Origin of the sequence: Echinicola vietnamensis DSM 17526 (genome assembly GCF_000325705.1) — a bacterium.
GTDB lineage: Bacteria > Bacteroidota > Bacteroidia > Cytophagales > Cyclobacteriaceae > Echinicola > Echinicola vietnamensis.
The window spans coordinates 817,556-1,048,241 of record NC_019904.1 but is presented as its reverse complement, the minus strand read 5'-3'; the positions used below and the strand labels follow the sequence as shown (position 1 = coordinate 1,048,241).

The following is a 230,686-nucleotide window of genomic DNA, read 5'->3' as shown; positions in this document are numbered from 1 at the left end:
TGCACGTATGGAGTTATTATCGGAATTTAATACATGGCCTTTGGAGCATCTGTTTTTGGGACAGTTGATGAGGGTGTAAAGAAAATGAGTTAGCTCGCGCAGTGGACAAGCGAGATCCACTCATTTTTAGCCTACAGCAACTGGCACAAAATCAAATTGAGTAAACATAAAACCATTTCGAAAAGATGATCGGCTCAATTTGGAAGATGCTCCATGGCCTAGATTTTTTGCATACTTTTTCATCAATGGAAAAAGTATGAAGAAGGATAATGCCTATACAACATAAGATTTCACCACGTACAACATTACGAATGCTCAGCTTAAATACTTACAATATGAAAAGATTGACTACTTTGATACTTTTATTTTTTACAATGATTTCAGTGGCCATAAGCCATCCGGATCAGGACATTGCTGTGGATCACCTGAAAGTGGAAATGCTGACCAACCCAGCAGGAATCGATGTGGAGAATCCGAGGTTGAGCTGGGAAATCATCACCGAAACCCCTTCCACTTACCAACAAGCTTATCAAGTGCTGGTAGCTTCCGATCCGTCGCTGTTGAGTCCGGATAAGGCAGATTTGTGGAATTCAGGGAAGGTGGATGCGGAAGAAAGCACCAATATCAGGTATGCCGGTGAGGAGTTGGATAAGGATACCAAGGTTTATTGGAAGGTAAAAGTCTGGACGAACCACGGAGAGAGTGATTGGAGCGAAAGGGCACATTGGATCCTGGGGCTGCGGTATTATAAGGACTGGAAAGGCAGGTGGATCGGTTTTGATCGGGCATTTCCATGGGAAGAGGTTTCGACCTTTCCTACCTTGGGCGCGCGGTACTTTCGTGATGAGTTTGACATAAAGAAAACAGTGGAGCGGGCGACCGTTTACATCATGGGATTGGGACTGTATGAGCTGCACCTCAATGGCCAAAAAGTAGGGGATGCTGTTTTGGCGCCGACCCCTACGGATTATACCCAAAATGTAAAGTACAATGCCTATGAGGTAACCGATTTGCTGCAGGAAAATGGTGCGAATGCCGTAGGGGTTATGCTCGGCAATGGACGTTACTTTACGATGCGCCAACACTACAAACCTTATAAAATCAAGAACTTTGGTTTCCCTAAGCTACTTTTCAATCTCATCATCCATTATACAGATGGCAGCACAGAGGTGATCTCCACCAGTGACCAATGGAAAGGCACTGCTGATGGCCCTATCCGGAACAATAATGAATACGACGGCGAGTATTATGATGCCAATAAAGAATTTATCGGATGGGATCAGGTAGGATTTGATGATTCCGCTTGGCTGCAAGCGGAATATGTGCAGGAGCCAGTGGGCGATTATGAAGCGCAGATGAATGAAAACATGAAGGTGATGCAGGACGTGGCACCTGTGTCGCTGGAGGCAATTGGCCAAGACCGTTATGTGTTGGACATGGGCCAAAATATGGTGGGATGGCTGCAGATGACCGTCAAAGGGAAAAAGGGAGACACGGTCAAGCTCAAATTTGCCGAATCCCTCCAAGAGAATGGTGAGCTCTTCATGACGAACCTCCGTGACGCCAAGGTCACCGATACATATGTCCTAAAAAATGAGGAGAAAGTCACATGGGAGCCTCGCTTTACCTATCATGGATTCCGTTTTGTGGAGATTTCGGGATATCCGGGAGAGCCAAAGATAGAGGATTTCATGGGCAAGATGGTGTATGATGACATCAAGACCATTGGGCACTTTGAAACATCAGATCCTATGCTGAACCATATTTACCAAAATGCCTGGTGGGGCATTGCGGGGAATTACAAAGGCATGCCGGTGGATTGCCCGCAGCGAAATGAGCGTCAGCCGTGGCTGGGAGATCGGGCCGTGGGTGCACATGGAGAGTCTTACATGTTTGACAATGTTCGGCTGTATAAAAAGTGGTTGGATGACATTCGCTTGGCCCAGAAGGCCGATGGTGCCCTTCCAGATGTAGCGCCAGCCTATTGGCGGTATTATAGTGATAACATGACCTGGCCAGGTACTTACCTGATGATTGCTGACATGCTTTATCAGCAAACGGGAGACACCAGTGTGATTCGGGAGAATTATCCAGCCATGAAGAAATGGCTGGGCTATATGGCGGATCGGTATATGACCGAGGATTACATTGTCACTGAGGATAGCTATGGCGATTGGGTGGTGCCGCCGCCGAGCATTGAAGCCGGAACGGGCCAAAATGCCGATGTCAAACGGCCAAGTGCCTTAATCTCCACCGCATATTATTACCATTTTATGGAAGTGATGAGCCGATTTGCTACCATCTTGGGCAAGCATGAAGAGATTCCGTCCTATCAATCCCTGAAGGAGAAGGTTCATGAAGGTTTTCACGAGGAATTTTACCATCAAGGCTTTTATGGGGACAATAAAATGACCGATAACCTGCTGCCATTGGCCTTTGGGATGGTGCCGGAAGACGATCGACAGCGGGTTTTTGACCAAGTGGTGGAGACCATCCAGATCAAAAACAACGGTCACCTAAGCACCGGGTTGATCGGCACGCAATGGTTGATGCGGACCCTTTCGGACTATGGAAGGGCTGACTTGGCCCTTAAGCTGGCTACCAATACCACTTTTCCCAGCTGGGGCTACATGATCGAAAACGGTGCGACGACCATTTGGGAGTTATGGCACGGCAATGTGGCCAAACCCACCATGAATTCCCAAAACCACACCATGCTTTTGGGTGACTTGACCGTTTGGTTTTATGAGTATTTGGCGGGGATCAAAGCGGGTGCAGACAGCCCTGGCTTTAAAGTTTTTGAATTGGCCCCTGTGTTTGTAGAAGGCTTGGACAGTGTAAAGGCAAGTTTCGATTCCCCATATGGTGCGATTGGAAGTCATTGGGAGCGGAAAGGTGAACAGATCACTTGGAAAATTAAAGTGCCTGCAAATACTACGGCCATTGTGAAAATGCCCATTTCTGCCACTGGAGGGATTTTGATGAACGGGGAAGCACTCCGTTCAGGAGACATGGAGGTAAAGTTGGGTTCAGGAGAATATGAATTGGTGTTTTGATAGGTATCAGCAAAGTACCTTTTCCTAAAATTATAAGAGCTCTTGCCCTTTAGGTGAGGAAATTAATTAAATTTATGGCGCATTGGTACGCTACTCCATCTACTGAATAACATTAAATAAACAATATGTTGTTATGAGTAGGATGAATGTAGTGTGTGTTATCATGATTCTTTTGGGGGCCTGTCAGCCGGCGAGCCCTGATTATCCCGAATCCAACTGTGCGGAAGCCACGGAGTTTGTCCAAGAAGTGGAAAATAGGAAGGGGCTTTTGTATCGCATGGATGATTCTGATAAATATGCGATCAGCTACCATTTTTCCGGGACATATGATGTGACAGAGGTTGGTGTGGTATGCTCTATACCAGCTGATTTTTCCTTACTAGAGGGTGAGGAGGAGTTGATAGAGGTGATTTTTAGCGGATATTATTGGAAATATACCAATGTTCCGCCAAGTCTTCCAGCTGGCAGCACGGCTTATTATTTGGAGGTGACGGCCATAAGCCAGGAATGATACTGGATGATTACCTTCCAAAATTCATTAGGTAAAAAGGATAATCGAATTTTAAACTAGCATTGAAATCTATTGCCTGTTTTTTTTTCTGAAAGAGAAAATCTAAAAATAGGCTTGTTCAGTCATTTTTAAAACTGGTAGGGCATAGTTTTGCTATCCTTTGAAAGGTTTTTTAAAGGACTATAAATTAAGTTAGGCCAAGTTAGAGAGTAAAATTTTTTCTACATGCTCGAAGCAATAACCGTTTGTTCTTGGCCTATGAGTTCAGTTTTTATTCCGGGACTTGTAAATCACCAATAAAAGCTCGAACTTTCACTTAATCTTAATTGGGACGGATGTCCACTTGGACTCCGAGCCCGCGCAGGCGCTCTAAGGATTTCTTAATCTGCGCCTGCTTTCTTTTTTCCTGATAGGTTGTATCGTCAGGCTCTAGGTAGGGCTCCTTGTTTTTGAGGATGTAATACAGTCCGGTCAAGATTTTATGAGCTACGGCAATCAGGGCCTTTTTAGATCCGCGGCGAGCAGCTATTGCCCCATATTTGCGGCCCAAATAGGTGTCCTTTGTGTGTGATGCGGCCCAAGCAGCTTCGACCAATGCAGTTTTCAAGTATTTGTTCCCATGTGTGATGCGGGTTGACTTCTTCTTGCCTGCACTTTCGTTGTTGCCCGGGGAGACACCTGCCCATGATGCCAGGTGTTTGTGATCAGGAAAAACCTCCATGTCATTGCCTGACTCGGCCAGGATATTCATGGCGGTTTCTTTACCTATTCCGGGTATGGTCTGGAGTAAATCGACCTCTTGTTGAAGCTCGACTGCATAACGCTCAATTCTAGCCTCGATGTGCCCGATCTGGGCGTTGATCGAATCAATGGAATCACGGAGTGTGGCCAGCATGAACCGGTGATGTTCGGTGAGTCTTCCCTGCAGAGAAAGTTTGAGGTCCGCCATCTTTTTGCGCAAGGAACCTTTGGCAAGGTTGGCCAGGTATTCAGGATCATCCTGTTTCCGGATCAAGGCATCTATGATGAGCGTACCTGTGACCCCAAAGATATCCGAAGCCACTGAGGCCAGTTTGATATTGGCATCTTCCAGGATTTTATGCAACCTGTTGCGTTGGGCGACCCGCTGTGCGATCAGCTTACGTTTATACCTGCAAAGATCACGTAGCTCTCTTATCCACTCGGTAGGGACAAAGCTCCCCTTTAACAGACCGCTTAGAAGCAATTTGGCAATCCATTCACTGTCTTTCTTATCTGTCTTATGACCGGGAACATTCTTGATATGCCGGGCATTTACCAGGATAATCTTAAAATCCTCTTCCAGGATGTTGTAGACAGGTTTCCAATAAACTCCGGTACTTTCCATCGCAATGTGGGTAATGGAAAGGGAATTCAGCCATGTTTTAAGCTCCTCGATCTGAGCAGTAAAGGTCCCGAAGGTACGGGTATCAATCTCAACGTCAATGCCACTGACTGTGGCCACTACCGTCTTTTGGTGAACATCGAGGCCACAGCCCCGCTGGATCACCTGTTCGAATTCAATTTGTGATGACATAACCGATAAGTGAATGTGAATATTCTACTTATACGGATAAACTCCTCTTTCATTCCCGTTTGTGAAGTCCTAATTCATGAATGTTTTTATATATTCCTGCCAATGAATGTATTAGGGTTTAGGGATAGTTAAATAACATGGATGTGACCATTTTTGATTTCATTTTAGGGCTCCATATCGTTGGTGGAGGAGTCGGTTTACTTTTTGGAACGATCGCCATGATTCGCCCCAAAGGTGATGGCCCACATCGAAAGTTTGGAAAGGGTTTTTATGTGGGGATGCTATTGGCCAGTTTATCAGGATTGGTGTTGTCAGTGATGCATCCCAATACATTTTTGTTTGTAATTGGAGCGTTTACCTTGTATATGGTCGGATCGGGTTACCGGTACTTGAAGTTGAAAGGGTTACCCCACCGCAACAAGGCAAAATGGATTGATTGGGGATTGTCGGGAATGATGATACTTTTTGCGTTGGCTTTTTTTGTGCAAGGAGCCAGAAGCCTTTCCCAAGGGAATTTCTTTGGCGTGGTCATGCTGGTGTTTGGAGCAATCGGAACATTAATGGTTTATGGTGACATTAAGTTTTACCAAGGGATCATAAAGAGCCGGACATTTTGGTTGCGTGGACATATTGCCCGGATGTGTGGAGCGTATATTGCGAGCTTGACCGCTTTCTTGGTGGTCAATATTTACTTTCTTCCACCATTGGTCATTTGGTTGTTGCCCACCGTCATCATCACACCGCTGATCGTGAAGTGGAGTAGAAAATATAAAATGGGAGAAAGGGAGGAGCCTGCTGATTTATCCTAGTGTAAGATTTCAGCATTCGTTCGACCTTTTCTCGTCATATGATATCAAAAAAGCCTCGGAAAATTCCGAGGCTTATAAATTATTTTTCTTCGATAAACTGTCGCTGGATTTCGTCTTCTTCCTCATGCTTGAGGTTTTCTGCAAAGAATTTTTTCTGGAACAGAAGAATGAAAACTACCCCCATAAAGATAGAGGCATCGGCTACATTGAATATCGGCCAAAGGGCGGTATAACTTCCTCCCCAGAGCGGAACCCAATCGGGGATAAAGCCTTCCCAAATGTCGATGTAAAACATGTCTACGACTTGTCCGTGAAACCATGGGGTGCTGGCATCAAAGGGCGCATTGTCCAGAAGCACTCCATAGAAGACACTGTCCACCAAATTTCCAATGGCCCCGCCTAAAATCATCGCGATACAGGTAATATAGCCGGGATGTACTTTTTTCTTGATCAGGTAATAAAGGTAATATCCGATACCGATCATGGCCACTAGCCGAAAGGTCGTCAAGATCAATTTTCCATATTCCGAGCCCAATTCCATGCCAAAGGCCATTCCTGGATTGGTCGTGTAATGGAGCTTAAACCAGTCACCTAATAGTTTGATTTGGCCAGCTGTGCCCATCGCCATGTTTGCATCGACGGCGAGTTTTACGATTTGGTCAATTAGAATGACCAGTAAGGTAATGCCAAAGTATTTTAAATATTTCATTTGCGATAAGTTCTGCGAAACCAACTAGGGCCGCACCCGTTTAGTTTATACTTTTTCTACCTTTACTTTCAGTTCGAAATCATCCATGTCCAAGACCGTACCTTCTTCCACATCTCCGTTTACGGAAAGTGACAAGGCCTGCGTTTCGGATTGGATATATGCCGAGAAGTTTTCCAGTGCGCGGTCCACTTGTTCGTTCAGCTTGGCCACCTTAATGGTGATTTTGTCCTGCACTTCCAGTCCCATATCTTTTCTAAGGTTTTGGATCCTATTGACCAAGTCCCGAGCAATGCCTTCTTGCTTGAGTTCGTCGTTCAGCGTGACATCCAAGGCCACGGTAATGCCGTTTGCACTGGCTACCGACCAACCCGGAATATCTTGGGAGGTGATGAGGACTTCTTCTTGTGCCAAGCGGGCTTGTTCGCCATCTATTTCGATCTCAATGGAGCCATCTCGCTCCAATTGATTGATTTCTTCTTGTCCCCATTTGCTTATGGCTCCGGCCACCAATTTCATTTTCGGACCAAAGCGCTTTCCAAGCAGCGGGAAGTTTGGCTTGGCATTTTTTACCAATATCCCTGAGGCATCGTCGATGTATTCTACTCCTTTGATGTTCACCTCAGATTTGATCAGCTCTTCCACGTGTTGGATTTGCTGTCTCGTCTTTTCATTCAAGATCGGGATAAGGATCTTTTGAAGGGGTTGGCGTACTTTCAGCTTGTCCTTCTTTCTTAAGCTGTGCACCAATGATGAAATGTCCTGTGCCAACTGCATGCTGGCTTCCAAATCTTCATTGATCAGCCCATCATCCGCTGCTTTCCAGTCGGTCAAGTGCACGGATGCTGGAATTTCCTGTCCTGCCTCCTTGGCGCCTTCGGTCAGGTTGGCAAACATCCAGTCCGAATAGAATGGAGCAAAGGATGACATCAGCTGGCTAAGGGCCATCAGGCATTCATATAAGGTTTCATACGCAGCCTGCTTGTCTTGGTTCATTTCCCCTCTCCAAAAACGCTTCCTCGCCAATCGTACGTACCAATTGGACAGCTGGTCCACGGTAAAGTTCATGATGGCACGGGTGGCTCTCGTGGCGTCATAATTGTCCATGGAGCTTTCCACTTCTTTGATCAGGGACTGTAGCTTGGAGACAATCCATCGGTCCAGCTCTGGCCGTTCACTTACCGCCACGGTCTTTGCCGGGTCATAGGTAAAGGCATCCAAGTTGGCATATAACGCAAAGAAGTTGTAGGTATTTTGCAGTGTCCCGAAGAATCTGCGCTGAACCTCTGCTACACCTTCCAAATTGAACTTCAGGTTATCCCAAGGGTTGGCATTGGAGAGCATGTACCAGCGAAGAGCATCGGGGCCATATTCTTTCAGGGTTTTGAATGGATCGACGGCATTGCCGAGGCGTTTGGACATTTTGTTGCCATTTTTGTCCAGCACCAGGCCATTGGCGATCACATTCTTAAAGGCCACGTTGTCAAACAGCATCACCGCTATGGCATGAAGGGTAAAGAACCATCCACGGGTTTGGTCGACCCCTTCAGCGATATAGTCCGCCGGATAATTGGCCTTGAAGATTTCTTCGTTTTCGAAAGGGTAATGCCACTGGGCGTAAGGCATGGCACCGGAATCGAACCATACATCGATCAGGTCTGGTTCCCGGAACATCTTATTGCCTTGGCTATCGACCAAGATGACATCGTCCACATAAGGTCTGTGGAGGTCAATTTCTTCTCCTTTGAAAGGAGATTCCTGCATAAAGCCCTTGGCAATGGATTTTTCGATTTCTTCGGTCAGCTCTGCGATGGAGCCAATGCATTTGGTTTCCGTCGCATCTTCATTTCTCCATACCGGCAGTGGCGTACCCCAGAAGCGGGAACGGCTGAGGTTCCAGTCCACCAGGTTTTCCAGCCAATTGCCAAAACGACCTGTTCCGGTAGCCTCAGGCTTCCAGTTGATGGTTTTGTTCAGCTCGACCAAGCGGTCCTTGCAGGCTGTGGTCTTGATAAACCAGCTTTCGAGCGGGTAATAAAGCACGGGCATGTCTGTCCGCCAGCAGTGGGGATAACTGTGCTCGTATTTTTCTACCTTGAACGCTTTATTTTCATTCTTCAGGATGATGGAAATGATGACATCGGTGTTTTTATATTCCGCTGCATTTTCATCCTCTTTCAGGTAATTCTTTACATAGAAATCATCTGCTGTGTATTCCTTATGGGCCGTGATTTCATGCTCTTTCATTTTGGCCAGCAGGTATTCTCCTACTACCGGCAGAAATTTCCCTTTTTTATCCACTACAGGGATTTCATTGTCCTGTTCGTCTTTGACAAATACCCCCGGCACGCCTGCTTGAACCAAGGTCCTAAAGTCATCCGCACCAAAAGCTTTGGCCAGGTGAACGATTCCTGTACCATCTTCGGTGGTCACATAATCTGCCGGAATGACGGTGTAGGCAGGATGGGGAAGCTTGATGCCATCGATGGGGAAAAGTGGTTCATACTCCATGCCGAGCATGTCCGCGCCTTTAAACGCTTCTACTACTTCGTACGGAATCAGCTTGTCGCCCGCCTTGTAATCTTCTAGCTTCAGCTCTGCGGCCTTTTTGTTGAAGAAAGCGCCCATTCTGGCTTTTGCCAAAATAACGGTTTGAGGCGCATGGGTGTAAGGATTGAAGGTTTTGACCTTGACATAATCGAGCTTTTCCCCTACCGCCAGGGCGGAGTTGGAAGGCAAGGTCCATGGGGTCGTCGTCCAGGCGATGATGTATTCATTGTCGCGGTCTTTTACCTTAAATTGTGCCGTGATGGAAGTGTCCTTCACATCGCGGTAGCAGCCTGGCTGGTTGAGTTCGTGGGAGCTCAGTCCGGTTCCAGCCGCAGGTGAATAAGGTTGGATGGTATAGCCCTTGTACAGCAGGTCTTTGTCGTATAGCCGCTTCAGAAGGCTCCAAAGGGTTTCGATGTATTTCGGATCAAAGGTGATGTAAGGGTCGTCTAAATCCACCCAATAGCCGATTTTTTCGGTCAGATCATCCCACTCGTCCTTAAAGCGCATGACCGTTTCACGGCATTTTTTATTGTATTCTTCTACAGAGATTTTCTTTCCGATATCCTCTTTGGTAATGCCCAATTCTTTCTCCACTTGCAGCTCCACGGGCAAGCCGTGTGTGTCCCAGCCGCCTTTACGCTTTACCTGATATCCTTTGAGGGTTTTGTACCGGCAAAAAATATCCTTCAGTGTTCTGGCCATCACGTGGTGAATGCCCGGGGTGCCATTGGCAGATGGGGGGCCTTCGAAAAAGGTAAATGTCTCGGCTCCCTCGCGGTTTTGCACGGACTTTTCAAAGACCTTGTTCTCTTGCCAGTATTGAAGGATACTTTCCCCTATTCCGGGATAATCTACTTGTTTGAACTCCTGATATTTTTTCACGATATCTTCCTTGTTTCTTCTTGATCAAATGCTTACCAACAAAGCGGACCTTTCCGGCGGGAAGGACAGCGCTAAGCTAATTGTTTCAAAAGCAGGCACAAAGTTAATAGAAAAGTAGGGTTTATGTATGGTGAAAGCTGAAAAACTCTCCATCCCTCACCGACAGCCATAAAATAGTCCTTTTTCTGAGGCGGAAAAGCAGGCAAATCCTCCATTTCAAATCCTGTTGATTTGCTTTTATTTAACGCTTTAGACTTGAAAAAGGGCATAAAAATCCGGTTATTAGTAAAATTGTTTTACCCCTATTACTACTGCAATTAACATGAAAAAAATAACCATCTACTGCGGCTCCAATACCGGTAATAATCCCGCCTACAAAGAGGGAGCCATTGCGCTGGCGGCAGAAATGACACTCAGAAAAATGGATTTGGTGTATGGCGCAGGCAAAGTAGGGTTAATGGGAGTAATGGCAGACCATATGTTAAGTGTGGGCAGAAAGGTATATGGTTTTATCCCCCAAAAATTGGTTGATGTAGAAGTAGCACACCGTGGCTGTACGGAATTGACAGTGGTGGAGACCATGCGGGACCGCAAGTGGCTCATGGCAGAAACCGGTGATGGGTTTATAGCCATGCCCGGTGGCATTGGAACCTTGGAGGAGCTTTTTGAGATCATGACGCTAAACCAGCTTGCCTATATCCAAAAACCGCTAGCCCTTTACAATGTGGAGGGCTATTATGATAAGCTGATTGAGTTTTTAAACTTTTCGGCCAAGGAAGGATTCCTGAGGCAAGCCCAAATGGACCTGTTGATCATTAGTGATGATCCTGCCGAGATATTGGACAAAATGGCTGCTTACGAGCCAAAATTTATTCCCAAGTGGGGAAAATAGAAAATTAAGGATCAAGTAGAAAAGAATGGGCTGGTCTATTTTGATGGCTCAGCATAGGCTATGCCACCGTTGGTTTCTATTTGGCCAGGGATAAAGATAAATAGGATGCTGCTGTAACCTGGACTGAGAGGAAGTTATCATGGCTGTGTGCTTTAGCACCTTGGTGGCGGATCAGGATTTCGATAACTAATGAGAGTTATCGCCCCCATAAATATCGCTTGATTGGAATTAAACGGTCATCTCCAAACGGTAAAAAAGCCAGGGAGCTAATCAGATAGCAGCCCCGGCTTTTGCGGTTGATTTGATTTTCACTTTTTTTAAAGCAGAAAGTGTGCCGCTGTGTTTAAATGATTTTAGTTGAGGAGATCAAAGGGTCTTTCTGCCGAAACAGAAAGACCCAATCAAACACACTTACAATTAACCATAATCACCTAAAATAGGTTCTCCTTTTTCGCTGAAGTTATTCTGTAAACAAGATTTCACTTTTCTGGGAAATACCGTTTTCATCGAAGGCCTCTACTTGATAATAATAACGCTGATCCGTATTGAGGGCGCGAAGTTCATATTCGTGTTGTCCGTACATCAGGGCGGAAAGGTTCAGCTTATCCTTATGGATGCCCCAGTAGATCACATAGCCAGTGGCACCTTCTACAGGATCCCAGCTGAGGTTTGTGTTGCGACGGTCATTTTGTCGTTGTGCGACGAAGTTTGAAGGCGTCTCTGGTAGGGCTTCCTTTCCATTGCCAAATACCCGCAGTTCAGAGATGGCCAAAAACTTATTGGTACAGTATACATGTTCGTAACGGACATATCGGGCTTCTACTGCTTGGTCCAGTTCGATATAGCCATGGGGCATGTCACGTTGGTTTTTGGAATAATCGGCGACCGTCTCCCAGCGCTTTCCATCCATGGATGTTTTGATCACAAATTGTTGTCGGAGGGTATCGGGTCGACCGAAAATCTCACTGTTGAAGTCTTGGAAGTTGATTTGAATGGCTTTGACATCCATGGGTTTTTCCAAGTCCAGTTCCACATAGATAGAATCATGATTGGCTTCCGATACCCAGTAGGAACGAATTTCTTCATCATTGATCTGACTGATATCAAATTCCCGGATCTGCTCTTGCATGTAACCTCCTTCACTCTCGTCCACTACATTGAGATCCATGTTGACTTCAGGGGAGTTGGTCGTTACCGGTTTATTATAGGATAGGAGCATCCAGCCTGTAAAGCGATGCTTGTGATCTTCCACGTCCGTGTCTGGAAGGTAATGGGGGTAATCTCCATAAGCGGTGTTTACATACATCTGTCCGTTCTCTTCAAACCCCGCGGGATACATGCCTATCCTGCGTTCGAATTTATAGTTGACAGAAATGGCCATGGTGGCAAAATGCCAATGGTTTCCGTGATTATCCTTTACGGTGCTGCCGTGGCCGGAGCCCTTGAGAAAACCACCTGGTTTGTAGGAAATGGGATTATAGGGAGCGTAGGTAAACGGGCCCAGAGGACTGTCACTGGTGTATACACCATCAGCATAGACGTTCCATTGGGTACCGGGAGCACCGTATTCCAAATAGTATTTTCCGTTATGCTTGACCATCCAAGGGCCTTCGATAAAGGGTTTTAGGTCACTTTTATGGTCTTGGCCAAACCGTTCCCAGCCATGCTTTTCTGGCTCCAGGTTAAACAGGTCTACCTGTTCGCCCTTGGGAATGAAATAATTGTCAGCATCCAGTTCTATGCCATGGATGGGCCATTTATTGGAAGATTCTTCGTAGAGGTATACTTTGCCATCGTCATCGACAAAGAGGTTAGGGTCCTGCACGCCGCCGGGGACATTAATCACGGCAAAGTTCGTTTTCCAATCGCCCAAATCAGGATTGTCCGTTTCGATCACCGCCCCACGTCCGGAAGGGTCGCCGAGCAAAATGATTTTTCCGTCCTTTACCGCCGCAGCAGGAGCATTACTGCCATTGAAGTACCAGCTTTGGGGTCGGATAAACCGCCAGTTGCTCATGTCATCCGATACCCAATAGCCATGGGACCGGGTGACAAAAAGATAATATTTGCCCTTAAAATTAACGATGGCCGGATCCGCTCCTGATCGGTAGGAAACGTTATTTCTCGCCCGATAGTGGGACATATAGGTATAATCAATGTCGAGCGGGTTACAGTAGGTCGTAAACGATCGCTTGGCCGTAGAGGAAGGAGTTTCCTTTGTTTCCTCTTTTGTGCTTTCTGGGGAGCAAGCGGACAATATCCCCAATGTCAATGTTAAAAGTAATATTCTATGCATGTGGCAATGTCTTTTTTGGGTTTACAAAGGATGCTCCTTGGGAACGATAATTTGATGTCTCGAAGGTAGGATGATCTTCCGTGGATAGAGGGATTTGATCGGCAATTTGAAGGAAATATCGGGTAATTTGAGCCTGTTTTTGGGATGGAAATCCCGTTTTGATGACATGATCAAGGGTGCTAATGGGCAAATAGTATGCGTTATGCACTAGAATGTCCTCGATGAATACTAATGGTGTGGATAAATGGGAAATCATGAAACCAATAATAGCCCCAATTGCGATTGTAAATCGATATTGATTGGTGCTGGCGAGTCTTTTACCTGCTCCTTGCGGGCATGGTTGTTAGGTTGGACTCAACTCTCAGGGGCCATTACCGTTAAAGGAGGCCTAGGATAGTTGATGTGAAATTGGCAAGACCATTGGAGGTGGCGAGTCGGGTTGGTTTTGTCTTGCTTATGGATAAAGACATCCCCGAGTGTAGCATCAACCTAAGCGGCCGCTCATCATGTAAATCCAAGATTTCAGCAAAAACAGAACGAATTCTACACTTTTTCCGTTAATTTTGCAGCAATTTAGATTCAATCTAATTCAATTAAGCCAAAATACCGGCTTGATATACAGGGATTCAAGGATTTGAACATTCCTGCGTAAGCCATTTTGCAGGTATCATCGAAGGAGTTTAATAGCTCAGGATTTCGGAAGGCGAGTCATGACGGATAAATAAAGGAGTGATTTGTTCCTTCATAAAGTAAAAAATATGACGGCAGATAAGATAAAAATTGGTGAGAGGGCCATCATCCATGAGATTTTGCCCAGTGAATTGACCTTAAATATCATGGAAATGGGCTTTTTACCGGGCAAACAGATTTCGTTGTTGCAGCGGGCGCCTTTACAGGATCCTTTGGCGTTTAGACTGGAAAATACCGTTATTGCCCTCCGGAAAGCAGAGGCCAAACTCATCGAAGTGACCCTAGAAAACTAATTGCTGTATGCCAGAAGTAATCACCCCAGAGAAGCTATCCACCTTTACGGTGGCCCTCATTGGAAATCCAAATGTGGGCAAGACCACGATTTTTAACCGCCTTACGGGGCTTCGCCAAAAGGTGGGCAATTACCCCGGTGTGACGGTGGATAAGCGCTATGCCAGTGTGAAGCTCGGTGACCAGCAGGCTACGATCATAGATCTTCCCGGCACCTACAGCATTTACCCAAATTCTGAGGACGAAGTGATCGTCCACCGAGTGCTCAATGGGCTGGACAAATCCTCCAAACCGGATTTTGTGTTGGCTGTGGTGGACATGTCCAGCATGGAGCGGGGTTTATTTTTGGTCACGCAGATCATGGACTTGGGCTTGCCCATGGCTGTGGTCTTGAACATGGCCGATACTGCAGAAGAACAAGGAATAAAAGTGAAGGCCCATGCCCTCTACAAGGCACTTGGGGTTCCCGTCATCCAAACCAATGCCCGAAGCAATAAAGGTATTAATGGAATCTTGGACCTCATCGGCCAGCAGATGTTTGAAAAACCAACTTCTTTTCTGGATAGCGATAAGCTCCTGCCAGCAGAACTGTCGGCAAATGTCCGTGAAAAGTTTACGTTGAACAATACCTATCAGGCCTATCAGCTTATTCGCTTCCACAATAATGAGCCCATTCTCTCGCAAGAAGATCATGATTGGCTCCATGAGCAAGTGACGCAAGCTGATTTTGATTTAAAAGCTACGCAAATTAAGGAAACCCAAGAGCGTTACGCGGCTATCCAGCAAGTGCTGGAGCAATCCGTAGAGAAAACGGATATTCAAAAAAAGCGCCTAACGGATCAGCTGGACAAGCTTTTCTTACATAAAATTGGAGGGTACGCCATTTTCTTGTGTATTCTCTTATTGATCTTCCAAGCGGTGTTTGCTTGGTCAGCGGTACCGATGGATTTGATTGATGGCTTTTTTGCGCGTTTGAGCGGAACAGTCGCCGGATGGTTGCCGGAGGGTGTGCTGACAGATTTGATCACCGAGGGGATCATTCCTGGTATTGGAGGGGTAGTGATCTTTATCCCACAAATTGCCTTGCTTTTTGCCTTTTTGGGAATTCTTGAGGATACGGGCTATATGTCTCGGGTGGTATTCTTGATGGACCGTATCATGCGGCCATTTGGCCTTAATGGCAAGAGTGTGGTACCGCTTATCTCGGGCATTGCCTGTGCCATTCCAGGGATTATGGCGAGCCGGAATATTGGCAATTGGAAGGACCGCTTGATTACAATCATGGTGACGCCATTGATGAGTTGCTCGGCCAGGCTTCCGGTGTATGTTATCCTGATCGGAATAGCTGTTCCTGCGACCAATGTGGGGCCATTTGGCCTTCAGGCTTTAGTGATGCTGGGCATGTACCTGCTCGGTGTGGTGGCGGTGTTGGTGACGGCTTGGATCCTTAAAATGGTCTTGCATTTTAAGGAAAGAAGTTATTTGATGGTGGAAATGCCCATGTACCGTTTGCCAAGGTGGAAGGATGTGCTCATCACCATGTATTCCAAATCGAAGACCTTTGTTTTTGAGGCGGGTAAGGTGATCTTGGCCATTTCGATCGTGTTGTGGGTGCTCGCGAGTTACGGGCCGTCCAGTGCGAGGGAAGAAGCCATTGCAGCGGTAGAGGTACCGGCTGACGGCGCTTCTGAAGAAGCGATGCTAGATTATCGGCATAACCTTGAATCAGCAGAACTGGAATCTTCGTATATAGGAATAGCCGGACAGTTTATAGAGCCGGCTATCCGGCCTTTGGGTTATGATTGGAAAATCGGTATCGCGCTGATCACTTCCTTTGCGGCGCGGGAGGTTTTTGTCTCCACCATGGCGACCCTTTACAGTGTCGGCAGTGAAGTGGAAGATGAATTGACCATTCAGCAAAAGCTAAAAAGTGAAGTCAATCCCAATACCGGTGAGGCCGTATTTAATTTGGCCACGGCCATTTCCCTCATGGTATTTTATGCATTTGCGATGCAATGTATGAGTACCTTGGCGGTGGTATATCGTGAGACCAAGGGATGGAAGTGGCCGGTCATCCAGACGGTTTACATGACGGCTTTGGCCTATGTATCGGCGCTGATAGCTTATCAGCTGTTTTCATAAATGAAAAAATAAAGTTATGTGGCAGGAAATTATTGTGTGGACATTGTTTGTGGGGATTGTTGCCTGGAAGGTATACCAGTATTTCAAGCCCAAAAAATCAAACGACCTGGGCTGTGGCTGCGGCAAATGCGATGTGGCCAAGAAAGGGGAATTGTCCTGATCGTGGAAGAATCGGTGAGGTGAGCATGGAAAGCTTTCAGAACTCCTTGGGTTCTCTCGTCTGGCTACTGCTCACTGATGGCTGTTCCGGGTTCCATCTTTACTGTGGCACCAGCCAAAGAAACCAAAGCGGTAATCAGGAAAAAAAGTAAACTGAAGGCCACGGCTACATTTTTATCGATGCCCATATATTCGTGGCTAAAGATAAACACCAGTTCCCTTGCGCCCACTCCTCCGATGGTCAAGGGCAGTACCGCTACAATCGAGGAAAGCAAAAAGACAAACTGATATTCCAGGATTTGTGTTTGGACGCCCAATCCCAATAGGATGAAATAGGCACAGATCAACTGGGCAGACTGAACCAAGAGACTATAGCCGCCGGTAAGTGCAGTAGAAGCCCAAAACGAAGGAAACCACCACCTGATCACCCCAACGAAGGCCAAAGGCACCAAGCACAAGCCAGCTGCGGCGATCAAGTCCAAGTTGATGCCCCAAGGAGCGGTCCACTCCACGGTCACAAAAAACCAAATCACCAGCAACAGCCACACCAGCGCGATAAGTCCACTGACACGGTCCAACAGGACTGCCGCCAGCAGCTTTTTCACTTTCGCATCAAACCGCTTGTTAAGCCAATATACCTTGTAACCGTCGCCGCCTATTCCACCGGGAAGAAAGAGGTTATAAAACATTCCGATCCAGTAAAGTTTGAGGTTTTGGCGTTCGCTGAGACGAACATCAAGGTTGCGAAAAAGCCCGTTTAAGCGAAAGGAAGAAAGGATTTTAGAGAGCACAAAGCAGAGTGCAGCGATGACCAGAAAGGCCAAATTGGCTTTTTTTATGACCTGCCAAGTGGCTTCGAGGTCTATTTTTCTGAACACAAGGTAGATGGCCACTCCCGTCAGGAGTACTTTCAGGAGTAGCTTGAGTGTTTTTTTAGGCACCTTGGAAAACTTCTTTGATGGTATAGGTCTTCTTGTTTTGCGATTCGAAGTAGGTCCTGACAATGATCTCTGCTACGATTCCGGTAGTGATCAATTGCAGCCCTCCCAAGACTAAAATCAGGCCTACCAGTAAGATTGGCCGACCCCAGATGTCTTCTCCAAGGATCTTGAGCACCAACAAGTAGAAATTGATCAGGACGCCTGAAATCAATGCCAAAAGTCCTAGCCCACCAAAAATGTGAATGGGGCGCTGGAGGTACTTTTGGAAAAAGAGCATCAGGATAAGGTCAGCCAAAACCTTAAAGGTTCTGTTCAGCCCGTATTTGGATGTGCCGTGGATCCGGGGATGGTGCTTGACATTTACCTCTGTCATTCGGGCACCTTCCTGCTTGGCCAAAACCGGTATAAATCGGTGCAATTCTCCATAAAGCCCCATGTTTTGGGCGATATTTGCTTTATAAACACGCAAGCTGCAGCCGTAGTCCTTGAGGTACACCTTGGTGGTATTTCGAATCATCCAGTTGGCAAATTTGCTGGGCAATTTACGGAGGACAAAGCCATCCTGTCTATTTGCCCGTACACCTGCGACCACGTCCCAATCCTCATCAATGGCTTTCTGCAGCATCATTGGAATGTCGGATGGATCGTTTTGCAAGTCTCCATCCATGGTGACGATATACGCACCTGTGGCATGGTCAATGCCCGCTGCCAATGCGGTAGTTTGTCCATAGTTCTTGTTAAAAATCAAGACCCTCGTGGCGGTATTTGCATGTTGCTTGGCCATGGCCACGGTCTTGTCGGTGGAGCCGTCATCCACCAAAATGAGTTCATAAGAAATCCCTTCCAGGGCTTCATAAACAGCAGCTAATAAGGGTTGAATATTTTCTTCCTCGTTGTAAACCGTAACGACAAGGGAAAGCTGTAACTGGGACATACCGTATAAAATTTGGTCAAAATTACAGCTTTTTTGGACGGACACCAAGTGGCGTTATCAAAACCTAACTTTTTGATAATGCTTTCTTGACATTGAGCCATCGAATAGCCAGTAATTTTGGCATATGGAAAAAATCCTGGACAAAAAGGGGATTGCTGGCGGGGTATTGCTGCTCATTGCCTTTCTCCTCCATTTTTCAAATATCAACGGCTTGAGTATCTATGTCTTGGACGAGGCCAAGAACGCCACAGCAGCCATCGAGATGCTGCAGCAGGGAGAGTGGATCGTGCCGACATTTAACGGAGAATACCGCTTTGACAAGCCCCCATTGCACTATTATTTTTTTATGTTGTCCTACCAGCTGTTTGGTATCAACGAATTTGCGGCAAGGTTCTTTCCTGCCCTATTTGGCTTTTTGACGATCTATTTTACTTATCGCTTTGCACGGAAAAACTTAGGGTTTCGGGCGGGGCTTCTGACGCTGCTCGTGCTTACCTCCTGTTTGCATTGGTATATCCAGTTCCATATGGCGGTGCCAGATCCGTTTTTGATCTTCTTTATGAGCATGGGGCTCATGACATTTTATGAATGGTCACTGTCAGGTTTCCGCTCCACCAGGCTCATGCTGGTGACGTATGTGGCGCTGGGCTTGGCCGTGCTTGCCAAAGGCCCCGTGGGAGTCGTGCTTCCCTGCATCGCCCTACTGGTGTACGGCCTTACCATGCAGCTGCTCAATGGCAAAAGGCTGCGCAGGATTTTCCATCCGGTCGGCTTGGGCGTTTTTTTCTTGATTGCCCTACCCTGGTATGTACTGGTGGCCACCAAGACCAATGGGCTTTGGATAGAGGAATTTATCTTCAAGCATAACCTCAACCGCTTTTCCGCACCGATGGAAGGACACGGGGGAGGATTTTGGCTGACGTGGCTGTTTGTGCTCGGTGGGATGCTGCCTTTTGCATTCTTTTTATTCCAAAGCGTGTGGCATACCTTAAAATACCGCACCAATCGAGTCACGACATTTGCCTTGATCTGTGCGGCTACAATCATTGTGTTTTTTATGTTTGCAGGCACCAAACTCCCCAACTATACCGTGCCGGCCTATCCTTTTCTGGCCATGATTATAGGCAATTACTTGGCGGCTCTGGCCAAGGCTTCCAAATGGAAAAGCCTATGGGTCCCTGGAGTCGCTTATGGAATGTTGCTGGTCTTATTGCCTTTTGGGATCTATTTTGGATTGTCAGCAGATCCGGCATTGCTGGTTCCCAAGAGCCTGCTTTGGTGGTTTCTAGTGCCTGTTTTGGTGGTTTTTCCCATGTATAGGGCACTCTACCGCCACCAAACAGCAGGCTTTCTCGTTTGGTTTGGAGGAGGCTTTATGTTGGTGGCCGTTGTCTTTTTTTGGTTTGCCTTTCCGAAAATTGATCAGCAAAATCCTGTTTTGCAGGCCAAGGCCTCTCAATTAGCCGCTTCTGAGCTGTATTATTACAAAATCTATAATCCTGCTTTTTCATTTTACCTGCAGCGGCCACTGAAGAATATTCAAGAGGAAGCAGTTCCCCAAAGGACAATGGGATACCTGATTACCAGGAAGCGACATTTGGAGGAGTTGGACCAGATGGATATTCATTACCAAAAAGTATTTGAAGGGAAAGATCTCTTTGAATCCCCGATGACAGTGGTGCTTCGACTGCTGCCCGATGAGCAAGGCAAGGAGTGACCTCAATGGTCAAAAGCGGCCAGATGCTTTCATTTTTTATCCAAACGGCCTAAATTGTAGGATGCAATACCTGAAAATTGCCTGTTTGCTCGGTGCCATGCTGACGTTACTTCATTTGGGTGGTTGTAAAGAAACGACTTCCCAACAGCGCCAGCCCAATATTGTGTTTATTTATGCCGATGACCTCGGCAAAGGAATGCTTGGCCATGAAGGCCAACGACACCTTTCCACGCCAAATATCGATCGGCTGGCCACAGAAGGCATGCGGTTTTCAAATGCCACGGGAAGCATGCTTTGTGCCCCTGCTCGTGCAGCGCTGATCACGGGGCTTCACGATTGTCATGCCCGGCAATTTCCCATCACCAGAGGGGCGTTGTATCGGAAAATCGGAAACGATACTTACACCCATCAGGAAGTGGAAAATATGATCAATTCCGGGCTCGATTCCATTCCTAATTCGCAGGTGTTTTTGGGAGAAGTGGCCCAGAAAGCAGGTTATAGCACAGCTCAGTTTGGCAAATTGGAATGGGGATTTGCTGCTTCAGACTATCAAATGCGGCGTCATGGCTGGCAGGAATATTTTGGCTACTTGGACCATAACAGGGCGCACGGGTTTTATCCCCCTTTCCTTTTTGAAAATGGCCAATTGGTGAACATCCCTGGAAACACCCGAGCAGATTGTGGAAAGACCATTGAGCGTGAAACACAGGAAGCCTTTGAGCAACGATGGGACATGCGTGGAAAGGCGGTATATTCGCAGGACTTGTTCATGGAAAAGGCTTTGGACTTTATCCGTAACCATAAAGACCAGCCCTTTTTCTTGTATTTTCCCACTCAGCTACCACATGGCCCTGTGGCAGTACCTGCCGTCCATTCTGAAGTGGCCGATTCCCCAGTGCTGACGCAAATAGAAAAGGAATACGCTTCCATGGTCAAGATGCTTGACCATAATGTGGGCCAAATTCTCGACGAGTTGGATCGGCTGGATTTGACGGAGAATACCCTGGTAGTATTTACGTCAGATAATGGTCATGAAATTTACTACACCCAAGAAGGTCGGGTACTGAAGCCCTATACCAACATGCAGACGGGTGAACGGTTTGATAACTTGGAAAATAAGTATTACAGTGAGCTGGCGGGGGATGTTTTTAATGGAAATAATGGCCGCGCAGGCATGAAAAGGAGCAATTTGCAAGGAGGGCTGGAAGTGCCACTCTTGGTGAGATGGCCAGGTCATGTTCCGGCTGGTGCTACCTCTGACCTGTTGGTGACCAATTACGATTGGTTGCCGACCATCGCTGATATAGTCGGGTTTCGGGAGCCTTTTGTCACCGATGGGATAAGCTTTTTGGGCGAAATGACAGAAGGTACGCAAGTGGATCAGCATGAATTTGTCGTCCATTCATCTTTTGAAGGGCCCACGATGATCGCCAAGGATGGCTGGAAATTACGGTATTTCATCACCAAAAACGTTTTTGAGCTTTACTACCTGCCTGAAGACTTTAAGGAATCTGCAGACCTTTCGGCGAAACATCCCCTAAAGTTAGCGGAGATGAAGGCACTTTTACGGGAAGCCTGTGATGGAGACTATCGAAATGGATGGTACCGGCCAGCGGTGAAGCAGCTCGACGTGGAGGAGCATTGGAATAGCAGCAATGCTGCAAAGGGTTCGGAAAAATGACGCTTCTAATGGCTGCGCTTCATTTCAATGGACAATACATCTTTACCAAACAATGATGAGATCATTGCATGTTCACTTTTCAGCCAGTATTTTAGTGTTATGAATAGTGAAATGGGGAAATGGATAATTGGCGCAGGGCTGGTCATTGTGGGGATTGGCCTGGGGATTTACTTTTTAGGGGACAAGCTGAATTGGCTGGGCAGGCTGCCCGGTGATATCCGTGTTGAGCGAGAGAACTTTAGCTTTTATTTTCCCGTTACCAGCATGATCCTCATCAGCATTATCGTATCATTACTCTTGAGGCTGGTACACTATTTAGGACGGTAAGTTAGTTTCTGATGCCTTCGGAGAAAAAGTTTTTCTTCCACATTTCTTGGCAAACATAATTTACACTATCTAAAATCTGATACACGTTTTTGGGAACAAAGGGGCTGAGGCTGATGGAGTAGTTTCCGTTTCGATCCATTTGGACGTCCATTTCATAATTGGATTTGAGAGAAAGGATCGATTTTGGAAAAAAAATCTGAACATGTGTAGAGGAGCCTGTTGACGGGATCCCAAACTGCTTTTTCTTATGGTGGAAGTGCTGGGATACCGCTTTTTCCTGGAAAAGTTTTTCTGCGATGATCAAGGTAGATTCTTGCCAAAGCTTTGGGTGAAATTGATGGATGAGCTGGATATTGCCCTTAACGAACTTGTAATGCACATGATGGTTCAATTCCAGTTTTAGGGGCAGGTTGTTTTTAATGGATAAAAAGCGCCATAGGTTATCGATTTTTTTAACGTCCATCTTACTTTGGGTTTATTTTATGAGCTGGAGATAGTCCTCCGTGGTGGTTTTAAAGGCTTGTCTTTCTTTATCGGATACTAGTATAGGAAGCCATTTTCCAGCGATTTTTACTTTAAATTCTGTTTTTTCATCTATCAGAGGATACAGCTCGCAGACAAACCGGTGATGACTCATCCGGTCACCTTGCTGAAAGCTCAACATGCCCTGCTCGCTGCCATTTTTTTGCCAACTGATTTCCACGGTTGTTACCGATTTCAATTTATCAGCGGGTTCAATGTAGATGTAGGCTTTATTCCTTATACGGCTAACGATAATGGAAAGATTAACAAAAATCAAATTTTCACCTTTTAATCGCTTGTCTAAGCGGTAAATTTCCAGTTTTGTGGCCGGGTTTTTATCAATTTCATAATGTAATCGGCGAACATTCTTGAAGTAAAGGTAGTTGCTGTCAGTCATGCTGTGCGGGTCATCCGTGCCGGTATTGTCTGCCCGATATTCATTGAAAAATGATAAAACTAAGACAATGCTTACAGATAGCAGTCCGAAAATCTTTATAACCTTAAGGAGTTCGGGGGTCAGGACAGGGGCTTGGCTCGGCATGGGCATTGTCAGGTTTTAGGCAATCATGGTGATCGCTGCTGCTTTGATATTGTAAAGTAAACAATAACTTTACGGACATGTTTGATCTAAAAAAGAATATTCGTTTTCGTATTGGCTCAGAAGACTGGGAAATGCCCTTGGGGGTCCTTTTGCTTTTGGTCGGCATTGCGCTTGTCATGGTCATTGGAGGAGCATATTTTGGCTATCAGTTTGGCAAAGGGAGCTAAGGCTCTACCCATGCCAGCGTTAATTGCTCTTTTGGGCAATTTCCTTTTGACGCCCTTTGACATGATCAAAGAGCCGGACATGACCAAGGCATAAAGTGGGCCAGCCTATTTTTTGGCGAATCTGCAAAACACAAAATCCTGAAATGAGCCATTGGGAGTGGGGTGCTGTTCATGGAAGCATTTTTCTTTCCTAAAAGCTGGAGAAAAAGTTGTTTCCAAAAGGTCTGCGGTATATTGCTTGATCGGGAGGCCGCTGCACTTTTCAGGCCCTTTATCCGAAAAAGTACCCAAGATCATTTTTCCATCCTCAGCAATGGTCCTTTGGGAGGCTTCCACATAGGAAGCGATGTCTTTTTCCTCTGTTAAGAAATGGAAGGCAGCTCGATCATGCCATAGATCATAAGTTGCATTGGGCCGGAAGTCACAGACATCCGCGACGATCCATTGGATCCTTTCAGCAGCATGTCCCAAACGTTCTTTGGCGCGGTTGATCGCCGCTAATGAAATGTCCAAGACAGTGATGTCTTCGTAGCCCATTTCCAAGAGATGGTCTACCAGCAAGCTATCGCCGCCCCCTATGTCGATGATTTTCGCAGAAAAGGGCAATTCCAATTCGTGGATTAGCTGGATTGAGGTCTTGGGAACCGGCTGATACCAGCTTACCGATTCCAGTGGCTTGGTTTGATAAACGTGATCCCAATGAGCCGTTTTGTTAAAATCACCCATTTTCCGACAGTTATAATGGTAACTTATGCTGGAGAATTCTCTCAAAAAAGCCCCCAGCCGTCATCGTACTTGCACGAAGGATCAAATCCCTTCACCCAGTCGACAAATAAAGCTTTAAAATCATTGATGGCATCCCTCAGAAGCTGTAAATGCTCTTCGGCATGATTATCGACCATGGCTACTGAATACGTCATGGAGTTAAGGTGCCTGGCATGAACTTTCATGAACACGGCATTTTCCATTTTAAGGATATAGTCGTCCACCCCTTCTGCACCGCCAAATTTACCACAGATGACTGTGGCATCTTCCAGCATAAAGGTGCCGTACATTTCTTTGGCGCCTTCGTCCAGTACCCCAACCAATGTCTCCGTTAGGAGCATGATATCATTGGCTTTCTGCATTAAGGGGTGTTTGTTGATGCGATCTTGTTCTTTTCTGAAATCTTCCTCGTCTCCATCATCCCATTGATTGTCGTCATCATCAAAGTCATTCCACATAAACGTCAGATTTATTTTGAGCTAAATATAAAAGGACTGTACCGATAGTTTCGATACAGTCCCTAAATATAGTCTTTTTGCTAAACCTGCCTTAATTAGAATGGCAAAATATCTTCACCACTTTCATCATTGAAAGTACTTACTTCTGGAGCACTTGACTGCCCTTGGTTGCCTGCAGGTGAGCCTCCTTGCTTATCCACTCTCCATACTTTTACATCAGTATACCATCTGCTGTTGTACTCGCGACTTTCAATTTCAATGCCTGCTTTGACCGTGTCTCCCTGCTGCATGCCAAATTGGTCGATTTTGTCTCCCCATACCGTCAGGCAAACTTTTTTGGGGTATTGTCCTTCCGTTTCAAGAATGAAATCTTGCTTTCTCCATGTACCGTTTCTGCCATTGCCAGATTGCTCTGGCAAAACTTGAATGATTTTACCGTTAATTTCCATATTGTTATTTGTTTTTATTGCTTTCCCAAACCACGAAGGTACTCAATCACCCCTTTTATTAAAAAAGACCTTCTCTAATTTCTCAAAGTTTTTTGGAGTTGATCGTGGGATCACCTTGGTAATAAGCGTGTAAGCGAACGGGGTGGAGGATAGACAAACCGTAAAGTTGAGATCCACTTGATTCCTGATAAATTTTGGGGCAAAGTATGAAGGATGCCGGTTAGGTATTTGGCCGCCTTTCTTAAAAAGCTTACTGAAATTCACCTCGTCCCTGCGGAAGGGAATTTTTCTGGCTGCGGAAGATCGTAAAAAAAGGCTGAGCCAAATGTTTCATTGGCTACAGCCCTTTTTGTGGGATTATTTATCTAAATGTTTGCCGCTGTGGCCTGTTGTAAAACAACCGTTGTGGTTATTGTTCCACTAATTCATCGGATGTTATGATAAATTCCTCTTTTGGCGTACGGAATTTTTTCATGCCGGCAAGCCAGTCATTTTCCTCGTCTCGATAACCCAAAGGTAGGACTACAGCACTTTTAAGGCCAAGTTCCTTGAGCCCAAGAAGCGCATCCAGGCCTTCTGGGTCGAATCCTTCCATTGGTGTGGCATCTACCTTCTGCTCGGCAGCTGCTGCGATCGCAGTGCCAAATGCAATATAGGCTTGCTTGGCAGCATGGTGGGCGTGCCATTCTTCTGGCAGCTGGCTGTACATGCCCCAAAGACGCTCTCTATACGCATCCATTTTGTCCAGTGGTAACCCTCTGGCGGTTAGTGTTTCTTTAAAAACAGCTTTAATTTTTTCCTCGGTGTAATTTTCCCAAGCAGCAAAAACCAAGATATGCGAAGCATCGGTGATCTGGCTTTGGTCCCAAGCGATGGGTTTCATCTTTTCTTTGATCTCAGGATCTGTAACCACGATCACGCGATAGGGTTGCAGCCCTGAAGATGATGGGGAAAGCCTTGCGGCCTCCAGGATATAGTCTACCTTCTCTTGGGGAACTGCCTTTCCGTTCATTTTTTTGGTGGCATATCTCCACTCTAAATTCTCTAATAAACTCATGATCTGTTTCTTTCGTTTTTTTTGATATTCGAAATAACTATATTCGCTATATAAAAGGAAGTGATTTACTAATTTATAGTGCTATACTTTTGTATAGTGTGCGTTAAAACGATTATGGACAAATCAACGATAGAAGACCAGGAAAAAGTTCACATTTGCTCCAGTGAATTTGTGGTTGCGGTACGTGATACGCTAAACGTGATCAGTGGAAAATGGAAACTGCCCATCATTGGCTCGCTTTGCTATGGTAAAAAAAGGTTTAAGGACCTGGAAAATGATATTCCCAAAATCACCCCGCGGATGCTTTCCAAAGAGCTCAAAGAACTCGAACTAAACAGTATCATTACCAGAACAGTGTACGACACCACTCCGGTAACCGTGGAATATGAGCTTACCCCATCTGGCAGAAAAATCCGTGAGCTATTGGACGCGATGGTAAAATGGGGGCTGCAGCATCGGGAAACGGTGATGCATGCCGAAAAATAATGGCTGTTTCACAAACAACTTCTTTGCTGTGAAACAGCCATTTATGGAATGATGGATCAATTACGTTATTCCTGTAGGCTTTCCAAAGCAGCCTTTAGCATTGTGCCGCTGATTCTGCTATCGTAGTTTGGATTTATGTATTCAAAAAGGATCGTGCCTTCCTGATCCAAGACGAAGACTGCAGGAACAGGAAGAATGCCCGGGTTTTCCTGACCGGAAGCATTGAACAGCATATCCTTGTAGCGATCAGGTGCTTTGAATGCAAGGCCAAACGCCTTGGTCACTTTCAGGTCATTGTCCGAAAAGAGGCGGTAGGTCAATTCGTTTTTGTCCAAGGTAGTCTTCAGCTGGGAAGGGGCATCGGGACTTATGGCGAGGATTTGATAGCCCAAGTCCAAAATATCCTGTTCCACTGCCTGAAGTTCGGCCAGGTGCTTATTACAGTACGGGCACCATCCACCGCGGTAAAAGATCAGTACGGTAGGTTTCTTGGAAATTTCCTCCTGTAATGAGATAGTGGCTCCATCAGGATCTTTGACCTGACTGTCTGGAATTTTTTCCCCAATCAAGAGTGGAGCAATATCGGTAGGTTGAGCAGGAACCTCCTGCGCATAGGCGGACGAGCATAACAGCGTGGCAACACTAGCAGCCACCAATAACATTTTTAATCGCATGATAAATATAGTTTAAGGTAATTGATCAAGGGAATAGCCTCGCGTTTAAAAAGCATAAGCAATTAGGGTGATAATCGTGTAGTCAATAAAAAGTCGAAACATAAGTATCCTAAATAGTTTGAAAAGTTTTACGCGATTAGCTTTCCAAAGGTTTTGATGGTTTGGTGTCTTTGGATAGGGGCACTGGAGGTAAGATCAGGCTAAAAGTACTTCCTTTGCCCCATTCACTTGTTATTTTTACCTTTCCTCCTTGATGTTCTGCCAGTTTCTGGCAAATTCTAACCCCAAAACCGGTTCCGGCTTCTTTTTCAGTGCCCTCTTGAGATACGACATTCTTTTCTGAATACCTTAACTTTTCTAAGTCCTCCGGCTTCATGCCTGTGCCATAATCCTTCACGGAAATACTGCTGAACCCTTCATTTTTATCGATTAAAATTTCGATGGTGGAATCCCTATGAGAAAATTTAAGGGCATTTGAGATAAAGTTTCTTATGATGGTCGCCGTCATATTAGGATCTGCGAAGACCTTTATGCCTTTCTGGACCTGATTATTGATCTGTACGGATTTCCGTTTTGCTTGGCCTTCAAAGAACCGGACTTCCTTTTGGATGAGAGGGAAGAGTGGTACTGTTTCTTTTACCGCCATAGAGTCCGTTGCTTGGGCTTTGGCCCAGATCATAAGGTCTTGAAGCAGAAGATTGCCATTGTCCACAGCCGTTTCCATGGCTTTTTTCATTTCTTCAAATTTAGCATTGTCCATGTCGTTGGACAGGATACTTAAGACCATGCTGATCTGATTAAAGGGGGTTCTGATATCATGGCCAATGATCCGGAAGAGTTGATCCTTTTGCTTATTCACCTCAATCAACTTTTTGTTGTTTTTGGCAATTTCAGCATTGGCTCCGGCCAGGTTTTCCCTTAATTCCATGAGCGCTTTTTGAAGTCGTTGTCCAGAGAGGCCGGCCCCAGTCAGGAGTACCAGATAGAAAATGTATTTGGAAGCCGGGTAGTCTACTGGAAGGAAAATCATGCAAGTGATGATAAAGGCGGCGTTTATCACCAGAACATAGATCATATGATGCCGATGGATCAGGATGCCAGCTACCAACATGAGGAGAATGGTGATCAGCTCCACTTTGACAAAATAGGCTTCCATCACCAAGGAATTACTCTCCAGCCGAACAGGAATGGATAAGTAAATGCTGATAAATATGGAGTAAACGGCCACAGCCAATACGACCTTCAGTTTTATGAGGTCTAGCCTATAAAATAATGTTGCTATCAAAATAATAGCAATATTTATGAGGTCCTTTATGTAGAGCATTGGATGATCAGCCATTCTCCATTCCACCACCGCATCCGCAAACAACGAGAGAATGATCACGACAATGACATAAAGGACAACACGCTTTATTTCCCTTAAGTTTCTTATTATAATTTCCATATTTCCAAGGCAAAAATAATTTGCGTATTGCTGTTTAAGAATACATCCTAACGCTTTAATGTTGCTAGGCCAACACAAAACGTCTAGGGCCTTAATCAGTCGAAAATCGAAAAAAGATCTATACGTTTAAAAAAACACCACAACCAATATTAGCCATGTTTTAGGGCATTTGCAATAAAACGATGGTGTCTTTACCTGAAAGCTTCCTGCCAGAGAAGTCTTCAATTCCAGCATTTTATGTTTATTCGTTATTCAATGATAGGTGATAGTAAATTCAATATACAAAAAAATACTTGTTTTATTTAATTTTAACTATTAATATTTATAAATTACTTATTTAAAAATTGATTAGTACAGAAGAGGCTTAACCTGAAAATACTTTAATTATGTGAATAGGTGAAACAGTAAAGGAATGATTTAGGGAGAAGAGTGTTTTAGGTTCAGACCATTAATCAGTTAGCCATGGCATACTATATAATAGAGAGGATGCCAGCCTAATAGGTTTTGGTCATGTTCTCATCCACACAAATGATAAAGTCCGCAAGTCCTTTATGATTTTCTTCCAGGGTTTTGACATCCTTTTGGACGACCATGGAAATGGTGATGAGGTCAAGTTGAGGTCGGTATTTTTTTAAGTACCAATATATCCCTTCATGATTATTGGAATGATAAGCACCATTGAAGTGAAAAAAAAGGTGTTCAGGTAGGTAGTTTTTTGAAATAAAATGAGCCATGGTGGCATCTTTAATGGCTTGGGCTTTTACCATATCCATGCTTCCATGGTCACCCATCATTTCCAGCATGTTTTGGTATCCTGGCAGCTGTGGGTCGAAAGGGATCGGTAACGGCGCTATCCAAGACTTTTCTTGCGCGGACAAACTGTCCAATGCCCCAAAGCCTCCCCTTTTGTAAACTGCACTGGCATATCTTCTAGGGATATTGGTGGCAATGAAACGGATACTATTTTCCTTGGCAAATTCCACCAATGGTGCATAATCCGTTTTGTAATTGGGCCATAGTCGGGCCAAACTGTCCAAGCCGTTTTGGTCAATTTTACCGGTCAGGTAGCGGTCCAAGGCCTCTTGATTGTCTGCTTCAAACATCTCCGCTCCCATCAGAAGGTCCCGCTCTTCCGCTAAATCTTTGCTGAGCTCCAATTGGAGCCAGTGGCTGATAGGATCATTATGGAGTTCACCAAAAAAGACCACATCTGCTTTTGAGATCTTTCTTACCAGTTTCTTGTAAGCGGTTTTTCTCCCCTTTTGATGATAGATCTTATAGGCTGGTTTTTGCTGGGACAAGGCCGAAGAAACGATCAAAATAGCTATGGCCACGAGTAAGGATAAACGCTTCATCACTAAAAATCATTTATGGTGGTAATGCTTCAATATTAGCCAGAATTTGGCATTATTCGAGTAGGATTTGGCCATAATTTTTTTCTATCACTTTTTGGGATTGATTTTGGAGGAAAACTTACTGATGAGAATTCCCACTAGCAGAACATTGTACAATTGGCTCAAAACGCCCAAAAATGAAACTGCCAGCCGGGTGGTGTGGAAGCTTGGCGTAATGTCCCCAAAACCGATGGAGGTCTGCACCACACTGGCCAAGTAGATAAGGTCCATGTAGGTGTTGGCCATTTTCGTGGTGTCCACGTTAGCAATAGAGCCTGGATGATTGTAAAACATAAACTGAAGTAGAAATACACTGATTTCGATCAACAAAAAGTAGCCGCATCCAGCGGCGAAGATGATATCTGCATTGACATAGCTGGGCCTGATCAGAAACTTCATGACCTCCCAAAATATCAACGAAAAGAAAGCCACATATAGCAAACTAAGGACCTGCATAAAAAACACATGGTCATTTAAAAACGCATGCGAAATCGGCAAGATGATGACCAAGGCCAGCAGGGCATTCTTGATAAAGATTTTCCATCGGCCCTTTTCCTTGAAGACTCCTACACTCGCTAGGCCCAAGAATAAAATGCTCAAGGGCCAAATATAGACAATGTATAAACTTAGGTTGCCAAAGAATACACCGGAATAAAGGTGGATGATCAAGGCAAAGACTAAAATTTCGTATTTTTTTCGCTCTAGGAGAAAAGGCAGGTTTTTTATCTGGAACATCTTAATGCTTATTTGGGCTTATGTCCAAAGGTGAAAAAATAATACTTTACCATATGCAAGGATTAGTCGAATTTTGCTCGAATAAAAGAAATTGATCAAACTTTTACCGTGGGCCTGTTAGATTAATCCTTCCATGACACATAAAGAAACCAGTTGGGCCATATTGGTTTGCTTGGTCTTTTTTAGAATATTCTTTCGATGAGTCCTTACAGTATATTCAGAAATATTGAGCGCTTCCCCGATTTCTTTGGCTCCTAGCCCCTTCGAAAAGTAAAAGATAATTTCCTGCTCTCTCTTGGTGAGGTTGGAGCCAAAACTACTGGCTGTAGTTTCGAAAAGGGTTTCGTCAAATTTTCCCGTCTGGCAATCGACGTTATAGAAGGACTTTTGGCCATTAAGGCCGATAAATGAAATATAATCGCTTTTGGCCACGCCAAGGTAAGAAATGTCCGTGTGGACACTTAGGATATGCTCAATGGTCCCGTCGCTGGAAACCGAAAGCACGTTTACCTGAAGCAGCATCGTGCGGTATCGATTATAACGGTCCTTCATCCGGTACATGTAAAGGATTTTATAATATGGGAGCTGATGCGTATCCCTAAATTTATCCAGAAAATCCTGGAGTACCATCTCTTTTCTTTTGACTTCGTCCATGTCCTCAGGAACGACACACTTTAGGAGCTCGCGGATCGTTGTATTTTCAGGATCCACTTCCATAAAGTTCCGTACACTGGGATGCACATACTCTAACTGAAGATTGTGCATGTTCAAAATGAAATAGAAAAAATCCCCAGGACTAAAAAGAGATGCAATATGTTTAATCTGTTGTACCGCTTGATAGGGTTGATACTTTTTGATCCGTTCAGAGTATCCCTCTTTCCACAATTCTATCAGATTATTAATTCGTCTTTCCATAATCACCATCACTGAATCAGGGTGCAAAGTTACCCTTTTTCTAAAAATAGGACTTTAGTCCTGAAATTAATGATTCTTTAACAAAAATTAGCTATTAAATGACATAAACCTACTGAATTAGTTCAGAAAATCTTTCGTTTTGCTACCTAGGGATTTAGGAAATAGATCGACCTATTGTACGTATATTTCAGGTAAGCCAACCTCTTTTTACACTGAAATTTGCCATCCAGACTAAAAATACGGCAATGACGATGACCATAATAGGCATCACGACTGCTCCTGGGCCATAGACTTCCATTGCGCGGGCAATGATGAGGCTATGAAACATTTGGATGATAATTCCGATCAGTGAAAGGATCAGGATATATTTGGCCCATTTTTTTCTTAGCAATAGGCCAATACATCCGAGGACACCTCCGAAAACGGCCACCGCAAAAGCCACTAAGGCCCAAGTTGGATAGACAGCATAAAGTTCCTGTTCAGTTTTTGGTAACGCAGCGATAGCCTCTTCAGTCATGCTAACGTGCATAAAGAAGGAACCTACTCCCAGCAAATTCCATAGAAGCAGTGTACCGGTAACTGCCCAGAACCAAATAGGGATACTCACTTTAGTCATGATGAAACTATTGAAGATGAACGATAAACCGATATAATATACTAAAAATTATGTATTTTCAATTGCAAAAAATGACCCACTATGGAAAATCCAACCGGAGGAGGTATGATAAGGGCCTGCTTTATAATTTAAAAATATTCCAACCCAAGTAAAGGAAAGAGCTTCCAAGAGCTTAAATTATCCATTCCGAGGGGTATACTGACAGGAGGTTACCCCTCGGAATTAATGGGGTTGCTTTGATGTGGGCACATGCGTCCACATCATTTGTGTAGAAGGTTAGCAGAAATTAATCATCCAAGGTATCTTTCCAACCTTTCAATTCTACATCACGAGCGGTTTCTTCTACTTTTTCGCGGAGCTCCTTCTTGAAGTTCTCCATGTTTTCGGCCACTTTAGCATCGTAAGCTCCCACCATGGAGGCGGCCAGGATACCTGCGTTTTTGGCGCCGTTTAAGGCTACGGTTGCCACAGGAATACCGGCAGGCATCTGCAAGATGGACAGGATGCTGTCCCACCCATCGATGCTGTTGGAGGATTTGATCGGTACGCCGATGACCGGCAATGACGTTAGTGATGCGACCATGCCAGGAAGGTGTGCAGCTCCTCCAGCACCGGCAATGATCACTTTTATGCCCCGCTGGCGTGCGCTTTCAGCATAGTCGATCATCCTTCTCGGAGTTCGGTGTGCCGAGACAATGGTCAGTTCGTATTGTACCCCTAGCTCTTCCAGTGCCTTGGCTGCCTCTGACATAATGGGGAGATCGGATTTGCTTCCCATGATGATTCCTACCTGCTTGCTCATGATTTATGCTTTTATTTTAATGCTGTTTTTTATTTTCAAGGCCTTGGCTTTCAAGGCTTCCACATTAGCTTCCAAAATAGTTACATGACCCATTTTTCGGAAGGGTTTGGTGATTTTCTTTCCATAAAGGTGGAGGTAAACGCCTTTTTCCTTCATGGCCTCGTCCATTCCTTCTACCACTGCTTCACCGGTAAATCCATCCTCTCCCAAAAGGTTTACCATGGCTGCAGGTGTCCGGAGTCCAGTGTTTCCTAATGGCATGCCCATCACCGACCGTAAGTGCTGCTCAAATTGCGACGTGAAATTGGCTTCGATGGTGTGGTGACCGCTATTATGGGGCCTGGGAGCAATTTCATTGACCAGGATTTCTCCTGACTTCGTGACAAACATCTCTACGGCCAAGATACCGATCATGTCCAGTTTGGTAATCACCTCTTTGGCCACTTCGATGGATGCCTGACTGATGGCATCAGAAATTTGCGCCGGCGCAAAGAGGAACTCTACGAGGTTTGCAGTGGGGTGGAAAGCGCACTCTACGGGTGGAAAAGCCACCAATTCTCCTTGTTCATTTCGGGAAACGATGACCGCAATTTCCTTGTCAAAGTCAATAAGCTTTTCCAATAGGCTGGGTGCTTCAAAAGCCTTTTCAAGGTCTGCTGGCGTCTTCAGAATCTGTACCCCTCTTCCATCATAGCCTTCCTTGCCCAATTTATTGACAGCGGGTAAGAAATCGGCTTGGGAGAGTACGTCTTCTTTGGTATCCGTCAGGACAAAATCAGCCGTAGGGATATTATGTTCTTTGTAAAATTGCTTCTGCTCTCGTTTGTCCTGAATCAGGCGGATTATTTCAGGTTGCGGAAAAACCTTTTTGCCTTCTTTGGCCAGTTGTTCCAGTGCCTCAGTATTGACATTTTCGATTTCAATGGTGATCACATCACACTTTTTGCCAAATGCATAAACCGTATCATAGTCGGTTAACTTCCCTTGGCTGAAATCATGACAGATGTGCTTACAGGGAGCATTCTCATCTGGATCGAGGATATGGATATCGATGTTATAGTTGATGGCGGACTGGATGACCATTCTCCCCAGCTGACCTCCTCCTACTATTCCTAATGTTTTTTGCTGATAATTATCTTGCACTTCTACACGTTTTTTGAAAATGATGCTTCAAAATTAAAACAAATTCTCTGTACCACGCACTTTCACTACATAATTTGTCCAACCCGTCGAGCTGGAGGAGCATTGGTACGGGAAATATATCTTGCATTTCTTCAAGTCAACATGGAGAATCTGGTTAAACTCACCTTAAGCATTAGCCTATTTTCTAAAAGGTGAAATTGCTTCAAAATCAGGTTGTTTCAGCGCTTACCACGATTCCTAATGCATAAACTGAAAAGTTATTTTAAGCCACGGATAAAAGGGATCAACACGGATTTGCAATGCCTCAAGCATCGTACCTGTGTACATCAGTGTTCATCCGTGACCAAAGAGCAAACACAGTAGGTAAGAAATACATTGAGTGGATCAACCTATATTACTGGAGGTGATAAATTTCTTTGGTTATGGGAACAATGATAGCCACCAAGGCTCAAAGGCACTAAGAATTATTTTCCTTTAGGCCTAGATTGCAGCATCCACTGGGTGAATATGGGAGGTTGTGATATGTTAATTTATGCGTGGCCTTACCATTTTTGGCCACGTGCCAGTCCCCAAACCCCACGCAGGAACCGAAGGCTGAAAGCCTTTCATCATCCTAGTCCAAGGCAAGGCCTTGGGGTGTAGTCGCCATAATTTCTTCCTTTCAGGCTAAAAGCCTAGTTCAGCACTTCGGTAAAGCTCGACTTGATGATCACTGGGATCAAGCCACTTTTCCAAGGAATGAATGTTGACATGCTCTTATGAAAAAAACTTTACACGGTTAAACAATGGCTTCCGCCATGGGTACTGAACGGGTTTTAGCGGAAATTTATGGGGAATAGGGTGGGAAATGCGGCTAAAACCCATGGCTATGGATGTGTCGCCCCTCCGGGGCTGGCTTTCTAGTATATATCATACACCATATCAGGGATCAAGCAATATTTTTGAGAGCAGCTTCCTTAATAGGATAGCTTTGTATCTATGAACTGGATGAATCCAAACTTTGCCGAGAAGCCCTCTTCATCAGCAAAGGCATGTGCATCGTAAACTTTTAAGTCACGTAAGGCACAGATAAAAGGGATCAACACAGATTTGCAATGGCTTAAGCATCCTATGTGTGTTTATCAGTGTATATCCGTGGCCAAAGAGCAACCAAAGATGGCAAAGCATAGGCACGGTGACCGAAATTGGCTCGGCCCACCTTTCCCGTTAGATCTGTGATTACCATCGTTTGTAATGAAGCTGAAAGAAAAACCGCCAACCTGAATGCAGATTGGCGGTTTGATAGTTGGTTTCTTACGCGATTACTAGACCGATCGGCCTCCAATAAGGCGGAACAGCACGGCGATTACGGCAAGTACCAACAAAATATGTATTAATCCTCCGACACTGTATACGAAGGCACCAAATATCCATCCTATTATCAAAATCAATGCGATCAAATATAATAAAGAACTCATAACTAAGGTTGTTTAGTGAAACAATTGGTTTATAAGTATTTATAAACAATTGCTATGCCAAAACTACCAAAGACCTGTAATTTACTGAAAGCGAATACCCATCAATTCCATCAATTTATGGGCATTGAAGCTCGGACAAGGGCCATTTTTTATCTTGTAATCAAAAAGGATTTCATTGTCTTTTATATCACTATGAAAGCTATAGTTTACTAAACTTGGGATTTTATCTGATAATTCAGCTAATTCGATATCATGCGTACTGATGATGCCTTTGCTATGGCTATCTGCCAGTTGCCTGATCAGGGCTTCACTGCCCATGACCCGGTCGGTGGTATTGGTGCCCTTCAAAATTTCGTCCAAAAGGTAAAAGACCGGTTGTTGTTTTTCGGCTTGATCCAATAAACGTTTGATGCGGGCCAGCTCAGCATAAAAGGAACTGACACTTTCCCCGAGGTTATCGGTATTTCTCATGCTGGTAAACAACCAAAAAGTCCCACTTTCATAGGATTTGGCAAAAGGGCTAAGGCCAAGGTTGGCCAGTACCATATTGATCCCAACCGTGCGCATAAAGGTGGTTTTCCCGGACATGTTGGAGCCAGTCAGCAGGACGGTTTGCTTCTCGGAGGATAGGTTAAAATCATTGCCTACGCATACCGAGGGCGACAATAACGGATGCTTGAGTCCAGAGACGTTTAGGATCATTTTATCCGACCAGCTGACAGGGCAATTCAAGGCCTCTTCTCGGGTAAAGGCTGCCAAGGACACCAAAACCTGCCACTCTTGGAAGGCTTCTTCCCAGCGTTGTACTTTGCTGGCATGTTTCTGCTTCCACTGCTCCAATGAAAACAAGACGCCAAAATCCACCAAAAAGAGCAAATCAAAGATCATGTACATCATATTGGCACGATTCTGCACCATAAAGCTACGCTGTTCCAAGCTTTTCAAGGCGGCTGAAGCGCGGTAGTCTCCTTCCAATACAGGAGATTGGAGGCTTTTCAAATAGGGATCTTGAAAATCCAATTGTTCCAATTCCTGGGCCCATATGCTGTAGGTTTTCAGGTCTCCTTCATCGGGCATGTTTTTAAAGGCCACCAGTAAGGGCTGAAAGATCAATCCCAGCAGTGCTGTACCCGCCAGCATCCAGATCAAAAGGTAAGCTACTGGCCAGTCCAGGTATAACCATCCTCCCAAAAAGGCAATGCCCCCAATGGGCCCGGCAATAAATGGCAGCCAATAAAACGTCCTCCAGGCATTTGGCATCTTCAGCCAATCATAAAACGGTTTCTTGGATTTTTCCTCTTTGACAAATGCCTTTCCCGTGGCTTCAAATTTTTTGATAAAATCTGCGTGAGTAGAGAGTTCCTTGATGGCAGTATATCGCTGCTGGGCTTTCTCAGGATCGATGGGTGCCTTCATCCATTGTGCCAGCAACTTCCTGCCGCCGTCTCCAGTGGTGTGGTTGATCAGCTGAAACAGGGAATGCTCACCAAACAAGTCCAGGTCATTGGAAAAAGGATGCTTTTTGTCCTTAAAGGCTTCCCCACCGTCAAAGTCAGCGAGCTGTCGTTCTTTTCTTCGTTGGCGTTCATCTTCCATGTTGGCCACAGCCTGCAGAAATGCTTGACGGTCCTTTTGAAGGTTAAAGAGTAGGATCAAGTAAATGAAAAGTCCCGCCATGGGGAAAAAGAAAAACAAGAACCACCTGACTTCCGTGAGGCCGATGATGGTCAGGGCCACGATGCCCAAAAACAAGATCATCCGGGCCAGTGCTAAGCTGGCAATTTTTCGCTTGCAAGTACGTAGTTCTTGAGAAGTATTGGTGGTGTGGAGGTCTAGTTTCATGCCCAAATATAATATAAAGTGTAAAACAGGTTTGTTCACAGGTAATTTTTATCTTCATGGTATGAAAAATTACTTAGGTCTAGGGCTTTTCTTTTTACTTCCCCTATTAAGTTGGGCACAAGATGCTTATGTGGCACTTGATCCCTCCGATCCCATTGTTTTTGGTGGTGACCATATCCGCTACCAGGGAGCACGCATTGCCCTTGGGCCAAAAGCCTTTTTCGTGGATGGCCAGCTCAGCGATGCGGCGGCTGACAAGTGGCCATTTGTGTTCAATTCCATCCAAGAAGCAGCCAACCACCTTACCGATGGCACGGAGGAAAACCCTATGGTTTTGTACATCGCACCGTATGTGTACTGGATTGATGATCCCGATGATCCTGAAATCAGGGTTCCAAAAGAGGGCAGGCCGGTACCTTACGGAATGGAAATCGCCTGTGAGTGGTTGACCTTTCGCGGGCTAAATGCGCATCCAGAAAATGTTGTTTTGGCCAGTAACCGTGGCCAAACCTTGGGGGCCAAAGGTAATTTTACCATGTTCCGGTTTGATGGCGAAGGGACCGCTGCAGAGAACATTACCTTTGGCAACTACTGCAATGTGGACTTAACGTATCCTTTGAAGCCCACGCTGAATCGAAAACGGCGCGCCAATGCCATTGTCCAGGCCCAGCTCATTCATTGTAATGGAGATAAAATTGTGGCCCGAAACACGCATTTTATCAGTCGCCTGAACCTTTGTCCGTTTGTGGGAGGAAAACGGGTATTCTTTGATCAATGTCACTTTGAGTCCACCGATGATGCCCTTTGCGGTACGGCCGTGTATAAGAACAGTACATTGGAGTTTTACAGCTCCAAGCCGTTTTACCACACAACGGGCACGGGAGCGGTTTTTCTTAATTGTGACATTCGGTCTTTTACCGGTGGAGCGCAGTATTTTACCAAGGCAAATGGTCAGGTAGCGGTCATCGACACCCGGGTTACCGCTTCCCAGATGACGTCCTTGGCATGGCGTGATGATCCACCAGCCCAGACGAAGAATTACCAGTATCATGTAACCATAAATGGGAAGCAGGCTTCAATTGGATCAGACCATCCACAAAATACCGTCGACCTCGGCCATAAACCGCTCCTGCAGGCTTATCGGCTGGAGCTGGAAGACCGCGTGCTTTACAATACCTATAACCTTCTCAAAGGAGACGATGAATGGGATCCCGAAGAGATCAAGGAAACGGTCAAAGCAGCAGCCTCTTCCCGGGATAAAAACCTGACCGACATACCTGTCCAGCTCAGGATAACGGCTTCTTCCAAGCAGTTGGAAACCACCAAGGACACCGCTTGGCTGGAAACTTCCTTTTTTCGTTTTGGCAACTACCCCGCTGCTCCCCAGCCCGTTCAGTGGGAAGTTTCAGCAGGGGATAAAGACAAGGTATCCCTGGTGTCACATGAAGAGGGGAACCGATTGGAGGTAGTCCCAGCCAACACAACTGATATTCCCCATAAAGTAGTGCTGAGGGCTTTTACGGCTGCTGGTTTAGAAGCGGCATATGCGTTGGAAATATTTCCAGCTAAACTGCCACCGCCCACCTTTGCCAAACCACCCCATATTCAGTTTGATTCCACGGGCCATCTGATGGTGGATTATGCACTTTCGGACTCTGGTTATGCTGACCAATCGGAAATATCTTGGTACAGAAGTATGGATCGAGATGGTAAGCATCCCATAAAAATCGCGGTTTCAAGGGCCAATAAACCGCTCTTAAAATACCAGCTCACGGCTGGGGATATAGGGAGATTTATAACGGTGGGCATTGCACCGAAGCATCTTCGGAGTGATGCAGGCCCCGAAAAGCGGATGACTTTACAAGTGCCCATCCAAGCCACAGATGTCAAAGCGGATCCGCATGTCCTGGAAACCGACTTTAGCACTTTGGCCGTGGAGAACCAGCCCAAGGTCATTCCGGGCTACTGGACATTTGATACCTTGCAATCTTCCGGCTATCGGTCTTCCTATCAGCCCACTGATGCTTGGGTGTACGGTGAAGGGACCGGTGGAGCAGATGGCTTGGAGGGTTTGGTACAAACGGCGAGAATGGGGTCGATGAGTTACTCGCCCATGCTGGAGAAAGTGGAGGATATGGCGGTTTCTATGGTGGTTTCACCACATAAAACTGCCGGTCAAGGATTCAGCGTGGCACCGCTTTATATGGATGTCCTGATCAAATTTGACCCGGTGACCAAAACAGGGTATGGACTTCGAATAGTACGCACGACCAAATTTTCTAATGCAGTGGATTGCCAATTGATTCGGTATGAGCAGCATCGTGTCACGCCCATCAGTGAGCCCGTCTCCACCAGCGCATTCCGGGCGCCCTGTCACATCTCCCTCAGCGTTACCGGAAGTACGATGTCCGCTCAAGTTCGAACCGAAGCGGATTATGATCGGAGCCAATATCCCAAAGCAGTCCTAGATGAGGTGTCCTTAAATGCCAATATTGAACGAAATGAGCAGGGAGGTTTTGGTATCGAATATAATGGTGGCTCGACCACAATGATCAATAAAGTGACGTTGAAATGGTGATGTGGCGGAAGAATTCATGAGATTATTATTATATTGATATCAAACCTTTTGCACCACTTCCACTTTTATGAAGAATTTTAAGTTTTTGCTTCCTGCTATTATCCTTGTGTTTTCCGTGTGTCAGGTGAATGGACAGGATACTACCGACAGCACTGCCACTCAAGAAGCGCATGCCAAGAAGGTTGATTTCAGCCTGATGCCTTTTCTGAGTTACAACCGTAACCTGGAACTTATGTTTGGAGTCATTCCGATGATGATGTATAAGTTGGATCCATCAGATAGCATTTCTCCAAAGTCCTTGTCGGGATTATCGGCCATTTATACCACGAATGGATCCTATTTTATTGCCGGGTTTAACCGATGGTACCTGAAAGAAGACCAATGGCGGATTTCCCTTTTTGGACTGACCGGCGACAACAATTCGCAGTTCTTTATGGATGATGTCGACACGCCAGGATTTTACGATTACGGAACCAAGACGACCATCGTTAGTGTGGGCGTCCAGCGTCAAATTGTGAAGGCCTTTTACGGGGGCATTACGTATACCTTTTCGCATTATGACACCCAATACGAAGACAATGTACAGCCACCGTCCACCACACGAACCAATGGGTTGGAAGTAAATCTTTTGCTGGATACCCGGGATGCAGTATATTATCCCACTACAGGGAAGCGTTCTCGATTACGGTGGATTACTTATCCTGAAGGGGTGGGCAATGAAGTATCTGCCAATAAAATCCTGTCCGAATACAATCAGTATTTCTCGATGCGGGACGACCAGGATGTCTTAGCCGCGAGGTTTTCGGGGAAATTTGGGCTAGGCGATATTGCCTTTGAGCAACAAGTGACCGTGGGCGGAAAAGACATCCGCGGATACTCCCAAGGCAAATACCGGGGAGATGGCCTGATGGCATTCCAAGGAGAATACCGCTATAACCTGAATGAAAAAATGGGGCTGGTAGGTTTTGCAGGGATGGCCACCATTTACGGTTCGGATACGGATAGTTTTAATTGGAAGCTATATCCAGGCGCAGGAGTGGGCTACCGCTACCGGGCCTTTAAGACGGTGAAGTTTAACATTGGCTTGGATGCAGCCGTGGGCAAGGATGATTGGGGCGTCTATTTCCGAATTGGAGAGGCCTTTTAAAGAAGCCCTTACCTGCTACGTCTCACCAAAAGTAGTCAAAACGCTTATTGATCATCATTTTCCCTTTTCACTTCCACCCAAAAGGGGAGAATCTTTTTCCCTTTAACGGAATAGAAAGGGACAAAATCGCCTTTCATGTCTTCCAGGGAAACATTCTCCATGGTGACCCAATCGGAGCTGGTATCCACCTGCATGCTAAATACACGAGGCCCTACTTCCAGTAGCATGTCTCCACCGGCGGGCACAGGATTCAGAAACTTAAATTTGATCGTGTATTTTCCTTGGTGACTTTTTACGTACCATTTGCCATAAATTTCCTCTTGACTCCAGATGTCCCGTGCTCCGCCGGCATCGTTCCTGTTTAAGATGGATGGATTTTCTGCTGGATGCCCAATTTCGATCACCGGTTGGTGGATCAAGTGAGGAGACGCAATCAACTCACGGTACAAGGTATCCAGCGTGTTTTTTAGTTGCTGTGTTTCTGCAGGTTTTTTACGGCTAAGATCCTGCTGTTCGGCATGATCACTACTGATGTCATAGAGCTGAAAGTCATCCCACTTGGCATCATAATCGGCATAGGCCACCAGCCTGAGGGGGCCTTTTTGGAGTGCCATGTTTTGGTATTGCTCAGGATACCTTCTCGTCCAATAAAAAAACAGTGGCCTATCGGCCCAATTTACGGATTCTCCTTCCAAAAGTGGAACCAAGCTATGGCCATCAATTTTCCTGTCTTCGGGAAGTGGGGCGTGGCATAGGGCTGACAAGGTCGGAAGCACATCCATATGCGTGCCAGCGGTGGTAATGGTTTTGGCTGAAGGGTATTTTGATGGATATTTAAGCAAAAAAGGTGTTCTTACCCCTCCCTGATAAACGGTGGCCTTTTTTCCACGCATCCCAGCCAAGTATCGGTAGTGCTGTGGGCCATTGTCGGTCATAAAGATAACAATGGTATTTTCTTCAAGGGAAAGGGCTTTCAGTTGTTGAAAAAGCCGTCCGAGGTTGTCATCGATGTTTTCGACCATGGCGTATACTCTGCGGGCATGCTCTTTGTCGCTTTCCGTCATTTCTTGGGAAGGCATCATGGCCTCATCCAGGCCTGAAGTTGGATCGATGTCTTTGTATTTTTGGTAATATTCGTCAGGGACCTGTAGCGGAGTATGGGGAGCGTTTAAGGACAAGTAAACGAAGAAAGGCTGCCTTTTTTCTCCTCCATCATGATCCGAGACGAATGCGATTGCCTCTTGGGTAAAAATGTCGGTACAGTATCCTTTATATGATTCCTGTTGGCCATTGTGCCATAAAACCGGGTCAAAATAGCTGCTGTCACCTTGGTAATAGGTGGTAATATCACCTACCTGGCCCATTCCTCCTGATAGATGGATCACTGATTCGTCAAACCCTTGGTCCATCGGTCGGGAGGGGTAATTATCGCCCAAGTGCCACTTTCCAAAAATACCTGTACGATACCCCGCATCTTTGAGCATTTCTGCTATGGTCACCTCCTCGGTGGCCATGATGGCGCCCCCATTGTATGTGTCCCTGATGCCAGTACGTAAAGAATACCTTCCCGTCATAAGGCTCGCCCGAGTCGGGGCACAAACGGGAGAGACGTAAAACTGATCAAAAAACATGCTTTCTTCCGCCAATCCGTCCAATACCGGGGTTTGAACATGTGGATTACCCGTAAATCCAAAATCACCATAGCCCTGATCGTCTGTCATGATTAGGATGACATTTGGCCGGGTATTTTCTTGGGCCATGCTGTGCTTCAGGGGGGATATGCCAAGGTAAAGTATAACGACAAGGAAAAATGCTGCTTGATTGATGTCCTTATATTGAAAGCAAGTTGACTTCATGGGATTTTTAGAGGGGATTGATTTTTCGAACAAACCTACTAAAATAGGGCTTTAGCACAAAAAGGAATGAGCAAAATCATCAGTATATTTTAGGTGGTATGTGGTGAACAAATAGATCAATTTTATTTACATTTTACTCCTTTATGCCAATAATTAATGAAAATTGGTCAATTTTTAATGTTTTTGACTCAATAAAACGGACTAAAATAATTATCTTGATAGTGCTTATAGTCAGTTACTTGTTCGCCTTGTGTCGGGTGAATGAATACTTTTTAAAATTTAAAAAACACAAACCATGGGCTTTTGGCAGACCACAAAAAGGAGGCTTTTTCAGTGGAACCTGGTTCCACCGCATCGCTGGCGCAAACCGGCGATCGTACTGGTGGCGGCGATAGTGGGCTTGGGGATTTATGTGTTGAAGCTCAGTAATGCTGCTTCTTATCTTTCCGATGCCCCCCAAGCTTGTGTCAATTGTCACCTGATGACGCCCCAATACATCACGTGGACCCACAGTTCTCACCGTGAAGTGGCGCATTGTAACGATTGCCACGTGCCTCATGACAACGTGTTTAACAAATATTTCTTCAAAGCAAAGGACGGACTTTACCATGCATCCATTTTTACGCTGAGGAAAGAGCCCGAAGTCATCAGGGCACTGGCGCCCTCCCAAGCGGTGATCCAAAGTAACTGTATCCGCTGCCATCAGGATCAGGTCACTGATGCCAAAATGATGGTTTTTGTGGAGCATCACAAGGAAAAGCGAACCGATCGCACTTGTTGGGAATGCCATCGGGATGTGCCGCATGGCAAAGTCAAAAGCCTTTCGTCGGTAGGCTATCAAATTGAACCCATTAAAGAATATGCTCCCAAAGACCAGGAGGTGATTCCTGCTTGGCTAAGATCCTCCATGCAAAAACAAACCAATCAACACGAATCAAACGATTAGGGCTATGAAAAACTGGATTTTATTTTTAATTACGGCGGTAGTGGTTTTCCTTCTTGCCATGTTAGCGTATTCCATCATGGACCGGAAAAACGAGGCCAAATACGCCTACCAACCTAAAGTGGACATTGGGAATATCGAACCTCGGGATTCCATCTGGGGGCTCAATTATCCCCGGCAATACCAGTCCTATATGAAAACCAAAGACACCAGTTTTCATAGTATGTACAATACTTCCGGCCATGCGGCAGTCTTGGAGGAAGATCCCGAGCTGGTGATCCTCTGGGCAGGTTACGGCTTCAGCAAGGAATATAACCAGCCTAAAGGCCATGCCCATGCCGTGGAGGACATTCGGAAGATCCTGCGGACAGGTGCTCCCATGGAAGCAGGCGAAGGTCCTATGCCCAGTACCTGCTGGACCTGCAAAAGTCCCGATGTGCCCCGGCTGATGAAAGAAATTGGCGTGACCGAATTTTATAGTAAAAAATGGTCGGACCTAGGTGCCGAAGTGATCAATCCCATAGGCTGCGCAGATTGTCATAATCCCGAAACCATGAACCTTACCATTACCAGACCAGCATTGATCGAAGCCTTTGAAGCCATGGGCAAAAACATCAACGAATCGAGTTACCAGCAAATGCGAAGCTTGGTTTGTGCACAGTGTCATGTCGAGTATTATTTTGCGAAAGATGCCCCAGGGAAAGAAGGGGCCCAGTATTTGACCTTCCCTTGGAAAGACGGGATGGATGTCGAATCCATGGAGGCCTATTATGACGAATTGGAATTTTCGGACTGGGTACATCCCATCAGCAAAACGCCCATGCTCAAAGCCCAGCACCCGGACTATGAGCTTTATTCCTTAGGAGTACATGCCAAAAGGGGCGTTTCCTGTGCCGACTGTCACATGCCTTATAAAACCGAAGGCGGGCAGAAATTTACGGATCACCATATCGGCTCACCGCTGAGCAATGTGGAAAATTCGTGTTTTGTCTGTCACCGGGAGAAAAAAGAAGACCTGATCACCGACGTCTTTGAGCGGCAGCGGATGGTCAAACAAGGGGCCCAAAAGCTCATGCGTCTCGTTGCCATGGCCCATATCGAAGCAGGAAAGGCTTGGGAACTCGGAGCTGCTGAGGACCAGATGAAGCCTATTCAGGAAGGCATCCGTCATGCCCAATGGCGCTGGGACTATGCGGTGGCCTCTCATGGGGCGGCTTTCCATGCCCCGCTGCCCACGAACAGCATCATCACCTCGGGGACATCCATCATCGAAGAGGCCCGCCTCCAATTGGCCCGTTTACTGGCTGACCTTGGGCATAATAAGCCGGTGGAAATGCCGGATTTTAAAGATACCGAAGCACTCCAGGCATATGTCGGGATGGACATGGAAAAGCAACGGGCACAAAAAGAAAAATTCCTTGAAGAAGTGGTGCCAAAGTGGTTAGAGGAAGGCAAAAAGCGGGAAGCTGGATATACCATCGAAATGATATCGAACGAGTAATTTCGAGCTCCGGCTATACCTTTGACCATAAACTCATATTGAATAACGAAGCCCTTTTATGCGATTATTAAAATTGCTGATCTCCAGCAAATTCATGCTGGTTCTCTTGATTTCTTTTGCTTTGGCCATGGCGGTGGCCACCTTTATTGAAAACGATTTTGGCACGCCTGCAGCTTGGTCCTTGATTTATGAGTCGTGGTGGTTTGAGATGATCATGGTGCTGTTGGCCATCAACTTTTTGGCCAACATCCAGAGGTATCAGCTTTTTAGCCGAAAGAAATGGCCCATTGGGCTCTTTCACGTTGCCTTTGTCATCATTATTTTGGCGGCAGGTATTACGCGGTATTTTAGCCATGCCGGTACCATTCACATCCGGGAAGGGCAAGCCCAAAACACTTATTATTCCCAAGAGAAATACCTACAGGTACGGGCGTTGAAAGAGGGGAATTCCCAGCGTTTCTTCAAGCCGTTGAAATTAACGGACAAGACCTTTCAGGCCACTACCGTATCCCTTCCTTTCCAAGATCAGCTGAGCGTCAATATCACCCGCTACATCCCCCATGCCAAGCCGGAATTTATGCCCGGTGAGCAGGATTATCTGGACATGGCTGTGACCATGGGAAGTGGTCGCGAGGACATGATATTGCCCATCGGTAAAAACCTGGCGATGAACGATCTGCAGCTGGCTACAGATGAGGAGAGTGCTTCGCCCATAAAGATTTATAAAACGGATTCCACCTGGATGATTGCCAGTGATGTTCACCTACAAGTGATGCAAATGAGCAATCAACAACTTGGCGTGCTGCATTCAGGGGATGTAAAACCCCTAAAATTGCGAAGCCTTTACCAATGGGAGAATGGAGCCTTTGTCATCAAGGGGATCCATGAAAACAGTCAATTGACCTATGAGGAGGTGCAAGATCCCAAACTGGCCGAGCAGCTTCCCGATGCGGTGCTTATGGAAGTCTTGGATCATGATGGCCAAGTCATCGACCGGCAATATGTCTCGATCGTGAAGCTTGCGCCTGAATGGAGGCGTTTCCGCTACCAGGACACCCAATATGAATATACTTACGGTCCCAAAGCCCATACATTGCCCTTTTCGCTTTACTTGAAAGATTTTGAAATGCAGCGGTACCCCGGCAGCCAGAGTCCCTCCAGCTATGCCAGTAATCTGGTGGTGGAGGATGCTACCTCTTCTTTTGATTACCGGATTTACATGAACAATGTGCTGGATCATGGTGGCTACCGGTTTTATCAGGCCTCCTATGATATGGATGAGCAAGGTACTGTCCTCTCTATCAATCAGGACAGGTTGGGAAGTACGTTGACGTATGTCGGGTATTTTTTACTGGGACTTGGCATGTTTTTCACGCTATTCACTTACAACAGCCGTTTCCGGCAGCTAAACCAACACCTCAAAAAGATAAAGGCCCAAACGGTATTGCTGGGCTTGATGTGCTTGCCTGCTTTAGGGCAGGGACAAACCATGGATCAGCAGGCCGAATGGGTGGTTCCGGAAGGCCAAGCGGAGCAATATGGGATGTTGGTCGTCCAAGATCTGGATGGGCGCATGAAGCCGCTCAATACCCTGGCCAATGAGATCGTCCGAAAGCTTTCCGGTAAAACCACTGTTTCCTTGGAGGGCAGTGAGGTGACCCTAAACCCCGAACAGTTATTGCTGGCAGTGCAGATGTATCCGGAGATGATGGGAAGTTTGCCGTTGATTAAGATCGACGCCGAAAAAGGGCAAATGATTTACGAGTGGCTCGGGCTTTCCCCTACCGGAAAGGTGAGTTTTTTGGATTTTCTCGACGCAGAAGGCCAATACAAGCTCCAACAGCAAGTGGAAAAAGTGCACTTGCTCAAACCTTCGGAGCGGAATGAAGCTGACAATGAACTCCTAAAGGTAGATGAGCGGTTCAATATTTTCTTTGGCTTGCTTACAGGAGACTTCTTGAAGCTCTTTCCAAACCGGCTGGATGAAAACCATACGTGGTTTACCCGTGAAAATTACCGCCAAAACTTCCCCGAGGAGGACATGAAATTTGTCCAGCATATCACAGGTATTTACCTGCAAGGGCTGCAGGAAGGGCTGGAAACGGGGCAATGGGACAACGCCACGGCCTCTCTGGACTATATTTCCCTGTACCAGCAAAAGGCAGGTGCACCTGTTTATCCTTCAGAAGACCGCATTGAAGCGGAGCTGTTATACAATAAACTGAGCTTGGGCAATCGCCTTTTTGGCATCTTTTGGCTGTTAGGCCTGTTGATGTTGGTGCTGGCGATATGGGGCACCTTTAGGGAGGATAAATGGCTGCAGCGCTTCTGGAACATTGGCATGGTATTGAGTGCGCTGGGGATGCTTGTCTTTACCTTTCACCTTGGCCTTCGGTGGTACATTGCCCTGCATCCACCGTGGAGTGATGGATTTGAGATGTTGGTCTTTGTGGGTTGGGGCGTCTTGTTTTTTGGGCTGATTTTTTCCAGAAAATCCAGGTTTACCGTTCCCCTAGGCTTACTGTTCTCTGGTACGCTGTTGTTCGTGGCATTTTTGGAGTGGCTCAATCCGGAGATCACGAACCTCATGCCTGTGCTTCATTCTTATTGGCTGAAGATCCACGTGGCCATTATTGTCAGTAGTTATGCGCCATTGGCACTGGCGGCTGTGATGGCCCTGCTGACGATGATCCTTTTGCTCTTTACCCCTAAGCATCCACTGGTCAAATGGTGGAAGAGCCTGTTGGAGCTGTCCATTGTAAATGAATTGGCGATTACCATAGGCCTATTCCTTTTGGCCATTGGGACTTTTCTGGGCGGTGTATGGGCCAATGAAAGCTGGGGACGCTACTGGGCATGGGACCCTAAGGAGACATGGGCGTTGATTTCGATTTTGGTATATGCTTGTGTTCTCCACCTTCGGTTGGTGCCTGGGCTGAAAAACTTCATGGTGTACCAATTGGCCAGCCTTTGGGCGTTTGCTTCCATCATCATGACCTCTTTTGGCGTAAACTATTACCTCTCGGGCCTGCATTCTTATGCCAAAGGCGACCCCGTGCCTATCCCCACTTGGGTGTACTGGTGTGTGGCCATTTTGTTGGCCATTTCCATCGGGGCGATATATCGTTACCGCAAATTTCCCTCTGACATCAAAGCCTATTTGAGGGTTTAGCTAAACCCTTACCGTTCCCCTGAACCCACGGGCTCCATAATAGGAGTCCGCGCCATTATGGTAAAGAAAAACGGTGTCATATCGCCGATCACAAAACAACGCTCCGCCCAGTTTGCGGATGGCTGCAGGTGTATGGATCCAGCTGGAGGTTTTAAGGTCAAACTCCCCCAGTGTTTGAAGCAAACGGTACTGTTCTTCATTCAAAAGATCGATGCCCATCATCGCGGCCATTTCCACTGCACTGTCTTGTGGAGGGTACTTTTTACGCCCTATTCGCGCGTCATGATCGTAGCAAATACTCCTTCGCCCTTTGGGGCTTTCTGCAGCACAATCACAAAAAATGTATTGGTCCGTAGCTTTATCCAGGCCAATGACATCCGGCTCCCCACCGGTGGCTTCCATTTGGTCGATGGACCAAAGGCGAGAAGGGTGCGCTAAAAGTTTATCCTCGATGGCTGCCCATTGCAGCCCTTGGTGCCGCTGTGGATACTGCTCAAAACGGCCCTTCAAAGTGGCCAATAGCTCCTCGGACGCTTCGTTGTCTAATTTTTTATTGGTACTCATCTTTTCACTTCGTTAGGCCTTCAGTTTATCCATAAAATTACGACACGCTAATCGTTCAACCCCAAACCGTCAAAGATTCTTGGAATGGCCTTTTCAATCCTGGAAACCTTGGTCTTGGACTGCTTGGGTTGGGCAAAGTGGAGCAAGTAGCCCCGCTGTCTCCCCGGCGTAAGGTGTTCAAAGGCCTTTTTCAGGTCGGGGTTCTGATCGAGGTATTCTTTAAATTCTTCAGGCATGTCAAACTCCTTGGTCTTTTTGAGCTTCACTTCCAAGCCCGCCTTTTCGACCTCAATGGCTTGATAAATATAGGCTTTTAAGACAGGAAGATTGTCCGAAATTTCCTGCGTGCTCGTAAACCTAATTTGACGTGCTGCCTGCACATTTTCGGTCTGCTGGATGAGCAGGGAATCGGTGTCTTTTAGGAGGGCTCCCTTGTGGAATAGCAAGGCGCAATATTCCTTAAAGCCATGGATTAGTACCACATTGGCAGGCTTTCCGGTCTTTCCTGAAGGGTAAGTGTAACAGGGAACGCCCCATTTGAGCGTCTCTGTCAGCCCACATTCCAGCACCAATTTCCGCAGGTGACCATAGGCTTCTTGCCACTTGCTGTCCTTTTCAAAGAAAAAATCAACTTTTGGGTTCATAACGGTTTATTTCTCATGAATTAATTTCCTTCCTTCTTCATTGCTTCCTAAGCTTAGCAAAAGGTTCCCCGTGGGGATTTCAAATCACCTTTTAAGATTTCCTGATTTGATCCTTCGGCCGGTGAAATTGGGATCGGAATCAGTATGTTTGAGGCAGAGCCCCTGCACGACAGTGGTGTTCCATATGGTGCGTCCAGGCGAGCATTTTTCCACTACTGCTTACCAAACCCGTTGCTTCAGCCCTTTGATGACTGGTTTTTGCAGGTCGATCAAGTAGCCGTTGACGATGGCGTGGGTAAGCTGGTCGTTGCTTTTCAGGAAAAAATTCGCGGCACTGCCCGTGGTAATGCCATGGGGAATGCTGTCCTGTTGATGCAATACCACTATGGGCAAATCATGCAAGCCATCCTCGGGAGCGTGGTTTACCTTAACGGCAAGGTGGCCATCCCGAAGAAGGGCCAAGGCTTTTTCGGGAGTAAGGCTGCTAAGGGAGTCCAGCGCTTCTTCAGCGACTTTTCCCGGACTGAGGGTCTTTCCGCTTGCATCCAGCTCTTGATAGCCGTAATAAACCGAGAGATCTCCCACATCATCCAAGGTTCCGCGTACGGCATAGGTGCCATTCCCCGTTTCTTCATTGCGCCGTTTGATGCCTAAATCCAATTGGTAGTTTCCCTTATCATTTTTGATGGTGACATTTTTCAGGATCACGTCCATCAGCATATTGTCGTTATCGGGAATACGAAAATAGTCCTCCACCGCAAAGCGGGTGTAGTCACCAGTGGCAATTTCATAAAGGGCGTTTAAGATGATCATAAAATTGAGCTGGCGAATGTACTGTTTATCTGGGTCTCCCGGATAGCCACCTGACTCGATCAAGATGGTGCTGGTGCCCCATTTCTGAAAATTGTCACCAAATGCCCTCGGCTCAAAGGCATCATTGTATTTGCCCACTTGGCCAGGCGTCACTTCTTGGAGAATCCGGTTCATGCCCACGATCACCTGCATGGCTTTGGCGCGGACGTCATTTACCTCTGTTTTATAATTGAATGCCGGTGCCAAGACGGAGATGGTAGCGGGTTTGGGCGTTTGTTCGACGTTATAATATACCTGCTGGTCGTGGAGGTTAAAACCAAAATCTGCCGCAAACTCTTCCCGTGCAGCCTTAAGAATCTTGGCTTCTGGAGACACTTCCCTGATGGCATCACGGTTTAAGTCGATGCCGTAAGCATTGCGCCGTGTAAATCGCGCCGCCCCATCGGGATTGACCATGGGGATGAAATGGAGGCTGAGGTTTTCCTTGACGGCGTTTCGTATAGGAGCATAATCATCCTCACTTCCTTCCAGGAAATTAAACAGGTCAAAAAGCGCCATGGTTGCGGTGCTTTCATCGCCATGCATCTGGGACCAGAGCAGGACCTTGGTTTCCCCACTTCCATAGGCCAGCTGCTTGATCGTTCGTCCCTCGACCGATTGGCCGAGGGTGGATACTTGAAAAGTCTCCGAATGCTTTTCGATCAGCGGTTGCAGGTCGGCATGTTTGAACCTCCTGTGTGTAATGGCCGGTTCACGGTACTGCTCAAATGCTGCTTTTAGCACCGAGACCTGAAGGCTTTTCGTACTTTCTTGGGGTGTTTCGCAAGAAAGAAAACCCAAGGTAAAGCCTATGCCCAATATTAATTTTATGCTCAATCGTTTCAGGTCAAATTGCTCCATTTTTGTGGCGATTTAAAATTAGCTATTCCAAAAGTGACGTTTATTTTATCCCTTTGGCTCACTGTTTTCAGGGATTTTGGGCAGTTTCTGCGGAAAACTTTACATGGGAATTCATCATTCACTTTTTAATGTCAATCAAAATAATAAACTTCAAGCATAATTTGGTGTGAACAGCGAAAAAACAACCATACTGAACATTGATAGCCTGCAGCCAGCGATTTAATCGCCAGGAGTATCGATATTTGCATTTAAAACAACACGGATAGCCCAATGAAACTAGAGATACTGATCAAGCAATTGCCCCTGAAGCATACCTTTACCATCGCGCACCAAAGCCGGGATGTACAGGAAACGTTAATTGTACGTTTGACCGACGGGGAGCATTATGGCCTTGGTGAATCTACGACCAATCCGTTCTATGGCATGACGGTCGAGAACATGACTGCGGCCTTGGAGAATGCCCGGCCGATTGTGGAGGCGGGGAACTGGGATACTCCAGAAGCACTTTGGGAGGAATGTAAGACCATATTTGCCGACAATCCATTTGCCCAGTGTGCCTTGGATTTGGCCGCTTGGGACTTGTTTACCAAAAAGCTGGATGTCAAGCTTTATGAATACCTGAAATTGGATCCCTTAAATATTCCGACCACCAATTTTACCATTGGCATTGCTGACACGGCAAAAATGGTGGAAAAAATGAAGGAGCTGGATTGGCCCCTCTATAAGATCAAGCTGGGAACGGATCATGACCTGGAGATTGTCCGGGAACTTCGGAAGCATACCAAGGCCATCTTCCGTATAGATGCCAATTGCGCCTGGAATGCTGAGCAGGCCATTACGTATTCCCATGAACTAAAGAAGCTCCAGGTGGAATTTATGGAGCAGCCACTGGCAAAGGATGATTTGGAAGGCATGAAGGAGGTTTACCAACACAGTAAGCTGCCCGTCATTGCCGATGAAAGCTGTATCGTGGAAGCGGATGTCAAGAAGTGCCACGGATATTTTCACGGGATCAATGTCAAGTTGGTGAAAGCTGGAGGCATCACTCCCGGGCTGCGCATGCTTTATGAGGCCAAATCTCTGGGCATGCAGACCATGGTAGGATGTATGACGGAATCATCGGTGGGGGTGACGGCCATTGCCCATATCGCTCCTTTGCTGGATTATGTGGACATGGACGGGGCGATGTTGCTGGCAAAGGACATTGCCAAAGGCGTGCACATAGAACCTGGAAAAGTCACTTTCCCCGAAGGCCCAGGCATTGGCGCGGAATTGATCTGATTTAAGGGCAGTCCATTCGTCAAATCGATCCATTAGCCGACACCTGATCCACATCCCCAAACTATAGCGAGCACCGCAAAACTTTTGGAACATCCCATGCAGCACCACCCCATTCCCCATAAAATTGATCGTATTATCCCTTGGGAAGGCCGCGATTACCGGTATTTCAGCGGTACTGCTTATTTGGGAATGGGCAGTGTGCCGGCATTTGAAAAGCATATCATCCAGGGCATTCAGCAGTACGGCCCCAATCATGGCGCCAGTCGGTTTAGTAATGTGCAGCTGGAAGTGTACGATGCTTTGGAACAGCAGTTTGCCCGTGAAGCTGGCGCTCCGTTTGGAGCGTTGCTCAGTAGCGGTTTCATGGCTGGATACCTTTCCCAAACCCTTTTGTATGCCCTTGCCGATGAGGTATGGGCTGCCCCTGATGCCCATCCGGCGATTCTTCCGGCACATTTTCAGCCAGACCCCTCTCAGTCTTTTGGCGAATATGCTCAGGAATGCATCGAGAGAAGCCACCATACCAAAGGCAAAACCATTGCCATCCTCTCCAATGCCGTGGACACTATTTTGCCCTCCGTGCATGATTTTCATTGGGTAAAACAGCTTTCAGCAGAAAACACGTACTATTTGCTTATTGATGACAGTCATGCTTTCGGGCTTTTGGGAAAAGGCATCTATGGCACCTATGGCCAATGGAAATCCCTTCCTGCACGCTTGATCGTCGTGGGGTCTTTGGGAAAAGCCTTGGCGATTCCTGCTGGGATGATCTTAGGTGATGCTTTCTTTATCGAAAAGGTTAAAAACAGTGCGATCTTCCGGGGTGCCTCTCCTGCAGCACCGGGCTATTGCGAGGCTTTTCTAAACGCCGAAAGCCTTTATTCACGGCAGCAATCATTACTTCAGGAAAATATGGAGTACTTTTTTGGCCACTTGGATGAGGACACCAAAGCTGCGCTTCGTTACGATCCCCGCTTTCCCGTTGTGACCTTTAGAAATTCCGGGTGGGCCCAAAAGCTTCTCGATAAGGGGGTGATGATCTCCTCCTTTTCTTATCCTCGACCGGAAGATGCGCCGGTAGACCGGATCATTCTCTCCGCGTACCATACCAAGGAAGACTTGGACCTTTTGGCCGCAGCGGTACGGGAACAATAGAAGTCCAAGTATAGGTTTTATGGGATCAAGCCAGTATAAATTCTATTCAGTGCTGGTTACAGCATGCACTTGGTATCTCTGACGAAGGCATAAAGAGAAGGTGCAGGCGAAAACCTGCACCCTAAATGGTTTTTGATGCGAAGAATGATGATCGAATGAACCTTGCCGCTAAATAGGAGCTTTACAGCTCGCAACGAAGGTTTTCAGTTCTTCAGCCGTGATGTTTCCTGAATAATAAGCCTTTCCGAATACCACGCCTCTCAATCCCAATTCCTTTAATCGCTTAAAGTCGTCCACGTTCCGAACCCCACCACTGGCGACCAAATGAAGGTTGGGGAAGCGGGCAATAATTTCTTCATAAAGTTTAAAGTTAGGGCCTTCCATGACCCCTTCTCTGGTGATATCAGAGCATTTTAGGTACTTTAGACCTCTGTCATAAAAATAAGAAATCTGATCATACAAGTGGATATCGGTGTTTTTCTGCCAGCCTTTAATTTTGATCAGGTGGTCTTTGGGGTCAGTATCGGCGGCCATATTGATTTTTTCCCGCCCGTAAGAAATCAACCACTGGGAGAATTTCTCAGGGGAATTGGCCGCTACGGTGGCAGCGGTGATGGTTTTGGCACCATGTTCAAAAACCTTGATGATGTCTCCATCCGTTCCGACACCTCCGGTGAAATCTACGATTAATGAAGTATAGGCAGAAATGGTATGTAAAATATGATAGTTTTTAGGACTTCCTCTTCGGGCACCGTCCAAATCTACCAGATGAATGCGCTCAATACCGCAATTTTCAAATTCTTGTGCAATCTCAAGCGGGTTATCGGAAATCACCTGTTCGGTGGTAAAGTCCCCTTTTTTCAGGCGAACACACTTTCCATTGATAATCCATATAGATGGAATAATTTCAAACATTTTGGGTCAACGTTATCGGGTTAATTTGGTATGGCTTAGCAATATACCTCTCCAAGTAAGATAAAAAGCTACTGTTTCTAACCAAGCCTTTCCTAATATAACATTAAACCCATTGAATTAATAATAAATCCCTACAATTATTTTTAAACAAGGATTGCTGGTAATATTTGTCAGTTATCACCTTGGCTTGGCCGTTAATATTCCAGTTTGGCGATTTTTCCTTCTGGTCCAGATGCCCAAAGGGACCCTTCATTTTTAGCTAATTTTACGGCATGGAGCCCATAATCTGAGAATTTTGTCCAGTTTTCACCTCCATCAACGGAATAGTCCGCGCCGTTGGGGCCGACAGCCACCAGCCAACTCTTTTCGGGGAAATATGCGACCCCGGATCGGTAGCCAGCAGGAGGAGTGCCTTGAGGAGTTTGCCAAGTCTTGCCATGATCAAATGAAAAGGCGCTGTTTTTGGAAGTATTGTCCGGATCAAGGTAATCTCCACCGACAGCGACCAGGTGTCTTTTGTTCATGAAGGTCAGGGAAAAGATGCCTTGGGAAGGCTCTCCTTGTATAAATGGTGCCGGAATAGTATCCCAATCCACGCCGCCATTTTCCGAATAGTAGATATTGCTTTTCAGGCCTCCACTGGCAATCCAAATTTCATGGCCTTTGGCTACAATTCCGGATCCACTTGCCGCAAAGCTCGCTTCTCCTTCAGGAACTTTTGGTGTTCGGGTAAGAGGCTCCCAGGAATCCCCGCCATTTAGGGTGAGCAAAACCATCCATTTACCATCCACTGGATCACCATAGGCATATCCTCTCCTGTCATCCACAAAGGCCAATCCGTCCAAGAAGGCCTCTTCAGGCCCTTGATAGTGCTTTTTCCATGACTTTCCTCCATCTGTGGTCTTGTAGATTACTGCAGGTTGACCTGCTGAGACAGCCACTGCTGTGCTAGCATCGAAGGCTTCGATGTCCCTGAAATCCACGGTGTCCAGCCCCGCAATGACGCCCTTTTTCCAAGATGCCCCACCATCCAAGGTCAGCATCCATAGCCCATTACTGCCCGTGGCCCAGGCGATGTCTTCTGTCAGCGGAGAAAGTCCCCTGAGGGAAGCCGATGTGGGCGTGCTGATCGCCGTCCAGCCCAATGGAGAAGTTTGCTCTGTGGCTTGCGGAGGATTGCATGAAAAGGTAAGGCCTAAAAATGCCCAAGTAATAATGTGAAGATAGATATGGTGTTTCATTTCTCGTTAAAAATCTTGACGCCTCAACTAATGTTTAATTGACTTATACCTGATCCAGTGCCCCAAATTTACGAATGAGATGGAACAGGTCGCTTGACCCGGAATAGGTTTTACAGGAACTTAATTTTTCCAACCCAAAAGCCATCGGAAAAGTTTCTTTTTGCCCAAATGATAACCATGGGCTAACATTCCGCTAGGAAAACGATTCTCTCAGGTACTTTGCCGTGTAATTATCCTTCACTTCCCTAAGGGCTTCAGGTGTGCCTTCAAAGGTCACGTTTCCGCCCCGCTCTCCTCCTTCTGGTCCTAAATCAATCACCCAGTCCGCAGACTTGATGACTTCAGTGTTATGTTCGATGATGATGACAGAGTGTCCCTCTTCAATCAAGGCATTGATGGAATACAACAGTTTCTTGATGTCGTGGAAGTGTAGTCCCGTGGTGGGTTCATCAAAGATAAACAACACATGGTCCTTGGCTTTGTTGCCTCCTTTTCCGAGAAAAGAAGCCAACTTTACCCGCTGCGCTTCCCCGCCACTGAGGGTGTTTGACGACTGCCCAAGGCCAATATAGCCCAGCCCCACTTCTTGTAGCGGTTGGAGGCGGGAAATGATCGCGTTTTTCCCTTGGAAGAATTCCATGGCTTCATCGATGGTCATCTCCAGCACATCCGCAATGTTTTTATCTTTGTACGTGATGTCCAAGATCTCGTTTTTGAAGCGTTTGCCCTTGCAGGATTCGCACGTCAGAAAAATGTCAGCCATAAACTGCATTTCGATCTTCTGTGTGCCTTCCCCTTGGCAGGCTTCACAACGTCCGCCATCCACATTGAAGCTGAAAAAGGCAGGCTTATACCCCCGCTGCTTGGCCACTGGCTGGTCCGCAAATAAACTTCTGATGGCATCATAAGCCTTCACGTAAGTCACGGGATTTGAACGAGAGGACTTCCCGATGGGATTTTGATCCACAAATTCCACTTGGCTAATGGATTTATAATCCCCTTCTAGCTTGTCGAATTTTCCCGTTTCATCAATTACCGTCCCCAGTATTTTGCCCAAGGCCGGATATAGCACTTTTTTGATCAGTGTGGATTTTCCCGAGCCACTGACGCCCGTGATCACGGTGAGGGTGTTGAGCGGTATCTGGACATTGATGTTTTTGAGGTTGTTTTCACGGGCACCATTGATCAGTATTTTGTCCTTCCACTTCCTGTTGCCTTGTTTGATGTCAATTTTCTCTTCACCTTTCAGGTATTTTGCGGTATAGGTTTCTCCGTGGGCGAGGAGTTCGTCCAGCTTGCCCTGGAAAACCAATTTTCCACCATTGACCCCTGCTTCCGGCCCGATGTCCACGATTTCGTCTGCAGCCTTCATGATTTTTTCCTCATGCTCCACCACGATGACGGTATTGCCCATGTCCCTTAGGGATTTTAGCACGGAAATAAGCCGATCCGAGTCTCTGGGATGGAGGCCAATGCTGGGCTCATCGAGGATATACATGGATCCTACCAATGCACTTCCTAGGGAAGTGGCCAGCTTGATCCGCTGATACTCTCCTCCCGACAGGCTTGAGGTAAGCCGGTTCAACGTCAGATAGCCCAGCCCTACTTTATCGATATATTCCAGCCGGTTTAAGATCTCTTTGAGGAGTCGATTGGCGGTTTTTTCTTCCGCTTCGGTTAGCTGAATGTTTTGAAAAAATGCCAATGCCCGGTCTATAGGCATCAAAACAATGTCCGTAATAGAGTGACCGTTGACCTTGACATAGGCCGCATCCTTCCGGAGTCTGGTGCCTTTACAGTCTGGACAAGTGGTCCTTCCACGAAAACGTGAGAGCATTACCCGGTATTGAATTTTATGGGTTTTGCTTTGTAAATGCTCAAAAAAAGCATCGAGGCCCTTAAAGTAACTGTTTCCCTTCCATATCAAGTCCTTATGGGCTTCATCCAACTCTTCGTATGGCCGATGAATGGGAAAGTCAAAGTGAATGCCGTTTTTGATCAAAGGAGCTGCCCATTTTTTAGTGGTCTCCCCACGCCAAGGGGCAATCGCTCCCTCATAAATGGACAGCGACTTGTCAGGAATCACCAAATCAGGGTCTATGCCCAACACAGAACCAAAACCTTCGCAGGTTTTACAAGCCCCATAGGGATTGTTAAAGCTAAAGAAGTTGACTGATGGAAGCTCAAAGGACAAACCGTCCAGTTCGAAACGATCACTGAATTTTCTGGTTTCTTTTCCGGGAATGACCACAAAGCAATCCCCATGACCTTCGAAGAAAGCAGTCTGCACACTGTCGGCGATGCGGAAATGGTTGTCTTCATCGTCTTTCCTTACCACCGCCCGATCGATCAGGATTTCTATGTCACCATCAGGAATGGTTTTTTCCTCAAGCAAGTCTTCGACGTAATAGACTTCCCCTTCGATGATGATCCTTGTAAAGCCTTTTTGAAGCAATACTTCCAATTCCTTTTGCATCGTCCTGGAAGCGTTGGCCTGAAGGGGACAGCTGATCATTACCTTTTCACCTTCCTCGAAGCCATGGATAAAATCCACCACATCGGTTACCGTATGGTGTTTTACCTCTTCGCCACTAACGGGTGAAATGGTTCGGCCAATCCGACTAAAAAGGAGCTTGAGGTAATCATAGATCTCCGTGGTGGTTCCTACGGTGGACCTTGGGTTTTTGGTGCTCACTTTTTGTTGGATGGCAATGGCTGGTGAAACCCCTTTGATGTACTCTACATCTGGTTTTTCCATCCTCCCCAGAAATTGACGAGCGTACGAACTCAAGCTCTCAACGTACATCCGTTGGCCTTCTGCAAATAAGGTGTCAAAAGCCAAACTGGATTTACCGGAACCTGACAGTCCAGTAACCACGACCAATTTGTTTCGGGGAATGGCCACGCTCAGGTTTTTCAGGTTGTTTACCCGAGCATTTTTGATGATGATATATGATTTGGGGTCTAAATTCTCTATCGATGATGGATTCAAGGCAGTTGTCTCATTCATAGCGTACAAAGATACCAAGTCAACCTGTGAATTGGTAATTTGTTTAAAGCTGAATTCACTGGAAAAGTTCCCCGACGGATTAATCCTCCACTAAATGAGCCTTAACTTTGATTTTTTTGATCAATTTATCATTGTAGACAATCCCATCTACAGGGTATAGTTGATAATCATCCAACTCTTCCACCCCGATTATTTCAGCGTGCATATCAAGGGAGTCGGCATAGGCGGTGATGCGGGTTTTGGCATTTGCCAAGGCTTTTTGGAATGCCTTGTCCTGTAACGTACTGTTCGTTTCAGGGGATACAAAGTACCCATTACTGTTGATGTTGGCAGGAATGTCTTTCTCTTTGAGCAGTTCACTGATGCGGTCTTTTTCGGAAAGGCTATTCAGCACTATGGTATAGTTGACACCATAAATAAAACTTCCTGTTTGGTCTTTGTTGTCGTACATGCCATCTTTGTAGAAGTTTTCATTGGTTTTATCCACCCTAAATTCCTTCATGTCATCGCTTTCAAGCAGGTCTGAAAGTGTGTTTTTTTGGGCTAAGGTTCCGTTGAAGCTTACGTTGATACACGGTTTGAGATCGGTCAATTCGATGTGATGAATTCCGATAAGTTCTATAGTGTTTTCTTCCTTCGGGGTAGTGACATTACACGAGCCTAGGCAAATGCACAATAGCAAAAAAAAGCAATTTTTTAACATGAATCGGTGCATGACAAATTTTTTAAAGCGTTGTTGACTATTTCCACAGGTATCACATGAGCTCCACAATAAACGCGCCATCTAGGTTACGAAAAATATGTAGTTTTATTACTTTAAGAAGAATTTTTGTTACAAGTCCATGGCGGTACGGTTTTTCGTATGTTTTGGTACAAAAATTGACTATGGTTAAGATTATTTTTCCTGTTTTAGCAATCAGTCGAATATTCTGCTGAAACGAAAATAACAATCTTTAATTTGGATTATCCATCTAAGATGCCTATAAATTTAATAAAAAAATCAGTTGTTTCATTGCATTGTGTATTTCAAATATCTACATTTGGCTTTAACAACTATTGTTTCAACCCTAAATCCCGCAATATGAAGTAGACTTCTACGTTATTTAAACGTCAGAATTTATGAGTAAAAGGTTAAGACCGAAAGACAGTGAATTGATCGCTCAGTATAGAAATGGGAGCGAGGCTGCTTTTGAAGTGTTGGTAGATAAATATAAATCCCGTGTGTTTACGACGATTTATATGATAGTAAAAGATCAGGGTTTGGCAGAAGATTTACTTCAAGATGTATTTGTCAAAGTTATCCAGACCTTGAATTCAGACCGATATAACGAAGAAGGAAAATTTCAGCCGTGGTTGATGCGGATCGCGCACAACTTGGCTGTAGACTATTTCAGGAAGATGAAGCGTTATCCTTTCATTATGATGGAGGATGGCTCTAATCTGTTCAATACACTAAAATTTGCTGATTCCAATGTCGAAGACCAGCAGGTCAAAGACGAAACTCACGCTTTGGTAAGAGATCTTATTGATGAACTTCCAGAGAGCCAAAAACAGGTGCTGATCATGCGGCATTATATGGATTTGAGTTTTCAGGAAATTGCTGACCAGACGGGTGTAAGCATCAACACGGCACTTGGAAGAATGCGGTACGCGCTCATCAACATGCGCAAAAAGTTGAAACAAATAAATGTTGCCTATGACAAAATATTTTACCCCAAGTGAACAACTGATACAATATGTATATCAGGAAATGAGCGATGAGGAAAGCATTGCCTTTGAGCAGATTTTGCAAAAGGACAAATGCTTGATGCAGGAATATCTGGATACGCTGGACATGCTTGGTCGGCTTAACGATATGGTGCTGGAACCATCCGAAAAAACGATAAAAGCCATTCTGAAGAAATCCAAATCTTCTGGACTCGAAAAAGTCTAAACGTAAGCATTGAATATTGAATAGCAGCCCTTCTTGTTAAAACCAAGAAGGGTTTTTTTTGGATCATTCCGAAATGTTGAGGCCAGCCTATTTCGGTGGGTAAATATGTTCTTTGCCACCTGTGGTTGCTCTTTGGTCACGGATGAACACTGATGTACACAGATAGGATGCTTGAGGCATTGAAAATCTGTGTTGCTCCTTTTAATCCTTGGCTTACGTGACTTAAAAGTTTACGATGCACATGCCTTTGCTGATGAAGGGGGCTTATCGGCAAAGCTTGGATTTATCTAGTTCATAAATAAAATGCCATCCTTCTAAGGAAGCTGCCCTCGCAAATATTGCTTGATCCCTGGTATGGTGTGTGATATATACTAGAAAGCCAGCCCCGGAGGGGCGACACATCCATAGCCATGGGTTTTACCCATGGTAACTTACCCCATTCAACATGGCTGGTTTTAGCCGCATTTCCCACCCTATTCCCCATAAATTCCCGCTAAAACCCGTCAGCACCCATGGCGGAAACCATTGTTTAACCGTGTAAAGTTTTTTCATAAGAGCATGTCAACATTCATTCCTTGGAAAAGTAGCTTGATCCCATTTTGCATCAAGACGGTGTTTACCGAAGTGCTGAGCTAGGCTTTCAGCCTGAAAGGAAGAAATTATGGCGACTACACCCCAAGGCCTTGCCTTGGGCTAGGATGATAAAAGGCTTTCAGCCTTCGATTCCTGCATGGGGTTTGGGACTGGCACGTGGTCAAAAATGGTAAGGCCACGCATAAATTAACATATCACAACCTCCCATATTCACCCAGTGGATGCTGCAACCTAGGCCTAAAGGAAAATAATTGCCTAGTGCCTTCAAGCCTTGGTGGCTATCATTGTTTCGATAACCAAAGAAATTTATCGCCTCCAGTAGTATGGGTTGATCCACTCAATGTATTTCTTACCACCTGCGGTTGCACTTTGGTCACGGATGAACACTGATGTACACAGATAGGATGCTTTAGATATAGTAAATCTGAAAAGTTGGGATTGGCAGGTGGCCAAATGGTAATACCACGCATAAATAAGCAAACCAAAGAGTCTCATATTCACCAAGTGGATGCTGCAACCTAGGCCTAAAGGAAGATAATTGCTTAGTGCCTTTGAGCCTTGGTGGCTATCATTGTTTCAAGAACCAAAGAAATTTATTGCCTCAGTAGTATGGGTTGATCCCAAAACTGGGTTCATCCCTTTTACAGGTGGCCTGATCCGTGGTTCGTCAAGTGAGGGTGTTCCGAACCAAAAAGCGCCCAAACCATTGCTGGCCCAGGCGCTTTTGATTTATCAATTGGTGGTTTTTTTCTTAAACAAAGGCAAAGAATATCAGCCATGTAATGATCAATACCGGTAAAAGGATCGGTATGGAAAACCGAATGATGTAACCGAAGAAGGAAGGCATTTTGATGCCTGATTGCTCGGCGATGGATTTTACCATAAAATTAGGGCCGTTTCCGATATAGGTCATGGCGCCAAAGAACACCGAAGCAATGGATATGGCCATCAGCTGGAAGGCAGAATCATGGTAGCCGTCCATGGCAAAAGTCCTCACCATTTCTACATCACTAATAGTCGCTCCCCTGGAAGCCATGGCTGCAGCAAGGAAGTTAAGGTACGTTGGCGCATTGTCCAAGAATCCTGATAGCAACCCTGTGCCCCAATAGAGGCTGTTATGGGTGATCAGCTCTGCACCTGCGGGTGATTTGGCAAAGTTACCCACTAACTCCAAGGCAGGCATCATGGTGCCAAAAATCCCGATAAATATAAAGGCCACTTCCCGGATAGGCTCGAAGTTAAACTCGTTGCCTTTGATGGCTCTTTTATCGGCAAACTTATAAGAAAAGAACGCTACCGAAAACATGATCAGCTCCCGGATGAATGAGAATTTGGTGCCGTCATAGACAATGGCCGGTACCCAATCCAGTACATTGGGATCCAAGAATACGGAAATGATCACGATCAGTAACCACAGGAAGTTTTTGGAGCCGATCAGGGAAATTTTATTCGAATATGAAGTGGTATCTTCTATTTCGTCATCATTGGCAGCACAACCAAGCTTCTTATCAATAAAGAAGAATGCCGTAGCCAGAATGATCAAAGCGATTATCCATGCTGGCCAATTGTGCTCTAAGGTCCAGAAGAAAGGTACTCCTTTCAGGAAGCCTAAAAACAAGGGAGGATCTCCGATGGGGGTTAGGGAGCCACCGACATTACTGACCATAAAGATGAAGAAAATAATGTGGTACGCCCGAATATTGTTTTTGTTTAACCGGATAAATGGCCTGATGAGTAGCATGGAGGCTCCTGTGGTACCGATCAAATTAGCGATGATGGATCCTACGATCAGCAAAGTGACATTGGCCAGCGGCGTGGATTTTTTGTCTATACTGATCATAATCCCGCCTGAGGCGATGTACAAGGAAGCAAGTAAGGCGATAAATTGGAGGTATTCGGCCAGCGCATGGACAGGAGCATGCGTATTGTGCATGGCGAATATATAGTAAAGCACCACCAAAGCTGCCAGGATAATGGCCACCTTGGGATAATTATGATGCCAGAAATGCTCATAAAACAATGGCCCGGTAGCGATCATCAGTAACAGGACCACAAACGGAATAACCAGCCAAACGGGTGCGTGGGCATGTTCGGCTTCTCCTTCAGCATGGGCATCTGCATGGTGCGGGTCCGATGCATGATCCTTTTGGTCTTCGTGTCCCTCCTGATGTGCTGATACTTCTGTAGTTTGGTGATTGTTTTGAGCCATGAGACTGGCTGAGCCTGTATAAAACACTGCCCCCCAAACAATCCCAAAAGCAATAATAATGTTCTTCATTAAAATAGAATTAGATTAATTCGTCTTAGGTTTTGATTCTTTTTACCGCTAGGGATAAAAGTAGTTGAAGGAATACGCACCCCTAAACTACAGAATTTGAACCAAACCCACCAAAATAAATTCATATGGTCGGAATAAATTAATTTTATGTTAATCTTTATTCCTGATAAGTAGTTTTTCCACATTATATCAATTGGCGCAATGCGATTTCAAAAGATTTCGCTGCAATTCCCGTTTTGGAGGCATGTACATCTGAGGTTTTTTTCAAAGCCTTCAAGATGGTTTGGCTGACATCCTCAAAAATGGCCTGGTCCGTTACTTCACTGTGATCTTCCATGAGATAGGCAAAAGCCCGTGCCATCCCACAGTTGGCGATGAAGTCTGGTATGAGCCCAATCCGTTGATCCGCAGAAAGTGCGATTGGTCCGAAGAAGATTTCCTTATCGGCAAAGGGTACATTGGCCCCGGAAGAAATCACTTCCAAGCCTCCCTCAATAAGCCGATCCAACTGTTGCTGCGTCACCAGTCGGGAGGCTGCCGCAGGAATGAATATCTCATGGGCTAAATCCCAAACGATTTGATCCATGGCCTTAAATGGAATTAACTCATCAGCGACCAATTTATTGCCTTTTCTGTTTAGGAAAAGCTTTCGAACCTCATCTAAGCTGAGCCCATCGGTATTGATTATTCCTCCTGACTGATCGATGATGCCTACGATCTTGACGCCTTCCACTGCCAGAAAGCAGGCCGCCGAAGAAGCTACATTCCCCCAGCCTTGGATAATGGCCCGTTTGTCTTTTAGCTGGCCACCCCAAAGCGAATAATAATGCTTTACAGCTTCTGCAACACCAAATCCCGTAATCATATCCGACACCGTATACTTTTTTGGGCCATCCGGAGTGTAGTGTGGATCTTCCAGTACCTTGGAGACTCCTTGGCGCAATTGCCCGATCTTTTTGATTTTTTGTGGTTCGGTAGCGTGAAAATATCCATTTACGATACCCTCCTGTGGATGCCAAAGTCCGTATGACTCGGTGATGGGGATTACCGCATGGATTTCATCAACATTCAAATCCCCGCCTGTACCATAATAATTCTTCAATAAGGGCATCACTGCTTCAAACCACCTTTTCAGAACATCGTCTTTTCGGGGGTCATCTGGATCAAAGTTGATACCGGATTTAGCACCGCCGATGGGTGGGCCAGAAACCGTGAATTTTATCTCCATGGTTTTGGCCAGAGATTCCACTTCCCTTCTGTCCAACCCTTTACGCATCCGCGTACCACCTCCTGCCGCACCGTTCCTCAGGGAATTGATCACTACCCAACCTTCAGCTTCCGAATCGCTGTCACTCCATTCGAAAACAATTTCAGGCTTTTTGTCCTCAAACTGTTTAAGCAGTTTGTCCATACGATAAGATTTATCAGGTTGCACAAAAATATGAAAAATTCATAATCAGGCTATTTTTAAGGCTGATCTTTCAGTTGTCTTTGTTAAAAAAGTAAAAACAAGTTTATTTTCGTACTTAAGACTTGAGAATAGTGTAAAATACAGGTTTTCATGGTTACTCTATTTGGGTTTTACAAAGGCCTTCTACTTTTTCTATCGCCGTTGGATAATCCCATTAATGTAAGGAAAAGTATTCAAATTATCTCCTTTTTTCATGAAACTAGCAAGGCGGTCTTAAATGCCTATAAAAGGGAGCGATGATTTGGTAACGAATCCATTAAGTTGATTATGATACCGCCTCAAGGCAATATAATGCGTCTAGGACTGGAAGGATCCTTGGACAGTGCACAAGAGACGTGGTCTTTTTTGGGTATTGGCTTGGGGTAAGTGCCCGGTTCAGGAGAAGAGATTACCTTTATATTATGGTGTTATGGGTAATACACTCCTCCACAGCTATCTCTTGAGGCCCCGGTGACAGCAGCAAGGGTATTTATTTCGTTATTAATTCTCAGCACGCCCAAGAAGGCAAAAATCAACGCTTCTTTAAACTCCACGATAGAAGGTTCTGGGACGATGACAGTCGTTTCATTCCCCAGTTTTTTTTGGAGCTGATCAATAAAGAATGCATGGTAAGCCCCGCCTCCAGTGACGAGGAGTCTGTTATTAGCGGGGGGGAAAAACTGCTGGACTACCGTGGAAATTTGAACGGCATAATGTTCCACAAGTGTGGCCAGCAAATTTTCTTCTGAGTCGTTGTGTTTCTCTAAGAGGGGCAAAAATAGCCCTTCAATTTCTTCCCTGCCCAGCGATTTTGCATTTTTGGAGGTGTAAAAGTCGATGGCATTCAGCTGTTCCAGGAAGGTGGTGTTTACTTTTCCGGTAGCTGCAAGCATTCCTCGGTCATCATACGCTAGTCCTTTTCTAGCGGCGATTTCATTGAGCAGGAGGTTGAAGGGGGACACATCAAAGGCGATACGCTGTCCTTTGTAGACCATGGAAATATTGGAAATGCCGCCAAGGTTAAGACAGCCTTCATAGTCAGGAAAAAGGAGGTGATCCCCAACTGGGGCCAAGGGGGCGCCTTGCCCACCTAATGCCACATCAAAGCTCCTGAAATCATTGATTACCGGAAATCCAGCATTTTCCCGCAAGGTCCATCCCGAACCAATTTGTTTGGTCATGCCGAGGTGTGGCTGATGGAATACGGTATGGCCGTGGGAGCATACAGTCAAAGGTGCCAGGCGGTGCTTTTCACAAAATTCCCGGACTTGTGTCCCCATCCAAGCACCAAAATCCACATCCAGCAAGGCCAGTTGCTCCGCAGACAGCAGGTGGGACTGTCGGAGCTTTTGGGCAAGTTTACTGGGGAATGCTATGGTCTCGGCTTGGACGATCTCAAAGTGCCATTTGTCGTTTTTCCAAAAGGTACAGTAAGCGATGTCCAGCCCATCTCCAGAGGTCCCTGACATTAATCCGATGGCTTCGTACGTTTTGACAGGTTTCATAAGGGTTAAAGTTTGTTAAAAATGAAAGCTTAAAGTTAATTTTAATGAACGTATTTCAAACGGACTTTTTAAAATCCTTAATTTAGGGCCGAAATTTGGGGTAATGTTGCTTACCGCAAACATCCTAAATAATAAGTAAATGTAGCAGGGCTTTTGAATAAGAAGTATTGAAAAATTTGGTCATCGACATTGGGAATACACGAATAAAAGCGGCTTTGTTTCATGGTGAAGAGCAGATAGAGGACTGCGTAGAAACGCATTTGGATGAATTGCTCCTGAAGGTTGGCCTTTGGGAATTCGATCAGGTCATGGTAAGTTCCGTAAGGTGGTCTCAAGAAGAGTTGGAGGTGATGCTTCCTTTTGGCTTTTTGTTTCTGGACCGGTCTGTTCCGCTTCCTGTTACGAATGGTTACGAGACTCCACACACGCTGGGCTTAGATCGAATAGCAGCGGCCATAGGTGCCCAAGGAATGGCCCATGGAGGTCCAGTTCTGAGCATTGACTTGGGTACTTGTATTACATATGACTTCATCGATGACACCCACCGGTACTTGGGGGGTGCGATATCTCCTGGGGTGGAAATGCGGTTTAAGGCCATGCATGCCCAAACTGCCAAATTGCCCCTGCTGGAGCATATTCCTTCGGCTGAATTTCCTGACCTGATAGGTAATAATACTGCTTCGGGAATGAAAAGCGGAGTTTATCATGGCGTGTATTTCGAATTGGAAGGAGCCATTGCGCGGTACCAGAGCCATTATCAAGATTTAAAGGTGTTTATTTGCGGTGGTGATGCGAAATTCTTTGAAAGCTTAACAAAAGACTACATATTTGTAATCCCCAATTTGGTCCTGCACGGATTGAATAGAATTTTAAATTACAATGTCAATACAAACTAGACTGCAACTACTTGGCGTTTTCTGCGCCATATTCATATTTACTCAAGCAAAGGGCCAAATTGGTTCTTCTACCTATAGTTCCATAGGAGTGGGAGACATGAACAATTCGGGCCTTACCCAAAACCAAGCCATGGGAGGACTTGGTATTAGTTATGGTGATGCTTGGTCTGTAAACCAGGTGAACCCAGCCCTGACCGTGAAGAATAATGTGTTTAATTTCCAAGCGGCTTTTAATTATAAGCGCTACCGCGCATCCACAGAAAGCAGTTCGTCCACTTTGGACGGGGGAGGGCTTAGCTACGTTACTGTATCCTTACCGGTTAAGCCTCGTAAATGGACGGTCGGTTTGGGACTGGATCAGATAAGTACGGTGGATTATGAGCATTTGGTGGAATCCCCAGTGGTCAATTCCGACCTTTATTCGATCAGTAGAATGAGAGGACGTGGCGGCATCAGTGAGGTGTATTTAAACACAGGTTTTGAGTTGTTTAAGAATTTTAATGTGGGGCTGCAAGGAGGCTATATTTTTGGATCCACGATCAAGCACCAGCAGATTACTTTGACAGATGAGGATGGTATAACCGCCGGAGGTCAATCCGAATATTACAGCCGATTGACCATTAACGATTTTTCATTCAAAGGGGGTGTTCATTACGCATTACGTACTGGAGATCGGAGTCGGTTGAATTTTGGTGCCATTTATCAGGCTTTTGGTAACCTTGATGGAAAAATGTTCGCAAAAATGGCAGATATTGGTGAAGCTAGTGACGAAGATTCCGATGGACAGACGGTGTTTGAAAACGAGAAGGGAAATATTTATTTACCTAATAAGTTAGGTTATGGCGTATCTTTCGAAAAAATTAATAAATTTGTGATTGGGCTTGAGGCTCAGCATCAGGATTTTACGCAGTATGAGTCCTTTGTGGGAAGGAATGATGATCTCGGATCATCATTTAGAGTGGGCCTAGGGGGGCAATTTATCCCAGATATTTACTCCATAGAGAGTATTTTTATGCGGAGTACCTTCCGTGCGGGCATTGAATTCGAACAGACACCATACCTTATAGGAGAAAATAAAGTCAATGATATTGGCATTAATTTTGGAGCATCGATACCGATGAACAGTTTGTCTCTGCTGAATTTTGCAGTAAAATTTGGGCAGAGAGGTACAACAAACGATGGTTTGGTCAAGGAGGAATATTTTAAGTTTTCCCTTGGATTTTCCATCAACGACAACAGTTGGTTCTACAAAAAAGTATTTGAATAAACATAAGAAGTATGAAAGCTAAATTTGCATTATTTGGGTTATTGTCTTTTGTTTTCGTGGGCTTGGCTCAAGCTCAGGAGGGATGGAATTGGCCTTCTGACGAAAAAATGGAAGCAAAAGCTAGGGAGTACAATGCTGCCTACAACGATTACATGAAAGCGGATCAATTTATCAAGGCCACGAAACCTCTTCATTGGTTATTGGTAAATGCTCCTGATCTAAACGAGGCCATTTATATCAATGGAGTTACCGTTTACGATGGTGCTTCCAAAGAGACCAGCGATGAGGCCCAGAAGAAAATTTACCAAGATTCAGTAATGACGGTATATAACCTGAGGGGTGAAAAATATGACAATACCGCCAATTGGATCGAAAACCAAGCTTATTATGCTTATAACTACTACCGTGGCGACAAAGAAAAAGTAGCGGATGCTGCCGATTATTTTGCGAAGGATATCGAGCTGAATGGTGAAATCAATACTCCAGGTTTGGTTCCAGCATATTTTGATTTGGTATATAGAAATTATGCCTACAACCAAGCCTATTCCGATGAGGAAGTGTTGGATATATACGATGCGCTTTATGCAAGACTTGATAAGGCAGAAGCGGAAGGTGCGGACGTGTCAGGACAAAAGTCTACGTTGGACCAGATTCTCGTAAATATGGAAATCATCGATTGTGACTTTATCCAGAACAAGCTGGCTCCACAGATGGAAGCAGATCCAAGTAACATTAATTTGGCCAAAAGGGTATTCCAATATTCAGTACAGTACAAGTGTACATCTTCGGAAGCCTTTACCAAGGCGTTGGAAATTGTGGATAACGATAGCCCAACATTCTCTACTTCCCAAGTAAGGGGTATGCGTGCCATGCAAAGCAAAGAGCACGCGAAGGCAGAAGAAATGTTTACTAGGGCGTTGGACTTGGCCGAAAACGATAATCAGCGCGCAGAAGTATATTACGACCTTGCCAAAGCGCAAGCACAACAGGGCAAAAAGTCCACTGCACGTCAATCTGCTTTGAAAGTGTTGGATTTTGATTCTTCCAAGACAGCAGATGTTTGGAACTTCATTGGAAGCTTGTACATGGGCTCAGCCAATGATTGTAGAGGTGGTCAAAGCCGTGTGAAAGATTATTCCGTGTTTATCGCTGCCTATGAGGCATTTGCAAAAGCAGGAAACAATTCTGGCATGGCAAATGCCAAAGCAAGATTCCCTTCCAAGGAGGAGTTGTTTACAGAAGGCTACCAAGAAGGCCAGTCCATCAATACTGGATGTTGGGTAGGTCAATCTGTGACCCTTAGAACAAGAGATTAACCAAGCCAATTGGTCAACGACAATAATCAATAATGAAAAGGCGGTTTGCGGACCGCCTTTTTTTATTCCCCGCTGACTAATAGGGATTAACTCGATTTTATTGATAAATTTGCTGCATGATTAGGAACCTGGTGATCGTGTTATTGGTAATAATTGCGGGATTTTCCTGTAGGGAGAGTGTGGACAAGAGCCAGCTAGCCGATTATACTGGTCCTATGAGGATCACCACTGATATGGAAGTGTTCAGAAGTGATTCGGCAGTGGTGCGCATCAAGCTGTCGGCCGGAAAGCAATTGGTCTTCCATAACCAAGACATGGAATTTCCAGATGGGATCCAGATCCATTTTTATGATGTGGATGGTAAGTTGACTTCTACGATCAGGGCTGATAAAGCCTATTTTGATAATAAAACCAAGCTGTACCGTGGAGAGGGAGATGTGAGGGTCCATAACATGGAAAAAGGAGACAAGCTGAATACCGAAGAGTTGTTTTGGAATGAGCGAAAAGAGATTATTTTTACTGAGAAGTTTTTCACGATCGAAAAAGCAGATGAAACACTGATCAAAGGGACCGGATTGGAGTCTGATCAATCTTTCAGTAATTATACAATGTACAATATTGTAGATAGCCGATTGCCCATACAAGAAGGGGAGGAATAAGATGAGATTAAAAGGAATTGTTTTACTGTCATTATCAGCAGCATTGGTGATCATAGGGACCCACTTGACCATGACACAGGGGATTACCTTTTCGTATCCTGTGTTTATGTTTGCCGTAGCACTGCTGTTTTGGTACAAATACCTCAAGACCAAGTGGGCTGAGCAGGATGAGCAGGCCTCCGAAGGGCAGGATGGTAAGAAAAAGCGCAAATAATGGAATATCAATACCTTGTTTATGTCTTGATCACTTTAATGTTTTCGGCCTTGTTTTCTGGCTTGGAGATAGCGTTTGTGTCTGCAAATAAGCTTCACATAGAACTTCAAAACAAACAGGGAGATTTTACCGGTAAGGTATTGGCGGGATTTATGAAGAACCCGGGTCAGTTTATCGGTACCACGCTCTTGGGCAATACCGTTTCGTTGGTAGTCTATGGTATTTTCATGGCGTATTTGCTGGAGCCAGCCATAGCACATTTTCTGCAATTTTTACCCGATGGCCTCCATGGCTTGAATAATCAGGTCACGGTGATGCTTATCCAAACGGTACTTTCTACACTTATCGTGTTGATTACGGCAGAGTTTATTCCCAAGAGTATCTTTATGCTCAACCCTAATAACCTGTTGAGCTTTTTTGCCATTCCATTTATGATCATTTACTACACGATGTATCCCATCGTTTGGTTAGTGGTAGGGATGTCCCGCTTTTTTATCACTCGGATATTGGGCTTGGATTACAGTGAGGACAAGCCCGTTTTCAAAATAACGGATCTGAACAGCTTCATTCAAAACAACTTGGAGACAGAAGGTGACGACGCGACAGATATTGATACCAAGATCTTTGATAATGCCGTAGAGTTTAAGAAAGTAAAGGCACGGGACTGCATGGTGCCCCGGACGGATATCGTGGCAGTGGATGTGGAAGATAGTATCGAAGATCTTAAGTCCACTTTTATGGAAAGTGGACATTCGAAGATCATTGTTTATAAGGAGAATATCGATGATGTCATCGGCTATTGCCACCACTTGGAGCTCTTTAAAAAGCCCAAAGAGGTCAACGATATCCTTACGCCGATTATCATTGTTCCGGAGACGGCATTGGTGAATGAGCTTTTGGTCCAATTTATTTCTGAGCGAAAAAGCTTGGCTTTGGTCGTGGATGAATTTGGCGGAACCAGTGGAATCGTCAGCATGGAGGACATCATCGAGGAGATTTTTGGTGAGATCGAAGACGAATACGATAACGACGACTTGATCGAGCAGGAGCTTTCGGATGATGAATACCTTCTCAGTGCACGCCATGAAATCGATTACCTTAACGAAAAGTACGATTGGAATTTACCTGAAGGAGATTATGATACCCTGTCCGGTTTCATCTTGTCCTTGACAGAAAACATCCCCAAAAAAGGAGAGTCAGCGGTGTATGGGCCATTTACTTTTACGGTAGTTTCCAAGCAGGAGCACCGGATTGATACAGTGAAACTTAAAATAAATACATAAGTGAAGTGAAGAAGTGATTATTGTGGGCGATAATATTTTGAATTTACCGCTAGATGTAATTATTTTGCGACACTTCAAAAACTAGAAGAATGGCTTTAATAAAAGAAATTAGACAGAGAACAGGTCTTGCAATCGGAGTGATTGCGGTAGGGTTGATACTTTTCCTGGTAGGAGGAGATTTATTGGGCCCCAATTCGATGCTCTTGGGTGGTAGGGATACCGTGGTAGGAGAGATCAACGGAGAAGAGATTTCCTATGAGGAGTACATTGCGCAAGTGGAGCAGTTTAAGCAAAACTATGTGCAAAACACCGGAAGGAACCCATCGGAAAATGAGATGTACAGTGTGCGGGAGCAAGCTTGGCAGGCGATGGTAGTGAAGCGTGTGTTTTCTGAGCAGTATGAAGAATTGGGCATGACCATCTCTGATGCTGAATTGGTAGATATGGTGCAAGGAAAAAACATTGTAGCGGAGCTTCGTCAGCAACTTACCAATCCAGAAACAGGGCAATTTGATCGTCAGCAGTTGATTTCTTTCTTGCAGTCTTTGGAATCAGCATCGCCCCAACAGCGAGCTTTCTGGGCGCAGCAAGAGCGGACCTTTGCAGACTCCAGGTTGCGGATCAAATACGATAACTTGCTTTCATCATCGTCCTATGCGACAAAAGAGCAAGGTGCCTTGCAATATAAAATGCAAAACAGTATCGCTGATGTAGAGCACCTGTTTGTACCATATTATGCAATTTCTGATTCGGCTGTGAGTATCACGGATGCTGATCTGGAAGCCTATCTTTCTGAAAACAGAGAGGAATTTGAGGCGCAGAATACACGGGACATTTCTTATGTGACGTTTAATCTGTATCCAAGTGGAGCGGATTCTGCCGCCGTAATCGATGAGATCAGCCAGCTCACTGAGGAGCTTCGTTCAGCCGATAGTGATTCTGTATTCGTGTTGAGAAATTCAGAAATATCCAATCCGTATAGAACTTTCCTTCCAGGGCAGGCACTGCCAGCTGACTTCACCTCTAATGTGGAAGATCCCGAGGTAGGTACGGTTTATGGGCCATTCATTACCAACAGAAGCACTTATGTAAGCTATAAGCTTTCAGCGCAATATGAAGGCACGCCTCGCATGAGAGCAAGTCATATCCTTTTCAGTACCCAAGGGATGGACGATGCTGCAAAAGCAGGTGTAAAAACACAAGCAGAGACCGTATTGGCCCAGTTGGAAGAAGGAGGAAACTTCTTTGCAGCCGCACAGCAGTATGGACAGGACGGCACCGCCCAGCGGGGAGGTGACCTTGGATGGTTTGCCAAAGAAGATTTTGTAGAGCCGTTTGCTGATGCCGTGTTTGCTAGAAACGAGACAGGCTTAATCGGTAAATTGATCGAAACAGAATATGGCTTTCACATCATTAATGTAACAGAGCTTCCGAAGAGTGAGGTAGTGAAAATTGCCATTTTGGAGAAAGAACTGATCCCAAGTGATGCCACCAGAAATGAGGTCTTCAGAGACGCTGATATGTTCGCCGCCAACACCGGCAATGCAGATCAGTTCAAGACCAATTCCAATGAAGAAGGATATCGTGTGATGGATGCCAATGGCCTTGCCACCAATGCCAGGTCCATTAATAACCTTACAGGTGCCAGAGAAGTGGTAAGATGGGCGTTCAATGATGCTTCTGTCGGTGGAGTATCGCCAGTGTTTGAACTGGAAGATGCCTATGTGGTAGCCTTGCTAAAGGGTAAAACTGAAGAAGGTGAAGTGGAGCTGAGCCAAGTAAAGGGCGTGGTCAGAGATCAAGTGATGCGTGAGAAGAAATTTAAAATGATCGCGGATAAACTTTCTGGTAAGGCAAGCCTTGAGGATATGAAAGCGGTGTTCCCGAATGAGGCGTCCGTGGGCACAGCACCAAGTTTGAAATTGAGTGAAAATACCATCCCGGGTATCGGCTACGCTCCAAAAGCAGTCGGAGCCGTGTTTGGATTGGAAGCAGGACAGATCACACAGCCTATCAAGGAGGATATTGGTGTGGTCGTAGCCAAGCTTAACAGCAAAACCCCAGCGGGTGAAGTAGCTGACTACACCATGTACCAAAACCAACTTAAAGCCAACGAGCAGCAACGTACAGCCTATATGATCATGATGGCTGCCGAGGAATTGGCCGAAGTTAAGGATTACAGATATAAATTCTTCTAGTAAGAATGTTAAATTCATGAAAATCCCATTCTCTCTTGAGGATGGGATTTTCGTGTTTATGGATTTAATTTTTTATCTGTCGTGTTAATACAGTAAATTCGACTAATATGATGAAGAAGGAGTTTAATAAGGCCGCTTTTAAAGAGAAGCTTGATGAGCAAACCAGTTTTCCGGCATTGTACATGTTTAAATTTATTGTGCCAAGTGGTAAGGAAGACGAAGTAAGGGGATTGCTGCCGAAGCATGAGGTGGTCTTTAAGGAATCGGCAAAGGGTACCTATGTCAGTGCGACCATCAAAGCAATGATGAGGGACAGCCAGTCGATCATAGAGGTATATGAACGCGCATCCAAAATAGAAGGAATCATTTCGTTATAAATCAAATTTGCTATGTGGGAAGAGAAAAATGATCAACTTATAAGAGTATTCGAATTTTCAGATTTTCAAGAAGCTTTTGCTTTTATGACCAGGGTAGCCTTTTTGGCTGAGGAGCAAGGTCATCATCCCAACTGGAGCAATGTCTATAATTCAGTGACCATAGCCTTGACAACCCATGATGCCGGCAATAAAGTCACGGATAAGGATAAAAAATTGGCCGCTGCCATCGATAAGCTGATCTAATGACCGAAGAAATAAAGCCGCACCTTTACCTGGTGCCTACGCCAATCGGGAATCTGCAGGATATTACGCTCCGGGCCATAGACGTGCTCCAGCGTGTAGATGTTATTTTGGCCGAAGATACGCGGACGACAGGAAAACTGCTGAAGCACCTGGAAATCCAGCGGCCTTTGCAGAGCTATCATATTTTTAATGAGCACAAAACCGTAGAAAAATTGGTGGCACGCATGGAGGCGGGAGAACAGTTTGCGCTGGTGAGTGATGCCGGGACGCCTGCCATATCCGATCCTGGTTTCTTATTGGTAAGGGCCGTTCGAGAAGCAGGGTTGGAAGTGAATTGCCTGCCTGGAGCCACTGCTTTTGTGCCTGCCCTGGTGAATTCAGCACTTCCCAATGACCGCTTTGTGTTTGAAGGATTTTTGCCTCATAAAAAGGGGCGCAAAACGCGTATTGAGAATCTGCTGGAAGAGCAGCGCACCATGATATTTTATGAGTCTCCCCATCGGCTGTTAAAAACCCTTACACAACTCATGGAGGCATTTGGTGGGGACAGGATGGCCTGTGTCTCCAGAGAGCTCACCAAGATGTACGAAGAGAACATCAGGGGGACCTTGGAAGAACTTATTGATTATTATAATGAAAATACCATAAAAGGAGAAATCGTAATTACAGTAGCAGGAAAAAACTAACCAATGGAGATTAACGAACTTTTAGACAAGACCATAGCCATTGCCAGAGAAGCTGGCGCTTTTATCAGAAGAGAGAGACAGAGCTTTGACCTGAATAAGGTAGAGCACAAAGGATTTAACGATTTGGTGTCTTATGTTGACAAGGAGGCAGAAAAGATCGTAGTGAGCGGTCTTCAGGAGATTTTGCCAGAAGCAGGGTTTATTACCGAAGAGGGCACGATCAATAAGGAAGGGGAGGTTTATAATTGGATCGTAGATCCCTTGGATGGTACGACAAATTTTGTGCATGGTGTGCCCGTGTTTTCAGTGAGCATTGCCCTGATGAAAGATGGAGAAATCATCCTCGGAGTGGTGTATGAGGTCAATAATAACGAGTGTTTTTACGCCACCAAAGGTGGAGGTGCCTTTTGTAACGATACGCCGATAGGGGTAAGCCCCACTCCTTCCCTGTCCGCAGGGCTAGTTGCTACTGGTTTCCCATACAGTGCCTTTGAAGAAGTGGATAAATACTTAGGCTTGCTGAAAGACATCATTCAACATTCCCACGGGGTAAGACGGATTGGGAGTGCGGCAGTGGACCTTTGCTATGTGGCCGCTGGAAGAATGGATGGATATTTCGAGTACAACCTGAATTCCTATGATGTAGCGGGAGGTGTGATCATCTTGCAGGAAGCAGGGGGTAAAGTAACGGATTTTAGCGGAGGAGATGATTATGTCTTTGGACGTGAATTGGTAGGCAGCAACGAAAAAATTCATAAAGAATTGTTGGGGAAAGTGAAAAATCACTGGTAAAAAGTGTAATATATACAGTTTTTAAAGTAGGTTTTTGGCTTTTTGCCTTATGTAAAATGTATTGCGCTTGTTTTCAGGTAATTAGGTGAGGGAAAGCTTGCTATAAAGGAATATTTTTTATAGTTTTCAAAGGATTGCACAAGTGGATAATACCAGTTGTCATAATCACCCACTTCTTTCCCCTCACCAAGGAAAGAAATCCACACCTTTTTCGTTAAAACAATACAGAATAGTTTAAAGACCGCGTAAGCATGACGTTAGGAATTATTGGAGGAACAAAATTGTCAGTGACTTTAGGGAACAAATATATTTCCCGAGGTTTAAAAGTTGTATTTGGAGTAAGGGAGGAGTTTGAAGCCAGGCAAATAGAATGGAAGATTCTTCAAATGCAAAAGGATAAGGTATTTGGTTATTGTGAAGCAATGGACCAAGCCGATGTCATTATGGTTTGCTGTGAGAATGAATTTTTGCCATTGGTATGTAAATGTCTTTCGAGGCTAGAAACCAAGGATAAGTTAGTATTGGACTGCACCAATGGAAAATATAATCCGAATTTTGGCTGTAACACTCGGTATATCCAAGAAAAGGCGGATTATAAGAAAGTATTAAAAGGGTTTAACAACCTGGGACTGGATTATCCCAAATGTGATCCCTTGGAATTGGTTAAAGAAACCTATTTCTGTGGGGACAACGATTTTGACAAATACCGCGTAAAGAAATTGATCGAATTGATAGGTTTCAAAGCGATTGATGCCGGAGGTTTGGACAATGCGCCATTGCTAGAGGCATTTTATCACCTGAGAAAGCAGATCACCCATTTCAAAAAGGAAAACGTAGATTACCATTTTAAATTGATGTCTGTATAATCCCGTAAAAAGGATAAAAAAACTATAAATTTTCAAGTTTTGGGAACATTCGATTGTTCCCTTTTTTATTGGGGCATCAAATTTGATACCTTTGTATAAGTCTTGCTGGTTATCCTATTTTTAATTCAAGGCAGGAAAGATGTATCACTAATTTTGACATGGCTATGAAAAAGACCCTGATTATTATATTGTCCGTTTTTGCTTTTTTACTTGTGGCACTGATTGCCACCCCCTTTATTTTCAAAGACAAGATCGTGGCACGGATCGATAAGGAAATTGCCAATGCAGTGGATGCACAGGTGTATTATGATGTGGATCAGATAAGCCTGAGTGTGCTGAAACGCTTTCCCAATATATCGGCGACGGTAAACGAATTTGGGGTACATGGAAATGCGCCCTTTGAAGGGGATACCTTGGCGCACATCAATAACTTTCAAATCGACTTTAACCTGATGTCGGTGATATTTGGCGATTATCCAGAGTTGACGGGGCTGCATCTCAAGGGCGGGAGCATTTACGTAAAGGTGCTGGAAGATGGAACGGCCAATTACGATATTGCCAAAGATACTGGGGAGCCCACTGCCCCTGAAGAGCCGTCAAATTTCAAATTGGGCATTGACCTTATGGAAATAGAGGACGTGAATTTCGTGTATGACGACCGGCAGTTAAAATATTTTTTGGCCCTGCGGGATTTCGATATGGAAGGATATGGGGATTTTACAGCGGAAGTGTATGGACTGGACGGAAAGATCCAAACCAATATCATGCGAATGGATTTTGAGGAGGTAAACTACCTGTCCAATAAAGTCTTTACAGCGGATACGGAGATCCAAGTGGACATGAATCAAATGAAATTTACTTTTGGTGAGGGACAATTTGGGCTGAACGATTTTATGTTCGGTATTGATGGATTTCTTGCCATGCCTTCAGAGGACATTGATTTTGATTTGACCTTCGAAGGAAAGGATAACACCTTCAAAAGTGTCCTTTCCTTGGTGCCAGGAGTGTATACGGAGTCATTTGATGGGATAAATACTTCTGGAACCATGGATTTTGGCGGTTACTTTAAAGGTACCTACAGCGAGAGCCAATTTCCCGCTTTTAAGATCGGCTTGAAAGTGACCGATGGGATGTTTCAATATCCCGACCTGCCAAAGCCTGTCAGCAATATCAATGTGGACATGTCGATCAAGAACGAAACCAATAACCTGGATAATACCCAAGTCAATATTCCAGCGTTTAACCTCACCTTCGGTTCCAATCCTGTTTCGGGGCGGTTGTTACTGGAGAATTTGGTCACGTATGACATTGATGGGGAGCTCAAGGGGAAACTGAACCTAGAAGAGCTTACCTCAATTTTTCCCATTGAAGGGATGGAATTGCGGGGTGTTTTGGACGTGGATGCTGCTGCCAAAGGCCGCTATGACAGTGTAGCGAAGATCATTCCGGCGATAGATGCCAAGATGACCTTAACCGATGGTTATGTGAAAAGTGAAGAGTACCCCGCACCGATCGAAGATTTAAACGTGCATACGGTTATAGTCAATAATAGCGGTAAGATGAATGATTTTCTGGTAGACCTGTCCACGTTTGGCTTTAAGCTGGAAGGTGAAGAGATCAAAGGGAATATGGCTGTTCGTGACTTGGATGCGCTCAATTGGGATGGGGCTATACATGGATCTGTGGATCTAGGGAAGATCAGTAAGATATTCCCCATGGATGAGGTGATCATGGACGGTAAGGTCATGGCTGATATTGATACGAAGGGTAGTTATGCCGATGTGGAAGCCGAGCGGTACAATCGCCTGGATACCAGGGGACAGGTAGCCCTTACAGAATTTTATTATACAGACAAAGACCTTCCCCAAGGAATACGCATCCATCAGGCCAAAGGTGACTTCAGCCCACAGTCCATTAACCTGACTACTTTTGAGGCGCGCTTGGGAGAGAGTCCTGTGAAAGCTAATGGTAGTTTAGCAAACTATATTGCGTACGTTTTTGAAGAAAACGAAGTCCTTTCAGGAAACTTGAATGTCAGCTCCACCAAATTTAATATCAACGAGTGGATGACCGAAAGTGAATCGACTACGGAGGATACCACTGAACTGCAGCTTATCGAATTGCCGAAGAATATCGATTTTAAGATGAGCGTACAGGCAGATGAAGTGCTTTATGATGATCTGGTGTTCAATGACGCAAAGGGAACCATGACCCTTAAGAACGGCATTCTGACATTTAAGGATGCTGGTATGCGTACCTTGGGCGGTCAATTGACCTTAAATGGGGCATACAATACCCAGGACATTAAGGATCCGAAGTTTAACATGGACTTCAATGTCAGTGCCATGAGCATTCAAGAGGCCTTTAAGTACTTCAATACCGTTAAAGCTTTTGCCCCCATCGCCCAGCATTTGAATGGGAATTTTACCACCAATTTTTCATTGTCTGGAAATTTGGGGCAGGACATGATGCCGGTGTTGTCTTCCTTGGATGGAAGTGGCTTGATAAAAGTGGCCCAAGCAGCTTTGGAAAACAGTCAGATCGTCAATGGTATAACCTCGCTTACCAAGCTGAAGGATGGCAATACCATTACACTCAAGGACCTAAATCTTCAAGCGGAAATAAAGGATGGGATGTTGGAGGTGCAGCCCTTTGACGTGAAACTTTGGGATTATGAGGCTAATATTCAAGGGAGCACTGGATTTGACGGTAGTGTCAATTACCTGATCAACATGCAGGTTCCTGCCGGAAAACTGGGAAGCCAGGCCAATAACCTGTTGGCTAGCATCTCAGGAACGGAAGCTACGGGAGATACGAAAATCCCTATCGCGATCAATCTGGGAGGGACTTATTCATCACCAAAACTCAGCTTGGCCGGTGGAGACAGCATGGAAGCCTTACTGACCAATGCCTTGAAATCCCGTGCATCTGCAGAAAGTAAAAAGCTCCAAGATCAGGTGCAAGAGCAGTTTAAGGCCCATGAAGACAGTGCCAAACAAGAGATGAAGGCAAAGGCAGATGCTGCCCAAGACAGTGCTAAAAAGGAACTGGATAAGAAAGTCGAAGAGGCGCAAAATAAGGCTGCTGATGAGGTGAAGGATGCCTTGAAAGGACTCTTCGGGAAATCAAAGTCCAAACCGGATACGACTAAGAACAACTAAGCTAAATCATAGGTAGCCAGTAAAAGTACGTCTGGGTGTAGCTTGGGCGATTGCAAGGCTTAATAAGATGTGAGATGGATCGTGAGGGGGGTAGCCACCTCGCGATCCATTGTTTTTTTATGTAGATGACAGGGGTGAAGCTGTTTATGCAAGATTAAGTTTTGTTCATCCACTGCCTTAGCGTTCTACTTTAAGCCATAGATAACGATAAATGCGAAAACGTTACAATGGCACCAGATGGATGCTGTATGTTCTGAAAGAAATTGATAATTATTTTGTGCCATAGTGACTGTGTGGCGTATGACGCTCCCGATAAATGTACGATGGTAAGGTTTTTTTAGTCATTGAAAAAGCTAGTCTCCCAATTATCTTACATGGGACTTATGTTGGCGGGATGCTTACTGGTTTTTGCAAACAATACCGTTTTACTTTGTGACCTTTCCTTCTACCGTGATTTTATTGGGGGATAAAAACCATACCTTTTGGCTGCCTTCCACTGAATATGCCGTGATGTGCCCGGTGGATTCATCGATGTGAAGCCTACCTTGGGTACTGGATTCATAAAAGAGGTTTTCAGATTTGGCCAAAAAGGTCACTTCCTTTAGGTGGTTGTGCTCTGGGGATTGGTAGTTTACTCGAAGTTCTTTGATGTTTCCTTTTGCCTCAGGCTTTAGGAGATAAACTTTTTCTGAGCCATTTTCCTGTATCTCATAAGCGGTGGAATTAGCCGCTTTATTGATATCTGCTTGGATAAAGGCATCCAGTTCCTTTCGCCATTGTTCTTGGTCAAGGGTAACGGTGTTGGTTTCCTTTTCACCGTTGATAAAAGTTTCCTTTTGGACTTCCTTGCCGTCCAAGGCCTCCAGCTGTTCCACTACCAGGGCTTTAAGAGGAAAATACTTATCTATCTGCGTCGGATTTGCCAAGGGCTGCTTTTCTCCTTCAGTGCAGGAAAAGAGCAGCCCCAGCATTAATAGAAATGAAAATAGTTTTTTCAAGAGCCTTATTATTTTAACAGCACATCACCAGTCATTTCAGCTGGGATGTCTACGCCCATCATTTTAAGGATAGTAGGCGCAAGGTCTCCCAGCTTACCGTCATTTACTTCCAACTGGTCTTTCTTGTCAACCATAATACATGGAACTAAGTTCGTGGTGTGGGCAGTATTTGGGGTGCCGTCTTCATTGAGCATTTTATCGCTATTGCCATGATCGGCGATCACGATGACGGAATAGTCGTTTTTCAGTGCTGTGGAGATGACGGAGTTGGTGCATTCATCTACCGCTTCACAGGCTTTTACCGCTGCTTCAAATACACCCGTATGGCCAACCATGTCAGCATTGGCAAAGTTTAGGCAAACGAAATCCGTTTCCTTTTTGTCCAATTCGACATTGATTTTTTTGGCAATTTCGTAAGCACTCATTTCAGGCTGCAGGTCATAAGTGGCCACTTTGGGGGAGCTGCAGAGGATGCGGGATTCTCCATCGAATTCCGATTCACGTCCACCGCTAAAGAAGAAAGTGACGTGCGGATATTTCTCTGTTTCCGCAATTCGGATTTGTTTTTTGTCGTTGTTGGCCAACACTTCTCCGAGGGTGTTTTTCAGGTTGTCTTTTTCGAAGATGACCGAAACCCCATTAAACGTTTCGTCATAATTGGTAAACGTCACATAGTGCAGGTCCAGCTTTTTCATCTTGTAATCTTCAAAATCCTGCTGGGTCAGTACCTGTGTGATTTCACGTCCCCTGTCGGTTCGGAAGTTAAAACAGATGACCACATCGCCTTCTTCAATGGTGGCGATGGCTTTTCCATTTTCGTCCACTTGGACGATCGGGCGGATAAATTCATCCGTTACCCCGTTGGTATATGATTTTTTGATGGCGGCGAGGATGTCCTTGGACTTCTCCCCTTCTCCTAAAACCATGGCATCATAAGCCAATTTCACTCGTTCCCATCGTTTGTCTCTGTCCATGGCATAGTATCGGCCGATTACAGAAGCAATTTTACCGACAGATTGACTGCAGTGCTGTTGGAGGTCTTCCAGGTATCCAAGGCCACTTTTAGGGTCAGTGTCCCTGCCGTCTGTGAAGGCATGGATATACGGTTCCGTGATGCCATTGGCTTTGGCTGCGTCACACAGGCCTTTGAGGTGCTTGATATGTGCATGTACCCCTCCATCGGATACCAGTCCGATGAAATGTACCTTTTTTTGGCTTTCTTTCGCGGTAGCAAAAGCTTTCTTCAAGATTGGATTTTCTTTGAGATCCCCTTCTTCTACAGCTTTGTTGATTTTAACCAGATCTTGGTACACAACTCTCCCGGCACCGATATTCATATGCCCTACTTCTGAGTTGCCCATCTGTCCGTCTGGCAATCCCACAGCCAAACCGGAAGCATCCAATTTGGAGTGTGGATATTTTTCAAAAAGACTGTCGATGAATGGCGTGTTTGCCTTGTCTATCGCAGAAACTTCAGGGTTGGTGGCCAAGCCCCAACCATCCAAAATCATTAGTAAAACTTTTTTATCCATGAGGCAAATATAAAGATTTTATATACAATGATAGAAAATTACTTTGATTCTGTGGCATAGAAAAGTGACTAAAGAAGGGGTGTCCTTCATAAACGGGTAGGATTAGTAAATCATTGCCACGTATTAAATAATAATTATCGGTTTTTAGTACGTAATTTACCGTAATGATTTTAAAGGTTCCAGTAGAAAAGCAGGGGAAAGCGCCCATCCGTTCAAAGAGTACAGCCGGGGAGTGGTAAAGTACGTGTTTAGTGTCGAGGGATGTGAAAGAAGATTATCCTACAGGGTAGCGATCCATTGGGCCGCTGGCACTCCCTTAAGTGGTTGGGTTCTTTGAAGTATCCTGCTGTTAAATCCGCAGGTTCCCTAACATGTCGTGCCCATGGCACTTGGTGCAGGTGACCACTTGCTGCCTAAAGGGTATCACACATGAAGTAAAGTTTTGTAGGAGCGGACAATGTAAAAATGCTTTAGCCACCTATTATCTCCACAAATTTCCGCTAAAGCCGTTTTTGGTACATGGAGGAAGTCGATCATCTTTTGGGCACGAACGGTCCTTCTCTGCAAACATTTCACTATCCATTTCCCCAGAAATATGGCTTGCTCCAAAATTCACTAGATTCCATGTATCGGTTTTGAATTTTATCAAAGGGGCAATAAAAAAAGGTCTCCATGGATAGCATGGAAACCTTTTTTGTGATCGCTTTATCAAACCATCTATTCAGTGGCTTGGGTGAGCAGTTTATCTTCTGGATTCTCTTGGTAGGGAATTGATGCCAATTGATCCATTTTTTCTGTTTTTACCCTTTCGAAAGCCATTTTGTTATCGTCTAAAATAGGATCGGAAGGTGGGATATCTTCATTTAACCAGTCCACCTGCTTTCCGTGTTTCCAGAACCTGAAGCAAAGGTGCGGTCCCGTGGCCAGGCCGGTGCTTCCCACATAGCCGATGACTTGTCCTTGTTTTACACGAACGCCATTGCGAATGCCGGAGGCAATTTTGGACATGTGAAGGTATTGGGTGGTATAGGTGCCGTTATGCTTTACTTTGACATAATTGCCGTTTCCTCCGGTGTAGCTGGCAGCGATGATGGTACCATCTCCTACAGACCTGATCTCCGTACCCCTTGGTGCTGCATAATCCGTTCCCAAGTGGGCTTTGTAACGCTTCTGCACTGGATGGTACCTTCTCAAGCTATACCGCGAACTGATTCTGGTGAATTTTACCGGGTCACGCAGAAAGGCTTTCTTAAAACTGTTGCCTTCGAGATCGAAGAAAGACACTTGTCCGTTTTGTTCAAATGGAATGGCGTAATAGGGTTCGCCCATGTGTTCAAAATAGGCTACTTGGATAGGCTCTATTCCGACCACTTGGCCGTCCACCACTTTTTCATTGTACACGACTTTGTATTTGTCGCCCTTTTGGAGGCGCTGAAAGTCCACGCTCCAACCGTAAAGATCTGCAAATTCATCAATCAGGTCCGGTGTGATGCCCTGTTCGGTCATGTTGACGTATAGGGATGAGGTGATTCTACCGGCGATTTCCCTTTTTCGTAATTCTACCGGCTTTGCTTCTTTATAAATGTCCTTGCCGTCCAGTTTGTACACGACAAATTCAGCGGCGTTTGGTTCATAAATAAAAAATTCTGCTTTTGAACTGCTGTCTTTCGAGGTGAGTACGGTGTATTTTTTGTTAAAGGCGATCTTACGAACATCAAAAATATCCTTGGATTTCTTGGCGATTTGATCGATGATTTGGTAAGGTACGTTAAAGGGTGCCAAGATAGTGGAGAGGGTTTGGTTTCTGGCTACTTTCCCTTCTACAACATCCAGTTCGTCTACATTTATCCCATAAAGTAAATGTTCTTCCTTAACCGCCGCTTTTTCTTCACTTTCCAAGGCGGTTACTTCTGCTTCTACAACTTCACGTTGAGGTTTTAGCTTGGTCTCGTACAAGCCATAACCTGCTGCCGTTAGCAACACAATACCTGCTGCCACGATCCATGATTTCTTCATTCCCTAATGTTGATTTTTGGTAATTAAAACGATCTTGTAATAAGTTTAAATTTTGGTCAAATAGCAAGTAGTTAGGCTATTTTTTACGTTGAAATGGGTTGTTTTTGATAAATCTCTAGGTTTAAACGAAAGATAGGGGCTGGAATTGTGTAGAAAAGAAGGATAATTTTGTTCCAAGGAGGAAATAGGTAGAAAAATGCTAGGATACTTTTTGTCATAATAGTAAACTGTGGATCGAATTATTATCTTTGGCGACTGGTATCGAATAAAAAATTAAAAATATGCTAAGAACACATACTTGTGGGGAATTGCGCATAGGAGATGTGGGCGAAGAAGTGACCCTTTCCGGCTGGGTGCAGCGGGTACGGAACAAAGGAGGTTTGGTATGGGTGGACCTACGGGATAGATATGGAGTTACCCAACTGATTTTTGAAGAGGGCTCCAGTGATCAGGCACTGCTGGAAAAGGCGGCTTCATTGGGACGGGAATTCGTCATCCAAGCTGCTGGTGAGGTCATCGAGCGAACTTCCAAAAACAATAAAATTCCGACAGGAGACATTGAGGTTAAGACCACTGCACTGAAAGTCCTGAATGCGGCAAAGGTTCCTCCTTTTGTGATTGAAGATGAGACGGACGGTGGTGAGGACCTGCGGATGAAGTATCGCTATTTGGATTTGAGAAGAAGGGTCGTTCGGGAGAAACTTCAGCTGAGGCACCGCATGATGCAGGAAACCCGCAAATTTATGGACGGACTGGACTTCATGGAAGTGGAAACACCGGTGCTGATCAAGTCCACTCCGGAAGGAGCCAGGGACTTTTTGGTGCCTAGCCGTATCAATGAGGGCGAGTTTTACGCCTTGCCCCAATCACCACAGACCTTTAAGCAGTTGCTGATGGTCAGCGGCTTTGACCGGTACTTTCAGATCGTAAAATGCTTCCGTGATGAAGACCTTAGGGCTGATCGGCAGCCGGAATTTACCCAGATAGACTGCGAAATGTCTTTTGTGGAGCAGGAAGATATCCTCACCACCTTTGAAGGGCTGGTAAGGCACCTGTTCAGTACCGTAAAGAAAGTGGAGCTGGGTGAAGTGGAGCGGATGACTTTTGCCGATGCCATGAAGTACTATGGAAACGATAAGCCAGACTTGCGTTTTGACATGAAGTTTGTGGAGCTGAATGACGTGGCTCAAAACAAAGGCTTTAAGATTTTCGATGAGGCAGAATTGGTAGTGGGCATTGCTGCTCCAGGAGCGGCCAGTTATACCCGAAAGCAAGTGGATGCCTTGACCGAATGGGTGAAGCGGCCACAGATCGGTGCCAAGGGATTGGTGTATGTGAAATGCAACGACGACGGCACTTTTAAATCCTCGGTGGATAAATTTTATAGCCAAGAGGATCTCAAAGCTTGGGCGGATAAAATGAATGCCCAGCCCGGTGACCTCATCCTTGTTTTGTCTGGGGATCAAAATGCCACCAGAAAGCAGCTTTCTGAGTTGCGACTAAAAATGGGAAGTGACCTTGGATTGAGAGACAAGAATACATTCAAGCCACTGTGGGTATTGGACTTTCCACTCTTGGAGTGGGACGAGGATACCAAGCGTTTTCATGCCATGCACCATCCATTTACGTCTCCAAAGCAAGAGGATATTCCACTGCTGGAAAATGATCCGGGAGCTGTTCGTGCCAATGCATATGACTTGGTGATCAATGGCGTGGAAATCGGCGGTGGATCCATTAGGATCCATGACCGGGATACCCAAAAGACCATGTTCAAGCATCTTGGCTTTTCCGATGAGGAGGCTCAGGCTCAGTTTGGGTTCTTGATGGAGGCATTTGAATACGGGGCACCACCGCACGGGGGAATAGCCTTTGGCTTTGACCGGTTGTGTGCGATCTTTGGTGGAAGTGATTCCATCAGGGATTACATTGCTTTCCCGAAAAACAACTCCGGAAGGGATGTTATGATCGATTCTCCAAGTGCCATTGCCGATGAGCAGCTGAAAGAGCTGAGCATTCAACTGGCATTGAAGAAATAATCGCGTTTTAAAGAAACGTTTCTAAAGCCGCAGCACCGCCAGGATGATTTCTGGACGGTGCTGCGGCTTTGTTTTTAGCAATTGTTAGGGATCAAGCAATGTTTCTGGGGGCGAGAGATTTTGTTATTTAGGGAATAATGATTCGCCACGAAGGCTCAAAGGTACAAAGCAATTATTAATGACTTTCCGTGTAGATTACAGCATCCACTTCATTTTTATTTAGCCTGGGTTTTGTATCGATATAGCCTTAATTCCTGTTATTTTGGATCAAGTCATATTTCTGGGGAGATGAACACCGATTTACAATGCCTAAGCATCCTATCTGTGTTTATCAGTGTTCATCCGTGGCCAAAACATATTTAGCCATCGAAATAGGCTAGCCCCCATCTTTTCTGCTTGATCCATGATTTGTTGATTTGGATCGTACAAGCCGTCGCGGCTATCTGCTCATGTATGGTGGTTGGCTTGGTTGAGGTTAAACCCTGAATATGCTCTCACAACTGAGCATCCTGCCTAATCCGCCCTTGGCGGAGGGTCATATAGAAGGTGCAGGTTGTCACCTGCACCAAAAATGATTACACACAAAAGGATAAGGTCCGTAGGAACGGCGGATATAAATGCAAATAGGAACATTTTTTTAAAGGCGTTTGCCCCTTGGAGGAATACCATCGTTTTAACGGTGTGAAATTGTATTTCATAAGACTATGTCCACATTCATCCCCGAGAAGTATTGCTTGATCTCTATTTTGCCGTAGGGCTGTGGACCAAGTGACTCCGAATACCCATCACGATGAGCAGCTGCGCCAAAATGTACGTGCCCATGATCAGGATATCAGCATTGGCTATAGGGCTGAAGAAGAGGTCCAATGCCAGAATACTGTCCGAAATCATGAAAAGAAGTGCTCCTATAAATACCTGTATAAAACTCAGCATATTGGTGCGTTTGAAGCGCTCCCTGGCGATGGATACCATCAAGACCATGGCCAAAATGTACAGCACCACAGGCACTTTCATTTGCCCCAAGTGATCATTCACCAGGAAATATAACATGGCCGCAAAAATGTATAGGGGAAGGTTATAGAAAAACGTTTTGAGGAAATTGATATTGCGGAGGTTGATCTGGTGATTTTGGGTGAGCTTGAAGGCGATGGTATAGCATATCAAGGTGATCAAGAATGCCCCCAAACCATAAAGGAACAAAGATGGAAAAAGTAAGAGCACGTCACCTGCAAGTCCGAAAATCAACCCGGCTCCTACGGATTTTCGAAGGAGGCTGTTTTTGATTACTGCCGTCGTAGTGAGAAAATAAATGGCCAATGATAGCATGATCAAGGGCTTGGTATAATACCGGTACTCTGGATGGCCTTCCACGATCATGACCATATCGCTAACCCCAGCAAATAAGTAGAGGTATAGCCACCCTATTCCTTTTTGTTTCATATTTTTCAGAAATTATCAGTTTGTCAAAACTGCAAACGGTGATCCCTCTTCATAACGTATTGCAGTGGTGGATCGTGTTGGGTGAATGCTTGATTTTTACCGTCTCCAAAGCAATACTTACCTAAATCATGAAGGTAATAAAAAAGTGACAGAAGGTCGTCTGTCGCTGGCATTAACCTATGAAAATCAGGTTCACCTATAAAAGAAAATTAGCTTTCGTGAGGCCGATGGTCGGCCAAGGGCCAAGATAATACATCACTTTAGCAGGGGTGTTTAAAAGCCATTTTCACGGGATATTAACAATTTGGAAAAATTTTTTGTATTAAATAGGCTTTATTTGTAACAAAAGTAAGTAGAGGCGGTGTAAGAATGTGAAAAGAATAAATTCTGTGTTTTCGATACATAGATGTGTTATTTTTTCGGATTTGCTTTTTTTAGTTCTTATATTTAGAATAAAATTTTAGCCCAGTGCGAATTTAATGTTAAGAAAATCGATTATAGCAAGGAGAAACTTAACAATTACTAAAATAAAAACCCTGTAAAGTCCTATACATTTGTATTGGAAAACCTTTTAAAGCAAATCAGTTTTTATCAATCACAAATCAAATTATGAAGCAACTATTACTAAAGAGTCTATTCGCAATGACGATGCTCCTGATTGGGGTAAACTCATTGTATGGCCAAGGGATCACCACCGCCAGCATGAGTGGTGTGGTGGAAGACCCTAGTGGAGAAACGTTGCCTGGTGCCAATGTGGTAGCCACCCACACGCCATCAGGAACGAAATATGGTGCCTCTACCCGGGTGGATGGTCGGTTTACCATCCAGGGTATGCGAGTAGGTGGACCATACACGGTGGAAATCACCTTTATTGGTTTCGAGAAGGCGATAGTAGAAAACATTAACCTGCAATTGGGACAGGCTTATCGACTGGATGTGGTCTTGCAAGAAGAGGGGCTTGAAATCGAGGGCGTAGAAGTACTGGCCACTCGAAACCCTGTGATCAATGATGAGCGGACAGGAGCCGCCACTAGTATCAGCAATGAGCAGATCAACTCTCTACCATCTATTTCCAGGTCTATCTCGGATTTTACCAGGCTGACCCCTCAGGCTTCTACAGCTGGTTCGGGTACTTCCTTTGCCGGCCAAAATAACCGGTACAATCAATTTGCCATTGACGGTACGGTAAACAACGATGTTTTTGGCCTTTCCTCATCGGGCACCAATGGTGGCCAGACCGGGGTACAACCGATCTCATTAGATGCCATCGAGCAGGTTCAGGTGGTGATTGCTCCTTATGACGTGCGCCAGGGTGGATTTACCGGTGGCGGTATCAATGCCATCACCAGATCTGGCACGAACAATTACGAAGGATCGCTCTATTATTATTCCAATAACCAAGATTTGGTGGGCAAAAGCCCAGATGAAGAGCGAACCAAATTGGACAGTTATACCGATTACCAAACCGGTTTTAGACTGGGAGGTCCTGTGGTAAAAGATAAGTTGTTCTTCTTTGTCAACGGTGAAGTGACCAGCAGAACGCAGCCTTTACTGTACCAGCCAGGTTCTGGGAGCTCCAATATTTCTGTGGAGGAAATGGATCGAGTGGCATCGGTAGCCGAAAGACTTGGATATGATCCAGGACCTTATGGGGCTTACAGCAATGTCACAAGTTCTGAAAAGATCTTTGCACGATTGGACTGGAACATCAACCGGAACAACAAGCTGACCTTGCGACATTCTTATGTGTACGGGGAGAACATAGACGGTTCCAGAAGTCCAAACTCCGCCAATTTCTATAATAACGGTGAGTTTTTCCCTTCTACGACCAACAGTACCGTATTGGAGTGGACCAGTAACATCAGCAATAATATTTCCAACGAACTACGGATAGGTTATACCACCGTAAGGGACGATAGGGATTATCTGGGAGAGCCTTTTCCTGCTATCAACGTGAGACTAAGTGGCGGTAGAAGCATCAATTTAGGTTCTGAACCTTTTTCCACAGCCAACCAGCTCGATCAGGATGTGCTGACCATTACGGATAACTTGACCTTGTATAAAGGGAGACATACCTTGACATTTGGTACACACAATGAATTTTACAGCACGTATAACTTGTTTATCCGTCAAAACTTCGGGGCATATAGTTACTTCTCACTGGAAGATTTTGAAACCGTAGGTACTCCTGGAGAAGTCCTTCCGAGAAGCTATGACTATTCTTATTCCAGAACGGATAATCCTCAACAAGGGGCTGAATTCAATGCTTTTCAGCTGGGTTTTTATGCGCAGGATGAATACCAAGCAACCAGGGACCTTAAACTTACTGCCGGTCTTAGGTTAGATATTCCGACTTTCTCAGAAAAGCCTTCCGTAAACGAACAGTTTAACGAAGAATTTGCTGAATATGGCGTAGCGACAGACCAAATGCCCGGAGCGCAATTGATGATTTCTCCCCGTGTGGGCGTCAACTGGGATGTGAATGGCAACGGTACTACTCAGGTAAGAGGTGGTGTTGGGCTGTTTACCGGTCGAGTGCCATTTGTATGGCTCTCTAACCAATACACGAATACCGGTAATGAATTTGGACGAGTTAATTTGTCAAGGAATGAAGGAAGCATCGGTCGGTTTAGTGGAAATGAGGATTTTACATTTGTGCCGGATCCGTATGGTCAGCCAGATGCAGCTGATTTAGGCCAATCACTTACTGCGTCGGAAATCAATGTTACAGACAAAGATTTTAAGTTTCCGCAGATATTGAGGGTAAATGGAGCAGTGGACCATCAATTTCCAGGTGGATTGATCGCTACTTTCGAAGCCATTTATTCCAAGAACCTTAAGAACATCGATTATAGAAACTTGAATAAGCAAGAGGCTGGAACCTTACAAGGCGGTCCTGATAATAGGGTCGTATTTGATTCAGAATATATGAATGGCAATTTTAATGATGTTCTGTTGCTGACCAATACCAACAAAGGATATGCGTACAATTTGACCGCCCAATTACAGAAAAATTTTGAAGGAGGTTTGTCCATGAGTGCTGCCTATACCTATGGCGAATCCAAAGACGTCAATGGCGGTACTTCCAGTCAAGCCTACTCCAACTGGAGATATGTGGAGACTGTGAATGGTGGCAATAACACCGAATTGGGTTTTGCAGATAATAATATCCGTTCCAGAGTGGTGGCTGCGGTAAACTATAAGATCAATTATAAAAATGGTTCTTCCACTAGCATCGGACTTTTCTATAATGGTCAGTCAGGGGTACCGCTTTCTTATGTGTATAATGGAGACATTAATAATGATGATACCTTTGGAAATGATCTAATCTATGTGCCGGCAAGTGCCGATGAGATCAACTTCGTAGGTTCAGCTTCTGAGCAAGCTTCTCAGTGGAATAGACTGAATGCCTTTATCGAAGGCAATGAGTACCTCAGCTCTAGAAGGGGACAATATGTAGAACGAAACGGTGACAAGCTCCCTTGGACCAATCAGGTGGATTTGCGTTTTATGCATGAATTTAAGCTGGCTACTGTTGGGGAAACCAATCACAGGCTGCAGCTTTCCTTTGATGTGTTTAACCTCGGCAACTTGATCAGCAAGGAGTGGGGCAGACAATATAGTGTGAGCAATAACTCCTTCTCCTTGATCAACTTCGAGGGCTATGAAGACGGCGGTTATGTCCCTACATACAGCTATGATGGTTCTGGCCTGAGCGACGGCAATCCTTATTTTGTAAGCGATTTCCTTAGCCGTTGGAGAGGACAAATCGGTATCAGGTATATCTTTGATTAAGGCAATAATCCTTTGATATTCTTTAGAAGGGGCTGTCTCTTAAAATAGGATGCATCATGTTTTGGTGTTGACATTTTGAGACAGCCCCTTTTTTTGTACGTCTTATTTATGATCGTACAGGAATGTGCAGGATGATTTATCACCATACAAGATGGAAATTATGGTGATGATCGCATAATCCCGTCACCATGTCCTTGCTCCATGAACGTTCCATAAAACCCAAAACAGCCACTTCCTCTGCTCCAGCAGCTGACGGGTTCGGTGTGGGAATGGAGGAAAGCCGCCTTTGGGACGCTTTTAGGACAGGCAATGAAGAGGCTTTTATCACCATTTACAAGCAGTATGCAAATGTCCTTTTTAACTTTGGCTGCCAACTGACAATGGATCATGACCTGGTGAAGGATACCCTTCAGGATTTTTTTATTTACCTGCGGCACAAACGAAATGGGCTGGGCAAGACAGATGCTATCAAACCGTACCTTTTCAAGAGCTTTAAGAGAAGAATCATCGATGCCGTAAAGAAACACCATCATCGGTTTTCATCCCATCATGCTTTTGACTTCAAGCAATTTCCAGTCGAGCTATCCCATGAGACCGTTTATATTAACCGACAGATGGAGCGGGAACAACTCGAAAAACTCACCATGGCCCTGCAGCAACTGGATACCCGTGAAAGGGAGGCGATTTACTATTTTTATTTTGAAGGGCTCAGCTATCAGGAGATTGCACAAATATTTGAGTTTTCGCATATTTCCTCAGCAAGGAGATTGGTTTATCGTGGCCTTGCCCACCTCAGGAAGTTTTTTGTTGCCTACCTGCTGGCCGCTTTCTGGGAGCTAAAGGAATGGTGATATGATGCGGTACTCGGCCAACATTTAATGGTCAAATCTCCAGGCCTATGAACCTGTTAAAGTAAAAACTCCAAAGCCGTTTGATCAAAGGGAAAGGTGATGGGAGGCTGATAACCCCCAGATGCCGCAGATTAAGAAGATGTTCGCTGATTTTTTTTGAGGGCACCTTCCTATGTGCAAATCTGAATCAAGCCCTGAAAGGGCGATAAGTCCATAGCCCTGGGTGCGGCCCATGGTGGATCCATTGAGCATTGCTCGTTTTAGCCGCATTGTCTTCACCAATTCCCACAAATTTCCGCAAAAACGCATTATCCCTTCCCTATACCCGATAGGAATGGACTTGTTTTAACGCACCAAATCATATGGTGCGGAAATAGCTATTCGGCTTCATGGCAATTACAAATTCCCTTTTCGAGCGTTACAGAATTCATCCTTTTACTTAAAGATTTAATTTCTTTTGGATTGGTCTATTAACAAAATATCTTATACTTTTGCGTTTATTAATAATAAGTCTAAATAAATATTCAGAGATGAAATACTGTTTACTGTTTTTGTTTTTCCTGAGCTTAAGCACCCTTAGTATGGCACAAACGGGAAAACTAAAAGGAACCGTTAGCGATCAAAAGGGAGGAAAAGCCCAATATGTCAATGTCTTGATTGAGGGAAGTGCTAAAGGAACCCTTACCGATAAGGATGGGGAGTACGTATTGGATGATATACCTGTCGGTGAGCATACCGTGAAGATCAGTTCGTTTACCTATGCTCCCATTTCGAAAGTGGTGGTCATCAGGAATGGTGAGACGACCGTTTTGGATGTTTCTGTGACGGAAGATGAGCTCCAGCTGCAAACGGTGGAAATCCTCGGCCGAGCGGAGACCAGTTACAAGAATACCAATTCGTTTATTGGAACCAAGTCCTCTACCCCCCTGCGGGATGTGCCCCAGTCTATTGGCTATGTGACCAAGGAGCTGGCACTGGACCAAGGAGCCTATACGGTAAATGACGTGGTGAAAAATGTGAGTGGTGTAAACCAGTTTACCTTTTATAATGACATCACCATCAGGGGACATCGGATAAAAGGCCAAGATATCTCCGGTAACTTGGTGAATGGCATGCGGGCCTTTACCAGTTTCTGGAAGCAACAGCTAATTCCCCACATCGAACGGGTGGAAGTGATCAAAGGACCAGCCTCTGCTCTTTTTGGGAATGCCTCAGCCGGTGGGACGATAAATCGCGTGACCAAAAAGCCGCTGCGCGAAAAGCGCCAATCCATCAGTTCCACCGTAGGGAGCTTTAATACTTTCCGGATGCTAGGTGATTTTACCGGCCCTATGACCCAAGATGAAAAGCTGCTTTATCGCTTAAACCTCGGATATGAAAATTCGGGAAGTTTTCGCGACCTGCAATATGCCAAGAATTTGGTCGTAGCTCCTTCATTTTCCTTTTTGCCATCAGAGAAGACTTTGTTAAACTTCGACGTGGTGTATCAAAAATCCGATGGTATGCTGGACCGTGGACAGGCGGTATTCGGAAATGGTGACCTTTTCTCTGTCCCCATCAGCAAGTCTATCAATGCGGTGAACGATTATTTGAAGGAAGAAAGCCTCAATGTGACCATTTCCCTTCGACATGAAATCACCGATGGCCTGAGCTTCAACTCCGTCTTCATGCGGTCAGACTACAGTGAAGACCTCCAGGAACACCGTGGCAATAACAAATTTGCAAACCTCGGTGATGGAAGCTTGGATATCGAAAAGGTGGAAATGAGAATGGGCATTCGCCAGCGAAGCTGGAGCAATAATAATTTCAGCAACTATTTTAACTATGATTTCAGCACAGGTGATGTGGACCATAAGTTGCTTGTAGGGTATGATTACTTCCAGCAGACCCTGCACCCGGGTGGCTCTCAACTTCAAGCCAGAGGCTACCTCACGGCAGACCGCACAGGTTCTATCAACTCCTATAACCCAGCCAATCGGGAATTGTACGCCTTGGATGCAGATGGCAACCCGATTCCGGTAGTGCCCCATTTTGACCTGACCGATCCTTATGGCAATCAATTGCGGGATATCAGCAAATATATTTACAGCAACAGGAGCTTTCCGCAATCCAGCCTTTACTCCCATGGGGTATATGTACAGGAGCAAATGAAGATCGGAAAATTGAGGGTATTGTTGGGGCTTCGTCAGGAATACTATACGGACCTGCTGAATTACAAGACAGACAGTGAGGAAAAAGTCACCCAGGATGCCCTAATCCCCCGGGTAGGCGTGGTTTACTCCCTGACACCCAATATTAACCTGTATGGTACCTATGTCCAAGGCTACCAGCCGCAAACAGCCACGGTGATCAATAATCCCGAAGCGGGTGGGCCATTCGATCCCTTGACCAGCGAGCTGAAGGAAGTTGGTGTGAAGAGTGATTGGTTTGAAGGTCGGCTAAGTGCCACCATGGCCTTTTACTACCTCACCGAGAAGGGTGCGCTCTACAATGCCAATAGCCCTGGTAATCCCGACTTGTTGGTACAGACTGGGAAAGACCTTTCCAAAGGAGCGGAGCTGGACCTGGTGGGTAGGATTATCGATAACTGGAGTGTAATCGTCAATTATGCCTATAACAAAGCCACCATTGAGGAAAGTGATGATGAAAACCTGGTGGGCCGTCAAAAGCCCAATGCGCCCAAACACGCAGGAAACTTTTGGACCAAATACATTATCAGTGAGGGCAATCTGAAGGGGCTGGGATTTGGCCTTGGTGGGAACTTCGTGACAGAACGATTCGGATCATTGGGTGCGACCGATGAGCCACCGGTGTTTCCGGGTTATGAGCTGGTAAATGCTGCGGTATATTACAAGATCGATAAATTCCAGATCCAGATGAATTTTAACAATATCTTTGATAAAACACACTGGGTAGGAGGTTATGATTACATCAGGGCATTCCCGGGAGCTCCACGGAATGTCATGACCACGGTTTCTTATACCTTTTAATTTGCATGAGCATTTGATTGGGGACGTCTCTGGCGTCTTGATATAGAGGAATCGCTTCACTCCGTTCGCAAAGGCGTTTTGCTATGTTGCTGCGAGGGTGCGTGACAAAGCAATTTTGTTTTCAGTTTACGAGATTGCCCACAGTCCGACCGATAGGTGATTTATAGGTAAAAGCGTGTTTTTTATTTCGTTGTATGGATAACAAGTTACTGTGGAAAATTCACAATTGGGTGGGCCTGTATGTTGGGGTGGTGATTGCCTTTCTCAGCATTACAGGCGCGGCCGCGCTGTTTAGGCCAGAAGTGGACAGGCTGCTTAATCCCCACTTGACCAAGGTAGCCCCTCAGTCGGAAGAGGCCTCTTTGACCGCTGCAGTGCAACATGTTATAGCCACCCATCCTGATCATGAGCTTTTTGAAGTCGAATTGCCAAAGCCATACCTTGACACATGGAATATACGCCTTCGGCCAAAAGATCCCGACCCAATGCAGCCAACCTTCTGGGAGGTTTTCGTGAATCCTCATACCGGTGAAATTTTAGGGGAGCGAAATTATTTTAAGAGTTTCGGTTATTTTCTCAGGAATATCCATGTGCGCCTTTATGAAGCGCAGTACGGAAGGCAGCTGGTAGGGTTGGCGGGGATTGCATTATTGGTTTCCACGGTCACGGGCCTATTGATTTATGGCAATTTCACCAAAAAGCAAGCCTTCGGGAAGATCAGGAAGAAAAACCTCCGGATCACACAGGCGGATTTGCATAAGTTTGTCGGCATCAGTGCTTTGGCGTTTAACCTGGTGATCGCCATTACAGGGGCTTGGCTGGGGCTACAGGTTTACCTGATGGAAGGTTTTGGCATGAAGCAGCCGAATGGCTTTGTGCGAAGTGAGAAGCCTTTTTCTGCCGAGGAGGATACGTGCTATCCACTGGATTTTGAGGAGATTTTAGCGACGACAAAAAGGGAATTCCCTGCATTGGACGTAAGGAATATCCGCCCCACCACAAATGGCGAAGGTATCGTCCAAGTGCTGGGTGATGTTAAAGGTCAAGCCTATGAAAGGAGGTCCAATAAACTCTATTTGGATAAAAGGGATTTTAGTACGCAGCGCAAATACAATATCAGCGCACAAGGCTTCGGGGACAAGCTTTATTATGTCCAAGAATCTTTCCACTTTGGTGATTTTGGAGGCCTTCCGCTAAAGCTACTTTATGCTGTCTTGGCTTTGGGGTCTGCCTTTCTCTCCTTGAGTGGGTTTATCATTTTCCTGGAACGAACCAAGAAGAAGCGGGCGCAGCAGGCCAAGTACATCCCGCTAAGGCCGCTTTTGATCCGGTGGGGCGGTGGAATGGTTGCTTTTCTGGTCATCGTGGCGGTGCTAAGCACCAATTTCGGTATTGCCGTACCTTCCTTACTGGTCACGACGGGGATTTATGGGTTTTTTATTTATTTGGTCATTAAGGCCATTTGGAAACGGTTTGCCGGAGCAAGGCCGTTTTCGGGCACATCTGATTCCGTGGTATGAAGAAGAAGATAGACATTTTGCACCAGCACTTTCTCGTCCCCACGCTATTGGCATTGGCTTCCATTACCTTGGTGATGACGCTATATTTCTCCTTTGAGTGGCATAGTGCAGCTGAAGTGCCAGAAGAGGAGCCCTTTTTTACTTATCGGGAAGATGTTTCCAGCCGGGCATATCAAGCTGAAATGGGGCTGCTTGCAGTGTTGTTTTTAGGCATCACAGTGAGCTGCATAGGAGCAGTGTTCATGAAGCATCGCCTGGTGGGGTTTGTGGCCCTGGCCATAGGGATTTTGGGGATACTTTACTTGGCCTTTTAGTGGTGCCGGTTAGGGTGGATTCCCTACAGCCTTTGAGAGTGGTTATTTGAGGATCACCGGCACGTAAACAATAATTAATGATTTCATAGACGAAATAAATTGACTTTTTGGCTTGGTATTAGTTAATTGATCTTTTCCACTAATCAGTTGAGCTACAGGGCTAAGAAGACTGGTGTCAAATGCGGTTGCCATGAAAGCAGTAACAATTTTTTGTATGATGTTTCTTTGGGCACAAGGGTGCTGGGCGCAGTATTGGGATTTTGAGCAGCCCGATTATTCCAAAATAGAAGGAGCCGTCAAGAATAGGGCTTCCGAAATGTATTATCCGAAACTGTTGGAGCGCTTTCAGCAAGCAGATGCTACCCTTGGCCTTTCCGAGTTGAGGCATTTGTATTATGGGTTTGTGTTTCATCCGGATTACAAGGCCGATAAATCAGCCCAAGTGAAGGATAGCCTTGAAGTCATCCTTCAAAAGGAAACGCATAGCGAGGAAGACTTAAAGCAAATCGTATCTTTTAGTGAGAAGATCCTTGATAAATATCCTTTTGAGATCAATACGATGAATTATCAATTGTATGCACTGGAACACCTTGGAGATACTACAGCTTATAAGGAAGTTAGCTTCCAAATGGAAATGATCTTTGAGACCATGCTCAGTTCTGGGGACGGTGCATCCAAGGCCTCGGCATTTTACGTGATTGATCCCGCCCATGAATTGATCTTGATGGAGGCACTGGGACTACGGTCTGAGGACAACCCGCAGGCCATGGGGAAATATGATTTTTTGGAATTGGCGGCCAATGATATTGGTTTGGAAGGATTGTATTTTGATCTTAGTCCTTACAGAAATATAATCTTACATTCATTAAGTAACCATAACCTTTAATCACACACGTATGAAAACACAGTCCCAGACCTCCAAGGACTACTTTAAAAGCCTGAATGTCCTTCATGGCATGCTCTTGATGGCACAGATCGCCTTTTTATTGGCGGCCTATTTCTTTACAGATCGGGCTGTTGTAAATAATGACGAATTGGATGCGGTGTTTAGGTACCTTATTCCGGTCATGGTCTTGGCTGGGATTGCGGGGAGCAATTTGCTGTTTAAGAAGCAGCTGGCTAAGCTTGTCGAGATGACTGCGCTAAAAGCTAAGCTCACCGGTTACCTGAGCAGTTTGGTGGTGAAATATGCCATATTGGAAATTCCTGCCATGATGGCTATTGTCGCTTATTTTATTACGGCCAATTACCTCTATCTGTGGATGGCCATGGTGGTGCTGGTCGTGTTTATTCTTGACCGGCCGTCCATGGGGAGGGCCATCGCAGACCTTCAGCTAAGCCTCTCAGAGCGACAAAAAGTCGAAAACCCCAACGAGGTAATTGCTGAAGTGAATGTCCGATAAGTGGCGGTTCGGAGCGTTTTAATAGCTGTCGGTTTTCACCTCATCGATATGGTGTAGGTTTTGATATATTTCTATGCTAAACACCCGGACCGTATCTCCTCGGTAGGTGGCGTAATGGGTCTCTTTCAGGATCCGCTTATCAAATCCCGCTATTACTTTTGGGCGGTCGGCAGTATTCCATTGGACAAAGACTCCATCATATTGCTGGTTCTCGAACTGGTCAATTCCAGGCCAGTGGTCAAACTGGTTTTTTCTCCTGCCGAGGTTGATGGTGTAGGTTTGCGGGTTTCCTTCCACGTAAAAAGCCATTTCTGAAGCCAAATGGTAGCTGTCGCTAAAGATAAAGTGTTTTTGTAATTGCAATGAGTCTACGAGAAAATCAATTCGTGCTCCCATTTCCCGGTATCCTGCCAGTCGGGCCAAGGGATCCTTATCCGGCCGCAGTACCTTTCTGAAACCTATTGCATCCAATGGAGCGGGCTTCATGATCAAAATCAAAAGGATGCCCGAAATGGCCGTGGCATAAGTAGCGTACTTTTTCCATCCCTGGCCCACAAGTGTCAAGACATACGCCATGGCAATGGGCAAGGTGACGTACGCGAAAGCAGGCCAATTGACCTCTACCCGCTTGGTGATGGAAATCAGGAAAAACATCATCCAGACCAAAATGGCCGGTAGCAGGTTGAAGAGCATTTTTCGTTCCTTGTATTTTACCAATCTCCTGATCGCCATGACCATAAAGGGAATAAAGAAAGCAGAAATAATCCCCAGCTGGCCGCCAACATATTCTGAAATGTATTTCAGGGATTCTCCCATATCAAAAGGCTCGCTCTCCCCTTCTACACCTCCCAAAGTGCCCACGTGCCTAAAGGTGACAAAATCATGCTGAAAGTTCCAGATGATGATCGGAATGAAGGAAAGCGAGAAAACGAGGCAGTAGACATAAAAGCCCTTTTGCTTTAGCTGTTTAAAATCTACCAAGAGCAGGTAAAGAAATATCAGCGGAATAGCCAATACCATGGTGTTTTTGGATAACATGCCCATTGCACTGGCTAAGCCTGCATAAACCCAGTAAGAGGTTTTTTGGGAAACCGTGGCGCGGTATAGCCAATAGAAGCTTAATGCCCAGAAAAAGAGCAGGGAAGAGTCGGTGGTATGGAAAAAGGATGCCAAATGGAAGTAGGGCATCACGATGAGCATCAGTGCAGCCCAAAACCCAATCCTCGGATCACGATACATCTGCTGTCCCAATTCGAAAATCACCCACGCCGTTCCCGCTGAAAAAAGGACGGCACTTAGCCTAACAGCCACGTCGGTATTTCCCAGAATCCCAGTGAAGATAAAGTTATAAACGGCAATCATCAAGGGTTTGGAATAGTAGTTCCAGTCCAAGTTTTGGGACCAAAGCCAGTATTGGGTTTCCTCGGAGAACAGGCTCAGGGAGGTGGTGGCGGTAAACAGGATCTTAAAAAAAGAAACGATCGCCAATACGGCAATCAAGTAGATTCTGAGCTGTTTGGTATCTTTCATTGCAAAATATTTTGGTCATGGGACAATATGGTGTGCTGTCAACATGAAGCTACAAATCTGTCAAAAAGCCGTTAAATAATTAGCATTTTTTTGATTTTTTGCTGCAGGAAACGGGCAGAAAAACTTCTTGGCTCCGCTTTAAGCAGTGGAAAGGGGAAAAGTTTGGGGGTGATAGTGGGTGAATACGCTTGTTAGAAAGGCCATTTCCATGGCTTTATCCTGATGCGGAGAGGTTGGTAGCCGGGTTTAAGCTCAGACAGGGCAACTTTTTTCTTTTTGAGTAAGCCTTTCTTGTAGGTTTTTCCCTTAAAGTAAGTTCTCACGATAGTTCTAGCTGCGAAAGCAGATCCCACTCCAAGGACCGAACCAGCCATGACATCGAGGATAAAGTGCTGCATCAGGTAAACCCTGCTAAAGCCAATCAGAACGGCTACGAGCAGAAAACCTAGTTGAAGCCGGTGGCGCTTCGGGTAAAGCATGGCCAGCATGGTCATCAGTGCAAAGGCAGTAGCGGTATGGCCAGAGGGAAAGGAGTGCCAATGGTGCATGGGAACGCCGGCTACCTGAACCAAGTCGATGTCCTTGAAAAATTCTGCCGGACGTGGAGAATGGACAAAAACCAACCGTTTTAGGATCACGGATAAAACCATATGGATGGCAGCATTGAACACACAGAGGATACCGTGTGCAAAGCGGTAATAGAGCAATATTGGAAATACGGCCAAAAAGATCAGCCCATCACCGGCATGGGTGATAAAAGAAAAGAACAAATCGGCCAACAAAAAGTGATGCCGATTAATAAAAAGCTCATAATCCCCTTTGGGCACATTCAATAAAACAATCCCGCCAATAATAAAAGTCAAAAAATAAAAGAAGAGGTAAACGTCCGGTATAGATTTCTTTTTCATTGCTTTACGTTACTGTTTCAAAGGTAAAAGCTTCTCATAACAAGTGCGTTAAGTGAAAATCATGGCTACGTTAAAAAAACAAAACCCGCTCACTTGAGCGGGTTTGTCATTGCATTATTTGGAATTGGGTTATATTGTCATTGTCGTGCGAGTACTAGTTTTTCCTTGAATTTTTTGATTTGTCTCCTGAGGCCTTCGATGGCCTCGTCAGCAGCACCTTCAAAACTATCCGTCTGATGTTTTGCAAATAACTGCTTACCGGGTACATTCAATTTGATTTCAACGATCTTGTTCTTATTGTTCTCGTTTTTATCGAGCCTCATAAACACCTCACCGTCAATTATGCGATCATAAAACGTGTCCAACTTATCAGCCTTTTTTTGAATAAAATCAATCAGCTTTTGATCAGCGTCGAAATGGATTGAATGCATTTGTAATTTCATAGTATTAACGTTTTAAAAGTTAAACTTTTATTTAGGCTTTAGGATGTGCTTGATCAAACACAGCCTTCAGTTTTTCCATAGAATTATGCGTGTATACTTGTGTGGCCGCGAGATTCGCATGCCCAAGCAAGTCCTTTACCGCGTTGAGGTCAGCTCCTTTATTGAGCAGGTGCGTCGCAAATGTGTGTCTCAGAAGGTGAGGACTGCGCTTGGACGTCTGCGCAAAAAGGTCTAGATATTTCCTCACGATCCGGTAAATTATCATAGGGTATGCTTGCTTTTTACTAATAGTAACGATAAAATAATCACTCTCGTTTACATTTGAAAATGTTTCTTTAAAATCTTTTTTGTACGAAATAATATTCTCTATTAATGTATTAGTTAATGGTATTATTCGTTGCTTTTTTCTTTTTCCATAAACTTTTACGGTTTTGCCTTGAATGTCAATGTCTTTCCATGTCAATCCGATCAGTTCGGAAAGCCGGACACCAGTGAGGTATAAAAATTCCATGACCATCTTGTCCCGTTGGCCTTCAAAGCCAGCTTCATATTCCAAGTCATTGAGCAACTGGTCCATGGTGGATTCTTGGACAAACTCGGGAAGTTTTTTTGAGGTTTTTAATGCCCTTAGTTTGTAGGTGGGGTCTTTGGTAATTTCTCCCGATCTGAGTAAAAATTTATAAAACGACCTTAAGGTGGCCATCTTTCTATTGACGGTGGTGGCAGAAAGCCCCTGTTCTACGAGGTCCACGATCCAAGCCCGAATTTCACCGTGTCCTGCTTGGGTAAGGTCTGCTGTCTCAAAGGACTGCTCTAAAAATTCCTTGAACTGTTCAAGGTCTTTTTCATAGGCTAGTACCGTGTGCGCACTGGCCCGTTTTTCGTGTTCAAGATAGTTTATAAAAGAAAAGAGCATATCGATGTAATTCTTACACCAATATGCTCAATTATTTTCAGGAAGGAAAATAAATTATTTACCTTCTTCGTCTCTCAGTCGTTGTTTGTAGGAAGCTTTGATCACTTCCGTTCTTCTTTTTACAGAAGGCTTTTCAAAATGCTGACGAGATCTCAGTTCGCGGATTGCTCCGGTTCTGTCAAATTTCTTCTTAAAACGCTTAAGCGCTTTTTCGATAGATTCGTTCTCTTTTACGTTTACTACGATCATATATAACACCTCCTTTCGGCTGCAAAGGTAGAAAGATGATTTTGGAAAACCTATATTCCATTGAGAATTATTGCTTATTGTTACCAGTAAGGGGCGGTAGCTGCTTGGAATTGGCCATTCCGAGGCGCCACTTATGCCTAGAGGATGTAAACATTTCCTATATTTGTAGACAAGGAACCAGGAAATATGAGAGAAGACTATCTTAAGGGCGATGATGAGCACATGAGCCAGACCGACAAGGACTTTGAGAAAGCCTTGCGGCCGTTGAGCTTTGATGACTTTACCGGGCAACAGAAAATTGTGGACAATATCCAGGTGTTTGTCATGGCTGCAAAAAAGCGCGGAGAGTCCTTGGACCATGTGCTTTTGCACGGCCCTCCTGGCCTTGGGAAAACGACCTTGAGTCACATCATCGCCAATGAACTGGAGTCTAGTTTGAAGATTACTTCGGGGCCGGTGTTGGACAAGCCTTCCGATTTGGCAGGGCTCCTGACCAACCTGGAGGAAGGGGATGTCCTTTTTATCGATGAAATACACCGTCTAAATGCCGTGGTGGAGGAATACCTCTATTCGGCGATGGAAGATTTTCGTATTGATATCATGCTGGACTCGGGGCCTAACGCCCGGTCGGTTCAGATTTCCCTGAATCCCTTTACCCTCATAGGTGCCACTACCCGTTCCGGTTTGCTCACTTCTCCATTGCGGGCCCGTTTTGGGATAAATGCCCGTTTGGAATACTATGACGCCAAGCTCCTGACCACGATCGTGACACGCTCTGCCAATATCCTGGGTGCTCCTATCGATGAAGTGGCGGCGTATGAAATCGCTCGCCGGAGCCGTGGAACGCCGAGGATCGCAAATACGCTCTTGCGGAGGACCCGTGATTTTGCCGATATCAAAGGCAACGGCACCATTACACTGGATATTGCAAAAGTCGCCTTGGACGCCTTGGATGTGGACGAAAATGGCCTTGACGAGATGGATAACCGGATCCTTACGACCATTATTGAAAAATTCAAGGGTGGGCCCGTTGGGATTTCTACGATTGCTACAGCCTGTGGCGAGGAGGGCGAGACGATCGAAGAGGTGTACGAACCTTTCTTGATTCAGGAGGGCTACTTGAAAAGGACTTCAAGGGGCAGGATTGCAACGGAGTTGGCTTATAAGCACCTGAACATCCGACCGCATTTTGGTGGGCAAAGTGGGAGTCTGTTTGGAGAATAGGGATATAATGTCATCTTTGGAGCGGGGGCTAAAAGAGAAGGAGAAATGTCGGCAATGATTCAAAAAGATAAACATGCAGCCATCATCAAGCGACTTGCCTCAGCGTTGGGGTTCACGTATTGCGGGATTGCAAAAGCTGGTTTTTTGGAGGAGGAAGCCCCTCGGCTGGAAGCTTGGCTAAACAGTAAGTATCATGGTGAAATGGCCTACATGGCCAACCATTTTGACAAGCGGCTGGATCCGACAAAGCTTGTGGAAGGAGCTAAAACGGTGGTCAGCCTTATTTATAATTATTACCCGGAAAAAAAGCTGCCAGAAGGGGCTGATGACTATAAAATTGCCAAGTACGCTTATGGAAAGGATTATCATTTTGTCATCAAGGATAAGTTAAAGGAGTTTCTTTATCGGTTAAGAGAAGCTGTGGGAGACGTGGAAGGCAGGGCATTTGTCGATTCAGCGCCTGTTATGGAGCGCCAATGGGCCGAGAAAGCCGGATTGGGCTGGAGGGGTAAGAATAGCCTGCTGCTCAACCGAGATATGGGAAGTTTTTTTTTCTTGGCGGAGTTGATTATCGATTTGGAGGCGACCGCCGATGATCCGGTGACCAAGGATTATTGCGGAACCTGTACCCGCTGCATGGACGCATGTCCCACCGATGCCATTGTGCAACCCGGTGTGGTGGATGGTAGCCGGTGTATTTCATATTTTACCATAGAGCTAAAGGATGAGCTTCCTGCTAGCATGAAAGGTAAATTTGCCAATTGGATGTTTGGCTGCGATATCTGCCAAGATGTTTGTCCATGGAACCGCTTTTCCACCCCCCATCAAGAGCCCCAATTCCAGCCAAATCCCGAAATTGCCGAAATGACTAAGCGGGATTGGGAAGAAATCACCCAGGAAACGTTTAGCAAGGTCTTTCAGAAATCTGCTGTGAAGCGAACCAAGCTGTCCGGTCTTAAGCGGAACATTCGCTTTCTGGATGATGCAGAAGGAAATAAGGAGTGATGTTAAGCTTAGCTCTGGACTTTTTGGACCCTGTCGACAATGCGGTGAACGATATCATCCAATTCGTGACATGCCGCGTCCATTTCGTGGAGAAAACTGTTGTTCTCGTCGTCATCAAACCCATATTCTTTAACATAACTGATCAGGCCCAATAGCTTGGACAAGGGACCGCGGACTTCATGGGATTGCATCCAATTGATTTCTGTGAATTCTTGGTTCTGACGCTCTATTTTTTCGATATAAGCCTTTATTTTGGATAAATCCTGCATGGTTCCCACCATCCCGGAGGCTTCTCCTTCCTCGTCATATATCACAAATCCTTTGTCAAAGACATTGGCGTACGTGCCGTCACTTCTTCGAAATCGGTATTCTTCTTCCCAGCGCGTTTCACGTTTTTCAGAGACGTGTGCCTTCATTTTTTCCAATACACGATCCTTGTCCTCGGGGTGAATTTTTTTGACCCAATGCTCGATGGAGGTTTTGCCAAATGGGGTTTTATGGCCAAACAGTCCTTCGTAGTTTTCATTCCAATAGATCGTCTTTTCCCGGATTGACCATTCCCAGATGGCTTCTTCGGATGCCCTGGTGATAAAGTTGTACCGCTTGTTGACCAGCTGTACCAGGTGATTTGCTTCTTTTATTTCTGTAATATCATTGAAGATGACCAGTGTGCCCTTTTTGCCCCTGCCGTGGTCAAAGGCGCTGGCGGTAAACAGCATTTGTAACGGTTTTCCATTCCAGCCAATTAAGGTAGAGCTGTAGCTTTCCTTTCCCCTTTTGCACAGTTGTAGTTTTAGGTCTTTGAGAAATTTTTGATACGTTTGTTCGGTTTCGAAATATTGTCTCAAGGTTCCAAAATTCCTGCTTTGCCAATCCACACCAAACAATTTGCAGGCACTGGGATTAAGGTAAATGATCTTATCATCTGGAGAGAGGGCCATAATGCCGTTTTCGATTTGCCTGACGATCTTTCCTGACGCTATGGAAGAGGATACGTCAAATAACCTGAATTTTCTGAGGGCAACCAAAGCGGCAATCGAAAAGGTGGTGAGTGTGGTGGAGGTAATGGGAATGTCTATCATCCCCAGGGCCGAGAAATAGACCTGGGTGATGATTCCCTGAACTACTGGGATACACCCCCCTAAGAATAACACCAAAATTTGTTTTCTTAGAATGGGGCTGTTGCGATTGTTCAGGTATTCGATCATCAACACGGCTAAACTGGCCAATGCCAAGATACCGACCCATGCTCGGCTGAACAGGTCATAGGAATCCGGTCGAATTCCAGTGATATAGCCCCAGTTTTCGTCATGGCTTAGGATTACTTCGTTAAGATTTGCCAGGTAAACAACATAAGAAAGGGCAGATATCCCGTAAATGGTAATGAGAAAGAAGCGGTTTTTGATGATGGGATGGTTGGTGTAGTAGCACAGAAAATGAAGGATTAGTGCCCCGATAAACATCCAGCCGAAATCCAATGATCTTGAAATATGGCAAGCCAGTTCATAGTCAATGTTTATCCGCATTAAGGTGTCCTGAATTTGCCAAGTGATCAAGGAGATCAAAAACAAGAGGAAAATATTGGTTTCCCGGTTGCTGGGGTACACCCAGAAGATGTACCCAAAGATACCGACATTGAGTAATGCCGGTATCAAGGAAATAGCGACGTAAAATAAGTTAATGTCTTGCAACATAATGAGTTCAGTAGGGATGTAGTAGTTTGCATTTAATACCAATTTGATAAGTGCGTTTAACGCGCTTGGTATTTACATAAATATATGGTTTTGTGTATTATATACACAAAAAATTAAAGATTAAATCTTTGAAAAAGGCAAAATGGCGTCAAGGTATAGGGCTAAATGCCAAATAGTTGAAGTTAAGGACGAAAATATGTTATTTTCACTAGTTTGGCATGGGGCTGTTGTGCCTTAACATTCTTCATAAGTGAACATGTCAACGACAAATTGCAGTAGGTTAAATGGTTAGAATGGTATTTTAAACACAGAAAACTTAAATTATCAAAGATGGTTTCCTTCAGATTGGTGTCAGGAGCCGAGCGGTTTCATACAAAAAGTGCCAAAATTAGGTGAAATAGATTCTGTGCTCTTGTAGCTCACCACGGCAGGCAGCCGTCACATTCACCATAAGTGCTAAAAGCAGGATTCCTCGGGATCGATAAATTTCTTTATTGTATCGAAACTATGATACGCCACCAAGGCCCTAAGGCACAAAGCAATTATAGATTTCTTTTGGTAAAGGCTACACAAGGATGGAGTTGGTGCCTTTTTGATTTCTGATCCCAGTTTTTAAGGCTAAAAACAAAAAAAGGATACCGTATCCAGTATCCTTTGTAGTAGCGGGAACAGGGCTGTTTTAAAATACTGGTAAATAGAGTATTGTGAAAAAAGGGGGACAGGTTCATTTTTGTTTTATAGCGCTGAATTTATTTGAATCGTATTATTCAAAATAGGCTCCTATTGTCATATAAGCCCATTTTTTATTTCGAATTTTTGAATGATCTTTTTTCTTTTTGATGTAAAAAGCTGAAAATCGCCCTACTTGAAGATGTACAAATTTCAGAAAACGAACCTTTGATTTAGAATTGAATTCATTTGCATATTTTGGTTTTAGTTTGTATTTCTTTAAATTCTAAATCTGCTCCATGAGTAAGAAAGGAGAAAAGTGGGCCTTCTGCCAAGAAATTGGTAGAGATCCTGGAAGAAGAGCTATAAGGCGGGCAAAATAAAACCTATGACTTTTACACTCAATCTTCAAGCAGAGGAAGGCCTAATATAAATATTCTTGTATGGCTTTGGATCTCTACTCAATTTAGTAAAAAAGAAATTATGTCATTCTAAAATTTACAATGTTAGCTTCATCAGAATATCTGTCTGCTTATCTTCTCCGAGTATAAAAACATGCTTATCAAATTCCACAAATCCGTTCTTTTTGTAAAAAGCAATAGCCCTCGAGTTCTCTTCCCGAACTCCCAACCAAATATATTCCAAATTTTTCAGGACTGCTAAATGAATGGCTTGATCGAAAAGGAATTGTCCTATCATTTTTCCATGAAATTCGCTCAAAACATAAATTCTTTCTATTTCAAGAGATCTTTCATCTTTCAATTCTGTCTGGGACAGACCAAAATTCACTTTTAGATAACCAACCACAATTCCCTCCATTTTAGCGAAATAAAATTTTGAGTTTGTGTCAGAATATTCTGATTTTAATTTAGCCTCTGTAAAATTCTCCTCTAAATACTTTTTCATATCGCCTTCCGTGTTTGAACCAGAAAAGGTCTCATGAAAAGTCTTCTTACTAATTTCCTGCAGCTGTCTTATTTCATCAGATGCCACTTCAACTAATGTTAGATCTCCCATTTTGAATCAAATATTCCATTCATAATTCAGCCATTCTTTATTTTCAGATGTTCCAAGACTTTCATAAAACCGTTGTCCATTTAAATTCCAAAGAGCAACCGTCCATTTGATTTGAGTACAATGATTTAATTCAGCCTCCTTTCTCACGTACTCCATCAGTTGTTCTCCTATTTTTCTTCCGCGATTATTTTTATCGACAAACAATTTTTTCTAATAGATTTCGGGTCTATTTTGAGTGGTATATGGAAGGAGATAGTACATAAGCATACTTATGATTTTGTCATTCTCTTCGGCAACCATGCTATAAAAATCTGGCGGGATTTTTTGAAAGCCGGTAAATCTGACTATCTCAGGTGTTATTATAAAAGAGTCGATATATTTTTCAAATACAGCAAGTTCCTTCATCAGTTACCAAATTTTGTCACTGTCTTTTTCTTTTGCTTTTCGAATGACTATACTCATATATCTAGTAACATTTAGTGAACTGAAACAGCTTTGAGCCCGATGATGGATGCTATCAACGTAAAGAGAAAAAGCATTCTCAATAAAGTTACTGGTTCTTTAAATATAAGTACGCCCATAATCACCGTTCCTACAGCACCGATCCCGGTCCAAACTGCATAAGCAGTCCCAATCGGTAATGTTTGAGTAGCTTTAACAAGTAATCCCATACTTATTCCGAGAGCTATTAAAAAACCCAAATACCATAAGTACATCTCTTTGCCAGCTGAAATCTTTGCTTTTCCTAGACAAAAAGCAAAAGCTACTTCAAATAAACCTGCAATAACCAATAAAATCCAATTCATTTTCCCTCTCTTTTTGTATGCAAAGCTCTGAAAAGAATGAGAGAAAAAATTATACAAATGTTAAAAAATGGAATAGCTACATCAATTCACGGCGAATTCTACTTAAACTTACCTGGTTAATACCTAAATAAGAGGCAATATGCCCCAATTGAACCCTTTTGATAGTCAGGAAATTTGATTAAAAGTTCCTCATACCGCTCGGAAGCTGTTCCAGACTGTCTTGAAATCAATCGTTTTTCAGTTTTGATCAACTCATTTTCTGCAAATCTTCTGCCCCAATTTGCAATTTCAATGGATTCGTTAAAAAGTCCTTGAAGACACTTGGAATTTAATTCATAGAGTACACTGTCTTCCAATAGTTCTATATATTCATATCCCTTCTGATTTGCAATAAAACTATTTAACGAAGCAACGGTATCCCCTTCCTTACCAAATGCAAAAGTAATTTCCTGATCACCAATTTTTGCAAAAGTACGAGCTATTCCCGTTTTAATAAAATAGATGTTTCGCTCTATCCGATCTGCAGAAATTATAATATAGTTTTTTCTACAATAAACTTCTGCAATGTTTTCTGTTACCAAGCGTTTTGACTCCTTCGACATTGGGTAAGTTTTATTTAGAATCTCATCGATTTCCATAATTTTTAGGCATTTGAATACCAAAACCTTACAAATCTAAACTATTCATATCATATTCAAAGGACATTTATTTGAAAAAATGAGTCTATTGGTTTAGCTGGGATGGGTTCGTTCGGCATTTACAGTTTATTTGAATCATATCATTTTGAAACTCATAAAATATGGCTTTAGGGGCCGGCCGTATGAGTACGGTATTTGTTTTAGTTTTTGAATGATCTTTTTTCTTTTTGATGTATAAAGCAGAAAATCGATCTATTTGAACATGTCCAAATTTCAGAAAACGAGCATTTGCTTTAAAATTGAATTCATTTGCATGTTTTTGAATATCATTTCCACCTCGTAAAATTCGTACGGTACGAGCCGTACGAGGTGTACGAATCCGACAGTGCTTTGAAGAGATCAAACATACTTGCAGGATATAGTCCTGTGTGAGGTTTAGGAGTTGGATTCTCCTTTGCCTACTTGATTACCAGCTGGCAATCCTATCAATTCGTAATTGGTGCTTCTTCCTCTTGCTGCTTCTTTTTGCAAGATCCCTTTCTCAATAAGGTCGTTAATATCCCTAACTGCTGAATCTTTAGAGCACTTTGCAATCTTTGCCCATTTGGACGAGGTTAATTTCCCGTCAAATCCATCCATTAGCCTATTCAATAACTTTCTTTGTCGGTCGTTTAATGCAGTATCCACATGCTTTTGCCAAAAAGCAGCTTTGAACAAGACTTTTGAAAGTATTAAATCCGTGGACCTTAAAGCGTTGATCAAACAATTTAAAAACCAAACAATCCAATCAGTTATATCCAAATTGCCCTTTTGCGTTTTTTCCAATATCTCATAATACTGTTTTCTTTCCAACCGGACCTGGGCAGACATACTGTAAAAACGTTGGTTACTTTTGTCAGCTTGCGCCAGCAGCATATCGGTCAATGCCCTGATAATTCTTCCATTTCCATCTTCAAAAGGGTGGATGGTTACAAACCATAAATGGGCGATTGCTGCTTTCATTACCAAGTCTATTTTACTGTTGTTGACCCAATCTAGAAATCGGGTCATTTCTTTTTCAACCAGATTGGAATCAGGCGCTTGAAAATGAACCCTTTCTTTCCCCATTGCCCTGGATACAACCTGCATAGGCCCGGTAGTATCTTTTCTCCAATCTGCTACGGTAATTTTGTACATCCCACTTCTTCCTGTGGGAAACAAAGCTGCATGCCAGTCAAAAAGCCTGTCAGCTGTCAATGGGTCAAAGCATCTTTGGGTAGCGTCAAGCATCATTTCAACTACTCCTTCGACACTTCTGTCAGCATCCACTGCTCCTGCTATTTCCATTCCCAATCTACGGGCAATTGATGAACGCACTTGGTCAGGATCAAGGAATTCGCCTTCTATCTCCGATGATTTTAATACATCAAGGGTCAATGTATCAAGTAGCGCCTCATTTCTCAAATCGAAACCCAATGTTTCCATTTTTCCAATAAGCCTACCCTGTAAATTTCTTGCCTCACTTAACAGGTCCAAGAAGTCATTACTGTTCCAGGTAAATTCCGGCCAATTGTCTTTTTGATGTATAAAAGCTTTCATTCAATGTACTATTTGCAACGAAAATAATCTTTATTCGATGCTAATCAAAATTAATCGTTGCTTATTTTGCATCAAACAGCACCCTTATTCGCTGCAGGGGCGTCTCTTTTGCTTTGACTAACGCTATTTATGGTTGACCAAAAAGAAAAAATAGGCTTGAAATAGCAGTTTACAAATAACAGAACATTAACATTTGAAAAACTCATGTTAAAATTCTTGTTCTATTCAAATGGATTTGAAATACAGGTAAAAAGGGGGACAAAAAGGAGGACGAAAAAGGGGACAAATTTGAGTCATTTGGAACCAGTTGGAATTGAATTGAATCAAACGTGGTTTATTAACTGCGTCAGAACTCCTATAAAACACAAAAAGTTGACCACGAATGATCAACTAATTGTTTAGTAGCGGGAACAGGACTCGAACCTGTGACCTTCGGGTTATGAGCCCGACGAGCTACCAACTGCTCCATCCCGCGATATATCTTTATATAATTTATATCTTTTATCTAAATTAAAGGCGGCTTTGACTTTTTCAATGCCCTGTTTCCTTTATTGTGATACAAAGGTAGGCAGAATTTATGAAAAATCAAGTACCTTTGTGAAAATATTTAACGTATGACCGAAAAAACACATAAGGCTGGTTTTGTAAATATCATTGGGAAACCAAATGTCGGCAAGTCCACATTGATGAATGTATTGGTAGGTGAGCGCCTTTCGATTATTTCTTCTAAAGCGCAGACCACCCGCCATCGTATTCTCGGGCTGATGAACGGAGATGATTACCAGATCGTGTTTTCGGATACCCCTGGCATGCTCAAGCCTAAATATGAGCTGCACAAAAGCATGATGAGCTTTGTGAACCTTTCTTTGGAGGATGCAGATGTCATTGTCTTTGTCACAGACTTGTATGAAACCGATAATGAAATAGAAGAAGTCATTGAGAAAATCAACCACGCAGGTGCACCGGTGTTGTTGGTGATCAATAAGATAGACCTATCGAAAGAAAACAAACTGGAAGAAGTTACCCAGTATTGGACCGAACGGATCAAGGCCGATACGGTCATTCCAGTGTCGGCCCTGGAGAATTTCAACATCGAGCGGATCATGCAGGAAATCCTCGATAGACTTCCTGTCCATCCGCCTTATTACGATAAGGAGGAACTTACCGATAGGCCAGAGCGTTTCTTTGCCTCTGAGATTATCAGGGAGAAGATCTTTACCAATTATAAAAAAGAAATCCCCTACAGTACAGAAGTGGCCATCGACCAATTTACGGAAGATGATAAGCTCATCCGCATCCGAGCCATTATCTTTGTGGAGCGGTCCAGCCAAAAGGGCATTATCATAGGTGATAAAGGCAAGGCCATCAAGCATGTGGGGATTCAATCCCGGGAGGCGTTGGAAGCCTTTTTTGGTAAGCAAGTGTATCTCGAGACCCATGTAAAGGTGGAGGATGACTGGCGAAAAAATAAAAACAAACTAAGAAAATTCGGTTACGATCAGTAGCCTTACAAACCGTAGAAAAAATGGCAAATATAGTAGCAATAGTAGGGAGGCCAAATGTGGGCAAATCCACTTTCTTTAACCGGCTCGTCGAACAGCGGAAGGCTATCGAGGACAATGAAAGTGGGGTCACCAGAGACCGGCATTATGGGCATGCCCAGTGGGGAGGAAAGTTTTTCTCGGTGATCGATACCGGTGGATATGTGACGGGATCGGAGGATGTTTTTGAGGCGGAGATACGGAAGCAGGTGAAGCTGGCAGTGGAAGAGGCTTCTGCCATCCTTTTTGTAGTGGACTGTATCGACGGATTGACGGATTTGGACAAGGAATTTGCCAATGAGCTGCGCGGTACCAATAAGCCTATCTATATCGTGGCCAACAAAGCAGATACCCAGGAAAGGGCATTTATGGCCAATGAATTTTATGAGCTTGGTCTAGGTGAAGGGACCGTTTATCCCATCGCAGCAGCAAGTGGGAGTGGTACCGGTGACTTGCTCGATGAACTGGTTACCCTTTTTGACGATGAAGGCATCGAAAATCCAGATGAGGGCATTCCGAAAATCGCCATTCTTGGTCGTCCCAATGTAGGGAAGTCTTCTTTCTTGAATGCCCTGCTGGGAACGGAAAGGACCATCGTAACAGATGAAGCAGGAACCACTCGGGATACGATCAATTCCTACTACACCCTTTATAGTAAGAACTTTATCATTTCAGATACCGCGGGGATCCGTAAAAAGTCTCGGGTAAAGGAAGACATCGAGTTTTATTCTGTCATGCGTTCCTTGCGGACGTTGGAGGACTCTGACGTGGTCATCGTCATGGTGGATGCTACACGAGGACTTGAGTCTCAAGATATCAACCTGATCTCACTGGCCATTAAAAATAATAAGGGAGTCATGATCATGGTAAACAAGTGGGACCTTATCGAAAAGGACCATAAGACCATGAACAAGTTTAAAGATGATATGATGGAAAAACTGGGCGAGAACCGTTGGATTCCGATTATCTTTACCTCTATGCTGACCAAGCAGCGTATTTTCCAAGCCATTGAATTGGCGGTTCAGGTGTATGAAAACAAGACACGTAAAATCACCACTTCCCAGCTAAACGATAAGATGCTGCCCGAAATCGAGCGATACCCTCCGCCAGCATGGAAGGGAAAGTATATAAAAATCAAGTATATCACCCAGCTGCCAACCAAAAATCCGGTGTTTGCTTTCTTCTGCAATTTGCCCCAATACCTGAAGTCACCTTATACCAGGTATTTGGAAAATAGGATTAGGGATCACTTTGATTTTCAGGGTGTTCCGATTAAAATCACCTATAAGAGAAAATAAAAAATATTTTTTCTCAAAGTGCTTGTAAATATTGAAAGTGGTAGTACATTTGCGTGCTTATTTTAAGAAAAACACATGAAAAAAGTTATTGCTTTATTCGCCCTTGCTGGTCTGGTATTGACCACTTCTTGCGGCAAAAAAGAAGTTGAACAAACTGAAGAAATGATCGAGACTCAAATCGAAGAGACTGAGCAAGTGATCGAAGAATCAGTGGAGGAACTTGAAGAAACAGTGGAAGATACTGTAGATTCAGTGGAAGAAACGGTAGAAGAGGTAACGGAAGAAATCAACGGTTAATCCTCCCATCAAAAGTGAACTTATCGAAGCACCGAGTAATCGGTGCTTTTTTTTTATATTTGTAGTGCATGAGTTCTAGCGTAGCTACAAAATTGGCCCGGGTTTTTAAGGTAAAGGTTCCGGAAAAAGCCGCCCCCTATTGCTTGAAGTTATGGGAAGAGGCGCCTTTTCATTTTACCGTCAGCAAATCCCGGGTGTCTAAGCTGGGGGATTTTCGGTTTAGGTCAGACCAAAAAGTTCAGACCATCACCATAAACCATAACCTGAATCCCTATCAATTCCTAATGACCTACATTCATGAAGTCGCCCATCATCGTGCCTTTTCGGAATATGGCACTCGTATCAAACCACACGGTCCAGAATGGAAAAGAACCTTCAAGAAGCTCATGTATCCGGTATTGACGCATGAGGTCTTCCCTAGAGATCTGCTCATTCCGCTCAAGAGGCATATGGCCAATCCTAAGGCCTCTTCCTATGCCGATTTTTGGCTGAACAGGGAAATGAGAAAGTATGATCCGGGGTGGGCAGATGTAAAGGCCATCTATCTTAGTGAAATTTCCATCGGTGAAGCGTTTGAGCTAAAGGGCAGAAAATTCAAAAAGATACAGCCCAGAAGGACACGGGTGCTTTGTGAAGAGATTGCTTCAGGAAAGCATTACCTTATTTCGGGCAATGCAGAAATTCGATTGTCTTCTTCTGAAGAACGTTGAGTAGCCTTGCAGGGAACCTGAAAGGGTTGATGTTGATGGTGCCGCTTGAGCTCGAGCGATGTTGCCCCTTCTTAGCTTGCCCGTGGAGGAATGTTGAGGTAGCGACCTTGGCGTCATTCTTTCATGATTTTTATAAATTCGGATTTATCATTCCACCTGATTTCAAGTACCCAAATACCTTTTTCCAAGGTGCCAAAAACCTTTTGGAGGGCCTCCCCAAAATCACGCTCACTGGTAGCGGTGAAATAGTCTGTGGATTGTAGTGGGGAAGCCAATCGGAATTGGATGTTTTTTATTTCTTCTGCAGCGGCGTAAGACACGTTGATTTCTTGACCACTGGCAGGGTTGGGGTACACGGTCCATTTTCTTTTTACCTGTTGGCTAGCAGGTACTTTGACGGAATAGACAGGGGAATAGGAAGCATTTCCATTTAGATCAATTTCTTTGATCCGGTAATATAGGAGGCCTCCTGTGGCCGGTAGCAGGTGATCTTGGTACTGGTAATGCATCAGCTCTTTAGCGGATGCACGGGCATTTATTTGGGTAATGGTTTTAAAATCCTCAATACCATTAAAGGCCCGCTCCACTTCATAGTGGCTGGTGGATATTTTTTCTGAAACAGACCAATTGATTTGGACGTTGTTTTGGGGCGCATGGTATGCCACATTTATGGCCTGCCAATCCACGGGCAAGCTCGCCAATCGTAGACGGATAATCACTATGCCGTCCGCTCCATCACCCCCGCCATCCCAGCCGGCACCTCCGCCGGATCCGGTGTTTTGCTGGCCGTCCGCTCCTGTGTCAGTGGATCCGCTGCCGCCGATACCGCTTCCTCCGGCGCCTTGGTTATTGCCCTGGCCCGGTCTTCCGGAGCCACCTCCACCTGCCGCGAAAAGGTTGTTGATGCCTACGTCTACGGATAGGTCTTCTAAGATGGCAGAAGATGATCCTTCGCCTCCGACACCACCGCTGGCACCTTCTCCGCTGCCTCCTGTAGAGGCAGAACCTCCGCCTCCACCACCTGATCGTGCTCCTCCTGTACCATTACCATTACCATTTCCGTTGCCGTTTCCATTTCCGCTCTCCTCGCCCAAGCCTCCTCCGTTGCCTTGAGAACCTTGTGCCCTGGTACCTGTATTGGAATTGCTGGCATGGCCACCTCCGGATCCTCCTGCATTTCCGGTGCTGATGTCGTCATTGGAATGATATGAGCCGCCACCGCCACCGCCAATGGCACTGATGCCGTTAAAGCTAGAGTTCATGCCGTTTTGACCTGCTTCACTAGCGGTATTGGCACCTTCACCTCCCTTTCCGACAAAAACCGGATAGGTTTCTCCTGCAGTCAAAGGGACAGAGGCGCTGTATACCGTTCCGCCTGCACCACCACCTCCGGCACTGCTTCCATGACCTCCTCCTCCGCCACCAGCGACGACAAATACTTCCGCGTCATCAAAGGTGGCGGGTACCGTGAACGGACCGTCACAGCGGTAAATATAAAGACGCTCCAGCTCTGATACCTGTATCTCCTCCACGCAGGCGTTAGGGTCTTGGCATACTCCTTCGGTAATTTCTCCATCATCTTCGGCGATATTGGGGCCGTCGATCTCTAGCCTGAAATTTAGGCAGCCTAGATCCGCAGGACTGGGGTTTGGAGGGGAGGACGAGCAAGTGTACCAATCGCTTTGCGCTGCAAGCACCGAGCCACTGCCTCCGGCTTCTGGGAGATCAAAGTAGTTTTCATCTCGCTCTACCCCGTCATCACAGATGAGATAGCCTTGTAATGTCCATAGGGTCGGGGGCGGCCCATCAAAGGTTACTTCATAGTCTAGGTTTACCCGATATTCAAACCCATCTGGACAATAGGTATTGAAAGTTCTTACTTCCGTCAGTGTTAATTTTATATTGATGGTGCTTTCACCAGAAGGAACAGTGATGGTGGTTGAACACTGCGCTTGGGCTTCCCTACAAATCAAAAAACTTCCCAAAATCAGTGCTAAAATCAACCGAAAATATAAAGTGTAACAGTTTAATCGGTTAGACAGCATGCTCATATTATGGTGTTAGTGCAGCGATACAAACATACAAAACCAAATAGGAAAACAATAGTTTCCCGAAAAATATAATTATGAATTTAATTAGTTACATTTTTCAGGTTGTTTACAGCATTAATTTAAGGTGCTGTTGCTGGTCTTTCCACCGGATTTCCATGACGAGCAACCCTTTCGAAAAATAGGTCAATTTTTCCCGGAGACGGGAATTCAGCATTTCTAGATTATCGGCTTTGAATGTACGGGCTTGGTTAAGGCTGTTGTAGAGCGTTATCACAACTTCCTCATGGGGGTACTTTTCGTAGGCATTGAAAGCCAGGCTGACCTGCTGGCCATTGGCAGGGTTTGGGTAAATTTGCCACCTGTTTTGGGCAGCTTTGGCAGCTGGAATATCGATGGCAATAATCTTACTATAGGTGGTGTTTCCGTTCAGGTCGATTTGCTTTATACGATAATACATTCGCCCTGCTTCTAGTGGCAAATCGTCGTCCTCAAAAGTATATGACCGCAGGTCATCTGACCAACCTGCACCTGAAACCTCGCCCGCTACAGTAAAATTTTTGATGCCATTGAAGGAGCTTTCTATTTTATATCCATCAAGAGCATTTTCATCATAAACTGACCAATAAATTTCAATTGTTCGTGTTGGTTTAAGGATCCCTTCGATTTTATCGAATATTACAGGTAATACTCTGGCGCATGGGGATGAGGATGGTTCATTGGCCGTATTAAAACAAGCGTTTCCGCCTTTCTGAACGTTTCCTGAATTTCCTACTGTATTACCATCGGCGGTGAAAATCGCATTATCACTAAGATTGGCCGTATGCCAATTGATTTGTAGGTTGCCTTCGGTGTGGATATAGGAATTATCCTGCATGTTAAGCACTCCTCCTCCTCCATTTTGGAATTTAAAATTCCCAGCAACACTCACATCACCATATCCCGAAAGGTTTAAGTTTCCATTTTCCAAGTTGAAGTCCCCTTCCAAGTTAACACTGCTATTTTCATTAATGTTAAATTGAGATCCACCGGACATGCTGATGTTACCACCTACTTGGATGTTGGAATTTTCGTTTAGGGTAAGGTTACCGTTTGCTAGTTTTAAATTGTCTGTAACCTGTATGTTCCCATTTTCAAATGCTGATACATTTCCCCCGGAAGCAAAATCAAGTTTTTCAGTAATTAAATTTCCTCTTATGTTTAAATCGGTTCCGCTGTTAACAGTGACTTTGTTTAAAACAATCAATTCCGATCCTTCTTCTACATTTATTTCAGCATTGTTGCCTTGCAAAACAAGGTCCCGGACAATTACGGTACTATTGCCCGTGATGTTTAAAACACCTCCTCGATTCATTAAGAGACTTCCATTGGAAACATCGATCATTCCTCCATTGGTCACATTGATCACGACATTGTTTGGCTCGGGTAGGCTGGAACCACTTTGGTCAAAAGTTAAATTTCCGGGGAATGTCACCAGGCCATTCGGTCCAGATACAGTCAAACTTTTAAAATAGCCCCCGCCAAAGGTTGTGTTTACATCAAAATTGATATGATGTTCTATGGTGACATCAACTTGGCATTGGGGATCATATGTGCTTGTTCTTGGGTAATTTGCCAATGTCCCACACCCATTGGGATTGGTTCGATCCCAATTCCCTTCATTACTCCAGTTGCCATCAGCATTGGTAGTAAAGTTTTGTGCGTGGCCGCTTATTGAAATGAATAGGCCAGTGACTAGGAATAAAATAAACGTGTCTTTCACGTTAAACGAAAAACATTTCATTAGGGCGATTATTAATGAGAAGAAATGGGCTATCAAGAGCCAATATCATGGGTGTTACAATTTTCAACTATCGGCGAACTCCTTTTTAATACACTAAAACAGCTTTTCATTACCTTTTTTTGTTAATTGATGACAAAAATATAAAAGAAATCACCCTTCACAAGTGTTTGTTATAAAAAATATACGGTTTATAACTTTAAATATGTAGTTGGTTTGGTGTGTGGTTTATTTGCTAACCACTATAAACTTTCACGTTTGTTTTCAGATGCTGTCAAATTATAACTGTTCCAATAATTTATGGTGCTGTATGATTTTCTTTCGATTTGATCATTTTTTCAGTATGAACGATCCATTCCTTAAAAACGGACCTCAACTCATTTTCCCCGGAAAGATGGGATCAAGCCATATTTCTGGGGGGACGAATGTTGACATGGTATTATAAAAGAAAATTTCATACGGTTAAAACGATGGTTTTCCTCCACAGGGCAAACGCCTTTAAAACAGATGTTCCTATTTGCGTTTATATCTGCCGTTCTTACGGAACTTACCCTTTTGTGTGTAATCATTGTTGGTGCAGGTGACAACCTGCACCTTCTATATGCCCCTCCGCCAAAGGCGGATTAGGCAGGATGCTCAGTTGCTAGCGCATATTCAGCGTTTAACCTCAACCAAGCCAACCACTATACCTGAGCAGATAGCTGCGACGGCTTTTACGATCCAAATCAACTAATCATTCTTTCAGCCTATTCCGCCATTCGCTAAGATAGGCTACTGCGGTTTCCCATGTACAAATCGGGGCAAAGTGCCAGCGGCACGATAAATTTTGTAACCTGCGGATTCATCCGCAGGATCTTAAGCGCTCCTCAACCTCCCGAAGAAGTGCCAGCGGCACGGATGATAGCTCCTCTACACGAAATGAATCTAAAAGTGTTTCCCCTGGGGAACTGCAAATTTTCATTAGGGTGTAAAATGCCCCCGACTTTTCGGCTTGATCCCTTTCTTTCGATTTGATCATTTTTTCAGTATGAACGATCCATTCCTTAAAAACGGACCTCAACTCATTTTCCCCGGAAAGATGGGGTCAAGCCATATTTCTGGGGGGACGAATGTTGACATGGTCTTATGAAATAGAATTTCATGCCATTAAACGATGGTTTTCCGCTATCCGCACGAATGGGTTTTAGCGCGAATTTATGGGGAATAGTTAGGCCCATGCCGCTACAACGGGAACCGTTGGATGGGCAAATTTACCATGGGCTTCACCCATGGCTAGAAAGTGTGGAGGCTGTGTCAAAAGTCCTCGTCATACTAAGTTAGTGGCGGAAAAAGTGTTGTAAAAATATCGGAATATTATTTGGTTTGCCTGAGAAGCGGGACGCTGCTACCAGGTAAATGCAGAAGGAATAAGGACGTTATCCGTCATTGGTCGTAAAGACTGTTCGCAATGCTGTTCCCTTCTGCTCTTATTACCGAAATCAGGACAATTCATAAGGTCATAAGAACCTGTTTTAAGTATAGATTGATCCGGTAAAAGACTTATCTGATAGCAACGGCCGCCAAAGACATAGGGTAAAGTTAGCAAGAAAATGGAAAAACCAGAAAAGGTATACATAGGCGTTGATATTTCGAAGGTAAAGTTTGATATCTATTTCAAATTGGGAAATGGAGAGGAAACCAAGGTAAAGCTGGATAATAATTCGGAGGGCTTTTCAGAGTTACTGAACCTTCTTCCTTCTGATTCCTGGGTGGTTATGGAAGCATCTGGACCATATTATTATCAACTGGCGAGCTTTCTATATGATAAAGGAGTCATGGTTTCGGTGATCAATCCACTTGTAATCAAAAGGTTTACGCAGATGAAGCTTAGCAGAACCAAGACTGACAGTGCCGATGCAAAAAGCATCGCTGAATATGGAAACCTGCTCAAAATAAACCCCTGGGAACCGTTAAAGTCCTGCTACCTTGAGATCAAACAATGGTATGCCTATAGAAAGCAGCTGTTAAAACACCAACATGCCATTCAAATGAAACTGGAAGCCTTTATATCAACAGGTACGCTTAACGACCTTTTGAGGGAATCAATAGAGAATGAGCTCTTTAGGATTGATGAAAACATCAAGGAAGTGGACAGACAATTAAACCATTTGATAGACCAGGAAAACGGCCAGTTAAGGGAGCAGCTTGAATCCGTTCCAGGTATTGGCCCAAAGACCAGTCTATTGTTGATAGTCGCTTTAAGAGGTTTTGAAAACTTTCAAAACTATAAACAGATCATATCCTATTTAGGGCTGTCCCCCAGGATTTATGAATCAGGTACCTCGGTAAAAGGGAAAGCAAAAATATGCAAAATGGGGATGTCCGAAGTCAGAAAATGTCTGTATATGGCTGCCCGATCCGCAAAGTCCTACAATAAGACTTGTATGGAGCTTTATTCACGCTTAAGAGCAAAGGGAAAAGCCCATAGAGTCGCCATGGTAGCCGTCATCAATAAGCTCATCAAACAGGCATTTGCTATTGTAAAATCAAATAGTTACTACGTCCAGAACCACACTACTAGAAGAGTAGCGGCAAAATAAAATTTTGAACTAAAACTTGATATTATACACAATTCATTGCGATTCCGATGGATATCGGAAGAAGCAATCTCGTCATACGTGCAATGAAAGCACATCGAGATCACTTCACTCCGTTCGTGATGACGGATAATTTATTTATGAGACAGCCTCTTTGTGGCATTTTTTTTACCCGTGATTTTGCCATGAAGTAAAACTGGCAGTCCCCAGCCTTTCCGCTTGATCTGAAAGATGGTTTGATCCGTTTTCATTTCGGCAAAAAAATAGCGGCCCAGATCGCTCCAGGCCGCAGGTTGGCAGTTGGTTTAGTTTGTTTTTTCTTGAATTACAGTGCTTTTATTCAGGCTTAAAAGCCCATTTATATTTTTAATGTTTAGGTATTAAGATACTTATCATGACTCATCTCAACAGCACTTTAATGTATTGGGCCTTGTTTTCCCAAGTCACTTCTACGATGACCAAGCCCGTACCAAAGGAATGCAAAACCTCGGAGAGCTTTTGACTGAGTTCTTCGGGTGAATTTACCGTATTGACATTCATGGTGTGGATCCCATTTATGGCCCTGAAGCTTACTTGTCCTCCATTATAAGCCAATTGGTCAAGCAGTTCTAACTTGATATCATCAGGGCCACCGGGGTTGGGGTAAGCCCGCCAGGTATCGTTTCGGATAGTCACTTTAGGTACGGTCACTTGGCGGAGATCCCCATATGAGCTGCTATTGTCCAAATTCACCTGCTTGATCCGATAGTAGTATTTGCCTCCTGGCAAGGGGACTTTTTCGTCTAGAAATTGGTAAGTGGTGATTTCATCGGTCCAGCCTGCTGCAGCTACCTTGGCGATGGTCTGAAAATCATTGACACCGTCTTGGGATCGTTCCACTTCATAATGACTGTTTTCCCATTCCTTGCTGACGGTCCATTCTAGCGCTACGGCTCTTTGATTTTCCTGGTAGGTTACGTTAAAATCCTGCCAGACCACCGGAAGAACAGCCATTATCCGCAATCCAAAATTGGCATCCCTCACCGAGGAGTTGTTCAGGCTAAGTTCTCCAAGAATTCCAGTAGGTTCGTACAGATTTTCGTCAGGATTGGTACCCAATTGGGCACCGGTGTTTTCCCAATGCTCTGGCAATATCGGTCCTGGGCTTAGGTCACCTGGGGCTACAGAAATACTCGAGAGCACTGCCCTGTAGGTGCCGTCAGGCACACGGTCTATGAAGTAAGTCCCGTCAGCAGCGACCGGCTCTGTGGCCACGACTTCCTCGTTTTCGTCCACGATCAGCACATGAAGTCCTTCGGCAGTGGTAGGTTGCCCGAAGATAAGGCCATCTGCTCCACCATTATCGTCATCATAGACGTTTCCTTGGAAAGTCAAGTAGCGGTACTCGTCATCTTCATTGACTTCGGCATAATAGGAGGCTGCCCAGGTGTTGATGGTATTTCTTTCACTGAAGCCATTATTGCCGTCGCCGTACCAGATATGGCTGTCACCTGCTTCGCCTGTTACATTCACCGGAAGAGAAACGGCGCTGGTCTTGGAGCCGTCATCCAAATCCTCAAACCCATGTTCACCATCCCTCGGAATCAAGGAGTCGTCCCAGTAAATGGTATTGTCTTCCGGATCTCCTGGACGGACATTGGTGATGGTGATCCCCATGCTCTGTTCCATGTCATAGATGGGAAAATGGACGGGTGAGAAGATCACTGCGGCAAATACTCCTATCTTGGAACCGCTGGTGACCACATTTTCATTCGCGTCCTTTCCGTCCCAGTAGATGGTATATTCTCCACTGGCATCATACTTTTCACTCATGATGAGGTCTATTCCTCCGTCATAAGTGCCGTTGCCGTTTAAGTCAATCAAAACATCGACAATTCCAGGGAGGCTGATGTTAATATCCACCCAAGCATGTCCACCATTGCCCGTAGGGACCCGTTCTTCATAAGTGATGTCCAAACTTGCCGTGGGCTCTACGGTGGTAGGCCAAAACTCCAAATCCGGATCATTCAGGAATAAAGGGTACTGGTAATTGGAGGAGGCCCCTTCGATGGATTTACGGTTGTCCACATGGTTCCCCGTGTCGTTCCTTGGCCCATCCTGGTTGGCAAAGAAGTTTACGAATCCACCATTGGAGTTCGGAAACTGCGCGTGCTTGACGAAGTAGGTGTCTCCCGTACCGCCAAAGGTGTCATCGACAGGAACGTAAAAACCGAAATTATCATGGAATGCACGATCATTTACCACACCAGGATCCCTTGGCAGGCCGTTTAGGATACTCCAATATTTGGAATACAATCTCCCCGGCTGTACCTCATCAGCGCTATTGGCCACAGTGACATCCCAAATGCTGATGGGAAGTCCGTCTCCAATGGGATTCCCGTTACTCCGAGAGATCTCCACCCAAAAAGCCCTTGCTTCTCCTGTATTATTGGTAAAAGAATACGCTTCATATCCCGTGGGTCCTACTATGTCAGACGGACCGTTGGCTGCTGCCTGGGCATTGGCTGGACGACCTATTATTCCTTCGTTGGAATGGGCATCATAGTAGTGGTTGTCTACTTCGATACCATATCGCTTATCTGGAAAAAAACCTGTGTCAGTATCATCATAAAACCACCTTACCCTAATATCTGAATTGTAATTATAGTAGTTATATCCTAGAAAATCATAGGTTACTTCATTTCTAAACCCCCAATAGACCGTCTCGCCGGGTTTGACATAAACGTACATGCGGTGGTCGGGATTGTAATTGTTGGTGGAGGAGGGCATCATCATGTATCCGCGTGTTCCGTATCCCCCGTTATTATTGCTGCTGTTTGCCGGAATCCACAGCCAGCTCCTGCGGTCACTTGCGGTGCCCCAGTCTCCCGAGCCTTCCCCAAGGACATGTTCAAAAAGGCCTGCTAGCAAAACGCCTTGTAGGAATAGTACGCGGAAGAGCAGCGTGTTGAAATTTAGGGTAAAGATTCTTTTCATGCACCTTATCATTAAATGAACAAATAGGTACTCATCTTCACCATTTTACCGAGAATGTGGACAAAGCAAGACATACTGGTCCAGGGTGATGGTGATGAATGATTTTTTGGTAAACTTGGTGTAGTCAATTGCCTTCTTGGCAATGCTTAATATGTCAATTACTATGTTGTGTTATTGGTGTTTTCTCACTACATAGATAAAATAAAATCTACATATTAAAAAATAATACAAAATAATATTTTAAAAAGCATATTAGTGGTAGAAAACGACAGAAAACAAAATCCGTAATACAGCAAAAAAGCCTCAAACCCAGGGGCTTGAGGCTAGCTGTTATAGCGTTTCTTAAAATTATCCGTTCATGCTGATCAAGAATTCGGCATTGTCGCGGGTACCTTTCATGCGTTGGAGCAGGAATTCCATGGCTTCTTGGGAAGTCATGTCGGACATGAGCTTTCGCAAGATCCATACACGCTGCATCTCTTCTTTTTCCATCAAAAGGTCTTCCCTTCGTGTACCAGATCCTGGTACATCGATGGCTGGATAGATTCGTCTGTTCGAAAGTTTTCTGTCCAAGCTCAGTTCCATGTTGCCGGTACCTTTAAATTCTTCGAAGATCACCTCGTCCATTTTCGAACCGGTTTCTACCAGTGCCGTGGCGATGATGGTCAGGGAACCACCATTTTCTACGTTTCGGGCAGCACCGAAGAATCGTTTTGGTTTGTGGAGGGCGTTGGCATCCACACCACCGGAAAGGATTTTTCCAGAAGAAGGCACCACGGTGTTATAAGCCCTTGCCAGTCGGGTGATCGAATCCAGCAAGATGACGACGTCGTGACCGCATTCTACCATCCTCTTGGCTTTTTCCAGTACCATGGACGATACTTTAACGTGACGTTCGGCTTGTTCGTCAAAAGTAGAAGAAACCACTTCTGCTTTTACCGAGCGGGCCATATCAGTCACCTCTTCCGGACGTTCATCGATCAAAAGGATCATAAGATGGCATTCCGGATGGTTTTCAGCAATGGCATTGGCAATTTTTTGAAGCAAAACGGTCTTACCGGTTTTAGGCTGGGCGACGATCATGCCCCGTTGGCCTTTACCGATCGGTGCAAACAAGTCCACGATTCGCGTGGAGAAATTGTCCGCCCGAGTGGTCAGGTTCAGCCGTTCCTCTGGGAACAAAGGGGTAAGGTATTCGAATGGAATCCGATCACGGATTTCTTCAGTGGTTTTGCCGTTTACGGAAGCCACTTTCAGCAGGGCAAAGTACTTTTCCCCTTCTTTGGGAGGCCTGATTTGGCCTTTGATATTGTCACCTGTCTTCAGTCCGAAAAGCTTGATCTGGGATGGGGATACGTAAATATCATCTGGAGAAGCCAGGTAATTATAGTCAAGAGAACGCAAGAAGCCATATCCGTCCGACATGATTTCCAGTACTCCTTCATTTTCTATGATACCATCAAATTCCTTTACCAAAGAGGCATATTTCTTTTTGCTGTTGCCATTGGTAGGTTGGGAAGGCTGCTCGTCAGAGATATCTTTGAAGTTTTTTCTTTTGGGAAGCTCTACTTCCTGCTCTTGTGGTCGTTCTGTTGCCACCCGCTGGGCTTCTTCGTCGATCACTGCTTTCCTTCTGGGACGGAAGCTTCTAGGGCGGTTTTCATCGGAAGCTTGAGCATCAGGTTTCGCCTCAGGCTTGCTTTCTGCCTTTTTTTCAGGTTTGCTGTCAGGCTTGTTGTCAGCTTTGGGAGCGTCACTCCTTCTGGGCTTTCTTTCTTTTGGCGCTTCCTTTGGCTTTTTGGCGGGTTTTTCTTCCGCTTTTGGAGTGTCCTCTTTTTTGGATTCCGTTACATTTTGCCGCTTAAACTTAGGCTTGGTGTCCTTGCCTTCTTCAGCATCGGGCTTTTGCTCAGCCTTCTTCTCAGGAGTGTCTGGTGCCGGTTTATCTGCTTCTGCCTTTGCCGGCTTTTTCTTGGGAAGGGCTTTCTCTGGGGTGATAGCTTGCTGATCTAAGATCGCGTAAATGAGATCGTCCTTCTTGAGGGATTTAAAATTTTTCACCCCCAGTTCTTCTGCTATCTCCTTCAACTCGGATAGCAATCTAATTTTTAGTTCTTCAATATTATACATAAAAAACGTATAAGAGGTACTTGATGTGATTAATAGAAATGAGTACTGTGACTATTTAATTGATTGGTATAAAAAGGTGTCTTATGAAATAAGATGAACCCACAGGGCGTGGATTATGAACTTTTTGACTTCACAATATTACAGTAAGCAATTTTAATACGCAAACTTTTTCTGTGAGGATGTGTATTTATCAGAAAATTAGCGAGTTTTACAGTTCCCAATATACAAGGATAAGACTGGTTTCCCTTATAAAATGGCTTATTTCACTTGATTTATTTTCTTTATACCAAAAACGTCAAAAAGATTGGGTTATTATGAAGGGGCTGGATATTTCCTTATCAAGGAGACAACGCGAAGATAAGGGGCCACTCACGTTGCAAAATGGAAGAGGACAGTGATGAAATTAATACACGTACACGTGAATCCGCACCCACTGTAAATCATTTGGACTCCATGAAATTCGCCTTTAAACTATCAATGAAGCGATGTCAGCCTGAGCGCTTGCCTGACCGGCAGGGAGGTTTGGCTCTTTTCATCCATGGGGAAGAACACAAAACCATCCTACCGTTATCGGATTTGGTTACGTGCAACATTGCGAATACACAGTATTACATAAACATGCCCCAAAACTCCAAAGCAGTAACCTGGCGGCCTTTCGTTGTTCCGATCGTCAAAGAAACTTATTGCTCAGCACTATTGGTATACCCACTGGAATGGACGCTGAACATGTTGAGGAGTGGGCAGGAAAAAATTCCACGGAAGTGGTAAATCAAGGGCCTTTAGTCCTACGGGCTGGGGCATGGGGAAGTGATTCGCCATTTTTTGTCTTTCTGGCCCTGAGCTCTGTTCGAAATCACTATCTTTGCATTTCTAAAATAAAGCTAATAGAACATGCTACAGGTAAATTTTATCCGTGAAAATTTTGACCAGGCAGTGGAAGGATTGCAGAAGCGCTTCTTTGCGGAGCCAGCGGAAAAGCTGCAAAAAGTCCTGGATTTAGATAAAGAAAGAAAAGAGACCCAGCTGCAAAGGGACCAGCTGCAGGCTGAATCCAATTCCATTTCCAAGAAAATCGGCTTGCTCATGCGCGAAGGCAAGAAGGAAGAGGCCGAGACGGTCAAAAACCGAACGGCTGAAATCAAAGGCCAGATAAAATCCCTGGAAGAAAAATACAGTGAAATAGAGGAGGCACTGAAGCAGTTGCTTTATGCCATTCCCAATGTGCCGCATGAAAGTGTGAAGGCAGGAAAATCAGCAGATGACAACGAAGTCGTCCTAGAGCATGGCGAAGCACCGACCCTGCACGAGGGCAAGTTGGCTCACTGGGACCTGATCAAGAAATATGATATCATCGATTTTGAACTGGGCAATAAAATTACCGGTGCAGGTTTCCCAATATACAAGGGGAAAGGTGCCCGTCTGCAGCGTGCTTTGGTAAACTTTTTCTTGGATGAAGCGACCAATAGCGGCTATCAGGAAGTGCAGCCGCCCATCTTGATCAATGAGGAAAGCGGTTATGGTACGGGACAGCTGCCGGATAAGGAAGGTCAGATGTACCACGTGACCAATGATGACCTTTTTCTGATTCCTACGGCCGAAGTTCCGGTGACCAATATGTACAGGGATGTCATGTTGAAAGCCGCTGACCTGCCGATCAAAAATACCGCTTTTACCCCTTGCTTCCGCAGGGAAGCAGGCAGTTGGGGCGCGCATGTAAGGGGGCTGAACAGGCTCCATCAGTTTGACAAGGTGGAACTGGTGCAAATCACCCATCCTGATAAGTCTTACGAGACCCTTGAAGATATGAGTACGTATGTGCAGAAGCTACTCCAAAAGCTCGGGTTACCATACCGTGTACTTCGTCTTTGTGGCGGGGATACAGGCTTTACATCTGCGCTGACGTATGACATGGAAGTGTATTCTGCTGCTCAGGAGATGTGGCTGGAGGTGAGCTCTGTGAGTAACTTCGAGACGTATCAGGCCAACCGACTCAAGCTGCGCTTTAAGGATGAGCAAAAGAAGACTGTGCTGGCACATACGCTCAATGGCAGCGCATTGGCTTTGCCGAGGATTGTCGCGGCCATTTTGGAAAATTACCAGACCGAAAAAGGCATCAAAATGCCGGAAGTACTGGTTCCTTACTTGGGCTTTGAATGGATCGATGAAGCTTAAACCTGAGGTAGGGAGGCCAAGTAGTTGGTTTGGGGAAGGTGATGAAAAAATCCAGTAAGGGTCAATGCTGAAACTTCCATCATCTGTTAAGCTTAGGAATCTGCTTCCTACAAGCATGTCGAAATTCATGCCCCAGAAATAGGGCTTGATCCAACATAAAAAGGCTGCTCCTAGGATAGTTTTGGAGCAGCCTTTTTTTGCATTAACTTTTTGATGAAGGTGGGGTCAAGCAGAAAAGATGCTTAAGGCATTGCAGATCTGTGTTCATCTCTTTTATCCGTGGGTTAAATTGACTTTAATGGTAGCCTTGGCCTCGCCCGGTTAGAGCAGGGCATTGATCTCATTTCTGATATCCTCGCCGCTACTTGGCCTTGGTGCCTTGACATTGGCGATATTGCCGTTTTTGTCAATCAATATGTAACGTGGAATAGCCCTGATCATGTAGTCATTGCACAAATCCGACTGCCAAGCACCGTCCATATAAAGGTGTACTCCTTTGAATTCAGGGTCATTTTCTAGGAATTTCTCCCAAGCATCTTTGTCGCTATCAATGGAAGCATACATGAATATGAGGTCTTCTTGATCTTTGTATTCTTCCTTTAGCACTTTAGCAGCAGGAAATTCCCCGCGACAGGGGCCGCACCAAGTGGCCCAAGTGTCCAGGTAAACCACTTTGCCTTCAAAATCCGACAATTTTACCTTGCTGCCATCGGGGGCAGTGCCTTCCACTTCTTTGGCAGGCTTTCCTTTGGCCAGCTTTTCCCATTTTTTATTAACAGCCTCCAGGTATGCTTTAAATTGGGAATCAGGATATTTTTCTTGATAGATGTCGTAGACCAAGGCTACGGCTTCATCACCATAATAATTAATGGCATCCAAAGACAGTTGTGCTAACAAATATTCCTGTAGTGCATCATCTTCTTCCTCCAAAATAAAATCCCGCTTCATCTCCATGTATTTTTTTAAGCCAATTTCCTCATCTGGATGCGCTTCAGTGTACTTTTTATAGGCATCATTAAAATGCCAACGGTTAAAATTAGAAACAATTGATCGGTATTCAGCAGTCTTCAGGCCATTCTCAGCAACTGCAATTGCATCAGTTGCATAGGCATTTATAGAATCAGGAAGGACGATCTCTTCCTCTTCCGAAAACCGACTTCTTCCGATAGGATAATAACTTGCATACATACCTCTTCTAGCCTTGAGTAAAGTCTCTCCTAACTGCAAGAATGCTGTATTTAAGCTATCTGCTTTTTTGATTTGGTGAATTCCAGCTTGATAGGAAGAGTCCAGTTTTTGGATAAATTCCGCTTTTTCAAGTTCGACAATCTCATTCATCCCTGAGGGAGGTAAGGCCTTAAAGTCAGTAAAAAACTGATTTTCACCAGCACCCTTTCCTGAAAACACCAATTCCTCAGGCTTCTCTATTGTCCCTTTTATTTGCATGTTGATGCCATCGTACAGCACCACGTCTGACAGCTCTTTACCATCAACTGCTAGCATGTAGATGCCAAAGTCCACACTGTCAAGAGTGATGGTGTAAATGCCTGCAGAATCCGGGGGGAAGCTGGCCACAGGGTTAAACAAATCATGCCCTAATTGCTCAGACATGTCATATACTTCTATATTGGCGGTTTTATTGGGGTTTTCCAGATGTAGCGTCAGTTTGACTGCAGGCCCCTGTTCAGCCTTTCCGCAGGCCAGTAGTGCCATCAAGGGTAAAAGATAAAATGTTGATTTCATAAAATACTTGGGTTTGGAATAAAAATATTCATCATACGATATACCAAAAAAACAAACCATTTCTGTAAATAGCAATGATCTACTGCAATACACCGGTTGATTTTGGCGGGCTACTACCATTATGCTTTTCACTTTTGCTATATTTGCGCCAGCATGTGGAAAGAAATCATCGTACTGATCAGAAAGGAAATCACGCTGGAGTGGCGGCAAAAGTATGCCCTGAACGGCATTCTACTGTATGTGGTCAGTGCCGTTTTTATTACCTACCTAAGCGTGGGAGCCAAGCAGGGCACCATTGCCGTTCCTACGTGGAATGCCCTTTACTGGATCATCATCTTGTTTTCCGCTGTCAATGCCGTGGCCAAGAGTTTTGTTCAGGAGCACCAAGGGCGGCAATTGTACTATTACATGACGGCTTCCCCAGAAGGGATTATCATTTCCAAGATCATTTATAATACACTTTTGACCGCCGTATTGGCCCTTTTGGGATATGTGGTTTTCAGTGTTATTCTAGGGAATCCTGTCCAAGATCAGGGGTTGTTTGTGCTGAATTTGCTCTTGGGATCAATTGGCTTTTCGGCCTGCTTGACCATGGTGTCGGGCATTGCTTCCAAGGCCAGTAACAATGCGACGCTGATGGCGATCTTGAGTTTTCCCATTATCATCCCGATCTTGCTGATGGCCATTCGCATTTCCAAAAATGCCATTGATGGATTGGACAGGGGGGTGAGTGTGGACAAGCTGCTGACCCTTTTAGCGATAAACGCCATTATCGGTACCACCGCCTATATCCTTTTTCCTTACCTGTGGAGGAGTTAAGGTCTGAAGGTTTTAAATTTTTTGGTTCTGCACACCTGTCTGACGATTACCTTTTATTTTTATGCCAATGATCCACTGGACGCTGGACTCTCCCCTTTCAGAGGATAAGAGGGATAGTGGAGGAGCGATTAGGCCGTGAACAGGCGCCATTGGTCAACTTTTTGGAGAAAAGGTCGAAAATGAAGAAGTTATGCCTTACTTTTGCACCACAATAGCAAAGTAAGTACCATGCGAGCAAATTGGTGGAAAGTATTGGCGGTCATTCTCTTAGCGTATACGATCATCGCCGGCCTTCTCTTTGAAGCACCTAGATTACCCATTCTAAACGAAACCATCCGGGCCCTTCACTTTCATGTGACCATGTGGTTTGGCATGATCATCATGCTGGTGGTAGCGGTGGTCTATAGTGTGAAATACTTGAGATCCGGTAATCTTCGGGATGATGACATTGCCATTGAATTTACCAATGCCGCCATCCTCTTTGGTGTGCTGGGAATTGTGACAGGCATGCTTTGGGCGAAGTTTACGTGGGGAGACTATTGGAGTGGTGATCCTAAGCAAAATGCAGCGGCGATCGGTTTGCTCATATATTTTGCCTATCTGATCCTTAGAAACTCCCTTGTGGATGTTCATCAGCGTGCCCGGATTGGGGCTGTGTATAATATTTTTGCTTTTGCCGCATTTATCCCGTTGATTTTTGTTTTGCCGCGGCTTACGGACAGCCTTCATCCTGGAAATGGTGGAAACCCGGGCTTCAATGCCTATGACCTGGACAGTAAACTTAGGATGGTCTTTTATCCGGCCATTATCGCTTGGACCTTATTGGGCGTTTGGCTGGCAAGCCTGCGCATCAGGGCCAAACGACTCGAACGAATATTAGAAGACAAACTTATCAATCAATAGCAAATGCAAAAGTGGCTAGTGGTTTTTCTGCTGTTTATCAGCCTACAGGTGATGGCACAGGAAAAAATGGAAATCAATACCGAAGATTACGATAACTATAGCGTGGAGATGGCCGATGAAATGCGGTCCAATGGAAAAATCTATGTATTAGTAGGCGTAATTGGAATTGTTATGGGTGGAATTTTGGTTTACCTAATAGGTACAGACAAAAAACTGTCCAGACTCGAAAAAGAATTTAGAAACTGACCAAACCTCAAGGGGGAATTTGCGTTAGCTCTCTAAGCAAATCCATCAATGGTTTTTCTGGCCATTGGTAAACGATAACAACTCATGAAAAAAGGACATATCATAGGGCTTGGAATTATTGCGGTGGCCATCGTCATTATCATTACATCCATTGGTGATGCCAGCTCGTACGAAAGTTTCTCCACGGCCAAGGAAATGGCCATGAACGGCGATGACGATCCCATCCATGTGGTAGGACAGCTGAAAAAGGACAGCCGTGGCAGCGTAACAGGCCTCGAAATCAGTGAGGATAAAACCTCGTTCACATTTTCGATGATCGATAACGATGGTACGGAGCAACAAGTGTATTATAATGAGCCGGTGCCGGCTGATTTTACCCGTTCTGAACAGGTCGTGGTCATCGGTGCCTATAAAAATGATCAGGTGTTTGTAGCTGACAAAATCCTGATGAAATGCCCTTCAAAATACCAAGACAACGAATTTAGGGAAGTCGCATCTTCCAAAAAATAAGTTAACGGTTCCATTGCTCAACCTGATTTCTACATAAAATTATGATTAATACCTTTATTGGTAATTTGGGCCATTTCATGGTGATCTTGGCTTTTGTAAGTGCGATCATCACCGCTTGGTCTTATTACCAATACACGATTGTGCCCGAAACGGAAAAAGCCTCCTGGAGAAAATTCAGTAGGGCTTTCTTTTATATCCATGCCGTATCTGCCGTGTCCATCGGCGTGATCCTTTTTAACATCATTTATAATCACCGTTTCGAATATTTCTACGCCTATTCACACTCCTCTGAAGCACTTCCGGTACACTATATGATATCCAGTTTCTGGGAAGGCCAAGAGGGGAGTTTTATCCTCTGGATATTTTGGGATGTCTTGCTGGGACTGTTCCTGATCCATACCAATAAATCTTGGGAAGGGCCTGTCATGGTGGTGTTTTCACTGGTACAGGCTTTTTTGGTGTCCATGATCCTTGGAGTGGTGATCGGGGACTTAAAAATAGGGAGCTCACCGTTTATCCTTTTGAGGGATGTGGCCAATGCTCCCATTTTTCAAATGAACCCTGATTTCGTGCCTGAAGATGGTACGGGACTAAATCCGCTCTTGCAAAACATATGGATGGTGATCCATCCACCGACCCTTTTCTTGGGGTATGCCTCTACCCTGGTGCCGTTTGCTTATCTGATGGCGGGACTATGGACAGGTAGGTACAAAGAGTGGATCAGGCCGGCACTTCCCTGGACGATTTTCTCCGCATCCATCTTGGGCATGGGGATTATCATGGGGGCTTATTGGGCCTATGTGACCCTGAATTTTGGAGGGTATTGGAACTGGGATCCGGTAGAAAACGCTTCCTATGTGCCTTGGTTGATCATTGTGGCCTCGATCCATACGATGATTACCTTTAAGAAAAGTAGCACAGCACTGAAGACTTCCATCGTCTTGGTGATCACACAGTTTATCCTAGTACTTTATGCTACGTTCCTGGTAAGAAGTGGGGTGCTTGGGGATACATCAGTGCATTCCTTTACGGATTTGGGCTTGTCGGGTCAGTTGCTGATTTATCTTTTCTTTTTCATGTTTGTGGCCATTTTCTTTTCCGTGAGGGCGTGGAAGCATATTCCAAGCTCCGATCGGGAAGCATCCGTTTATTCCAGGGAGTTTTGGATCTTTATTGGTGCGACGACATTGGGATTGATGGCCTTTCAGGTCATCTTGCCAACATCCATACCGGTTTATAATGCTATCATAGAGGCTTTTGGAGGCATCTCCAATGTGGCTCCCCCGGCAGATCAAGTGGAATTTTATACTAAATTCCAGCTGTGGTTTGGCGTAGTGGTGGCCTTGCTTACGGCCGTAGGCCAATTCTTCTGGTGGAAAAAAATGGATAAGGCGGCTCTCAAAAGTGCTTTGGTAACGCCCTATATCATATCCCTGCTTTTGGCGGCGCTCATTATAAGTGTGGCCCAAGTATGGAACATAACCTACATGATCATCGTCATGGCAGGCACCTTTACCATCGTGGCCAATGCCACCATCCTCGCTAAATTGCTGCGAAAATCCACATTTAAGCTGGCAGGGGGATCTTTGGCGCATATTGGGATAGGAATGATGCTCATTGGGATCATGTTTTCTTCAGGCTATTCGGATACAGTCAGTATTAACATGTCCGGATTGACCTATAAGCGGGATTGGGAAGATGAGCTGAACAAGGAAAATGTCCTGCTATGGATCAATCAGCCCTTACAGATGAAGGATTATGAGGTCATTTATCGTGGTAGGAACAAAAAACTGGAAGGCGTGCCCGGTTATGTCAGCGTCAACAAATTGGAGATGACCGGCGAGCAAAACAAAGCCATTGCCCTGGAAGATATCGAGGTGGACGGTAAGCAGTATCACAAAAAGGGGGATGAAGTGGACATCGTTTTGGAGGAAAACAGCTATTTTGAGATTGAATATTACCAAGACCAGCAGCTTCAGTTTACCCTGTTTCCAATGTCCCAGCCCAATCCTACTATGGGGCTAATTTCTTCTCCAGATTCCAAACACTACCTGACCAAGGATTTGTATACCCACATTTCTGCGATCAACAATTACGATGAGCCTGAATGGGGCGAGGACAAGGTGTATGAAGCCACCCCAGGGGAGCAATTCCATTTGGGAGACTATGTCACGACCTTTGAAGGAGGAGAAGTGGTGGAAAGCGTGGAAGGAGTAGAGCTGAAAGAAGGAGATGTGGCGGTGAAAGCCAACTTGGTCGTCCAGGATCATGATAAGCAAATTCATTTGGATCCGGTATTTCTCATTAGAGGCAATCAAGTGGGTAGAATTCCGGTCATCAACCATGACTTGGGTATTAAAGTACTCGTGGATAATATTAGCCCCGAGTCCAATAAGTTTGTGTTTAAGGTAAACAGCTACCAAAAAGACTACGTCGTGATGAAGGCCCTCGTAAAACCGTATATTAACGTGTTATGGATGGGGACGATCATCATGCTGATGGGATTTGGGGTCGCCATTTACAGACGCTACGACGAATTCGTAAAGATGAGGGACAAGGGCCTCGAATAAAAAAATCTTCACCCGCTTCTATTTTCAGGAGCGGGTTTTTTTATGGTTTAGCTTAAAGCTGTAATTTAGAAGCCAATTGAACGAAAGCCGAACCGATATGGGAAAGTATAATATAGCAGTCATCGGTACGGGCAATGTCGCTTGGCATTTGGCGCCTGCACTGGAAAACGCGGGGCATACCATAACCGAAATCTATAGCCGGGATGCGCACCGGGCCGAGAAAATCGTCCATCAGCTCTATACTGCAGAAGTTAAAACCGATCTCGATTTTTCAGAAAGTAAAGCTCGGATTTACATCATTGCGGTCAATGATATGGCCATCAGCCAAGTAGCGGATGGGATCATCTTACCTGAAGAGAGCATCCTTGTCCATACCTCTGGAAGCATGCCCTTGGATACGTTAAATTACAGTTCGGCCAGCTATACCGGGATATTTTATCCGCTGCAGAGTTTCAGTAAATCGCGGCAGATCGAAATGGATGAAGTACCTTTTCTCTTGGAGTCCGATGACCAAGCCACGCTCCAATGCCTCAAGAAACTCGCCAAGAGTCTTTCACCGCATCAGTATGTGGTTAAGTCCAAGGACCGTAAGGCGCTGCATGTAGCGGCCGTTTTTGCCAGTAATTTCACCAATCACATGATTCACATTGCAGAAGAGGTCATGCGTCGTCAGGGCTTGGACTTTGATATGTTGCAGCCCCTTATTATTGAGCAAATCAGTAAGACCTTGGAAATCGGTGCCAAAGCTGCCCAAACAGGACCTGCCGTTCGTGGGGACCTAAATGTCTTGGACCTACATTATCAATTTTTAAACTATAATGATCAACTGGCAGAAATTTATAAAATTGTTTCACAAGATATCATTGATGCGAATTGATAGGACAGCCGGTGAATTTGGGTCGAAAGGAAGGGGAGAAAAAGAGCAATGCATGGTGTACGGAGGAGATTTGTGGATGAAATTAGCCTTTCGGGGCACCTATATGAAAGGTGGTAATCAGGACTCTTGTTAAAATCTCCTGCTTTCCTGTTTTGGAATCACCCGTTATGCTAAAAATATTTTCAATTGGGTGAAGTGCTTGTTTGATTTTTATGCACCATTAATTATTTTTCTAGTAATTTTAGTTTCACATACATAAACCAATGCTTAAGCTGACAGAAAAAGAAATTGCGACCATTGCCAATTATTTATTAAAGGGCAAGGTATGCTATTATCAGGAGGACAAAAAAATCATTCATCACCTTCCCGATGAAGAGGAAAACTTCAATGAAGACTTGACTCCTGAAGAAGAGGATCTGCTGGATGAAATTGATGCGGAGCCAATGAATTACGCGGAATTCGTGAAGATGGAGCCTGCTCAGGAATCACTGCTAATGGATCAATTTGCCGAGCAGTTTGTTGAAAACAAGTCCTTTCAAGAAGATCTCTATGATGCCCTCACCAAAAGTAAGGCCATGGAGCGCTTTACGTTTTTAATCGAAGAATCGAATACCTATAAACAAAAATGGCTGGATTATCGCCTTCAGAAATACAAAGACTGGGTCATGGAGCAAGTGGATAGCTACAATACCCTAGAAGATTAACAGAAATATCCTGAGCGGTTAATTCGGCAGCAGCCGAAATCATATTTTGCTTCAAAGGGATCATCTGGTATTCAAGACCTTTACCGACATTGGCCGGTGAAGGTCTTGACATGGAGAAGTGAATCAATTTTAGCTTATGGTTTTATCTCTCTTTTAGGGGTTACTGTTATCAAGTACTACTTGTGTGCAGCGAATTGGACTTATTTTACGATCCACACCGGGAGGTTTTTGTCATAGGCGATCAGCTGTTCAGCGACACTGCCGATCAGCAGGTCACCTTCGTTTTTCTTTCCTTTATTTCCCACGATGATCAAATTGGAAGCATTCAGCACAGCATTCTGATAAATCAAGCGGCTAATATGCTGCTCATTATCTTTGACAATGGTCAGCGGAGCGTGTAGGTGAAACCGCTTTTGAAGCTTTTTAAAGTCCTTGAGAGCTTCTTTTTCTAGCTCTTCACTGATCTTTTTGTAATTCTTGATATAGGGGAAATATTGGACGCCTAATTTGATGACATGGACAGGAAGTATTTCGCTGTGTACTTTTTTGGAAAGGCTCGTGCCCAACTGGAGGAGTTTTTCAGTATAGCTGCTAAAATCCAAGGCCAAGGTGATCTTTGCAAATGTGGGCACGGCAATTTCTGGTAGGAAAAGGGTGTCACATGCAGTGAGACGAGCCAGCCTTCCGCTGAGGATGCCTGCGCCATAATGACTACTCTTTTTGCCGAGTAGCAACAGGTCAAATTTTTTGGAATCGATATAATTTGCAAAGTCCTCCACATTGCCGCCACTATGGACATGGATCTGGATATTGCTGCCTTCTTTGAAGGTTTCGTCCACTTTTTCTTTTATTTCAGATTCGATCACTTGATTGATGCTTTTTCCCAAATTTGGAAGCATGGATTGGATAGAGTCAGGGAACTCTTCCAATTCAATCAGGTGAAGGATGGTCAGGCTCTTGAATTCAAAAGCATCATCGAGCTTTTTGATATAGCTCAAGAGCAAATTGTCCATGTCGGTAAGATCGACACAAAGGGCTATATTTTTTAGGTTTTTCATTTTGGCGAATCTTTAGGGAGGTTCTTTTTGATGATTTCAGCGAGGTTCTTTTCGTAATTTTTCCGGTTGATATCCTGTTTCAGCGCTTCTTTGCGGGCATGTTCTTTTTGCAGGCCCCTGAAGAGGCTGAAACACATGATGAGCAGTACGATCAAAAACGGCAGGCCAGTGGTGATGGTGGCTGTTTGAAGTGCCGTTAATCCCCCGCCAATTAATAATACGGCCGCTACAGTACCTTCTGCCAATGCCCAAAAGATACGCTGTCCCACGGGGGCATCCAGTTTCCCTCCGGCCGTAATGCTGTCGATGACCAGCGACCCGGAATCGGAAGAGGTGACAAAGAAGCTCATGACGAGCAGTACCCCAATGCCGGATCCCAAGGTGCTGAGCGGAAACTCATGGAGAAAAACAAAGAGTGCTGTCGATTCATCTTTGATGATGTCTTTGGCAAATTGGTGGGTTTCATTTTGCATGTCCATAAAGATGGCACTTCCCCCCATGGCGGTAAGCCAGAAGAATGTCAGCAAGGCCGGCACCAACAGTACCCCCAGGATAAATTCCCTGATGGTGCGTCCTTTGGATATACGGGCAATAAACATCCCCACAAATGGAGACCAAGATACCCACCAGGCCCAATAGAAGATGGTCCAAGTCCCTTGCCATTCGTTGTCCCGATAGGCTTCTGTCCAGGTGGATACTGCAATGAATTGGTTGAGGTAGTTGCCCAGGTTTTGGACAAATCCCCGGAAGATGAATACGGTGGGACCAGCCAAAATCACAAAGATCAGGAGGGCCGCAGCAATGCGTACATTCCATTCGCTGAGTACCCGCACCCCTTTATCCAATCCCGAAAATACGGAAGCCGTCGCCATAAGCGTGATGCCACTGATGAGCAATACCTGAACGGTTACTGAAATGTCTACGTCAAAGAGATAGTTAAGCCCTCCATTGATTTGTCGCACCCCAAATCCAAGGGAGGTCGCCAGCCCAAAGAGGGTTGCCAGTACTGCCATCACATCAATAACATCCCCAATCCAGCCATGGATGCGATCACCCAAGATGGGATAAAAAATGGACCGGATGGTCAAAGGAAGTTTTCTGTTGAAGGTAAAAAATGCCAAAGCCAAGGCTACTACGGCATAGATTGCCCAGGCGTGAAAGCCCCAGTGCAGGAATGTCAGGTTCATGCCCCGCTGTGCAGAACCAATGCTAAAAGGTTCTCCATAGGGAGGTTTGGCATAGTGGGAGACGGGTTCTGCCACGCCCCAAAAAAGTAGGCCGATGCCCATGCCGGCACTGAAAAGCATGGCAAACCAAGCGGATGTAGAAAATTCTGTCTCGGCATCCTTGCCCCCCAATCTGATAGTGCCGTATTTGCTGAAGGCAAGGTAAAAGCAAAATACAATAAAGATGTTGATGGCAATGATGAAGAGCCATCCTGTTTTGTCGGTGATAAAAAACTTTATGGCATCAAAAGCTTTTTCCATGGGCTCTCCCACGATCAAAGTGATGGCGATAAAGATAATGATCAGTACCGAAGCAGGCCAAAAGACGGGTGCGTGTACATCAAAATATTTTTTTAGCATAGAAAAGGTGGTTAGAAATAGTACCCTATATTAATGTTGATTCGCGTGTTCCATCCTGGATTGGGATCTATGGGATTGCTGTCCGAAACAGGTGCGGTATAATCTATTCCACGACCCGGCCCCATGGAGTTGCCACCAAACGCATCGCTGATCCAAGAGTGGTTGTAGCCCATGGCCGCATCCACGTAGGTGTAGATCTTTCCGGCCGTAATCAAGGCTCCCAAGACATTTTGCTGGGTCTTTTCAAATGGTGTTAATACGCCTCCGATGGGCATTTCCCCAAATTTCTGAATCAAGCTGTAGTCGTTATACACTTGGACATTGGAGATGGGGCCCCAATCGACAGGGAAATCATGTGCCAACCCGATCACATAGACAATAGCTTCACTGGCCACATCATACGTTCCAAACCCATAGGCGCCCATTTGCACGCTGTTAAGCAACCTTCCGTCATCGTCCCTGACATCATTATAACCATAGTAGATGACTTCTGTTTTAAAATTCCACGGCACCTTGGCCCATTCCGCATGAAGGGCCGCAGCCAGTTGATTGCCGCTATGCGTGGTTTGCTGATTATAGATTTCCATCACTTGAAAAGATCCCCCTACCTTCCAGTCGTCCAAGTGGTAATTGGCCCGGAGGTTGAGCTGATTGCGTTCGATGTTGCTATTTCCCTCAATAGGGACCACATCATAGGAATAGCGCGCCGTAGAATACTCCCCAAAGGCGGGGTCATTGGTGCCTCGAGGTTCTGCCAAAGGAAAATAGGCAAGGTTAAAGGTCCAATTGTCACGATTGTGGGTGAGGTTTAGCCCCATCTGATGGTCGTCTTCCAGTCCTAGGTAATAGGGTACTTGAAACCACCAGCTGTGGGAAGCGTAGGTCAGCAAGCCAAAAGGGACTTGGGTGATGCCTATTTGGAGGTTATACTGCTTGTTAAACCGATAACCTATCCATCCGTATTTGACAAAATGCGTGTTAAAAGTAGGATAAAAACGGTATTCAAAAGCAAATTGTAGGCCGTCAGAATAAGCGTCAACATTGATTCTCCAAGTATCCCAGGTCCATTCATTTCTGGAATTGGTGCCTAGAGGGAACGTTTGCCCTTCGTAGATGGCATAAATGGTATTTAGCCGAAGGGCCCCGCCTACTTTTAACCATGTCGTATCTCGGTTCAGTTCTTTATGGGATTCCACTGTGTTCTCTATAGTGGATTTGTGTTTGCCATGGTCATCTTTGAAAAGTCCAAAGCGAGATTGGTTCTCGATGGTAGTGTCCTGGCGGAATGGAGCGGCATGACCCCGCTGGGGATTGGTCACCGCATACCCAATGGAATAGCTTACAAAGATGATTAGAAATGATCTCCAAAAAGACATGCCAAAATGTTTTTTACCAATTGAAAAAAGAAACTGAAAAGCATAAAATCGTTCAGCAACCACAATAAATATAAGGTTTATGGGTTGTATTCCCAATGAAAATTGTATTAATATTGGTTTAATTATTGCTTTTCCGTAATGCAGGGTCCGTAAAAGTAAAATAACAGGGAAACCCCTGTAAATGAGGCCCGCATGGGGCTTTCTCCATGAACTATAGTTTTGTAATGTGTAAATATCATTCTACTTTTGAGTTTTACTCAAGGCGACTTCAGCGACAATGAAAAGAGCGTTATTCGGAATCACTAGGTTTGGAAAGTATGCGAAGTACTTTCTGGCCAGTATGGCCTTTATTTTGCAAATGCAAGAGGAGGTTTCGGCACAAGGAAAAGGAAACTGGACCTGGGGGGGAGAAATGGATCCCTTGCAAGAGCAGTTTGAGGTAGTTCATTATTCGCTGGATTTGGAGATCTTGCCCAAGATCAAGGGCATTAACGGCATGATGGAGATGACCTATCGGGCCTTGGGAGCCTTGGATACGCTCCGCTTGGACTTGATATCCAATTATGAAGTCATCAAAGTGGAAAGCAATGGCACGGCCCAACGGTTTGACCACCATGGCGATCTGCTGGACATCTACCCCGATACCGTATCGCAGCAAGTAAAGATTTACTATAGAGGGCGCCCACCCATTGCTGAAAATCCCCCTTGGGCTGGTGGATTCACCTGGTCTGAAGACGGGGAAGGAAATCATTGGGTAGGCTTATCCTGTCAGCACGAAGGTGCCAAAATCTTTATGCCCTGCTTGGATCATCCTTCCAGCAAAGCCGAAAATGGGGTGTCGCTTTATATAAAGGTGCCTTTCCCCTACGGTGTTGCGGCAAATGGCCGGTTATTGAATCAGACGACCAGTTCAGGGTATAATTATTTTCAATGGGCGACGGCTTATCCCATCAGTAATTATAATGTGAATTTTACCATGGGCCGCTTCCATCAAGAGGATAAACGCTACACCTCCATAGACGGTACCGAGGTCCCCATGAAGGTCTTTGTCTTGGCCGAACACAAGGAGCATGCCCAAGGGTTACTGCAGGTTTTGGAAAATAGTGTGCAGACGCAAGAGAAGTATTTTGGTCCTTATCCTTTTCCGAAAGATAAAATCGCCGTGGTGGAGACACCGTATCTGGGTATGGAGCACCAGACGATCAATGCATATGGAAATGGTTTTAAGTACACTAAAGTAGGAGATACCGCTTTTGATTGGCTTCTACACCATGAATTGGGACATGAATGGTGGGGCAATAAGGTTTCTGTGGCCGATTGGAAGGATTTTTGGATTCATGAGGGGATTTGCTCGTATGGAGATATGCTGTATTATGAGGCTAATGAGGGGAAGCAAGCTTATTTGGATCGGGCTGCGGCGGCCAAGAAGCAGATCACGAATGATCAACCACTGGTCATGGCTCCCAATACCAACAGCGCGGCAGCATATCATCCCGATATTTATACCAAAGGAGCTTTTGTGATGCATTCCCTTCGGTTTGTCTTGGGAGATGATCAATTTTTCCCCATGCTCAAGGCATTCTTACAAGAGGATAGATTTACCTATGCCCATCAAGTGAGCACCGAAGATTTTGTGGCCTTTGTGGAAACGTATACAGGTGAGGAGTTGAAGGGCTTCTTTGACATGTATCTTTATTCTACCAAACTGCCCAAGCTGAAAGTCAAGCGGAAGCGTAAGCGGCGTTATGATGTCCGCTTGAGCAATATTGATTTCAGCCTGCCCGTCGAAATTGAGACCTCCGATGGTATTGAGGTGGTAGAGCTTTCCAGGGATGCGGTGAGGGTCAAAAGTGACGAAAAGCCCATCGTAGATCCAAACGGTTGGTACCTCTTTGATGAATAATGCAAGAATCAAGATGATGGATTTCCTCTGATGGGCGTAAATGGGGCTTTAATGCATGGCAGCCGATAAAAGGTAAAAGCAGTCGACGGTTTATCATTGACCGTCGACTGGCTTAAAAATATCAGGAATTTTGTGCTGCGGCTTCCACGGCTCTCCACACGCGAAAGACGTTTTTATAGCAAATTTTTTCAACATCCTCTCTGCTGTATCCTCTTTTCAGCAGTTCGGCAATGAGGTTAGGATACATCGAAACATCCTTAAGGCCATTTGGCAGGGAATCGCCGACCCCGTCAAAATCAGATCCGAAGCCGACATGATCGATTCCGGCAAGCTCCACGACATGATCGATGTGATCTGCCACAAGGCTCACGTCAGGAAAGACATTGTGATCTGCCACGTATTTTTCAATATAGGCTTTGGCGGTAGAATCTGTTCGGCTTAGTTCATTTTCTGCTAGCCAATTGACAATGTGTTCACGGACTTCGGCGGTTCGTTCATTATAGTTCCCATCGATAAAGCTACCACCGAAATTGATCATGATCACCCCATTTTCTTTGCCCAGCAGTTTGATCATTTCATCGTCCATATTCCGTTCAAAACCCGGTGTATATTTCCGGCAAGAACTGTGGGAGGCAATGACCGGTACATCAGTAAGTTCCATGACATCGTAGAAGGTGTCATCGGAAACGTGTGAAATGTCCACCATGATCCCCACGCGGTTCATTTCTTTCACGACTTGCTCTCCAAAAGTAGTCAGGCCGCCATGGGTCCTGCTGGTGTCATAGGAAGAATCGCCGATCAGGTTGTCTTTCCCGTGTGTGAGGGTGATATAGCGAATCCCTTTTTCATGGAAGTAGGCTACATTATTGATGTCGTCTTCAATGCCCGCACCATTTTCCATGCCCATGGGAAGCGAAACTTTTCCCGCTTTGAAATTGGCTTCGATGTCATCGGGGCTATAGGCCATGGCGAATTTTTCCGGCCATGTTTCGGCCAGGCGTTTGGTCATCAGGATCAAGGAGTCCGCCAATGTTTTGGCGCCACCTGTCTGCTGGTATCGGGCAGGGAGATAAATGGACATAAAAGGGGCATCCAATCCGCCTTCCTTTGCCCGGGGAAAGTCAAAGTTGCCCCCGTCTGTGCGTTCAGAAACATCAAGTACCTCACGCTGCAGGGTAAAACCACCTACTTTCATGCGGTAGGGAAGGTCCACGTGACCGTCCACCATTATGGTTTCTTGGGCAATTTTCTTGGCTGCTTCCAGTCTCGCTTCTTCAGAAAGGGCCGTATAGTCCTCTTGGACTGGTTTTTCACTACAGCTCAGGGCTGTCAATAGCAGAAAGATGCCAGCTTTTGGTAGAATTGTTTTTTTCATACGGTTGATTTTTTTTAAATAAGGTACAGCATAACCTTAAGGGTTCCGAAAAGATAATGATTAGCGGCATATTATGGGTTTAAAAATAGAAATTCGCCTATATGCTTCGTATAGAGGAAAACGAAACTTATTAAAAGGTATGGAAATTTGCTAATTTTAGTGAAATATTTTTGAATTTACATTAACCAAAAAAGCACAAGACATGAAAAAACACACCCAATTATTAATGCTATTATCGGCCTCACCCATGCTGTTTTGCCAGTGTGGAGGAGGTGAAAAAAAAGAAGAAGTAGAGGAAGTAGTAGAAGTGGTGGAGGAGAAAGTGGAGCCTTCGTTGACATTGGTATGGGAAACCCCTGCGGAGCTCACGACGTGTGAGTCGGTATTGGTGGATCCAGCCACAGGTACCATTTATGTGGCCAACATCGACGGTGATGCCCGGGATCATGATGGAAAGGGTTTTATATCGATTATTTCTAAGGATGGTGAAATTTTGGAAAAAGAGTGGGTCGCAGGAATGGATGGTCCAAAAGGGATGGGCATTCTTAACGGAAAGCTCTACGTGACCGATATTGACGATGTAGTGGAGATTGATATCGAGAAAGGTGAGATTTTAAACAGGTATGTCGTAGAGGGAGCGAGTTTCTTAAATGACATCGATGTACATGGCAATAAGGTCTACTTCTCGGATATGGAAAAAGGGCTGATCCATGTATTAGAGGATGGAGAGATCAGTACCTTGGCAGATGGCCAAGAGAGCATCAATGGTCTGCGTGTGGATGATGACGGGGTACTCTATGGATTGGATGCAGAAGGTCTGAAGCGATATGGTGAAGATGGTAGTGCAGAGGTAATCAACAGTACCGTTACCGGTGGAGATGGACTTATTATCCTTGGGAATGGAAACTTTCTGGCCAGTAGATGGGTAGGTGAAGTCTGGATCGTACAAGGAGATAGTGAAACGAAGTTGCTTGATACCAAAGATGCGAAATCGAATACGGCAGATATAGGGTATTTAGAGGATGAGAAACTCGTACTAGTACCGACTTTCATGAAGAATAAAGTGGCCGCATATCGGTTAAGTTATTGAGGGAATGGTTGTTGAATTGTAGGTTTTTGTATTTCAGGGGCTCAATCCCTTTAGATATAATTAATTGAATATATAATATTATAAATTTGTTATTGTGAAAAAAATCCTCATTTATGGGCTGTAAAGGCGGCCTGTAGATGAGGATTTTATGGTTACTATCCTCATGATTATTCAGTGTTCTTCAATTTCAGGGTATAATAGCCTTTCATTGGTTAATTTTCATTAAGAATATATACTAAACACTTGTTTAAATAATTAAATAAAGGTATAAATATATGCATACAGTTGTTTTATCTATTAAATATGTTGAAATAAATAAATAATTGTAATAATGGGTTTTTAAATTGTAGTCTGGCCTGAAAGGATTAATTGTATGTAAATGGAATTAGATACTATAAAAAACTGAAATTTATATATCTGTTAAATTGTAAAAATTTATAATAGAGGGTTCAAAATATAATGAAATGATTCATAAAAATGCAATAAGTCAAATTATAGGGTTTTAAAAAGTTAATGAGAAAGTTAAATAGTGAATAATGGTTAAATATAGGTTTTTAATTTTAGTGATTTAGGGAAGTGCTAAAATTCTAAATAAATGTTAAAATGAAGAATAAAATTCTGTTTTGAAATATTGTGATTCACTGCTAAATGTAAATACCTAACTTAATAGTTTATGTGTTCGATATTAGTACATGTAACAAACTAAAATTTTGATTAATTATAAATATAAATTCAAATATTCTTAAATATGTTCGATTTCGTACATTAGTTAAATGTTTTTTGCTAAAAGGAAATATTTAATTGAATCTGATATATTTATATAGTCTATAAAAAAAATGAAATTTTTTTAACTGTCTAATAATCAAGTGTTTGATACTTATTTTTAAGGTTTTTTTTTAGCTTTTGAAAAGTTGGCGGTTTGTTTTTTGACTTGGTGCTTCTACTTTACTCCAAAATCAAACGTATCGCATATGAGAAAACATGTACTATTGTTCGCGTTACTGTTGGTATTTTCGCAATTTTCTTTTGCGCAGAATTCTACAGTAAAAGGGACGGTTACCTCAGCCGAAAATGGGGAACCAGTACCCGGAGTTAGTGTATTGGTAAAAGGGACCTCAAAAGGTGCCGTGACCGATTTAGAAGGTCAGTATTCACTGGAGGTCCCCAGTGAAGGGGAGGTGTTGATCTTTTCCTTTATTGGGATGGCTACTGAAGAAGTGAGCATTAAGGGCCGTACGGTCATTGATGTATCCATGAGTTCAGATGTGAAGTCATTGAACGAAGTGGTGGTGACGGCCTTGAACGTGTCGAGAGATGAAAGTTCATTGGGCTATGCCATTCAAAGTGTGGATGGAGATGAATTGTCCAGTGTGCGAGAAGCCAATGTGGTGGGTTCGCTGGCTGGTAAAGTGGCCGGTGTTCAGGTAATCGGATCATCCGGTGCCGCATTGGGAGGATCCCAAAACATCCGACTGAGAGGGATCAATTCCCTGGGAGGCGGTTCTCCGCTTTTTGTGGTGGATGGTACGCCGATTTCCAACAGAAGTTTTTCTCCTGACAATGATTACTCTGGAAGGGATTACGGTAACTTGGCAGCGGATATCAACCCCGATGATATCGAGTCTATTTCCGTTTTGAAGGGCCCTTCAGCTGCGGCACTTTATGGGAACAGGGCTGCCAATGGTGTGATCATCATCACCACCAAAAAAGGTACCAGCAGAAAAGGTATCGGTGTAGAGATCAATCACAGCACCACATTCGAGAAAGTATATATCCTTCCCGATTACCAAAATGAGTATGCGGGGGGCTATAGCCAAGAGTTAGCCACTTTTGACTATAATCCAGAAACCCACCCTGAATCTTGGGCGGCCTTTGACGGGCAACAAGTCATGAACTATTCCGCCGATGAAAGTTGGGGGCCACGTATGGAAGGTCAAATGGTGAGACATTGGGACAGCTGGTATGAAGGAGAAAGTTTCGGTGAACTCCGTCCACTTTTGCCGAATGAAAATAACGTAAGAGACTTCTTCGAAACCGGGGTTACGATGAATACCGGTGTAGCCCTGTCTGGTGGAGATGAGGAGACCTTGTTCAGGCTTTCCTTGAATCACATCGACCAAAAAGGGGTTATTCCAGGTTCCGAATTGCTTAAAAACAACGTTTCCTTTAACGGTAGCACGAAGTTAACGGATAAACTAAAGGCTAGTTTGAACTTCAATTTCACCAGTACCCAAGGACAGGGCCGTCCAGCTTCTGGGTATACCGGTCGAAATCCAGTAAACTCCTTTAACCAATGGTTTCAGCGTCAGCTGGATATGGACAGACTTGAAAACTACAAGAATCCTGATGGTACTTATCGTACTTGGAACATTCGTTCCCCAAGCAATACGAGACCTCTTTATTGGGACAACCCTTACTATGAGGTGTATGAAAATGCGCCAAGAGATAAAAGGGACCGTGTATATGGTAATTTTGGGCTGACGTATGACTTCACCGAAGAATTGAGCGTTTCAGCTTTTGCCCGAACGGACTTTTTTAACCAAAAGATCGAGGAGCGGGTAGCTTCAGGTGGATTGGACTTGGATGAATACTACATAAGTCAACGAATCGGAAGGGAAGATAACTATGAGATTCTTGCCCAGTACGACAAAAACTTTGGAGGGGTATCCCTAGTGGCCAATGCCGGTGGTAACATCAGAAGAAACTTCTACGATACTATGGGTGAACGCACGCAAGGTGGATTATCGGTGCCGGACTTTTATAATATTGATGCATCCATTGATCGCCCGGATGTTTCTAATTACTACAGTGAAAAAACAGTAAGAAGTGTTTATGGTAGTGTTTCCTTAGGATATATGAGCACCATCTTCCTTGACTTGACTGCCCGTAATGATTGGTCTTCAGCACTTCCGAAAGCAAACAACAGTTATTTCTATCCATCGATCTCTACCAGCTTTGTGTTTACCGAGCTGATGGGCAATACCAATTTCTTGAACTTTGGTAAGTTGCGATTAAGCTATGCGCAGGTGGGATCCGATGTTTCGGCTTATGATATCGCACAGGTATACGATGTAGGAACTCCTTATGGGTCCTTGCCTGCATTGACCGTGCCTAACACTTATCCTAATCCTAACCTTCGTCCAGCATTGTCCTCTTCATATGAAGCAGGGGTGGATTTGAGATTCCTTCAGAGACGATTGGGCTTGGATGTGACCTACTATAGAAATGACAATAAGGATCAGATCATTAACCTGACCGTGCCTGGTTCCAGTGGAATTACACAAGCCAAGGTGAATGCTGGAAATATCCGAAGTGAAGGGCTCGAGGTGATGTTGAGCGCTACGCCTATTACCAATCAGGACTTTAACTGGGACATGACCTTGAATTTTGCCAGAAACACCAACCAAGTGGTGGAGCTATACCAAGACCAAGGCAACCGCCAGTTGCAGTCGGCCTATTGGGGCATGACGCTTAATGCCAAAGTGGGAGAGCCATGGGGAACCCTTATTGGTACCGGTTATACCTACGATGAAGAAACCGGCCTGCCGATGATCAACCCTGATGGCAGTTATGTAGAAAACCAAAACCAAGATTTGGGTACGGTATTGCCGGACTTTACAGGAGGATTTAGAAATACCCTTACTTATAAGAACTTTGATCTTACAGCATTTTTGGATTTCCAAAAGGGTGGACAGTTTTATTCTGTAACCAAAATGTTCCTGCCTTACTCAGGTCTTGCTGCAGAAACTGCCGGATTGAACGATTTGGGTAACCCAAAACGTGATCCAGTAGATCAAGGAGGAGGTATTCCCGTGACAGGAGTGGTAGAAGGAGAAGGGGTCCAAACCGTTTATGTAGATCCTTCAGAGCACTACAAAGGACTGTTTGGCGTTCACGAGGAGTACATTTATGATGCTTCATATGTGAAGTTGAGAGAGGTGAGGTTGGGCTACACTTTGCCAAGTAAATTAATGGCAAAGTGGCCCATCCATTCTGCCAATGTAGCCTTTATCGCCAAAAACCTATGGTTGATCCATTCCAATGTGGACGGATTAGATCCATCTGAATTCGCAGCAGGTGGAAATGGATACTCTTATTTTGAAGCCGGCTTGTTGCCAGGCGTGAGATCCTATGGGTTTAACATTCGTGTAGTACTTTAATTTGTAGCAACTATGAGAAGATTAATAAATAAGATAAATACAGGATTGGCAGCTGGGATGTTGGTGATGGCCACGGGCTGTAGTGATTTTGGCGATATGAACGTCAATCCCAATAAGCCATCTACTCCGCTTACATCAAGTTTGCTCACAGATGCACAGCGATCGGTGTCTGATGTAATCGGTAATGAGACCAGTGTACTTTATGTACAGCACATCTCTCAAAAACAATATACCGAGGGATCACGATACCAGACCATTTACTTTAATTTTAATGGCTACTATTCCGGACCAATGTTCGATTTGGAGCGAATCATCGATTTGAATACAGATGAAGCGACCAAAGGAGATATGACGGCAGCGGGAAGTAATGCCAACCAAATAGCAGTGGCGCGGATCTTAAAGGCCTATTTCTATTCAGTCCTTACCGATAGATGGGGCGAACTCCCGTATACCGAAGCGTTGCAGGGCGATGAAGATCTCTCTCCGGCCTATGACACACAGAAGGATATCTATTATTCCTTGTTTACTGAGCTCACGGAGGCCGTAGCCCAGATGGATGGTGGCACACCTGTCGAGGGAGACTTCCTTTTGGAAGGAGATATGGAAGGTTGGGAGCAATTTGCCAACTCCCTTCGATTGACGTTGGCCCTGAGGCTAAGTGATGTCGATCCGGCTAAAGCCGAGGCTGAATTCGTAGCAGCTTATGAAGCAGGTATTTTGGAAACGGACTTGATGTATCCTTACTTGGCGGCCACCAACAACCAGAATCCTTGGTATGCCAGGTTCCTGACGCGGGTAGATCATGTGATCAGTTCTACCATGGTAGACTTTATGAAGCCTTTAGACGATCCTCGCTTAGGTGTATATGCTGACCCAGCTGCCGCTACAGGGACCATTGAAGGGATGCCTTATGGTATCAGTAATGCGGTGGCCGGTGAGATTACCAATGATGAAGTGTCTTACCTGGGTAGTACTGCCCGTCAGCAAGATGCTCCTCTCCCGATCATGACCAGGTCACAGCTGTTATTTTCCTTAGCGGAAGGAGCTGCTCGTGGCTGGATCGATGAGTCTGCGGAAGACCTTTATTATGAAGCCATTCAAGCATCTTTCGAACAGTGGGGTGTATTTGACCAAGCCAGCTATGATACATACATTGCCCAGCCAGAGGTGATGTATGATAGCAGTAATCCTTACATGTCCATCGGCAACCAAAAGTGGGCGGCCTTGTTCTTGCAGGGTTTTGAAGCTTGGGCAGAGTGGAGAAGACTGGATTATCCTGAGCTGACTCCTGCGCCGGATGCCCTGAACGAAAGTGGGCAGATTCCGGTACGCCAAGCTTATCCTACCACAGAGCGGGATTTGAATGAAGCCAATTATGCCGAGGCTGTAGCCCGACAAGGGGAAGATGGCTTGGACACCAAATTATGGTGGGATGTGAATTGATACCTTTATATAATACTTTAGAGATAATGCAAAAGCTACCTGATGTTCGGGTAGCTTTTTGTGGTTTATAGGAGGAATGAAAGATAGCGTTTTACCGGATCAAGTGGAAAAGTTGGGGACTGGTGGTTGATTTAAGGTAAAGCTAAGGGTAATAAAAATGCCATCCCTTCCCAAAGGCACCATGTGGATGTGGTAACCTGGACCTAAAGGATTTTATTATTGCTTTTTGTCTTCGCGTCTTGGTGGCGTTTTATTGTTCCGATAAACAAAGAGACTTATCGCCTATAGGGATATTGCTTGATCCATTTTAGCGGGATAGCGGGGGAAAGGGGTTGTTTTCCATAGGTATGCCGAGAGGCAATTGGGGAAGATTTTATAGGGGTATTTTTAGGATTATTGCTACAAAAATTTTAATCTACTTGGCCTGCATTTTATAAAATGGTTGATGTTTTTTAAAAGAGCTTTATCGCTTTTAGTTCTTTTTTACGGAGAAGCAGGGGGTAAAATGGGGTGGTTTCTTGCATGAGATTATAAAAAGTATAAATGGGCCTACGAAATCACCTGCTTTTGTTTTTTTGTTTTAAACAAAATAATATTTTGAAATAAGCTATGATAAATTCTCAATAAAAAGCATCAATTATAAAGGTGATCTCGTTTAAAATTAAATTTGGAAACTTAAAAATTAAAGACGGGTTTTCTGTGATTTGATAAAATTTTATTACGTTTATTTATGGTAAATGGCTTTTAATTTTTTCGGAAATCGATTTCCGTGCAATTATCGATTGGTAGAATTAGTGATATGTTCTATTGGAAAAGGACAATTTTTTTTAAATAATTTTTTATTCATTAAATTACTGAAAATCAACCGTTTGGTAATGGGTGCAAAAGCGTTATCAAAATGTTAAAAAATCGTAAAATTTTTTTTTAGCATCGAGATTTCTACTTTGCGCTAAAATCAAATCAACCGCATATGAAGAAAAGTGTACAATTAGCCCTCTTGCTATGTATGTTTTTGCAATATTCTTTTGCACAGACTACATCAGTAACAGGGACGGTTACTTCAGCCGAAAGCGAAGAACCGGTCCCAGGCGTCAGCATTCTAGTGAAAGGCACCTCCCGAGGTGCAGTCACTGATTTGGATGGTAAGTACTCCTTAGAAGTACCTGCAGGTGGAGAAGTATTGATCTTCTCTTTTATTGGGATGACCACTCAGGAAGTGCCCATTAACAACAGGACTGTCATTGATGTCGCAATGGCCTCCGATGCAGAAGAATTATCGGAAGTGGTCGTGACTGCCTTGGGGATTGAGAGAAGTAAAAATGAGCTTCCTTATGCCGCCCAATCGGTAGATGGCGAAAAGCTTAATGAAACCCGTGATCCGAATTTTATCAATCAATTGTCCGGACGTGTGGCAGGGTTGAACATCAAGAGTAGTAATAACCTTGGAGGATCTTCTAACGTGGTTATCCGAGGTTCATCCTCTCTTACAGGGAATAACCAAGCCTTATTTGTTATTGATGGGGTGCCAGTGGATAATTCCATCACCAACACCAATAACCAAGCTACTGGTAGAGGTGGTTATGATTATGGTAATGCAGCGTCGGATATTAATCCCGACGATATCGCCAGTGTCAACGTACTGAAAGGTGCGGCTGCTACTGCTCTTTATGGTTCTAGAGCCAGTAATGGTGTAGTAGTGATCACGACCAAAAAGGGAAGCAAAGGCTTTGGGGTAACCGTTAATGCTGGTGTTACCTTTGGTAAGATCGATAAGAGCACATATGCCAAATATCAGAATGAATATGGTGCAGGATATGGTTCCTCTTTTTATAATGCCGATCTAGAAGGATTTGATCCTAATATTCCATTCTATTATTATGGTGATGATGCTTCTTATGGTGAAGCGTTTGATGGTCGAATGGTGTATGATTGGAAATCTGTAAACCCAGCTTCTGAGTTCTATCAGCAAGCCACTCCTTGGCAAGCGGCCCGAAACACTCCCGTGGAATTTTTCGAAAGCCCGGTGTCCACCAGCACCAGTATTTTGCTAAATGGTGGAACAGATAAAGGATACTATAAATTGGGCTATACCAGAAATGATCAGGAAGGTATTTTGCCAAACAGTAGAATGAAGAAAAACATCGTTAACTTCTCTGGAAGTTACGATATCGTAGAGAAGCTTACAGCGACAGCTTCCATCAATTTCTCCATGAATGAAGGACTTGGTCGGTACGGAACAGGTTACAGCGGTCTTAATGTAAACCAATCATTCCGTCAGTGGTGGCCAGTTAACGTGGACATCAAGGAATTGGAGTCAGAGTATTTTGCAACCAATGGAAACGCTACGTGGAACTGGTCAAATGAAACGGCCCAAGTACCCGCATACACCGATAACCCTTACTGGACACGTTACGAAAATTATCAGAATGATGAGCGTATCCGTACCTTAGGGTATATGGCCCTTAACTATGAGGTGACGGACTGGATGGATGTAATGGGTAGAATATCCCTTGATACCTACAGTGAGATTCAGGAAGAAAGAATTGCAGTGGGTAGCTTGGATCCTTCTAACTACAGCCGATTCAATAGAAATTATAAAGAGTTCAACTACGATTTGTTAATGAACTTCAATAAGCAAATCAATGAAGATTTGGACTTTAAAGGACTTTTGGGTGGAAACATTCGTAAGACACAGATCAATTCTATCGATGCCTCTACAAACGGTGGTCTAGTAGTGCCTGGTTTGTATTCCCTATCCAACTCACTGAACCCAATGTCTCCTCCTACCGAAGTGGAGTCTACATTACAAGTGAACGGTGTATTTGCTGGTGCTACATTTACCTACAGAGACTACCTGATTTTGGACGGTACGGTTCGTAGAGACCAAGCGTCTTCTTTGGCACCAGAGAATAACACTTATTATTACCCATCTGTTTCGGGTGGATTTATCTTCTCTGAATTTTTGAACAACAAAGAAGTATTCACCTTTGGTAAACTCCGTGCCAACTATGCAGAAGTAAGTAACACGGCGGCACCTCAGGTATTGCAGGATATTTATTATAAGCCTACTGCTTTTGATGATGTACCATTATTCTCCATGCCAAGTTCAAAAAACAATCCCGATCTCCTTCCTGAGAGAACGAAGAGTTTTGAGATTGGTGCTGAAATGACTTTCATGGATGCCGCATATGGGTTTGATGTTACCTATTATGATACTAGAACAGTGGACCAAATTATTCCTGTGACCACCTCCACCGCTACTGGATTTAGTTCCAGATATGTGAATGCCGGTGAGCTGCAGAATGCTGGTTGGGAAATCAGTGCCTTCGGTACACCTATCCAAAACCAAGACTTTTCTTGGACCATCAATGTGAACTGGACGAAGAACAAGAGTAAGGTACTGTCACTGAATGGTGATAATCAAAACCTGGAATTGGCCTCCTTGCAAGGCGGAGTAACCTTAAATGCTGCGGTGGGCCAACCATACGGTACCATCAGGGGACGAGATTTTGTATATGATACCGAAACGGGACAACGTATGGTGGATGAGGATGGCCGATATATGGTGACGAATGAGTCCAATAGAGTTATTGGTGACATCAATCCTGATTGGTACGGGGGTATTAACAACTCCTTTACATACAAAAACATCAGCTTGGCCTTCTTAATTGATGTTCAGAAAGGCGGAGATGTCTTCTCTTTGGATAGATGGTACGGTGATGCCACAGGGATCTATCCAGAAACAGCCGGACTGAATGATTTGGGCAATCCAAAAAGAGATCCGGTAACCAATGACGCTTCTTCAGGAGGTATCATCCTGCCAGGTGTAGATGCGAATGGCCAACCGAACACCACTAGATTGGATATTTCAAGTTTCGGCGAGTTGGGCTATGCGCCAGGTACAAACCCTAACAGCATGTATGTCTATGACGCCAGCTATGTGAAGCTTAGAAACCTCTCTATCTCTTATTCTTTCCCAAGAGACCTTGTAGACAGAATCAAAGGAGTTCAAGGTATAGACCTTTCCCTTATCGGAAGGAATCTATGGATTATCCACAAAAACATGAAGTACTCTGATCCAGAGGAAAGCTTGGGTGCTGGTAACAACCAAGGTTATCAAAGTGGTGCATACCCGACAACCAAGACTTACGGATTTAATCTTCGTCTGAAATTCTAAGAAAGAGAGCTATGAAAAAGATAATATATATCCTCCTGGGAGCAATGGTTTTTGCTTCTTGCGATGGGCTAACCGATAAGAATGAAATTACGAAGGACGCAGCAGAAGTGCCGGCTATTACGCTTTTCTCTAATGCGCAGAAAGAAATGGCTGAATTTCATGCTGAGCCACAGATCAACAGGTTGTTGTCCCAACAATGGTCTGAAGTGCAGTACATTGACCAAAGTAGGTATGACTTCTACAATGGTGGTACGCCCGCTTGGTGGTGGAGGTCATTTTACCGAGATGTCCTGATTGATTTGGATGAGTTTACAAAACTCGCACTAGAAGATGATAGCTACCTAAGTGAGGCAGTAAGGACCAATCAAATAGCTGCCGGTGAGGTGCTTAAAGTTTACGCTTGGTACACCTTGGTGACTTCTTTTGGAAATATCCCTTATTCTGAAGCATTGGATTTTGAGAATTCATTCCCAAAATACGATGATCAGACAACGATCTATATGGACCTTTTGGCCAGATTAGATGCTGCCATTGCAGATATGGATGTTGATGCTGGATTTGGAAGTCAAGCTTCTGCTGATTTGATCTATGAAGGGGATATGGATGGATGGTTTGCATTTGCCAATTCCCTGAAGTTTAGAATGGGCATGTTGTTGGCCGACGTGGATCCTGCTACTGCAGAAGCCGCTGTCGCCGAAGCTTCTCCAAATGCATTTGCTTCAGCTGATCTGGATGCGACGTTCCAGTTTTTGGGAACTCCTCCAAATACCGATCCGGTTTGGTCGGATTTGGTGCAAAGTGGTAGAAATGACTATGTCGCTTCCAACACTATGGTCGACTTTATGAATGACCTTAATGATCCTCGAATTGGACTGTACTATACCGAGCACGAAGGTGCCTATGTTGGTGGTGAGTATGGGAACTTTAACGTTTATGCAGACTTCTCCCATATCAATCCAAACCAAACAGAGCCGGACTTTACCCATGTTATCCTTGATTACAGTGAAGTGGAGTTTCTTAGAGCAGAGGCCGTTGAAAGAGGATTTTTGGCAGGAAGTGCAGCAGAACATTACGAAAATGCCATTAGAGCTTCCTTCGAGTATTGGTCTGGTGTAAATGAAATCGTAGGTGGAGCGCCGATTGCTGATGCAGCCATTGACGCTTACTTGGCCCAGCCATCCGTAGCATATGCTACTGCAGAGGGCGGTTACCGGCAAAAAATAGGGCTTCAAAAGTACATTGCCCTCTACAATAGAGGTTATGATGCCTGGACCGAGTGGAGACGTCTTGATTACCCTATTCTAAATGTCCCTTATGATATGGACTATGAGGACATTCCTCTCAGGTACCTTTATCCAATTTCCGAGCAAAATGTGAATACAGCTAATTATAATGAAGCTGTATCCGCCATGGGAAGTGATGACGTATCTGTGAGCCTTTTCTGGGACGTAAATTAATACCTTTATATAAATTTAGAAGTTGATAAATGCTACCTGCTCTTGCGGGTAGCATTTTTTCTTTTTACGTATTTATTACCGATATTTGGCGATGAATTTTTGCTTTGAGGCGGGAGCCTTCAGAATTTTTTTACTTTTTTATGTGGCTTGTCTTTAAATACCTAACTTGTGGTGTTTTAGAAAACATGTTGGTCAATCTCTACGTTTTCTATAATACCACGCTTACATAAAGAAGGCCTGAGGTGGTGAAAATAATGAATATGCGTAGAGGATTGCAGGCCCTACTCTTTAAAACGCCCAAATAGAATATATTTAGTATGAAAGGTACGGAAACCATTAATTATGAATTGGAGAAGAATCTCGAAGTAACCAACCAGTTGGATAAAATGGTGGGTGAAACGGTGGATTCGGTGTTGGTAAATCCAGATGAATGCTGGCAGCCTACAGATTTTCTGCCTGATATGAGCGAGCCCGACGCCTTTGACGAGGTGCGAAAGCTCCAAGAAAGGGCTGCTGAAATTCCCGATACGGTGATTACTAGCTTGATTGGGAACATGATTACCGAAGAAGCATTGCCCAGTTATCAGACCTATTTTAACCTCCTGGAAGGAATCAACCCAGAAGGAAGCTTGCTTTCTGATCGGGGATGGGTGAGGTGGTCAAAAGCATGGACCGCAGAAGAAAACAGGCATGGAGACTTACTGAACAAGTACTTGTACCTATCCGGGAGAGCTGATATGAAGGCGGTCGAACAGACCATTCACCGCTTGATCTATAATGGATTTGACCCGAAATCAGAAAAAGATCCTTATCAAGCGATTATTTATACATCCTTTCAGGAAAGGGCCACCAAAGTAAGTCATGTAAACACGGGCAAGCTCGCCGATAAGGCCGGAGATATCTCATTATCCAGAATTTGTAAGACCATTGCTGGGGATGAGGCTCGTCATGAAAAGGCTTATAAATCCTTCATGTCCCGTATTTTCGAGATCGACCCTAATGGGGCTGTCTTGGCATTTGAGAAGATGATGCGGAAGCAAATCGTGATGCCAGCGGTCTTGATGGGCAAAGGAGGCAATAACCCTACACTTTTTGATCAGTTTTCTGCCATCACCCAGAAAATCGGCGTATATACCGGTTGGGATTATGCACGCATTATCGATCATTTGGTGAAGTTATGGAGAATTGAACATCTGACAGGTTTGGAAGGAAGGGCCGCTAAAGCCCAGGAATACCTTTCTGGATTGGCTGATCGCTACATGCGTCTTGCCGACAGGTTGAAAACACCAGATGAAATTAGCCTTGCTTGGTTAAAGTAATTCTAAATACAGTGTTTGATAAAATAAAGAAAGCCGGTATTTGCCGGTTTTTTTATGTCCGAATGTGGGATCACCTGATGCTTTCATGAAGTCCTGAATCAAGCAGAAAAGATGGGGTAGCCTATTTCGATGGGTAAATATATTCTTCGCCACCTTTGGTGGCTATTTGGCCACGAATGAACGCTGAAAAACGCAGATAGGATGCTTAAGGCGTTGCAAATCCGTGGTATGGTGTAAGATGTAACCTCGAAAGTTAGCCCCACAGGGGCGGCACATTCATAACCATGGGTGGAGCCCATGGTAAATAAACCCAACCAACGTTTTCCGTTTTAGCGGCATTGACCGTCCTAGTACCTACAACTTCCCGCTAAAACCCATTCGTGCGGATGGAGGAAAAGCGTCGTTTTAGCGGTGTGAAATTTTCTTTCATAAGAACATGTCGAAAATCATCTCCCAGAAATATTGCTTGATCTTAAGTTCTAGTCGATGAGAGAAGATAAGGGATGGCAAAAAAAATAAGAGGCCGCAAAAAATTAGAATTAAAATGGCCTCTTGATATTTCGTTATTCACTTAAAACAAAGTGGAAAAAGTTGCTTAATCACCCTACTCCAAAGGTAGTCCATAAAGATTTCCCAAAAAATACCCAGTTTGGGGTATTTTTTGGTTTTTATACTTTTCATGTATTGAATTCAGGCGTTGGTAAGAAATGATGTTGTGGTGATGTAAGTGGTTGTATAGTATTGTTTTATGGTGGTATGAGGTGCTTTTCGGTGAATAAAATGGATTATTATATGTCTTTTGCCCTTTTATCTTGCGGGGGGTAAAGCATAAAAAAATTGGGTGTTAATTTTTTTTCAGGAACCTATAAAGGCATCAAGGGTAAAAATTTAAAAAAAATCTTTGGCATGTGTTGGTTACCGAATAGGGGCAAGTGGAACAATTGCGGCTAAAACGGTCTGATGCTATCCAAGGCGCTCAGGACCATAACCTTTCCCAAGGTATCATCCTCGTTAAAGGGATCCTTGGAGAGGAAAAACTGCATGGAACGTTCTACAGGTGAGTCTTTTCCGGTGTGCTAGAGCGCGTCTATTGTTCTTCAGCAATGGCCACTTTTATCTGAAAATAAGAATAGCGCTCTCCAAAATGCTCCTTGATGGGTTTCAGAAAGCTTCCCTCCTGCCGCCTGTAGAACAAACGGATATTCAGCAGGTCGTCTTTTGATAAAAAAGTTTCGGCCTCCAGTTTTTTCAGCTTCACCAATTTGGCAATATGTCCTTCAATGGTCGTAAGGCTCATTTCCCGAGCTTTGGCGATTTCAAAAACGTTCAGCCCGTCTCGTTGGTATTGGAGCGTGACCAATTCTGTTTTGGAAAGCCCTGTGCTGGCTGATTTGGAGGGTTTTCTGGCCGAAAGTTTCTTTTTGGGTTTTAGAAGGTGTTCTGCTGCATAGGATTTGATGACCGGCAGAAAATGGTCTTCATAGTTTTCCGCTTTTCGCTGGCCGACCCCGGATATCTGCAAGAAACTGTCATGGTCATGGGGTAAGTATTGGGCCATTTCCACCAACGTATTGTCTGAAAATATGACGTAGGGGGGGACATTTTCCTTTTGGGCAAGCCCGAAGCGAATACGCTTAAGCTCTTCAAAGAGGCCTTCTTCATATGCAACGGTAGTCGGCTGGTGGTCAAAGCCACCTTCTCCCATCTGGAGAAGGAATTTTTTCTTTCCCTTAAGCTTTTCCCAGGCAATGGTGGTGAGCTTGAGGGTGGGGAATTGCGTTCCTGCTTCCGCAAGGTAACCTTCCTGCTGGAGGTGTTGGCCCAGTTTTTTCCAGAAGTCTTCGGACTTTTCCTTGCCAATGCCATAGACGGTCAGGGCCTTGTGTTCTTCTTGTACCTTGGCCGATTTGGAGCCGCGAAGGACGAGCACACAATACCCCAGTCCGTAATTTTCTTTGAGCCGGACGATGGTGGAAAGCAACATTTGTGCAGGAACCGTCATGTCCTGCTTGTTGTCTTTGCTCAGGCATCGATCGCAATTGCCACAGTCCTTTTGCTCCTCTTCATCAAAATACCCCAGAAGATAGCGTCTGCGGCAGGTGTTGGATTGACAAAACTGCTTCATCTTTTCCAACTTGGCCAGCATGACTTCCGAATAGTCCGGGTTGTCCGGAGTGTCGATCATCCGTTGGAGGGTCATGACGTCTGCATAGCTATAGAAGAGCAGCGCATCACTGGGCAGGCCATCCCTGCCGGCACGCCCCGTTTCCTGGTAATAGCCTTCGATATTTTGGGGCATGTTCATGTGGACAACGAAGCGCACGTTGGACTTGTCGATCCCCATGCCAAAGGCAATGGTGGCCACCATGATCTTCACTTTATCCTTGATGAATTTTTCTTGGTGGCTTGCCCGGGTTTGTCGGTCGAGGCCTGCGTGATAGGGCAAGGCAGAAAGCCCAGCTGCTTGGAGGCGTCCAGCCATATCCTCTACATTTTTACGGGACAGGCAATAAATGATGCCCGAATTTTTTTGGTGATACTCCAAAAAATCGAGGAGTTTCTCAAAAGAATTTCTCTTGGGCACAATGCGGTAGGTAATGTTTGGCCGGTCAAAACTCGAAATAAACCATTTGGGTTTTCTCAGTCCCAGTTTGTCCGCGATATCCGCACGGGTTTGCTTGTCTGCTGTGGCGGTAAGGGCTACAAATGGTACATCAGGGAGTTCCTGTCTCAGGCGGCCGATCATCAGGTAATCTGGCCTGAAATCATGTCCCCATTGGGAGACACAGTGGGCCTCATCTATGGCCACCAGGGAAAGCCGGGAGGTCTTCAGGGTTTCTGTCAATGGAAAAGCACCTCCAAAGAGTCTTTCAGGAGCCACATAGAGCAACTTCAGCTTGCCGGACCGGATTTCTTCGGAGACAAAGCGTTGTTCACTTGCACTCTGGGAAGAATTCAGGTAAGCAGCAGGGATCCCCATACCGTTAAGTGCATCCACTTGGTCCTTCATCAAGGCGATCAACGGGGAGATAACAAGGGTCAGGCCATCATTCACCATGGCGGGAATTTGATAACATACCGACTTGCCTCCGCCGGTGGGCATGAGCACAATGGTGTCCTGTTGTTTTAGAATGCTTTGGATGATGGCTTCCTGCTGGCCGCGAAAACTATCATATCCATAAAAATTCTTAAGTACTTCCTTTGGGGTAATCATTTGCTCCGGTCATCATTCAACAAACCTTAAAGTTAATCAACTTTTTAGGGGAAATAAATTTTCAAAAAGCCATTCTCCTGTACACGGGACTAAATGGTCGCATTTTTTACTTATTGAGAAACTCATGATGTGTGGGGCAAGGGTTTCGATACCTACATCCCAATACTTTCTTGCTAACGATGCAGAATTTTAATGTGTTCTGTACGGTCGTTCCAATTGATTTCCAAGATCAACAGTCCCTTGGGCGCTTTAGCCAATAGCGTATGTAGTGGAATGATCTCATCATGTGGAATGCTTACTGGACCGATATTAGCGGAAGTAGCTGGAGCATAGACGCGAACATTGACTTGGCTGTCTGTGCTGAAGAAATTTTTTGGACTTCGTAAGAAAAGCTGCTCAGCGCTAGGGTTTGGGAAGGCGGTCCACTGATTTGGTGTCCTAAGTGGTAAGTCCACTGTGATGACTTTGGTGTATGAAAATGACTCATCAAAATCAACCTGCTTGATACGGTAATATAATTTATCGGATAGCAGGCGGTCTAGCTTGTCACGATAATGATAGGTCGAAGGTTGGTCTGTCCATCCTGTTGCACGAAGTTGCCCCACTTTTTGGAAGTCCTCATTGGAATCATGCGTCCGTTCGATTTCAAAATGACTGCTTTCCCATTCTTTGGCGGTGGCCCAATCGAGTTTCACATAACCAGTGGAGGGATCAAACTCAGCTGAGAATTCCAGCCAGACGACGGGCACGATACCACATTCCCCTTCAAAAAACTGGCCTTCATGATCGGTGCTTGTAGCGATACCATCAGGGAAGGTGTAGCACGTATAGATGGTCGCATCATCAGCCGTGATGAGTGCACCACTGCCATTGGTATCCATATTCCCTCCTACTTCCACGATGCTGGTGCCGTCGGCGTCCCCGTCCGTATCGTAGTAATCACCTATAAACGTCATGCTTGAATTACCATTCATATCCAATGTGCCTTCCGGCTCTGAAGCGATGACTGTACTGTTTTCGGCCACTTCAAACTCCAGATGTGAATTGCCGCGCACAATGATAGAAGTCGTGTAAAAAGCACCTTCTACAGCTATCAAGGCAAAGAAATCATCTTCATTACTCGGGTTGTGAATATCCAAAACGCCCTCGATATCCACACCGGCATTTTCATCGATGGCTATCGTGCCTGCCCCATCAATCTCTACATCACCAATATGCGCATAATTGGTGATGGGATCGGATGGTAGCCGATCCGGGTCTCCAGAGATGGAGAAAGTGGCTTGGTCACTTACGGTTAGGGTGCTTACAATATTGATGGATGATGACGGTTCTTCGATAAATACATTCAAGGGATGGCCATCGTTTATCGTGAGGTTGTTGCCAAAAGTAAGGGTTGCTCCATTATTGATGTAAATATCCGTACTTCCTGAAATGGTCAGGGAAGTGATGCGGGTGAGATCATCGTTAATGATGATTTCCGTATGACAGCTGCCAGCGCCAGGAGGATAGGCGTTGATGACGGTACAGGTAGGGTCTGGATTGGTTACGTCCCAGCAGTCCCCATCTATCCACTGTCCGTTACAGCCCGGATTATTCGGGACATAAGTGTCTTGCTGCCCAAAGGCCACATGCTGCGGGGAAAAAACCACAAAAAGCACAATCGATAGTAAATAGTGACGCTTATATTTCATTATAATCTAAAAAAGGTACTTTTGATTATAATGTAGCTATTAAAATGCTGTTTGTAAAGCGTATTATGTTTTATTAATTTTCGCGTGCGTCTGGATGGTCCATTGTTACTGGGCGGTGAGTCATGTACGCCTTGATGTGGGTGGCTAAGCCCCTTCTCATGGGTGATATCACTGGGCTTGCTCAGGTTCTAACGGATAAATCCGCCCTTCCGGGCAAGCCGAGGATCCCAAGATTCCACTCCGTACTCAATACCGACTACCTGATACTAGCTACTGACTACTTAATACTACTTATTGCTGTATTCAAAAAGCTTCCTTTTTTCCTCTTTGCTCAGGCTGTCGTAACCTTTGTCGGCGATTTTATCCAAGATCTTATCGATTTCTTCTTGGGTGGTGCCCTCTTTTTTGGAGGTTTTGGTGTCCGTTTCACGAAGGGGCTCGCTCTTGTAAGGAGGATTTTTCTTCCGGTAGGTCACTTTTACATTTGGCCTTCCGGCAAAGACATTTTCGAAGAACCTTCCGACCGCTTGAACAGGGGTGCCCAAATCGGTTCCTTTGCGGAGCATGGTGATGTATAAATATCCTATTGCGGCACCGCCCAGGTGGGCCAGTTCTCCGCCGGCATTGGCACCGGTGCTGTTAGCAAAGGCAATGACCACGTAAAATATAGCGATGTATTTGATCTTGACAGGTCCCAATAAGAGCAAGTGGAATGTGGTGTCAGGTGTCAGGGTAGCGGCTCCCACGACGATGGCATACACCCCGGCACTGGCGCCCAGCATCAGCGCGGCATCTCGTTGTTCTATAAAGTAAGGCGCTACATTGTACATGATGACATAGAGCACTGCCCCGGCGAGTCCTCCCAGGATGTAGAGATTGGCCAGTTTCCTGCTTCCCAGGTATTCTTGTACCAACAATCCAAACCAATATAGAAACAGCATGTTGAACAGGATATGGAAAATCCCTTCATGCATAAACATGTATGTAAAGATGGACCACGGCTGGGTGATGATCCTGCTCACTTCTGCAGGCATCATAAAATAACTCAAAAGCTGCTGATAAAGGGCTCCTTCACCACTGATGGTAAGAAACACCCTAAGCACCAAAAAAACCAAAAAGACTAGCAGGTTGATGGCCAATAATTTGTAAAGGCTATTGTCTTTATGATTGAAAGCGTTTTTTAAATAATACCAGAATCCTCCGTACATGATCAGTAAAAGCTAGTTCTATCCTTTTTCCAGAAAGTTACCAAAATCGCGCCGATAATTAAACCACTAAAATGCGCAAAGTGTGCCACGTTATCCGTGGGGTTGTTGACAATAATATTATATACAGTGTAGAGACCATAGAAAAGCACCAGGTACTTGGCCTTGATGGGCATGGGCGGGAAAAGCAAAAACAATTGGGTGTTCGGAAACAGCATGCCAAAGGCCACCAATACCCCGAATAATGCGCCAGAAGCACCTACCATGGGAATATTGGATTTTTGGTCCCGAATGTTGTTCATAATCGATTTGGCGTTTTGAACATAGGTCTCGTTGCTTGGGTCACGGCTAAATTTGTCAATGAAGTCATAGACGCTATTGTTAAACATATAGCTGTTGTCAGAAACAAATTGATTGAACACCTCAGGATCCGGGTTGTTGTAAAAGGTCTCCACCTTTTGGTTCAGCTGGTTCATTTGGAACGCCGTATAGCCCGAATAGAGCACACCGGCTCCCACCCCGCAGACCATCCATAGGGTAAGCAGTTTTTTGGGCCCTAAAAATTGTTCCAGCAAAGGGCCAAAGATAAATAGCCCGAACATATTGCTGATCAGGTGCCAAAGTCCAGCATGCATAAACATGTACGTCAAAAACTGAAATGGCATGAAATATTTGCTCTCAATATAGTAAAGGGCAAATAACCCATCCAGCTGTGGCAAAAGGAAGCTGGCCACTACATAAAGGCCCACATTGATCAGCAATAGGTTTTTGACGACGGGGGTTAGGGATCTAAACATATATTATTTTTCAAAAAAGCTGCGTATTTTACTTAAATCAAGTTTTACAAAGGTTTTGTTCCCCGAAAGCCCATAATTTGGGTTTTGGCAGGCAAATAACTGCCCGACCAAGGTTTCCATTTCCTGGCTTTTGAGCTTGGTGCCTTTTTTGATCGATGATTTCTTTGCCAAAGACCGCGCCAAGTTTTCCTTGTTGTCAAGGGATAATTCTGATTTGAAATGCTTAAACTGTTCCAGCAGGCCTTCAAACAAGGCTTTTTCATTGTTGATCTGCACATCGGCAGGGACACCCTTGATCAATAACGTGTTTTTGCCGAATTCCTCCAACACAAAGCCGAGACTGTTCAGCTCTTCATGGAGGTCCATGGCCAGGGTATAATCTGCTAGGCTCAGGCTCAGGCTTTGGGGGAATAAGCATTGCTGCGAGGCGCCTCCGGTATTTTTAAGCTGCTTGATATAGCGCTCGTAAAGGATGCGTTCATGACTGGCCTGCTGATCGATCAGCAAGAGCCCCGTGCCGAGCTGGGCGACGATATAGTTTAATTCCACCTGAAAAGTCGTGCCGGCAGTGCGGTCTTCAGACTGGAAGGCCTGTGCCATTGGCGTAGGAGCAGGGATGTGCTCTTCATCTTCGTTGGCACGACTGGAAAATGTCAGCAAGGCTGACGATTCCTCTTCGCTTTCCCGCATGGCCGTTTCCCGCACATTGATGCCTTTTTCTCCTTCAAACAACCGCTCCCATCCAGCAGTATCCTGCTTTTTGATGGTGGGGCTGTTGTATGTTTTATAGCTGTTTTCCCGGCTGACCTCATCCTTCTTGATCTCGTCGTGCTTCCAGGTTTCGGTAAAATTCACATCCAAGCTAAAATCCAACGTGGGGACGACATTGTGGGCTCCAAGGGCCTGCTTTACGCCCGCCCTGACCACCGAGTAGATGGTACGTTCATCATCGAATTTGATTTCCGTTTTGGTAGGATGCACATTGATGTCGATATGTGAGGGATCCAGCTCCAAGAACAGTACATAAAAAGGATGCTGATCAGGAGACATAAGTCCTTCGAAGGCATTGGAAACCGCATGGTTCAGGTAATTGCTTTTGATATAGCGGTTGTTCACAAAGAAATATTGTTCGCCACGGGATTTTTTGGCGTTTTCCGGTTTGCCCACATAGCCCTTGATGGACACATGAGGAGTTTCTTCTTCACAGGATACCAGTTGGCTCTGATAGTTTTTTCCAAATATTCCCACGATCCGTTGGCTGAGCTTTCCGGGACTGAGCTTAAAAAGCTCCATGTCATTATGGATCAAGCTGAAACTTACCGCCGGATTGGCCAAGGCTACCCGCTGAAATTCCTCTACGATATGCTTCATTTCTACAGGGTTGGACTTGAGGAAATTCCTGCGTGCAGGCACATTGAAAAAGAGGTTTTTTACCGCAATGGATGTCCCTTCAGGGCACACGACCGGTTCCTGCTTCTTGACTTCTGAGCCTTCGATACAGATCAGCGTACCCAGTTCTTCCCCTTTTGCCCTGGTCTTGAGCTCTACTTGGGCCACGGCCGCAATGGATGCCATGGCCTCACCCCGGAAGCCAAAAGTCCGAATGGCAAAGAGGTCCTCAGAACTCCTGATCTTGGAAGTGGCATGCCGCTCAAAACACATTCTGGCATCCGTAATGCTCATGCCCTTGCCATTGTCAATGACCTGAATGAGCATTTTGCCTGCCTCTTTGACCAATACTTGAATATCTGTGGCACCTGCATCAACGGCATTTTCCAAAAGTTCCTTTAATGCTGATGAGGGCCTTTGAACTACTTCTCCGGCGGCAATCTGATTGGCGATAGCATCCGGGAGCAGTTGGATAATATCACTCATTTGTTTTGCCTTTCAATCTTATAAGGAACAGCACGACCGCTATTCCGATGCCAATATACAGAAGTGTGTATAATGCCTCTATTCCCCAATACAAATAACCGGTAATGGTTCCTACCAAGACCAACAGGATAATCATCCTGAGCATCCCGGCACTTGAAAAGAGGGCTGAAGGTTTGTTGCGAATGGGGCTTCCCTGCGTAAATGCCCCCCGAATGGAAGACCCTTCGGCGCTTCGATAGGCATCTTCAATAGCTTGGTCTTTTCCATTAGAAAGTAAGCCCTCTGCTTCCAACTCCCGCTTGATCCTTGCCGTACGTTGTTCGATCTCCTCCTTCACAGGATCATAGTGCCTTGGCTTGATGTCAAAGCGCATTGGGCTGGCAGTTCTAAATATTGATGGAAATTTCATGCTGGTAATTGAATTCGTTTACACTATCATAACGTTAAATGTGGTAACGTTGGTTTTGCTTGTCACTATTTATGGTAGATAAAAGCCTGAATATTCGTAAATTTGAGGATTACTTGCTAGAGACTGTCAAAAGTAATCTTTACAAAGTTATTTTAAATTTTAAGCAATAAAAATTAAACAATCGGATGAATCAAAAAGTTTGGCGGGTGCCGTTCGTCTTGATGCTGATCGGAGGGATGGTCTTTTTTCAACTATCTTTTGGGTTTGAGAAGGAAAGTATTGAAAATCCGGGCGATCCGCTTCGCACGCGGGACTATGTGGCCCAAAAGAAATGGGTGGACAGCGTCTTTAACAGCCTGACCTTTGAGGAGCGCCTGGGGCAGCTGTTTATGGTGGCGGCTTATTCCAATCGCGGAGAGGCGCATAAGCAAAGGATTGCCAAGCTCATTCGAGAGGAGCAGCTTGGGGGACTGATATTCTTTCAGGGTGGCCCTGTCAGGCAAGCGCACCTGACCAATTACTACCAATCCATTACCAAAACCCCGTTGCTGATCGCCATGGACGCAGAATGGGGCGTGAGCATGCGGCTGGACAGTGTGATCCAGTTTCCAAAGCAAATGACCTTGGGGGCCATTCGCGATGATGAGTTGATCTATGACATGGGAACCGAAATCGCCCGACAATTCAAGGAGTTGGGCATGCATGTGAATTTTGCCCCAGTGGTGGATGTCAATTCCAATCCAAACAACCCGGTCATTGGCTATCGGGCGTTTGGAGAGCAAAAGGAAAAGGTGGCCAAAAAGGCTGTGGCATATATGAAGGGGCTCCAAGACCATGGTGTGATGGCCAACGCCAAACATTTTCCGGGGCATGGAGACACCGATTCCGATTCCCATTATACCACACCGGTGATCCAAAATTCGAAGGATCAGATCCAGGACATTGACCTTTATCCCTACCGCCAATTGATCAAGGAAAACCTGATGAGTGTGATGGTGGCGCATTTGCACATCCCCAGTTTGGGTACTACCGCCGGCAAACCTACCACCCTTACCCCCGCCGTGGTCAATGACCTGCTCAAAAAAGACATGGGCTTTGAGGGATTGGTGTTTACGGATGCCTTGAACATGAAAGGCGTCAGCAGTCTTCACGAGCCGGGCGAAGTGGATTTGCTGGCATTGCTGGCCGGTAACGATGTGCTCTTGTATGCAGAAGATGTGCCCAAGTCCAAGCGGTTAATCTTGCAGGCAGTCGAAGAAGGCAGGATATCCAAAGCCCAGATCGATGGCCGCGTCCGCAAGATCCTAAAAGCCAAATATTGGGCCGGGCTGAATAGGCCCCAACATGTAAACACCGACCACTTGGTGGAGCGGCTCAGTACCTATGAAACAGCAGCGTTGGTAGAACGCCTCTATGCTGGTTCCATGACCATGGTGTCCAATAAAGGGAATTTCTTGCCCATCCGTAACCAAGACCTGCTGAAAATGGCTTCCATTACCTTGGGGAACGGTGGAGAAACTTTTCAGCACTACCTCGACAAGTTCGGTAAGTTTACACATTATAGACTGCCCCGAAACAGTAATAACCAATCCTATCGGGCCCTTGAGCAAAACCTGAACGACTTTAACACCATTGTAGTGGGCATTACCGATGTCAGTAACAGCCCTAGGAGGAATTTCGGGATCAAAGCGGATGACATGTATTTCATCAAAAACCTGAGTGAAAAATACAACGTCATCACGGTGCTCTTTGGGAATGCCTATGCGGCCAAGTACCTTGAAGGCCTTCCAAACGTGCTGGTGGCCTATGAGGAAAATGAATATACGGAGAAGTTGGCTCCACAAGTGATCTTCGGTGCCCGTGGGGTAAATGGGGCTTTGCCAGCCACGGTAAGTGCAGGATTGCCTGCCGGGATTTCGGTTCCATTCGAATCAAAGGACAGGTTGGGCTATAGTTATCCAGAAAATGAGGGAATGGACAGTCGGACGCTCAATAACATCGATGAGGTGGTGAACCGGGCCATCCGCCGGAAGTCCACGCCGGGTGCCTGTGTATTGGTAGCTAAGGATGGTAAAGTGGTGTTCGAAAGAGGTTACGGTCACTTGGATTACAAAAAAGGCCAGACCGTAACCCCTGAAACGGTTTATGACCTGGCTTCCATCACGAAGGTCATGGCCACCACCCAGACAGTGATGTTTCTGGAGAGCAGAGGGCTACTCGATATGGAGGACCCTGTGTCTAAATACCTTCCAGAGTTAATAGGGACCAATAAAGCTGATCTTAAGCTGAATGACATCATGGCGCATGAGGCAGGATTGGCGCCATGGATACCCCATTATACTAAGACCATCCATTCAGGGAAATGGGATCCCATTTTTTATCATCGGACAAAAGGCAGCGGCTATAGCATTCAAGTCGCCAAAGGCATGTACGGTATGGATGCGCTGCCGGACAGTGTGTGGAAGTGGACAGTGGAGTCTCCGCTTCGGCGAAAATCCTCTAGCAAAGGGTACGATTATAAGTATTCGGACTTGACCATGTACATTATGCAAAAGGTCGTGGAGCGAATATTAAACCAGCCGATGGATGCATTTTTAGAGCAGAATTTTTACCACCCTTTGGGGCTGTACACGCTGACTTACCGGCCCTTGGAGAAGTATGATATGGACAGGATAGCCCCCACCGAAAATGATGTGGTCTTTAGGCATGAGCTGGTCAGAGGCCATGTGCATGATCCCGGAGCGGCCATGTATGGAGGAGTGGCAGGACATGCCGGACTTTTCGGTACCGCCCATGACTTGGCGGTGATGATGCAGATGATGCTACAGCACGGCAAGTACGGAGGGATAAACCTATTGGATGCAAAAACCGTTAAAGAATTTACAAAACGACAGTCTGACCAAAGTCGGAGGGGTTGGGGCTGGGATAAACCCGATCCTGAACCTGGGGAAGGCGGGCCTGCGGGCGAATTGGCTTCCAAGAATAGTTTTGGCCATACAGGCTTTACGGGCACAGCAGTATGGGCAGATCCAGATGAAAACCTCATCTATGTTTTTCTGTCCAATAGGGTCTATCCCAATGCCAGCAACAATTCACTGCTGAGAGATAATGTGCGGACGGATATTCAGGATATCATATACAGGGCTATCCGTAAGTAAAAAAATAGACCTTTGATGAACAAAATCCTGAAAGGAAAGGTTATAGCTTCTAAATTCTTAAAAAAAATCGTTTTTTAACCCTGAAAACATGAAAATCGGAATTGTCTGTTATCCTACCTTCGGTGGGAGTGGTGTAGTGGCCACAGAACTGGGTAAAGCCCTTGCCAAGGAAGGACATGAAGTGCACTTCATTACCTATAAGCAGCCTACCCGGTTGGATTTTTTGAGTGAGAACCTTTTCTATCACGAAGTAGATATCAAAAGTTACCCTTTGTTTGAACATCCACCATACGAACTCGCCTTGGCAAGTAAGATGGTGAACGTGGTAAAATTTGAGAAGCTGGACTTGCTTCATGTGCATTATGCCATTCCGCATGCCTCCGCCGCCTACATGGCCAAACAGATATTGAAGACCCAGGGGATTGAGATTCCTGTGGTCACGACATTGCATGGAACGGACATTACCCTGGTAGGGAAGGATCCCAGCTATGAGCCGGTAGTGACCTTTAGCATTAACCAGTCCGATGGGGTGACGGCGGTTTCGGAAGATTTGAAACAGGCGACCTACGATCATTTTGAAATCAAGAACGGAATTCAGGTTATCCCTAATTTTATCGATCTGGACCGGTTTAAAAAGCAGCGAAAGGAACATTTCAAAAGGGCCATTTGTCCCGATGATGAAAAGCTCCTCGTCCATACATCGAATTTCAGAAAGGTGAAACGGGTTGAGGATGTCATCAGGGTGTTTTATGAAGTGCGGAAAGTGGTTCCTGCCAAGCTGTTGCTGGTGGGAGATGGCCCCGAAAGGGATAAGATGGAAAGGCTCTGTAGGGAGTTGGGAACCTGCGAAGACACGCGTTTTCTGGGGAAATTGGATGCAGTTGAGGAAGTGCTTTCTGTGGCAGACCTGTTTTTAATTCCTTCCGAAAAGGAAAGTTTTGGGTTGGCTGCACTAGAGGCCATGGCCTGCGAAGTGCCGGTATTGTCTTCCAATGCTGGTGGTATCCCAGAGTTAAACATTGATGGAGTGACAGGGTTTGCCTGTGCAGTAGGAGATATCAAAGGAATGACCGAAAAGGCCCTTCATATCCTTTCGGATCAAAATCTGCCTGCGTTTAAGAAAAGGGCCTTGGCCAGGGCAAAGGAGTTTGATGTCTCCAATATTCTACCTCGGTACGAGGAATTTTATAAGAAAACCATTGAAAAAACCCTTACAACGTCCAAATAACTGATTTTAATCATTATTTCCCGAAAAGAATAACTCCTTTTGAATTCTATCCGTTAAATTTGTAGTGAAATTAATGAGGTAGACGTAGTGGGTAAGGGTAAAAGGTTATCTTTCAGCCGCTTGGATGCATTTACGGAAAAAATAGTAAGTTAGGATGAAAAAAATTGGAAGACTGGAGAGGCCGGATAATAATGGATCGGCACAAATGTTCCAGAATCCGGTGCTGGAAAAGATGTCCAGGACACATATTAGTATTCCTATTGTCATGTTTCTGGTGATTGGTGGCGTTTCACTGTTTTATGCGTTGACCACCACAACAATTTCCATAGGAATAGGCTTATTGGTGACTATAGTTGGATTATTGGTATTTACCCTTGTAGAATATTTGATGCATAAATATTTCTTTCATATGGTGCCCGATACGCCTATGAAGGATAAATTACAATATTCTGTACATGGTGTCCATCACGATTATCCGAAGGACAAGGACCGTTTGGCCATGCCACCATTTATCAGTGGTCTGTACGCTTGCATCTTTTATTTTGTATTTACCTTTTTGATGGGTGATTATGCGCTGTACTTCCTTCCGGGATTTTTGATGGGGTATGCATTGTATTTGGGTGTGCATTATATCGTACATGCTTTTCAGCCTCCTAAAAATGCGTTGAAGATCCTTTGGGTAAATCACGCCATTCATCATTATAAGGATCCTGACGTGGCTTTTGGAGTAAGTTCTCCACTATGGGATGTGATTTTGGGAACCATGCCCAAAAAGGATAAATAATTTGAAACCTTCTTTCTTATGAGAGAAGGTTTTTTTATGGGTAAATGGCAAACATGTCTTCTGTTGGTACGTTATTTACCCAAAACCTTTACCATGAAAATAAGCATAATTGGCCTTGGGTGGCTAGGGCTGCCATTGGCAAGACGGCTAGCGCAAAAGGGACATCAGGTACTGGGAAGTACGACTTCCCCTGAGAAGCACCGGCAGTTGTTGGACGAAGGAATCGACAATGTGGTGTTCCGACTGGATCCCCATCCTTCTGGCAATGGTTTTAACCGACTTTTTGATGCTGACTTGGTCGTGGTCAATATTCCCCCAAAACGCCGATCCATGCCGGAGACTTTTCATCCCGAGCAGATAAAGTACCTCAAAACACTTATCAAGCAAGCAGGAGTAGGGAGAGTGATTTACACCAGTTCTACCTCCGTCTATCCCAATACCAACAATGAAGTGACTGAAACCACAAAACTGTGTCTCAATAGTACGGGGCATTCGGCGGTATTTGGGGCGGAGAATATACTGAGGGAGGATGCTGCTTACGACCTGACGGTAATTCGGTTCGGAGGATTACTGGGAATGGACCGGGTGCCGGGCAGCTATTTCTCCGGAAAAGAGAATGTGGCAGGGGATGTTCCGGTGAATTACATTCATCAGGTAGATGCCGTGCGGCTGATCGCGCATGTGATTGAAAAGGAATTATGGGGAGAAACCTATAACGGTGTTTGCCCTATACATCCAAAAAAGCGGGAAGTATATGAAAAGAATGCACAGGAAATGGGCTTTGCTCCACCCAAAAGTTATCGTCAGCAGGACCTTCCCGATTTTAAAGTGGTGAGTGGGGAGAGAATAATGGAAACGGGCTTTGTGTTTGAGATAGAAAATCCACTCAATTTCTATTATATCCCTAAAGTTTCGAAGTGAATTTTAAAAAAAACGAAAGTTTTCTCAGGATAATAAATGGCGGTAAAGTCCCAAATTCCAAACCTCCTTCTAAAAATGATCAAAAACCAAATTTATATTTATAAAACCATAGCGATTTGCAATTATTATTTTGATCCTTAAAACATAAAGTATTGATATTCAGGTTTATTTGTGTATACGGATAAGCGGTTTTATTAAAAATGCATAATGATATATATTTGCAAAGCGAACAACACAAATCATGGACAAATATTCATACATTTCCAATGCCCATGTAGCTTATATCGATGAGTTATATGAGGATTACAAAAAAGACCCAGAATCAATCGAGCCAAGTTGGAAGACATTTTTTGATGGATTTGACTTTGCCATTACCAAGTTTGGAGAAGATGAGGATGGAGGAGCCGTAAGCGGTGGTAGCTCCAATGGGGCAGCCAAAAACGGGGCACTTGCTACAAAAGGCACCATTATGGACATGGAGCAATTGCCAAAGGAAATCAAAGTGAGGGCATTGATTCATGCCTATCGCTCCCGGGCGCACCTTCGCTCCAAAACCAACCCTGTGCGGGAAAGAAGGGACCGAAAGGCATTGATCGACCTGGAGGATTTTGGGTTGAGTGAAGCAGATCTGAATACCGAGTTTCAAGCAGGAAACGAAATCGGAATCGGCGATGCTAAATTGAGCAAAATCCTGGAGTCGCTTAGAAAGATTTATGAAGGGACGATGGGCTTCGAATACCTGTATATCCGGGATCCGGAAATGTTGGATTGGTTCAGGCAGAAAATCGAAAAAGAAGCCTTAGCCTTTAACCCACCCGATGAGGAAAAGAAGCGCATTCTATATAAATTGAATGAGGCTGTTGTATTTGAGAATTTCCTTCATACAAAATATTTAGGACAAAAGCGCTTTTCGTTGGAAGGCGGAGAGAGTACCATCCCGTTCTTGGATGCGGTGATCAACAAATCGGCAGATTTAGGAGCAGAGGAAGTGATGATCGGCATGGCCCACCGTGGCCGCTTGAATGTCTTGGCCAATGTCATGGGGAAAACGTATGAGCAGATTTTCTCTGAATTTGAAGGAACAGCCAAGCCAGACCTCACCATGGGAGACGGCGATGTGAAATACCATATGGGCTTTTCCAGTGAAATCACTACCCCTAGCGATAAAAAAATCAACTTGAAATTGGCCCCGAACCCCTCTCACCTTGAGGCGGTAAATCCTGTAGTCGAAGGATTTGTAAGGGCGAAAATCGATCACCAATATGAAGGTGATAAAGACAAAGTGGTGCCAATCCTCATCCATGGTGATGCGGCAGTGGCCGGACAAGGCATTGTCTATGAGGTCACGCAGATGGCTAACCTGAAAGGCTATAATACGGGAGGGACCATCCACTTTGTGATCAACAACCAAGTGGGCTTTACGACGGACTTTGATGATGCCCGTAGCTCCATCTACTGTACAGATGTAGCAAAGATCATCGATGCGCCGGTGATCCACGTGAATGGAGACGATCCGGAAGCCGTCGTTTTTGCGGCCAAATTGGCGGCTGACTTCAGGCAAAGATACAATCAGGACATCTTCATTGACATGGTTTGCTACCGTCGCCATGGCCATAACGAGTCTGATGAGCCGAAATTTACCCAGCCAAACCTCTACAATATTATCTCCAAGCACCCCAACCCTCGGGAAATCTATAACAAAGAGCTGATGGAGAGGGGCGATGTGGACGCCAAGCTGGCCAAGCAAATGGACAAGGAGTTTAGGAAGCTCCTACAGGATAGGCTAAACATGGTGAAAGAGAAGCCGCTTCCCTACAAGTCCTCGCCTTTTGAGCAGGCTTGGAAGGAGCTGAGAAAATCAGAACCAGCGGATTTTGACAAGTCTCCTGATACCTATATTTCTGAAGAGGCGATCGAAAAAGTGGCCGAAGCCCTTACCTCTTTGCCAAAAGGCTTCAAGCCGATCAAGCAAATCGAAGCCCAGATGAAGCAGCGGAAGGACATGTTCTATAGTTCCAAGTCCCTTAACTGGGCAGCTGCGGAGTTGTTGGCGTATGGTTCATTGTTGCTGGAGGGCAAGACCGTCCGACTGACCGGGCAGGACTGTAGAAGGGGCACTTTTTCCCACCGTCACGCAGTGCTTCATGATGCAAATACCAACAAGTCCTACAATTCCCTGAAGGAAATGAAGGACAATAAAGGTCAATTCCACATTTATAATTCCCTTTTATCCGAGTACGCTGTACTTGGTTTTGAGTATGGATATGCCATGGCCAACCCGAATGCATTGACCATTTGGGAGGCGCAATTTGGGGATTTTGCCAACGGCGCACAGACCATGATAGACCAGTTTATCAGTTCTGGGGAGTCCAAATGGCAAAAGATGAATGGATTGGTAATGCTGTTGCCTCACGGATATGAGGGACAGGGCCCGGAGCACTCCAATGCCCGTCCTGAACGGTTTTTGCAGCTATCCGCCGAGTATAACATGGTGGTGGCAAACATCACAGAACCGTCAAACTTCTTCCACCTGCTCAGAAGACAATTGGCATGGGAGTTTAGAAAGCCATGTATCGTGATGTCTCCTAAATCACTGTTGAGACATCCTAAGGTCGTTTCCCCGATCGATGAGTTCACCAAAGGTGGCTTCAGGGAAGTGCTGAATGATACGACTGTCAAGAAGACAGATGTTACCAGGGTAGTGCTCTGTTCAGGAAAAATCTATTATGATCTTATCGAGGCCAGGGAAAAAGAAAAAGTGAAAGATGTGGCCATCGTCAGGGTGGAGCAGCTTCATCCACTTCCGGAGAAACAGATCGTGGAGGTGGTGAAGTCTTACAGCAAAAACAAGGAAGTAGTTTGGGTGCAAGAGGAGCCGGAAAATATGGGCTACTGGACGTATATGATGCGTGCATTGTTCCGTGACTTCCCTATGGACGTTATTGCTCGAAAAGCCAGTGCCTCCCCTGCTACAGGTTACTTTAAGGTACACCAAGAAGAGCAGGAACACATTATAAACAAAGCCTTAAAAATCAAATAATCCCCCCAGTGCACTGCGAATTGACCTTCGCAGTGCCATTTTTGGGTTTAATTTTACTATTTTAAATCGATCATTAGAAATTAACCTTAGACCTTGCGGTTTGGGGGAAAAATAAAAAGCCATGAGTTTAGAAATCAAAGTCCCCGCTGTGGGCGAATCCATTACTGAGGTTACTATTGGCCAATGGTTTAAAAATAGCGGAGAATACGTCGAAATGGACGAAGTGATCTGCGAATTGGAATCTGACAAGGCCACTTTTGAATTGACCGCGGAAGCTGACGGTATATTGACCGTAAAAGCTGAAGCCGGTGACACCCTTGAAATCGGGGCAGTTATTTGTGAGATCGACACCAAGGCTTCAGCAGATGATGCCGCTCCGGCCAAGGAAGAAAAGAAAGAGGCACCTGCAGACAGCAAGGAGTCCAAAGGTTCTTCTTCGGATAGCAAATCCGGTAAAACAGGTGAAGTTAAGGAAATGGTAGTTCCTACAGTAGGTGAATCCATTACCGAGGTGACGTTAGCTTCTTGGTTGAAGGAAGATGGTGATTTTGTCGAAATGGACGAGATCATCGCCGAGGTAGATTCTGATAAGGCGACGTTTGAGCTGCCTGCCGAGGCACAAGGGATTTTGAAACGGGTAGCGGAAGAAGGGGATACCCTGGAGATCGGAGGCTTGATCTGTAAGATCGAAGTCGTCGAAGGAGACGCTCCCGAAGCGGATGATACTGCAGATACTTCCAAAGAGGAAAGTACCTCGTCAGCATCTTCTAGCGGATCCGGAAGTTATGCAGAAGGTCATGCCTCTCCTGCTGCTGCAAAGATCCTTGCTGAGAAAGGTATCGATGCCAAAGAGGTAAAAGGTACAGGCAAAGATGGAAGAGTCACGAAAGAGGATGCTGAAAAGGCCCAGAAGCAAGCGCCTAAACCAGCTGCATCCAAATCTTCCTCTTCAGCAGCAAAAGAAACGGCACCCGAAGCTCCTAAAGTAGCTGGAGAGCGAAATATGAAGCGGGAGAAAATGTCTTCGCTCCGTAAAACCATCTCCAAGCGATTGGTAGCGGCCAAAAATGAAACGGCCATGCTTACCACCTTCAATGAGGTCAACATGAAGCCAATCATGGACCTCAGGAAGCAGTATAAAGAAATGTTCAAGGAAAAGCACAACGTAAACCTTGGGTTTATGTCGTTCTTTACCAAAGCGGTCTGCGTAGCCCTACAGGAATGGCCGGCCGTAAATGCCCAAATCGATGGCAATGAAATCATTTACCATGATTTCTGCGATGTGTCCATCGCGGTATCAGCCCCTAAAGGATTGGTGGTTCCGGTGATCAGAAATGCCGAATCGCTGTCATTTGATCAGGTGGAGAAAGAGGTGGTTCGCTTGGCGACCAAGGCCCGTGATGGTAAATTAACCATAGAAGAAATGACGGGGGGTACCTTTACCATTACCAATGGGGGAATCTTTGGTTCCATGATGTCCACACCGATCATCAACCAACCTCAATCTGCGATCCTTGGAATGCACAATATCGTGGAACGACCAATGGCGGTAAATGGTGAGGTGAAAATCCTTCCCATGATGTATATCGCCCTGTCATACGATCACAGAATCATCGATGGCCGTGAATCCGTAAGCTTCCTCGTTAGACTGAAGCAATTGCTGGAAGACCCAGCGAGATTGCTGCTTGGGGTCTAAAATAAGTACAAAGTACTAAGTACGGTGTACGAAGTACTTACTGCTATTTTGTTCTACGTTTCGTGTGGAAAATAATTGTTAAATTATAAGATAGGTTTGCTAACTTCCTTATTTCATCATCATTAATTTATCGTAATTATTATGCACAGATACAAAGAACTTCAGGTTTGGAAAAAAGCGATAGATTTAGCTGTTGAAGTTTATAATATAACAGAAGGACTGCCAAAACAAGAAAAATTTGGGTTGATAAGTCAAATTAATAGAGCTGTTGTTTCTATCCCTTCAAATATAGCAGAAGGAGCTGGTAGGAATTCCGATAAGGAATTTGATCAGTTTCTAGGTATTGCACTGGGCTCAGCCTTTGAGTTGGATACGCAATTAGTAATTTCCAATAAACTAGATTATATAGAGGAAAGTGATTTTATGAAAGTGTCAATGGATTTAGAGACCATTCATAATATGATCTTTGGACTTAAGCGGAGCTTTAAAAAATAACACATTCTTCGTACTTGGTACATTGTACCTCGTACTTTGTTCAAAACCAACAAACATGACATACGACTTAATCGTAATCGGATCTGGGCCAGGGGGCTATGTGGCCGCTATCAGAGGTGCCCAACTAGGCATGAAAACAGCCATTGTCGAGAAATATCCCACACTGGGAGGTACTTGTCTGAATGTAGGCTGTATTCCTTCAAAGGCGCTATTGGACTCTTCGGAGCACTATCACAACGCTGCCCATACCTTTAAAACCCATGGCATCGATCTTAAGGACCTGAAGGTAAACCTGAAGCAGATGATTTCTCGCAAGGATGATGTGGTAAAGCAAAACGTGGATGGGATATCTTACCTGATGAAAAAGAACAAGATCGATGTACATCAAGGCGTCGGTTCTTTTGTGGACAAAAATACCGTGAAAGTGACAAAAGACGATGGCAAGTCAACTGAGATCACGGGTGAAAATATCATAATCGCCACGGGGTCCAAGCCCGCTTCCCTACCGTTTATCGAGATCGATAAGAAGCGGGTCATCACCTCTACAGAGGCGTTGAAAATGAAAGAAGTGCCGAAGCGCATGATTGTGATAGGCGGGGGCGTCATCGGAATGGAGCTTGGCTCTGTATATGCGCGGATGGGAGCCAAGGTTTCTGTGGTGGAATTTATGGATTCACTGATTCCTTCCATGGATAAGACCATGGGCAAGGAGCTGCAAAAATCCCTCAAGAAATTGGGCTTTGAGTTTTACTTGAAGCATAAAGTTACCGCTGTCAAGAGCACTGCAAAAGAGGTTACCGTGACTGCTGAAAACAGCAAGGGAGAAGAAGTGCAAGTGAAAGGAGATTATGTATTGGTATCGATAGGCAGAAAGCCGTATACCGAGGGGCTTAATCCTGAAGCTGCTGGCGTGAAGGTGAATGATCGTGGTCAGGTGGAGGTGGATGAGCACCTTAAGACATCGGCCGACAATATTTATGCGATCGGAGATGTGGTGAAGGGAGCCATGCTGGCCCATAAGGCAGAAGAGGAAGGCGTGTTGGTGGCAGAACAGCTTGCTGGCCAAAAGCCTCATATCAACTACAACCTGATTCCAGGCGTGGTGTACACGTGGCCGGAAGTCGCGGCAGTAGGTTATTCCGAGGAGCAGTTGAAGGAAAAAGGCATCAAGTACAAAACCGGAAAATTTCCATTTATGGCGTCAGGGCGTGCCCGGGCATCCATGGACACGGATGGTCTGGTGAAAGTATTGGCAGATGCTGAAACGGACGAGATTTTGGGGGTACACATGATTGGGCCCAGAACGGCAGATATGATCGCAGAGGCAGTCGTGGCCATGGAGTACAGGGCTTCCGCGGAAGACATTGCTCGGATGTCTCATGCCCACCCGACGTATACGGAAGCTTTTAAAGAAGCCTGTTTGGCGGCCACTGAAAACAGGGCCTTGCACGTATAAATCAGCCTTGATGTATACGCGCTCATTTTACGGCAATCAAGTGTCGGTAATGGCGCGGGCATTTATAGGTGAACCTTATTGATTTCTTCTTTAAGGAGGCTACAGACTGAAGTGAATAGAGGTGTCCTCATGATCCTAACAGGTGATTTGGGGACACCTCTTTAGGTTTAATTCCATTAAATGGAAAATTTTCTATGTTTTGGAACGTTTGTTTATAGGTTTTTTGCTTTGATTCATTTGATTTTTAATTTTTTTTAAAAAAATATTTTTCCAGAACTGTTTATGAAAAATGCCGTTAGTTTGATGGTAGCCCCTTATTTGGGGCAGGTTTGTGCGAACGCACTAATTTGTTGCGGCTCAATTGGTTAAGAAATTTTCGGAAAATTGTTTAAAAATTTAGTTTAGTGCTATATTTGCATTCATAAGCTAAAAGTATCAACTTATACACAGAAAAAAGCTATTAATATGAAGAATAGATTACTTATAATGGTCTTGGTGGCCGTTGTAGTGTTTTCTTCCTGTAACAGGGAAGACGGCGTCCCGGGGACTGGAAATGATGCGATTCTCTTGAACAGTGATGCTGAGTCCTTAAGTAAGCGATTTAGCAAAGATAAAACCGGAGTGGTGGGCATTACGTCCGAAACGGCTGCAAATGCACGGATCAATGCCGAGGAAATACCAGCAGGTTCATTGCCGTTGGAGTTGATTGCCCAAGTAGCAGCTCCTACGCATGATGGAAACGTGCTGCAGGCTACCCACGTGGATATCGACGGAAACTATGCCTATGTCACGTACAATACCAAAGGGCCTAAGTACTTGGGAGCTATTGATATATTTGATATCAGTGATGTTCATAACCCGGTGATTAAGAGCCAAGCCATCTTTACCGATGCAGATTTGAATGCAGTGGATTTTGTGGAAGGTAAACTATATATCGCCGCAGCGGTGGATGTGGATGCCGATTACGGCGTAGATGGTCCAGCCAACTTGATCATGGTAAATACCGCAAATGGTAACTTTACTTCTGATTTTACCTTTTCTTCCGTGGAAGGCTATGTAAGTACCGATGTGGCGCACACCGATGGCCATGTGGTCATGGTCAGTGGTACCGAAGGAGCGGTTTCGCTGTTTGATAAAGCCAACGCCACCATGGTGGGCCAAGCGGCATTTCCTGACTTGCGATCTGTCACTTATGGAGGAGGAAAGCTGTTTGTCCTGGATGGTGAAGAAGGGGTGAATTCCCTTGATCCGGTATCTATGACCAAAGGCTTCACCATTTCATTGGGCGAAGATTATTCTGGAGCAAAACGAACGATGGATGTGCATGGGGAGACCCTTGTAGTATCGGAAGGTGCCAATGGAGCAGGGATCTATGACCTGTCCAATGGAGCCGAGCAAATCAAAATCCAAATTCCAGTGGTCTCAGGAGGATTGGTAGAAGAAGAAATCGTGACCAATGCTGTGACCACTAACGAAAAACACTTGTTTATGGCCAATGGGTCGGCGGGTGTTAGTGCGGTAGCGCTTGGCGAGGCAGTAGAAACCCTTGGGGTGTTGGACCTGTTCGGGTCATCAAACTACGTGAGGGCGAATGACGATTACCTGTTTGTAGCTTCCGGCTTGGAAGGGCTTCAGATCCTAAAGATCAACCTGGCTGATGACATCGTGGATGACGTCTGTACTGATTTGCCAGCATATAAAGGCAGCACCTGGATGAATATCAATTCCGGTGAGCCTCAGGGATACTCAGGATCGGTGGTGGCCGATGGATTGAATGTCAATGACGACTTTACCTTCTGCGGATCATTGTCCGTAAAAGGCTGGGCGAATATAAACTCTGGGGGGACTTTTAATATGCGAGGTTCCATGGTCGTGGGTCAGTACGGTCAAGATACTGGACTTCAGATCAACAGCACCATGAAAATAGAAGGAAGTCTGGTGATCTATGGTAACCTGACCATCAACAGTGGGGGCACCCTTGAGTTCTTGGGGGATGATTCTTCCTTGACCGTGTATGGCAATGTATGGAACAACGGCACCGTAACCGGAGAATTTGACGATACAGAAAATAAATTGAACTAATCCTTACCTCTACTGGTAACCCTGAACGGCTGCTTCTAACGAAAAGCAGCCGTTTTTGCGTTTATAGGGTAACTGTACGTTAAAGAATGTTTTTCCGAAATGGATTTTGATAAGTTTTCCAGGAGAAAATCGTTTATACTGTTGTGATGATGGATCAAGCATTTTTATCTATCCGTGGTTTTACCATTTATCAAACTGCTAGTCCCTAACTTTTCCGATTGATCCACCGTTGGTTTCTGTTTGGCCACAGATATACAGGAATAAACACCGATAGGATGCTTCAACCAATGCAAATCTGTGTTCATCCCTTTTAGCCGTGGCTTGCCATGAAGTTAAATTTTACCAATGACTTGCCTTTGGCCATGAAGAGGTTTCCCCGATAAGGCTTGAGGAGTGATAAGTTTCTTTGTTTATCGCCACCAAGGCACTAAGCAATTATATGTTCCTTTTAATGCAGGACCAACATGCACTTGGTGTCTTTGGGACGTTGTAGGAATTCTATTTATCCGTGATGATGTTTTTTTGGACTATCGTTGCGGATTTTTATGCTCCACATTTAGGCTTGGATGCCTCGCCCATTCCGGCCAAGGCAGCAGAAATCTTTGCCGCATACGCATGGGGATGATCATGGCATCATTACCTTACGGGTTTGGTTAAAGTGGTCTTTTGAGCTTGTATGGTGGAATTTTAGTGGGAGAAGTAACGATTTGGCCTTGAATTGTTTTGATCGGACGTGGACAATGGATATAAAATATCCCCCGAAAGGGGAATGTTTTTTACGAGAATCCCTGCTACTTTCAATATTTTACTTAATTTTGCACCAATTTAGCCATAAGTAAAATTCTTATTCCAAACCTCTCTAAGCATGCCTAAAGACAATAGCATTAAACATGTACTGATTATTGGAAGTGGTCCGATCGTAATTGGCCAAGCCTGTGAATTTGATTATTCTGGATCACAGGCCGCGCGATCCCTCCGAGAAGAAGGGATTACCGTCACGCTGATCAACTCCAATCCGGCGACAATCATGACCGATCCGGTTACTGCAGACAATGTTTACCTGCTTCCACTGGAGAAAAAGTCTCTTGTAAAAATTTTAGAAGAGCATCCTGATATTGACTGTGTACTTCCGACCATGGGAGGTCAGACAGCGTTAAACTTGGCCATCGAGGCCGATAAAGCGGGGATCTGGGATAGGTTCAAGGTCAGGATGATCGGTGTGGATATCGATGCCATCGAAACCGCTGAAAACCGTGAGAAATTCAAAGCACTTTTGGAGGAGCTCAATGTCGGGGTTTGTATTGGTAAAACGGCCACATCTTTCCTACAAGGCAAAGAAATCGCCCAAGAAATTGGCTTTCCGTTGGTGATCAGACCATCGTATACGCTTGGTGGTACTGGTGGTGGTTTTGTGGAAAAGGAAGAGGAGTTTGAAAATGCCCTGATGAGCGGGCTGAAAGCTTCTCCGACCCACGAAGTGCTGATTGAGCAAAGTATCCTTGGATGGAAGGAATATGAGTTGGAAGTGTTAAGGGACAGTTTGGGCAATATGGTCGTGATCTGTTCTATTGAGAACTTTGATCCGATGGGTGTCCATACTGGGGATTCCATTACTGTGGCGCCTGCCATGACCCTTCCGGATACAGTTTATCAGGAGATGAGGAATCTTGCCATCAAGATGATGAATGGCATCGGCAATTTTGCAGGTGGTTGTAACGTGCAGTTTTCCGTAAGCCCAGACAATCAGACCATTATTGGTATTGAGATTAACCCACGGGTATCCCGTTCATCGGCCTTGGCATCAAAGGCCACTGGTTACCCGATCGCCAAAGTAGCCGCTAAATTGGCCATTGGCTATAACTTAGATGAGCTTAAAAACTCCATTACCGGCAGTACTTCTGCATTTTTCGAACCGGCCATTGACTATGTGATTGTTAAAATCCCTCGCTGGAATTTTGATAAGTTCAAGGGATCTGACCGTCGTCTAGGGCTTTCCATGAAAGCGGTAGGTGAAGTAATGGGCATTGGAGGGAACTTCCAGGAAGCCCTGCAAAAGGCCTGTCAGTCGCTGGAAATCAAGCGTAACGGCCTTGGCGCTGATGGGAAGGAGCTGAAGAACCAAGAACAAATCCTGTACAGCTTGGAGCACCCAAGTTGGAACAGGCTTTTCCATATCTATGATGCCTTTAAGCTGGGCATTTCCTTTAGGACCATTCACGATCTTACCAAGATCGATAAATGGTTCCTTAAGCAAATCGAGGAACTGGTTCATTTGGACATAACCCTTGACAAATACACCTTGGATACCATTCCAAAGGACTTGATGATGCTGGCCAAACACAAAGGCTATGCAGATCGGCAGATTGCCCACCTGTTGGGCTGCCTCGAAAGCGAGGTTTTCAATAAGCGAAGGGATGAAATGGGAATCAAGCGGGTTTATAAGCTGGTGGATACCTGTGCCGCTGAATTTGAAGCCCAGACCCCTTATTATTATTCTTCTTTTGGGGAAGAAAACGAATCACAGGTGTCTGATCGCAAAAAAGTGATCGTGTTGGGGTCAGGTCCTAACCGGGTAGGCCAAGGGATCGAATTTGACTATTCATGTGTTCATGGCGTCTTGGCTGCTAAGGAGTGTGGCTACGAAACCATCATGATCAACTGTAACCCAGAGACGGTTTCGACGGACTTTGACATCGCGGATAAACTTTATTTTGAGCCGGTATTCTGGGAGCATATCTACGAAATCATTTTGCATGAAAAGCCTGAAGGCGTGATCGTGCAGCTTGGTGGGCAGACGGCACTTAAGCTGGCCGAAAAGCTCGAAAAATATGGCATCAAAATCCTGGGGACCAGCTTTGAGGCCCTTGACCTTGCCGAAGATCGTGGGGAATTTTCCAGCTTGTTAAAGGAAAACGATGTCCCTTACCCTGAGTTCGGAACCATCCACAGCACCGATGAGGCGTTGGAGCTATGCAAGACCATTGGCTTCCCACTGTTGGTAAGACCTTCTTACGTTCTTGGTGGACAAGGGATGAAGATTGTCATCAATGAAAAAGAATTGGAGCAACACGTCGTGGAAGTGTTGAAGGATATTCCTGACAATGAAATTCTGCTGGATCACTTCCTTGAAGGAGCCATTGAGGCAGAGGCAGATGCCATTTGTGATGGAGAAAATGTATACATCATCGGTATCATGCAGCACATTGAGCCGGCAGGGATCCACTCTGGTGACTCTTATGCCGTATTGCCTCCTTACAATTTGGGTGACTTGGTGGTGAGGCAAATTGAAACCTTTACCGAGAAGATTGCCTTGGCGCTTAAGACCAAAGGGCTCATCAATATCCAGTTTGCGGTAAAAGATGACAAAGTGTATGTGATCGAGGCCAACCCTCGGGCTTCAAGGACGGTACCGTTCATTTGTAAGGCATACAAAGAACCTTATGTCAATTATGCCGTAAAAGTGATGTTGGGTGAAAATAAAGTAACCGACTTTGAATTTAAACCTTACAAAAAAGGTTATGCTATCAAAGAGCCGGTTTTCTCTTTCCATAAATTCCCTAACGTGAATAAAGAGTTGGGACCTGAGATGAAATCTACCGGAGAGGCAATTTACTTCATCGACGATTTGATGGATGATTACTTCTTGAAGATTTACTCAGAGAGAAACCTTTATCTTAGTCGATAATTGTCAACAAAAATTACATCGTTTTGATTAAATTTCTTTTAATAGTTCTTGGCGTTGGGTGGTTGCTTGGGCAACTGGTTCGTTATTTCCTAAGGTCTAAATTGGCACGCTTTGCCCAGCAGGTAAACCAAGCTGCCAAAGAGCAGGAGCAAGCGCAACGAAGGGCCAACGACGATGGAGACATACATGTGGACTACGTGCCAAAGTCTTATGATGAAAGAAGAAGTAAGGATATCAAAGGCGGTGAATACGTCGATTATGAAGAGGTGAAAGATTAATGTAGGATTCACCAAATTTCAATATTCAAAAAGGAGCTCATTCTGGGCTCCTTTTTTCGTTTTTATCCTTAATGCTAATGGCAAGAAATTTATTCAGGCAGAAAAGTTGGGGGCTGCCAGTTAATGGTGAATCCACGGGTAAATTAAACATGCCATAACGTCCCAAAGGCACCAAATGCGTGTTGGCTTTGGCGGCGTAACCTTGTTCTGATAACCAAATTCATCATCTACGCATTTGAAATGTGGACTGCAGGGAAAGGCATTTGTAATGTCCTCGTAAAAGTACTTCATTATTATCGCTTGATCCGGGCAATCGGATAGGGGCGTAAGGAGATACAGGCATTTCGAAAAGTTTTACATTATTGCATAGTCAACGGCAATTTTAGGGCGTTATCGACCGCCATTTGCCTTAAGGTCGTTTCGACAGTTTTCGTCCAGCGTAGGAATAGGCTGATTTAAGGTGTTAAAGATGTTGTTGGTTTCCACTGCCCAGTACATAAGGCAATCTTCATTGTCACAGTGCCCGCCATATTCATGGTCTTCGTGATCAGTGGTCATTTCTGTGCCGAGATTGACCAGTCCCAGTAGATGCCCCAGCTCATGCTCCAAAACAGTGATTTCAAGTCGGTCCTTGTCCGGTTTGCCCAAGCGGTTGGAGTTTTCTGCCATCCGCTTGCCCAACAGGACAATTGAAGTATTTCGGTGGGCAAAGCCTAAACTGGCTTCTGTTTCGGTATCTTTTTCGAAGTAGCCGTCTACGATTAGGATGTATAGGCCAAGCTCCTCTCCGGTATTATAGGCCGTTCTGTTTTCATCTTCGATGTCGCGAACGTCTTGAACACTGTATTTTTCTTTCCCTTTTGCGGGGATGGCTTTGGTGACCAGCTGAATGCCCATGGGTTTGTTTACCAAGCCTTCCAGCCAATTGATGACAGTGGAAGCCGTGGATGAACTGAGGGGATATCCCTCCATGTGGTGAATTTCCAGCTTGATACTTTTATACGTTTCGGAAGATAATATTTCATGTGCAGAAACGCCGGGTGGACGTTTTGCTGCCCTGATGCTCTGCACCCGCTCATCCACCTCATTATCCTTAAAACACGAGGTGGTGATCAGTAACATTCCGACAATCAGTAGCCATGCATGTTTTGCCTTTGAATGCTTTTTAATATTTGTAAAATGCATTTGATATATAAATTATTTCACTTAAGATAATAACAATAATTAATGAGCGCAAAATCTGATCCAAAATGCCTTGAATAGCAGGGGTTAATTTTGGGAGGCAGATAAGGGAGCATGCGAAGCCAAACTTTTCTTGGCCAGAATGATCAGTACCACAGAAAGTATGAACAAGCCACCGGCAATGGTGGTCAGGATATAGGCTTTTTCCTGAAAATTTTTCCATGCGAATATCCCCAATGACGTGAGGGTCACGGTAAACATGAAAAACATCGGTATGATGACGAACGTGGCGTTTACGTTCTTTTTGATCAGCCAAACCGCTACCGCAAGCAAGGCGAGGGCAGCAAGTAATTGATTGGCGGAGCCAAATATCGGCCATAGCGTCGTAAATCCTCCAGAGCTTATCAAGAGTATTGAAAGTATCACGACAATGCTCGTGCTGATGTATCTGTTGGAGGCAAATGTTTTTCCAACGGGGCCCTTTGCACCTTCAAAATACTCCTGAAAAGTAAAGCGTGCCAGCCGGGTACAAGTGTCAAGGGTCGTCAGTGCAAAGGCCGACACCGTGAGGGCCACAAAGCTCACCGCCAGCTCCTCAGGAATCCCTAGGCTGGCCATCATCGCTCCCAGGCCATCCGAAAACATTGTGACAGGCCCTTTGGCCGATAAGGCCATGGTATATTCTTCCCGGCTAAGAATGATCACTGCCCCTACTGAAATGATGGCAAGAAATGATTCAATGAGCATTCCTCCGAAGCCCACGATTTTGGCATCTCCTTCTTTGTCGATCTGCTTGGAGGTGGTTCCGGAAGCCACCAAGCTATGGAATCCACTGATCGCCCCACAGGCAATGGTCACAAATAGGACAGGAAATAAATAGCCAAGGTTATCAGAAGCCAGGTGAATCTGATGGTCCATTTTGATGTCTGGGTTGGCATAAAAGATGCCCAGTACGGCAAAAATGATAAGCCCATAGAGGAGAAAGCTATTAAGGTAATCCCGTGGCTGTAGCAATAAGGATACAGGTGTCACAGAAGCGATAAAGGCATAGGCCAAGAGGACGTAAAGCCACACTTTATAGTCCAGCTCAAAGGGCAGCTGCATGCCCAAATAAACGAAGTAATACATCAGTCCTACTCCGACTACCGAGGTCAGTAAAAACAGGCTTTTTCGATGGGCTACCATTTTATTGATCAAGCCGAAAACGATCGCCAATAGGATAAAGAGGATTGATGCAGATGCTACGCCAGGATTATTGATGAAGGTTTTGGCAATGATGTCCGCAAAGACAGCTATCACCAAAATGAGGGTGGAAAAGCTAAATAACATAAAAAGCTGTTTGCCGCTTTGGCCAATATTTTGTTTGATGATGGTGCCAATGGATTTACCTTCGCTGCGTAGGGAGGCCACCATACTGCCCAGATCATGTACTGCACCAAAAAAAATCCCTCCTACCAAAATCCAAATTACCGCTGGAATCCACCCAAAAGTTACGGCAATGATCGGACCCACAATAGGGCCTGCTCCCGCAATGGAGGCGAAGTGGTGCCCTAACACGACGATGGGTCTGCTTGGCTCATAATCTACTCCATCTTGGTATTTGTGGGAAGGGGTAACATGGCTGTTGCGGATATCAAATTTCTTGAAAACAAACTTCCCGTATATGAAATAAGCGGCAATGAGCGTGATCGCGGCAAGGAGTAAGAGCGGGGCGAGGGACATGTGTGACTTTGGATTTATGGTTGGTTGTCTGTATATTATGTGGTGACAGCGTTGGTTTGCGGTCTATCTTTTCGATATATCATTTAACCGACAAATGTAATTAATCTATTTTGACTTCTGAAGTTTCTGTTAGTCGAATGCGTTGATTAACAGTGTATCCAGCCGGCCTGTGAGGGTCAAACCCAGTAACCTAGCAAATTCATTTCTTACCAAAAATATTCTAAAATGGATGAAAAGCTATATTTTATCCTTCTTGGATTAGCCTTGCTTGTGGGAGCGCACTTATTGCTGTGGTTTGTTTTCAAGCCAGTGGTCAAACTCTTCTACAAGCCGAGTTCCCAGGCTGGAGAGAAAGCCATGGCTCAAATGAGCAATTCTATAAAGTGGGGGTTGTTTTTTGTGCTTTTCCCAGTGCTTGAGCCGTATATTTCACCTGAAGGGTGGGCCTATTTTAGCCAATTTAAGATTTTTCAGATCCTGTTTATCATCAACCTCACTTGGATTTTGACATCCTTGGTCAAGTTGTTGAAGTTCGCTTTTCTGGACAGCCATTCCTACGCAAAGCTGGACAATCTTCGTGAGCGTAGCCTCTACACGCAGGTGACCTTTATCCAAAAAATAATAGTGGCCATCGTTTTCATTGTGGCTTTTTCTGCAATTATGATGCATTTTGATGAGGCCAAGAAGCTTGGGCAAGGGTTGTTGACATCAGCAGGGGTGGCCGGTATCATTATTGGTTTGGCAGCCCAAAAGTCCATTGCCAATTTTTTGGCGGGTTTTCAAATTGCCTTTACCCAGCCTATCCGTATTGATGATGTGGTCGTCGTGGAAGGAGAATGGGGGAAGATTGAAGAGATTAATTTTACCTATGTGGTGGTCTGTGTTTGGGACCAGCGGAGGTTGGTACTGCCGATTAATTATTTTTTGGAGAAGCCCTTTCAGAACTGGACGCGGAATACAGCGGATATCTGGGGGACGGTATTTTTATATGTGGATCATACGATTCCCGTTTCGGACCTAAAGGCAAAACTCAAAGAAATCCTGGATAGTACTGACCTGTGGGACAGAAAGGTACAGGTGCTTCAGGTGACCGATGTGAAGGAAAGTACCGTCGAACTACGCTGTCTCATGAGTGCCAAGGACAGTCCTTCTGCATTTGATTTACGCTGTTTGGTGAGGGAGCAAATGATTACCTATATTCAGGAGAAATATCCTGATTCCTTACCAAAAGCACGGGTTTTAATGCGCCAACCGGAAGAGGTAAAAAATACTTAAATTGAGCCAAGATCAGGAGAATGCTACATTTCGTTTTATTTAATGGATATTACCTATAAATTTGTAGTCCTGAAAAGAAATTTTCAGCCTCAAAACTTCAACATATGGCTTGGTTTAAGAGAAAAGACGCAGGTATTAAGACCTCAACAAAGGAGAAAAAAGATACACCGGATGGACTCTGGTTTAAAACTCCAAAAGGAAACATCATTCACACGCGGGAGCTGAAGAGTAATGCTTATGTATGCCCGGATGATGATTATCATGTGAAAATAGGCTCTAAGGAGTATTTCGAAATATTGTTCGATGGCAATGAATTTCAAGAGCTTGATGAAAACATGATCTCAGGTGACCCCTTGGATTTTGTGGACAGCAAGCCGTACACCTCACGTATCGAGGCGACCATCAATAAGACAGGCCTGAAAGATGCGGTCCGAACGGCCGTTGGAAAGTTGGACGGTCAAGACCTTGTCGTAGCCTGTATGGATTTTGGCTTTATCGGCGGATCAATGGGCTCGGTAGTGGGTGAAAAGATCGCCAGGGCCATAGACCACTCCCTGAAAAACAATATTCCATTTTTGATGATATCAAAGTCTGGTGGAGCCAGAATGATGGAGGCCGGGTTCAGTTTGATGCAGATGGCAAAGACCTCTGCGAAGCTTGCATTATTGGCAGAAGCTAAAATTCCTTATATATCCATGCTCACAGACCCTACTACAGGGGGTGTGACAGCCTCTTATGCGATGCTGGGGGATTTTAACATTGCCGAACCTGGTGCCCTTATTGGTTTTGCAGGTCCACGGGTTATTCGTGAGACCATCGGAAAAGACCTGCCTAAAGGATTCCAGAGTGCTGAGTTTGTACTGGAACATGGGTTCTTGGATTTCATCGTAGACAGACGACAATTGAAGTCCAGATTGTCCACTTTGCTGAGATTATTGAAGAAATAATCGGGCAAGGATTATTCTCTTTAAAAATTATGCATTCAGACGGCAATTTTAGGGAATATTAAATATATTTGTGTGCCCCTTAAAAGGCACATTATATACTGAAAGAGAACTAGAAAAAGCTTTATTAAATGAGTTCAGTAATTATTACGTCAATTGTAGCATTTACTTTGATCATATTGCTACTTGTTTTTATTCTGCTGTTTGCCCAGTCTAAGCTGGTTGCATCAGGAGATGTAAACATTATCATCAATGGAGATGAGTCCAATCCGGTGGTGGCATCTGCTGGATCCACGTTGCTATCTACCTTGGGTGGTCAGAAGATTTTTCTTCCTTCTGCCTGTGGCGGTGGCGGTACCTGTGCCATGTGCAAGTGTACGGTCGAAGAAGGCGGTGGAGAAGTATTGCCTACAGAAGTAGGGCACCTCAGCAGGGCCGAGCAACAAAGTAATGTAAGACTTTCCTGTCAGGTGAAGGTGAAGCAGGATATGAGGATTCGCATCCCCGAAGAGATCTTTGGTATCAAAAAATGGGAGTGTGAAGTGTTGTCTAACTACAACGTGTCCACCTTTATCAAAGAATTCAAGGTGAAACTTCCTGAAGGAGAGACATTGGATTTTGAATCTGGTGGGTATATCCAGATCGACGTTCCTGAAATTACTGTTAACTTCAAGGATATTGACATTACACCACATCCAGAACTGGAGCACCCGGAGGATGTTTATCAGAGTGATTGGGATAAGTTCGGTTTGTGGGATTTGGTGATGAAGAATGATGAGGAGCTTTTCAGAGCTTACTCCATGGCCAATCACCCTGCAGAAGGAAACATCATCATGTTGACCATCCGTATTGCCACCCCACCATGGGATAGGGCCAATAACAAATGGATGGATGTAAATCCAGGGGTTTGTTCATCTTACGTCTTCTCTCGTAAGCCAGGTGATAAGGTGACAATTTCCGGACCATATGGTGAATTCCACATTAATCCTACCGAAAGAGAGATGATTTATATCGGTGGTGGTGCAGGTATGGCCCCATTGAGATCGCACATCTTCCACCTTTTCCATACTGAAAAGACCAATAGGAAAGTGTCTTACTGGTATGGAGGTAGGTCTAAGAAAGAATTGTTCTATGTGCCTCACTTCAGGGATATCGAGAAGGATTTTGATAACTTCCGCTTCTATATTGGACTTTCTGAACCACTTCCTGAAGACAACTGGAAAATAAAGAAGAGCTTGGAGGATAGGGAAGGAGACGGCTATGTAGGGTTCATCCACCAGGTATTATATGATAATTACCTGAAGGATCATCCAGAGCCAGACGAGGTAGAATATTACTTGTGTGGACCTCCATTGATGAACTCAGCAGTCTTAAAGCTGTTGGATGATATGGGTGTTCCCAAAGAAAATATCAGATTTGACGACTTCGGTGGTTAAGTTGAAAAGGCGCTGCATTTGCAGCGCCTTTTTTCATTCCCCCTTGACTTTTTTGATTAATTTTGGAGCGAAGTCCTCGTTTACGAGTAGGGACCGTCCCTGTTTTGTTGGACGATTGCCGTTTTTGCGCTCACCGTACTAAATTATCATTTATGGACCTTAAGTTATTCTTTGACCCGATCCCGGAATCGATTACGCAGCAGCAGTATGCGCATAATTCTTTTTTTAAGCACATCAACTATCATGGTGAACTGTTTCCGGATCTCAATGGGGTTCAGGTGGCCATCATTGGCTTGGAAGAGTCGAGAGGGGCTACTGATCCAATTTCAATCGATACAGCCGTGCAAGAAGTACGCAGGAAGCTGTTTCAGTTGAAGCGTGGCTTGTCCCATTATAAAATTGCCGATTTGGGAAACCTTCGAAATGGCGTGGACCTTAAGGAAACCTATATCCGTATCAAAACCGTAGGTGAGGAGTTGATGCAGCAGCAGATACTGCCCATTTTTATTGGGGGCACACATGATTTGGATGTAGGGCAGTACCTTTCTTATGAGGGTATGAAAAAATTGGTCAGCATGCTGACGGTGGATGCTAAAATTGACATGGATGATGAAGGGGCTCCCTTTGAAGTGCATTCGCAAGATATTATCCTGCATCAGCCGAATTTCCTGTTTAACTATACCCAGTTGGCCTATCAGAGTTTTTTGACTGACCGGGACCTAGTGAATGTCATGGAAAAATTGTATTTTGATCATGTCAGACTGGGACAGCTAAGGGATAATTTTAAGGAAGTAGAGCCACTTATCCGTAATGCTGACCTGCTGAGTTTTGACATTTGTGCCATCCAATCAGCAGATGCCCCCGGCGCCTGTGATGCCCAACCATTTGGCCTGACGGCAGAAGAGGCCTGTCAGATTGCGTGGTTTGCGGGGATGAATGAGAAGCTCAGCTCTATTGGGATTTATGGATACCAACCGTCTTATGACGACAGGCGTTTTAAGACGGCCTCCGTTATCGCGACCATGGTTTGGTATTTTATCGAAGGGTTTTATCACCGTAAGGACAGTCTGTCCTTCAAGAGTAATGATTATACCAAATATACGGTTTCGCTGGATTCCAAGCCATCGACGATTGTGTTTTACAAGAGCAAGTTGAGTGCAAAATGGTGGATGGAGGTGCCCCAGACGAGCAAGGAGAAGTTTGAGCGGGATACCATCATACCTTGCAGCTACCAAGACTATCAAACGGCCCAAAGGGGTGAAGTTCCGGACCGTTGGGTAAATGCCCAGTTAAAGCTTTTTTGAGGCATGAGAACTTATACAAGGCAGCAGCTGGCACTGCGCAATGGCCAGGATCGTCCAGAGATTTGGGTAGCTTTTGAGGGGTATATCTATGATGTTTCCAATTCCAGGCTTTGGAAAAACGGCAAGCATTACGAGCATTGGGCGGGGCAGGACTTGACGGCAGAATTGCAGGATGCACCACATACGGCAAATGTTTTTGATAAATTTGAACCTATTGGTCAATTAGAAGATAGATGATATTAATCGCAGATAGCGGATCGAGTAAAACCGACTGGCGAGGAATCGACCAAGAGGGTAATGTCAGCCAATTTAGGGGGGTGGGGTTTAATCCTTACTATCAGACCCCTGAAGAGATGGCAACAGAGCTTAATGACGAGTTCTTGCTGAACCTTAAGGAAGAGGTGGTGGCCGTCTACTATTATGGAGCAGGCTGCTCTACGCCCGAAAATAAGCAAGGAGTAGCCAAAACCTTGGGCAATTTATTCTCCAAGGCCCATATTGAGATTGAGCATGATTTGCTGGCAGCAGCAAGGGCGACTTGCGGGCATGCGCCAGGCATTTCCTGTATTCTGGGGACAGGCTCCAACAGTTGCGATTATGATGGCAAAACGATCATCGATACGCGTCCTTCACCTGGTTTTTTACTCGGTGATGAAGGGGGCGGTACGTATATCGGGAGGAAGTTTCTTCAGGATTTTATCCATGATGAAATGCCTGTTGCCCTTCGGAAGCAAGTAGAGGAGCGGTTTCAGCTTACAGCGGCGACCATTCAGGATAACGTTTACCGTAAGCCATTCCCCGGGCGGTATATGGCCAGTTTTTGTCGGTTTATTACCGAGCATGTCTCAGAGCCATATTGTTACCTGTTGTACTACAATGCTTTTCAGGACTTTTTCAAAAAGCATGTGGCTCGGTACCAAGGCTATCAGGATAAGCAAGTGAGCTTCGTAGGCTCTGTAGCCTTCTATAACAGTGATATTCTGCGCAAGGCCGCCGCCGACATGCAGATAAACGTGCATTTAATTTTGGAGAGTCCCATTGCGGGACTGACACTATACCATAAGGAAAACCCATGAAAACTACCGAGAGCAGTTCGCATTACGACAATTTGGAAAACATGAGCATAGCTGAGCTCATTTCCAATATGAACAAAGAGGACCAGACCGTTCCTGTGGCCGTAAGTAAAGCCTTACCGGCAATAGAGAAGTTAATCGAGAAGATCGTAGATCGTATGGCTCAGGGAGGTAGGTTGTTCTATATTGGTGCCGGCACAAGTGGCAGGTTGGGGATTTTGGATGCTTCCGAATGCCCGCCGACCTATGGCGTGTCGCATGATATGGTGATTGGCTTGATTGCCGGTGGAGATACAGCCATTAGGAAAGCAGTGGAGCGGGCAGAGGATGATCCTGACCAATCGTGGCAAGATTTAAAGGCCAACGGCATCCAGGAATTGGATACGGTGATTGGGATTGCGGCTTCCGGTACTACACCTTATGTCATCGGCGGGGTCAAGACGGCCCGAGAAAAAGGTCTGCTTACCGGTTGTATTACCTGTAACGAAGGATCGCCACTGGCCAAAGTGGCCGAATACCCAGTGGAAGTGGTCGTGGGACCGGAATTTGTGACCGGAAGTACGCGGATGAAATCCGGGACAGCACAAAAGTTGGTGCTCAATATGATCTCTACTTCTGTTATGATCAAACTCGGTAAAGTGAAGGGCAATAAGATGGTCAATATGCAGCTGTCCAACCAAAAATTAGTAGAACGGGGCACGCGAATGATCATGGAAGCTACGGGCCTAGCGGAAGAGCAGGCCAAAGAAAGGTTGCTGAAGTTCGGTTCGGTAAAGGATGCTTTGGATGATTGGAAACAGGAATAAAAACGAGGCTGTCTCAAAAGTCCTCGCCATTGCGATTCCGATGGATATCGGAAGAAGCAATCTCGTCATACGTGCAATGAAAGCACATCGAGATCACTTCACTCCGTTCGTGATGACGGATTATTTATTTATGAGACAGCCTCGTTTAAAGTTTATTTTAGCAGATTTATTTTACGGCAAGAAATAAACCAGTCCAAAACGGAATACCGCTTGTCCGTCATTTTGGGCCTGATATTTTAACTCCGGATTAAAGGCCAAGTTGTCGGTGAATTTTAATACTCCACCCACGCCAATATTGGCACCGGCCCTGCTTTCTTTTGCCTTTACTCCCATAAATTCTGCTGACCACCAATTGTTTGTAAAGCCGACAAGGCCATACCACTGAAGAATGTCTCTGGTAAAATAGTACCGGGCATCAATGTTCAAGGTGCTGGCATTTCCTCCTTCTGGGAAGTAAATCGTAAAGTTCGGAGCGGCTGAAATTTTATCGGTAATAAGGTATTCTCCTCCAAAGTTGAGACCAAAGAACTCCGTGTCAAATCCATAATCACCGCCAATTTGCAGTCTGATGTCGCCCTCACTTTGGGCTTGTGCGAAAGTGACTGTCATGGCAAACAGTCCTAATAATAATAGTTTTTTCATAGTTGTATAAAAGTTTAGTTTGTGACATCCAAAAACAAGGCCAAACAACACTTATAACGTAAAAATGGTCGAAAAGCCTATCTACTATTTTTCATTGACAAACGACGAAAATTCAGAAATGGTTGTGCTTTTGAACAAATAAGTGTTTAAAATATTATATTTCAGCGACTTCATTTTTGTTGGCCAGTTGACCGCATGCTGCGTCGATGTCCTGTCCCCTTGACTTTCTGACTTTGGCCACGATTCCCCTGCCCTCCAAGATCCGGACATACATGTCCACTGCTTCTTGAGAGGCTTGACGAAATTCCCCTTCGTCGATGGGGTTGTACTGGATGATGTTGACTTTGGAGGGGATGTGTTTGCAGAATTTTGCCAGCGCAAGGGCGTGTTCTTCATCATCGTTGATCCCGTCCCAGATCACATATTCATACGTAACCTTGCGTTGGGTCTTGTGGTACCAGTATTTTAAGGAATCTGCCAACTCTTCCACAGGGCTTTTGTCGTTAATGGGCATCAGGCGGCTTCTGGTGCTGTTGATGGCAGAATGGAGCGAGATGGCCAAGTTGAATTTTACTTCATCGTCTGCCATTTTTTTGATCATTTTGGGAATGCCCACAGTGGATAATGTGATCCTTCTCGCTGCCATGCCCAGTCCTTCGGGGGCGGTGATCTTGTCGATCGCACTGATCACATTGGCATAGTTTAGCAGCGGTTCACCCATGCCCATGAAAACGATATTGGTCAGGGGGCGCTGAAAATACTTTTCAGCTTCATCTTTGATGGCGACCACTTGGTCGTAAATTTCATCGGGATTAAGGTTACGCATCCTTTTTAGTCGGGCGGTGGCGCAGAAGTTGCAGTCAAGGCTGCAACCTACCTGAGAGGACACGCAGGCGGTGATTCGCTTGGAAGTGGGAATAAGCACGGATTCCACGATCTTGTCATCGTAGAGTTTGACGGCATTTTTAATGGTGCCATCAGAAGAATGCTGCATGAGGTCCACTTTGAGGTGGTTGATGGTGAAATTAGCTTTCAGCATTTCTCGGGTGGACAGGGAGATATTGGTCATGTCATCAAAGTTTTTCAATGACTTGTTCCACAGCCAATCGTACACCTGATTGGCCCTAAACTTTTTGTCCCCTTCTGCAAGGAAGAATTCCTGGAGTTCCTCCAAGCTTAATTTCCTAATGTCCTTTTTCTCACCCATTTTCATAATGCAAAGGTAGGGAATTTATATGATTGTAAAACAGTTGAGATGTGTCAAGTCAGGGCAAACATGTTTAGTTTTTTGAAGGGGAACAATTTTCGTGTAGGCATAGCTATCATCCATGCCACTGGCACTCCTTCGGGAGGTTGAGGAGAGCTTGAGCTCCTGCGGATGAATCCGCAGGTTACTAAATATATCGTGCCGCTGGTACTTAGCCGCAGTTTGTACATTAGGAATAGCAGCAGCCTGTCCCGTCAAATACTGAAAGAGCAAGGGCATCAATTGGTCTAAAGGACGAATAATCCACCGCACCTATCTGCCCAAGTGGGGAGAATAATTTAAGAATTTTATATGTATCCGTAACGCAATATTTAGCCGCGGAGAAAGGAAGTATTCGCTTTGAGTCCATTATTCGGCCTTTGGAGCATTCGGTTTTGGGACAGTTGATGGGGGCTTTAAGAAAATGAGTTAGCTCGCGCAGTGGACAAGCGAGATCCACTCGTTTTTAGCCCATAGCAACTGGCACAAAATCAAATTAAGGCAACCGAATTCGTACTCGCAAATCCAACCACTTAATTTGAAGAATGCTCCTTGGCCTAGATTTTTTTCCTACTTTTTCATCAATAGCCTGCCCTGAAAGCTTTCGGGGGGAAAAGTAGGAAAGTCCAATAAAGCATATGAAGTTAAATTCCATAGGAACAGCAGATATATTCAAACTGGGATACTTTTTTAAATGCGTTCGCCCTGTGTGTCAAGCTAGGCCAAAGGCATTTATTAGCCTGAGTTCGATTTACAAATAAACACTGCGAGCCGATTTGTCTTCCAAAGGAATAAGCCATGCGGGTTCTGTTGAGTTAAAAACTATTGGCCCCTAGTTCCGCTGCGCAGCTGTCGGAACAACAGTTTTTTCAACAAATACCTTAGTGTCTTGGTGACTTAGTGGCTTCTATTTTTTAATTCCAAAAAAGGGAGTGTTGCGGAATGGAGGCGGCAAGGAAATTTGGCGAGTGACAAATGACCGGACAGTAATCCTTTGATGATGCAATTTTACTGTCAAAAAGTCCTAAAAATGTGTATTTGTTCAGTTTATTCGGACATTTTTTCCGAAAAATCGGTTTTTTTTGGATTGGTGCTGGATTTGATAAATGTAGGACAGAGCAAGATGCTCATGGAAAATTTGAAAAAAATAAGCAATAGATAAAATGGATTTTAAGCAATTTACAATCAAATCGCAGGAGGCTATACAAAAGGCCGCTGAGCTTTGTATGGCCGAGCAGCAGCAGGCCATAGAGCCGGCTCACGTGCTAAAGGGTATTCTTTCTGAGGATGAAAGTGTGGTTGATTTTGTTTTCAAAAAACTGGGTGTCAACAAGAAGTTGGTTTCCCAGAAATTGGAAGAAATCATCCAATCCTTTCCAAAGGTCAGCGGGCAGCAACCCTATCTTTCCAATGCCGGGAATCAGGCGTTGACCAAGGCTAAAAGTTATTTGAAGACCTTTGGAGATGAGTTTGTGGCGGTCGAACATTTGCTGCTGGGGATACTTTCTGGTAGTGATAAATCTGCCCAACTGCTCAAGGACCAAGGGGTGACGGAGAAAGGGCTGATTGAAGCAATCAAAGAACTAAGACAAGGAAATAAAGTGACCGATCAAAACGCAGAAGCTAAATATAGGTCTTTGGAAAAATACTCCAAAAACCTAAACGAATTGGCCAAAAAGGGCAAAATCGACCCTGTTATCGGCCGTGATGAGGAGATCAGGAGGGTGTTACAGATTTTGGCCAGAAGAACCAAGAACAACCCTATTCTTCTTGGTGAGCCGGGTGTGGGTAAGACGGCTATTGTGGAAGGCCTGGCACAACGCATTGTCAGTGGAGATGTTCCCGAAAACCTTAAATCCAAAACCTTGATCTCGTTGGACATGGGATTGCTGGTGGCAGGTGCCAAATACAAGGGTGAATTTGAAGAGAGGTTAAAAGCAGTGATCAAGGAGGTGACCGATTCGGATGGAGAGATTATCTTATTTATCGATGAGATCCACACCTTGATCGGAGCCGGTGGCGGCGGTGAAGGCGCCATGGATGCTGCTAACTTGCTGAAGCCTGCCTTGGCCAGGGGTGAGCTGCATGCCATTGGAGCGACGACCCTCAAGGAGTACCAAAAGTACGTCGAAAAGGATAAGGCCCTGGAGCGAAGGTTTCAAGCAGTAATGGTGGATGAACCGGATGCTGCCGATGCCATTTCCATCTTAAGGGGTATTAAGGATAAGTACGAGCTTCACCATGGGGTGAGGATCAAGGATGATGCGGTAATTTCCGCAGTAGAGCTTTCGCAACGTTATATTTCTGATCGATTCTTGCCTGACAAGGCCATTGACTTAATGGATGAGGCGGCGGCCAAGTTGCGGATGGAAATTGACTCCCTTCCGCAGGAGCTGGACGAGCTGAACAGGAGGATCATGCAATTGGAGATCGAACGGGAAGCCATCCGTCGAGAGAAAAACAAAGACAAGGAAGCCGTGCTGAGCAAAGAACTTGCAGAATTGTCCGAGAAGCGCCAAGCCGTGAAGGCCAAATGGGAAAGCGAAAAGGCTGTAATTATGGGCATCCAGCGTGAAAAGGAAAATATTGATAAGTTTAAGCTGGAAGCAGAGCAAGCAGAACGAGCAGGAGATTTTGGAAAGGTAGCGGAGATCCGTTATGGAAAAATCAGCGAAAGTGAGCAAAAGCTAGAGTCGTTTAAGCAGCAGCTGCAAGAGATGCAGGAGGGTTCGCCCTTGCTGAAGGAGGAAGTGGATGCTGAAGATGTGGCGGCCGTGGTGGCCAAGTGGACGGGGATTCCTTTGTCCAGAATGCTCGAAAGTGAGCGGGAAAAACTCCTTCACCTGGAGGATGAGCTAGGCAAACGAGTGGCCGGTCAGCAAGAGGCCATTGCAGCGCTTTCCGATGCCGTGCGTAGAAGCCGGGCAGGACTGCAAGATCCTAAACGGCCGATTGGATCCTTTATTTTCATGGGGACCACTGGTGTGGGTAAGACAGAACTGGCCAAGGCCCTGGCAGAATACCTCTTCAATGATGACAATGCCATGGTGAGGATTGACATGTCCGAGTACCAGGAAAGGCATGCGGTCAGCAGGTTGGTCGGAGCGCCTCCCGGTTATGTGGGCTATGATGAAGGTGGGCAGCTGACCGAGGCGGTTAGGAGAAAGCCTTATTCGGTTATTCTTTTGGATGAGATCGAAAAAGCCCATCCCGATGTGTTCAATATCTTGCTGCAAGTGCTGGATGATGGTAGGTTGACAGACAATAAAGGTCGGATGGCCAATTTCAAAAATACCATCATCATCCTGACGACCAATATCGGTTCGCAACTGATCCAAGAGCGGTTTGCAGCAATAGAGGATTGGAACAAGGAGCAGGTGATGGAGGATACCAAAAAAGAAGTGTTTGAGCTGTTGAAGCAGTCTGTTCGTCCGGAGTTCTTGAACAGGATTGATGAGACCATCATGTTTGAGCCACTGAGCAGGGAGATTACCCGAAAAATTGTGGATATCCAATGGAAAGAAATCCAGCACCGTTTGGCAGATTCAGGCATCGAAATCGATGCCACCAAAGAAGTGCTTGATTACCTCGGAGAAGTCGGTTTCGATCCGCAGTTTGGCGCGAGGCCCCTTAAACGAACCATGCAGCGTTTGGTCTTAAATGAACTGTCCAAACAGATCCTCAGCGGATACATCAAGAATGATGCAGCCGTTCTGGTGGACTTGGATGCTGATAAGCAAGTTTACTTTAAGAATGTGGAAGGAGTGGAGGTGTAGTGCCTTTGGATTCTGAATAGGATTAAATGAAAAATCCCCGGTAGTCATACCGGGGATTTTTTTATTTACATTTTTTAAACCGCGCTAAGCTTTCGGAAGGGAGGCATTTTGTTCTTTTTTCAGCCGCAGCATAAAGTCGCTCAGGACATTCATGAAGTTGATAAATGCCTCGTAAGGGCTTTCGTACGGACTAAAATAGGCGTGAATATCACCATCAGAAAAGAATTTGGTACACATATAATAGAAGTGGTCACTGGTCTGAAGGTATTTCCAGTCTTTTTGGATTTGCGGATCTTGAGATTGCCTGACCAAAGGTTCTAATTCATAAAGGCGATCAAAGGCTTCATCCTGAAGGTCGTTGCCCAGCCAAGCGGTAAGGTCACGCTCTTCATCTGCCCAGGAAATGGGAACGGGGACGTGTATTTTGCCGACAGGAGTGGCTTCTGCTACGACCTCTGAAGGGGTGGAAAAGGTGAAGTTGGATTGGTTGAGCACCGCATCGGGTAGATGGCGCATAAACTCAAAAATTCCACTCTCAGCCCACTGGTGCTCCCCAAAGGTTTCATAATCCATAAATAAATTGATGACTTCTTCTTCCTGGGGGATTTGATTGATCCAGTTGACGAACTTGTCTGTAGTAAGCGGCCAGTCGGCCCATGCCTTTTCCCCAAAGCGAAAAGCAATGTCATCACTGAGGCGGAAGTTTTTCAGCAACACCTTTAATTTGGGTTCGATGGCATTGCAATACACATAATTGGGACTTTTCCAGCCCAAGATATGCTTGGCGCCTTCGGTCAGGATGGCTTCATATCCCAGTTCGGCTACCATCTCCCCGATAATATCCGAGTAGATCAACTCGGTATTTCGAAATACTTTGGGAGTATATCCGTTAAAGAGCTTTTTGACTTTTTCCTGCTGAGCACGCACCATGTCATGAAATTCGTCTTTGCTTTTCAGTGCCGAAAGGGCATGGGCATAGGTTTCATTTAGCAGTTCTGCATGCCCGGTGGCCACGAGTTTCTGGAAGCTCTCCAAGACATCAGGTGCATATTCTTCCATTTGATCCATAAATACTCCCGACAGGGAAAAGCTGACCTTAAACTGGCCTTGATACTTTTCTATTAATTCGAGCAGTAGGGCATTCATGGGCAAGTAGCATTTTTCAGCTACTTTCCGCATTATGCTTTTGTTGGCAAAATCGTCCCAATAATGATGGTCTTCGCCAATATCAAAGAATCGATAAGGTTTTAGCCGATACGGCTGGTGGACCTGGAAATAAAAACAAATGGTTCTCATGAATGTGTTACAGTTAAAGTTTTATCATAAAGGGCGAAGATTTTTTCAGCGACATGTTCCCATTTCATCTTTTTGAGCTCTTCGCTTCCGCACTGTCGGAACATGGTGGATATGCCCCCGTAATGAAGCAGGGCAAATATGGCATCCGCCATGGCGTCTATATCCCAAAAATCAATTTTGAGGGCGTTGGTAAGGACTTCTGCCACTCCGGATTGTTTGGAGATGATGACGGGTGTATTGTATCGGACGGCTTCCAATGGAGAGATGCCAAACGGCTCCGATACAGAAGGCATGACATATACGTCACTGATGGCAAACATCTGATCCACATCTCCTCCTCTGAGAAATCCCGTGAAATGGAATTTTGTGGCGATGCGCAGCTCTGCCACACGGTCGATCATCCGGTTCATCAGGTCGCCAGATCCTGCCATTACGAAACGTACATTGTCGTCTTTTTTGAGGACTTTGTTTGCTGCTTCGATAAAGTATTCAGGGCCTTTTTGGAAGGTGATCCTGCCGAGAAAAGTCACTATTTTCTCCGGTACTTTTTTGGTAGCCGTGCTGGTGATGATGCTGGTGTCCAGGACGGCATTGTGGATGACGGTGATCTTTTCCTCAGGAATACCGTAGCGAGAAATGATCGTCTTCTTCGTGAGGTGGCTGACCGCGATGATTTTATCGGCCATTTCCATTCCCGATCGCTCGATATCGTATACGCGCTGGTTTACGTGCTCTCCGGAGCGGTCAAATTCCGTGGCGTGGACATGTACTACCAGTGGTTTGCCGCTTATTTTTTTGGCAGCTATGCCGGCAGGAAAGGACAGCCAATCGTGCGCATGGATGATGTCATGCTCTTTGTTTTTGGCAATTTGCCCCGCCACCAAGGCGTAGCGTGACACTTCCATGATCAGGTCTTTGGTGTATTTTCCGGTGAACGAAAATTTGTTGGCGAAAATGCTTTCGTCCACATCGGTGCGGTCATGCAGGGCTTTATCGGTAAAGCGTGCATATTCTTCCGGTCCCAAATAAGGTATTAAAAAGGAGCTTACTTCCAAGTAAGTAAGGTTTTTCCAAATCTGTTTGAATCGTTGTTCTCTATAATCGATCTCTACGTCACTTGCATTTACAAAATCAGCTAAGGGATCTTCATCTCCATATAGCTTAGGGACGACGAAAATCACTTCATGATCAAAATGTGACATTCCTTTCAGTAGCCCATAACAGGCTGTGCCCAATCCACCGGAAATATGTGGTGGAAATTCCCATCCAAACATTAATACCTTCATAAAAAGTGACGTTTAATAGTGATTAACTAGATGCATGATCCGGAGGAGTTCTCCGACGCTCCATGCTTGTGAAATAGCTCCTTTTGGTCTGTGGGGCGGATCCCCGTCATAAATCTCCGCAATGGAGCCAATCCCATACTGGGACATGGTGTCGTCAAAACCTTTGATCAACTTTTGTATCATGCTTTTGCCGGCTTTGCCGTGAATTTTTAGATAACCTTCCACAAAGTGGCCAAGGAGCCAAGGCCAGGCCGTTCCTTGGTGATAAGCATTGTCCCGCTGGTATTGGTTGCCTTGGTAATAGCCTTTATAAGCAGCATTGCCAGGGGCGAGTGTTCTCAGCCCCCTTGGCGTGAGGAGGTAAGACTTGATGGTTTCCAGGACTTCCGCTTTTTGGATATCATCCAGTGGGCTGTAAGGCAGGGAAGTGGCAAATACCATGTTGGGACGGATGGACCAGTCCTTGTGCCGGCCGTCGACCACATCCGCGAGGTATCCTTTTTCTTTATCCCAAAACGCCTCAATGAAAGCGGCTTTTACTTTTTCGGCTAGCTCTTTGGCAAAGGCTTCTTGGGTAAGCTCGTGATAATAGCAGAGTGCATTGTACCAAAGCGCATTGATCTCTACGGGGCAGCCTATTCTCGGGGTGACCGGGCCATCGCTGGTGACCGCATCCATCCACGTCAGGGCAATGCCTTCTTGGCCGCCGTAAAGCAGACCGTTTTCCTGCATATGGATGTTAAAGTCACTTCCGGCCATGAGGCCATCGATGATGCCTTTTAATTTGGGAAGGTAGTGTTCAGTGACAGTTTTGCGATCCTCCGTGTAGGCTTCGTATTGCTGCCAAGCCCAGAAATACCACAATGGCGCATCCAAGGTGTTCATGTTAAATTGGCCCCCGCTTCCTATGTTGGGAAACATGGCGCCTTTGATGTCTTGGGAAAGGGTGCGCATGACCTCTTTAAAGGTCGTGTAATCGCCTTGTGTCAGGGTGAGCCCGGGTATGGCAATCAAGGTATCCCTTCCCCACCAGCCAAACCACGGGTAGCCGGCAATGACCCTGGTCTCGTCGCCGCGGCGGCTGATAAATTGGCCAGCGGCATTTTTAAGGCAGTTTTCAAAATTGTCCCTTGGGGTTCTTCTTTTCAGTTCCCTGTCAAAGGCTTCTGCCAAGGCCTTCGGATCTGCTTCCTCCAGTCCGGCAGCAAAAATAACCGATTCTCCTTTTTCAATCGGAAATTCAAAATAGCCCGGTACATACAGGTCTTCCAGAAAATCGTAGCCTCGCTCCTTTTCCCTGATGTACTCGATGTCATAATACCAATCGGGAACGGCGATGAAATCGTTCTTCTTGGATAGCTGGAGGGAAAGGGGGGAGTAGGCGTCATAAAGCTTAAATTCCAGTCCGTTTGCCACCTTTTGGTATTTCTTGTTTACGTAAGTATTGGCTTTGGAGAGGGAATGATAGCCCCTAAAGGCCAAAAACGGGCTTAGCCTTAAAGTGGTGGGTGAATGGGCGTCCAGCAGGGTGTACTTGATCATCATCCGGTCTGCAGTGGTGTCGAGGATGATTTCTTTTTGTAAAACTACCCCTCCTACCCGGTAGGTGAGCTTTGGGATCGGCTCGGAACTGTAGTCTTCCAAGTATTTATGGCCTCTCGGAGCGTAAGTGCCGGGGTATTTACAAATGCCCAGGTTAAAGCTGGCGCCACGCTGGATGACCGTTTCGTGAATGGTGGACAATAATACATGGAGCTGCGAGTCGATTTGTGGCTGGGGAGCCACGAGCAGGCCATGGTATTTTCTGGTGTTACATCCTATGATGGTGGTGCTGGTGTAGCATCCCGACCGATTGGAACGAATGGTTTCTTTTTCGAGCGAATAATTAAGGTTGATTAATTCCGTCTTATCAAAATGGATGTAGCTCATTAGTTTTTTGCAGTTAAAAGTGGTTTTAGAGTGTTTACTAAAAATACCTTAATACTGCGAAAAGAAAAATAAAATGTAAAAAAATAAAGGTCACTAAATTGTGACCTTTTTACTATTATCTGGTAATTGATTTAACGTTTTCTTTTTGTACCTCATCGAAGTTTTTCAGCGATTCTTCGAATTTTGCCATATACATTTGAATATCCTTCAAATTTACTGGTTTCGCCTTTGGAAAGGCCGTTCGTTGTTTGAATAATGTAAACATTACTGCACTGTTTTGATGATACATTCTTCCGACAAATAGTATGCCGAAATAGTTCCTTGCCTGGTGTTAAAAAAGAAAAACCCCTCATTATGAGGGGTTTTGGGGTGGAAGATCGGGTTCGAACCGACGACCTCTGGTGCCACAAACCAGCGCTCTAACCAGCTGAGCTACAACCACCATATTTAAGGATGTATTCTGGTCTTTTCCCTGAATGGACTGCAAAGGTAATACACGGTTTTTTTTCAAACAATAGCTAGCGCTAATTATTTTCTGGAAAATTTAAGCCGTTGGCCTTTTTGTGATTCATCGAATGTCTCATTTTCGTACGCAATATGTCCGGAAACGATGGTATGGGTGACTTTTGACTGGAAGACCTGCCCTTCAAAGGGAGACCAACCACATTTGGAGAGGATGTTTTCCTTTTTTACTTCCCAAGGGGAATCCAAATCCACCAGTACCATGTCAGCGTGATAGCCGGGACGGATATAGCCTCTTTTATCAATTTCAAACAGAATAGCGACATTATGACAGGCCTTTTGGACGATTTGCTCCAATGTGATTTTCCCTTGATGGTACATTTCGAGCAGGGCCACCAAGCTGTGCTGCACCAATGGGCCGCCGGACGGTGCTTTGGTGTACGGATTGTCCTTTTCTTCCAAGGTATGTGGCGCATGGTCCGTAGCAATGACATCGATGTGATCGTCCAGCACTCCATTTAGGATTTCTTCACGGTCTTCGGCGGTTTTTACGGCAGGGTTCCACTTGATCAATGTGCCCTTTTTATCGTAATCTTCTTCAGAAAACCACATATGGTGGATACAGGCTTCGGCGGTGATGCGTTTTTCCGCCAATGGAAGGGTGTTGTCAAAAAGCATGACCTCTTTGGCAGTGCTGATGTGGAGGATGTGGAGTTTGGTGCCGTACTTCCTGGCCAGGTCCACTACCCGCTTGGAAGCATCATAGCAAGCTTCTGCTGAACGGATTTTAGGGTGGAATTTTACGGGAATGTCATCTCCGTATTCCCCACGGTATTTTTCCAGGTTTGCCTTGATGATGTCGTCATTTTCACTGTGTGTGGCAATCAGCATCTCACATTTTTCGAAAATGCCCTCCAGCGTTTCTTGGTTGTCCACCAGCATATTTCCCGTGGAAGAGCCTTGGAATACCTTGATGCCACAGATCTTGGAGGGGTCTGCCTTGAGGAGTTCGTCCAAGTTGTCATTGGTGGCGCCGAGGTAAAAAGAGTAATTGGCCAGTGATTTTTCGGCAGCAATCGTATATTTTTCCTCCAGAAGGGCTAAGGTAGTGGCTTGAGGGACCGTATTGGGCATTTCCATGAACGTGGTGACCCCTCCGGCCACAGCGGCCTTGGCTTCTGTGTAGATTTCAGCTTTATGTGTTAGGCCCGGCTCACGGAAGTGCACCTGGTCGTCTATCAAGCCAGGAAGCAGATATTTCCCCGCTGCGTCTATGGTAATGTCGGCTTCTTCCTTAAAATCTTTCAGATTTCCGCCCGCGGCGAAAATCAATCCGTCTTGTATATAGACATCGCCACGGATAATCTTACCTTCATTTACTATATTTGCATCAGTGATCAATATACGCTTCTTCATATCTTAATTATATTGAAATTTGTAGGAGTAGAACTGTCCTAAATCTATTTGAAGCTAAAATTAATAAATCATGTCTGATAGCCCGCAGTCTTTCGAAAATTTTAAATTGAACAAGCAGCTTTTGGAAGCGGTGAAAGAGGCGGGGTATACCAAACCCACCCCCATTCAGGAAAAGACCATTCCGCTGGCGCTGGCCGGACAGGACATCTTGGGAATTGCCCAGACCGGTACAGGAAAGACTGCTGCTTATGTGCTGCCGCTGTTGATGAAGACCAAATATGCACAAGGTGAACATGCCAGGGCCTTGATCTTGGCCCCTACGCGGGAACTGGTGATTCAGATCGAGCAGGCTATTTTGACCTTGGGCAAATATACCGACTTGCGGTATGCCTGCCTTTACGGAGGGGTCGGGCCGACACCACAGATCGAAAAAATTCGTGCAGGGGTGGATATTATCATCGCCACACCGGGTCGGTTTATGGATATTTATAGCAAAGGAGAGCTCTTCGTCCGCAATATCAAAACCATGGTCATGGACGAGGCGGACAAGATGATGGACATGGGATTTATGCCGCAGATCAGGTCTATCTTGGAAGTGATCCCGGTGAAGCGGCAAAACATGCTTTTTTCGGCTACTTTTTCAGAACGGGTAGAACGGATATCGCACGAGTTTTTGGAGTTTCCCGAGCGGATCGAAATAGCGCTCCAAGCGACCACGGCAGATACGGTGGCGCAAACCAAGTATTTTGTCCCCAACCTCAAGACCAAGATCACCCTGCTGGATCACCTGCTGCAGAACGAGGAAATCAACCGGGTGATCGTCTTTACCAAATCCCGCAAAAATGCCGAAGCGGTTTACCAATACCTTGAACGTAGGAAACACGGTGAAATCCGCGTGATCCATGCCAACAAGGGCCAAAATACCCGAATCAATTCAGTGGATGACTTCAAGTCCGGCGATGTGCGGATCCTTGTGGCCACGGACGTAGCGGCCAGAGGGCTGGACATCAGCATGGTCAGCCACGTGGTGAATTTTGATGTGCCGCTGATCTATGAGGACTATGTCCACCGTGTGGGACGTACGGGGCGGGCAGAGCAGGAAGGGGCCGCCTTTACCTTTGTCAACCCGGCAGAGGAATACCATTTTGGGCGGATCGAGGAGATTATCCGCATGGAGGTGCCCGAGGAACCTATTCCCAAGGAGGTGCGCATTGCCGATACGCCTTTTGCTGAAAAACAGGCTTACGACCGGGAAATCGACAAGCAACGGCAAAAAGCTGACCCTACTTTCAAAGGGGCCTTCCACGAGAAAAAGGTCCGTGCCAATACCAATCCGCATTATAATCCTGAAAAGAAAAAAGTCCGCGGCAACAAAAACAGCAAGGCCAAAAGAAACCGTAACCAGATGAAGAAAAAAGGAGGCAAACGGTAGGGGATTTAGTAGTCTTGAGTCATGAGTATTAAGTCTTGAGTCTCTGACTCAGTAGCGAATGTTCCGTTAAAGTTCAAGTTAAAAGTGGATAAAGATAATTAGGGTAATGAGTCTGGATACTCAGCTTTAGCAGTACCGCGTCAGAGACGTCGGGACAGCAGCCTATTCATCAAAAAAATCCGCAGCACGTTAAATGCTGCGGTTTTTTTACTTTTGGCATCAGGCTTTAAATCTTCGCCCTTTATTCCCCGAGTTGTGCTGGGTCTCTGCCCCAGTACAGAGGAGTTTTGAGTCTCTGACTCAGTAGCGTATGTTCCGTTAAATTTCAAGTTAAAAGTGGATAAAGATAATTATGGTGATGAGTCTGAATACTCAGCTTTTGCAGTACCGTGCCAGAGACGTCGGGACAGCAGCCAACTCATCAAAAAAAATCCGCAGCACGTTAAATGCTGCGGATTTTTACTTTTGGCAACAGGCTTTTTGCCTATATCCTTAATGTTATCGCTCTCCGCGGTCGTTGCTGCCGTCCACTGGCGTTCTTTTGTCTCTATTGGCCAAGTCCCAAGCGGTATAGAAAATCAGCTTGACCCTTTTTTCCATCAAGTCAAATTCAATCTTGTCCACGGTGTCTGTAGGCTGGTGATAGTCATCGTGCACCCCATTGAAAAAGAACGCTACTGGGATATTGTGCTTGGCGAAGTTGTAATGATCAGAACGGTAATAGAACCTGTTCGGGTCATCTTCTGCATCATAGCGGTAATCCAAGATCAAATCCGTGTGCGTGATATTATTGTATTCGATGATGGTTTTCAACTGTGAAGCCAGCATCTCCGAACCGATCACGTATACGTAATCCTGGTTATTGGCCTCTTGGTATTCATAATCAATTCTTCCCACCATGTCAATGTTAAGGTTGTTCACGGTGTTTTCCAGTGGGAAAATGGGGTTTTCGGTATAGTATTGAGAGCCTAACAGGCCTTTTTCTTCTCCCGTAACGTTAAGGAACAATACAGACCTTCTGGGACGGTGCCCTTCTTTGGCAGCAGAGGCAAAGGCTTGGGCAATCTCCATAACGGAAACCGTGCCGGAGCCATCATCATCGGCGCCATTGTTGATTTCTCCCTTGCTATTGATGCCAATATGGTCGTAGTGCGAAGAGATCACCAATACCTCCTCCTTCTTATCGGTGCCTTCTAGGTAGCCCATCACATTTTCGGTGCCTACCATTTCTTTGTTCTTTTCGATCTTGAAGCGTACTTTTTGGGATGGAACGCTTGCAGGATCGTCTTTGGCTGCTTCTTTAAGCTCTTCTACCGATTTCTCGAAGAGACTCGCCATTTTATCAGAGCTTACCAAGAACACCGGTTTTTGCTCGGTCGGTTTGTCAAAGCCCAAACGGCCCTTTCCGCTGAGTGACTTGTAGCGGTTGGCCAAGCGGTCAAAGTTGGATTGGCCTTCCATGGTCACCACGATGATGCCCTTGGCTCCGGCTTCCCAAATTTGGTCCATCAGTCCTCCTGCTCGCTGGCCGATGGCCCACAATCCGACGAACTTGTCTTTAACGTCCACTTTTTCGAGGTTTTCTTCATTGGCAAGGCCCAGAAAAACGAGTTCGGACTTTTCCCTTTTGACATCTCCATCACCGATGAAAACAAAGTCCTCGTTGTTGACCAGTTTTTGCTTGCCCACTTTCAGGTCAATGTCTCCATAAGAAACACTTGCCAAGGAAAATGGTTGCGTGTATTTGCCGTTTACTGGCCCTTCAAGGCCAAGGTCCTGATAAAAAGCGGTCAGGTATTCGGCTGCCAGTTTTTGGCCTTTTTCACCTGTTTCTCTTCCTTCCAGTTCGTCCGAAGCCAAATAGGAAAGGTATTCTTCTAGATCTGCATCGCTGATGGTGCTGGCGTACTGATCTGCCAGTGACTGCCCTTGGGCAGTGGCTTGCCAAGAGAGCATTAAGCCCATGGCAGTGGCCAAGATATAATTTCTCTTCATGCCTATATTTGAGTTGTAAGTAAATTTTGCCCCTAAAGCTAGCTATATTTTTCTAAATGTGTCAAACCGCTCGTCGAAATGGCAGGACAAACGCATACAACTTTAGTTGAAGGGGGAGCCATCTTGGGGTAAATTAGCGGTCATTTGTGCCGTTGGGACTGATTTACCTTTTTCGAAAACCAAGCAATATACCTTTCCCCTCCGTTCTTTCCCTTACCAGCGGCCATCTTCCTTAAAATCCCCCTTCCAAGACCGTAGAAAATTTGGAAAAGAAAATCATTATCGGTCAATAATTTATACCTTTGCACATCTGTACGAAAAGAGGAATATTACCCAAGTATATTACGCATTATCTGGACTATGAAAATTGATTTGACCCCCTCCGTAAAGTTTGAAGATCGCCATAATGGCCCCTCCGCCAACGATGTGTCGGAGATGCTCTCAAAAATCGGTGCCTCAAGCATCGATGAGCTGATCGATCAAACCATTCCGAAAGCCATCCAGCTGGACCAGCCCCTCAACCTGCCCGAGGCAAAATCTGAAGCAGCCTTTCTAAAGGATTTCCGTAAAATGGCCGCGAAGAATAAAATCTATAAGTCATTTATTGGATTGGGCTATTATGACACCATCACACCAGGTGTTATTTTGAGAAATGTGCTCGAAAATCCAGGATGGTATACGGCTTATACGCCCTACCAAGCAGAGATTGCACAGGGAAGGCTGGAAGCACTGGTGAATTTCCAAACCATGGTAATGGACCTGACCGGTATGGAATTGGCTAACGCCTCGCTGCTGGATGAAGGTACTGCTGCTGCAGAGGCCATGAACATGCTGTTTGCTACCCGCCCTCGGGACAAGAAAAAGGCGACGAAGTTCTTTGTGGATGAAAAGGTATTTATCCAGACCAAGGAAATCCTGAAAACCCGCGCACTTCCGATTGGCGTGACCTTGGTAGAGGGGTCGTTGAATGAACTAAACCTGGAAGATCCTGAGCTTTATGGCGTGCTGCTCCAGTACCCTAATGCTGAAGGGGAAGCCATTGATTATAAAGCATTGGTAGAAAAAGCCAAGCAACATAATGTCACTACTGCTTTTTCGGCCGACTTACTTGCCCTGACCCTGCTGACACCTCCTGGTGAGATGGGAGCTGATGTGGTGGTGGGGACGACCCAGCGATTTGGGGTGCCTATGGGCTTTGGAGGCCCGCATGCGGCATATTTTGCGACAAAAGATGCTTATAAGCGTCAAGTGCCTGGCCGAATCATTGGTATTTCGGTTGATAAAGACGGAAACAAAGCCTACCGGATGGCCCTCCAAACGCGAGAGCAGCACATCAAACGTGAAAGGGCTACTTCCAACATCTGTACCGCACAGGTATTGTTGGCCGTAATGGCCGGGATGTACGCGGTTTACCATGGCCCAAAAGGGCTAAAGGATATTGCCCTGAAGATTCATGGGCTTGCTAAGCTGACTGCCCAGGGCCTGGCTAAATTAGGTTTTGAGCAGGAAAATGAGCATTACTTCGATACCCTGAAGATCAAAGTAGACGATGTGAAGCAGTCAAAGATCAAGGCGTTTGCATTGTCTCATGAAATGAACTTCCGCTATGAGCCTGGGTATGTGTACTTGGCATTCGATGAAGCCAAGACGATGGAGGACGTTCAGGAAATCATTGAAGTTTTTGCCAGGACCACCCATTCCAGTGCCGATGTGGTAGATTTGGCATCCATGGTGGATCATCTCAGCTTTGAAGTATCTGATGGCCTCAGAAGGACTTCCGACTACATGGACCACATGATTTTTAATGCATTCCACTCTGAACATGAGATGTTGCGTTACATCAAGCGATTGGAAAACCGCGACCTGTCTTTGGTACATTCCATGATCTCGCTGGGATCCTGTACGATGAAGCTAAATGCCACTGCAGAGATGATACCGGTTACTTGGCCAGAGTTTGGTCAACTGCATCCTTTTGTGCCGCAAGATCAGGCTGCAGGGTATTATGCCTTGTTCCAGGATTTGAGAAACTGGCTTTCGGAGATCACCGGTTTTGCCGAAACTTCCCTCCAGCCAAACTCAGGAGCGCAAGGGGAGTTTGCCGGATTGATGGTCATCAGGGCCTACCATGAAAGCAGGGGCGAAAGCCACCGAAATATCGCCTTGATCCCATCTTCTGCCCACGGTACCAATCCTGCATCAGCCGTGATGGCTGGTATGAAAGTGGTGATCGTGAAATGCGATGATAAAGGAAATATCGACTTGGCTGATTTGAAAGAAAAGGCTGAAAAACATAAAGAAAATCTATCCTCCTTCTTGGTGACTTATCCATCTACCCACGGGGTGTTTGAAGAAGCCATTCGGGAAATGTGCCAGATCGTCCATGAAAATGGCGGTCAGGTGTATATGGACGGTGCCAATATGAATGCCCAAGTAGGCTTGACCAGTCCAGGTGTCATTGGCGCTGATGTGTGTCACCTCAATTTACACAAAACCTTCTGCATTCCTCACGGTGGAGGTGGTCCAGGCATGGGGCCAATCTGTGTAGCCAAGCACTTGGAAGAGTTTTTGCCAAGCAGTCCGTTGGTGAAGACGGGAGGCCAACAGCCGATTTCTGCGATTTCGGCAGCTCCATTCGGCAGTGCCAGCATCTTGCCTATTTCCTACGCCTACATCGCCATGATGGGCAGGGAAGGCCTGAAGCATGCTACCCAAACAGCCATCCTTAATGCCAATTACATCAAAGCGCGTCTTGGCGAGTTTTTCCCGACACTTTACACAGGTGCCCAAGGAAGAGCGGCCCACGAGATGATTGTGGATTTCAGGGAATTTAAGGCAGTAGGGGTAGAAGTGGAAGACATCGCCAAGCGATTGATCGATTATGGATTCCATTCACCGACCGTTTCTTTCCCAGTGGCGGGTACGATGATGATCGAGCCGACCGAATCCGAAAGTAAAGCGGAACTGGACAGATTCTGTGATGCCCTGATCGCCATCCGTGGTGAAATCCGTGAGATCGAAGAGGGCAAAGCTGATGCGGAAAATAACGTGTTGAAAAATGCTCCGCACACGGCTGGTATGGTGATGAGTGACGCTTGGGATATGCCGTACAGCAGAGAAAAAGCGGTTTATCCACTGGAATACGTGAAAAATAGCAAGTTCTGGCCAACCGTACGAAGGATCGATTCTGCCTATGGCGATAGAAACTTGGTCTGCAGCTGCATTCCTACAGAAGATTATGCCGAAGAAGCAGCTGGTATTTAGTAGTATCAAGTTGTTCGATAATAGCGCTCTGTGGCTTGCTGCTATGGGGAAGTAATTTTATAAAGGGGCTCCACTTGTTGTGGGGCCTTCTTCTTTTTTGGAGTCTCCCGCTCGGTTTTTCCTACAAGTTATTAATTTAGAGCGTATGCCAAATCATAGGTATATGTAAAACAGAATGTAACCGTTCTCGCCAAGGTTAAGGTTGGGACAAAAGCCTATTTTAAAATTGAACATCGAAAAAATCTTGGACAACATCGGGGCAGCTTATTCCTCGCTATCCCCCGAATGTCAACGGGAATTCATAGCAAATACGACAACCAAGACCTTTAAGAAGGGAACGGTAGTCGTGCGCGAAGGGCAATATTCCAAAAAGGGATACCTGATCGTAAAGGGGTGTTCCAGGGCTTATTATTTGAAAAACGGGAAGGACATATCTGACTGGTTTACCTTCGAAAACCAGTTCATGGCACCTGTGGTAAGTTTTTTTAGTGACAAGCCAAGCCCTCATTATGTGGAGTTTGTCGAAGATTCCACCGTATTGGAGTTTACAAAAGATACTGTGGACAGCCTTTCCGAGAAGTACCATGATTTTGAAAGGCTGATCGGTAAGGTGGTCACGGAGACCATGCTGGGGTTGTGTGAGCGGTTGGATACGATTCAGTTTAGCAGGGCGGATGAGCGATATTACCAACTTTTGCAAATACATCCCGATATTACCCATCGCATTCCTCTTACCCATATCGCTTCCTATCTGGGGATTACCCTGGAGACCTTGAGCAGAATCCGGAGCGCAAAAGTTCGAATTTGATCTATATCAAATGATGGGACTTCCATTAACACGACTTTTGAAAAAAAAGAAGTGAAAATGGAAAGAAACATCGTATCACCTACATCGATATGGGGAAAATGGTGGGAGCCCATAAGAAAATGGTTTTATCCCACTTGGCTAGGTTATGAAACAAGCACACGGTTTTACGACTATGGGCAATCTGTATACAACTATCTTTTAGCCCAGCAAGATCAAGTCGTTCCTGATATAGGAGCCGTAGGCGCTAGAGCCATGGCGCTGTCTTTAAGTGTCGCCACGTTTACTATTTGCTCGGTTTTTTTATCGGTGCCAGCATGTTTTATTTTATACAAGTTCTTTGAGGTGCCCAACTTGACAAGTACTCCAGTGGAAAGCAAATTGAAAACTATTTTTTAAATCGTATGAAAAATATACTGATCATCAACGGACATCCCGACAAGGAGAGTTATAGTGTTGGCTTGTCAGCGGCCTATAAGGCAGGCGCTGAAAAATCAGGAGCGGAAGTCAAGGAAATCCAAATCAGGGAACTGGATTTCAATCCTAATCTACAGTATGGTTATCGACAGCGAACAGCACTTGAACCAGACTTATTGGATGCGCAGGAGAAGCTGAAATGGGCGGATCATTTGGTATTGGTGTATCCCGTTTGGTGGGGATCCGTGCCTGCTATAATGAAAGGGTTCTTGGACCGTATCCTGTTGCCGGGTTTTGCCTTTAAGAAAAGAAAGGATTCCTTACTGTGGGACAAACTACTGACAGGAAAAACAGCAAGAATCATTTGTACAGTGGACCAACCACCTTGGTATTACCGGTTGATCAACGGAAGTCCCAGCCATATTGCCATGAAACGGGGTACATTGAACTTCATAGGCGTGAAGAAGGTAAGGATCACCTGTATTGGCCCCATAAGACTTTCAAAGGATAAGTTTAGAGAAAAATGGTTGGGTAAGGTGGAAAAACTGGGACAAAAGAATATGTAAAAGCAGCCATATTTTGATGAATTGCTCTCAGGGTCGCTAGTGTACATCTTCATACACTAGCGACCCTGAGAGAGATAAAACCTTCAAAGCGCTAACCTGCTTCCTCTTCCAACTACTTAATCTTTTTCGCGACCGCTTCGGCCATCAAGAGGTTTCCTTCTTTGTTGGGGTGGACACCGTCGGCGAACAGATCGCCATGCTTTTTGAGTGGTTTGTACAGGTTGATCATTTTGGCATTGGTAGCCTTGGCGATTTCCTTGAGCATGGGCCGCATTTCATCCACCATTACACTCTCGGTAATGCCGAAATTATCTTTGAATACCGGTACCGGGATGCATACATATACTTCTCCATCATCGGGCATGTTTTCCCTGAAGACATTGATCAGGTCGATGTAGTCCTGGACAAATTCATCTTTATACTTCCAATTTTGGGGCTTGGAGTCGTTGGTGCCCAGTTTGATGACCAGGATGTCTGCAGCAAAGTCTTGTACTTCCTGAAATTGCGGCTCATTCCAATAGGGATAGTCCCCGTTTTTGAGCAGGGTCCTGCCGCTTACGCCAAAGTTTTTGACCAGATAGTCATCTCCCAAAACTTCTTGCATCAGCAGCGGCCAGCTGTCGGGATGGTTTCTGCCGGGACCTTGGGTGATGGAGTTGCCGACACAGGCCACTTTAATAGGGGATTGGGCATGGACATGAAGGGCAATAAAAGTGAGCATTAGGAGACTCAGAAGAATCTTTTTCATTTTAGTGGTTTTTTTGGTGTTCATGTAAAATCAATGGTGTTAAATATAGGGAATCATTCCAAAACTATTCCTTGAGTTGTATATTTATGTTTGTGAAAATACACGGACTCAAGAAATATTATAATTATATCCAATGGCTTTCACTGGATGTGGTGCTTGGGGCTTGTGCGGGCCTCTATTTTTTTCAACACCTCTTGGAGCTAAGCTTTACCCCTGTGGTGTATGCGCTAATGGCCCTGGCTGTATGGGGGATTTATACGTTTGATCACCTGATGGATGCCCGCAATATCCAAGGAAAAGCCAGTTCTGCCAGGCATTTGTTTCATCAAGTCAATTTCAACACGCTATTGATTTGGTTGGTGCTCGTGGTAATCACCGCAGTGATTTTAGCCTTTGATTTTATCAAATTTTCCCACTTGATGACCTTTGGGATGCTGCTGGGGACGGTCATCATTGGTAATATCGTGTTTATGAAATTCTTCGGGAAAAAGGTTTCTATCCTTAAGGAAATAACTACCGCGGCCCTGTATACTGCTGGAATTACCCTTGTGCCGATGATTCGATTTACGAACGAAGGCATCCCGAGGGTGTTTTGGTATTTTGCCTTCGGGTATTTTTTGATGGCCTGGTTTAACTTACTGTTATTGGCCTATATGGATTATGATAGTGACAGTAGGGACAACATGGGCTCCATTGTCAGTGTATTGGGAATTCCCATGACGCATAGCCTTTTGACAGGACTGATGTGGGTGGAACTGGTGTATTTGCTGGGAATGTTTTTTGTATTGGGATCATTCTATTACATCTACTTGATCATCATACTGATCATGTTTTTGATCCATGTCAGTGCGTTTCTTCAGCCCAAGCGCAGCAAAGAAGCCGTAAGGCGCCAAATCGACGCGGCCTATTTACTCCCATTTGTACTCTTCTTAGTCGCCTGAGGGTTAAAGGCTAGGCCCAGAGCAGTTTGTTAGAAGTGGGTAGGAGATGGCAGAACGTAATTGCCTTTTCTTTTTTGAAATCAACAGGTGCTTCTGAAGCTTATTACGGTTACTGGACAAGTCCTAGAACCCATTTTTGAAAAACAAAGGCGTAAAAGAAAAACACAGATATGAAATGGATCGATTATCATATCTGTGTTTATCAGAATCTATCGGTGGTGTAAATCAAGTTACACCGTATTCGAAATATACTAATCCCTAACCTTTTGCGCGGGCCAAAAATTACTACACAAACGCGCTATGACCGGTAATGGCTCTCCCCACGATGAGGGAATTGATTTCTTTGGTTCCTTCATAAGAATAGATGGCCTCGGCATCGGCCACAAAGCGGGCGATGTCATATTCGAGTAGGATACCATTTCCGCCGAAGAGCTCTCGGGAATGATCCACAATCGTCCGCATCCGCAAGGTACAAAACACCTTAGCAAGGGAGGCGTGTTCATCTTTGAGTTCACCAGCATCCTGCATTTTGGAAAGTCTATAGACCATGGTCTGCATGGCGGTGAGGTCGCCCAGCATCGTTACCAGCAAGTCCTGCACCAGCTGAAATCCGGCAATGGGCCTTCCGAACTGCTTTCGTTCATTGGTGTAGCGGAGCGCCGCTTCATAGGCCCCACGACCACAGCCCACCGCTTGCCAGGCGACTCCTGCCCTGGTGAGCCGGAGGATTTCGGAGGTGTCTTTAAAGGAATTGGCATTTTGCAGGCGGTCGCTTTCCGGTACGCGGCAGTCCTTCATGGTGATCAGGGCATTTTGGACGGTGCGCAATGCCATTTTATTTTCGATCTTTTCAGGATGGAATCCCGGGTTGTCTTTGCGGACAATAAATCCCTTGACTTGCTGGTCATCCAAGTCCCTGGCCCAGATGACGGTGATATCGGAAAAGGTGGCGTTGCCAATCCACTTTTTCTGGCCATTGATGACCCATTCGTCTCCTTCGCGCTTACAAGTAGTGGTCAAGCCACCGGCTACGCCCGAACCTACCTTTGGTTCTGTCAGCCCAAAGGCACCGATGACGTCCATTTTTTGCATCTTGGGCAGCCATTCCTGCTTTTGCTCTTCCGAGCCGCAGACGTAGATGGATCCCATGGCCAAGCCGGACTGAACCCCAAAGAAGGTGGAAATAGAGGTGTCTACCCGGGCCATCTCCATGGCCAAGAAGCCTTCCAATAATGCAGAATGGCCGGGGCAGCCATACCCCTTATAGGTTAATCCCGCAATGCCCAATTCGGCCATTTTAGGAATGATATGCATCGGGAAATGTCCCTTGTTCCAGTATTCGTTTGCAATGGGCCGGACTTCTTTTTCCATAAAGTCACGGACTTTTGCCACAATTTCCTGCTCGTGGGGAGGAAGGGTTTTTTCCAAGGAATAAAAATCTCCATTTACCGGAGGTAGTTCCCTTTTTTTGCCACCACCCTTCATCATTTTCATCATCTTGGCCAGGTCTGACTCGCTCATCTGGGAGACGATGCCTACCATTTCATTTAAATCTACTTTTTGGGAAAGCTGGTTGAGCTTGGCAAAATCGATGTTCTTGATCAGTGATTTGATGCTGGAAAAGGACTGCAGTAAATTTTTCATACGGTATCTGGGTTAAAAGTGAATATGGATGGTGTTTACATCCACTATCGTACCAATAATACTAACAATTAAAGAGTTGTCCACAAATTATGCGGATTTTCATCCATTAATTGTGTGACAGTAAATCAAATATCCTACATTTCGTCCATTAGAAAGTCAATGTCCCACTTCTTTACGATGCAAACCTTCCAGCTTTCCAGCTCGGAACCTTACCTTTAAGCATGAAGAAAAACCTGTACGATAAAGTAGCGTTTTTTTATGACCAACTGGCCATGGTTGTGTTGGGGAAAACGCATAGGGAAAGTAAATTCACTTTTCTGGAATACGTCATGGCAGGTGACCGGGTGTTGTATATAGGTGGAGGTACGGGCGAAAACCTATCCCTGCTGGCCGAAAAGGTAGGGGCGGAAGGAAAAGTGTTTTTTGTGGAGGCCTCCCAGAAAATGATGTCAAAAGCAAAGGGTCAACTTACCGCTGCGCAATTGGATCGGGTGGTTTTTTTGCATCAAACAGATTTTGACCTGTTGCCCGCCCAGCAGTTTGATTGGGTTATCACCCAGTACTTGTTGGATGTGTTGGGTGATAGGCAGATTGACGGCTTGTTTAAGGCTATCAATGATAGGATTAAACCTTCTGCTCGATGGATTTTGGTGGATTTTTTTGACCGACCATCCATGCGCTGGCTTCAGTGGATGATGATTTGGTTTTTTAGGTTGGTTACCGCAAACCCACGTAAGAACTTGCCCCGCTATCATCAATTTTTCCAAAAGCACGGTTGGCAGCAAATGGAGGAAATGGTATTTAAAGCGGGGTGGATCAAGGCTGTCGTATTACAGAAGTCAAGCAGGCAGTAAGGCCATTGTGCTTAATTCATGGAGCATTCGGCTGAATGCGGCTGGCCATCAGTTGCTGACATAAGAGGCGTGATCCTTAAAAAACAATCCGGATGCAACAAGCAAACCGTCTACATTCAGCATTTCAAAAAGAAGCAACAATTTGGATCAAGCAATTTTTTGGGGGGATGAATGTTGACATGGTCTTAAGAAATAGAATATCATACCGTAAAGACGATGGACTTCTTACACAGGGCAAACGCCTTTAAAAAAATTGTTCCTATTTGCATTTATATCTGCCGTTCCTACGGAACTTACCCTTTTGTGTGTAATCATTTTTGGTGCAGGTGACAACCTGCACCTTCTATATGGCCCTCCGCCAAGGGCGGATTAGGCAGGATGCTCAGTTGCTAACGAATATATTGAGGGTTTTTTAATCTCAACCAAGCCAACCACTATACATGAGCAGATAGCTGCGACGGCTTGTACGATCCAAATCAACAAATCATTCTTTCAAGCTATTCCGCCATTCGGCACCATAGGCTACTGCGGTTTCCAAGGGATAAATCGGGACAAAGTGCCATCGGCACGATAAATTTTGTAACCTGCGGATTCATCCGCAGGAACTCAAGCGCTCCTTAACCTCGCGAAGGAGTGCCAGCGGCACGGATGATAGCTCCTTTACACGAGATTAGTACTAAATGTTGATAACCATCAGGGAAATCGCTTTTTGCCCCTTGAAGTTCTTTAATTCAAACTGGCACCTCATTACTAATAGTTTAAAAGTGTTTGCCCTGGGGGAAATGGCAGTTTTCAATATGGAGTAAAATGCCCCCAACTTTTCGGCTTGATCCTACAAATTTTAACATATTACACCTCTGTAGGTCGGTTCGTTTTTTGTAAATTGCAGTGAACTAAATACTTATGCAATGAAAGCAACGTGCAAGCTGATCGTGTTTCTCTTGTTTTTGGCGGGAGGGAATTTATACGCCCAAGACCAATCAACTTTTGAAAATGTTTTTGCAGCGCCCTTTGATTTGGAGGTAAAGCCACTTAATACGGACAGTCTTAAAGTGGCCGCTGTGAAGGGGTTGGGCTTTGGGGACATATTGTTTGCGGCGAAGCAATATGAAATGGATGATCATGCTGATGTAGTTGACCACAACTTTCCCATTCATCCGCTTCCTTCAAATCAGGATTATAAGCTGAAGAGGAAAGCATTACCAGAGGACTACCCTGCCCGGATGCCAATATTGAAATTCAAGAAGCCAGCAGCGGTGCTGGAAGTTAATCCGCAGCCTGAATAAGCTTGGTGATGATCATGTCATAGTAGGAACCACTGTAGGGGCCAAACCAGTTCATGTCCCTGGCCTCAAAATAGGAACGATGGTAATATTGATCGGGGACAATATACCCCATGTAGCCACCATTAAAAGACGTGATGATCAGGTTTAGGCCTTTTTGATTGGCAAGGGCTTCCCATTTTTTGTAAAACATTCCCGATAATTCTCCACTGGAGGAAATCAGCAAGGTATTGCCCAATTGGACCACGTCAAAATGCGCATTGGTGTCTCCGAAGAGGTTGTTGAACACCCAAGGCCGCAGTCGGATATTGTCTGATATCCGGTAGGTGGCTTCTGGGAGTTGGGGCACAAGGGTGCCTAAGGTTAAACGCTTGGTTTGGACGGTATCCCGCAAAAGTGGAGGCTGTTCCATTAAACTGTCCAATTGATGCGCATAAGCTTTAATGTCTTTGGGCTCCCTTCCAGGTGCCAAAGGTTGATGACTTCCCACAGTTCCGGCGGCAAACATGGAAAAGTCATAATCATTCAGCATATCCTGGGTCAGGTAAAAGGGGTAGTCGCCTGAAAGGCCCATAAACTTGCTGTTGAGGCAGGTGGCATGGGCGGTGTAGGTGAAGAGGGTGCCTTTTGTGCCATCACCTTTGGTGAAGACCAGTTGGCGGATAAATGGATCAATAGGTCCATTGGGGATAAACCTGTTGCCTACGAATTGGGGGGCGCTGTATTTTTGATATGTGACCGCTACCGTATCCTGTGATTTCAGGGCCTTTTCTACTGCTTGGGCCGACTTTTCAGCAAGCAGGTTAACGACCTTCTCGTCATATCCTCCAAAGGCAATTTTCCCCATGATTCCGGGCATATAGCCGCCCATTCCGCTGTGGGTGTGGGTGCCTGTAAAATAGACCAAATCCACCGGAAGCGCAGCATTCTTGATGGTCTTTTCCACGGTTTTGGCCAAGACCGGATGGACGATGAGCAGTTCATAGTTTAAAAAAGCAACTCGCTGATCTCCATTGCCGACTACGATGGCTTTGACGAAGCTACTGTCCAGGACAAAATCATAGGCGCCCCTGGGTTTGTAACCTACCAGGTCCACGGGTTGATCAGGGGTGACATTGACTTGCGCCCATCCCGCTAGCCATGCATCGCCAGCCGAAGGGGTGGGTTGGAGTTCCGAAACAGCCTGCACCGTCTTTTTATAATAATCTTGCTCCTTCGGGTCTGTCCAGTCCACCGTGGTAAGCAGCGTGATGGCCAGCAATAGGAAAAGGCCTGTCGTCCAGGCCAATATTTGAAGGAATTTTCGCATGTCAACGAGGATCAATACTCAAATGTACCGTGTTCACTTTTGATGGTGACTTTTTTGCCATCGTATGGTTCCACACGACCGATGATCTGAGCATCTACTCCGTGAAATTCAGCGATGTCAATGATCTCTTCCGCGTACTTTTCTTCCAGGTAGACCTCCATTCGATGGCCCATGTTAAATACCTTGTACATTTCTTTCCAGTCGGTACCACTTTCCTCTTGAATGATCTTAAACAAAGGAGGAGTCTCGAAAAGATTGTCCTTTACCACGTGTACATTGTCTACGAAGTGGAGCACTTTGGTCTGGGCTCCCCCGCTGCAATGAACCAATCCGTGGATTTGTGGCCGGAGATACTTAAGGGCTTCCACCATGATCGGAGCATAGGTTCGTGTAGGAGAAAGGACCAGTTTACCCACATTTACCGGGGTTTCAGGAGCCGGGTCGGTAAGGTTGTATTTTCCAGTGTACACCAAATCGTCCGGTACCGATGGGTCAAAACTCTCTGGGTATTTGGTCTTCAGGACTTTGTTAAACACATCATGTCGGGCGGAAGTGAGGCCATTGCTGCCCATACCGCCGTTATAGCTGTCTTCGTATTTGGCTTGCCCATAAGAAGCCAAACCAACGATAACGTCGCCCGGTTTGATGTTGTCATTGGAAATTACTTCGTCCCTGCGCATACGGCAAGTGACGGTGCTGTCCACGATAACCGTTCTGACCAAGTCCCCCACATCTGCAGTTTCACCGCCCGTGAGCACGGCATTGACGCCGTTGTCCCGAAGCATTTGGAGAACTTCTTCGGTACCATTGATGATGGCCGAAATCACCTCGCCGGGGATCAGGTTTTTGTTCCTTCCGATGGTGGAGGATACCAAAATGTTATTGACCGCGCCCACACATAGCAGGTCGTCGGTATTCATGATGATGGCATCTTGGGCAATGCCTTTCCAGACACTTAAGTCGCCCGTTTCTTTCCAATAGAGATATGCCAAGGATGACTTGGTGCCAGCGCCGTCAGCATGCATGACGTTACAGTAATTGGGGTCATTGCCAAGGGTGTCTTCCACAATTTTACAAAAAGCCTTCGGATAAAGCCCTTTGTCCAAATTGGATATGGCATTGTGCACGTCTTCCTTGGAGGCGGAAACGCCCCGTTGCATATATCTTTCGTCCATCAGATTAATGACTTGGTTAATGTTGCCGTAAAGTTAAGGATTTTGGCAAGAAATATAGTTGAAAGGATGGAAGGTTTTAAAGGTAAACAAGGTGGCGAAGTCCGGAATCGTATGGAAATGAAGAGAGAAACGTAAGGGAGAAGCGCAAAGATCGGAGAAGACGGTATCCAGCTCTTGTAGGGTGTTAAAACGGCATCCAAGAGCTGGAACCTTTGCCTCTATTATGATCGAAACCATAAGTCCCTAAAAGCAATACCACAATAAACGGCTGAGGAACGATTAAACTTTCAATGTTCAAAAATTTTAACCTTCCCTAGATTATAACTTTTCAACCTCAGAACCGACAACACCAATTATTCTTCGATCTCGATGACTTTAAATTCGGTACGTCGGTTGCGCTGGTGTTCTTCTTCGGTCTGCGCATTTTCGATCACCGGCTGGTCTTCACCATAACCTTTGGCCACCAACCTGTCTTTGGCGATACCTTGTGAAATGATATAATCTACAGCAGATTGGGCCCTGCGCTGCGACAAGTCCCTATTGTATTCATCACTTGCCCGGCTATCGGTATGTGAACTTAACTCAATCCGGATTTCAGGGTTGTCTTGAAGGATTTTGACCAGTTTATCCAGTTCTACAGCAGCATCCGGACGGATGTCGGCCTTGTCCAGGTCATAATAGATGTTTTCGAGGACGATGGCTTTCTCCAGTTCCAGTTGATCCAGGACGATGGTCGTGTCCAAGGTGATATTGGTAACATCTTGGATGAGGTCTTCTTGTGCCGGGGTTTTACCGATGGTGCTGTAGGGCACGCTTTTGGTGAAATAGCCGTTTTTGGAGGCGATCAAGGTGAAATCAGCATTGGGTTCCAGCTGGAACCTTAGGCGACCTTGTTCATTGGAGAAGTCCCCGCCCACTGTTTGCTTGGTGCTGTCGTAGAGGGCCACCCTGGCATTGGGAAGTACCGATTCGCCTTCAACAGTGTTCTGCAAGGTTTTTACGTTCAGGAAAACGTTGACCACTTTTGGTTTGGGGGTGTTGTCCTGAAAATAGTAAATATCGTCATCACCGACTCCGCCCTCTCGATTGGAGCTGAGAAATCCTTCTTTCGGGAAGTTGGTGAAGAAAATACCAAAATCATCACTGACAGAGTTGATGTTTTTGCCAAGGTTGGTAACGGTAGTTTGGCCATCTTTGGCTTCTGCAACAAAAAGGTCCAGTTTGCCAAAACCCGGATGACCGTCAGATGCGAAATATAACTGCTCTCCCATCGGACGTGGGAACATTTCGTTGCCCGGAGTGTTGATGGCGGAGCCCAAGTTTTGAGGATCACCAAAATCTCCATTGGCCATTTTGGTGGCTTTGTACAAGTCAATACCGCCGTAGCCTCCGGGTCTGTTTGACGCAAAATACAGCGTCTCCCCATCCAAGCTGAAGGCAGGGGTGGAGTTCCAATACGTTTGATCTTCATTTACGGGCATCCAGATAGGATCTGTAAAGCCGGCTCCCCTGAAATAGCTGATGAATAGGTTGACCTCTGGAAGGTCTTTTTTACTCAGGCTGTTTCCACGGGCATAAATGATGGTATTGCCGTCCGGGCTGATGGCAATGGCCCCTTGGTTCAGGTTTTCTTCATTCCTGAACTCTGGCAATGCCTGTACATTTTGTACGTCTACTTTTACCCCATTGGCTCGGGTCCGAAAGAGCTTGGTGTAGCCTTGCCCAGTGGCCGGATACACTCCGCTGGCACGCCTGGAACTGGTGAAATACAGGAAATTCTCACTCACCACCGGTGCATAGTCAATGCCAGAGGTGTTGAGCAATTCATAATTCTGAAGTTCATGATAAGGCCAATAATCCGTGATGGACTGGATCTGGGCCATGTTTTCTTCGCCCCACTCGGCCAAAGCCAGTAGGGAATCACTGGAAGTATGTTCTTTGGCTTGGGCGTAAGCTGCCGCTGCCGCTTCATATTCCCCTTGGTCGCGAAGGCTTTTGGCTTTTTTCATGTAATTTTCAAAAGACCCTTCCTCTTCCAGCAACTTATCATAATATGGAAGTGCCGCTTCGATGCGGTTGGACAGCCGGTAACTCTCGGCGACGTAATAGTTTGCATCACTATCGTCGGGATTGTCAGCGAGTACCTTGGAAAAAGTGCCAATGGCCATTTGGTATTCGCCAGCCGCAAACTGTTTCTCTCCTTTTTGCTGGAGACTGGTACATCCTACCAAAAAAAGGAAAATAAAAAGAACACTCAGAAAACAATTTTTCATCATAAAGTCAGGCTGTCATCTATATGTATTTCCTCTAATATATAACTTTTAAAATAATTAGTTGCTAAAATATCTGCCTAACCAACTCTCTCTTGCAGGGATTAGCCATTTGTCTTTGAGGTCCTCTTTCCGTTGGACGGTAGGGTTAAAGACTTGGGTGTTAGAGGTGAGTTGGCCTTCTTGGATGTAGTCTTTGATTTGGCTGAGACTGCTAATGGTGATTTCATCTTGATTGATGAAAGAGATTTTTCCTTGGTCCAAAAGGTTGACGTGCAGAACCTCATCAAGCTCACGCAGTGTTCGCACGGAGCTGTCGATGGAACAACCGCTCGCCCCCAGCTGGGATTCGTCCACAGAGAGGATGATGAATTGATCGTATTTTATATCGAAGGAAGTTGGCATGCGGTTGCCATGGGTGTTCCATTGGTTGCAAAATGCCGTCAGCCGTGAGCCGATAAGTGATTTTTCTTCTTCGGTAAACTTCCTGTTGGCTTGATATATCCATACCCTTGCAGTGTCAGGCATGGTTTCAAATGGCATATACATAATCGTTTGAAGTCTTTTTATTCAATTAATAAATATAAAGCAAAGCATATTGGATGCAAAGCGTCTTTTTACATAGAACGATAAAAAGGCCTGGAAGGATGCTGACATCCACAGGTTTTTAGCATTATGGTGCTCAAGTACCGCGTTTCCACACTTGCGGTTTGGCTCCGCATTCCAGCTGCCATCTACCTTATCCGTTTCATTATGTGCCCTACTCTAGTCCAGCCCTTGGTCCTTGGCGATGAGTTCTGCCAGATCAACGACCTTTACGTCACTTTCTTTTTCCTTATTTTTGACACCATCCGCCATCATGGTTAAGCAGAATGGACAGCCTACGGCAATGGCAGATGCACCAGTACCGAGTGCTTCTTCGGTTCGTTCGACATTGATGTCTTTATTGCCAGGTTCGGGTTCCTTAAACATTTGGGCACCTCCTGCACCGCAGCACAGCCCTTTGGTGCGGCACCGTTTCATTTCTACCAGTTCCACGTCCAATGCCTTGATGATCTCCCGAGGGGCTTCATAGACATTGTTTGCCCTGCCGAGATAGCAGGAATCATGGAAAGTGATTTTTTTGCCTTTAAATTCTCCCCCCCCTTTCATAACGATTTTTCCATCGTTTATCAGGGATTGGAGGAATTGGCTGTGGTGGATGACTTCGTATTCTCCCCCTAGCGCAGGATATTCGTTCTTGATGGTATTAAAACAATGCGGACAGGCGGTGACGACCTTTTTGACGTTGTAGCCGTTCATCACTTGGATGTTTGCGACAGCTTGCATCTGGAAAAGGAACTCATTTCCGGCCCTTCTTGCAGGATCTCCTGTGCAGGTCTCTTCTGGGCCCAACACGGCAAAACTGACCCCGACTTTATTGAGGATCTTTACGAAAGCCTGAGTGACGGCTTTATAGCGATCATCAAATGACCCTGCACAACCTACCCAAAAGAGGATTTCAGGAGATTCGCCTGAGGCGGCCATTTCTGCCATGGTAGGCACTTTGTAATTTGACATATTGTTCGGTTCGTTCTTTTTTTATTTTATTTCTTCGTCCTTTACAGCTTCCGCCCAGTTGAAACGGTCCGTGGGCGCAAATTTCCAAGGGGAGAAGCTGGTTTCCATGTTTTGGAACATGGCATTCCATTGGGCAGGGGAGCCGCTTTCCTCCATGGCCACGTAGCGCCGCATCTGCAGGATGATGGAGAGTGGATCGATGTTTACCGGACAGGCTTCCACACAAGCATTGCAGCTGGTGCAGGCATTGATTTCTTCGGCGGTCGTATAGTCGCCCAGTAAGGTTTTGCCGTCATCCAGCCCTTTGCCGCCTTTGTCCAGACTTTTCCCAACTTCTTCGGCCCTGTCCCTGACGTCCATCATGATTTTCCTTGGGGAAAGTTTCTTGCCCGTGAGATTTGCCGGACATTCGGCAGTACAACGCCCACATTCCGTGCAGGAGTACGCATTCATGACGTTGATCCAGCTGAGGTCATTGATGTCCTTGGCTCCAAAGCGGCCAATTTCGGCAGGCGGTTCATTGCTGCCTTCCGTGGGGATGCCCAGCATCATGTTGACTTCATTGGTAACTTCAGGCATATTGGCCATTTCGCCCTTGGGCTGGAGCTTGGAGTACCAGGTATTGGGGAAAGCCAAGAAAATATGGAGGTGCTTGGAGTACGTGACATAAATGGCAAAACCAAGGATGCCCACAATATGGAACCACCAAGCCGCCCGTTCAGTAAACACTAGAAACGGGGTGCTGAAGCCTTCTAATATCGGTGTTAATAAACTGCTGAAGAAAAGTGTTCCCAGCTGAGTGTAATGTTCCACGCCTCTGGAAGCCAGGATCTGGTCTGCCGCATTCATCTTGAGAATGGCCATCATAAGACAGATTTCGATGATCAAAATCAAGTTGGCATCCATGGCGGGCCATCCCTTGAGTTCCTTCATGGAGAGGCGCGGCACTTTGGTGATGTTCCTTCTGATCAAAAAGACCACACAAGCTACCAACACACCGACTGCTAGAAATTCAAATGCATTCATGGCGAAGGTATAGAAGCCGCCCAGAAATGGTGCAAAGATACGGTGATGGCCCGTAAATCCGTCAATGA

General features: G+C 45.1%; 173 protein-coding genes and 2 tRNA genes (1 of these 175 only partly in view). 92 read left to right on the top strand and 83 right to left on the bottom strand.

Going from position 1 to position 230,686, the window contains the following annotated elements; all coding sequences use genetic code 11:
• Window positions 1-335: 335 nt before the first annotated feature.
• Window positions 336-3,056: an alpha-L-rhamnosidase gene (locus ECHVI_RS04425; protein ID WP_015264753.1), complete on the top strand. Its 2,721-nt coding sequence runs from the start codon at window positions 336-338 to the stop codon at window positions 3,054-3,056.
• A gap of 133 nt (window positions 3,057-3,189) precedes the next feature.
• Window positions 3,190-3,567: a hypothetical protein gene (locus tag ECHVI_RS04420; RefSeq protein WP_015264752.1), complete on the top strand. Its 378-nt coding sequence runs from the start codon at window positions 3,190-3,192 to the stop codon at window positions 3,565-3,567.
• A gap of 322 nt (window positions 3,568-3,889) precedes the next feature.
• Here ECHVI_RS04420 and ECHVI_RS04415 read toward each other — a convergent pair whose 3' ends face one another.
• Window positions 3,890-5,122, bottom strand: coding sequence for an IS110 family RNA-guided transposase (locus tag ECHVI_RS04415; RefSeq protein ID WP_015264485.1), 1,233 nt, complete (start codon window positions 5,120-5,122; stop codon window positions 3,890-3,892).
• Window positions 5,123-5,259: 137 nt separating this feature from the next.
• Between ECHVI_RS04415 and ECHVI_RS04410 the strand changes: the two genes are divergently transcribed.
• The gene (locus ECHVI_RS04410) at window positions 5,260-5,931 is read left to right on the top strand and encodes a hypothetical protein (RefSeq protein ID WP_015264751.1); all 672 of its coding nucleotides are present in this window, start codon (window positions 5,260-5,262) and stop codon (window positions 5,929-5,931) included.
• Window positions 5,932-6,010: 79 nt separating this feature from the next.
• Here the strand turns inward: ECHVI_RS04410 and ECHVI_RS04405 are convergent, their stop codons facing one another.
• The 3 genes from ECHVI_RS04405 to ECHVI_RS04395 form a co-directional block, all read right to left on the bottom strand.
• A complete protein-coding gene (locus ECHVI_RS04405; protein ID WP_041738313.1) occupies window positions 6,011-6,640 on the bottom strand; it encodes a lipoprotein signal peptidase in 630 nt (209 codons plus the stop codon).
• A 45-nt stretch (window positions 6,641-6,685) separates the two neighbouring features.
• Window positions 6,686-10,072: an isoleucine--tRNA ligase gene (gene ileS, locus ECHVI_RS04400; protein WP_015264749.1), complete on the bottom strand. Its 3,387-nt coding sequence runs from the start codon at window positions 10,070-10,072 to the stop codon at window positions 6,686-6,688.
• A gap of 71 nt (window positions 10,073-10,143) precedes the next feature.
• Window positions 10,144-10,341 (bottom strand): hypothetical protein, encoded by a 198-nt coding sequence (locus ECHVI_RS04395; RefSeq protein ID WP_015264748.1) that lies wholly within the window; start codon window positions 10,339-10,341, stop codon window positions 10,144-10,146.
• Window positions 10,342-10,394: 53 nt separating this feature from the next.
• Here ECHVI_RS04395 and ECHVI_RS04390 point away from each other — a divergent pair, with 53 nt between their 5' ends.
• Window positions 10,395-10,964: an LOG family protein gene (locus tag ECHVI_RS04390; protein WP_015264747.1), complete on the top strand. Its 570-nt coding sequence runs from the start codon at window positions 10,395-10,397 to the stop codon at window positions 10,962-10,964.
• 460 nt (window positions 10,965-11,424) lie between these two features.
• Here ECHVI_RS04390 and ECHVI_RS04385 read toward each other — a convergent pair whose 3' ends face one another.
• Window positions 11,425-13,260, bottom strand: a complete 1,836-nt coding sequence (locus ECHVI_RS04385) for a family 43 glycosylhydrolase (RefSeq protein ID WP_015264746.1) — start codon at window positions 13,258-13,260, stop codon at window positions 11,425-11,427.
• A 758-nt stretch (window positions 13,261-14,018) separates the two neighbouring features.
• Here ECHVI_RS04385 and ECHVI_RS04375 point away from each other — a divergent pair.
• From ECHVI_RS04375 to ECHVI_RS23235, 3 genes are read left to right on the top strand one after another with little or no spacing between them, the layout of a single operon-like run.
• Entirely contained in the window at window positions 14,019-14,243 is a 225-nt protein-coding gene (locus tag ECHVI_RS04375) for a FeoA family protein (RefSeq protein WP_015264745.1), read from the top strand.
• A 7-nt stretch (window positions 14,244-14,250) separates the two neighbouring features.
• Window positions 14,251-16,383, top strand: coding sequence for a ferrous iron transport protein B (feoB, locus tag ECHVI_RS04370; RefSeq protein ID WP_015264744.1), 2,133 nt, complete (start codon window positions 14,251-14,253; stop codon window positions 16,381-16,383).
• 16 nt (window positions 16,384-16,399) lie between these two features.
• Complete coding sequence (locus tag ECHVI_RS23235) at window positions 16,400-16,543, top strand: FeoB-associated Cys-rich membrane protein (RefSeq protein WP_015264743.1); 144 nt, start codon at window positions 16,400-16,402, stop codon at window positions 16,541-16,543.
• A 64-nt stretch (window positions 16,544-16,607) separates the two neighbouring features.
• Here ECHVI_RS23235 and ECHVI_RS04365 read toward each other — a convergent pair whose 3' ends face one another.
• Window positions 16,608-17,483 (bottom strand): lysylphosphatidylglycerol synthase transmembrane domain-containing protein, encoded by an 876-nt coding sequence (locus tag ECHVI_RS04365; RefSeq protein ID WP_015264742.1) that lies wholly within the window; start codon window positions 17,481-17,483, stop codon window positions 16,608-16,610.
• On the bottom strand, window positions 17,476-18,417 hold the full coding sequence (locus ECHVI_RS04360) for a glycosyltransferase family 2 protein (RefSeq protein WP_041738309.1): 942 nt from the start codon (window positions 18,415-18,417) through the stop codon (window positions 17,476-17,478). Before ECHVI_RS04360 ends, ECHVI_RS04365 begins: the two co-directional genes overlap by 8 nt.
• 124 nt (window positions 18,418-18,541) lie before the next feature.
• Here ECHVI_RS04360 and ECHVI_RS04355 point away from each other — a divergent pair, with 124 nt between their 5' ends.
• The 3 genes from ECHVI_RS04355 to ECHVI_RS04345 all read left to right on the top strand — a co-directional run bounded on the left by ECHVI_RS04355 (window position 18,542) and on the right by ECHVI_RS04345 (window position 22,142).
• Window positions 18,542-20,134 (top strand): ArnT family glycosyltransferase, encoded by a 1,593-nt coding sequence (locus ECHVI_RS04355; RefSeq protein ID WP_015264740.1) that lies wholly within the window; start codon window positions 18,542-18,544, stop codon window positions 20,132-20,134.
• A 61-nt stretch (window positions 20,135-20,195) separates the two neighbouring features.
• On the top strand, window positions 20,196-21,815 hold the full coding sequence (locus ECHVI_RS04350) for an arylsulfatase (RefSeq protein WP_015264739.1): 1,620 nt from the start codon (window positions 20,196-20,198) through the stop codon (window positions 21,813-21,815).
• Between the two features lie 99 nt (window positions 21,816-21,914).
• Window positions 21,915-22,142 carry a DUF2905 domain-containing protein gene (locus tag ECHVI_RS04345; protein ID WP_041738308.1) on the top strand — a complete coding sequence of 76 codons (228 nt, stop codon included), beginning with the start codon at window positions 21,915-21,917 and terminating at the stop codon, window positions 22,140-22,142.
• A gap of 1 nt (window position 22,143) precedes the next feature.
• Here the strand turns inward: ECHVI_RS04345 and ECHVI_RS04340 are convergent, their stop codons facing one another.
• The gene (locus ECHVI_RS04340; RefSeq protein ID WP_015264737.1) at window positions 22,144-22,605 is read right to left on the bottom strand and encodes a hypothetical protein; all 462 of its coding nucleotides are present in this window, start codon (window positions 22,603-22,605) and stop codon (window positions 22,144-22,146) included.
• Window positions 22,606-22,617: 12 nt separating this feature from the next.
• Window positions 22,618-23,061: a hypothetical protein gene (locus tag ECHVI_RS04335; RefSeq protein WP_157501210.1), complete on the bottom strand. Its 444-nt coding sequence runs from the start codon at window positions 23,059-23,061 to the stop codon at window positions 22,618-22,620.
• A gap of 221 nt (window positions 23,062-23,282) precedes the next feature.
• On the opposite strand from ECHVI_RS04335, the gene ECHVI_RS23820 reads away from it, so the two are divergent.
• Window positions 23,283-23,432 (top strand): hypothetical protein, encoded by a 150-nt coding sequence (locus ECHVI_RS23820; protein ID WP_015264735.1) that lies wholly within the window; start codon window positions 23,283-23,285, stop codon window positions 23,430-23,432.
• 105 nt (window positions 23,433-23,537) lie between these two features.
• Here the strand turns inward: ECHVI_RS23820 and ECHVI_RS04330 are convergent, their stop codons facing one another.
• The 4 genes from ECHVI_RS04330 to ECHVI_RS04315 form a co-directional block, all read right to left on the bottom strand.
• A complete protein-coding gene (locus tag ECHVI_RS04330) occupies window positions 23,538-24,158 on the bottom strand; it encodes a class I SAM-dependent methyltransferase (RefSeq protein ID WP_015264734.1) in 621 nt (206 codons plus the stop codon).
• 41 nt (window positions 24,159-24,199) lie between these two features.
• Window positions 24,200-24,655: a hypothetical protein gene (locus ECHVI_RS04325; protein ID WP_015264733.1), complete on the bottom strand. Its 456-nt coding sequence runs from the start codon at window positions 24,653-24,655 to the stop codon at window positions 24,200-24,202.
• Window positions 24,656-24,750: 95 nt separating this feature from the next.
• A complete protein-coding gene (locus ECHVI_RS04320; protein ID WP_015264732.1) occupies window positions 24,751-25,104 on the bottom strand; it encodes a DUF3127 domain-containing protein in 354 nt (117 codons plus the stop codon).
• Between the two features lie 409 nt (window positions 25,105-25,513).
• Entirely contained in the window at window positions 25,514-26,161 is a 648-nt protein-coding gene (locus ECHVI_RS04315; protein WP_015264731.1) for a nitroreductase family protein, read from the bottom strand.
• Between the two features lie 114 nt (window positions 26,162-26,275).
• Between ECHVI_RS04315 and ECHVI_RS04310 the strand changes: the two genes are divergently transcribed.
• Window positions 26,276-26,647 (top strand): winged helix-turn-helix transcriptional regulator, encoded by a 372-nt coding sequence (locus ECHVI_RS04310; protein WP_015264730.1) that lies wholly within the window; start codon window positions 26,276-26,278, stop codon window positions 26,645-26,647.
• Between the two features lie 65 nt (window positions 26,648-26,712).
• On the opposite strand, the gene ECHVI_RS04305 is transcribed toward ECHVI_RS04310, so the two are convergent.
• The 10 genes from ECHVI_RS04305 to ECHVI_RS04265 all read right to left on the bottom strand — a co-directional run bounded on the left by ECHVI_RS04305 (window position 26,713) and on the right by ECHVI_RS04265 (window position 37,669).
• The gene (locus ECHVI_RS04305; RefSeq protein WP_015264729.1) at window positions 26,713-27,321 is read right to left on the bottom strand and encodes a peroxiredoxin-like family protein; all 609 of its coding nucleotides are present in this window, start codon (window positions 27,319-27,321) and stop codon (window positions 26,713-26,715) included.
• A 136-nt stretch (window positions 27,322-27,457) separates the two neighbouring features.
• Entirely contained in the window at window positions 27,458-28,765 is a 1,308-nt protein-coding gene (locus ECHVI_RS04300; RefSeq protein ID WP_015264728.1) for a sensor histidine kinase, read from the bottom strand.
• Window positions 28,766-29,259: 494 nt separating this feature from the next.
• Window positions 29,260-30,120: a ChaN family lipoprotein gene (locus ECHVI_RS04295; protein ID WP_015264727.1), complete on the bottom strand. Its 861-nt coding sequence runs from the start codon at window positions 30,118-30,120 to the stop codon at window positions 29,260-29,262.
• Window positions 30,121-30,207: 87 nt separating this feature from the next.
• Complete coding sequence (locus ECHVI_RS04290; RefSeq protein WP_015264726.1) at window positions 30,208-30,894, bottom strand: ion channel; 687 nt, start codon at window positions 30,892-30,894, stop codon at window positions 30,208-30,210.
• 117 nt (window positions 30,895-31,011) lie between these two features.
• A complete protein-coding gene (locus ECHVI_RS04285) occupies window positions 31,012-31,809 on the bottom strand; it encodes a helix-turn-helix transcriptional regulator (RefSeq protein ID WP_245553423.1) in 798 nt (265 codons plus the stop codon).
• Window positions 31,810-31,996: 187 nt separating this feature from the next.
• Window positions 31,997-32,425, bottom strand: coding sequence for a hypothetical protein (locus ECHVI_RS04280; protein WP_015264724.1), 429 nt, complete (start codon window positions 32,423-32,425; stop codon window positions 31,997-31,999).
• 286 nt (window positions 32,426-32,711) lie between these two features.
• Window positions 32,712-33,227 (bottom strand): 5-(carboxyamino)imidazole ribonucleotide mutase, encoded by a 516-nt coding sequence (purE, locus tag ECHVI_RS04275; protein ID WP_015264723.1) that lies wholly within the window; start codon window positions 33,225-33,227, stop codon window positions 32,712-32,714.
• Window positions 33,228-33,230: 3 nt separating this feature from the next.
• A complete protein-coding gene (locus ECHVI_RS04270; RefSeq protein WP_015264722.1) occupies window positions 33,231-34,370 on the bottom strand; it encodes a 5-(carboxyamino)imidazole ribonucleotide synthase in 1,140 nt (379 codons plus the stop codon).
• A 1,304-nt stretch (window positions 34,371-35,674) separates the two neighbouring features.
• On the bottom strand, window positions 35,675-35,827 hold the full coding sequence (locus ECHVI_RS23590; protein WP_015264721.1) for a lmo0937 family membrane protein: 153 nt from the start codon (window positions 35,825-35,827) through the stop codon (window positions 35,675-35,677).
• A gap of 81 nt (window positions 35,828-35,908) precedes the next feature.
• A complete protein-coding gene (locus ECHVI_RS04265; protein WP_041738306.1) occupies window positions 35,909-37,669 on the bottom strand; it encodes a MutS-related protein in 1,761 nt (586 codons plus the stop codon).
• Between the two features lie 61 nt (window positions 37,670-37,730).
• Between ECHVI_RS04265 and ECHVI_RS04260 the strand changes: the two genes are divergently transcribed.
• Both ECHVI_RS04260 and ECHVI_RS04255 read left to right on the top strand, forming a co-directional pair.
• A complete protein-coding gene (locus ECHVI_RS04260) occupies window positions 37,731-40,247 on the top strand; it encodes a pectinesterase (protein WP_015264719.1) in 2,517 nt (838 codons plus the stop codon).
• Between the two features lie 67 nt (window positions 40,248-40,314).
• Window positions 40,315-41,394: a BamA/TamA family outer membrane protein gene (locus tag ECHVI_RS04255; protein WP_015264718.1), complete on the top strand. Its 1,080-nt coding sequence runs from the start codon at window positions 40,315-40,317 to the stop codon at window positions 41,392-41,394.
• 44 nt (window positions 41,395-41,438) lie between these two features.
• On the opposite strand, the gene ECHVI_RS04250 is transcribed toward ECHVI_RS04255, so the two are convergent.
• Window positions 41,439-43,250: an arylsulfatase gene (locus tag ECHVI_RS04250; RefSeq protein WP_015264717.1), complete on the bottom strand. Its 1,812-nt coding sequence runs from the start codon at window positions 43,248-43,250 to the stop codon at window positions 41,439-41,441.
• A 295-nt stretch (window positions 43,251-43,545) separates the two neighbouring features.
• Between ECHVI_RS04250 and nrfH the strand changes: the two genes are divergently transcribed.
• From nrfH to ECHVI_RS04235, 3 genes are read left to right on the top strand one after another with little or no spacing between them, the layout of a single operon-like run.
• Window positions 43,546-44,196, top strand: coding sequence for a cytochrome c nitrite reductase small subunit (nrfH, locus tag ECHVI_RS04245; RefSeq protein ID WP_015264716.1), 651 nt, complete (start codon window positions 43,546-43,548; stop codon window positions 44,194-44,196).
• Between the two features lie 4 nt (window positions 44,197-44,200).
• The gene (nrfA, locus tag ECHVI_RS04240) at window positions 44,201-45,694 is read left to right on the top strand and encodes an ammonia-forming cytochrome c nitrite reductase (protein WP_015264715.1); all 1,494 of its coding nucleotides are present in this window, start codon (window positions 44,201-44,203) and stop codon (window positions 45,692-45,694) included.
• 58 nt (window positions 45,695-45,752) lie between these two features.
• Window positions 45,753-48,866, top strand: a complete 3,114-nt coding sequence (locus ECHVI_RS04235) for a cytochrome c biogenesis protein CcsA (protein ID WP_015264714.1) — start codon at window positions 45,753-45,755, stop codon at window positions 48,864-48,866.
• Here the strand turns inward: ECHVI_RS04235 and ECHVI_RS04230 are convergent, their stop codons facing one another.
• The 3 genes from ECHVI_RS04230 to ECHVI_RS04220 form a co-directional block, all read right to left on the bottom strand.
• Window positions 48,867-49,430 (bottom strand): DUF4256 domain-containing protein, encoded by a 564-nt coding sequence (locus ECHVI_RS04230; RefSeq protein WP_015264713.1) that lies wholly within the window; start codon window positions 49,428-49,430, stop codon window positions 48,867-48,869.
• A 47-nt stretch (window positions 49,431-49,477) separates the two neighbouring features.
• Entirely contained in the window at window positions 49,478-50,074 is a 597-nt protein-coding gene (locus ECHVI_RS04225; RefSeq protein ID WP_015264712.1) for a YdeI/OmpD-associated family protein, read from the bottom strand.
• Window positions 50,075-50,293: 219 nt separating this feature from the next.
• Window positions 50,294-51,787 (bottom strand): M14 family metallopeptidase, encoded by a 1,494-nt coding sequence (locus tag ECHVI_RS04220; protein WP_015264711.1) that lies wholly within the window; start codon window positions 51,785-51,787, stop codon window positions 50,294-50,296.
• A gap of 270 nt (window positions 51,788-52,057) precedes the next feature.
• Here ECHVI_RS04220 and ECHVI_RS04215 point away from each other — a divergent pair, with 270 nt between their 5' ends.
• Entirely contained in the window at window positions 52,058-53,068 is a 1,011-nt protein-coding gene (locus tag ECHVI_RS04215) for a dipeptide epimerase (RefSeq protein WP_015264710.1), read from the top strand.
• Between the two features lie 96 nt (window positions 53,069-53,164).
• A complete protein-coding gene (locus ECHVI_RS04210; protein ID WP_015264709.1) occupies window positions 53,165-54,223 on the top strand; it encodes an aminotransferase class I/II-fold pyridoxal phosphate-dependent enzyme in 1,059 nt (352 codons plus the stop codon).
• Between the two features lie 168 nt (window positions 54,224-54,391).
• On the opposite strand, the gene ECHVI_RS04205 is transcribed toward ECHVI_RS04210, so the two are convergent.
• The 4 genes from ECHVI_RS04205 to ECHVI_RS04190 all read right to left on the bottom strand — a co-directional run bounded on the left by ECHVI_RS04205 (window position 54,392) and on the right by ECHVI_RS04190 (window position 60,071).
• Window positions 54,392-55,138 carry a 1-(5-phosphoribosyl)-5-[(5-phosphoribosylamino)methylideneamino]imidazole-4-carboxamide isomerase gene (locus ECHVI_RS04205; protein WP_015264708.1) on the bottom strand — a complete coding sequence of 249 codons (747 nt, stop codon included), beginning with the start codon at window positions 55,136-55,138 and terminating at the stop codon, window positions 54,392-54,394.
• 194 nt (window positions 55,139-55,332) lie between these two features.
• Complete coding sequence (locus ECHVI_RS04200) at window positions 55,333-56,379, bottom strand: WD40/YVTN/BNR-like repeat-containing protein (RefSeq protein WP_015264706.1); 1,047 nt, start codon at window positions 56,377-56,379, stop codon at window positions 55,333-55,335.
• A gap of 193 nt (window positions 56,380-56,572) precedes the next feature.
• Window positions 56,573-59,389: an excinuclease ABC subunit UvrA gene (gene uvrA / locus ECHVI_RS04195; RefSeq protein WP_015264705.1), complete on the bottom strand. Its 2,817-nt coding sequence runs from the start codon at window positions 59,387-59,389 to the stop codon at window positions 56,573-56,575.
• 79 nt (window positions 59,390-59,468) lie between these two features.
• A complete protein-coding gene (locus tag ECHVI_RS04190; RefSeq protein ID WP_157501208.1) occupies window positions 59,469-60,071 on the bottom strand; it encodes an SIMPL domain-containing protein in 603 nt (200 codons plus the stop codon).
• Between the two features lie 437 nt (window positions 60,072-60,508).
• On the opposite strand from ECHVI_RS04190, the gene ECHVI_RS04180 reads away from it, so the two are divergent.
• Both ECHVI_RS04180 and ECHVI_RS04175 read left to right on the top strand, forming a co-directional pair.
• The gene (locus ECHVI_RS04180; RefSeq protein ID WP_015264703.1) at window positions 60,509-61,111 is read left to right on the top strand and encodes an RNA polymerase sigma factor; all 603 of its coding nucleotides are present in this window, start codon (window positions 60,509-60,511) and stop codon (window positions 61,109-61,111) included.
• Window positions 61,086-61,322, top strand: coding sequence for a hypothetical protein (locus tag ECHVI_RS04175; protein ID WP_015264702.1), 237 nt, complete (start codon window positions 61,086-61,088; stop codon window positions 61,320-61,322). The genes ECHVI_RS04180 and ECHVI_RS04175 overlap by 26 nt, the downstream gene beginning before the upstream one ends.
• Before the next feature lie 1,345 nt (window positions 61,323-62,667).
• Here ECHVI_RS04175 and ECHVI_RS04170 read toward each other — a convergent pair.
• The 3 genes from ECHVI_RS04170 to ECHVI_RS04155 all read right to left on the bottom strand — a co-directional run bounded on the left by ECHVI_RS04170 (window position 62,668) and on the right by ECHVI_RS04155 (window position 67,149).
• Entirely contained in the window at window positions 62,668-64,194 is a 1,527-nt protein-coding gene (locus ECHVI_RS04170) for a sodium:proton antiporter (RefSeq protein ID WP_015264701.1), read from the bottom strand.
• Between the two features lie 184 nt (window positions 64,195-64,378).
• On the bottom strand, window positions 64,379-65,605 hold the full coding sequence (locus ECHVI_RS04160; protein ID WP_015264700.1) for a Glu/Leu/Phe/Val dehydrogenase dimerization domain-containing protein: 1,227 nt from the start codon (window positions 65,603-65,605) through the stop codon (window positions 64,379-64,381).
• Window positions 65,606-66,072: 467 nt separating this feature from the next.
• Window positions 66,073-67,149 carry an anhydro-N-acetylmuramic acid kinase gene (locus ECHVI_RS04155; protein WP_015264697.1) on the bottom strand — a complete coding sequence of 359 codons (1,077 nt, stop codon included), beginning with the start codon at window positions 67,147-67,149 and terminating at the stop codon, window positions 66,073-66,075.
• Window positions 67,150-67,316: 167 nt separating this feature from the next.
• On the opposite strand from ECHVI_RS04155, the gene ECHVI_RS04150 reads away from it, so the two are divergent.
• The 13 genes from ECHVI_RS04150 to ECHVI_RS04090 all read left to right on the top strand — a co-directional run bounded on the left by ECHVI_RS04150 (window position 67,317) and on the right by ECHVI_RS04090 (window position 81,107).
• The gene (locus ECHVI_RS04150; protein WP_015264696.1) at window positions 67,317-68,045 is read left to right on the top strand and encodes a type III pantothenate kinase; all 729 of its coding nucleotides are present in this window, start codon (window positions 67,317-67,319) and stop codon (window positions 68,043-68,045) included.
• Entirely contained in the window at window positions 68,029-69,312 is a 1,284-nt protein-coding gene (bamG, locus tag ECHVI_RS04145; RefSeq protein ID WP_015264695.1) for a BamG family beta-barrel-assembly machinery protein, read from the top strand. Before ECHVI_RS04150 ends, bamG begins: the two co-directional genes overlap by 17 nt.
• An 11-nt stretch (window positions 69,313-69,323) precedes the next feature.
• Entirely contained in the window at window positions 69,324-70,628 is a 1,305-nt protein-coding gene (locus ECHVI_RS04140; RefSeq protein ID WP_015264694.1) for a tetratricopeptide repeat protein, read from the top strand.
• Window positions 70,629-70,744: 116 nt separating this feature from the next.
• Complete coding sequence (gene lptC / locus ECHVI_RS04135) at window positions 70,745-71,287, top strand: LPS export ABC transporter periplasmic protein LptC (protein ID WP_015264693.1); 543 nt, start codon at window positions 70,745-70,747, stop codon at window positions 71,285-71,287.
• Window position 71,288: 1 nt separating this feature from the next.
• Window positions 71,289-71,501, top strand: a complete 213-nt coding sequence (locus tag ECHVI_RS04130) for a hypothetical protein (RefSeq protein ID WP_015264692.1) — start codon at window positions 71,289-71,291, stop codon at window positions 71,499-71,501.
• Window positions 71,501-72,784 (top strand): hemolysin family protein, encoded by a 1,284-nt coding sequence (locus ECHVI_RS04125; protein WP_015264691.1) that lies wholly within the window; start codon window positions 71,501-71,503, stop codon window positions 72,782-72,784. The genes ECHVI_RS04130 and ECHVI_RS04125 overlap by 1 nt, the downstream gene beginning before the upstream one ends.
• Before the next feature lie 89 nt (window positions 72,785-72,873).
• Window positions 72,874-74,982, top strand: a complete 2,109-nt coding sequence (locus tag ECHVI_RS04120; protein ID WP_015264690.1) for a SurA N-terminal domain-containing protein — start codon at window positions 72,874-72,876, stop codon at window positions 74,980-74,982.
• 107 nt (window positions 74,983-75,089) lie between these two features.
• Window positions 75,090-75,359 carry a DUF493 family protein gene (locus ECHVI_RS04115; RefSeq protein WP_015264689.1) on the top strand — a complete coding sequence of 90 codons (270 nt, stop codon included), beginning with the start codon at window positions 75,090-75,092 and terminating at the stop codon, window positions 75,357-75,359.
• Between the two features lie 12 nt (window positions 75,360-75,371).
• Window positions 75,372-75,602, top strand: coding sequence for a 4a-hydroxytetrahydrobiopterin dehydratase (locus tag ECHVI_RS04110; RefSeq protein WP_015264688.1), 231 nt, complete (start codon window positions 75,372-75,374; stop codon window positions 75,600-75,602).
• Window positions 75,602-76,288 (top strand): 16S rRNA (cytidine(1402)-2'-O)-methyltransferase, encoded by a 687-nt coding sequence (gene rsmI / locus ECHVI_RS04105; protein ID WP_015264687.1) that lies wholly within the window; start codon window positions 75,602-75,604, stop codon window positions 76,286-76,288. The genes ECHVI_RS04110 and rsmI overlap by 1 nt, the downstream gene beginning before the upstream one ends.
• A gap of 3 nt (window positions 76,289-76,291) precedes the next feature.
• A complete protein-coding gene (locus ECHVI_RS04100; protein ID WP_015264686.1) occupies window positions 76,292-77,080 on the top strand; it encodes an inositol monophosphatase family protein in 789 nt (262 codons plus the stop codon).
• Between the two features lie 251 nt (window positions 77,081-77,331).
• Window positions 77,332-77,946, top strand: coding sequence for an NADPH-dependent F420 reductase (locus ECHVI_RS04095; protein ID WP_015264685.1), 615 nt, complete (start codon window positions 77,332-77,334; stop codon window positions 77,944-77,946).
• Between the two features lie 164 nt (window positions 77,947-78,110).
• Window positions 78,111-81,107, top strand: a complete 2,997-nt coding sequence (locus ECHVI_RS04090) for an AsmA-like C-terminal region-containing protein (protein WP_041738302.1) — start codon at window positions 78,111-78,113, stop codon at window positions 81,105-81,107.
• 425 nt (window positions 81,108-81,532) lie between these two features.
• On the opposite strand, the gene ECHVI_RS04085 is transcribed toward ECHVI_RS04090, so the two are convergent.
• The 3 genes from ECHVI_RS04085 to ECHVI_RS04075 form a co-directional block, all read right to left on the bottom strand.
• Window positions 81,533-82,105, bottom strand: coding sequence for a hypothetical protein (locus ECHVI_RS04085; protein WP_157501205.1), 573 nt, complete (start codon window positions 82,103-82,105; stop codon window positions 81,533-81,535).
• An 8-nt stretch (window positions 82,106-82,113) separates the two neighbouring features.
• On the bottom strand, window positions 82,114-83,637 hold the full coding sequence (gene gpmI, locus ECHVI_RS04080) for a 2,3-bisphosphoglycerate-independent phosphoglycerate mutase (RefSeq protein WP_041738301.1): 1,524 nt from the start codon (window positions 83,635-83,637) through the stop codon (window positions 82,114-82,116).
• A gap of 717 nt (window positions 83,638-84,354) precedes the next feature.
• Window positions 84,355-85,653, bottom strand: a complete 1,299-nt coding sequence (locus ECHVI_RS04075) for a M23 family metallopeptidase (RefSeq protein WP_015264680.1) — start codon at window positions 85,651-85,653, stop codon at window positions 84,355-84,357.
• Between the two features lie 281 nt (window positions 85,654-85,934).
• Here ECHVI_RS04075 and aspS point away from each other — a divergent pair, with 281 nt between their 5' ends.
• Complete coding sequence (aspS, locus tag ECHVI_RS04070) at window positions 85,935-87,689, top strand: aspartate--tRNA ligase (RefSeq protein WP_015264679.1); 1,755 nt, start codon at window positions 85,935-85,937, stop codon at window positions 87,687-87,689.
• 741 nt (window positions 87,690-88,430) lie between these two features.
• Here aspS and ECHVI_RS04065 read toward each other — a convergent pair.
• Complete coding sequence (locus tag ECHVI_RS04065; protein WP_015264677.1) at window positions 88,431-89,129, bottom strand: lysoplasmalogenase; 699 nt, start codon at window positions 89,127-89,129, stop codon at window positions 88,431-88,433.
• A gap of 609 nt (window positions 89,130-89,738) precedes the next feature.
• On the opposite strand from ECHVI_RS04065, the gene ECHVI_RS04060 reads away from it, so the two are divergent.
• The 7 genes from ECHVI_RS04060 (at window position 89,739) to ECHVI_RS04030 (ending at window position 100,002) form a co-directional block, all read left to right on the top strand.
• Window positions 89,739-92,924: a TonB-dependent receptor gene (locus tag ECHVI_RS04060; RefSeq protein ID WP_085939336.1), complete on the top strand. Its 3,186-nt coding sequence runs from the start codon at window positions 89,739-89,741 to the stop codon at window positions 92,922-92,924.
• Between the two features lie 188 nt (window positions 92,925-93,112).
• Entirely contained in the window at window positions 93,113-93,775 is a 663-nt protein-coding gene (locus ECHVI_RS04055) for an RNA polymerase sigma factor (protein ID WP_015264675.1), read from the top strand.
• Between the two features lie 530 nt (window positions 93,776-94,305).
• Entirely contained in the window at window positions 94,306-96,765 is a 2,460-nt protein-coding gene (locus ECHVI_RS04050) for a TonB-dependent receptor (RefSeq protein WP_015264674.1), read from the top strand.
• 194 nt (window positions 96,766-96,959) lie between these two features.
• Complete coding sequence (locus ECHVI_RS04045) at window positions 96,960-98,285, top strand: PepSY-associated TM helix domain-containing protein (RefSeq protein WP_015264673.1); 1,326 nt, start codon at window positions 96,960-96,962, stop codon at window positions 98,283-98,285.
• Window positions 98,282-98,599: a hypothetical protein gene (locus tag ECHVI_RS04040; RefSeq protein ID WP_015264672.1), complete on the top strand. Its 318-nt coding sequence runs from the start codon at window positions 98,282-98,284 to the stop codon at window positions 98,597-98,599. The genes ECHVI_RS04045 and ECHVI_RS04040 overlap by 4 nt, the downstream gene beginning before the upstream one ends.
• Window positions 98,600-98,789: 190 nt before the next feature.
• Entirely contained in the window at window positions 98,790-99,485 is a 696-nt protein-coding gene (locus ECHVI_RS04035; protein WP_157501202.1) for a DUF4919 domain-containing protein, read from the top strand.
• Between the two features lie 10 nt (window positions 99,486-99,495).
• Window positions 99,496-100,002, top strand: a complete 507-nt coding sequence (locus ECHVI_RS04030) for a hypothetical protein (RefSeq protein ID WP_015264669.1) — start codon at window positions 99,496-99,498, stop codon at window positions 100,000-100,002.
• A gap of 18 nt (window positions 100,003-100,020) precedes the next feature.
• On the opposite strand, the gene ECHVI_RS04025 is transcribed toward ECHVI_RS04030, so the two are convergent.
• The 5 genes from ECHVI_RS04025 to rpsU all read right to left on the bottom strand — a co-directional run bounded on the left by ECHVI_RS04025 (window position 100,021) and on the right by rpsU (window position 104,048).
• Window positions 100,021-101,532, bottom strand: coding sequence for an ArnT family glycosyltransferase (locus ECHVI_RS04025; protein ID WP_015264668.1), 1,512 nt, complete (start codon window positions 101,530-101,532; stop codon window positions 100,021-100,023).
• A 191-nt stretch (window positions 101,533-101,723) separates the two neighbouring features.
• Window positions 101,724-102,440 carry a phosphatase PAP2 family protein gene (locus ECHVI_RS04020; protein ID WP_015264667.1) on the bottom strand — a complete coding sequence of 239 codons (717 nt, stop codon included), beginning with the start codon at window positions 102,438-102,440 and terminating at the stop codon, window positions 101,724-101,726.
• A gap of 137 nt (window positions 102,441-102,577) precedes the next feature.
• Entirely contained in the window at window positions 102,578-102,883 is a 306-nt protein-coding gene (gene hpf / locus ECHVI_RS04015) for a ribosome hibernation-promoting factor, HPF/YfiA family (RefSeq protein WP_015264666.1), read from the bottom strand.
• Between the two features lie 31 nt (window positions 102,884-102,914).
• Entirely contained in the window at window positions 102,915-103,799 is an 885-nt protein-coding gene (locus ECHVI_RS04010) for a tyrosine-type recombinase/integrase (protein ID WP_015264665.1), read from the bottom strand.
• Window positions 103,800-103,853: 54 nt separating this feature from the next.
• The gene (gene rpsU, locus ECHVI_RS04005) at window positions 103,854-104,048 is read right to left on the bottom strand and encodes a 30S ribosomal protein S21 (RefSeq protein WP_015264664.1); all 195 of its coding nucleotides are present in this window, start codon (window positions 104,046-104,048) and stop codon (window positions 103,854-103,856) included.
• A 186-nt stretch (window positions 104,049-104,234) separates the two neighbouring features.
• Here rpsU and ruvB point away from each other — a divergent pair, with 186 nt between their 5' ends.
• Both ruvB and queG read left to right on the top strand, forming a co-directional pair.
• Complete coding sequence (ruvB, locus tag ECHVI_RS04000) at window positions 104,235-105,272, top strand: Holliday junction branch migration DNA helicase RuvB (protein WP_015264663.1); 1,038 nt, start codon at window positions 104,235-104,237, stop codon at window positions 105,270-105,272.
• Between the two features lie 45 nt (window positions 105,273-105,317).
• Window positions 105,318-106,277: a tRNA epoxyqueuosine(34) reductase QueG gene (gene queG / locus ECHVI_RS03995; RefSeq protein ID WP_015264662.1), complete on the top strand. Its 960-nt coding sequence runs from the start codon at window positions 105,318-105,320 to the stop codon at window positions 106,275-106,277.
• Window positions 106,278-106,285: 8 nt separating this feature from the next.
• Here queG and ECHVI_RS03990 read toward each other — a convergent pair whose 3' ends face one another.
• The 7 genes from ECHVI_RS03990 to ECHVI_RS03955 all read right to left on the bottom strand — a co-directional run bounded on the left by ECHVI_RS03990 (window position 106,286) and on the right by ECHVI_RS03955 (window position 113,154).
• A complete protein-coding gene (locus ECHVI_RS03990) occupies window positions 106,286-107,971 on the bottom strand; it encodes a PAS domain-containing protein (RefSeq protein ID WP_157501199.1) in 1,686 nt (561 codons plus the stop codon).
• 1,167 nt (window positions 107,972-109,138) lie between these two features.
• Window positions 109,139-109,657 carry a GNAT family N-acetyltransferase gene (locus ECHVI_RS03985; RefSeq protein WP_015264660.1) on the bottom strand — a complete coding sequence of 173 codons (519 nt, stop codon included), beginning with the start codon at window positions 109,655-109,657 and terminating at the stop codon, window positions 109,139-109,141.
• Between the two features lie 6 nt (window positions 109,658-109,663).
• The gene (locus tag ECHVI_RS24285) at window positions 109,664-109,861 is read right to left on the bottom strand and encodes a GNAT family N-acetyltransferase (RefSeq protein ID WP_217189916.1); all 198 of its coding nucleotides are present in this window, start codon (window positions 109,859-109,861) and stop codon (window positions 109,664-109,666) included.
• Between the two features lie 272 nt (window positions 109,862-110,133).
• Entirely contained in the window at window positions 110,134-110,463 is a 330-nt protein-coding gene (locus tag ECHVI_RS03975; RefSeq protein WP_015264659.1) for a DMT family transporter, read from the bottom strand.
• A gap of 116 nt (window positions 110,464-110,579) precedes the next feature.
• Complete coding sequence (locus ECHVI_RS03970) at window positions 110,580-111,101, bottom strand: Crp/Fnr family transcriptional regulator (protein ID WP_015264658.1); 522 nt, start codon at window positions 111,099-111,101, stop codon at window positions 110,580-110,582.
• 435 nt (window positions 111,102-111,536) lie between these two features.
• On the bottom strand, window positions 111,537-112,679 hold the full coding sequence (locus ECHVI_RS03965; protein ID WP_015264657.1) for a Fic family protein: 1,143 nt from the start codon (window positions 112,677-112,679) through the stop codon (window positions 111,537-111,539).
• Window positions 112,680-113,081: 402 nt separating this feature from the next.
• A tRNA-Met gene (locus tag ECHVI_RS03955) sits at window positions 113,082-113,154 on the bottom strand.
• Window positions 113,155-113,293: 139 nt separating this feature from the next.
• On the opposite strand from ECHVI_RS03955, the gene era reads away from it, so the two are divergent.
• The 4 genes from era to ECHVI_RS03935 all read left to right on the top strand — a co-directional run bounded on the left by era (window position 113,294) and on the right by ECHVI_RS03935 (window position 116,525).
• Entirely contained in the window at window positions 113,294-114,184 is an 891-nt protein-coding gene (era, locus tag ECHVI_RS03950) for a GTPase Era (RefSeq protein ID WP_015264655.1), read from the top strand.
• A 20-nt stretch (window positions 114,185-114,204) separates the two neighbouring features.
• Window positions 114,205-115,518 carry a ribosome biogenesis GTPase Der gene (gene der, locus ECHVI_RS03945; RefSeq protein ID WP_015264654.1) on the top strand — a complete coding sequence of 438 codons (1,314 nt, stop codon included), beginning with the start codon at window positions 114,205-114,207 and terminating at the stop codon, window positions 115,516-115,518.
• Between the two features lie 75 nt (window positions 115,519-115,593).
• Complete coding sequence (locus ECHVI_RS03940; RefSeq protein ID WP_015264653.1) at window positions 115,594-115,815, top strand: hypothetical protein; 222 nt, start codon at window positions 115,594-115,596, stop codon at window positions 115,813-115,815.
• A gap of 68 nt (window positions 115,816-115,883) precedes the next feature.
• The gene (locus ECHVI_RS03935) at window positions 115,884-116,525 is read left to right on the top strand and encodes a SprT-like domain-containing protein (protein ID WP_015264652.1); all 642 of its coding nucleotides are present in this window, start codon (window positions 115,884-115,886) and stop codon (window positions 116,523-116,525) included.
• A gap of 113 nt (window positions 116,526-116,638) precedes the next feature.
• Here ECHVI_RS03935 and ECHVI_RS22890 read toward each other — a convergent pair whose 3' ends face one another.
• Window positions 116,639-118,576, bottom strand: a complete 1,938-nt coding sequence (locus ECHVI_RS22890) for a glycine-rich domain-containing protein (RefSeq protein ID WP_015264651.1) — start codon at window positions 118,574-118,576, stop codon at window positions 116,639-116,641.
• Window positions 118,577-118,682: 106 nt separating this feature from the next.
• A complete protein-coding gene (locus ECHVI_RS03925; RefSeq protein ID WP_015264650.1) occupies window positions 118,683-120,356 on the bottom strand; it encodes a hypothetical protein in 1,674 nt (557 codons plus the stop codon).
• Window positions 120,357-121,942: 1,586 nt separating this feature from the next.
• Between ECHVI_RS03925 and ECHVI_RS03920 the strand changes: the two genes are divergently transcribed.
• Window positions 121,943-122,932 carry an IS110 family RNA-guided transposase gene (locus ECHVI_RS03920; RefSeq protein ID WP_015264542.1) on the top strand — a complete coding sequence of 330 codons (990 nt, stop codon included), beginning with the start codon at window positions 121,943-121,945 and terminating at the stop codon, window positions 122,930-122,932.
• A gap of 396 nt (window positions 122,933-123,328) precedes the next feature.
• Here ECHVI_RS03920 and ECHVI_RS03915 read toward each other — a convergent pair whose 3' ends face one another.
• Complete coding sequence (locus tag ECHVI_RS03915; RefSeq protein WP_015264649.1) at window positions 123,329-125,905, bottom strand: fibronectin type III domain-containing protein; 2,577 nt, start codon at window positions 125,903-125,905, stop codon at window positions 123,329-123,331.
• A 348-nt stretch (window positions 125,906-126,253) separates the two neighbouring features.
• Entirely contained in the window at window positions 126,254-128,035 is a 1,782-nt protein-coding gene (gene rho / locus ECHVI_RS03910) for a transcription termination factor Rho (RefSeq protein ID WP_015264648.1), read from the bottom strand.
• 477 nt (window positions 128,036-128,512) lie between these two features.
• On the opposite strand from rho, the gene ECHVI_RS03900 reads away from it, so the two are divergent.
• Window positions 128,513-128,803, top strand: coding sequence for a hypothetical protein (locus ECHVI_RS03900; protein WP_041738298.1), 291 nt, complete (start codon window positions 128,513-128,515; stop codon window positions 128,801-128,803).
• Window positions 128,804-128,926: 123 nt separating this feature from the next.
• Window positions 128,927-130,207 carry a serine--tRNA ligase gene (gene serS, locus ECHVI_RS03895; RefSeq protein WP_015264647.1) on the top strand — a complete coding sequence of 427 codons (1,281 nt, stop codon included), beginning with the start codon at window positions 128,927-128,929 and terminating at the stop codon, window positions 130,205-130,207.
• A gap of 321 nt (window positions 130,208-130,528) precedes the next feature.
• On the opposite strand, the gene ECHVI_RS22885 is transcribed toward serS, so the two are convergent.
• Window positions 130,529-131,950 (bottom strand): TlpA family protein disulfide reductase, encoded by a 1,422-nt coding sequence (locus ECHVI_RS22885; RefSeq protein WP_157501196.1) that lies wholly within the window; start codon window positions 131,948-131,950, stop codon window positions 130,529-130,531.
• Between the two features lie 153 nt (window positions 131,951-132,103).
• On the opposite strand from ECHVI_RS22885, the gene ECHVI_RS03885 reads away from it, so the two are divergent.
• The 7 genes from ECHVI_RS03885 to ECHVI_RS03855 all read left to right on the top strand — a co-directional run bounded on the left by ECHVI_RS03885 (window position 132,104) and on the right by ECHVI_RS03855 (window position 138,579).
• Complete coding sequence (locus ECHVI_RS03885; protein ID WP_015264645.1) at window positions 132,104-132,769, top strand: heme exporter protein CcmB; 666 nt, start codon at window positions 132,104-132,106, stop codon at window positions 132,767-132,769.
• Window positions 132,770-132,997: 228 nt separating this feature from the next.
• Window positions 132,998-133,672, top strand: a complete 675-nt coding sequence (gene ccsA, locus ECHVI_RS03880; protein ID WP_015264644.1) for a cytochrome c biogenesis protein CcsA — start codon at window positions 132,998-133,000, stop codon at window positions 133,670-133,672.
• Between the two features lie 3 nt (window positions 133,673-133,675).
• A complete protein-coding gene (locus ECHVI_RS03875; RefSeq protein ID WP_015264643.1) occupies window positions 133,676-133,918 on the top strand; it encodes a CcmD family protein in 243 nt (80 codons plus the stop codon).
• Between the two features lie 84 nt (window positions 133,919-134,002).
• Window positions 134,003-134,428, top strand: a complete 426-nt coding sequence (locus ECHVI_RS03870; RefSeq protein WP_015264642.1) for a cytochrome c maturation protein CcmE domain-containing protein — start codon at window positions 134,003-134,005, stop codon at window positions 134,426-134,428.
• Window positions 134,429-134,469: 41 nt separating this feature from the next.
• Window positions 134,470-136,998 carry a cytochrome c biogenesis protein CcsA gene (gene ccsA / locus ECHVI_RS03865; protein WP_015264641.1) on the top strand — a complete coding sequence of 843 codons (2,529 nt, stop codon included), beginning with the start codon at window positions 134,470-134,472 and terminating at the stop codon, window positions 136,996-136,998.
• 97 nt (window positions 136,999-137,095) lie between these two features.
• Window positions 137,096-137,875 carry a Rossmann-like and DUF2520 domain-containing protein gene (locus ECHVI_RS03860; protein ID WP_041738297.1) on the top strand — a complete coding sequence of 260 codons (780 nt, stop codon included), beginning with the start codon at window positions 137,096-137,098 and terminating at the stop codon, window positions 137,873-137,875.
• A gap of 263 nt (window positions 137,876-138,138) precedes the next feature.
• Window positions 138,139-138,579 carry a UPF0158 family protein gene (locus ECHVI_RS03855; protein ID WP_015264638.1) on the top strand — a complete coding sequence of 147 codons (441 nt, stop codon included), beginning with the start codon at window positions 138,139-138,141 and terminating at the stop codon, window positions 138,577-138,579.
• Between the two features lie 200 nt (window positions 138,580-138,779).
• Here ECHVI_RS03855 and ECHVI_RS03850 read toward each other — a convergent pair whose 3' ends face one another.
• Genes ECHVI_RS03850 through ECHVI_RS03840 form a run of 3 tightly spaced genes read right to left on the bottom strand, consistent with a single transcriptional unit; the run spans window position 138,780 to window position 142,599 of the window.
• Window positions 138,780-139,637, bottom strand: a complete 858-nt coding sequence (locus ECHVI_RS03850; protein ID WP_015264636.1) for a universal stress protein — start codon at window positions 139,635-139,637, stop codon at window positions 138,780-138,782.
• Window positions 139,634-141,223: a BCCT family transporter gene (locus tag ECHVI_RS03845; RefSeq protein WP_015264635.1), complete on the bottom strand. Its 1,590-nt coding sequence runs from the start codon at window positions 141,221-141,223 to the stop codon at window positions 139,634-139,636. Before ECHVI_RS03845 ends, ECHVI_RS03850 begins: the two co-directional genes overlap by 4 nt.
• An 11-nt stretch (window positions 141,224-141,234) precedes the next feature.
• Window positions 141,235-142,599, bottom strand: coding sequence for a porin (locus ECHVI_RS03840; protein ID WP_015264634.1), 1,365 nt, complete (start codon window positions 142,597-142,599; stop codon window positions 141,235-141,237).
• A 277-nt stretch (window positions 142,600-142,876) separates the two neighbouring features.
• Here ECHVI_RS03840 and ECHVI_RS03835 point away from each other — a divergent pair, with 277 nt between their 5' ends.
• Window positions 142,877-144,502, top strand: a complete 1,626-nt coding sequence (locus ECHVI_RS03835; protein WP_015264633.1) for a M1 family metallopeptidase — start codon at window positions 142,877-142,879, stop codon at window positions 144,500-144,502.
• 121 nt (window positions 144,503-144,623) lie between these two features.
• Here the strand turns inward: ECHVI_RS03835 and ECHVI_RS03830 are convergent, their stop codons facing one another.
• A complete protein-coding gene (locus tag ECHVI_RS03830) occupies window positions 144,624-145,877 on the bottom strand; it encodes a dipeptidase (RefSeq protein ID WP_015264632.1) in 1,254 nt (417 codons plus the stop codon).
• A 202-nt stretch (window positions 145,878-146,079) separates the two neighbouring features.
• On the opposite strand from ECHVI_RS03830, the gene ECHVI_RS03825 reads away from it, so the two are divergent.
• The 6 genes from ECHVI_RS03825 to ECHVI_RS03800 all read left to right on the top strand — a co-directional run bounded on the left by ECHVI_RS03825 (window position 146,080) and on the right by ECHVI_RS03800 (window position 159,523).
• A complete protein-coding gene (locus ECHVI_RS03825) occupies window positions 146,080-146,967 on the top strand; it encodes an SMP-30/gluconolactonase/LRE family protein (RefSeq protein WP_015264631.1) in 888 nt (295 codons plus the stop codon).
• Window positions 146,968-147,938: 971 nt separating this feature from the next.
• Window positions 147,939-151,127: a SusC/RagA family TonB-linked outer membrane protein gene (locus ECHVI_RS03820; protein ID WP_015264630.1), complete on the top strand. Its 3,189-nt coding sequence runs from the start codon at window positions 147,939-147,941 to the stop codon at window positions 151,125-151,127.
• Window positions 151,128-151,139: 12 nt separating this feature from the next.
• On the top strand, window positions 151,140-152,570 hold the full coding sequence (locus ECHVI_RS03815; RefSeq protein ID WP_015264629.1) for a SusD/RagB family nutrient-binding outer membrane lipoprotein: 1,431 nt from the start codon (window positions 151,140-151,142) through the stop codon (window positions 152,568-152,570).
• A 970-nt stretch (window positions 152,571-153,540) separates the two neighbouring features.
• Window positions 153,541-156,747 carry a SusC/RagA family TonB-linked outer membrane protein gene (locus tag ECHVI_RS03810; protein ID WP_015264628.1) on the top strand — a complete coding sequence of 1,069 codons (3,207 nt, stop codon included), beginning with the start codon at window positions 153,541-153,543 and terminating at the stop codon, window positions 156,745-156,747.
• A gap of 11 nt (window positions 156,748-156,758) precedes the next feature.
• Window positions 156,759-158,204: a SusD/RagB family nutrient-binding outer membrane lipoprotein gene (locus ECHVI_RS03805; RefSeq protein WP_015264627.1), complete on the top strand. Its 1,446-nt coding sequence runs from the start codon at window positions 156,759-156,761 to the stop codon at window positions 158,202-158,204.
• Window positions 158,205-158,521: 317 nt separating this feature from the next.
• Complete coding sequence (locus ECHVI_RS03800; protein ID WP_015264626.1) at window positions 158,522-159,523, top strand: acyl-ACP desaturase; 1,002 nt, start codon at window positions 158,522-158,524, stop codon at window positions 159,521-159,523.
• A 1,087-nt stretch (window positions 159,524-160,610) separates the two neighbouring features.
• Here the strand turns inward: ECHVI_RS03800 and recQ are convergent.
• The 6 genes from recQ to ECHVI_RS03770 all read right to left on the bottom strand — a co-directional run bounded on the left by recQ (window position 160,611) and on the right by ECHVI_RS03770 (window position 168,714).
• The gene (recQ, locus tag ECHVI_RS03795) at window positions 160,611-162,737 is read right to left on the bottom strand and encodes a DNA helicase RecQ (protein WP_015264625.1); all 2,127 of its coding nucleotides are present in this window, start codon (window positions 162,735-162,737) and stop codon (window positions 160,611-160,613) included.
• Between the two features lie 173 nt (window positions 162,738-162,910).
• The gene (locus ECHVI_RS03790) at window positions 162,911-164,428 is read right to left on the bottom strand and encodes a hypothetical protein (protein ID WP_015264624.1); all 1,518 of its coding nucleotides are present in this window, start codon (window positions 164,426-164,428) and stop codon (window positions 162,911-162,913) included.
• A 287-nt stretch (window positions 164,429-164,715) separates the two neighbouring features.
• Window positions 164,716-165,636 (bottom strand): rhomboid family protein, encoded by a 921-nt coding sequence (locus ECHVI_RS03785; RefSeq protein ID WP_015264623.1) that lies wholly within the window; start codon window positions 165,634-165,636, stop codon window positions 164,716-164,718.
• Between the two features lie 2 nt (window positions 165,637-165,638).
• Window positions 165,639-166,430, bottom strand: coding sequence for a rhomboid family intramembrane serine protease (locus ECHVI_RS03780; RefSeq protein ID WP_015264622.1), 792 nt, complete (start codon window positions 166,428-166,430; stop codon window positions 165,639-165,641).
• Between the two features lie 3 nt (window positions 166,431-166,433).
• The gene (gene mutL / locus ECHVI_RS03775; RefSeq protein WP_015264621.1) at window positions 166,434-168,305 is read right to left on the bottom strand and encodes a DNA mismatch repair endonuclease MutL; all 1,872 of its coding nucleotides are present in this window, start codon (window positions 168,303-168,305) and stop codon (window positions 166,434-166,436) included.
• Window positions 168,298-168,714, bottom strand: a complete 417-nt coding sequence (locus tag ECHVI_RS03770; protein ID WP_015264620.1) for a hypothetical protein — start codon at window positions 168,712-168,714, stop codon at window positions 168,298-168,300. Before ECHVI_RS03770 ends, mutL begins: the two co-directional genes overlap by 8 nt.
• Before the next feature lie 185 nt (window positions 168,715-168,899).
• On the opposite strand from ECHVI_RS03770, the gene ECHVI_RS03765 reads away from it, so the two are divergent.
• The 11 genes from ECHVI_RS03765 to ECHVI_RS03715 all read left to right on the top strand — a co-directional run bounded on the left by ECHVI_RS03765 (window position 168,900) and on the right by ECHVI_RS03715 (window position 187,537).
• The gene (locus ECHVI_RS03765) at window positions 168,900-171,872 is read left to right on the top strand and encodes a serine hydrolase domain-containing protein (RefSeq protein WP_015264619.1); all 2,973 of its coding nucleotides are present in this window, start codon (window positions 168,900-168,902) and stop codon (window positions 171,870-171,872) included.
• Between the two features lie 88 nt (window positions 171,873-171,960).
• Window positions 171,961-173,100 (top strand): N-acetyl-alpha-D-glucosaminyl L-malate synthase BshA, encoded by a 1,140-nt coding sequence (gene bshA, locus ECHVI_RS03760; RefSeq protein WP_015264618.1) that lies wholly within the window; start codon window positions 171,961-171,963, stop codon window positions 173,098-173,100.
• 154 nt (window positions 173,101-173,254) lie between these two features.
• Entirely contained in the window at window positions 173,255-173,884 is a 630-nt protein-coding gene (locus ECHVI_RS03755) for a sterol desaturase family protein (protein ID WP_015264617.1), read from the top strand.
• Between the two features lie 93 nt (window positions 173,885-173,977).
• On the top strand, window positions 173,978-174,805 hold the full coding sequence (locus ECHVI_RS03750; RefSeq protein ID WP_041739380.1) for an NAD(P)-binding domain-containing protein: 828 nt from the start codon (window positions 173,978-173,980) through the stop codon (window positions 174,803-174,805).
• Between the two features lie 241 nt (window positions 174,806-175,046).
• Window positions 175,047-177,845 carry a 2-oxoglutarate dehydrogenase E1 component gene (locus tag ECHVI_RS03745; RefSeq protein WP_015264614.1) on the top strand — a complete coding sequence of 933 codons (2,799 nt, stop codon included), beginning with the start codon at window positions 175,047-175,049 and terminating at the stop codon, window positions 177,843-177,845.
• A 121-nt stretch (window positions 177,846-177,966) separates the two neighbouring features.
• A complete protein-coding gene (gene odhB, locus ECHVI_RS03740; protein ID WP_015264613.1) occupies window positions 177,967-179,541 on the top strand; it encodes a 2-oxoglutarate dehydrogenase complex dihydrolipoyllysine-residue succinyltransferase in 1,575 nt (524 codons plus the stop codon).
• 141 nt (window positions 179,542-179,682) lie between these two features.
• Complete coding sequence (locus ECHVI_RS03735) at window positions 179,683-180,036, top strand: four helix bundle protein (protein WP_015264612.1); 354 nt, start codon at window positions 179,683-179,685, stop codon at window positions 180,034-180,036.
• Window positions 180,037-180,091: 55 nt separating this feature from the next.
• A complete protein-coding gene (lpdA, locus tag ECHVI_RS03730) occupies window positions 180,092-181,492 on the top strand; it encodes a dihydrolipoyl dehydrogenase (RefSeq protein ID WP_041738296.1) in 1,401 nt (466 codons plus the stop codon).
• Between the two features lie 465 nt (window positions 181,493-181,957).
• Window positions 181,958-183,574, top strand: coding sequence for an LVIVD repeat-containing protein (locus ECHVI_RS03725; RefSeq protein WP_015264610.1), 1,617 nt, complete (start codon window positions 181,958-181,960; stop codon window positions 183,572-183,574).
• A gap of 865 nt (window positions 183,575-184,439) precedes the next feature.
• Complete coding sequence (carB, locus tag ECHVI_RS03720; protein WP_015264609.1) at window positions 184,440-187,259, top strand: carbamoyl-phosphate synthase large subunit; 2,820 nt, start codon at window positions 184,440-184,442, stop codon at window positions 187,257-187,259.
• 23 nt (window positions 187,260-187,282) lie between these two features.
• Entirely contained in the window at window positions 187,283-187,537 is a 255-nt protein-coding gene (locus ECHVI_RS03715) for a DUF4834 family protein (protein WP_015264608.1), read from the top strand.
• A gap of 390 nt (window positions 187,538-187,927) precedes the next feature.
• On the opposite strand, the gene ECHVI_RS03710 is transcribed toward ECHVI_RS03715, so the two are convergent.
• Together ECHVI_RS03710 and ECHVI_RS03705 are read right to left on the bottom strand one after the other, a co-directional pair.
• On the bottom strand, window positions 187,928-188,722 hold the full coding sequence (locus ECHVI_RS03710) for a zinc metalloprotease (protein WP_015264607.1): 795 nt from the start codon (window positions 188,720-188,722) through the stop codon (window positions 187,928-187,930).
• 84 nt (window positions 188,723-188,806) lie between these two features.
• On the bottom strand, window positions 188,807-190,441 hold the full coding sequence (locus tag ECHVI_RS03705; RefSeq protein ID WP_015264606.1) for a carbon starvation CstA family protein: 1,635 nt from the start codon (window positions 190,439-190,441) through the stop codon (window positions 188,807-188,809).
• Between the two features lie 225 nt (window positions 190,442-190,666).
• On the opposite strand from ECHVI_RS03705, the gene ECHVI_RS03700 reads away from it, so the two are divergent.
• The 7 genes from ECHVI_RS03700 (at window position 190,667) to murQ (ending at window position 197,279) form a co-directional block, all read left to right on the top strand.
• Window positions 190,667-191,716: a mechanosensitive ion channel family protein gene (locus tag ECHVI_RS03700; RefSeq protein ID WP_015264605.1), complete on the top strand. Its 1,050-nt coding sequence runs from the start codon at window positions 190,667-190,669 to the stop codon at window positions 191,714-191,716.
• Window positions 191,717-191,820: 104 nt separating this feature from the next.
• Window positions 191,821-192,663 carry an acetyl-CoA carboxylase, carboxyltransferase subunit beta gene (gene accD, locus ECHVI_RS03695; RefSeq protein WP_015264604.1) on the top strand — a complete coding sequence of 281 codons (843 nt, stop codon included), beginning with the start codon at window positions 191,821-191,823 and terminating at the stop codon, window positions 192,661-192,663.
• Window positions 192,664-192,791: 128 nt separating this feature from the next.
• Window positions 192,792-194,096 carry an NADH:ubiquinone reductase (Na(+)-transporting) subunit F gene (nqrF, locus tag ECHVI_RS03690; protein ID WP_015264603.1) on the top strand — a complete coding sequence of 435 codons (1,305 nt, stop codon included), beginning with the start codon at window positions 192,792-192,794 and terminating at the stop codon, window positions 194,094-194,096.
• 152 nt (window positions 194,097-194,248) lie between these two features.
• Window positions 194,249-195,400, top strand: a complete 1,152-nt coding sequence (locus ECHVI_RS03685) for a formimidoylglutamase (RefSeq protein ID WP_015264602.1) — start codon at window positions 194,249-194,251, stop codon at window positions 195,398-195,400.
• 3 nt (window positions 195,401-195,403) lie between these two features.
• Complete coding sequence (locus tag ECHVI_RS03680) at window positions 195,404-195,637, top strand: cytochrome b5 domain-containing protein (RefSeq protein ID WP_015264601.1); 234 nt, start codon at window positions 195,404-195,406, stop codon at window positions 195,635-195,637.
• Complete coding sequence (locus ECHVI_RS03675; RefSeq protein WP_015264600.1) at window positions 195,634-196,476, top strand: hypothetical protein; 843 nt, start codon at window positions 195,634-195,636, stop codon at window positions 196,474-196,476. The genes ECHVI_RS03680 and ECHVI_RS03675 overlap by 4 nt, the downstream gene beginning before the upstream one ends.
• Window positions 196,473-197,279, top strand: a complete 807-nt coding sequence (murQ, locus tag ECHVI_RS03670; protein ID WP_015264599.1) for an N-acetylmuramic acid 6-phosphate etherase — start codon at window positions 196,473-196,475, stop codon at window positions 197,277-197,279. Before ECHVI_RS03675 ends, murQ begins: the two co-directional genes overlap by 4 nt.
• 171 nt (window positions 197,280-197,450) lie before the next feature.
• Here murQ and ECHVI_RS03660 read toward each other — a convergent pair whose 3' ends face one another.
• Together ECHVI_RS03660 and rlmN are read right to left on the bottom strand one after the other, a co-directional pair.
• Window positions 197,451-197,921: an outer membrane beta-barrel protein gene (locus ECHVI_RS03660; RefSeq protein ID WP_015264597.1), complete on the bottom strand. Its 471-nt coding sequence runs from the start codon at window positions 197,919-197,921 to the stop codon at window positions 197,451-197,453.
• A gap of 154 nt (window positions 197,922-198,075) precedes the next feature.
• Window positions 198,076-199,134, bottom strand: coding sequence for a dual-specificity RNA methyltransferase RlmN (gene rlmN / locus ECHVI_RS03655; protein WP_015264596.1), 1,059 nt, complete (start codon window positions 199,132-199,134; stop codon window positions 198,076-198,078).
• Window positions 199,135-200,330: 1,196 nt separating this feature from the next.
• Here rlmN and clpB point away from each other — a divergent pair.
• A complete protein-coding gene (gene clpB, locus ECHVI_RS03645) occupies window positions 200,331-202,943 on the top strand; it encodes an ATP-dependent chaperone ClpB (protein ID WP_015264595.1) in 2,613 nt (870 codons plus the stop codon).
• A gap of 84 nt (window positions 202,944-203,027) precedes the next feature.
• Here clpB and ECHVI_RS03640 read toward each other — a convergent pair whose 3' ends face one another.
• The 5 genes from ECHVI_RS03640 to ECHVI_RS03620 form a co-directional block, all read right to left on the bottom strand.
• Window positions 203,028-204,239, bottom strand: coding sequence for a glycoside hydrolase family 57 protein (locus tag ECHVI_RS03640; RefSeq protein WP_015264594.1), 1,212 nt, complete (start codon window positions 204,237-204,239; stop codon window positions 203,028-203,030).
• On the bottom strand, window positions 204,236-205,525 hold the full coding sequence (locus ECHVI_RS03635) for a glycosyltransferase family 4 protein (RefSeq protein WP_015264593.1): 1,290 nt from the start codon (window positions 205,523-205,525) through the stop codon (window positions 204,236-204,238). The genes ECHVI_RS03640 and ECHVI_RS03635 overlap by 4 nt, the downstream gene beginning before the upstream one ends.
• A gap of 12 nt (window positions 205,526-205,537) precedes the next feature.
• Window positions 205,538-207,454 carry an amylo-alpha-1,6-glucosidase gene (locus tag ECHVI_RS03630; RefSeq protein ID WP_015264592.1) on the bottom strand — a complete coding sequence of 639 codons (1,917 nt, stop codon included), beginning with the start codon at window positions 207,452-207,454 and terminating at the stop codon, window positions 205,538-205,540.
• Window positions 207,455-207,819: 365 nt separating this feature from the next.
• A tRNA-His gene (locus ECHVI_RS03625) sits at window positions 207,820-207,896 on the bottom strand.
• Window positions 207,897-207,982: 86 nt separating this feature from the next.
• A complete protein-coding gene (locus ECHVI_RS03620) occupies window positions 207,983-209,332 on the bottom strand; it encodes a dihydroorotase (RefSeq protein WP_015264590.1) in 1,350 nt (449 codons plus the stop codon).
• A 70-nt stretch (window positions 209,333-209,402) separates the two neighbouring features.
• Here ECHVI_RS03620 and ECHVI_RS03615 point away from each other — a divergent pair, with 70 nt between their 5' ends.
• Entirely contained in the window at window positions 209,403-210,764 is a 1,362-nt protein-coding gene (locus ECHVI_RS03615; protein WP_015264589.1) for a DEAD/DEAH box helicase, read from the top strand.
• 498 nt (window positions 210,765-211,262) lie between these two features.
• Here ECHVI_RS03615 and ECHVI_RS03610 read toward each other — a convergent pair whose 3' ends face one another.
• Window positions 211,263-212,759: a M28 family peptidase gene (locus tag ECHVI_RS03610; RefSeq protein WP_015264587.1), complete on the bottom strand. Its 1,497-nt coding sequence runs from the start codon at window positions 212,757-212,759 to the stop codon at window positions 211,263-211,265.
• Window positions 212,760-213,119: 360 nt separating this feature from the next.
• Here ECHVI_RS03610 and gcvP point away from each other — a divergent pair, with 360 nt between their 5' ends.
• From gcvP to ECHVI_RS03590, 4 genes are all read left to right on the top strand, one after another.
• Window positions 213,120-216,020: an aminomethyl-transferring glycine dehydrogenase gene (gene gcvP, locus ECHVI_RS03605; RefSeq protein WP_015264586.1), complete on the top strand. Its 2,901-nt coding sequence runs from the start codon at window positions 213,120-213,122 to the stop codon at window positions 216,018-216,020.
• A gap of 226 nt (window positions 216,021-216,246) precedes the next feature.
• Entirely contained in the window at window positions 216,247-216,828 is a 582-nt protein-coding gene (locus tag ECHVI_RS03600) for a Crp/Fnr family transcriptional regulator (protein WP_015264585.1), read from the top strand.
• A gap of 57 nt (window positions 216,829-216,885) precedes the next feature.
• Window positions 216,886-217,224 (top strand): hypothetical protein, encoded by a 339-nt coding sequence (locus ECHVI_RS03595; RefSeq protein WP_015264584.1) that lies wholly within the window; start codon window positions 216,886-216,888, stop codon window positions 217,222-217,224.
• 5 nt (window positions 217,225-217,229) lie between these two features.
• Window positions 217,230-217,808 (top strand): NAD(P)H-dependent oxidoreductase, encoded by a 579-nt coding sequence (locus ECHVI_RS03590; RefSeq protein ID WP_015264583.1) that lies wholly within the window; start codon window positions 217,230-217,232, stop codon window positions 217,806-217,808.
• Window positions 217,809-217,920: 112 nt separating this feature from the next.
• Here ECHVI_RS03590 and ECHVI_RS03585 read toward each other — a convergent pair whose 3' ends face one another.
• Window positions 217,921-218,556 (bottom strand): GDSL-type esterase/lipase family protein, encoded by a 636-nt coding sequence (locus ECHVI_RS03585; protein ID WP_041739375.1) that lies wholly within the window; start codon window positions 218,554-218,556, stop codon window positions 217,921-217,923.
• 86 nt (window positions 218,557-218,642) lie between these two features.
• Here ECHVI_RS03585 and ECHVI_RS03580 point away from each other — a divergent pair, with 86 nt between their 5' ends.
• Window positions 218,643-219,497, top strand: a complete 855-nt coding sequence (locus tag ECHVI_RS03580; protein ID WP_015264581.1) for a hypothetical protein — start codon at window positions 218,643-218,645, stop codon at window positions 219,495-219,497.
• A gap of 285 nt (window positions 219,498-219,782) precedes the next feature.
• Here ECHVI_RS03580 and ECHVI_RS03575 read toward each other — a convergent pair whose 3' ends face one another.
• On the bottom strand, window positions 219,783-221,141 hold the full coding sequence (locus ECHVI_RS03575; RefSeq protein WP_015264580.1) for an acyl-CoA dehydrogenase family protein: 1,359 nt from the start codon (window positions 221,139-221,141) through the stop codon (window positions 219,783-219,785).
• A gap of 221 nt (window positions 221,142-221,362) precedes the next feature.
• Between ECHVI_RS03575 and ECHVI_RS03570 the strand changes: the two genes are divergently transcribed.
• Both ECHVI_RS03570 and ECHVI_RS03565 read left to right on the top strand, forming a co-directional pair.
• Window positions 221,363-221,995, top strand: coding sequence for a class I SAM-dependent methyltransferase (locus tag ECHVI_RS03570; RefSeq protein ID WP_015264579.1), 633 nt, complete (start codon window positions 221,363-221,365; stop codon window positions 221,993-221,995).
• A 908-nt stretch (window positions 221,996-222,903) separates the two neighbouring features.
• The gene (locus ECHVI_RS03565) at window positions 222,904-223,281 is read left to right on the top strand and encodes a hypothetical protein (protein WP_015264578.1); all 378 of its coding nucleotides are present in this window, start codon (window positions 222,904-222,906) and stop codon (window positions 223,279-223,281) included.
• Here the strand turns inward: ECHVI_RS03565 and ECHVI_RS03560 are convergent.
• The 6 genes from ECHVI_RS03560 to ECHVI_RS03535 all read right to left on the bottom strand — a co-directional run.
• Window positions 223,262-224,587, bottom strand: coding sequence for a neutral/alkaline non-lysosomal ceramidase N-terminal domain-containing protein (locus tag ECHVI_RS03560; protein WP_015264577.1), 1,326 nt, complete (start codon window positions 224,585-224,587; stop codon window positions 223,262-223,264). The two genes, ECHVI_RS03565 and ECHVI_RS03560, sit on opposite strands and share 20 nt — an antisense overlap.
• An 11-nt stretch (window positions 224,588-224,598) precedes the next feature.
• The gene (locus ECHVI_RS03555; RefSeq protein ID WP_015264576.1) at window positions 224,599-225,762 is read right to left on the bottom strand and encodes an AIR synthase related protein; all 1,164 of its coding nucleotides are present in this window, start codon (window positions 225,760-225,762) and stop codon (window positions 224,599-224,601) included.
• A gap of 353 nt (window positions 225,763-226,115) precedes the next feature.
• Entirely contained in the window at window positions 226,116-228,038 is a 1,923-nt protein-coding gene (locus ECHVI_RS03550; RefSeq protein WP_015264575.1) for a CHU_0125 family OmpA-like outer membrane integrity protein, read from the bottom strand.
• Window positions 228,039-228,092: 54 nt separating this feature from the next.
• Complete coding sequence (locus tag ECHVI_RS03545; RefSeq protein WP_245553422.1) at window positions 228,093-228,575, bottom strand: hypothetical protein; 483 nt, start codon at window positions 228,573-228,575, stop codon at window positions 228,093-228,095.
• 222 nt (window positions 228,576-228,797) lie between these two features.
• Window positions 228,798-229,592 carry a (Fe-S)-binding protein gene (locus ECHVI_RS03540; protein WP_015264573.1) on the bottom strand — a complete coding sequence of 265 codons (795 nt, stop codon included), beginning with the start codon at window positions 229,590-229,592 and terminating at the stop codon, window positions 228,798-228,800.
• 21 nt (window positions 229,593-229,613) lie between these two features.
• On the bottom strand, window positions 229,614-230,686 hold the 3' portion of the coding sequence (locus tag ECHVI_RS03535; RefSeq protein WP_015264572.1) for a 4Fe-4S dicluster domain-containing protein. It continues 262 nt past the right edge of the window; only the last 1,073 of its 1,335 coding nucleotides appear in the window; the start codon falls outside the window, past its right edge; the stop codon is at window positions 229,614-229,616.

Excerpts from the sequence above, each read along its gene's own strand:
- rpsU (WP_015264664.1), bottom strand. The coding sequence starts at position 104,048 with ATGATCGTAGTAAACGTAAAAGAGAACGAATCTATCGAAAAAGCGCTT.
- ECHVI_RS03610 (WP_015264587.1), bottom strand. The coding sequence starts at position 212,759 with ATGAAGAGAAATTATATCTTGGCCACTGCCATGGGCTTAATGCTCTCT.
- ECHVI_RS04395 (WP_015264748.1), bottom strand. The coding sequence starts at position 10,341 with ATGCCCTTTTTCAAGTCTAAAGCGTTAAATAAAAGCAAATCAACAGGA.
- ECHVI_RS03785 (WP_015264623.1), bottom strand. The coding sequence starts at position 165,636 with ATGTACGGAGGATTCTGGTATTATTTAAAAAACGCTTTCAATCATAAA.
- ECHVI_RS04045 (WP_015264673.1), top strand. The coding sequence starts at position 96,960 with ATGGATAACAAGTTACTGTGGAAAATTCACAATTGGGTGGGCCTGTAT.
- ECHVI_RS04180 (WP_015264703.1), top strand. The coding sequence starts at position 60,509 with ATGAGTAAAAGGTTAAGACCGAAAGACAGTGAATTGATCGCTCAGTAT.
- ECHVI_RS03565 (WP_015264578.1), top strand. The coding sequence starts at position 222,904 with ATGAAAGCAACGTGCAAGCTGATCGTGTTTCTCTTGTTTTTGGCGGGA.
- ECHVI_RS04235 (WP_015264714.1), top strand. The coding sequence starts at position 45,753 with ATGCGATTATTAAAATTGCTGATCTCCAGCAAATTCATGCTGGTTCTC.
- ECHVI_RS03550 (WP_015264575.1), bottom strand. The coding sequence starts at position 228,038 with ATGATGAAAAATTGTTTTCTGAGTGTTCTTTTTATTTTCCTTTTTTTG.
- ECHVI_RS03830 (WP_015264632.1), bottom strand. The coding sequence starts at position 145,877 with ATGAAAAAAACAATTCTACCAAAAGCTGGCATCTTTCTGCTATTGACA.
- ECHVI_RS04110 (WP_015264688.1), top strand. The coding sequence starts at position 75,372 with ATGTGGGAAGAGAAAAATGATCAACTTATAAGAGTATTCGAATTTTCA.
- ECHVI_RS04415 (WP_015264485.1), bottom strand. The coding sequence starts at position 5,122 with ATGTCATCACAAATTGAATTCGAACAGGTGATCCAGCGGGGCTGTGGC.
- ECHVI_RS03640 (WP_015264594.1), bottom strand. The coding sequence starts at position 204,239 with ATGAGAACCATTTGTTTTTATTTCCAGGTCCACCAGCCGTATCGGCTA.
- ECHVI_RS03765 (WP_015264619.1), top strand. The coding sequence starts at position 168,900 with ATGAATCAAAAAGTTTGGCGGGTGCCGTTCGTCTTGATGCTGATCGGA.
- ECHVI_RS03705 (WP_015264606.1), bottom strand. The coding sequence starts at position 190,441 with ATGTCCCTCGCCCCGCTCTTACTCCTTGCCGCGATCACGCTCATTGCC.
- bamG (WP_015264695.1), top strand. The coding sequence starts at position 68,029 with ATGTCAATACAAACTAGACTGCAACTACTTGGCGTTTTCTGCGCCATA.
- ECHVI_RS03990 (WP_157501199.1), bottom strand. The coding sequence starts at position 107,971 with ATGTTGCAAGACATTAACTTATTTTACGTCGCTATTTCCTTGATACCG.
- lpdA (WP_041738296.1), top strand. The coding sequence starts at position 180,092 with ATGACATACGACTTAATCGTAATCGGATCTGGGCCAGGGGGCTATGTG.
- ECHVI_RS03585 (WP_041739375.1), bottom strand. The coding sequence starts at position 218,556 with ATGAAAAAGATTCTTCTGAGTCTCCTAATGCTCACTTTTATTGCCCTT.
- ECHVI_RS04390 (WP_015264747.1), top strand. The coding sequence starts at position 10,395 with ATGAAAAAAATAACCATCTACTGCGGCTCCAATACCGGTAATAATCCC.
- ECHVI_RS04140 (WP_015264694.1), top strand. The coding sequence starts at position 69,324 with ATGAAAGCTAAATTTGCATTATTTGGGTTATTGTCTTTTGTTTTCGTG.
- ECHVI_RS04290 (WP_015264726.1), bottom strand. The coding sequence starts at position 30,894 with ATGTTCCAGATAAAAAACCTGCCTTTTCTCCTAGAGCGAAAAAAATAC.
- rsmI (WP_015264687.1), top strand. The coding sequence starts at position 75,602 with ATGACCGAAGAAATAAAGCCGCACCTTTACCTGGTGCCTACGCCAATC.
- ECHVI_RS04025 (WP_015264668.1), bottom strand. The coding sequence starts at position 101,532 with ATGAAAGATACCAAACAGCTCAGAATCTACTTGATTGCCGTATTGGCG.
- nrfA (WP_015264715.1), top strand. The coding sequence starts at position 44,201 with ATGAAAAACTGGATTTTATTTTTAATTACGGCGGTAGTGGTTTTCCTT.
- ECHVI_RS23590 (WP_015264721.1), bottom strand. The coding sequence starts at position 35,827 with ATGAGTTCTTTATTATATTTGATCGCATTGATTTTGATAATAGGATGG.
- ECHVI_RS04280 (WP_015264724.1), bottom strand. The coding sequence starts at position 32,425 with ATGACTAAAGTGAGTATCCCTATTTGGTTCTGGGCAGTTACCGGTACA.
- ECHVI_RS04410 (WP_015264751.1), top strand. The coding sequence starts at position 5,260 with ATGGATGTGACCATTTTTGATTTCATTTTAGGGCTCCATATCGTTGGT.
- ECHVI_RS04215 (WP_015264710.1), top strand. The coding sequence starts at position 52,058 with ATGAAACTAGAGATACTGATCAAGCAATTGCCCCTGAAGCATACCTTT.
- ECHVI_RS03935 (WP_015264652.1), top strand. The coding sequence starts at position 115,884 with ATGAGTTCTAGCGTAGCTACAAAATTGGCCCGGGTTTTTAAGGTAAAG.
- ECHVI_RS04040 (WP_015264672.1), top strand. The coding sequence starts at position 98,282 with ATGAAGAAGAAGATAGACATTTTGCACCAGCACTTTCTCGTCCCCACG.
- bshA (WP_015264618.1), top strand. The coding sequence starts at position 171,961 with ATGAAAATCGGAATTGTCTGTTATCCTACCTTCGGTGGGAGTGGTGTA.
- ECHVI_RS03840 (WP_015264634.1), bottom strand. The coding sequence starts at position 142,599 with ATGTCTTTTTGGAGATCATTTCTAATCATCTTTGTAAGCTATTCCATT.
- ECHVI_RS04330 (WP_015264734.1), bottom strand. The coding sequence starts at position 24,158 with ATGGGTGATTTTAACAAAACGGCTCATTGGGATCACGTTTATCAAACC.
- ECHVI_RS03855 (WP_015264638.1), top strand. The coding sequence starts at position 138,139 with ATGCTTAAGCTGACAGAAAAAGAAATTGCGACCATTGCCAATTATTTA.
- ECHVI_RS03545 (WP_245553422.1), bottom strand. The coding sequence starts at position 228,575 with ATGCCATTTGAAACCATGCCTGACACTGCAAGGGTATGGATATATCAA.
- ECHVI_RS03635 (WP_015264593.1), bottom strand. The coding sequence starts at position 205,525 with ATGAAGGTATTAATGTTTGGATGGGAATTTCCACCACATATTTCCGGT.
- ECHVI_RS04360 (WP_041738309.1), bottom strand. The coding sequence starts at position 18,417 with ATGTCCCAGTTACAGCTTTCCCTTGTCGTTACGGTTTACAACGAGGAA.
- ECHVI_RS03750 (WP_041739380.1), top strand. The coding sequence starts at position 173,978 with ATGAAAATAAGCATAATTGGCCTTGGGTGGCTAGGGCTGCCATTGGCA.
- ECHVI_RS03875 (WP_015264643.1), top strand. The coding sequence starts at position 133,676 with ATGCAAAAGTGGCTAGTGGTTTTTCTGCTGTTTATCAGCCTACAGGTG.
- ECHVI_RS04335 (WP_157501210.1), bottom strand. The coding sequence starts at position 23,061 with ATGACTGACAGCAACTACCTTTACTTCAAGAATGTTCGCCGATTACAT.
- ECHVI_RS04405 (WP_041738313.1), bottom strand. The coding sequence starts at position 6,640 with ATGAAATATTTAAAATACTTTGGCATTACCTTACTGGTCATTCTAATT.
- ECHVI_RS04095 (WP_015264685.1), top strand. The coding sequence starts at position 77,332 with ATGACGTTAGGAATTATTGGAGGAACAAAATTGTCAGTGACTTTAGGG.
- ECHVI_RS04200 (WP_015264706.1), bottom strand. The coding sequence starts at position 56,379 with ATGAAACACCATATCTATCTTCACATTATTACTTGGGCATTTTTAGGC.
- ECHVI_RS04230 (WP_015264713.1), bottom strand. The coding sequence starts at position 49,430 with ATGAGTACCAATAAAAAATTAGACAACGAAGCGTCCGAGGAGCTATTG.
- ECHVI_RS04010 (WP_015264665.1), bottom strand. The coding sequence starts at position 103,799 with ATGCTCTTTTCTTTTATAAACTATCTTGAACACGAAAAACGGGCCAGT.
- ECHVI_RS04115 (WP_015264689.1), top strand. The coding sequence starts at position 75,090 with ATGATGAAGAAGGAGTTTAATAAGGCCGCTTTTAAAGAGAAGCTTGAT.
- ECHVI_RS04420 (WP_015264752.1), top strand. The coding sequence starts at position 3,190 with ATGAGTAGGATGAATGTAGTGTGTGTTATCATGATTCTTTTGGGGGCC.
- nqrF (WP_015264603.1), top strand. The coding sequence starts at position 192,792 with ATGAGTTCAGTAATTATTACGTCAATTGTAGCATTTACTTTGATCATA.
- ECHVI_RS04255 (WP_015264718.1), top strand. The coding sequence starts at position 40,315 with ATGAAGAATTTTAAGTTTTTGCTTCCTGCTATTATCCTTGTGTTTTCC.
- ECHVI_RS04050 (WP_015264674.1), top strand. The coding sequence starts at position 94,306 with ATGAAATACTGTTTACTGTTTTTGTTTTTCCTGAGCTTAAGCACCCTT.
- ECHVI_RS04065 (WP_015264677.1), bottom strand. The coding sequence starts at position 89,129 with ATGAAACAAAAAGGAATAGGGTGGCTATACCTCTACTTATTTGCTGGG.
- ECHVI_RS03780 (WP_015264622.1), bottom strand. The coding sequence starts at position 166,430 with ATGTTTAGATCCCTAACCCCCGTCGTCAAAAACCTATTGCTGATCAAT.
- ECHVI_RS04220 (WP_015264711.1), bottom strand. The coding sequence starts at position 51,787 with ATGGAGCAATTTGACCTGAAACGATTGAGCATAAAATTAATATTGGGC.
- ECHVI_RS03595 (WP_015264584.1), top strand. The coding sequence starts at position 216,886 with ATGGAAAGAAACATCGTATCACCTACATCGATATGGGGAAAATGGTGG.
- ruvB (WP_015264663.1), top strand. The coding sequence starts at position 104,235 with ATGAGAGAAGACTATCTTAAGGGCGATGATGAGCACATGAGCCAGACC.
- ECHVI_RS03725 (WP_015264610.1), top strand. The coding sequence starts at position 181,958 with ATGAAGAATAGATTACTTATAATGGTCTTGGTGGCCGTTGTAGTGTTT.
- recQ (WP_015264625.1), bottom strand. The coding sequence starts at position 162,737 with ATGATTACCCCAAAGGAAGTACTTAAGAATTTTTATGGATATGATAGT.
- era (WP_015264655.1), top strand. The coding sequence starts at position 113,294 with ATGACCGAAAAAACACATAAGGCTGGTTTTGTAAATATCATTGGGAAA.
- ECHVI_RS03620 (WP_015264590.1), bottom strand. The coding sequence starts at position 209,332 with ATGAAGAAGCGTATATTGATCACTGATGCAAATATAGTAAATGAAGGT.
- ECHVI_RS04160 (WP_015264700.1), bottom strand. The coding sequence starts at position 65,605 with ATGGACAAACTGCTTAAACAGTTTGAGGACAAAAAGCCTGAAATTGTT.
- ECHVI_RS03810 (WP_015264628.1), top strand. The coding sequence starts at position 153,541 with ATGAAGAAAAGTGTACAATTAGCCCTCTTGCTATGTATGTTTTTGCAA.
- ECHVI_RS04155 (WP_015264697.1), bottom strand. The coding sequence starts at position 67,149 with ATGAAACCTGTCAAAACGTACGAAGCCATCGGATTAATGTCAGGGACC.
- ECHVI_RS04100 (WP_015264686.1), top strand. The coding sequence starts at position 76,292 with ATGGAGATTAACGAACTTTTAGACAAGACCATAGCCATTGCCAGAGAA.
- clpB (WP_015264595.1), top strand. The coding sequence starts at position 200,331 with ATGGATTTTAAGCAATTTACAATCAAATCGCAGGAGGCTATACAAAAG.
- ECHVI_RS04350 (WP_015264739.1), top strand. The coding sequence starts at position 20,196 with ATGCAATACCTGAAAATTGCCTGTTTGCTCGGTGCCATGCTGACGTTA.
- ECHVI_RS03580 (WP_015264581.1), top strand. The coding sequence starts at position 218,643 with ATGTTTGTGAAAATACACGGACTCAAGAAATATTATAATTATATCCAA.
- ccsA (WP_015264644.1), top strand. The coding sequence starts at position 132,998 with ATGCGAGCAAATTGGTGGAAAGTATTGGCGGTCATTCTCTTAGCGTAT.
- ECHVI_RS03815 (WP_015264629.1), top strand. The coding sequence starts at position 151,140 with ATGAGAAGATTAATAAATAAGATAAATACAGGATTGGCAGCTGGGATG.
- ECHVI_RS04090 (WP_041738302.1), top strand. The coding sequence starts at position 78,111 with ATGAAAAAGACCCTGATTATTATATTGTCCGTTTTTGCTTTTTTACTT.
- ECHVI_RS03925 (WP_015264650.1), bottom strand. The coding sequence starts at position 120,356 with ATGAAATGTTTTTCGTTTAACGTGAAAGACACGTTTATTTTATTCCTA.
- ECHVI_RS22890 (WP_015264651.1), bottom strand. The coding sequence starts at position 118,576 with ATGAGCATGCTGTCTAACCGATTAAACTGTTACACTTTATATTTTCGG.
- ECHVI_RS03825 (WP_015264631.1), top strand. The coding sequence starts at position 146,080 with ATGAAAAAACACACCCAATTATTAATGCTATTATCGGCCTCACCCATG.
- ECHVI_RS03590 (WP_015264583.1), top strand. The coding sequence starts at position 217,230 with ATGAAAAATATACTGATCATCAACGGACATCCCGACAAGGAGAGTTAT.
- ECHVI_RS04225 (WP_015264712.1), bottom strand. The coding sequence starts at position 50,074 with ATGAACCCAAAAGTTGATTTTTTCTTTGAAAAGGACAGCAAGTGGCAA.
- ECHVI_RS03915 (WP_015264649.1), bottom strand. The coding sequence starts at position 125,905 with ATGAAAAGAATCTTTACCCTAAATTTCAACACGCTGCTCTTCCGCGTA.
- queG (WP_015264662.1), top strand. The coding sequence starts at position 105,318 with ATGTCGGCAATGATTCAAAAAGATAAACATGCAGCCATCATCAAGCGA.
- ECHVI_RS03555 (WP_015264576.1), bottom strand. The coding sequence starts at position 225,762 with ATGGACGAAAGATATATGCAACGGGGCGTTTCCGCCTCCAAGGAAGAC.
- gcvP (WP_015264586.1), top strand. The coding sequence starts at position 213,120 with ATGAAAATTGATTTGACCCCCTCCGTAAAGTTTGAAGATCGCCATAAT.
- aspS (WP_015264679.1), top strand. The coding sequence starts at position 85,935 with ATGCTAAGAACACATACTTGTGGGGAATTGCGCATAGGAGATGTGGGC.
- ECHVI_RS03800 (WP_015264626.1), top strand. The coding sequence starts at position 158,522 with ATGAAAGGTACGGAAACCATTAATTATGAATTGGAGAAGAATCTCGAA.
- ECHVI_RS03560 (WP_015264577.1), bottom strand. The coding sequence starts at position 224,587 with ATGCGAAAATTCCTTCAAATATTGGCCTGGACGACAGGCCTTTTCCTA.
- ECHVI_RS04035 (WP_157501202.1), top strand. The coding sequence starts at position 98,790 with ATGAAAGCAGTAACAATTTTTTGTATGATGTTTCTTTGGGCACAAGGG.
- ECHVI_RS04020 (WP_015264667.1), bottom strand. The coding sequence starts at position 102,440 with ATGAAAAAGAAATCTATACCGGACGTTTACCTCTTCTTTTATTTTTTG.
- ECHVI_RS03845 (WP_015264635.1), bottom strand. The coding sequence starts at position 141,223 with ATGCTAAAAAAATATTTTGATGTACACGCACCCGTCTTTTGGCCTGCT.
- gpmI (WP_041738301.1), bottom strand. The coding sequence starts at position 83,637 with ATGGATAAAAAAGTTTTACTAATGATTTTGGATGGTTGGGGCTTGGCC.
- der (WP_015264654.1), top strand. The coding sequence starts at position 114,205 with ATGGCAAATATAGTAGCAATAGTAGGGAGGCCAAATGTGGGCAAATCC.
- ECHVI_RS04210 (WP_015264709.1), top strand. The coding sequence starts at position 53,165 with ATGCAGCACCACCCCATTCCCCATAAAATTGATCGTATTATCCCTTGG.
- ECHVI_RS04060 (WP_085939336.1), top strand. The coding sequence starts at position 89,739 with ATGAAGCAACTATTACTAAAGAGTCTATTCGCAATGACGATGCTCCTG.
- murQ (WP_015264599.1), top strand. The coding sequence starts at position 196,473 with ATGAAAACTACCGAGAGCAGTTCGCATTACGACAATTTGGAAAACATG.
- ECHVI_RS03755 (WP_015264617.1), top strand. The coding sequence starts at position 173,255 with ATGAAAAAAATTGGAAGACTGGAGAGGCCGGATAATAATGGATCGGCA.
- ECHVI_RS04075 (WP_015264680.1), bottom strand. The coding sequence starts at position 85,653 with ATGAAGAAATCATGGATCGTGGCAGCAGGTATTGTGTTGCTAACGGCA.
- ECHVI_RS03885 (WP_015264645.1), top strand. The coding sequence starts at position 132,104 with ATGTGGAAAGAAATCATCGTACTGATCAGAAAGGAAATCACGCTGGAG.
- rho (WP_015264648.1), bottom strand. The coding sequence starts at position 128,035 with ATGTATAATATTGAAGAACTAAAAATTAGATTGCTATCCGAGTTGAAG.
- ECHVI_RS03575 (WP_015264580.1), bottom strand. The coding sequence starts at position 221,141 with ATGAAAAATTTACTGCAGTCCTTTTCCAGCATCAAATCACTGATCAAG.
- ECHVI_RS04315 (WP_015264731.1), bottom strand. The coding sequence starts at position 26,161 with ATGAGTTTATTAGAGAATTTAGAGTGGAGATATGCCACCAAAAAAATG.
- ECHVI_RS03630 (WP_015264592.1), bottom strand. The coding sequence starts at position 207,454 with ATGAGCTACATCCATTTTGATAAGACGGAATTAATCAACCTTAATTAT.
- ECHVI_RS03710 (WP_015264607.1), bottom strand. The coding sequence starts at position 188,722 with ATGCATTTTACAAATATTAAAAAGCATTCAAAGGCAAAACATGCATGG.
- ECHVI_RS04285 (WP_245553423.1), bottom strand. The coding sequence starts at position 31,809 with ATGGAAAGACGAATTAATAATCTGATAGAATTGTGGAAAGAGGGATAC.
- ECHVI_RS04130 (WP_015264692.1), top strand. The coding sequence starts at position 71,289 with ATGAGATTAAAAGGAATTGTTTTACTGTCATTATCAGCAGCATTGGTG.
- ECHVI_RS23235 (WP_015264743.1), top strand. The coding sequence starts at position 16,400 with ATGTGGCAGGAAATTATTGTGTGGACATTGTTTGTGGGGATTGTTGCC.
- ECHVI_RS03770 (WP_015264620.1), bottom strand. The coding sequence starts at position 168,714 with ATGAAATTTCCATCAATATTTAGAACTGCCAGCCCAATGCGCTTTGAC.
- feoB (WP_015264744.1), top strand. The coding sequence starts at position 14,251 with ATGCCAGAAGTAATCACCCCAGAGAAGCTATCCACCTTTACGGTGGCC.
- ECHVI_RS03735 (WP_015264612.1), top strand. The coding sequence starts at position 179,683 with ATGCACAGATACAAAGAACTTCAGGTTTGGAAAAAAGCGATAGATTTA.
- ECHVI_RS04120 (WP_015264690.1), top strand. The coding sequence starts at position 72,874 with ATGGCTTTAATAAAAGAAATTAGACAGAGAACAGGTCTTGCAATCGGA.
- ECHVI_RS04265 (WP_041738306.1), bottom strand. The coding sequence starts at position 37,669 with ATGAAACTAGACCTCCACACCACCAATACTTCTCAAGAACTACGTACT.
- ECHVI_RS04375 (WP_015264745.1), top strand. The coding sequence starts at position 14,019 with ATGACGGCAGATAAGATAAAAATTGGTGAGAGGGCCATCATCCATGAG.
- ECHVI_RS04175 (WP_015264702.1), top strand. The coding sequence starts at position 61,086 with ATGACAAAATATTTTACCCCAAGTGAACAACTGATACAATATGTATAT.
- ECHVI_RS04305 (WP_015264729.1), bottom strand. The coding sequence starts at position 27,321 with ATGCGATTAAAAATGTTATTGGTGGCTGCTAGTGTTGCCACGCTGTTA.
- purE (WP_015264723.1), bottom strand. The coding sequence starts at position 33,227 with ATGAGCAAGCAGGTAGGAATCATCATGGGAAGCAAATCCGATCTCCCC.
- ECHVI_RS03970 (WP_015264658.1), bottom strand. The coding sequence starts at position 111,101 with ATGGAAATCGATGAGATTCTAAATAAAACTTACCCAATGTCGAAGGAG.
- ECHVI_RS04055 (WP_015264675.1), top strand. The coding sequence starts at position 93,113 with ATGTCCTTGCTCCATGAACGTTCCATAAAACCCAAAACAGCCACTTCC.
- ECHVI_RS03940 (WP_015264653.1), top strand. The coding sequence starts at position 115,594 with ATGAAAAAAGTTATTGCTTTATTCGCCCTTGCTGGTCTGGTATTGACC.
- ECHVI_RS04125 (WP_015264691.1), top strand. The coding sequence starts at position 71,501 with ATGGAATATCAATACCTTGTTTATGTCTTGATCACTTTAATGTTTTCG.
- ECHVI_RS03820 (WP_015264630.1), top strand. The coding sequence starts at position 147,939 with ATGAGAAAACATGTACTATTGTTCGCGTTACTGTTGGTATTTTCGCAA.
- ECHVI_RS04205 (WP_015264708.1), bottom strand. The coding sequence starts at position 55,138 with ATGTTTGAAATTATTCCATCTATATGGATTATCAATGGAAAGTGTGTT.
- ECHVI_RS03985 (WP_015264660.1), bottom strand. The coding sequence starts at position 109,657 with ATGGGAGATCTAACATTAGTTGAAGTGGCATCTGATGAAATAAGACAG.
- ECHVI_RS04325 (WP_015264733.1), bottom strand. The coding sequence starts at position 24,655 with ATGTGGAATGACTTTGATGATGACGACAATCAATGGGATGATGGAGAC.
- ECHVI_RS03850 (WP_015264636.1), bottom strand. The coding sequence starts at position 139,637 with ATGAAAAACCTAAAAAATATAGCCCTTTGTGTCGATCTTACCGACATG.
- ECHVI_RS04260 (WP_015264719.1), top strand. The coding sequence starts at position 37,731 with ATGAAAAATTACTTAGGTCTAGGGCTTTTCTTTTTACTTCCCCTATTA.
- ECHVI_RS03860 (WP_041738297.1), top strand. The coding sequence starts at position 137,096 with ATGGGAAAGTATAATATAGCAGTCATCGGTACGGGCAATGTCGCTTGG.
- ECHVI_RS03805 (WP_015264627.1), top strand. The coding sequence starts at position 156,759 with ATGAAAAAGATAATATATATCCTCCTGGGAGCAATGGTTTTTGCTTCT.
- rlmN (WP_015264596.1), bottom strand. The coding sequence starts at position 199,134 with ATGAAAATGGGTGAGAAAAAGGACATTAGGAAATTAAGCTTGGAGGAA.
- ECHVI_RS04385 (WP_015264746.1), bottom strand. The coding sequence starts at position 13,260 with ATGCATAGAATATTACTTTTAACATTGACATTGGGGATATTGTCCGCT.
- ECHVI_RS04345 (WP_041738308.1), top strand. The coding sequence starts at position 21,915 with ATGAATAGTGAAATGGGGAAATGGATAATTGGCGCAGGGCTGGTCATT.
- ECHVI_RS04425 (WP_015264753.1), top strand. The coding sequence starts at position 336 with ATGAAAAGATTGACTACTTTGATACTTTTATTTTTTACAATGATTTCA.
- ECHVI_RS03540 (WP_015264573.1), bottom strand. The coding sequence starts at position 229,592 with ATGTCAAATTACAAAGTGCCTACCATGGCAGAAATGGCCGCCTCAGGC.
- ECHVI_RS03870 (WP_015264642.1), top strand. The coding sequence starts at position 134,003 with ATGAAAAAAGGACATATCATAGGGCTTGGAATTATTGCGGTGGCCATC.
- nrfH (WP_015264716.1), top strand. The coding sequence starts at position 43,546 with ATGGGCTTTTGGCAGACCACAAAAAGGAGGCTTTTTCAGTGGAACCTG.
- ECHVI_RS03790 (WP_015264624.1), bottom strand. The coding sequence starts at position 164,428 with ATGAAATATAAGCGTCACTATTTACTATCGATTGTGCTTTTTGTGGTT.
- ECHVI_RS03965 (WP_015264657.1), bottom strand. The coding sequence starts at position 112,679 with ATGAAAGCTTTTATACATCAAAAAGACAATTGGCCGGAATTTACCTGG.
- ECHVI_RS04320 (WP_015264732.1), bottom strand. The coding sequence starts at position 25,104 with ATGGAAATTAACGGTAAAATCATTCAAGTTTTGCCAGAGCAATCTGGC.
- accD (WP_015264604.1), top strand. The coding sequence starts at position 191,821 with ATGGCTTGGTTTAAGAGAAAAGACGCAGGTATTAAGACCTCAACAAAG.
- ECHVI_RS03680 (WP_015264601.1), top strand. The coding sequence starts at position 195,404 with ATGAGAACTTATACAAGGCAGCAGCTGGCACTGCGCAATGGCCAGGAT.
- ECHVI_RS04295 (WP_015264727.1), bottom strand. The coding sequence starts at position 30,120 with ATGAAGCGTTTATCCTTACTCGTGGCCATAGCTATTTTGATCGTTTCT.
- ECHVI_RS03660 (WP_015264597.1), bottom strand. The coding sequence starts at position 197,921 with ATGAAAAAACTATTATTATTAGGACTGTTTGCCATGACAGTCACTTTC.
- ECHVI_RS03615 (WP_015264589.1), top strand. The coding sequence starts at position 209,403 with ATGTCTGATAGCCCGCAGTCTTTCGAAAATTTTAAATTGAACAAGCAG.
- ECHVI_RS04300 (WP_015264728.1), bottom strand. The coding sequence starts at position 28,765 with ATGGAAATTATAATAAGAAACTTAAGGGAAATAAAGCGTGTTGTCCTT.
- ECHVI_RS03685 (WP_015264602.1), top strand. The coding sequence starts at position 194,249 with ATGGACCTTAAGTTATTCTTTGACCCGATCCCGGAATCGATTACGCAG.
- ECHVI_RS04250 (WP_015264717.1), bottom strand. The coding sequence starts at position 43,250 with ATGAAGTCAACTTGCTTTCAATATAAGGACATCAATCAAGCAGCATTT.
- odhB (WP_015264613.1), top strand. The coding sequence starts at position 177,967 with ATGAGTTTAGAAATCAAAGTCCCCGCTGTGGGCGAATCCATTACTGAG.
- lptC (WP_015264693.1), top strand. The coding sequence starts at position 70,745 with ATGATTAGGAACCTGGTGATCGTGTTATTGGTAATAATTGCGGGATTT.
- ECHVI_RS03900 (WP_041738298.1), top strand. The coding sequence starts at position 128,513 with ATGAAGCGATGTCAGCCTGAGCGCTTGCCTGACCGGCAGGGAGGTTTG.
- ECHVI_RS03570 (WP_015264579.1), top strand. The coding sequence starts at position 221,363 with ATGAAGAAAAACCTGTACGATAAAGTAGCGTTTTTTTATGACCAACTG.
- ECHVI_RS04310 (WP_015264730.1), top strand. The coding sequence starts at position 26,276 with ATGGACAAATCAACGATAGAAGACCAGGAAAAAGTTCACATTTGCTCC.
- ECHVI_RS04030 (WP_015264669.1), top strand. The coding sequence starts at position 99,496 with ATGAAAACACAGTCCCAGACCTCCAAGGACTACTTTAAAAGCCTGAAT.
- ECHVI_RS03975 (WP_015264659.1), bottom strand. The coding sequence starts at position 110,463 with ATGAATTGGATTTTATTGGTTATTGCAGGTTTATTTGAAGTAGCTTTT.
- ECHVI_RS04170 (WP_015264701.1), bottom strand. The coding sequence starts at position 64,194 with ATGAAGAACATTATTATTGCTTTTGGGATTGTTTGGGGGGCAGTGTTT.
- ECHVI_RS04355 (WP_015264740.1), top strand. The coding sequence starts at position 18,542 with ATGGAAAAAATCCTGGACAAAAAGGGGATTGCTGGCGGGGTATTGCTG.
- ECHVI_RS03700 (WP_015264605.1), top strand. The coding sequence starts at position 190,667 with ATGGATGAAAAGCTATATTTTATCCTTCTTGGATTAGCCTTGCTTGTG.
- carB (WP_015264609.1), top strand. The coding sequence starts at position 184,440 with ATGCCTAAAGACAATAGCATTAAACATGTACTGATTATTGGAAGTGGT.
- ECHVI_RS03675 (WP_015264600.1), top strand. The coding sequence starts at position 195,634 with ATGATATTAATCGCAGATAGCGGATCGAGTAAAACCGACTGGCGAGGA.
- ECHVI_RS03920 (WP_015264542.1), top strand. The coding sequence starts at position 121,943 with ATGGAAAAACCAGAAAAGGTATACATAGGCGTTGATATTTCGAAGGTA.
- uvrA (WP_015264705.1), bottom strand. The coding sequence starts at position 59,389 with ATGAATGAGACAACTGCCTTGAATCCATCATCGATAGAGAATTTAGAC.
- mutL (WP_015264621.1), bottom strand. The coding sequence starts at position 168,305 with ATGAGTGATATTATCCAACTGCTCCCGGATGCTATCGCCAATCAGATT.
- ccsA (WP_015264641.1), top strand. The coding sequence starts at position 134,470 with ATGATTAATACCTTTATTGGTAATTTGGGCCATTTCATGGTGATCTTG.
- ECHVI_RS03835 (WP_015264633.1), top strand. The coding sequence starts at position 142,877 with ATGAAAAGAGCGTTATTCGGAATCACTAGGTTTGGAAAGTATGCGAAG.
- ECHVI_RS04340 (WP_015264737.1), bottom strand. The coding sequence starts at position 22,605 with ATGGACGTTAAAAAAATCGATAACCTATGGCGCTTTTTATCCATTAAA.
- hpf (WP_015264666.1), bottom strand. The coding sequence starts at position 102,883 with ATGAAATTACAAATGCATTCAATCCATTTCGACGCTGATCAAAAGCTG.
- ECHVI_RS03745 (WP_015264614.1), top strand. The coding sequence starts at position 175,047 with ATGGACAAATATTCATACATTTCCAATGCCCATGTAGCTTATATCGAT.
- ECHVI_RS22885 (WP_157501196.1), bottom strand. The coding sequence starts at position 131,950 with ATGAAATCAACATTTTATCTTTTACCCTTGATGGCACTACTGGCCTGC.
- serS (WP_015264647.1), top strand. The coding sequence starts at position 128,927 with ATGCTACAGGTAAATTTTATCCGTGAAAATTTTGACCAGGCAGTGGAA.
- ECHVI_RS23820 (WP_015264735.1), top strand. The coding sequence starts at position 23,283 with ATGTTTGATCTAAAAAAGAATATTCGTTTTCGTATTGGCTCAGAAGAC.